The following is a 228,863-nucleotide window of genomic DNA, read 5'->3' as shown; positions in this document are numbered from 1 at the left end:
AGCGGCGCCTGCCCGCGCCGCTCGCGTGAGCCCCGCCGAGTCCCTGGGCGAAGGCGGCGAGCACCTCGACCGCCTCGGTCTGGCTCGGCTGGTTCGGGTCCGGGATGTAGGTGTCGAAGCGCACCCCGTCGAACCGCGGCGGCGGCACCATCTCGGCGACCAGGCGGTCGGCGGGGACGTGCGGCTCGCGCGCGCACAGGGACAGCGGGACCGCTTCGGTCAGGGCACTCGTCGACACGCTCCCCACTGTAAGCGCCGTGCCAGACTGCTCGGCATGCGACGCCTGTTCCCTGTGACCGACCAGACACCGCCCGTCCCCACCGGGCGCCCCGACCGCTCGACCGCGCCCGTCGGCGGGGCCGCGACCGGGACCGCCGGTGTCCCCGGGGCGCCGGCCGAGGAGCGCGAGTGGTCCCTCGACGAGCTGGCGGAGGCGTACGCCTACCCGGCCACCGCGGCGGCCGCGGGCGGCGCCGCCTGGCTGCGGGCGAACATGGTCTCCTCCCTGGACGGCGCCGCCCAGCACGACGGCCGCTCGCAGCCGATCTCCTCCGCCGCCGACATGCGGATCTTCGGCACCCTGCGCGGACTCGCCGACGTCGTCGTGGTGGGTGCCGAGACCGTCCGCCTGGAGGGGTACCGGCCCGCCCGCGCACGGGACGCCTTCGCCGCCCGGCGGGCCGCCGCCGGGCAGGGCCCCGCCCCGGCCGTCGCGGTGGTGAGCGCCTCCCTTGACCTGGACTTCTCGCTGCCGCTGTTCACCGCGCCGCTCGTGCCGACGCTGCTGCTGACGGGCGCGGCCGCCCCCGCCGACCGGGTCGGACGGGCCAGGGAGGCCGGCGTGGAGGTCGTCGTCGCGGGCGACGGGGCGGGCGCGGAGCCGGCCCGGATCGTGGCGGAGCTCGCGGCGCGCGGGCTGACGCGGCAGCTCACCGAGGGCGGCCCGCGCCTGCTGGGGCAGTTCGTCGCCGACGGGGTACTCGACGAACTGTGCCTCACCGTCTCGCCGACCCTCACCGCCGGGGACGCCCAGCGGATCGCGGGCGGGCCGTCCCTGGCCGTCCCCGCGCGGTTCGCGCTGGCGTCGCTGCTGGAGGAGGACGGCTTCCTCTTCACCCGGTACCGACGGAAGGGCTGATCCGACAATCGGTATGAATTAACCGTTCCGGTTACCTCCCGCCGGGCACACTTAACATCTCAGACCCCGTGCGGGCACGGGGAAGGACGGTTTCCGCAGAAGGGCTCCGAAGGTGTTCACAAGCGTTCTGATGATCGAGAAACCGCTGTCCTCCACGGACGTGGACTTCGTCACGACCCTGCACGGGGACGAGGACGTCTCGTTCATCGTGCTCATGCAGCCCCGCGGCGACCAGGCCGACGCCCTGCTGCGCGCCATCGACGACGTCGCCGTCGGCGCGATCGGGGACGCCGCCCGGGAGGGCGAGGAGCCGTCCGGCGCGGAGGCCCGTGGCCCCGCGGAGACGGCCATGGACCTGTCGGTGCAGGCCCTGCGCGCCGCCGGCTGCGAGGCCGTGGGCCAGGTCGTCGCCGACCACCCCCTCGACAAGATGAAGGCCGTCGTGGAGGAGGCGCACGCCGACGAGGTGATCGTGCTGACGGCGCCCCACTACGTGGAGGAGTTCTTCCACCGGGACTGGGCCTCCCGCGCGCGCCACAAGGTCGGCGTACCGGTGCTCAAGCTGTTCGCCCACAACGAATAGGCTGGTCCCCTACGTACGACACACCCCCGGGGAGAGATCCGCATGGCACCCGCCATCCCTGCCGCAATGGAACGGCCGCACTTCATCGGCATCGGCGGCGCCGGAATGTCGGGCATCGCGAAGATCCTCGCCCAGCGCGGGGCCAAGGTCGCCGGCAGCGACGCGCGCGAGTCCGAGACCGCCGCGTCGCTGCGCGCCCTCGGCGCGACCGTCCACATCGGCCACGCCGCCCACCACCTGGCCGACGACGCCAGCTGCGTCGTGGTCTCCAGCGCCATCCGCGACGACAACCCCGAGCTGGCCCGCGCGCGGCAGCTCGCCGTCCCGGTGGTCCACCGCTCCGACGCCCTCGCCGCGCTCATGCGGGACCTGCGCCCGATCGCCGTCGCCGGCACCCACGGCAAGACGACCACCACGTCGATGCTGGCCGTCGCCCTGACGGAGCTGGGCCTCGACCCGTCGTACGCCATCGGCGGCGACCTCGCGGGCCCCGGCACCAACGCCCGGCACGGCGGGGGCGAGCTCTTCGTCGCCGAGGCGGACGAGAGCGACCGCAGCTTCCAGAAGTACGACCCCGAGGTCGCGCTCGTCCTCAACGTCGAGCTCGACCACCACGCGAACTACGCCTCGCTGGAGGAGATCCACGAGTCCTTCGAGGCGTTCGTCGCCCGCGTCCGCCCCGGCGGCACCCTCGTGGTCGGCGAGCACCCGGGTGCCCGGGAGCTGGCCGAGCGCGTCTCGGGCCGCCCGGGGCTGGAGGTCCTGCGGGTCGGCGAGGACGAGGGCGCCGACGCGTGGATCCGCCGCATCACCCCCCACGGCATGACGAGCGAGGTGACCGTCGCCCTCGACGGCGTGGAGCACACCTTCACCGTCTCCGTCCCCGGCCGCCACTACGCCCACAACGCCGCCGCCGCGCTCGCCGCCGGCGCCCGCGTGGGCATCGACCCGGCCGACCTGGCCCGGGCCCTCACCGCCTACACCGGCGTCGGCCGCCGCCTCCAGCTCAAGGGCGAGGCCGCGGGCGTGCAGGTCGTCGACTCCTACGCCCACCACCCCACCGAGATGACCGCCGACCTGGAGGCGATGCGGGCCGCGGCCGGGACCGGCCGGCGCCTCCTGGTGGTCTTCCAGCCGCACCTGTTCTCCCGCACCCAGGAGCTCGGCACGGAGATGGGGCAGGCCCTCGCCCTCGCGGACGCCTCCCTCGTCCTGGACATCTACCCGGCCCGCGAGGACCCGGTCCCCGGTGTGACCAGCGCCCTGATCACCGACGCGGCCACCGCGGCGGGCGCCGCCGTCACACCGGTCCACGACAAGGCGTCCGTCCCCGACCTGGTCGCGGGAATGGCGCGCCCCGGCGACCTCGTTCTCACCATGGGCGCCGGCGACGTCACGGACCTCGGCCCGAGGATCCTCGACCGCCTGGCGGACTGACCCGAGCAGAGGGAGCTGAGCACACCATGGCGTACGAGGTCGACAAGCCGGACGAGCAGTGGCGCACCGAGCTGAGCCCGCAGGAGTACCACGTCCTGCGCGAGGCCGGTACGGAGCCCGCCTTCACCGGCGAGTACACCGACACGAAGACCAAGGGGGTCTACTCCTGCCGCGCCTGCGGGGCCGAGCTCTTCACCTCGGAGACCAAGTTCGCCTCGCACTGCGGCTGGCCGTCCTTCTACGACCCGAAGGACGGCGCCGCCGTCGAGCTCGTGGAGGACCGCTCGTACGGCATGGCCCGCACCGAGGTGCGCTGCGCCCGGTGCGGCTCGCACCTGGGACACGTCTTCGAGGGCGAGGGCTACCCGACCCCGACCGACCAGCGGTACTGCATCAACTCCGTCTCGCTGCGGCTCGCCCCCGACGAGGGGTGACCCGCGGCTCGCGCCCGGTGACGGGCGGATGACGCCTCCCCGGTGACGGGCCTGTGACGCCTCCCCGGTGACGGGCGCCCGACGGGTGCGCGTCGGCCCGCGGGGTGTGCGGTCGGGGGCGTGCGGGCCGCGGCCCGCACGCCCGGCACGCCGCCTCAGCCGTGCGCCGCCGCCCCGGGCCGGGCCGGGAGGCCGCCCGCCGAGGGGACCTCCTCCACGGGCCGGGCCTCCGCCCGCGGCGCGCCCCAGCCCTCGGCCGCGCGGACCGCCGCCGCGGCCTGCGCGCGCCCCATCGCCCCCCAGCCCAGCAGGTCCACCGCCTGCTGCGGCGTGACGAGCAGACGGGCGTACCGGATGTTCAGCGCCGGGTCGACGGCCGAGGGGCCCATCCCGGTCAGCGGGGCGGCGAAGCGGGTCCTGGCCACCGGCCGGCCGGCGTGCACGTCCGGCAGGTGGCCCAGGTACACGGGTTCGCCGGTGGTCACGGTCGCCTCCTCGCCGGCCTCCCGCACCAGCGCCGCGGCCGGTGACGGGTCCTGCGGTTCGATGGTCCCGCCCGGCAGCTCCGCGTGGCCGTCACGCGGGTCGACCAGCACCAGCACCCGCCCGTCGGGCGCGAAGAGCCACCCCCACGCCTGACGGGGCGTCAACCGCGGGGGTACGGGCGTCCCCTCGTGCCAGGGCAGCTCCTGCACCGTCCTGGGCCGCTCGAAGAGCCCGAGCCGGTCCAGGACCGGGACCGGCCCGGCGGGCCTCCCCCCGTCCAGCACCACGGGGCCCGCGCCGGCGACGCGCGCCCGCAGCGCGGCCAGCATCCGCCGCCCCTCGGCCGCCGGCAGCAGTCCGGCCGCGACGGCCGGCTCCACGCACGTGACCGGTCCCTCCACCTCGCCGAGTCGGGTCGCGTCGAGGTGACCGCCGTCGACGACGAGCCGCCCCTCGCACCCGGCCGCCACCCGGTCGAAGACCAGGACCGGCCGCGCGGGCGCCGTGCCGCACGGCAGGGACAGGGCGCAGCCACAGGACGGCAGCGCCCACGGGCCGCCCCCGCCCGCGGGCCGTACCAGCAACGGTCGCGCGCGCTCGTCGGTCACCAGCACACCGACGGTCGACCGCAGGACGGACGGGGGATGGGGGGTCTCGGGCACGGGCCGGCTCCAGGGTCTCGTCGTGGCGCCCGGCCGCCGCCGGACACGACGGCCGGCCGTGACCGCTCGCGGTGCGGGCACGGGTGTGGTGCGAGTGCGTTGTGGGGGCGGTGGGCGCGATGGGTGCGGTGCGCCCAAGATCGTAACGCCACAGGGGAGTTGACGGAACGGCCCGCGACACCTGCCGGGTCCGCCCGCACACCCCCCGACCCTGGCATCTTGATGCAGTGGCACCTTACGGCCACAAGGGCGCTCTGGAGAGTCCCCGCGTGGCCGTGCCATTTTGAACGGGCGGCTACCGGGTGAATTCCCGGGGGACGGCACAGGAAGTCCCGCCGCCGAACTCACCCACTGTCGTGCCAATGCCTTGGACGAACGAGGACCATCCATGTCGACCAGATTCATCGCTGCTCTCGCCTGCTCCACGGCCGCGTGCGTCGCCGTGTTGATCGTCGACCCCGCGAAGCGGACCGATGAGCTCCAGTCCTCTTCCGTCTCGAATGTCGTCGAGAACTCCGAGGACAGCTGGGGCTGGGACTGAAACACCGAACGGGGGGACGTCTGATGGAAGACCGGGAACGACTGGCCGCGGACCTCGCGGAGCTGCCCCGGCTGTACGCCGAGATGGAGTACCTCATGGGGCCGGTCGCCACCGGCCCCCTCCAGCGGGTCAGTGGCACCAGGAGCACCGACCGCGCCTTCGACGAGGCCGCCGCGGCGGCGCGCTCCGCCATCGTGGGCGTGCTCGCCTCGTGGGCCGGGGTGGCGGTCGAGACCTACGGGTCGCCCGTGCCCGAGCGCCGGGTGCCCGAGCTCGCCGCGTTCCTCGCCCGTCACCTCGACCTGCTCGCGGACCACCCCGCCGTCGCCGACATGGCCGGGGAGATCACGCAGGTCACGGACGGGGCGAGGCGGATCGCCCGACCGGACGGCGCCCGCCGCGTCCGGGTCGGCGCCTGCGTCAGGGACGGGTGCGGGGGCGAGGTCGTCGTCACCATGGGCGGCGGCGGCGCCGACGGGCGGGCGCGGGACGTCCGCTGCGGGGCGGGCCACGTCTGGCAGCCGCACGAGTGGCTGGACCTGCGCGGCCGGATGGCCGCGGCGGAGCCCGCGCGGGCGGTCCGCCGGACGCTGCCCACCCGGCTCGCCGCCGTCGCCGTCGGGGTCTCCGAGGCGACCGTGCGCAAGTGGGCCAGCCGCGGCAAGCTCACCCGCCACGGCACGGCGACCCGCGCCGAATACGACCTCGAAGAATTGACCCTGCTCGCCGCCGGATAGCGCGGGACAGCAATCCACGCAGCCGAATGCGCGCATGAATTGACATCCGTTCATGCGCGGATTCGGCATGCCCGCATTCATGGGAAAGCGGTTGTGGATCATGTTTGACAAGGGCGTGGGCGGGTGTCACGCTGGGGCCAGCGGAAGAAGTGTCGGAATTTACGGACCGACCCGCCTCGAACTCCCGCAATCGGCACCGCCGGTGCGGTCGACCGCCGAGGCGCATTTCTCCGGATCAGCATCGGATCGCCGATTGGGTACGGTCATGACTCTGGACTCGGACGACGCCACCCTGAAATCCCTCGAGGAGATCGAGCGGGCGCGGGCCGCCTGGGAGGACCGCCCCCGCCATTCCTCGCCCGAGGCCGCGTACCGCGCTCTCGTCGACGAACTCCGCAGGGACGTCCCCTTCTATCGGGACGCGGGCGCGGAACTCCCCCTGACGGACCGGGCGGTGCACCAGGAGAACGGCGAGCTGTTCCGCTCGCCGCGCGTCGCGGCGACGTACCGGCTCTCCTCCAGCGGGACCACCGGGAAGCCGCTCGAAGTGATGCTCGACGACGCCGCCTGGTACGCCGTCAATTACCGTTTCTTCGCGCAGATACGGGACGTCGCCGGGCTCCCCGCCGACCTCTTCCGGCGGGGGGAGCCGGCCGTCGTCTTCATCAGCAACAAGCCCGGCCGCGCCAGTTTCGTCCGCCCGCTGCCGCCCCTCGGCAACGGCCTGTACGTACGCCTCCAACTCGGCGGCGCCGACGCCCTGCGGCTGTTCTCCCGGCTCCGCGCGCCGGTGCTCTACGGGAAGCCGACGTACCTGCTCGACCTGCGTGCCGCCCTGCTCCGGCAGGGTGCGGCCGAACCGCCCTGGACGCCCCGGCTGCTGCTGGTCAGCGGCGAGCCCCTGCACGACGACGACCGACGCCGCCTCACCGACTACTTCCGGGCACCCGTCGTGGACGCCCTGGCGTCGACCGAGGGCGGCCTCGTCGCCGCCACCGGGCCCGACGGGCGCACCTACCGCGTCTTCGGCGAGAACGTCCGCCTGGAGGTCCTGGACGGGCACGGCGCGCCGCGCCCCTCCGGTGCGGGCGAGCTGGTGCTGACCAACCTCGTCAACCGCGGCACCTTCGTCGCCCGCTACCGCACCGGCGACCACGCGGAACTGGACACCGCCGCCGACGGCACCCAGCGGCTGCTGCGGCTGCGCGGGCGCGAGCCGGGGACCCTGCGGTTCCGTACGGCGGAGCTGCCCGCCGAGACGGTGACCGGCGCCGTCGGCCACCTGCCCGGGCTCGGCGACTTCCAGGTCGACCTGCGCGACCCGGACCGGACGGTGCTGCGCTGGGCCCCCGAACCCGGCCGCCCCGACGAGGAGGGGCTCCGGCGGGAGCTGCGCGCGGCCCTGGACCGCCTGCTGCCGGGCGAGGAGCCGCTGCTGGAGCGCCAGGAGCGGATCACCCCGCCCGGGGGCAAGAAGCGGCGCTACCTGACCGCGCCCGCGTGACCCCGTCCGCCCGCGGACCGGGCACCGGCGGCACCGACGGCACCGACCCCGCGACCACCCCGTCGCCCAGCGACCCCACCCACACCCGGCGGAAGCGACCGACCCCATGACGCGAGACCTGACCTGGACGGGCAACCACTTCCTGGACCCCGCCGCCCACACCGCCCGGCTGCTCCAGGCGGCCGAGGACATCGACATCACCAACAAGGACGAGGTGTGGAGCCGGCGGGTGGCCGAGGCCGCCGCCGCCCACTTCGGCGTGCCCGCCGACTTCGTCCGCGTCGGCGCCGGCGCCACCCAGCTCATCGACACCCTGCTGCGCAGCGCCTACCGCGGGCTCGTGGTGGACGTGACCCCCAACTTCCACCTCACCGCGACCGTCGCCCGCCAGCAGGGCTGGGAGTACCTCGCCGTCCCGGTGCGCGAACCCGGGGAGCTGCTCCCCGCGCTGGAGCCCCACCTCGGACGCGACGACGCGATCACCGTGCTGTGCTCGCCGCGCAACCCGCTCGGCTACCAGTTCCCGGTCCGGGACGTCGCCGCGCTCGTCGAGCGGGCGCGCGGCCTGGTCGTCCTGGACGAGGTGTACGCGGACTTCGCCCCGGCGACCGCGCTGCCCCTGGTCGAGCGCTTCCCGAACCTGGTCGTCATGCGCACCTTCTCCAAGGCGTGGGGCCTGGCGAACCTGCGGATCGGCTTCGCCGTCTCCGCCTCCTTCGCCCGCGAGGACTTCCCGTTCTGGCTCATGCCGAACAGCGTCTCGGGCGTCGCCCAGCGCACCGCGCTCAGCCTCCTCGCCGACCCGGCGCCGGTCCGCGACAGCGTCCGCCGCATGCACGCGTGCCGCGAGCGGCTCGTCGCCGGGCTGAGCGGGGTGGAGGGGCTGCGCCTGTGGCCGTCGGACGCCAACTACGTCTGCCTGGAGACCCCCCGGGCCGCCGAGGTCGTCGAGGAGCTGGGCCACGCCGGGTACCGCACGCGGCTCGTCCACGACCTGCGCGGCTACCCCGCCGACTGGCCGGCCGGGGTGCGGATCGTCGTCCCGCCCGAGTCCGACGTGGACCGCGTCGTCAAGGGCGTCCTCCACGCCCACCAGGGGCCCGGGGCCGCGCCGGCACCGGCGGACCGGTGACCGGCGGACCGGCCACCGCCGGTGGCGCGGGGCGGACCGACGGGCCGCCCTCGCTCAGCGCCGACGGGCGGTACGCCGCCTGGCTCTCCGCCGGCGACGGCGCCACCCGCCTCGTCCTGCACGACCTCGCTGCCCGCCGCGAACACGGCCGCTCGGACGTCGGCGCGGCCCGCTGCCGCGCCTTCACCTGGTCGCACCTGCCCGGAGTCGGCCTCGCCCTCTCCGACCCGGACGGCTCCGAGAGCTGGACGCTCTTCCGCGTCGACGTGGCGGACGGCACCTGGACGCCGCTCGGCGCGCCGGGACAGCGCACGCGGCTGGCCGGACTGAGCCCGCAGCGCCCCGAGGAGGTCCTGCTCGCCGCGGAGGGGGGCGAGCCCGGCCGCCTCGACCACCACCTGGTGTCCCTGCGCACCGGCGCCCGGACGGAGGTGCTCCGCGACCGCGGCTACGCGGCCGTCTACGCGGACACGTCCCTGCGCCCCCGGCTGACCGAGACCGTCGGCGACGACGGCTCGCGCGACCTGTGGCACGGCGAGCCCACCGCCGGCCGGCCGTTCCTGCACGTCCCGCACGAGGACGCGCTCACCGTGCGGTTCCTCGCCTTCACACCCGACGGGGACACCGCGTACTTCGTCCTGCCCGACGGCCCCGACGGCGTCCGCCTCACCGCCCTCGCCTGCCGGGACGGCGCCCCCGCGCGCGAGCTGCGCACCGAGCACCGGGTACGCGGCGGGGACATCCCGGACGTCCTGTTCGAGCCCGGCACCGGCCGCCCGGGGATCGTGCAGACCGAGCGCGAGCGGCGCGCCTGCGTCGCCCTGGACCCCCGCTGGGCACCGGTGCTCGACCACCTGCGCACGCACCTCGGCACCGAGCCCGTGGTCACCGAGCGCCGCGGCGGCCGGTGGCTGGTGGCCGTGCACCGCCCCGAGCACGACACGCACTGGTACGTCCACGAGCCCGCCGGCGGCGACACCTGGCGGCTCGGCGCGGCCCGGCCCGACACCCCGCCGTCGTCCGTCACCTGCCGCGCCGTCGGCGTGCCGCTGCGCGGCGGCGGCGAGGCCGTCACGTACGTCACGCGCGGCACGGCCCGCGGGGAGGACGACGGGCCCGGCCCCGCCGTGCTGCTCGTCCACGGCGGGCCCTGGCGGCGCAGCCGCTGGGAGTACGCCGAGCGCCGCACCTGGCTCGCCGAGCAGGGCTGCACCGTCATCGAGCCCAACTTCCGCGGCTCCACCGGCTTCGGCCCGGCCTGGACCAACGCCGCCGACCGCCAGTGGGGCCTGGCGATGCAGGACGACCTGGAGGACGCCCTCGACTGGGCGGTCGCCGAGGGCGTCGCCGACCCCGACCGGCTCGCCCTGGTCGGCGGCAGCTACGGCGGGTACGCGGTGCTCCAGATGGCGGCCACCACCCGCCGGGACCTGCGCTGCGTGGTGGCGACCTCGCCCCTCACCGACCTGGTGCGCTTCCTGGAGGAACCCCCCGCCTTCTGGCGGACCGCCGCGCCCATGCTGCACCGCCGCGTCGGGGACCCCGCCGACCCCGACCAGCGGGCGGCGCTCCGGGCGGTGTCGCCGGTGGACAACGCCGCCGGCGTGCGCTGCCCCGTCCTGCTCGTCCACGGCGCCAACGACAGCCGCGTCCCGGCCGAGATGGCCACCCGGATGTTCATGGCGCTGGCCCGCGCGGGCAAGGACGCGACCCTCGCGCTCTTCCCCGACGAGGGGCACGAGGTGGTCACCACCGGCAACCGGGCCGCGCTCCACGCCGTGACGGCCGCCCACCTCGCCACGCACCTGTTCGCCCGCCCGCCCGCCACCGGCGCGGACCCGCCCGGCGACACCACCCTCAAGCTCTTCGACACACCCCACGCGGCGCGCCGCAAGGCGGCGTCCGCGCCCGATCCTGGAGACGTCCATGGCACTGCACTTCACGCGCAGTAACGCGCTGCTGCTCCTGACCCCGAAGACGGGCAGCACGTGGATCCGCAGGAAGGTCAGGGAACTCGGCCTGGAGGTCGCCGAGGTCGGCGACCCGGCGATGCGCGAGCACGACCTCCTCGCCGACTTCGACCGCTCCCGGTACGGCCTCGTCGGCGCCTTCGTCCGCGACCCGCTCGAGTGGTACCGCTCCTACTGGTCCTACCGCATGGAGAAGGGCTGGCGGCCGCAGTACCCGCTCGACGAGCACTGCGAGAGCGACGACTTCGAGACCTTCGTGCGGCGGGCCGTGACCGTCCTGCCGGGCGCGCTCGGCAACATCTACGCCTCGTACGTCGGCACGCCGGACGACGAGGTGGACTTCGTCGGCCGGCAGGAGGACCTGGCAGCCGACTTCGCGCGTTTCCTGGAGCTCGCCGGCGAGGAGTTCGACGCCTCCGTCCTCGCCGAGGGCGACCGGATCAACGCCACCAGCATCCGCCCCGACTACCCGGAGGAGCTCAAGGAGCTCATCACCCTCTCCGAGTGGGAGACCATGGCGCGCTTCGGCTACCTCGACGCCCGGCCCGACCCGATCGGCCTCGCCGAGATGCGCGCCCGCTACCCGGAGGACGCCGGTGACCTGCGGCTGCTGTCCCTGTGGACCGAGAAGATCCACTGGGCGCCGGACGACGTCAAGCGGGCCGCGGGCCGGCCGGTGCGCCCCGAGACCCGGTACGCCCGCGTCCACAGCAACTTCGCGCTCTTCGCACAGCACAAGAAGCAGGACCCCGAGTACGCCGGCACCCGCTACCGCGAGGCGCTGCGGCTCGACCCGGCCCACCCGCGCACGCTGTGCAACTACGCCCTGTACGTCGCCGAGCACGAGGACGACACGGCCGGCGCCCGCGCGCTGATGCTGCGGGCGCTGTCGGGCCGCCCGAACCACCCGTACACCCTCGGCAAGCTGGCGAAGCTGACCGCCGAGCGGCTCGACGACCCCGACCTCGCGGAGGTCCTCTACCGGCAGAGCCTGGCCGCCAACGGCGACCAGCGGGAGCTGCGCGCCGAGTTCGCCCGGTTCCTCGCGGGCCGCGGCAAGACCGACGAGGCGGTGGCCCTGCTCGCGGAGGAGGCCGAGAGCCCGCGGGCCGACCGGCTCACCCTGCTCACCCACGCGTCGGTCCTGGCCCGCGCCGGCCGGATCACCGAGGCCCGCCGCTTCCAGCAGCTCGCCGCCACCGCCGCCTGAGCACGAGAAGGAGAACGACCATGACGATCACGGAGGACCGGCTCGCCCGGACCATCCAGGACGAGTCCGTGTCCGCCGCCGGCCGGACGGTCGCGCAGACCGTCGCCGCGGCCCGCGAGGTCGTCGGCCGGAACAGGATCTGCCTGGTCCGCGACTTCCCCCTGGACCCCGACCGCTACCTGGAGTTCCTCGGCGCCTTCGGCGAGCCGCTGCGCAACTACTCCTCGCTCAGCGAGCTGGCGAAGACCGACCCGCACCCTCAGATCAACCGGGTGAAGTACAAGAAGAAGACCGAGGGCGCCCAGTCCGTCCACTACGTCGCCGGCGGTCTGCGGCCGCACTCCGCCCGCTCCTGGTGCACGCCCCGCCCGGCGTTCTTCGCGATGCTCATGGTGGAGCCCGGCTGGCGGGAGGTCCCGGCCGGGCAGCGGGGCGAGTCCGTCGTGGTCTCCTGGTACGACCTGTTCACCCGGCTCGCCGAGCGGGACGGCGCCGTGTTCGAGGAGCACTTCGCACGGCTGTCGGGCACGCCGATCACCTTCCGGGCCAACAACGTGCGGGAGGAGCTGAGCGACCTGCCGCTGCTCTACCCGCTGGACGACTCCCGCGGGCGGTACGACGTGGGCGTCCGGCTCAAGCAGGACCTGCGCGACAAGATCGCGGGCATCGAGGACCAGCTGCCCGACGCCGACGCCTACCGGAAGTCCCTGGACTACCTGCTGGACGCCAGCGTCGAGGACGGGCTGTTCTCCTGCTTCCCGATGGAGCGCGGCGACCTGCTGCTGCTGGACAACCACCGGTTCGCGCACGGCCGTCAGAAGATCGTCGGCGAGTACGCGGTCGACGGCGAGGCGCGGACCAACGACCGCGAGCTGTGGAGCGTCACGGTCCGCTGACCGGGGCGAACACCGTCACACCCAGAAGGAGAAGCACATGGACAACCCCGTCCCCACCACCCCCGGCGAGGGCGCGGCCGAGCCGACCGGGCCGGCGGCCGAGCAGGCAGGGCAGGCGGCCGAGCAGGCCGACCTGGCCGCCGTCTGCGCCGAGCTCCAGGGCGAGCTCGACGCGCTGATGGCCGGCCCCGGGACGAACGCGGCGGCGCAGTCGCTCGACACGGCCGTCTCGTCGCTGAAGGAGGTCGAGCAGCGCAACGTCTCGTCGGTGCAGCTCGTGGCGCTCGTCGACCGGTAGGCGGACCCGCTCGCACCGCCCCGCGCCGGGGCGGTGACGCCTCCGCGCCGGGGTGGTGACGCCTCCCCGCCGGGCGGCCGCGGCCCGGCGGGGAGGCGATTCCCGGCGCTGTTCCCGGCCCGTAGAATGGCCGCGGCCGAGGGCTGTACCCGGTGTTCCAGAGAAAGTCAGAGTCGTCATGTCATTGACCGGAAAGCACATTCTCTCCAGCGACCTCTTCACCCGGGACGACCTGGAGCGGCTCTTCGAACTGGCGGACGTCCTGACGCCGGTGGCCCGCGGCCGGAAGGTCACGCGGGTCCTCGAGGGCGCCGTGATGGCGAGCCTCTTCTTCGAGGCCAGCACCCGCACGCGGCTCAGCTGCGAGTCGGCCTTCCTGCGTCTGGGCGGCGGGGTGACGACGACCACCGGGGTCGAGCTGCTGTCGATCGCCAAGGGCGAGTCGCTGGCCGACACCAGCCGCGTGGTCAGCGGCTACTGCGACCTCGTCGTGATGCGCCACCCCGACGAGGCGGCCGTCCACGAGTTCGCCGACGCCACCCACGTCCCCGTGGTCAACGGCGGCAACGGCGCGGGCGAGCACCCCACGCAGGCGCTCCTCGACATGTTCACCATGCACCGCGAGTTCCACCGCCTCGGCCGCGACATCGACGGCGCCCGGATCGCCATGGTCGGCGACCTCCGCCACGGCCGCACCGTCCACTCGCTGATCAAGCTGCTGTCCCGGTACGACAAGCTGACGCTGGTCTGCGTCTCGCCCGACAGCCTCGGCATGCCCGCTCCGCTGCTGGAACTCGCCGCGAGCCGCGGCCACCACGTCGAGGTGAGCGACCGGCCCGAGGCCGGCCTGCGGGACGCCGACCTGGTGTACGCGACGCGCCTGCAGACGGAGCGCTTCGCCGACCTGCCCGTCCCGTACAGCGACGAGTTCCGCATCGACCGCGCGCTGGTGGACCGGGTCTGCCGCCCCGACACGGTGATCATGCACCCGCTGCCCCGGGACAGCCGACCCGCCGCCAACGACCTGGGCACGGACCTGAACACCGACCCCCGGCTGGCGATCTTCCGGCAGACCGACGCGGGCATCCCGATCCGCATGGCGCTCTTCGCGTCGGTGCTCGGCGTCGCCGACGCCGTCCGGCCCTCGCTCCGCCCGGCCACCTGGTACCGGCCGGACTTCACGGGCCCCGACGACGCCCCCTTCTACCGCAACACCGCGGTGGAGGACATCGCGTAGCCGACACGCACGAACCACCCAGACGAACGCCGAAGCGGGCCGGAGACCTCCGGCCCGCTTCGGCGTTCCCGCGTCCGAGCCAAGAGGAATTCCATGAGTGGTGAGACGCGCCGCGAGAAACGCCGACGGGATTTCGCCGCCTACCGGCATCCGATCGTCGCGGTGACGATGGCGAGCACGTTCTTCCTGAAGCTCGTGTCGTATCTCTGCATTCCGTTCATGACGATCTTCCTGAGCCGGAACGCCGACCTGCCGGCCCACGTGATCGGGCTGCTCGTCGGGCTCAACCAGATCGGCTCGCTGACCGCCGGCTTCTTCAGCGGCGTCCTCGCGGACCGGATCGGGCGGCGGCGGATCCTGCTCGTCGGGCTCTTCGGCACCGCGCTGGTCTTCGGGCTGCTGTTCGCCGTGGCCACGTACCTGCGGCAGTCGGTGGCGTTCCCCGTGCTGTTCGGGGTGCTGAACGTCTCGTACGGGGTGATGTCGGCGTTCTTCTGGCCGGTCACCCAGGTGGTGATGGCCGACAGCCTGCCGAAGGAGCAGCGGCCGGTGCTCTTCCGCCACCGGTACGTGCTGACGAACACGGCCGTGGCCGTCGGCCCGCCGACCGGGGCCTTCCTGGGGCTCGCCTCCGACCGGCTCGCCTTCGTCATCGCGGGCGCCTGCTACCTGCTCTTCGCGCTCGCGTACGCGTGGCTCGGCCGGGGCACGGAGTACGGCGCCCCCGTCCCGCCGCCCGCGGCCTCCGCCCCCGCGGCGGGAGCCAAGGCGGCGGGGGACCGGCGCAGCTTCACCGGGGCGCTGCGGGTGCTCGCGGCGGACCGGGCGTTCCGCAGCCTCACCGTGTCGATGATCCTGTTCACCCTGGCGTACTGCCAGATCGAGTCGAACCTCTCGCGGATCGTCAGCACCCGGTTCCCCGACGGGATCCGCTTCTTCGCGGTGCTGCTCACGGTCAACGCCGTGGCCGTCATCGCGCTCCAGCCGCTGGCCTCCCGGGCCGCCGAGCGGCTGGGCCCCCGGCGCACCCTCCTCGCGGGCAACGCGCTGTTCGCGGTCGTCTGCCTGCTGTTCCCGCTCACCGGCTCCGGCCGGGCGGCCCTCGTGGCGCTGGTCGTGCTGATCAGCCTCGCCGAGGTCCTGGTCGTCCCCACGGTGAGCGTCGTGGTGGACGAACTCGCGCCACCCGACCTGCGCGGCACGTACTTCGGTGCGGCCACGCTCCGCAACCTCGGTCTCGGCCTCGGGCCCGCGGCCGGCGGGCTCGTGCTGACGCTGTTCCCCCGGGAGCTGCTCTTCGTCTTCATGGGGCTGTGCGCCGCCGCCGCGTGGGCCGTCATCCACTTCACCCTCAGGGAGAACGCCGGTGCGCATCCTGGTCCTGCACCAGAACCTGTTTGAACGGCTCGCCTACGAGCGGGCCATCGACCACTCCGTCCACGACGTCGTGTACGCCGGGACGCCGCAGTACCTCGCCAACATCCCCGCCCACGTCCGCTGCGGGACCTTTCCCCTGGACCCGGCCCGGCCCGTCACCCACCAGCTGCGGCCGTGGATGGCCGGGCAGCCGCCGTTCCAGCGGATCATCGCCCGGCACGAGAAGCTGATCACCCCGGCCGCCGAGCTGCGCGACGCCTTCGGCATCCCCGGCATGGGCGCCGCGGCGGCGCGGAACTTCCGCGACAAGGTGACCATGAAGCGGACCCTGGAGCGGGCCGGTTTCCGCGTGCCGCGCTTCGTCCCCGCGGACGGGCTGGCCGCCCCGGACCGGCCCGGCGCCGGACCCGGCTGGCGTGGCCGGACCATCGTCAAGCCGCGCGACGAGGGCGGCAGCCAGGGGGTGCGTCTCTTCGAGACCCTCGACGAGGCGCTGGAGTTCGTCCGCGCCGCCACCGCGCAGTCCTCCGCGGACCCGGCCGCGGAGCAGGGCACGGGCGGTGGGTTCGCCGCCCGGTACGAGCTGGAGGAGTACGTCGAGGGCCCGATCTGGCATGTGGACGGCTTCCTCTTCAAGGGCGAGGCGGTGGTGGCCCAGCCGTCCCGCTACGTCGGCACGCCGCTGGGCTTCGAGAACGGCGCGCCCATCGGCTCCGTGCAGTTCGACCACCCGGAGCTGACGGAGTGGGCCGTGCGCTGCGTGCGGGCGCTCGGCGGCGAGACGCTCACCTTCCACCTCGAAGCGATCATGACCCCGAGCGGGCCGGTCTTCATGGAGGTCGCGGCCCGTTGCGGCGGCGGGTACATCGTCGACGTCACCGAGCGCCGCACCGGCGCCCACCTGCACACGCTGGACATGGCGTCGGACGTGGACGACGCGCTCGCCGAGCGCTTCCTCGGCACGCCCGCACCCGGCCTCGCGCACGGCTTCTTCCTCTTCCCCGGCCACGTCCACGGCGGGGCGGCCGTCTCCGTGCGCGGCGCCCGCGTCCTGCTGGACGACCCCGTGGTGGCGCACCACCGGATCGCCGCCCCGGGCACGACCACCCCGACCAGCCACTCCTACCGGCCCGAGCACCTGCCGCTGTCCGGCGTGGTCCGCGGCCCCGACCCGGAGGCGCTGGTGCGGTACGTCGAACGGGTCCTGGCGCAGGTCACCGTCGAGGACGACCACCGGCTGGCGCACCGGCTGGCCGAGGAGGCCGGCGAGCTGCTGCTGAAGCTGCGGGCGGAGTCCGGCTTCGCCGACCCGGCGGCGCTCAAGGCGGCGGGCGACCGGCTGTCGCACGAGTTCCTCACCGCGGCGCTCGCGGCGGAGCGCCCCGGCGACGCCGTCCTCTCCGAGGAGGGGAAGGCGGACGCGGCACGGCTGACCGCCGAGCGGGTGTGGATCGTCGACCCGCTGGACGGCACCCGCGAGTTCTCCGAGCCGGGCCGGGAGGACTGGGCCGTGCACGTCGCCCTGTGGGCCGGCGGCCGGCTCGCCGCGGGGGCCGTCGCCCTGCCCGCCCAGGGCGTCACGCTGTCCACCGGCACACCGCCGCCCACGCCGGACTCCCCGGCGGACCGCCTGCCCGTCCTCGGCAGCCGCTCGCGGCCGCCCGCCTTCCTCACACAGGTCGCCGGGCGGATCGGCGCCGAGCTGGCCGGCATGGGCTCGGCGGGCGCCAAGACGGCCGCCGTGATCCGCGGCGACGCCCGCGCGTACCTGCACGCGGGCGGCCAGTACGAGTGGGACTCGGCCGCTCCGGCCGCCGTCGCGCTCGCCGCCGGACTGCACGTGTCCCGGCTGGACGGCACCCCGCCGGTCTACAACCGCGCGGACCCCTACCTGCCGGACCTCCTGGTCTGCCGTCCGCAGGACGCGGCCGCCCTGCTCGCGGCCGTCGCGGAGGCCACGACCGGCTCCTGACCGGTCCTCACCGACCGGACCACACCCTCACCGAGGTCGAAGGACGATGACGGACACAGACAACAGCACATTCGAGGCGGTGCCCGCACACCCCGCGGGACCCGCCGGACGCGGCGCGACGGTCTGGCTCACCGGCCTCCCCAGCGCCGGGAAGACCACCCTGGCCCGCGCCCTGGCCGAACGCCTCCGCGCCGCCGGCCACCGCACCGAGGTCCTGGACGGCGACGAGGTCCGCGAGTTCCTCTCGGCGGGGCTGGGTTTCGGCCGTGCGGACCGGGACACCAACGTGCGGCGCATCGGCTTCGTCGCCGAGCTGCTCGCGTCGAACGGCGTGAAGGTCCTGGTGCCCGTCATCGCCCCGTACGCCGACAGCCGCGCCGAGGTGCGCGCGCACCACCGGCGGGAGGGCACCCCGTACGTCGAGGTGCACGTGGCCACGCCGGTGGAGGTGTGCTCGGAGCGGGACGTGAAGGGGCTGTACGCCCGGCAGGCCGCCGGCGAGATCAGCGGGCTGACCGGCGTCGACGACCCGTACGAGGAGCCCGACGCCCCGGACCTGCGCCTGGACACGGCCGGCCGGCCGGTGGCCGGGTCGGCTGCGGACATCCACGCCCTGCTCGTCGGAAGGGGACTGGCATGAGTGCCGTGACCGGGGCGACCGGTGTCTACCGCCCCACCCACCTGGACGTCCTGGAGTCCGAGGCGGTCCACATCCTCCGCGAGGTGGCGGGTGAGTTCGAGCGGCCGGTGGTCCTCTTCTCCGGCGGCAAGGACTCCATCGTCATGCTGCACCTGGCGCTGAAGGCGTTCTGGCCCGCGCCGGTCCCGTTCTCGCTGCTGCACGTCGACACCGGGCACAACTTCCCCGAGGTCATCGAGTACCGCGACCGGACCGTCGAGAAGCACGGGCTGACCCTGCACGTCGCGCGCGTCCAGGAGTACGTCGACGACGGCCGGCTCACCGAGCGGCCCGACGGCACCCGCAACCCGCTCCAGACGGTGCCGCTGCTCGACGCGATCGAACGGCACCGCTTCGACGCGGTGTTCGGCGGCGGGCGGCGCGACGAGGAGAAGGCGCGCGCCAAGGAGCGGGTGTTCTCCCTGCGCGACGAGTTCGGCGCCTGGGACCCGCGCCGCCAGCGCCCCGAGCTGTGGGACCTGTACAACGGCCGCCACATGGTCGGCGAACACGTGCGCGTGTTCCCGCTCTCCAACTGGACCGAGCTGGACGTGTGGCAGTACATCGAGCGCGAGGGCATCGAACTGCCCGCCATCTACTTCGCCCACGAGCGCGAGGTGTTCTCCCGGGCCGGCATGTGGCTGACGGCCGGTGAGTGGGGCGGTCCGAAGGAGTCCGAGCCGGTGGAGAAGCGGATGATCCGCTACCGCACGGTCGGCGACATGTCCTGCACCGGCGCCGTCGACTCCGACGCCACCACCGTCGCCGACGTCATCGCCGAGATCGCCGCCAGCCGCCTCACCGAGCGCGGCGCCACCCGCGCCGACGACAAGCTCTCCGAGGCCGCCATGGAGGACCGCAAGCGTGAGGGGTACTTCTGACATGACGGCCACCACCCACACCCGGCACGACCCCGCGGCGGCCACCCTGCTGCGCTTCGCCACCGCGGGCTCCGTCGACGACGGCAAGTCCACCCTGGTGGGCCGGCTCCTGCACGACTCCAAGTCGGTCCTCGCCGACCAGCTGGAGGCCGTCGAGGCGGCCTCCCGGCGCCGCGGCCAGGACGTCCCGGACCTTGCGCTGCTCACCGACGGCCTGCGGGCCGAACGCGAGCAGGGCATCACCATCGACGTCGCCTACCGCTACTTCGCCACCCCCCGGCGCCGGTTCATCCTCGCCGACACCCCCGGCCACGTGCAGTACACCCGCAACATGGTCACCGGCGCGTCCACCGCGGACCTCACCGTCGTCCTGGTCGACGCGCGCAACGGCGTCGTCGAGCAGACCCGCCGCCACGCCGCCGTCTCCGCGCTGCTGCGCGTCCCCCGGCTCGTCCTCGCCGTCAACAAGATGGACCTCGTCGGCTACGACGAGGCGGTCTTCGCGGCCGTCGCGGACGAGTTCACCGCCTACGCGCGCCGCCTCGGCACCGCCGACGTCGTGGCGATCCCGCTCTCCGCGCTGGAGGGCGACAACGTCGTCGCCCCGTCCGCGCACACGGACTGGTACAGCGGTCCCACCCTGATGGAGCACCTGGAGGGCGTCGAGGTCGCCGCCGGCCCGCCGGACGCGCCCGCCCGCTTCCCCGTCCAGTACGTCATCCGCCCGCAGAGCGGCGCGCACCGCGACTACCGCGGCTACGCGGGACGGCTGGCGTCGGGCGTGCTGCGGCCCGGCGACACCGTGACCGTCCTGCCCTCCGGGCAGCGGGCCACCGTCGCCGGCATCGACGTCCTCGGCACCCCGGCGTCCGCCGCGCGGGCCACCCAGTCGGTCACCGTCCGGCTCGCCGAGGACGTCGACGTCTCCCGCGGCGACCTGATCGCCGCCGGCGCCCCGCCCCGGCTCACCCGGGACGTCACCGCGACCGTCTGCCACCTCCACGAACGCCCCCTGCGCACCGGCGACAAGGTCCTGCTCAAGCACACCACGCGGACCGTGCGGGCGGTCGTCCGGGAGATCGCGTACCGCACCGACGTCGACACGCTGGAACGGCGCGACGCCGCCGGCGCCCTGGACGTCAACGACCTGGGCCGCGTCGTCCTGCGCACCGCCGAACCCCTCGCCCTCGACGACTACGCGGACAACCGCCGTACCGGCGCCTTCCTCCTCATCGACCCGGCCGACGGCACCACCCGCTCGGCCGGCCTCGTCGGGGAGACGTCCGCCTGGGGGGCACCGTGACCGACGTCGACCTCTTCCGGCTGTTCGCCTCCCTGATGCTGCTGCTCCTCGCGGCGCACCTCATGGGCAGGCTCTTCGCGCGCCTGCGGCAGCCGCCGGTCATCGGGGAGATCACCGGCGGCCTGCTGCTCGGCCCGTCGCTCTTCGGCCTCCTCACCCCCGGCGCGCAGGCGTGGCTCTTCCCGCCGACCGGGCCGGCCGCGACCGGGCTCGCCCTCGTGTACCAACTCGGCGTGCTGCTGCTGATGTTCCTCGCGGGGCTGCAGATGCGTGCGGTGTTCTCCCGTCACGACGGGCGGGCCGTGGTGCTGATCGCCGTCGTCGGCATGGTCATCCCGTTCGGCTGCGGTCTGCTGCTGGTACGGGTCGTCGACCTCTCCTCGGTCGTCGGGGAGGCGGGCGACCACACCGCGCTCACGCTGGTGATCGCGTGCGCCGTCGCGATCACCAGCATCCCGGTGATCTCCCGGATCATGATGGACCTCGGCATCGCCGGCACCTCCTTCGCCCGGGTGGTGCTCTCGGTCGCCGTCCTGGAGGACATCGTCCTCAACGTGGTGATCGCGGTCGCCCTCGGCATGGTCGGCGGCGGTCCGCACGACGCCTTCGGCGCCCCGGCACTGCTCGGGGTCGGCACGGGCGACGGGGCCATCGCCTACCACGCCCTCGTCTCGGTCGTCTTCTTCGGTCTGATGGCCGGGGTGGGGACCCTCCTGCGCCGCACCGCGGCCCGCGCGGACGCGCCGGCGGCCGGACCGGGGCCGACCGCGGACCGGCCGGGAGCGGGGGAGCGGCCGGAGACGGGGGAGCGGCGGACGGCGGGCGTCCAGGTCGCCGTGCAGGTCGCCGTGGTCCTCGGCGCCGGCGGCACCTGCGTCTTCCTCGGCATCACGCCCATGTACGGCGCCTTCCTCGTGGGCCTGATGATGAGCTGGAGCCGCGGCGCGGGCGAGCCCGACCCGATGGCCGCCGTCCGCGGCTTCGCGACCGGGTTCTTCATCCCCGTCTACTTCGCGATCGTCGGCCTCAAACTCGACCTGGTCCACGCCTTCGACCCCCTGCTCACCGTGGCGTTCATCGCCTTCGCCTGCGTGGTCAAGGCGGCCAGCGTCTACCTCGGCGCCCGCTGGGCCGGCCGGCCGCGGGCGGGCGCGCTCAACCTCGCGGTCGCCATGAACGCGCGGGGCGGCCCCGGCATCGTCCTGGCGACCCTCGCCTACGACGCGCGGATCATCAACGCGACCCTCTTCACGACCCTGGTCCTCACCGCCGTCATCACCTCCCTGATGGCGGGCGGATGGCTCGAGTCCGCGATCCGCCGCGGCCTGCTGCCCCGCGACGGGGACGAGGAGCGGCCGCCCGCGGCGGACCGTACCGACGACAAGATCCCGGCAGGTGCCCGATGAACCAGCACGCGACCGTCTGCACGTGCCTCCCCGGCGCCACCCTGTGGCTGGCGCCCCCGACGGCCGGTACCGCCCCGGCGGGCGCGACCGGGCCCGCCCCGGCGGTACCGGCCGTGGCGCCCGATGCCGCCGGCGCGGGCCACGACGCCGGTGCCGCCGCGCTGGCCGAGCGGCTGCGCGGCGAGCACCGCCGCGTCGAGGTGCTGGAGGGGACGGCCGGGCTCGGTTCGCCCGGGGACACCGCGGCCGCCGGCGTCCTGCGGACCGGCCTGGTGGCCGAGATCCTCGCCCGCAACGGCATCGCCGTCCTCGTGACCGGCGTCGCGCCGGACGAGCGCGCGCTGGCGTCCGTACGCGAGCGCCACCGGGAGGGCGGGGTCCCGTTCCTCACCCTGCCGTCCGATGGGTCGACCGACGAGCTGTACGCCGCCCTGGTCGCCAACGGCCTTGCGATACAGGCGAGTTGACGGCCGACCGACGTTCCCTTCTCCCGTCCAAGGGGTTATGATCATGTTCGACAGCATCGCCATCGACTGCTCGGGGATGTCGCCGGCGGACATCAGGGCCGCGACGGTCGCCTCCGTCGCCGAGCACCGGCTCGCCTACCTCCGCGGTTTCCCGCTCGACGTCGCGCGCTACACCGACCTGCTGGAGCACCTGGGCGAGCTCTGCCCGAACTACGCGGCCGGCTCCGCCTCCGACGCGTACGCCCTTCACCCGGCCGTCAACACGGTCCGCTGCCGGGCCCCCGAACCGGGTGCCGAACAGCGCGTCCAGGAGAAGGCCGGATCACTGCCCATGCACACCGGGCGCTCCTTCGCCCGGCGCCGGCCGCTCCACCTGGCCATGCTCATGGCCGACCCCGGCTGGCGCGACTTCGCACCGGGACACAACGGCGAGTCCCTGATCGTGCGCTGGGGCGACGTCCTGCGCGCCGTGCGGGAGCGCCACCCGGAGCACTGGGCGGAGGACCTGCGCCTCCTCACCGCCAACTCGGTCAGCTTCCCCGCCTCCCACCTCGACGAGGAGCCCTCCGCGCTGCCCTTCCTGTACGTGCCCGGGACGCCCCGGCTCACCCCGGTGCCGGACGACGTCGCCGTGCGCCTCCCCCAGGACGTCACCCGGCTGGGCCGGGCGGCCGAGCGGATGCCGGACGGGGAGCGCTGGTACGAGGCCGTCGTGCGGTTCAAGACCGCGGCCGACGACCCGGAGGTGCACCACGCGTACGTCATGGAGGCCGGCGACGTCGTGGTCATCGACAACGACCGCTACGGGCACGGCCGCCGGGAGGTGGTCGCCACCCGCACCGCGCCGGACGGGGGCACGGCGGTCAATCCCCGCACCATCTGGAGCGTCAACATCCAGTGACCTCCGCCCGGCCCTCCCTCCCTCCCACCTCCTGGAACAGGTCATGACCAGAATCATCGCGAGTTGCACGCGCGGAACCCACGGGCTCCCGGACGAGCTGACGGCCGTCGAGGGCGTCGGGCAGGCGGGCGACGTGGTCGTCGCCCGGGTCGTCTCGGTGGGCGCCTACAAGGCCGTCGAGAACACCAGCGGCCGGGACGTCCGCGTCCGCGTCGGCGACGAGGTCGTCGGCGTGCTCGGCGAGCGCCACTCCACCACCTCGATCTACGGGGGGCTGCCCGAGGGCGGACTGCCCGTGAAGGCCGGCGACCCGGCCGACCTGATGGCGGTCGGCGGCATCATCGGCATCGCCGCGTCCTCCCCGTCCTCCCTCGGCACCGCCACCGCCCTGGAACTGGTCGGCCTGGCCGCCGACCGGGACGGGCGGGTGCTGCGGCTGCGGCGAAGGGCCGCCGACACGGTCCCGGCCACGCCCGTCGTGTTCGTCGGCGGCACCGCGGCCGAGGTCGGCAAGACCACCTTCGCCTCCGCCCTCGTCCACCACCTGACCGCCCGCCACGGGCTGCGGGTCGGCGTCACCAAGCTGGCCGGCACCGGCCGGCTGCGCGACCTGCTGACCCTCGCCGACGCCGGTGCCCACTGCGCGGCCGACTTCGTCGACGCCGGCCTCGGCACCACGTACGGGCACGGGCCCGACGCCGTCGTCGGCGCGGCCCGCCACCTCGTGGGCCGGCTCGCCGACGAGGGCGCCGAGATCGTCGTCGCCGAGCTCGGCGGCGACCTGTGGGGCGCCGGCATCCCCGACATCCTGCGCGACCCCGGCCTCGTCGCCGCCGCCCGCGCCCTGGTCCTGGTGCCGTCCGACACGATGGCCTCCCTCGGGGTGGAGACCTGGCTCGGGCGCAACGACATCACCATCCCCGCCGTCCACGGCGTGCCCCACCGCAACGTCATGGCCGCCCGGGAGCGCGCCGACCGCGGCATGGGCGTGCAGCTGGTCGACCCGCACGACACGGACGACCTGGAGCGCATGGTGCGCGAGGTGCTGTTCGCGGACCGGGAGCCGGGGGAGGGCACCCGGTGAGCCCGGCCGAACCGCACGTCGCGCTGCTCCTGGGCGCCGGCGGCATCTCACCGGACGCCGCCCTGGGGGCGGCCACCACGGTCACCCGCCAGGTCACCGTCGTCTGGTACGAAGGCGGCCCGACGGCCGCGGCCGCCACCGCCCTCAAGGAGCGCTGGAGCCGGGAGTGCACCGGCGAATGGCTCGCCACAGGCGACCACCGCGAGATCCCCGGCATGCTCGCCGAACTCCACCGGCGGCGCCCCCTGCACGGCGTGGCGACCTTCGGCGAACCGCTCATCGTCGCGCAGGCCGAGGCGCAGGAGCGGCTGGGCCTGCCCGGCAACCCGCCCGGCGCCGTCCGCACCGCCCAGTCGAAGCTGGACCAGCGGCGCCGGCTGCGCGAGGCCGGCGTCGAGACGATCCGCTTCCGGGTCGTCCGCGACCAGGGCGACGTGCCCGCGGCCGTCGCCGAGGTCGGCTTCCCGGCCATCCTGAAGCCCGTCCACGGCGCGGCCAGCTTCCTCGTCAGCAAGGTCCACGACGAGGCGGAGCTGCGCGCCCGGCTGGCCGAGGCGCTCACCGCGTACCGGCAGTCGCCGCTGCTGGACCCCGAGCCGCTGTTCGTCCTCGAACAGCTGCTCGTCGGCGACGAGTGGTACGAGGAGCCGGGCTTCGCGGACTACGTCAGCGTCGAGTCCCTGGTGGCGGACGGCCGCGTCACGCACGTCGGCATCACCGACAAGCTCCCGCAGCACGGCTTCGTCGAGACGGGCCACGCCGCCCCCACCTCCCTGCCGGCCCACCGGCGGCGGCAGGTGCTCGACCACACCGGCCGGATCATCGAAGCCCTCGGGATCCGCTGGGGCGCGACCCACGTCGAGCTCAAGCTCACCCCCGACGGCCCCGCCTGCATCGAGCTCAACGCCCGCCTCGGCGGCCCCATGGGCCATCTGCTGCGGGCCGCGACCGGCGCCGACATCGCCGCGGACGTCGTCAGGCTCGCCCTGGGCCGTCCGCCCGAGGGCGACTACGGCCGGGTCCGCCACGCCCTGTACCGCTGCGTGCCGCCGCCCGCCGAACCGGTGCGGATGACCGCGCAGACACCGCGCGAGGAACTGCTCGCGGCCTTCCCGGAGCTCGTGTTCTGCAAGACCCGGTTCGCGCCGGGCGCCGAGCTCCACCCGGACCGGCCCTACAACGTCCTCACCTTCCTCGTCACCGGTGACGACATGCGCTCCTGCCTCGCCACCGCACGGCGGGTGGAGGACGCCTACCGGGCCGAGTTCGTCCCGCTCGCCGACGGCACGCCCGCGGCCCGCGCCGCGACCCCCTGACGCACCGACCCCACCGACGGAAGGCCGACATGCACTCCACCGCCACGGGTGCGACCGCCCGCGCCCTGCTCGACAGCCTCGTGGACCACGGCTTCACGCTGGCCACCGGCGTCCCGTGCTCCCTGCTCACCGGGGCGTTCCGCCTCCTTGAGGACCCGGGCGACGACGCCCGGCTCGCCCGGCTGCACTACGTCCCCGCACCCCGCGAGGACAGCGCCATCGGCATCGCCTCCGGAGCCGTCGTCGCCGGAGAGCGCGCCGTGGTCCTCATGCAGAACTCGGGGCTCGGCTACTCCCTCAACGTCATCACCTCGTTCAACCTCATCTACGACGTGCCCGTGCTGCTGATCGTCAGCTGGCGGGGCCACGACGGCAACGACGCCGTCGAGCACGACGTGATCGGGGCGGAGCTGCTGCGGCTGCTGGAGCTGTTCCGGCTCCCGTACACCGTCCTGGACCACGCCGACCCGGCCGCCTCCGTCGCCACCGTGATCGACCTGATGGACAAGGAGCAGCGCTGCGGCGTGCTCGTCGTCCGGGAAGGCATCTGATGTCCGCACCCGCCCCCACCCCCGCCCCTTCCGCCGCGCTGACGCTCTCCGACGTCGCCGCCGAGCTCCTCGCCCGGTACCCCGACGCGGTGATCGTCTCCACCTGTGGATTCACCACCCGTGAGCTGTTCAACGCGGCGGACCGGCCGGAGAACTTCTACCTCGTCGGCTCCATGGGCATCGCCGCGCCCGTCGCCCTCGGCATCGCGCTCGCCCGCCCCGCGCGGACGGTGATCGCCCTCGACGGCGACGGCTCGCTGCTGATGAACCTCGGTGTGCTGCCCCTGGTCGCGGGTGCCGGCGCCCCCCTGCTCCACGTCGTCGTCGACAACGGCATGCACGAGAGCACCGGCGGCCAGGCCACCGTGGGACGCGCCGACTTCACCGCCCTCGCCCGCGCCGCCGGATACGCCCACGCCGTCCGGGTCGAGGACGCCGCCGGCCTCCGGGCGGCCGACCTCACCCCGCGGCCCGCCCTGCTGCACGCGCTGACCGGACCGCGCACCGGCGGCCCGGGGCGCCGGGTGACGCACACCCCGCAGCAGATCGTCGAGCGGGTCTCCACCGCGCTCAACCCGGTCGCCGCCTGACCTCCCGGACCCACCCACCTGTGAAGGAGTTGCCCGAATGTCGAAGACCCGTGCCCTGCGTGAAGCCCTGAACGGCCCCGCCATAGCCCGGATCATGGGGGCGCACGGCGCCCTGAGCGCCAAGCTCGGCGAGGAGGCCGGCTTCGAGGCGATCTGGGCCAGCGGACTGGAGATCTCGGCCGCCCGCGCCATCCCGGACGCGAACATCCTCTCCATGGCCGAGTGCCTGGAGGCGGCGGCCGAGATCGCCGGCGCCGTGGGGATCCCGGTCCTCGCCGACTGCGACTCCGGCTTCGGCGGCGTCGGCAACGTCGTGCACATGATCCGCTCGTACGAGGCGCGGGGCATGGCCGGCGTGTGCATCGAGGACAAGATGTTCCCGAAGATGAACAGCTTCGTGGAGGGCAACCAGGACCTCGCCCCCCTCGGCGACTTCGCCGCGAAGATCACCGCCGCCAAGGAGGCCCGCACCGACCCCGACTTCGTGGTCGTGGCGCGGATCGAGGCCCTGATCGCCGGGGCCGGCATGGACGAGGCGCTGCGCCGCGCCGCCGTCTACGAGCGGGCCGGCGCGGACGCCCTGCTCATCCACTCCAAGCAGAGCGCCCCCGACGAGGTGTTCGCCTTCCGCGAGTCCTACCGCGGCGCCCTGCCCGTCATCGTCGTGCCCACGACGTACCCGCAGGTCACCGCGGACGAGCTGACCACCCGCGGTTTCGGCGGGGTCATCTACGCCAACCAGGGGCTGCGGGCGTCGATCAGCGCCATGCGCGACGTCCTCGCCCAGATCGGCGGCGCCGGCTCGACCTACGGCGTGGAGGGCTCCATCGCCGCGCTGAAGGACGTGTTCGCGCTCCAGCGGGTCGACGAGCTGCTGACGCTCCAGCAGCGCCACGACCGGCTGACCGCCACCTACGCCGCGCCGCTCGACTGACCCGGCGCCGGCCCGGCGCGGGGCGCCCCCCGCGCGAGCCGGTCCGCCGCCCGCCGGTCCGCCCGGGTTCCCGAGCCCCGGGCGGACCGCCCCGACGCACGCCAGACGAAGGAAGAGCATGGAGCCCCGCCGTACCGCCCCCGCACCGGCCGTCGCCGAGGTGCGCAACCTCGTCGGCGACACCTGGCGCGACGCCCTGTCGGGCCGCCGCCAGGAGAACCGCAACCCCGCCCGGCTCGGCGAGGTCGTCAGCCGCAGCGCCGACTCCGACGCCGACGACGTGCGCGACGCCGTCGCGGCGGCGGCCGCCGCGCTGCCGGCCTGGCACGACCTGGGCCCCGTGCGGCGCGGGGAGATCGTGATGCGCGCGGCCTCCCTCGTCCGGGAGCGCCGCGAGGAGTTCGCCGTGGCGATCACCCGTGAGCAGGGCAAGCTGCTGCGCGAGGCGCGCGGCGAGGTCGACCGGACCGTCGCGCTGATGGAGTACACGGCCGGTGAGGGACGCCGGCTGGGCGGGGCGACCCTGCCCGCCGACGACCCGCGCACCCTGGCACTGACCCGGCGCCACCCCATCGGCGTGGTCGGCCTCGTCACCCCGTGGAACTTCCCGCTGGCGATCCCCGCCTGGAAGGCGGCCCCCGCCCTCGTCGCCGGCTGCACCGCCGTCCTCAAGCCGTCCCCGCTCACCCCGTACACCGCCGCGCTGCTGGTGGAGTGCCTGCTGGCGGCCGGGGCGACCGGCGGGGTGCTCAACCTCGTCCACGGCGGCCGCGCCGCGGGAGAGGCGCTGGTCGCCGAACCGGCCGTGTCGGGCGTCTCCTTCACCGGCTCCGTCGAGGTCGGCCGGGCCATCCACACCGCCGGCGCGCCCCGCTTCCTGCGGACGCAACTGGAGATGGGCGGCAAGAACGCCGCCTTGGTGCTCGCCGACGCGGACCTCGACCTGGCCGCCGACGCGATCGTCGCGGGCGCCTTCGGCCAGGCAGGGCAGCGCTGCTCGGCCACCAGTCGCGTCGTGGTCGACCGCGCCGTCCGCGACGGCCTCGTGGCGCGCCTCACCGCGCGGGCGGACGCCCTCACGGCCGGGGACGGCCTCGACCCGGACGCCGGGCTCGGCCCCGTCGTCTCCGAGGAGCGCCTGCGGGCCTGCGTGGACGGGGTCCGCCGGGCCGTGGCGGACGGGGCGTCCGTCGTCCGCGGCGGCGAGCGCCTCGGCGGCGCCCTCGCCGACGGCTGCTTCATGGCCCCGACGATCCTGGTGGACGTCGCGGCGGACAGTTTCGTCGCCCAGGAGGAGATCTTCGGTCCGGTCCTCTCCGTCATCGACTGCGACGGCTTCGAGGACGGGCTGCGCGTCGTGAACTCCGTGCGCTACGGCATGGCCGCGGCCGTCTTCACCGGTGACCAGAGCCTCGCCCTGCGGGCGCTCGACCGCATCGACGCGGGCATGCTGCACGTCAACCGGCCCGGCGTCGGCGCGTACCCGCACATGCCGCACGTCGGAGCGAAGGAGTCCCAGTACGGCCCGGCCGAGTGCTCCCCGCAGGTCTGGGACTTCTACACGGAGTGGCGCACGGCCTGCGTGAGCTACTGACCCCGGCCCGCCGTCACCGCCCGCGGTCACGGGCGCACGCCGCGTCCGTGCGCTCGATGTCCTCGGGCCCCCTCTCGGAACCCCGCCCCCAGCCCTTACCATGCACGCTGGCGATATGATCAAGGCACGTGGGGGGGAAGGTGCGTGAGCGGTGAGGCGGGTCACTGAGGCGGTCGACCACTCCGACGACGATCCCGATCAGCGGCCCCTGGCGTCCCTCCTGGGGCTCCACGGGCGCAGTCTTGACGTGTACCGGCTAATCGTGTCCCAGCCGGGGTGGGGCGTGGCCGAGATCGCCGGCGACCTGGGCATGACGGAGCCGGAGGTGCGCGCCTGCCTCGACGAGCTGGCCGAACTGTCCATGCTGTACTCGGGCGGGACGGCGGCCGCTCCGGTCGCGCTCCCGCCCGGCATCGCCCTCGCCGCCCTGCTGCACCGGCGCGAACTGGAGATCCAGGCGCAGCAGACCCAACTGGCCGCCGCCCGCGCGCTCGCCGCCGAGCTGGCCGTGACGTACTCCTCCAACTGCGGGCACCGGGGCAACATCGGGCTGGAGCGGCTCGACGACGTCGTCGCCGTCCGCTCGCGGCTCGCCGAACTCGCCACCCTCGCCAAGCACGAGCTGCTCTCCTTCATGCCCGGCGGCGGCCAGAGCGAGGAGGCCCTCAACGCCAGCCGTCCGCTGGACGAGCACAGCCTCGCCGCGGGCGTGCGCATCCGCACCCTGTACCTCGACAGCGTCCGCAACGACCGGGCCACCATGGAGTACGCCCGCTGGCTCTCCGGACTCGGCGGCGAGATACGGACGATCCCCTCCCTCCCCGTCCGCCTGCTCATCGTGGACGGCACGCAGGCGCTGCTGCCCGTCGACCCCGAGAACAGCCGCGCGGGCGCCGTGGTCGTCCACGCGCCGGGCGTACTGGCGGCGCTGGTCAGCCTCTTCGAGTCGCACTGGGAGCGCGCCCGGCCCCTCGGCGCGGTCGAGTCCGCCGAGGCCGGCGCGCCGACGGCCCAGGAGCGGGAGCTGCTCAGGCTGCTGGAGACCGGCAGCACGGACGAGGTGGCCGCCCGCCGCCTCGGCGTCTCGCTGCGCACGGTGCGCCGGATGATGGCCGAGATCATGAGCAAACTGGGTGCGCGCAGCCGCTTCGAGGCGGGTCTGCTCGCCGCCCGCTGCGGTTGGCTGTAGGGGCCGTCTCGGGGAAGGCCGCCTGCTGTCATGGCAGTTAGAGGCCAGTCGCCCCGCTGCCCTCTTCTCGGTCGCGATGCGATCATGTTGCGCATGTACGCGATCCACATCCGGTTGGATTCCCCGGGGCAGCACGGGGTCGCCTTGGACATCGGCGCTGTCGCCCAGGAGCTCCAGCGGATCCCAGGTTGCACTGTGGAACATTTCTACGCGCATAGACCCCCGGCGGTCGCGGAGGCGGCCCCCTCCGGGGCGGGCGGCGTCCTGTACGTCCTGGGCGGGTCGCTGGAGGCGGCGGGCAACGGCGCCCTCGCCGCCGTCCGCAGGGTGCTCGCCGGCGCGCCGGCCTCGGCGGCGCTGGAGACGCCCGCGCACCGGTGGGTGACCGGCCTGTGCGACGCCACGGTGCGGGTGGGGTTCGACCGCCACCGCGGCGCCGCGCCGGCCGGTGCCGGGGAACGTCAGGAGAGCTTGCCGTCGTAGTCCGGCAGCTTGAAGGTGCGCTCGGCGTGGCCGCCCGTCAGGTCGCCGGGGCGGTTGCCGATGTTCGCGATGACCGTGTAGCCCTTGGCCTCGATCTCGGCGCGCTTCCCGGTCTTGTACGCGGCGACCTCCTCGAACAGGTCGGGCAGGTCCCGGACGTACAGCCCGGTCACGGGGTAGCCGGCGGCCTTCAGGTTGTGCGCCGTGAGGTCGTGGATGATGCCGGGGCGGGCGGTGACGAAGAAGACGGCCACGCCGCGCGAGTGGGCGTAGCGCGCGAGGTCGAGGACGGGGCGGACGGCCGGGGTCGGGTACTCCCAGAAGTAGTGGAAGTCCGTCTCCAGGGACGTGTTGTCGATGTCCAGGACGATCGCGAGCTTCTGTCCGGACCCGCCGGCGGTGCGCTGCTCCAGGTAGGGGCGTGCGGGGGTGAGCGCCGTGGCCACGTCGCGCTGCCAGGCGGTGTAGTCGACGCCCCGCAGCTGGGCGAGTCCGCCGTGCGTCGCGACGGCCGCGGCCCGCCGCTCGGCCGGCTCCGCCGCGGCGGCCGCGGTCGCCTGGGCGGGCACGGCGAGGGTCAGGGCGGCCGAGGCGGCCAGGGCGGCGCTCCACCGACGTGCTCTTCCGGGTGCGTGCATGGGATCCACTCCTCTTCGGATCGGGTGGGCGGCTCCGCCACCCCGTGAATCGGCATGTTCGCGTCACATGGTGGACGGAATGCAGCCTTCCGGCTACCGATCGGTAGCCACCAGACGAGAGACGGGACAATCGGTCCCATGGACGCGCATCGACTCGCCGTACTCACCACCCGCGCACGACAACTGGCCTCCACCGGGCCCCGGCGCATCCTCGGTCTGGCCGGCGCGCCCGGCGCGGGGAAGTCCACCCTCGCCGCCCGCCTCGTCGACGGGCTCGGCGGGCTCGCCGTGCTCGTGCCGATGGACGGCTTCCACCTCGCGCAGGCCGAACTGGAACGGCTCGGCCGTGCCGCCCGCAAGGGCGCCCCCGACACCTTCGACGCCGCCGGGTACGCGGCCCTGCTCGCCCGGCTGCGCGCGCCCGAGCCCGGCGTCACCGTGTACGCTCCGGCCTTCGACCGCGATCTGGAGGAACCCGTCGCGGGCAGCGTCCCGGTCCCGCCCGACCTCCCGCTCGTCGTCACCGAGGGCAACTACCTGCTGCACGACGACTCCGCGTGGGCACCGGTACGGGAGCTGCTGGACGAGGTGTGGTTCGTGGAGACCGACGACCGGCTCCGCGTCCGCCGCCTCGTCGAACGGCACGTGGCCCACGGCAAGGACCGCGCCCGCGCGGAGCGCTGGGTCCGGGAGTCGGACGAGGCGAACGCGCGCCTGGTCGCCGCGGGCCGCGACCGCGCGGACCTCGTCGTCCGCCTGGCGTGACGTGGCCTCACCTGACGGGGTGTGAACCGTCGCGCCCCCACCCCGGCCGCCGGCCCGCGCCGGCCTGCCCCGACCGGTCCGTCTCCCTCCCGGGCCGTCTCCCCTCCGGTCCGCTGCCTCCCTCTCGGCCCGCCCGCCCCGGCCCGACCGCCCCGCCCAGACCCGGCCCGTCGGCCGGCTGCGGGGTGGCCGAACCCCGGTTCCGAGCTCCGGTTCCGAGCCCGGGGCCGGACCCGTCGGTCCGGTGGGCCGGGCCGCCGGGCCGCCGGGCCGCTCGGCGGGTGGGACGGTCAGGGCTCCACGGCCGGCCGGGACCGTCCAGACTGAGGGCATGGACCCCGACCTGCTGCGCACGTTCGTGACGGTGACCCGGCTCGGCTCCTTCTCGGCGGCCGCCCGCGAGCTCGGCCGCGACCGGTCAGCGGTCGCCCGGGACCTCGCCGCCCTCGAACGCGACCTGGGCCTGCCCCTGCTGACCCGCCGGCCCGTCGTCCCCACCGTGGCGGGTGCCCGGCTCCTGGAGCACGCCGTACCGCTGCTGCTCCGCCTCGACGCGGCGCGCGCGGAACTCGCCCGGCTCGCCTCAGCGCCGGATGCCGAACTGGCCGTCGCCGCCTCGCCACTGGCCGTCGGCCCCCGGCTGCTCGCCGTGCTCCCCACCGCCACCGCCCGCGTCACCTTGACGGTCCTGCCCCGCGAGGCGGTACGAGCCGCCCTCGCCGCGGGGGCCGCCGCCCTCGGTCTCGTCGACCGGCTCGATGTCCCGGGCGACCCGGCCGACGACGGGCCCGACGCCGCCGAACCCACCGCCACCCGCGTCGCCACGGCCCCCCTCGCCCTGCACCTGCCCGCCGGGGACCTGCTCGCCCACCGGTCCGGCGTGCGCCTCGGCGACCTCGCGGCCGCCCGCTGGATCGACGCCCCGGCCGCGGGGATCCCGCTCGACCGGCTCCGCGCCGCCCACGGCACGTACGGGTTCCGGCCCGCGCTGTGCTACGACGGCACCGACGTCCGCACCCTCACCGCGCTCGCCGCGGCCGGCCGCGGGCTGGCGCTCCTGCCGGAGACGGTCCCGGCCGCCCCCGGGGCCACCGCCGTACCGCTCGTCGAACCGCGGCTCGTCCACCGCGTGGAGCTCCTGCGCACCGCCGCCCCGGCGGGCCCCGCGGCGGAACTGGCCGACCGCCTCACCCGCGCCCGCTGACCGACCGGGCCCGGCGGCCACCGCTCGCCGACGGCCCACCGCCCGACCGGCCCGTCCCCGCCTCCGACCGGCCTCCCGACCGGCCCCGTCTCCGACCACCCACGGTCAGCCCTTGACCAGGACACCGCCGCACACACCGGCGACGGCCGCCACCGCACACACCGGCGACGGCCGCCACCGCACACACCGGCACCGGCCGCCACCGCACCACCGGCACCGGCCGCCACCGCGCGTCAGCCGTCCGCGAGCACCACGCACGACTCCGGGGGCACCACCAGCATCCCGCCCTCGCCCTCCGGCGCCGCCACGGGCTCCCAAGCGGCCAGCACCCGTACGCCGTCCTGGCCCAGGGCGATCCGGGCCGGCGCGGAGCCGAGGTTCACCGCCACCCGCACGTCGCCGCGGCGGTACGCGATCCAGCGGCCCTCCTCGTCGTACGCGAGCCGGATCGCCGCCAGGTCCGGGTCGGTGAGGTCCGGCAGCTCCGCCCGCAGGGCGATGAGCCGCGTGTGCCACTCCAGCAGCCGGGCGTGCGGCTCGCGCTCCGGCTCCGACCAGTCCAGGCAGGAGCGGTCCCGCGTCGCCGGCTCCTGCGGGTCGGGCACGTCCTCCTCCTTCCAGCCGTGCGCCGCGAACTCCCGCCGCCGCCCGGTGCGGACCGCCTCCGCCAGCTCCGGGTCGGTGTGGTCGGTGAAGAACTGCCACGGTGTCCCCGCGCCCCACTCCTCGCCCATGAACAGCATCGGCGTGAACGGCCCGGTGAGGACGAGCGCCGCCGCGCACGCCAGCAGGCCGGGGGAGAGGGACGCCGAGAGCCGGTCCCCCTGCGCCCGGTTGCCCACCTGGTCGTGGGTCTGGGCGTAGCCGAGGAAGCGGTGCGCGGGCACCGTCGCCACGTCGACCGGGCGGCCGTGCGTACGGCCCCGGAACGTCGAGTACGTCCCGTCGTGGAAGAAGACCCGGCCCAGCGTCTTCGCCAGCGCGTCCAGCGGCCGCCGCGCGAAGTCGGCGTAGTACCCCTGGGACTCGCCCGTCAGCGCGGTGTGCAGGGCGTGGTGGAAGTCGTCGTTCCACTGGGCGTGCAGCCCCAGGCCGCCGGCCTCGCGCGGGGTCGTCGTCCGCGGGTCGGACAGGTCCGACTCGGCGATCAGGAAGTGTTCGCGGCCCTGCTCCGCCGCGAGTTCGTCGACCGCGGCCGACAGCTCCTCCAGGAACGTCAGCGCCCGCGTGTCGGCGAGGGCGTGCACCGCGTCCAGCCGCAGCCCGTCGACGCGGTAGTCCCGCAGCCAGGACAGCGCGCTGCCCAGCAGGAACGCCCGCACCTCGTCCGAGCCCGGCGCGTCCAGGTTCACCGCCGCGCCCCACGGCGTGTGGTGGGTCTCCGTGAAGTACGGGCCGAACACGGGCAGGTAGTTGCCGGACGGGCCCAGGTGGTTGTGGACCACGTCCAGCACCACGCCGAGCCCCAGACCGTGCGCGGCGTCCACGAACCGCTTGAGCGCCGCGGGCCCGCCGTACGGCTCGTGCACCGCCCACAGCGACACGCCCTCGTACCCCCAGCCGTGCCGGCCGGGGAACGGGCACAGCGGCATCAGCTCCACGTGGGTGACGCCCACCCGCACCAGGTGCTCCAGCCGCCCGGCCGCCGCGTCCAACGTGCCCTCCGGCGTGTACGTCCCGACGTGCAGCTCGTACAGGACCGCCTCGCGCAGTCCCCGCCGGGGCGGCTCGTGGCGCCACTCGTACGTCCCGTGGTCGACCACCGCGCTGCGCCCGTCCGGCCCGTCCGGCTGGCGCCGGGACCGCGGGTCGGGCAGGACGGGGCCGCCATCCAGCGCGTACCCGTAGCGGGCCCCGTCCGGGACGCCGCCGTCACCGGCCACCAGCGCCGTCCACCAGCCCTCGCGGACCGGGTCGCGCTCCATCGGGTGCCGGGCACCCGCAAGTTCCAGCTCCACCCGTTCGCGCGCGTTCGGCGCCCACACCTCGAACAGCACTGGCGATCCCCTCGTCGTCGGACGGCCCATCGGTACCGCGTCCCCATCCTGGCGGGACCGGGATCCGGAAGCACGCCACTTGGCCGATCGGACCCCGTGGCGGGCACCCGTCTGGACACTCCGGGCCCCGCGGCCGACAATCACCTCTGTGACGTCGCCTTTCGAGTCCCAGACGCATCCCGCCCGGCTGTCGGACGCCGAGCGGGACGGCGCGCTGGAGCTGCTCCGCGAGGGCGCGGTGCAGGGCAAGCTGTCCCACGACACGTTCCTGCGCCGCATGGAGCTCGCCCTCGTCGCCCGCCACTCCGAGGAGCTGGCGGCCCTCACCGACGACCTGCGCGAGCACCCCGGGGGCTGGTCGCGGAAGCTGTTCGGAGCCGTCGAGCGGATGTCCGCCTTCTCGGTCCGGCTCGGCCGGGCGTGGCAGGCCGAGCGGCTGCCGAAGCTGCTCCTGCCGGAGCCTGGCCCGTACCCGCTGCGCATAGGCCGCGACCCGGTGAACGGACTGCGGCTCAGCCACGAGACGGTGTCCCGGCTGCACGCCGAACTCGGTCTGCAGGGCGGACTGTGGATGCTGCGCGACCTCAACTCCACCAACGGCACCACCGTCAACGGCCGCCGCGTCACCGGCACCGTCGTCGTCCAGCCCGGCGACATGGTCTCCTTCGGCCGGATGGCCTTCCGCCTCGACGCCCGCTGAGCCGTACGGAGCGGCCACCGGCGCCAGCCATCGGAGGTCCCGCCCCGCCGCGCCCGGCGGAGCGGTCACCCCTCGTCATCCGCCCGGCCGGTCACTCCGTACGGCTCAGCAGGGCCACCGGCCGCTCGGCGAACAGCTCCGCCAGCGGCACGGACCGCCCGCCGTCGAGGACCCGCCCGCCGTCCAGGACGTCCGTCCACCGGCCCTCCGGCAGGGTCAGCGCCGTGTCGCCCCAGCCGCCCCGCTCCGCCAGCCGCAGCGACAGCCGCGTCACCGCCGTCACCACCCGGTCCGACCGGACGAACGCCACGCAGTGGGCCGCGGCCTCGCCCGAGGCCGCCAGCGGCGTGTACGCCCCCTCCGGGCCGAACACCTCCGGGTGGCGCCGCCGCAGCCCGAGCGCGGCCCGCGTCAGGGCCGTCTTGCGGTCCGCGCGCGGCGGTGTGAACGGCGCGCGGTTGTCCGGGTCGACGAGCGCCTCGTAGACGGCCTCCGTCCCCTGGTACAGGTCCGGGACGCCCGGCATCGTCAGGTGCACCAGCGCCGCGCCCAGCACGTTCGCCCAGGTGTGCGGCTCCACCTCCGCCGCCAGCTCCGCCACCGCGTGCTGCGGGGGCCCCGCCGGGCCGTCCGTCACGAACGCCGCCACGGCCTCCTCGTACACCGCGTCCTGCTCCGTCCAGCCCGTGTGCAGCCCCGCCTCGCGCGCCGCCTTGAGCAGCGCGCCCTCCAGGCGCTCGCGTGCCGGCCGGCCCAGGCCCAGGGAGGTCTGCCACGCCGACCACGCGAGATGCCCGTCGGGCGCCGCCACGCGCGCCACGTCCCCGAGGAGCTTCGCCCACCGGCCCGGGCACTGCGACAGCACCGCGATCCTGGCCCGCACGTCCGCGCTGCGCTTGGTGTCGTGGGTGGACAGCACCGTCCCCGTCGCCGGCCAGTCGCGGGCGAGGCGGGCGCAGTACGCGTGGAACTCCTCCGGCGACACGGCCGGCCGGCCCGGCTCGCCGCCCACCTCGTTCGCCGACAGCAGCGGCACGTACCGGTAGAAGGCCGTGTCCTCCACCGACTTCGCCCGCAGCGCGGACGCCGTCTGCGCGAACCGCGCGCGGAAGGCCCGCTGGTCGGGCCCGTCACCGAGCCGCCCCAGCGCCAGCTCCCGCACGACGTCGACGGCGGCGGCCTCCTCCGGCACGGTGAACGTCTCCTTCGCGGCCCGCGCCGCCCCCTCGGTCAGCACCTCCTCCGCGCCGCCCTGCGGGTAGGGCCGGTAGACCGGCACCCGGATGAGCAGTTCGCGGACCGCGGCCCGCAGCGCCCACGGCGCGTGGTCGCGCAGCCCGGGGTAGGCGGCGCAGACCCGCTCCGCCGTCCGCGTCAGGTACGCCACCTCGGCGGCCAGCTCGTGCGTGACCACCCGGTAGGCGGCCCGGCGGGCCGTCGCCTCCCAGTACCCGCCGCGGTCGCCGGGCGGGGAGGCGAACCTGCGGTACACGTCGGCCAGTTCCTCGGCGCCGGCGCCGTCCACGAACAGCCCGTCGATCCGGCGCAGCGCGTCGTACCCCGTGGTGCCCGCCACCGGCCAGGAGGAGGGGAGCCGCTCGTCGCCGGTGAGGATCTTCTCGACCACCGTCCAGCAGGCCCCGCCCGTCGCCGCCTCCAGGGTGCGCAGGTACGCCTCCGGGTCGGCGAGCCCGTCCGGGTGGTCGATGCGCAGGCCGTCGACGACGCCGTCCCGCACCAGTTCGAGGATCTTGGCGTGGGTGGCCTCGAAGACCTCCGGGTCCTCCACTCGCACCCCGATGAGGTCGGAGATGGTGAAGAACCGCCGGTAGTTCAGCTCCGTGCGGGCCAGCCGCCACCACGCCGGGCGGTACCACTGGGCGTCCAGCAGCTCCGCCAGGGGCAGCCCGGCCGTGCCCGGCCGGAGCGGGAAGACCTGCGTGCCGCACCGCAGCACCTCCGCGTCGGCGTCGACCCGCAGGTCGTCGGCGAGCTCACCGATCCGCTGCGGCAGCACCGGCAGCAGCACCCGGCCGCCGCCCGCCTCCCAGTCGATGTCGAACCAGCGGGCGTAGGGCGAGGCGGGTCCGTCGCGCAGCACCTCCCACAGGGCCCGGTTGTGGGGCAGGGCGGCCGCCATGTGGTTGGGCACGAGGTCGACGACCAGGCCCAGCCCGTGCTCGCGCGCGGTGCGGGCGAGGTCGCGCAGCCCCGCCTCGCCGCCGAGCTCCTCGCGGACCCGTCCGTGGTCGGTCACGTCGTAACCGTGCGTCGAACCGGGCACCGCCTCCAGGACCGGTGACAGGTGCAGGTGCGAGACCCCGAGCGAGGCGAGGTGGGGCACCGCGCCGGCGGCCGCCCGGAACGGGAAGTCCGGCTGGAGCTGGAGCCGGTACGTGGCGAGGGGCGTGTGGGAGGTCATGCGAACGTACGTACCCGCCGACACGGCGCGTCTCCCCTCGCTCGGCCCGACTACCCCGTTCGGCGGATCCCCCGCCCGGGGGAGGGGCCCTACGCCGGGCGGCGCAGGACGGTCAGGCTCCGGCCGACGACGGTGAGCCGGTCGCCCGCCGCCACCTTGTCGCCCTGGCCCGGCGGCACGCCCTCCGGCACGGCCGTGTCCACGACGACCTGCCACTGGCGGCCGTGGTTGACGGGCACCGTGAAGTCCAGGTCCTCGGCCGCGGCGTTGAACATCAGCAGGAACGAGTCGTCGGAGATCCGCTCCCCGCGCGGTCCCGGCTCCGAGATGGCGTGGCCGTTGAGGAAGACCGTCAGGGCCTTGGCGTGGGCGGCCTGCCAGTCGCGCGCCGTCATCTCCCGCCCGTCGGGCACGAACCACGCGATGTCCGACAGGTCGTCGTGGGTGCCCTCCACCGGCCGCCCGTGGAAGAAGCGGCGGCGCCGGAAGACGGGGTGGTCGCGGCGCAGCCACACCATCGAACGGGTGAACTCCAGCAGCGACCGGGCCTCCTCCGCCTCCGTCGCCCCCGCCGTCTCCGTGTCCGTGTCCGCTTCCGGCCAGTGCACCCACGACAGCTCGCTGTCCTGGCAGTAGGCGTTGTTGTTGCCGTGCTGGGTGCGGCCGAACTCGTCACCGTGGCTGAGCATCGGCACGCCCTGGGAGAGCATCAGCGTGGCGATGAAGTTGCGCATCTGCCGCAGCCGCAGCGCCCGCACGTCCTCGTCGTCGGTCCCGCCCTCGACGCCGCAGTTCCACGAGCGGTTGTGGCTCTCGCCGTCGCGGTTGCCCTCACCGTTGGCGTCGTTGTGCTTGTCGTTGTACGAGACGAGGTCCCGCAGCGTGAAACCGTCGTGGCAGGTCACGAAGTTCACCGAGGCCAGCGGCCGCCGGCCGTCGTCCTGGTACAGGTCGGACGAGCCGGTGAGGCGGGAGGCGAACTCGGCCAGGGTGCGCGGCTCGCCCCGCCACAGGTCGCGGACCGTGTCGCGGTACATGCCGTTCCACTCGGTCCACAGCGGCGGGAAGTTGCCCACCTGGTAGCCGCCCTCACCGACGTCCCACGGCTCGGCGATCAGCTTCACCTGGCTGACCACCGGGTCCTGCTGCACCAGGTCGAAGAACGACGACAGCCGGTCCACCTCGTGGAACTGGCGGGCCAGCGTCGCCGCCAGGTCGAAGCGGAAGCCGTCGACGTGCATCTCCGTCACCCAGTACCGCAGCGAGTCCATGATCAGCTGGAGGACGTGCGGGGACCGCATGAGCAGCGAGTTCCCGGTGCCGGTGGTGTCCATGTAGTAGCGCGGGTCGTCCTCCACCAGCCGGTAGTACGAGGTGTTGTCCAGGCCGCGGAAGGAGAGCGTCGGGCCCAGGTGGTTGCCCTCGGCGGTGTGGTTGTAGACCACGTCCAGGATGACCTCGATGCCCGCCTGGTGCAGGGCGCGCACGGCCGACTTGAACTCCAGCACCTGCTGCCCGCGGTCGCCCCACGAGGCGTAGGCGTTGTGCGGGGCGAAGAAGCCGATGGTGTTGTAACCCCAGTAGTTCGCCATGCCGGCGTCCGCGAGACGGTGGTCCTGGACGAACTGGTGCACCGGCATCAGCTCGATCGCCGTGACGCCCAGCTCCGTGAGGTGCTCGATGATCGCCGGGTGGGCGAGCCCGGCGTACGTGCCCCGCAGCTCCTTGGGGAGGGCCGGGTGCATCATGGTCAGGCCCTTGACGTGCGCCTCGTAGATCACGGTGCGGTGGTAGTCCGTGCGCGGCGGCCGGTCGTCGCCCCAGTCGAAGTAGGGGTTGACCACGACGGACGACATGGTGTGCGGCGCCGAGTCCAGGTCGTTGCGGGAGTCCGGCTTGCCGAAGTGGTAGCCGTACACCGCCTCGCCCCAGTCGACGGACCCGGCGATGGCGCGCGCGTACGGGTCGAGCAGGAGCTTGGAGGAGTTGCACCGGGCGCCCTGCTCGGGCGCGTACGGCCCGTGCACGCGGAAGCCGTACCGCTGGCCCGGCATCACCCCGGGCAGGTACGCGTGCCGCACGAAGGCGTCGCTCTCGCGCAGCTCGACCGCGGTCTCCGAACCGTCCTCGTGCAGGAGGCACAGCTCGATGCGGTCGGCGACCTCCGAGAAGACCGCGAAGTTGGTTCCGGCGCCGTCGTAGGTGGCACCGAGGGGATACGCCTGTCCCGGCCAGACCTGCATAGATAAGACTCTTCCATTCCGATCCGGCTGATGGGGGTCACTTCCGGCTGATGGGGGTCACTGACCGATCCTCCACGAAAGTCGCGCGCCCGCCTAGGACGCCGGACGGTCCTACCGGGTGACCGGGAATACGGCTCGTTGCGGCGGTCTGGCCGGAAATCGTCCTTCCCGGGCCTTCGGCGGGCCTCGGCGGCCGTGCCGGACGGCGCTCGCGCCCGCCCGGCGGCCCGGGCCCGCCGGCCGGTCCGCCCGGCCCGGTCAACCGCGCGCACCCGCGCGTCCCCCCGGCCGGGGCGCCCGTGCCGCCGCCGCGCGCGCCGCCCGACCGCCGGGGGCGGCGCCCCGGGGCGCGCGGCTCACCACTATGAATCACCTCACCCCTCCTACCCCGCCACCCCGGAACCACCGCCTCCGCCACGGAGGTTGGGAAAGAACCACGGGCATCCGGCTGCACCGCCTCCCCCTCCCGGAGTACCCTTCCTTGATCGTTGGAGACGGGCGTTCGGAAGCAGAAGGCGGTGCGCGGGTGAGCTCGGGAGGGCTGGAGCTGCCCCCAGGTGACTCAGGTCATGAAGGGGACTCCACTGACTCCGCTGATGTCCCGCCCGGCGCGGTCTCACTCGCCCGGCCCATGGAGATCGGCGCGGAGCTGGAGTGGGACGCCCAGGACTGGAGCGAGGTGCGCACCCGCGCCCAGCGCGCCGGGCGTGCCTACATCTGGCTGAATCTGGTCGAACAGCGACTGCGGGCCGTGGTGGCCGCCGTGCTCCGGCCGATCTACGAACCCATGCACGGCGACGACTGGGTCGTCTCCGCCGCCGGCCCCGCCGGGCAGGAGTGGGTGCAGCGGGCCGTCGCCGTCCGCGAGGTGTCCCGCCGCAAGGGCTACCTCCTGGACCCCGCCGACGACAACGTCCTCAGCTTCCTCACCCTGCCCCAGCTGCGCGAGCTGATGGTCCAGCACTGGCCCTGCTTCGAGCCGTACTTCGACGACCGCCGCGAGCTGGAGCTGGCCCTCGACGAGCTGGAGGTCACCCGCAACGTCGTCTCCCGCAACCGGGCCCTGTCGCGGACCGTGCTCGACCAGTCGGAGCGGGCCTCCGCCCGGCTCCTGGAGATCCTCGGCAGCGGCGCGGGCGTGCCGTCCGCGCACCGGCTGCCCGTCGACGCCGTCGAGGACCTCGTGGGGGACCGGTACGCCGACGTGGTCTCCGTCCACCCCGACCGCGTGCGCCTCCAGCGGCAGATGCCCGCCGAGGACCTCTTCGGCGGGGCCCGGCGCGTCGACGCCATCGGCATAGGTCTCAACCTGCTCGTGCAGAACTTCTCCGGGCGGCGCCTCGTCCGGCTCGCCGAGACCGGGTGCCGGATACGGCTGCTGTTCCTCAATCCGGCGAGCAGCGCCGTCAAACGGCGCGAGCGGGAGCTCGGCATCAGGAAGGGTGAGCTCAGCCGGTCCGTGGAGATGAACATCCTGCACATGCGGCGGGTCCGCTCCAAGCTGCGCGACCCGGGTGCCTTCGAGATCCAGGTGTTCGACGACACGCCCCGCTTCACCGCCTACCTCGTCGACGGTGACGGCCCCGACGGCGTCGGCATCGTCCAGTCCTACCTGCGGCGCGCCCGCGGCATGGAGGCGCCCGTGCTGGTCCTGCGGGGCGCGCGCCGACCCCTCGTCACCTCGTCGGGCGAGGCCGACCACGGGCTGTTCGAGACGTACCGCGAGGAGTTCGAGTCGTTCTGGGCGGATTCGCGCCCCGTTTCCTGACCCGGCGCTGCCGGGCGCTCCACGCCGTGGCCCGGGCACCCGCCGTGGCCCCGTGCCCGCCGTGCTGCCACCCGGCGCGCTCCCCGGGCACCCGCCCCGTACCGTCCCCCCGGGGCCGCTCCCCGGGCCGCTCCCCGGCCCCTTCCCGGCCGCTCGCCCGGTCTGCTTGTCAGTGCCGCGTGCGAGGGTGAAGGCCCACTGGGGGAGGACGCCGCGCGGACCGCGGCGCCGTGAAGGAGGTGCGGCATGGGCTGGCACGGGGAAACACTGGTCGGCTTCGACCTGGAGACGACGGGCACGGAGCCGTTCGAGGCGCGGATCGTCACGGCCGCCGTCGTGGAGGTGCGCGGCGGGGTCACCCGGGCGCGCCGCGAGTGGCTCGCCGACCCCGGCGTGCTCATCCCCGCCCAGGCGTCGGCGATCCACGGCATCAGCAGCGAGCACGCCGCCGCCCGGGGCCGCCCCGCCCGCGACGTGGCCGACGAGGTCGCCGACGCCCTGGCCGGGTACTGGACCCGGGGCGTGCCGGTCGTCGCGTACAACGCCGCCTTCGACCTGACGCTCCTGACGGCCGAGCTGCGCCGTCACGGCCTGCCCTCGCTGAGCGAGCGGTTGGGCGGCGCGCCGATCGGCCCGGTCGTCGACCCGTACACCATCGACCGCGCCGTCGACCGCTACCGGCGCGGCAAGCGGAACCTGGAGGCGGTCTGCGCCGAGTACGGCGTGGTGCTCGACGACGCCCACGAGGCCGCCGCCGACGCGCTCGCCGCCGTGCTGGTGGCCTGCGCGATAGCCGAGCGGCACGCCCGGGTCGCGAGCACGCCCCCGGCGGAGCTGCACACCCGCCAGATCGAGTGGTACGCCGCGTGGGCGACGGACTTCCAGGCGTTCCTGCGCCGCCAGGGCAGCCCCGACGCCGTGGTGGACCCCGCCTGGCCGCTACGGCGGCCCGCGGCGTCGCCGGCGCCCGACGCCGCCCCGGTCGCCGGCTGACCGCGCCGCTACGGCGGCCCGGCGGACGCGCCGCGCCGGCCGGGTGGGGAGGCCGCGTCGGATGCCGGTCGCGTCGGATGCGCCGCGCCGGTCGCCCGCCGGACGCGCACGCCGGGACCCGTCGGATCGGGAGCCCGTCGGGTCAGGAGTGCTCGGCGAGGAAGTCGAGCAGCAGGGCGTTCACCCGCTCGGGCGCGTCCAGTTGCAGCCAGTGCCCGGCGCCCTCGATCCGCTCGTACCGCCACGGGCCCGCCACGTACTTGCCCGTGCCCGCCATCGACGCCTCCGTGAGGAAGCGGTCGCGGCTGCTCCACAGGCCCAGCACCGGCCCCGGCAGCGGCGGCAGGGGTCCCTCGGGGCCGAACAGCACCTCCGGCGGCAGCCCCGCCCGGTAGACGGCGAGCGCCGCGGTCAGCGCCCCCGGCTCGGCCAGCCGGTCCAGCACCTCGTCGGCGTCCGGGTGCTCCGCGAGGAACTCCCGCGCCTTCGCGGCGCCGTCCCGCAGCAGCCACTCCTCGGCCAGACCCGCGTGCTGGAACAGCAGCATGTACCAGGACAGGCTGCGCTGCTCCCACCCCGCGTCCCACAGGGCGCCCATGTGCCCCACCGACAGCAGCGACAGGCTCGCCACGCGCTCGGACGCGGTCATGGCCAGCCGCTGGACGATCCCCGACCCCCAGTCGTGCCCGACCAGGTGGACCCGCCCGACGTCCAGCCGGTCGAGCAGCTCCAGCAGGTCGCCGGCCGAGCGGGCCGGGGCGTACGCCGCGGTGTCCGCGGGCCGGTCCGAGCCGCCGAAGCCGCGCAGGTCCGGGGCGATCACGCGGTACCCGGCGGCGGCCAGCGCCGGCACCTGGTGCCGCCAGCAGGCGTGCGTGTCCGGGAAGCCGTGCACCAGCAGTACCGCCGGGGCCCGGCCGCCGCCCTCCCGGACCTCCACCTCCAGGGCCACCTCGGTGAGTTCGACGCGCATCGACAGTCCTCCGCTCTCGGCCATCACACCTCGGGCCGGCCAGTCTGTCATCCCGTCAGAACGGGTACCAGCGCACCTCGGGGTCGCCGTCCCGCAGCGACGCCACCCGGCGGCGGAACTCGGCCAGGGCAGCCGGGTTCACCGGGGCGTGCTGGGCCACCCAGGCGCAACTGGCCGTCTCCCGCGCCCCGCGCAGCACCGCGCACCCCTCCCACTCGCGCACGTCCCAGCCGTACGCGGCGGTGAACGCGTCGTACGCCGCCGGGTCCAGTCCGTACCGGTCGCGGGCCAGCGCGAGCACCACCAGGTCGTGCTCGCGCAGGTCCGCCGAGAACGTCTCCAGGTCGACGAGGACCGGACCGTCCGGGCCGACGTGCGCGTTGCGGGGGAGCGCGTCACCGTGGATCGGCCCCGGGGCGAGCCGCGGGACGAGACCGGCGGCCGCCGCGGCGAACCCGTCCCTCCGCTCCCGCAGGAAGGCGGCGTCCTGCGGGTCGACCGCGTCCCCGGCCAGCCGCAGCCAGCGCTCCACCCCACCGAGCAGTTCCCTGCGCGGCAGCGGGAAGGGCGGCGCCGGCAGCTCGTGCACCCGCCGCAGCAGCGGGGCGAGGTCGCGGGGCTCGGCCGGACGGACCGCGTCGGGCAGCCGGTGCCACACGGTCACCGGGTGGCCGTCCACCAGCCGCGCGTCGGCCTCCGCCGCCCGCACCGCCGGGACGCCCGCCTCCGCCAGCCAGGACGCGACGGCCACCTCACGCCGGGCCCGGTCCAGCAGCTCGGCGTCACGGCCGACCTTCACGACCAGGCCGCCGACCGCGAACACCGCGTTCTCGCCCAGGGACAGCAGCGTCGCGCCCCCGCCCGCCGCGTACCCGGCCGCGTCCAGGACCCCCCGCGCCCGTGCCTCGTCCATACCGCCGCCTCGCCCCTCGCGCTCCCGTCGCCGCGCGCCGCCCACCGGCGCGCACCCGCGGGCGCGCCGCCCACCGCACCGCGCCCGCCGGCCAGTCTCGCACCGCCCGGTGTCGGACCCGCCCCCTAGGGTGGCCGCCATGACGACCACCCGATACGCCGCGCTCCTGCGCGGGGTCAACGTCGGCGGGTCCAGGAAGGTCCCCATGGCCGACCTGCGCGCCCTCCTCACGGACCTCGGCCACGGTGAGGTGTGCACCCACCTCCAGTCCGGCAACGCCGTCTTCACCACCGGACCGGGCGCCGACGAGGACACGCTCGCCGCCGAACTCCGACAGGCCCTGGCGGAACGCTTCGGTTTCCCCGTCGACTGCCTCGTGCGCGGCGCCCCGTACCTGCGGGCGATCGTCGACGCCTGCCCGTTCCCCGCCGACGCGCTGGAGGGCCGGCAGCTCCACGTCACCTATCTGGACGTCCCCGCGACCGCCGACCGGTTCGCCGCCGTCGACCCGGCCGCCCACCTCCCCGAGGAGTACCGCCTCGGCGACCGCGCCCTGTACCTCTACACCCCCGAGGGCCTCGGCCGGTCCGCCCTGGCCGACGCACTCGCCCGCCCCGCCCTGCTGCGCGGGATCGTCGCCACCACCCGCAACTGGAACACCGTGCGCAAGCTCGCCGACCTGACCGCGGAGCCCACCGCCTGAGCTCCGCCCGGGCCGGGGCAGGGGTCAGCCCACGGCTGCCAGGGGGCGGGCCGGGTGGGCGGTGTCGTAGCGGCGCAGCAGCAGGCGGGCGAGTTCGGGGGCCGGGCCGAGGACGTCCGCGAGGACGTCGGCCCCGGTCGCGCCCGCGGCGATCCGGTCCGGCAGACGGCCCGGGGCGATCACGTACGGGGCGACCGCCACCCGCCGTACGCCCTGCGACCGCAGCGCCCGGACGGCGTCCTCGGTGCGGGGGAGGGATGCGGAGGCGAACGCGGGCCGCACGGCGCACCAACCGGCGCGCCGCAGCTCCCGCGCCGTTTCAGCGATCACCGCGCTCGCCTCCGGGTCGGTGGAGCCCGCCGAGGCCAGGACGACCCCGGTCGAGCCCTTGTCGGCGGGGGTGAGCCCCGCCTCGTACAGCCGGCGCTCCACCGCCGCGATCAGCAGCGGTGACGGTCCGAGGACGGCGGCCTGCCGGATCCTCAGCGCCGGCGGGGCCTGCCGCAGCACGGCCGGCACGTCGGCCTTGGCGTGGAAGGCCCGGGTCAGCAGGAGCGGCAGGACCACGACGTCGCGCTCGCCGTCCGCCGCCAGCCGCTCCAGCACGGCCGGCACCGACGGCACCGTGAAGTCGAGGAACGCCGTCTCCACCCGTACGCCGGGGCGCAGCGCGCCCGCCTCCCGCACCAGGGCGTGGACGGTCGCGGCGTGCCGCGGGTCGCGGCTGCCGTGGGCGACGACGAGGAGGACGGGAGCGGCCGGCACCGGATCAGCCCTTGGTCATCAGACCGCGGCGGCGCAGCACCGTGCGCTCCAGCGGGCTGAACACGAGCAGGTCGACGGCGATGCCGACGAGCAGGATCAGCAGGATCGCCAGGAAGATGCCGGGCATGTCGATGTTGTTGCGGCCGTTCTCCAGCAGCTGGCCCAGCCCCAGACCGAGGTCGGGGGAGGAGGCGATGATCTCGGCGGCCATCAGGGAGCGCCACGAGAACGCCCACCCCTGCTTCAGACCCGCCAGGTAGCCGGGCAGGGCGGCCGGCATGACGATGTGCCAGGCACCCCGCAGACCGGTCGCGCCGAGGGTCCGGCCGGCCCGCAGGAACAGCGGCGGCACCTGGTCGACGCCCGCGACCAGCCCGTTGGCAATCGACGGCACCGCGCCGAGCAGGATCACCGCGTACATCATCGAGTCGTTGAGTCCCAGCCACAGCACGGCCGGGGCGACCCACGCCACCGACGGCAGCGACTGCAGACCGGACAGGATCGGGCCGATCGCCGCGCGGACGAAACGCACCCGCGCCACCAGCAGCCCCAGCGGCGTGCCGATCGCCAGCGCCATCAGGAAGCCGAGCAGCGCGCGCGACACGCTGGTCCACAGCACGTCCAGCAGCGTGCCCTGCAGCCACATCGTGGCCAGGCTGTCCCAGACCGCGGCGGGCGGCGGGAGCTTGTAGGCGTCGGTGACCTGCGCCCAGACCAGGACCTGCCACACGGCCAGGACCAGGGCGACGGCCACCAGCGGCGGCAGGACCTTCCTGACCAGGACCTCGCGCACCGGGGTGCGGCGCACCTGCACCGCGTCGAGCGCGTCCAGGCCGGCTTCGAGCCCGGCGAGGTCGTCCACCTTGGCGGTGGCGCCGGTCGTCGTGTCAGTGCTGCCCATGGCGGCGGATCTCCCCACGCAGTTCTTCGGTGATCTCGACGGACAGCTCCGCCACGGCGGCGTCCTCGATGCGGCGCGGCTGGGGGATGTCGATGCGCCACTCGCGGGCGATCCGCCCCGGCCGCGAGGACAGCAGCACCACGCGCTCGGCCAGCCGCACCGCCTCGCGCACGTTGTGGGTGACGAACAGGACGGACAGCCGCGTCTCGCGCCAGATGCGCGTCAGCTCGTCGTGCAGCACGTCCCGGGTGATGGCGTCGAGCGCGGCGAACGGCTCGTCCATCAGCAGCAGGTCGCTGTCCTGGGCCAGCGCCCGCGCCAGCGCCACCCGCTGGCGCATGCCGCCGGACAGCTCGTGCACCCGCTTGCCGTACGAGCCGCCCAGCCGCACCAGCTCCAGCAGCCGCTCCGCCTCGCCGCGCCGCTCGCCCTTCGGCACGCCGCGCAGCCGCAGCGCCAGCTCGATGTTCTTGCCGGCGGTCAGCCACGGGAACAGCGCGTGCTCCTGGAACATCAGGGACGGCCGGCCGCCGGGGGTCTCGATGGACCCCGCGGTCGGCCGGTCGAGCCCCGCGACCAGGTTCAGCAGCGTGGACTTGCCACACCCCGAGGCGCCCAGGAGGGTGACGAACTCGCCGGGGGCGACGTCGAGCGAGATGTCGTCGAGCACGAGCTGTCGTCCGGTCGGTCCGGGAAAGGTCTTCGAGACGTGCGCGATGCGAGCCGCGTGGGTCACCGCGACGCGGTCCTCGGCCTTGGCGGCGAAGGTCGTGGCCATGGTCGTCACCTCCTGGATACGGGAACGGGTGGTGGGCGGGCTACTTGGCGCCGAGACCGGCGTCGGAGACCGCGGGCCGGCCCGCGGCCACGAGGACCTTGTTGAGCGGCCGGAGGTCGTAGATGCCCTTCAGGTCCGGCTGCTCGAGGAGGCCGGCGGCGACCGCGTGGTCCGCCTGGGCCCGCAGCGTCGCGGCGAGCGGGTCGTCGACGAACTGGATCGACGGCCACGCCGGGTCGATGACCTTGTCCCCGAGCGGCTTCCCGGTGAGCGCCTTCAGCTTGGCGTTGGCGGAGGACTTCGCCTTCTCCGGGTTGGCGTTGATCCACGCGTTGGTCTTCACCGAGCCGCGCAGCACCGCCTCCACGACGTCCGGGTGCTCCGTGAGGAACCTCTGCGACACGATGATGTTCGTGATGACGAACTTCTTGTCCGGCCAGAGGGTCGACTCGTCGAGAAGCACCCTGGCGCCCTCGCTGACCAGCTTCGACGCGGTCGGCTCCGGGACCCAGGCGCCGTCGATGGACCCGGACTTGTAGGCGTCCGGGGCCACCTTGTTCTCCGTGCGGACCACGAAGACGTCGCCCTTGCCGCTCTGGGCGTCGACCTTCCAGCCGCGTGCCCTGATCCAGTTGAGGAAGGCGACGTCCTGCGTGTTGCCGTGCTGCGGGGTGGCGATCCGCTTGCCCTTGAGGTCGTCCAGTGTCCTGATCTTCGCCGGGTTCACGACCAGCTTCACGCCGCCGGACGCGGAGCCCCCGACGATCCGCAGGTTCTTGCCCCCCGACTTCACGTAGCCGTTGATCGCGGGGGAGGGGCCGATGAAGCCGATGTCGATCGAGTCGGCGTTGAGCGCCTCGATCTCGGAGGGGCCGGCGTTGAAGGTCGACACCTTCAGCTCCGTGCCGCCCAGCTCCTTCTGGATGATCCCTTCCTGGTCGCCCACGAGGGCGGTGGCGTGGGTGAGGTTGGGGAAGTACCCGAGCCTCACCTCGTCCGCCGAGAGCTTCGCACCCTCGGCCACCACCTTCTTCTCGTCACTGACGGCCTGGGAGCCGTAGCCGCAGGAGGCCAGCGCGCCGATCAGCAGCGGCAGGGCCGCGGCCAGGGCGGCGAGGCGGCGGGGCGAGGTGGTGCGGGAGGCAGGCACGGGTGGGTTTCCCTCTCGGGTCAGGTACTTCGGGATCTTCGTCTGCGGTGCGCGTCGCGGCGCGGGTACGGCGGAGGGGCGCACGGCGTGCGCACGGGCGTCAGCCGGCACATCGGGCGACTCCTCCGGTCCCCGCGCCGAGGGCGCCGCTGCCGACGCGGCCGCCCTCCTTCGCGAACGTCCCGTACGCGTCGGTCATCAGAAGTCCCAGCCCTCGTCGTCGGCGGTGACGGTGGCCTTCTCGCTGGCGAACGACTCGCCCGCCATGCCCGCCGCCAGGGTGGTGCCGTCGGCGGGGTCGATCAGCAGGAAGGACCCGGTGCGGCGCGAGTCGGCGTACGCGTCCAGCGCGAGCGGTTCGGCCGTGCGGACGCGGACGGTGCCGATGTCGTTGGCGACCAGCCGGCCGGGCTCCGGGTGCTGGGAGAGGTCGTCCAGCGTGAGCCGGGACGGGATCTCCTTGACGATCGCCTTCACCGTGCGGGTGGTGTGCTTCAGCAGCACCCGCTGGCCCACCGTCAGGGGCTGGTCGGCGACGTGGCAGACGGTCGCCTCGACGTCCTGGCTGGTGGCCGGGGCGTCCCCGGACGGCACGACGAGGTCGCCGCGCGAGACGTCGATGTCGTCCTCCAGCAGGAGGGTCACCGACTGCGGCGTCCAGGCGACGTCCACCGGCTCGCCGAGCAGGTCGATGCCGGAGATCCGCGACGTGCGCCCCGACGGCAGCACGGTGACCTCCTGCCCGACCCGGAACGTGCCGGCGGCGATCTGCCCGGCGTACCCCCGGTAGTCCGGGTGCTCCGGGGTCTGCGGACGGATCACGTACTGCACGGGCAGCCGGGCGTGGCAGCCGGTCAGGTCGTGGCTGACGGGCACGGTCTCCAGGTGCTCCAGCACGGTCGGGCCGCCGTACCAGTCCATCGTCGCGGACGGCTCCACGACGTTGTCCCCGGCGAGCGCCGAGATGGGGATCGCGGTGACCTCCGGCACGCCCAGCTCGGTCGCGTACGCCGTGAAGTCCTCGGCGATCCGGGCGAAGACCGCCTCCTCGTAGCCGACGAGGTCCATCTTGTTCACGGCGAGGACGACGTGCGGCACGCGCAGCAGCGCGGCGATGGCCGCGTGGCGGCGGGTCTGCTCGACCACGCCGTTGCGCGCGTCCACCAGGATCACGGTCAGCTCGGCCGTCGACGCGCCGGTGACCATGTTGCGGGTGTACTGCACGTGGCCGGGGGTGTCGGCGAGGATGAACCGGCGCCGGGGGGTGGCGAAGTAGCGGTAGGCGACGTCGATGGTGATGCCCTGCTCGCGTTCGGCCCGCAGGCCGTCGGTGAGCAACGCAAGGTCGGGTGCCTCCTGGCCACGGGAGCGCGAGGCGTGCTCGACGGCCTCCAACTGGTCGACGAGGACCGACTTGGAGTCGTGCAGGAGCCGGCCCACCAGGGTGGACTTGCCGTCGTCGACGGAGCCCGCGGTCGCGAAGCGCAGCAGGGTGGTGGCCGAGAGCGGCTCGGCGGCGGTGGTGGACATCTCTAGAAGTACCCTTCGCGCTTGCGGTCTTCCATCGCGGCCTCGGACAGCTTGTCGTCGGCGCGGGTGGCGCCCCGCTCGGTCAGCCGGGACGCGGTGATCTCGGCGATCACGGCTTGGAGCGTGGTGGCGTCGGAGTCGACGGCGCCGGTGCAGGACATGTCGCCGACCGTGCGGTAGCGGATCATCCGCTTCTCCACCGGCTCGGACTCCTTCGGACCGCCCCACTCACCGGCCGTCAGCCACATGCCACTGCGGGAGAACACCTCGCGCTCGTGCGCGAAGTAGATCTCCGGCAGCTCGATGCCCTCGCGCTCGATGTACTGCCACACGTCCAGCTCGGTCCAGTTGGAGAGCGGGAACACGCGCACGTGCTCACCGGGCGCGTGCCGGCCGTTGTACAGCTGCCACAGCTCGGGGCGCTGGCGGCGCGGGTCCCACTGGGAGAACTCGTCGCGCAGGGAGAACACCCGCTCCTTGGCGCGCGCCTTCTCCTCGTCGCGCCGCCCGCCGCCGAACACCGCGTCGAAGCGGTGCTGCTGGATGGCCTCGGTCAGCGGCACGGTCTGGAGCGGGTTGCGGGTGCCGTCGGGCCGCTCGCGCAGGACGCCGCGGTCGATGTAGTCCTGCACCGAGGCGACGTGCAGGCGCAGCCCGTGCTTCTCCACGGTCCGGTCGCGGTACTCGATGACCTCGGGGAAGTTGTGCCCGGTGTCGACGTGCAGCAGCGAGAACGGGACCGGGGCCGGCGCGAACGCCTTCAGCGCCAGGTGCAGCATGACGATGGAGTCCTTGCCGCCGGAGAAGAGGACCACCGGCCGCTCGAACTCACCCGCCACCTCGCGGAAGATGTGCACCGCCTCGGACTCCAGCGAGTCCAGGTGCGACAGGGTGAACGGGCTGTGGGTGTCTCCGTGGACGTGGGTGACCGTGGTCGTCATGCTGCATCCCCATCATGAGCTTCTCCGCCTGCGTGGCGCGGAAGTGCGGGCGTCGTTGCTGTCTGCGGCTCGGCGGCCGGGCACGCGTCGCTCACAGCAGTCCCCTCTCGGTGAGCAGCGCGTGCACCGCCGCGGCGGACTCCTGCACGGTCTGGTCCTGGGACTCGATCCGCAGGTCGGGGCTCTCCGGTTCCTCGTACGGGTCGTCGACGCCGGTCAGCCCGCTGATCTCGCCGGCGGCCTGCCGGGCGTACAGCCCCTTCACGTCCCGCTCCGAGCACACCTCCACCGGCGTGGCCACGTGCACCTCGACGTACGGGGTGCCCTCCCGCCGGTGGTGCGCGCGCACCTCGGCGCGGCTGTCGGCGTACGGGGCGATGACGGGCACCAGGACCTTCACGCCGTTCGACGCGAGCAGCTCGGCGACGAAGCCGATGCGCCGCACGTTCGTGTCCCGGTCCTCGCGGCCGAACCCGAGGCCCGCCGAGAGGAACTCGCGGATCTCGTCGCCGTCGAGCACCTCGACCCGGCGGCCCTCGGCGCGCAGCCGCTCCGCCAGCGCGTAGGCGATCGTGGTCTTGCCGGCGCTCGGCAGCCCGGTGAGCCAGATGGTGGCCCCAGTCACGTTCTCTTCTCCCACAGTCGTCATCAGCCGTGCAGCCCGCACTCGGTCTTCGTCCGGCCCGCCCACCGGCCGGCGCGCGCGTCCTCGCCCTCCAGCACGCGGCGCGTGCAGGGCGCGCAGCCGACGGAGGCGTACCCGTCCATCAGCAGCGGGTTGGTGAGGACGCCGTGCTCGGCGACGTACGCGTCGACGTCGTCCTGCGTCCAGCGGGCGATCGGCGAGACCTTCACCTTGCGGCGCTTCTCGTCCCAGCCGACCACCGGCGTGTTCGCCCGGGTCGCGGACTCGTCGCGGCGCAGGCCCGTCGCCCAGGCGTCGTACCCGGCCAGGCCCTGCTCCAGCGGCCGCACCTTGCGCAGGGCGCAGCACAGGTCGGGGTCGCGCTCGTACAGCCGCGGCCCGTACTCGGCGTCCTGCTCGGCCACCGTCTGCCGCGGCGTCAGCGTGATGACCTCGACGTCCATCACGGCGTCGACCGCGTCACGGGTGCCGATGGTCTCCGGGAAGTGGTAGCCGGTGTCCAGGAACACCACCTTCACGCCGGGGAAGGCGCGCGAGGCGAGGTGGGCGACGACCGCGTCCTCCATGGAGGAGGTGACGCAGAAGCGCTCGCCGAAGGTCTCGGCGGCCCAGGTCAGGATGGAGAGCGCCGGGGCGTCCTCCAGTTCGCGACCGGCCCGCTCGGCCAGGTCGCGGAGCTCGTCGTCGGTCTCCGTCAGGGTCACGTGGGGTCCCCTCCGCCGTCGTGGCGCTGCAGGCCCCGGGCCAGCAGGCCCAGGAACTTCAGCTGGAAAGCCCGGTTGCAGGCCGCGCACTCCCAGGCGCCGTGGCCCTGCTCGCCGGGGCGCAGGTCCTCGTCGCCGCAGTACGGGCAGTGGAAGGGCGCCGCTCGCTCGCTCACCGCGCCTCCCCGTTGCTCGCCGGCACCGTGGCCGTGGGTGCGATGTTCACGACAGGGCCTCCTCCGGCGCCCGCGCCGCCCAGGTCGCGAAGCGCTCGCCGGGCTCCCGCTCCGCCTGGTAGCGGGTGAGGACGCGCTCGATGTAGTCGGGCAGTTCGGCGGCGGTGACCTTCAGGCCGCGGACCTTGCGGCCGAAGCCGGCCTCCAGGCCGAGGGCGCCGCCCAGGTGCACCTGGTAGCCCTCGACCTGCCGGCCCGCGTCGTCCAGGACGAGCTGGCCCTTGAGACCGATGTCCGCCACCTGGATGCGCGCGCAGGCGTTGGGGCAGCCGTTGAGGTTGATGGTGATCGGCTGGTCGAACTCGGGCAGGCGGCGCTCCAGTTCGTCGATGAGTGACGAGCCGCGCGCCTTCGTCTCGACGATGGCGAGCTTGCAGAACTCGATGCCGGTGCAGGCCATGGTGCCCCGCCGGAACGGGGAGGGCTGCACCCGCAGGTCGAGCGCCTCCAGCGCGCCGACGAGCGACTCGACCCGGTCCTCCTCGACGTCGAGGACGATCATCTTCTGCTCGACCGTGGTACGGACGCGGCCGGAGCCGTGCGCCTCCGCCACGTCGGCGATCTTCGTGAGGGTGGCGCCGTCGACGCGGCCGACGCGCGGCGCGAACCCGACGTAGAAGCGGCCGTCCTGCTGCCGGTGGACGCCGACGTGGTCGCGCCACTGCTGCACGGGCTGGGCGGGGGCCGGGCCGTCGACGAGCTTGCGTCCGAGGTACTCGTCCTCCAGGACCTGGCGGAACCGCTCGGCGCCCCAGTCCGCGACGAGGAACTTCAGCCGGGCGCGGTTGCGCAGCCGCCGGTAGCCGTAGTCGCGGAAGATGGAGATGACGCCGGTGTAGACGTCGGGGACCTCGTCGAGCGGGACCCAGGCGCCGAGCCGGACGCCGATCTTGGGGTTGGTGGAGAGCCCGCCGCCGACCCACAGGTCGAAGCCGGGACCGTGCTCGGGGTGCTCCACGCCGACGAAGGCGATGTCGTTGATCTCGTGCGCGACGTCGAGGAGCGGCGAGCCGGAGACCGCGGACTTGAACTTGCGGGGCAGGTTGGAGAAGTCCTTGTTGCCGATGATGCGGCGGTGGATCTCCTCGATGGCCGGGGTGCCGTCGATGATCTCGTCCTCGGCGATCCCGGCGACCGGCGAGCCGATGATGACGCGCGGGGTGTCGCCGCACGCCTCGGTCGTGGACAGGCCCACGGCTTCGAGGCGGTTCCAGATCTCCGGCACGTCCTCGATCCGGATCCAGTGGTACTGGACGTTCTGCCGGTCGGTGATGTCGGCGGTGCCGCGCGCGAACTCCTGCGAGATCTCACCGATGACCCGCAGCTGCCGGGTGGTCAGCCGGCCGCCGTCGATGCGCACGCGGAGCATGAAGTACTCGTCGTCCAGCTCCTCCGGTTCGAGGACGGCCGTCTTGCCGCCGTCGATCCCGGGCTTGCGCTGGGTGTAGAGGCCCCACCAGCGCATCCGGCCGCGCAGGTCGTTGGGGTCGATGGAGTCGAAGCCGGCCTTCGAGTAGATCGTCTCAATGCGTGTCCGCACATTGAGACCGTCATCGTCCTTCTTGAACTGCTCATTGCCGTTGAGGGGCGTGAAGTGGCCCCTGGCCCACTGGCCCTCGCCACGGTGGCGCCCCGGCTTGCGGCGGGGCGTGGCGGGTGCGGGCTGTTCGGGGGTGGCGGCCATGGCTATACGTCCTTCGGGACTGCAGGAGGGCGGCTCTGACCTGCGCAATGTCGCGCAGGCAGAGCGCCTGCGCGACATTGCGCGGTGGGTTCAGAAGATCGGGGGTCGCGGCGTCGCTGGGTCTCTCAGCTCACCGGACACATGGCGCTGGACATGCGGCCGAGGTCGACGTGCCGCCGACTCACCAAGGCAATTCCAGCTCGAGACATGACGGAAGCGTGGCACGGGAGTTTGGACCCAGTCCACCTTTGTCCGCGATGTGGACCAGACTGTCCCGCATGGTGGACGGATGTGGTCCGGGTCACGTCAAGCCCTTCGGTCGGGTCGCGTCGAGCCCTTCGGTCGGGTCGCGTCGAGCCCTCCGGTCGGGTCGCGTCGAGCGCCCCGTCGGGGTCGCGCCGGGCGGCCCTCCGGGCCGGGTGGCCGGTGGGGGCCGCGGTGCCCGGGCGTGCCGTCGGGGCCGGTGCCGGACGTCCGCCGTCGGGGTCGGGCGTCCCGTCGGTTCAGGCGTACGCGCCCGGCCAGGGGCCCGGCGCCACGGCCGCCTCCGCCGGCTTCTCGGTGACGCGGGTGTCGTGGACGCGGAAGCCCCGCCGCCGGTAGTTGGCCATGGCGTGCTCCCCGTCGAGCGAGCAGGTGTTCAGCCGCACCCGCGTCGTCGGCGTCCGCCCCGGCCAGCGGTCCGCCAGGTCCCAGGCGCGGGCGGTGCCGTACGACAGCAGGTGCCCGCCGATGCGGCGGCCCCGGAAGGCCGGGATCAGGCCGAAGTACATGATCTCCACGACGCCGTCGTCCTGCGGGTCCAGCTCGACGTACCCGGCGGGCGTCCCCCGGTCGTACGCCACCCACGTCTCCACGCCCGGCCGCTCCAGGAGCTCCCGCCACTGCGCGTGGGTCAGCCCGAGCCGGTCCACCCAGCAGAGGTCACCGCCGACCGCGCTGTAGAGGAAGCGGCTGAACTCGGGCGAGGGCACCGCGGCCCGGACGACCGTGACGTCCCCGTCCGGCGCGGCGGCGGGCCGCAGGTCGTCGGGGGAGGTCTGCTCCAGGTACCAGGTGGTGACGGTGATGCTCATGGCCGCCAGGGAACCACGGAGCGCGCGGCCCTGGCCAGCGCGTTCCTCTCACCCGGCCGGGCGCGTCCGCGGCCCCCCGGTGTCCGGATGGTGGGACTCCGTCTCGCCCGTGGTGGCGCGGCCGGTCGGGCCGGCGCGGCCGGGGGCCGCCCGCGGTCCGACTGATCGGGGGTCCGCCGGTCCGGGGGTCGCCGGCCCCGGGGGTCTCCGGTACGCGCCGAACCGGCAGCCGCACGAAGCCCAGCGGTCGGTACGGAGCGCCGGTCCGCACGAAGCCCGGCGGTCCGTACGGAGCGCCGGTCCGTGCGAAGCCCGGCGGTCCGTACGGAGCGGCGGTCCGTACGGGGGTGCGTGCGTGGCGCAGGCCGGCGTCGGCGAGCGCGGCGGTGCCGTCACCCCGCGTGGTCGTCGCCGGGGCCGCCGTGCCGCGCGGCCTCCACGGCGGGCGCAGTGGAGTGGGGCAGCAGGTCGCGCGGGTCGGCCGGGGCGACCACCTCCACCTCCACCTCGTCGCGGAAGCGGTACGGGCGGTGGGCCAGCACACCCCCCAGCGTCCGCCGCACCCGCGACATCTCCGCCCGTACGGTCACCGTCCGCCCCCGGTCGCCGAACACGTCCGCGGCCAGCTGCGCCGCCGTGCGCCCGTCCCGGTGCGAGGCGAGGACGTACAGCAGCTCCGCGTGCCGGGGCGTCAGCTCCCGCTGCCAGGAGCCCACCGCGCCCGACACCCGCACCGTCCACTCGCGGGGCCGGCTCACGTCCAGCACCAGTCGCGTCACCGAGTCCGCCGCCGCCTCCGCGGCCCCGTCCAGCGGCCGGACCAGCCAGCCCCCCGGCAGTGGCTCGACGTCGCATTCGCCGAGCGCCGGCAGCCACACCCGGCCCCCGCCGAACGACCCCGGCAGCGCCAGCCGGTCCACGGGCGCCATGCCCGTCACCGCCGCCGTCCAGCCGTGCGGGTCCACCGCCAGCGCCCTGCCGTCCACCCGGCACAGCAGGGGCGCCGCCACCGCCCGCAGCCGCGCCAGCCCCGCGAGGTGGCGGTTGCGCAGCTCCGCCTCGGCGAGCGCCGCCACCGAACGCACCAGGAGCAGCATCGCCGGGTGCATCGTGGGCACCGGGCCGCTCACGTCGACCACGCCCATCAGCCGGCCGTCCCGGGGGTCCGTGATCGGGGCGCCGGCGCACGTCCAGGGGTGGTGCGTCGCGACGAAGTGCTCGGCGGAGTGCACCTGCACCGGGCGGCGCACCACGAGGGCCGTCCCCACGCCGTTGGTGCCGACCGTCGACTCGCGCCAGTCGGCGCCCGGTTCGAAACCGTGCCCGTCCGCCATCCGCAGCACCGAGCCGTGGCCCTCCCGCCACAGCACCCGCCCGTCGGCGTCGGCGACGACCATGATGTGCCGGGCCGGGTCGGCGGACGCCCCCGGCGAGGCCATGAGCCCCTCGCGGAGCACGGGCAGCAGCTCCCCGAGCGTCGTGCCCTGCCGCCGCGCCTCCAGCTCCCCGGCCGGCAGCAGCCCCGAGCGGCGGTCCCGGTCGGGGTCGACGCCCGTGCGCAGCATCCGCTCCCACGAGGCCCGTATGTCGGCGCGCGGCGCCAGCGGGGCGTGGCCGCCGTGCAGCGCGGCGTCCCTGATGTGGTGGAGCAGCAGCGTCGCCGCGCGCGCGTCCATCGCGGCGAGCCGCGTCATGTCGACTGTGGCGTTGCGCACCGGCCCTCCCCGTCGCCCTTCGACCCCCATCATCCCCCGGCGGGGCGCCGGGTCCGACCGGATCCGCACAGAACGCGCCACCCGCTGCAACCTCCTGCAACCCTCGCGCCGGACCGCTCGCGCGTACGACAGTGGGCGCGTACCGGTCTCCGGTACGCGACGGGATGGTGCCGTGTCGGCGCAGCACCATCCCAGCCGCGCTCCCGGGCGCGGGACGCCGCACCGCGTCCCGCGCCCGTCGGCTTTCCGGGGCCGCCCGCTCCGTGCGGGGGCGTGCCCCCGGCTCCCCTACACCTCGGCCCGGGCCCGGTCCACGACCGCGCCCAGGTCCAGACTGTGCGGCAGGGTCCCGAACGCCGTCCCCCAGTCCCGGCCGAGCCGTGACCCGCAGAAGGCGTCCGCGACCTCGGGCGGCGCCCACCGCACCAGCAGCGACCCCTGGAGGACCAGCGCCATCCGCTCCACCAGCCGGCGGGCCCGGGCCTCGACGCCCTCCAGATCGGCCAGTTCGGTCAGCAGGCCCTTGATCGCCCCGTCCAGCCGGTGGTCCGCGCCGCGCGCCTCGCCGACCTCCCGCAGGTAGGCGTCGAGCGCGCCGGGCTCGCGCTGCAGCGCCCGCAGCACGTCCAGCGCCTGGACGTTCCCCGACCCCTCCCAGATCGAGTTGAGCGGTGCCTCGCGCAGCAGCCGCGGCATGCCCGACTCCTCCACGTAGCCGTTGCCGCCCAGGCACTCCAGGGCCTCCGCCACGGTCGGCGTGCACCGCTTGGTGACCCAGTACTTCGCGGCCGGCACCACGAGCCGCAGCAGCGCCCGCTCCGACTCCGCGCCACCCGGCCCCGTACCGCCGGCCGCCGTACCGCCGGACTCCACCGCGTCGTACGCCGCCGCGAGCCGCATGCCGAGGACCGTCGCCGCCTCCGACTCCAGCGCCAGGTCGGCCAGGACGTTGCGCATCAGCGGCTTGTCGGCCAGCGGGCCGCCGAAGGCGCGGCGGTACGTCGTGTGGTGCACGGCCTGCGCCACGGCCTGCCGCATCAGCGCGGCCGAGCCGAGCACGCAGTCCAGGCGCGTGGCGGCCACCATCTCGATGATGGTCCGCACCCCGCGCCCCTCCTCGCCGACGCGGCGCGCCCACGTCCCGTCGAACTCGACCTCGGCGGAGGCGTTCGACCGGTTGCCCAGCTTGTCCTTGAGGCGCTGGATGCGGAACACGTTCCGCGTGCCGTCCGCCAGCACCCGCGGCACGAGGAAGCAGGTCAGACCGCCGGGCGCCTGCGCGAGGACGAGGAAGGCGTCCGACATGGGCGCGGAGCAGAACCACTTGTGGCCCGTCAGGACGTACTCGCCCGCCGCGTCCAGGGGGGCCGCAGCGGTGGTGTTGGCCCGGACGTCGCTGCCGCCCTGCTTCTCCGTCATGCCCATCCCGAAGAGCACGCCGCCCTTCTCGGCGGGCGGCCGCAACTCCTCGCCGTCGTACACGCGCGACGTCAGCCTCGGCTCCCACTCGGCCGCCAGCTCCGGGTCGGTGCGCAGGGCGGGGACGGCCGCGTGCGTCATCGACAGCGGGCAGCCGTGCCCCGCCTCGGTCTGCGACCACACCAGGAACCCGGCCGCGCGCCGCACGTGCCCGCCCGGCCGGCTCCACGCGCCGGTCAGCCCGGACGTCACGGCGTGGCCGAGGAGCCGGTGCCAGGCCGGGTGGAAGTCGACCTCGTCGACGCGGTGGCCGTACCGGTCGTGGGTGCGCAGCCGTGGCGGGTACTCGTTGGCGAGCGCACCCCAGGACTGGGCCTGCGCCGAGCCGGCGGTGGTACCGAGCGACGAGAGCTCGTCCCGCGCCTCCTCCCGCAGTCCGGGCGGAAGGTGTCGCTCCACGGCTTCGGTCAGCGCCCGGTCGGCGGTGAAGACGTCATACCTGACCAGGGGCGGGGGCTGGTTGGTCACGGTGTGGGTGGTGGCTGCCATGCGGATACGGTAAGGACGTGCAGGCAGCGAAGGAAACACCCGAGTCGGCCGGGGGGTCCGCCGGAAGTCCGGGCCCCGCGGGACCGAGCGCGTCCACGGGCCGGCTCCACCGGGCCAGGGTCCTCTACCGCAACGTCTCGAAGCGCAAGATGGCCTGGCTCCTGCTGAAGGACACCGTCAACTCGTGCATCGAGTACCGCATCCTGGGCCTCGCCGCCGAGGCCGCGTTCTTCACGCTGCTGTCCCTGCCGCCGCTGATGCTCGGCCTGCTCGGCCTGCTCGGCTACATCGACGAATGGACCAACACCACCACCGTCGCCTCCATCGAGGGGAACATCCTCGGCGCGGTCGGCACCGTCCTGTCGGACCGGGGCGTCAACGACATCGCCAAGCCGCTCCTGGAGGACGTCACCCAGGGCGGCCGGCCCGACGTCATCTCGATCGGTTTCGCCATAGCGCTGTGGTCCGGGTCCCGGGCGGTGAACGTCTTCATCGACACGATCACCGTCATGTACGGACTCGACGGCCACCGGGGGATCGTCGCCACGCGGCTGCTCGCCTTCCTCCTCTACATCGTCGCGCTGCTGATCGGGGCGGTGGTCCTGCCGCTCGCGGTCGTCGGCCCCGACCGGGTGGTCGAACTGGTGCCCTGGGGGACGGAGGTGGTCTCCGTCCTGTACTGGCCGGTCATGATCCTGCTGTCCGTGGCGTTCCTGACCACCCTGTACCACGTGTCCGTGCCGGTCAGGTCGCCGTGGATCGAGGACGTGCCGGGGGCGCTCGTGGCGTTCGTCATGTGGGTGCTGGGCAGCTTCCTGCTCCGCATCTACCTGACGAGCCAGGTGGAGGGCCCCACGATCTACGGCTCCCTCGCTACGCCCATCGCGGTGCTGCTGTGGATCGGCATCTCGGCGTTCGCGGTCCTCGTCGGGGCGGCCGTCAACGCCGCCATCGACCGGGTGTGGCCGTCCGTCGCCACCGCGGCCGCCCGCGCGGAGAACGAACGCGTCCGGGCCAAGGAGGCGGCCGCGCTGCTCGCCCGGGCCCGGGCCGCCGAGGGGGACCCGGACCCCGACGACCCGGACATGCCGTCGGAGTTCCCGGAGCGCTGGTCGCGCTTCCTCCCTCCGGACGACGTGAAGGCGCGCCTGCAGTGGGAGAAGGCGGAGAAGGAACGGCAGCCCAAGGACAGGCAGGCCAAGGACAAGGTGCGGGAGGAGCCGTCGAAGGGCAGGCCGCCGGAGGACAAGCTGCCCAAGGGGGAGCTGCCGCCCGACGCGCCGGTCCGGCGCGCGCCCGCCGGACGGCCGCCGGCCCCGGCACCCGGCGGGGCCCGGCCCGGCACCGGCGGCCCGACCCGCGGCCCGGCGCACGACGCGCACGACGCGCACGGCGGCCCGGCGCACGACCCGCACGGCGGCGGCCCGACCGGTCCGTGGGGGCCGCGCTGAGCGGCGGGTACCGGGAGCGCCCCGCCCGGCTGGACGGCGCCGTCGTGTGGACCGTGCCCGGAGGACGGCCGCCCGGGGCGGCCTCACCCGTCCTGCCCGACGGCTGCATGGACCTGCTGTGGAACGAGGGGCGGCTCCTCGTCGCCGGCCCGGACACGCGCGCCCACGCCCCCGGCGGCGGGGCCGGCCCCTGGGCGGGGGTGCGGTTCGCGCCCGGTGACGCGCCCACCCTGCTCGGCGTCCCGGCCCGCGTACTGCGCGACCGGTGCGTGGACCTGGCCGACCTGTGGCCCGCCGATCGCGTCCGGCGGCTGACCGCGCGGGTGGCGCGCGCCGCCGGGGCGGACCCGGCCGGCGCGCTGGAGGAGGCGGCCGTGGCCCTCGCCGCCGACGCGCCCCGCCCCGACCCGCTCCTGCGGGCCGTCACCGCCGGGCTGGGCGCCGGGTGGAGCGTGGCGGCGACGGCCGACGCGACGGGGCTGGGGCCCCGCACGCTGCACCGCCGCTCGCTCGACGCCTTCGGGTACGGCCCGAAGACGCTGGCGCGGATCCTGCGGCTGCGCCGGGCGCTGCGGCTGGTGGACGCGGGGGCGCCGTACGCGGCGGTGGCGGTGCGCGCCGGGTACGCCGACCAGCCGCACCTGGCCCGCGAGGTGCGCGCCCTGACCGGGAGGCCCCTGTCGGCCTACGCGGCGTCGGCGAACAGCTCCACGCCGCGCCCGTCCGGGTCGAGCACCACCGCGTAGCGTTGCCCCCACACGGCGTCCCACGGCTCCAGGTGGCCCCGGTACCCGGCGGCCACCAGTTCCCCGTACACCGCGTCCACCTCCTGGGGGCCGGAGCAGCGGAACGCCAGCGCGATCCGGTCGCCCGCGGTCACCCGGGGCCGGTCGGGGTCGTAGGAGCGGACCGTCTCCTCGGTGTCCCACAGGACGCGCAGGCCGCCCGGAAGGACCACCTCCGCGTGCGGGGCGGAGTCGGCGTCCTCGGGGACGGCCAGGCCGAGGCGTCGGTAGAAGGCGAGGGTCGCGGCCATGTCGGAGACGACGAGGCCGACCGCGTCGAGACGGGGTGTGGGAGTCATGCGGGCAGCCTAGGCAGGCTCCGGCACGGCCGTCTTGAACGGATCGGACGCGGACGTGGCCGCGGGAGCCGGGCGTCACCGGCACGGCCACCGGCCCGGGCGTCACCGGCACGGACGTCTGCCCGGGTGCCGCGGGCCGGGGCGCGCATCGACCGCCGCCCGGCCGTGGAAGCCGCATAAGCCGTCATAGTGGACAGGTGTTGCTAGGGTGAGGAGCCTCTCCCCGCCCGTCATGCGCCGTCCCCGGAGGTGCGGTCATGGGTCCCCGTCGCACCCCGCTGCCAGGCGCCGGTACGCCGTACGACCTCGGCGCCGAGGGGACCCGGCACCCCGCCGTCGTGCGCCGGGACGGCCGCCGCCACCGCGGCCTCCACCGTGCCGACCACCCGGACGCCCACGGGGGCGGCGCGGCCCGCACCCCCGCCGCCGCCCCGGCCCCGCTCACCGCCCTCGTCGGCGGGGAGTGAGCGTGCACGACACCACCGCGCTCCTCATCGAACTCGGAGCGATCATCCTCGGACTCGGACTGATCGGACGGGGCGCGGAGCGCGTGGGGCTCTCCCCGGTCCCGCTCTACCTCCTCGCCGGGCTCGCCTTCGGCAAGGGCGGCGTCCTCCCGCTCGAAGCCAGCGAGGACTTCATCGCCGTCGGCGCCGAGATCGGCGTCATCCTGCTGCTGCTCCTCCTCGGCCTGGAGTACAGCGCCGGGGAGCTCGTCAGCAGCCTGCGCACCCAGTACCCGGCCGGCGCGGTCGACTTCGTCCTCAACGCCCTGCCCGGCGCGGCCGCCGCGCTCCTCCTCGGCTGGGGACCCGTCGCCGCCGTGGCGCTCGCCGGGGTCACCTGGATCTCCTCCTCCGGCGTCATCGCCAAGGTCCTCGCCGACCTCGGCCGGCTCGGCAACCGCGAGACGCCCGCCGTCCTCGGCATCCTCGTCATCGAGGACCTGTCCATGGCCGTCTACCTGCCCCTGCTCACCACCCTGGTCGCCGGCGTCGGCCTGCTCGCGGGCGGCGCCACCCTGATGATCGCGCTCGGCACGGTCACCGTCGTGCTGTACCTGGCGCTGCGCCACGGCCGGCACATCAGCCGCGCCGTCTCCTCCGACAACCCCGAGATGCTGCTGCTGGTCGTCCTCGGCCTGGCGCTGCTCGTCGCCGGGGTCGCGCAGCGCCTCCAGGTCTCCGCCGCGGTGGGCGCCTTCCTCGTCGGCATCGCCCTGTCGGGCGAGGTCGCCGAGGACGCCCGCAAGCTCCTCTCCCCCCTGCGCGACCTGTTCGCCGCCGTCTTCTTCCTCTTCTTCGGGCTGTCGACGGTGCCCTCCGCCATCCCGCCCGTCCTGCTGCCCGCGCTGCTCCTCGCCGCCGTCACCGCCCTCACCAAGATCTACACCGGCTGGTACGCGGCCGGACGCGCCCACGTCGGCCCGCGCGGCCGGCTGCGGGCCGGCGGGGCGCTGGTCGCGCGCGGCGAGTTCTCCGTGGTGATCGCCGGGCTCACGGTGGCCACCGAGCCGAGGATCGGCCCGTTCGCCGCCGCGTACGTGCTGATCCTCGTCATCGTCGGCCCGTTCGCCGCCCGCTGGACGCAGCCGGCGTTCCACTCCCTGCGCTGACCCCGCTCCGGGGCGCCGGACCGGCCGGAAGCGGACCGGGCCCCGGAGCGGCGTCGGCGGTCACGCGTGCGCCGCCACCAGCACGCAGCTCGGGCCGTACTGCCAGACCGGGCCCGCCGCGCCGAAGCCCGCTTCGTGCAGCAGCTCCACGTGCCGCTGCAGCGTCAGCCCGTTGTCGCCGCCCGCGCCGGGACCGCGCCGGGCGCGTTCGGCCAGCGGAGCGGCCAGTTCCGGCGCGGACCGCGCGGCGGCCCACCAGCCCCGCCAGTCCTCGTGGGCGTCCGCCCCGTGCCGCTCGGCGTGGCGGCGCCCCACCACATCGGCCAGCGCCGCCACCGCCGGGTCCTCCTGGAACAGGTGGTCGCCGTTGACCAGGACCCCGCCGGGCCGCAGCGACCGGCGCACCTGCCCGTACACCGACAGCAGCGCCGGTTCCGGCAGGTAGTGCAGCGCCGTCGCCGACACCACGGCGTCCAACGGCCGGCCCAGCCGCAGCGAGGCCAGCCAGCCGGGCGCCCCGATCGTCACGTCGGCGAACCGCACGGAAGCGCCGTGGTGCGCCCGGCCCAGCGCCAGCAGCAGCGGGTCGGCGTCCACGCCGACCACCTCCGCGTGCGGCAGCCGCCCCGCCAGGCGGGCGGCGAGGGAGCCGGGACCGCAGCCGAGGTCGGCGACCAGCGGGCGGGGCACCCCCGCGGTCGCCGCCTCCACCACGTCGGCGATCACCGTGAAGCGGGCCTCACGGTCACACGCGTACCGCTGCTGCTGCAGCTCCCACCGGCGGATCCACTCGCCCGCCCGCTCGGCCGTCAGCCGTCGCGACATCAACCCTTGGGTCATCCTGCCCTCGTGCTCCCTTGCTCTCCGTGCCTTACCGCCGCCCGCCGCCCGGCCGGTCCCCGGCCAGCGTGGACAGCACCCCGAGGAGGCGGTCGACCTCCTCGGGCGTGTTGTAGACGTGCAGGCTCACCCGCACCGAGCTCTCGCTCTCGCCGGCCCGTGCCTGGCACAGCCCGTCGGCCCGCACCAGCAGCCCGTGCGCGGCCAGCACGAACCCCACGTCGTTGGCGCCGACGGTCCGGTGCCGGAAGGTCACCAGGCCCTGGCGCCGCTGCACCGCCGAGTCCGCCGCCAGACTGAGCGGGCAGCCCAGCACCTCGTACGCGTCGAGGCGGGCCAGCCCGTCCGTGAGCCGCACGCCCAGGCCGACCGTCCACTCCTCGATCCGTGCCGGGCCCGCCGCGTCCAGCCAGTCCAGCGCGGCCCGCAGGCTGACGATCCCGGCGGTGTTCGGCGTGCCGTGCCAGCCGCCCGGCCGGAACGCGCCGCCCCGCCGTCCGCGCGCCCACACCACGCCCGTCCCCGGCAGCGCCATCGCCTTGTGGCCGGAGAACACGACGAAGTCGACGTCCAGGGCGGCCAGGTCCAGCGGCAGGTGGCCGACGCTCTGCGCCGCGTCCAGGCAGACGGGCACGTCCGGGCCGACCACCTCCCGCACCCGGTGGACGTTCATGTCGGCGCCGTACACGTGGTGGACGTGGGTCACGGCCACGAACCGCAGCCGCCCCCGGGCCAGCCGGGCGAGCGCATCCAGGTCGTAGTCGCGCGAGTCCCGCTGGTACGGCATGGGGTGGACGGTGATCCGCACGCCGCGCTCGGCGAGCAGGTCCCGCGCCTCCAGCCACGGCAGGAGGTTCGCCTCGTGGTCGGCGAACGGCACGACGATCTCGTCGCCGTCCGCCAGCTCCCGCACCAGCCAGTCCCGGGCGACCGTCCGCAGCCCCTCCGTCGTACCGCCGGTGAACCAGACCGACGACCGCTCGGGGTCCGGGTCGCCCAGGAACGCCTTGACGCGCTCGCGGGTCTCCTCGATGAGCGCCGTGGTGCGGTTGGCCCAGGTGTAGGTGCCCCGCCCGGCGTTGGCGTTGCACCCGGTCAGGTACGCCTGCACCGCGTCGAGGACCGCCCGGGGCTTCTGCGCCGTCGCCGCGCTGTCCAGGTAGGCGAGACCGGGGTGTCCGGTGATGATCGGGAACTGCTCGCGCAGCGGCCGCTGCCACTCGCGCAGCCCGGCGGACGGCCCCGCCGGCGGCGGGTCGTGCGGCAGCGGTGACGTCGTGGTGTACACGCCGGCCCCCCTCAGTCCCGCACCATCGGCGCGTCCGCGTCCCGCCAGGCGATGACGCCGCCCGCCAGGCTGCGCACGTCCCGGTGGCCCATGCGGGCGAGCAGCGCCGCGTACGTCACGGACTGCTCCCCGACCGGGCAGACCAGCAGCACCGGCTGTGACCGCCCGAACGGCAGCCCGCCGTGGAGCAGTTCCTCGAACAGCTCGTCGACGATGTTGATCGACCCCTCGATGTGGAGCGCGGCGAACGCGAACGCCCCGCGCAGGTCGACGACGACGGGCCGCTCGGTCGCGATCCACGCCCGCGCCTCCTCGACGCCGATGACGTGCACCTCCGCCAGCTCCCGCGGGGTCACCGATGCGGGGGAGTTGGGGCGCGGCGGACGCCGCAGCAGCTCGGGGCGGCGCGTGCGCACGTAGCTCATGTAGCTCTCGACGCGGTCGCAGACGATGAAGACGGCCGTCCGTCGCCGGCCGTCGCCGCCCCCGGCCTGCTCGGCGTCCCGCTCCCGCAGGTACCGCAGGGCGCCGTGGTAGGCGGCCCCGCCGGTCGGGCCGCCGAGGATGCCGCAGCGGCGCACCAGGGTGAGCATGCCGTCGATGGCCTCGTCGGCGCTGACCGCCTCCAGCGCGTCGTACGTCCGGGGGTCGAACAGGCCGACCTCGTGCACCTCGTCGATGTTGCGGATGCCGGGCACGAAGTCGCCCTTCTGCGCGACGAGGCCGATGACGGAGACGGCCGGGTCGTGGGCGCGCAGGGCGCGGGCGGTGCCGGTGGACGACCCGGCGGTGCCCACGCAGGCGACGAAGAAGTCGGGGGCGACGCCCCCCAGGTCCTTGATGATCTCGGGGCCGGTGCCGCCGGAGTGCGCCTCGGCGTTGGCCGGGTTGTAGTACTGGTCGGTGTGCAGGTACGCGTCGTCGTCCTCGGTGAGCATGCGGTGGATGCGGGTCAGCGGGTCCTCGGTCGCCGTCGGGTCGAGGCACTCGGCCTGCCCGGGCAGTTCCTCGATCTCGGCGCCGAGGAGGAGGAGCAGGTCCTTGATCTCGGGGACCTTCATCCGGTTGGTGACGCTGCGGAACGGCAGCCCGTGCATGCCGGCGATCACGGCGAGCGCCTTGGCGGTGTTGCCGCTGGACAGCTCCACCACGGTCCGCCCCCGGTGCCGGGCCTCCTCCAGGTGGGGCTGCGCCATCCGCCACGCGGCCCGGTCCTTGACCGAGCCGAACGGGTTGAGCATCTCCAGCTTGGCGTACAGGTCGATGTGGCGCAGTCCGTGGACCTCGGGGTCGATGCGGACGAGCGGTGTGTCCCCGATGGCGTCGGTGATGCGGTCGTACCTCATTCGTCGTCCCCCGCGGTGAGGTGGGGCCAGTACTCTTCGTCGAGGCACCAGTGCCACGGGCCGGCGTCGCCGTCGCGGTACACGGCGACCTTGCGGGCGACGGGCTGGTGCAGGGCGTGGTCGGCGGTGAAGTCCATGAAGTAGCCGGCGGTGTTGGCGAACGCGAGCAGGTCGCCGGCGCGCGGCTCCCGCGGCAGGAACACCAGGCGGCGGCTGATCAGGTCCGACTCCAGGCACAGGTTGCCCAGCAGGTACACGCCCACGGGGGAGTCCCCGCCGGGGTCCCGGGCCGCCGCGCCGGCCGGTACGAGGACGGGGTCGACGAGCAGCCCGTGGTCCTCAAGGCCGATGTCGCGGGCGTTCGCGGCGAGCCGTACGAGCCGTTCGCCGGCCGCCGTGACCCGCACCTCCAGGACCCGGGCGAGGGTGATCCCGCACTGGTCGGTGAGGGCGCGGCCGGGTTCGGTGTGCAGGTCGTAGAGGTTCTCCAGGAGCAGGGTGGCCAGCGGCCGGCCCAGGGACGGGGCGGTCTGCGCGAGCAGTTCGTCGAGGTAACGGGGGCCCGCGACCGGCCGGTGGCCGGGGTAGACGCCGAGGGCGCCGCGCAGGGTGCCGTTCTCGCCGCGCAGCCCGTAGCCGTGGCCCTCCCAGGTGAGGGGGGCGCGCCGGCCGAGGAGGGCGCGGGTCAGTTCGGTGGTGTACCGCTCCCACTGGGCGCCGTCCGCCAGGTAGTCGGTGCCGAACCCGCCGCCGATGTCGACGGCGCGGGGGCGCAGCCCGCGCCGGCGGCTCTCGTCCAGCACCCGCAGGCAACCGTCGAGGGCGGCGGCCTTCTCGGTCGGGGCCATGGTGTCGAGGTGGTAGGAGACGCCCGTGAACTCCACGGCGTCGCGGTGCTTCTCGACCAGGTCGAGCAGGGCGTCGGCCTCGGTGGCCGGGGTGCCGAAGCGGCTGCGCCGGGTGAGGACGCGGGTCCCCGTGGAGGCGAACTCGGAGAGCCTCGGCAGGACCGGTACGCGGGGCAGCCGGAAGCGCTCCACCAGCGCGGCGAGCGCGGTCAGCTCGCCGGGCGAGTCGACCGCGACGGTGACGCCGGTGCGGGCCGCGAGCCACAGGAAGTCGGGGTCCTTGGGGCCGGTCGCGACGATCCGGTCGGGGGTGAGGCCGCCGGCGAGGGCGTGCTGGAGCTCGCCGAGCGAGGCGACGTCGATCCCGGTGCCGGGGCCGGTCGCGGCCAGTCGCCGTACCAGGGCGCTCGACCGGTTGGCCTTGTGCGCGTAGCAGATCCGCCCGGTGAGCCGGTGGCGGGCGTACACCTCGCGGAAGGCGCGGACGTTGTCGGCGATCTGGTCCGGCAGGAGCAGGTTGAGGGGCGAGCCCAGGGCGGCCACCAGGGGATGGAGGAAGGTGGGGGAGTCCAGCAGCGCCGCCGGCCGCGACTCCAGGCGTGGTGCGAGATACAGCGGTTCGCTCATGCGGGTCTGGTCCTGGTCCTCTCGAAGGGTCTGGAGGTCTGCTCGAAGGGACTGCTCGAGTGGACTGTTCGAAGGGACTGAGCAGGTGACTGCTGTGCTGGGCCGAGTGTGGCCGGACGGCGGGCGCAGGACGAGCATGCCATCACATGACAATGGTTGTCATGAGCAATGCCCGGCCCCGGCACGGATCCCCCTCAAACGAAGGGTGTGACTCCGCAGGTCGGCTGCGGTGCGCCGATCACGCACCCCCCGCGCGTCCGCCCGTTCCGCGCGCCCGCGTCCGCCGATCGCGTCATGCGTCGGGCGTATGAACGAATGGACGGGGCGCCGCCGAACGCCGCATCCGGATACGGCGGAAGGAGTGTCTCGGGGTACGTCGGCCTCCGTACGCGGCGTGCGACGCGCCGGCACCGGGCGCCGGACCGTGGGTGGGCGGCCGTTGGGCCGGGGGCCGGTGCCGGGGGCCGGGGAAGTGCCCGGAAAAAGCGTTGGCGGCGCCCGGCCCCCTGCGGCTAGCGTGTCCGACGACGTACGGACGAGAGGGAGGTGAGGACATTGATGACTGTCCCCGCACCGGGCCTGACCCGGATCCAGAGCATCGACACTCCCGCTCCCGTGGTCTCCGGCTGACCGACCTTCTTTCCGCACGCGCCGAACGGGCGCGTGGCCGCCGGGGCCACCCTCGCGAAGGGCACCCCTTGTCTTCCTCGTCCACCACCACCCCGTCCACCTCGCTCTCCTCCTACGGCTGGGACACCGGCTGGGAGGCGGAGTTCGCGCCGCACGCCGACCGCGGCCTGCTGCCCGGCCGGGTCGTCCGCGTCGACCGCGGCCAGTGCGACGTCGTCACCGCGGAGGGCGTCGTGCGGGCCGACACGGCCTTCGTGACGCCGCACGACCCCCTCCGCGTCATCTGCACCGGCGACTGGGCCGCCGTCGACCCGGCGGGCGGCAACCCCCGCTACGTACGGGCCTACCTGCCGCGCCGGACCGCCTTCGTGCGGTCCACCTCCTCCAAGCGGTCCGACGGGCAGATCCTGGCCGCCAACGTCGACCACGCGGTCGTCGCGGTCTCCCTCGCCGCCGAGCTCGACCTCGGCCGGATCGAGCGGTTCCTCGCGCTCGCCTGGGAGTCCGGGGCCCAGCCGCTCGTCGTCCTCACCAAGGCCGACCTCGTCCCCGACGCCGCCGGGCTCGCCCACCTCGTCCAGGACGTGGAGACCAGCGCCCCCGGCGTCCCGGTCCTGCCCGTCAGCGCCGCCACGGGCGAGGGCGTCGACGCGCTCCGCGCGTACGTGGCGGGCGGGACGAGCGTGCTGCTGGGCGTCTCCGGCACCGGCAAGTCGACCCTCGCCAACACCCTGCTCGGCACGGACGCCATGGCCGTGCAGGCGATCCGGGACGTCGACGGCAAGGGCCGCCACACCACCACCACGCGCAACCTGCTGGCCCTCCCGGGCGGCGGGGTGCTCATCGACACCCCGGGCCTGCGGGGCGTCGGGCTGTGGGACGCCGGTACGGGTGTCGGGCAGGTCTTCTCGGAGATCGAGGAACTGGCGGCGTCCTGCCGGTTCCTCGACTGCGCCCACGGCGCGGAGCCCGGCTGCGCGGTCCTCGCCGCCGTCGAGGACGGCACGCTGCCCGAACGGCGCCTGGAGAGCTACCGCAAGCTCCTCCGGGAGAACCAGTACATCGTCGCCAAGACCGACGCCCGGGTCCGGGCGGAGCTGCGGCGCGACTGGAAGCGCAAGGGCGCCGAGGGGCGCGCCGCCCTCCAGACCAAGCGCGTCGGCCACCCCTTCTGACGGGACGCCCGCCGGGCACGGTCGGCACCCCGTCCGGTGGACGGGGGCGCCGACCCCGTCCGGCGGCTTCCGGCCCGGGGCCCTGGCAGGGCCCCGTCCGACCGCACCGCACCCGGGTGGCGCCCGGCCCCACACGGGTCGGGCCCTGCCCGGGTCAGGCCACGGTCGGGCGCGGGCCATGGTCGGGCGCGGGCCATGGTCGGGCGGGGCCACGGTCGGGCGGGGCCACGGTCGGGCGCGGGCCGGGTCCACCGGGGCGGCCGGTCAGCACCGTGGCCGGGTCCGCCGGCTGCCGATCGGCACCGTGGGCCGCCGGTCCGGTGCGTGGCGCTCGGCAGCCGTGGGCCCGGGGCCGTCAGGTGCCGACCAGTACGCCCAGCCAGGCCGCGACGACCAGCAGGGACGCGTACAGCTCCACCAGCACGCTCGTGCCGATCGCCCGCATGGCCAGTCGCGTCGCCGCGACCGCCCTCCGGTGCCCGCCGTGCCGCCGCCGCGCGGCCAGGTAGACCCCGCCGACGTACCCCGGCACCCCGCCCACCACCGGGACCAGCACGAACCCCAGCAGCGCCCCCACGCCCGCGTAGACGACCATGCGCCGGGTGACCCCGACGCCCCGCAGCCGCCGGGGCGGCAACCACCCCACCACGACGTGCGTGACCAGCATCAACACCGTCGAACCGGCGAACAGCAACCACGCGGCGGCCGTCGCCACCTGCAGCGACCACCACGCCACCCCGGCCCACACCAGCCACGACCCGGCGACGCCCGGCGCCATCACCCCCACCAGGCCGAGCAGCAGCACCAGAGCGACCAGCAGCTGTTGCCACACACCCATCTGTCCAGCCTGCCGGACGGATCCGGCCCGTGCAGGTCAGCGCGTGACCCACCCGCGTTCGTAGGCGTGCCAGCCCAGCTGGAGCCGGGTCGTCACGCCCGCCAGCTCCATCAGCCCCTTGACCCGCCGCTGCACCGTCCGCAGCCCCAGGTCCAGTTGCTTCGCCACGCTCGCGTCCGTCATGCCCGCCAGCAGCAGCGACAGCACCTCCAGGTCCGTCGCGTCGGGGCCCGGCGTCGACGCCGGCACCGGCGCGTCCCGCCCCGCGCCGAGCCGCAGCGGCACCGCGTCCCGCCACACCGCCTCGAACAGCCCCATCAGCGACTCCAACAGCCCGCTGGCGTGCACCACCAGCGCCGCCGGCTCCGCGCCCCGGCCCGTCAGCGGCACCATCGCCAGCGACCGGTCGGCGACCACCAGCTTCGTCGGCACCCGGTCCACCACCCGCACGCGCTCGCCGCGGCCCAGCGCCGACGTCAGCTCCGCCACTCCGTCGGGCCGCTCGAGGACCTCCCGCTCCACCACCACCCGGTAGGCGACGCCCCGGTCCGCCGCGCGCTCCTCGGCGTCGTTCTCCGCGCCCGTCACCACCACCGGGCGGCCCGTGACCAGCGCGCACACCTCCTGCGCCGCACCCAGCTGGAGCTGGAGGAAGCGGTGCGCGACCGCGCTCGCGCCCGTCACCACCTCGACCAGGTCGTGCACGGCCGGTTCCGCGGCCTCCGCGCGGTACTCCTCCGCCAGCAGCGCGGCCGCCAGCTCCGCCCGCTCCAGCTCGTGCCGCTGCTGCGTCAGCAGGGCGCCCAGCGCCACCGCGGGCGGCGCCGCGACCCACCGGCCGGTGCGGTACGAGGACTGCGCGGCCAGCCCCTGCGCCTCCAGCCGCCGCAGCGTCCGCTCGGTCTCCGGCTCGGGCAGCGCCAGCCGGTGCGCCAGGTCCCGTACCTCGGCCGCGCCCAGCGCGACCAACTCCCGGTACGCGGACTCCTGACGCTCGTCGAGACCTATCGCCCCCAGCACCCGAACCCACCCCTCCGCTCATCCGTGGCGGAAAACGGCCACGGCGCAAACCCGCCGCACCCATCATCCCCGCACCACCCGTCACTCTGACAGGGTGGCGCCACCGCGGGCGTCCGCAGGACCGTGGTCCGCGCGTACGGCGTCGTGCCGCACGACTCTGCGCGCGACGAGCGCCGGCCACGCGGGCCCGCCGGGGGCCCTCCCGCATTGGGGAGGGAGGGCGCCCCGGCGGGCCCCTTCGCGCCTGCCCCTTTTTTGGCGAAGCACCGTTTTCGGGCGGGCCCCGCTGTGGACAATGAGGGACATGAACCCACAGGGGGAGAGGCCCGCCGCGGACGACGACTGGTGGGACCGGCTGTACGACGACCCGGCCCAGGATCCGGCTGCGGCCCCGGACGCGGGCCCCGCGGTGTCGGGCGACAGCCTCGACGACCGGTACCACTCCGCCTCCGACGCGCTCGCCCCACGGCCCGGGTCGGGTCCCGCGCCGGGGGCGGGCCCGGCGCCCGGGTCCGGCACCCCGCAGGCGTCGGGCCCGGCGGAGCCGCCGCTCCCCGCGTCTGCGCCGGCCGCCCCCGGCCCGCGGGTTCCCGAGCCCTCCCCGGGCCCGCGCGCCTCCGCCGGCCGCCCGCCGCTCCGGCCCCCGGCCGCCCCGGCGGTGGAACAGGCACCCCCACCGGAACCCGGGCCCGCCCCCCGTACCCCACCGAACCCCGGTTCGGCCCCCCGCACGACGCCGGACCGCCCCGCGCCCGCCCCTGCCGCCGAGCCTCCGGAGGGCACCCGGCGCCCCGCCCCTACCCCGCCGGACCGCCCACCCGCCGACCCACCCGCCGAGCTTCCGGCGGACGCCCCGCACGACGCGGGCCCCGCCCACGAGGATCCACACCGCGCGTCCGCCGGGCCGCCCGGCCAGGGCCCCGCCGCCCCCACCCCACCCGCACCCGCCGCCCCGCCCGTGCCTGCCGCGCCGCCTCAGCAGGGCCCCGCAGCCCCTGTGCCGCCCGCGCCCGCCGCCCCGCCCAGCCAGGACGCCGCGCCGCGCGGTCAGGGTTCGGCCGCTGCGCCCCTCACTCCCGCCGCGCCGCCCCGGCAGGACGCCACCGCCACCGCCCCTCCTGCTCCCACCGCCCCTACCGTCCCCGCCGTCCCGCGCATTCAGGGCCCCGCGACACCTGCTCCCACCGCCCCATCCGCGCCCACCGCCCCATCTGCGCCCGCCGCCCCATCCGCGCCTGCCGCGCCGCGCGGTCGGGGTTCGGCCGCCCCTGCGCCCCCCGCACCCCCTGCGCCCCCCGCACCCGCCGCCCCGCCCGCACCCGCCGCCCCGCCCGTGCCGGCCGTTCCGCCCGGCCAAGGCCCCGCCGCTTCGCACGTGTCGCAGCCGCGCGACGGCGTTCCCGTCGCGCCCCGTGCCTCCCTCGTCCCCGCCCACCTCGGTGGCGGACCGCCCGGCCACGACCCCGAGCCCACCTCGCTGCCCCAGGCCCGCGGGCACGGGCTGGACGAGCTGGTCCACGACACCGTGCTGGACGGGGCCCGGTACGGCACGAGCATCCTCCGCGCGGTCTCCAGCCGCGGGGACGCGGCGCGCCACCGCGGCGAACCGCGGCGCGACGCGCTGCTGACCGCCCGCTTCGGCACCGGCGACGACACGCTCCTGCTGCTCGCCGTCGCCACCGGCACCCGGGCCGGCGAAGGCTCCCATCCGGCCGCCGGGGACGCCTGCCGCTGGATCGGCGAGGCCGTCGGCCGCAGCCACGCCCGGCTCGCCCGGGACATCGGCGCCGGGCGCCGCGACGACCTCAAGTCGGGGTTGCACCGCCTCACCGACCGCGCCTGCGGCAGACTCCGCGCCCGCGCCGCCGACCTCGGCGTCGAGCCGGAGGCGTACACCGCCGACCTGCGCTGCCTGCTGCTGACCGCCGACCCCGCCTGCCGTACGCGGGTCTTCTTCGGCGTCGGCGCCGGCGGTCTGTTCCGGCTGCGCGACGGCGCCTGGCAGGACCTGGAGCCGCCGCTGCGCGAGCCGGCGGCCGTCGGCGGCGAGCCCGTGGCCGGCTTCGGCTCCCCGCCCCCCGCCGCAGGCGGCGGGTCCGGTGCGCCGGGCGACCGGCTGACCCTGCGGCTCGGCGTGACGCCGCACCCCGGCGCCCCGGACGTCGTCGAGGGCCCTCTCCCCGCCCCCGGCCGGGAGGATCCCCGTCCCGGCGCGCCCGCGCCGCCCGCCGTGCCGTTCCGCTTCCGCGCCTCCGTCGCGCGCCCGGGCGACACCCTGCTGCTCGCGACCACCGGGCTCGCCGAGCCGCTGCGCCGCGAAACGGCGTTCGCCGCCGAGCTGGCCGCCCGCTGGGGCCCCCGCGAGCGGCCGCCGGGCCTCGCGGCCTTCCTCGCCGACACCCGGCTGGGGGTGGAGGGGTACGCCGATGACCGTACGGCGGTGGCCGTCTGGGAGGCGTGAGCGCGCCGACCGTGCGTGGATGGTGCCATGGGCAGACAGAACGTGGCGGAGCACTACGTCGACACCCTGGTGCGCGCCGGGGTCCAGCGGATCTACGGAGTCGTCGGCGACAGCCTCAACCCCGTCGTGGACGCCGTGCGGCGCACCCGCGGCATCGAGTGGATCCAGGTGCGGCACGAGGAGAGCGCCGCCTTCGCGGCCGGCGCCGAGGCGCAGGTGACCGGCTCCCTCGCCGCCTGCGCCGGCTCCTGCGGCCCCGGCAACCTCCACCTCATCAACGGCCTGTACGACGCGCACCGCTCCATGGCCCCCGTCCTCGCCCTCGCCTCGCACATCCCGTCGAGCGAGATCGGCCTGGAGTACTTCCAGGAGACCCACCCCGACCAGCTGTTCCAGCGGTGCAGCCACTACTGCGAGATGATCTCCAACCCGCAGCAGACGCCCCGGCTGCTGCGGACCGCGATCCAGCACGCCGTCGGCCGCGGCGGCGTCAGCGTGGTGACCCTCCCCGGCGACGTCGCCGCCCGTCCCGCCCCGGAGGAGGCGGCGGTGCACGACCTCGTCACCGCGCGCCCCAGTGTGCGCCCCGGCGACGCCGAGATCGACGCGCTGGTCCGCATGGTCGACGCCGCCGACCGGATCACCCTCTTCTGCGGCAGCGGCACGGCGGGTGCCCACGCGGAGGTCATGCGGTTCGCCGAGCGCGTCAAGGCCCCCGTGGGCCACGCCCTGCGCGGCAAGGAGTGGATCCAGTACGACAACCCGTTCGACGTCGGCATGAGCGGACTGCTCGGCTACGGCGCCGCCTACGAGGCCACCCACGAGTGCGACCTGCTCATCCTGCTGGGCACCGACTTCCCGTACAACGCCTTCCTCCCCGACGACGTACGGATCGTCCAGGTCGACGTGCGGCCCGAGCGGCTCGGCCGCCGCTCCCGCCTCGACCTCGGCGTGTGGGGCGACGTCCGTGAGACCCTGCGCTGCCTCGTGCCCCGGGTGCGCCCCCGCACGGACCGGCGTTTCCTCGACAAGATGCTGAAGAAGCACGCCGACGCGCTGGAGGGCGTCGTCCGCGCGTACACCCGCAAGGTGGAGAAGCACACCCCCATCCACCCCGAGTACGTGGCGTCCGTCCTGGACGACCTCGCCGACGACGACGCGGTCTTCACCGTCGACACCGGCATGTGCAACGTCTGGGCGGCCCGCTACCTCACGCCCAACGGGCGCCGCCGGATCATCGGCTCCTTCAGTCACGGTTCCATGGCCAACGCCCTGCCGCAGGCCATCGGCGCGCAGTTCACCGACCGCGCCCGCCAGGTCGTGGCCATGTCCGGCGACGGCGGCTTCTCCATGCTGATGGGCGACTTCCTCACCCTGGTCCAGTACGACCTGCCGGTGAAGGTGGTCCTCTTCGACAACTCCTCGCTCGGCATGGTGGAGCTGGAGATGCTGGTGGCCGGGATGCCGTCGCACGGCACGACCAACCACAACCCGGACTTCGCCGCGGTCGCCCGGGCCGCCGGCGCGTACGGGGTGCGCGTGGAGAAGCCGAAACAGCTCGCGGGCGCCCTCAAGGACGCGTTCCGGCACAAGGGTCCCGCGCTGGTCGACGTGGTGACGGACCCCAACGCCCTGTCGATCCCGCCGAAGATCCGCGCCGACATGGTGACCGGCTTCGCCCTGTCCGCCAGCAAGATCGTGCTCGACGGAGGTGTGGGCCGGATGCTCCAGATGGCCCGATCCAACGTGCGGAACCTCCCGCGACCTTGACGCCCCGCCGTGCCTCACTGCTCCCCTCCGTGCGCCTGTCCGTCCGGGCTTCGCACGCGTGACTGTCGGAGCAGGGGGGCATGGATCCCGTGAGCCTGTTCGAGGAGAAGGGCCGACAACGTGTGCGGGTGGGGGATATGAGTGGGCTTCAGGCAGGGGTCGGACCCATGGTGGACGGGCGTGACCGCGTACCCGGGGGGACACAGCTGAGGCGGCACGTCGGCGTCGGCGACCTCACGGCGGTGGCCGGCGTACGGCGTGGGCTGCGGGAGCTGCTGCGCCACCGGATCGCCCCGGAGCCGGCGCACACGGCGGAGCTCCTCACGAGCGAGCTGGTGACGAACGCGCTGATCCACACCGGGCACGGGGCGGTCGTCACGGCGACGCTCGGCCGGACGGCGCTGCGCGTGGAGGTGCGGGACTTCGTCCCCGACCTGCCCGACCCGTACGTCCCGGCCTCCGACGACGGCACGAACGGCAGGGGGCTGCTGCTGGTGCAGGCGCTCGCCGACGCGTGGGGCGTACGGGCGCAGGGCGTCGGCAAGGTGGTGTGGTTCGAGCTGACGGACGTGAAACCGCCCGCGTGAGCCGCGGCGCGCCGGGGGGCCGTCCGTGGACGCGGACGGGCCCCCGGCGGCGGATGGAGTCCGTCGCGGACCGAGCGAGGCGGACGCCTCAGCCGAACTGCTGCTCCAGGCTCTTCAGTTTCTGTTCCAGCGAGTCGAGCCGGGGGATCGCCTGGGTGTCGTCCTCCGCCGTCAGGTCGACGGTGCGCGGCTCAGCTCCTTTCACCGCCTGGAGGGAGGGCCGGGAGCGCGGTGGCAGCTGTCCCGGCTCGGCTATGGCGGGCTCCGCGACGGACGCCCCGACGGCGGCCGGCGCGGAACCCTGCGCGGGGTTCAGGGCCGGTACGTCGACCTGGCGGCCGCCGCGGCCCAGCCCCCAGGCGCGGTGCTGACGGTTGAAGGCGCGCAGCCGCGCCCGGTCCAGCCTCTGCTGCTCGCGCCGGCGCCGGCGGTTCTCGTGCTTCTCCCGCCGGTCCTCGCGGACCTCCTCGACCGCTTCGTCCAGGGTGCGGACGCCCTCCAGGAGCATCAGCGACCAGGCGGCGAACGTCTCCCGGGGCGCCCGCAGCCAGCGGACGATCCGGATCTGCGGCAGCGGACGGGGCACCAGGCCCTGCTCGCGCAGGGCCGCCCGGCGGGTCTGCTTGAGCGCCCGGTCGAACAGCACCGCCGCCGACAGCGACATCCCCGCGAAGAACTGCGGGGCGCCGTCGTGGCCGAGCCCGCGCGGGGCGTGCACCCAGTTGAACCACGCGGCCGCCCCGGCGAAGAGCCACACCAGCAGCCGTGAGCCGAGCGCGGCGTCACCGTGGCTGGCCTCCCGCACGGCCAGGACCGAGCAGAACATGGCCGCGCCGTCGAGGCCGAACGGGACCAGGTACTCCCAGCCGCCCGAGAGGTTGAGGTTTTGCCGGCCGAAGCCGACGAGGCCGTGGAAGGAGAGCGCGGCGGCGACGGCCGCGCAGCAGAAGAGCAGGAGGTAGGAGGCGATGCCGTAGACGGCCTCCTTGCGCCGGCGGCGCTCCTCGCTGCGCTCCCAGGAGTCGTCGGCCGCGGCCTTGCCGCCGGCGGTGCGCCTGCCGCGCGCGAGCACCGCCACCGCCGCCACGGTGCCCGCGAGCATCACACCGCCCGGGAGCAGCCAGTCCAGCGATATGTCGGTCAGTCTCATGCGGTGTCCCTCGCATCGCAGTGGTGCGTGTCGGTGCGCCATCTTGGCCGACCCGCGGGGCGCGTCACGAGGTTTCGGGACAAGAGAACGCCATCGGGGCCCCTGGGGGGTCGAATGAGGGCAATCCGGTCGAACTCTCGTTCTGGCTCACCGGGTTGTGTTCGGGCTACTCCACCCGGGCGAGTGGCGTGGAACGCGTCACCCCCGCGGAACGCATCCGGGCGACCGGTGTGATGCTGGTACCCGCAGTGGCCGGTCCGGCCGTCGAGGGTGGAGATCATGACCAGTCAGCCCATCACCGTGCTCGGCGAGTGCGTCGCCGACGCCTTCACCGACCCCGGCCCTGCCGCCGGCCCCGGAGGGCTCTCCCTGCGGGTGCTGCCGGGCGGCGGGCCCGCCAACACGGCGGTCGCCCTCGCCCGCCTCGGCACGCCGGCCCGCTTCGTGGGCAGGCTCTCGGGCGACGTCTTCGGCACCCTCTTCCGCGAGCGCCTCGCGGCCTCGGGCGTCGACCTGACGCAGTGCGTGACCGCCCCCGAACCGAGCACCCTGGCCGTCGCGGACCTGGACGTCCACGGCCGGGCGACGTACTCCTTCTTCGCCGAGGGTGCCGCCGACTGGCAGTGGACCGCCGCCGAGCTCGCCGCCGTGGAGCCGGCCGGGACGGTCTGCGTGCACACCGGCTCCCTCGCCCTGGTCCGGGCACCGGGCGGACGCCGCGTCGAGGAGTTCCTGGCGGTGGCCCGGCGGTACGCCACGGTCTGCGTCGACCCCAACGTCCGTCCGCTGCTGGTGGAACCGGCCGTCTACCGCGAGCGGATGGACCACTGGTGCGCGCTCGCCGACATCCTGCGCCTCAGCGAGGACGACCTCGGCGCCCTCCTGCCGGGCGTGGCGCCCGAGGACGCCTGCGACACCTGGCACGCCGCCGGGGCCCGGCTGGTGGTGGTCACGCGCGGGCCGCGCGGCGCCCTGGTCTCGCTCGACGGAGAGCGCCTCACCGTCCCGGCACCGCCCGCCGACGTCGTGGACACCGTCGGCGCCGGCGACGCGTTCACGGCCGGACTGCTGCACGCGCTGGCGGGGCTCGGCCGGCTCGGCGGCCGACTGGACGGACTGACGCTCGACGAGACCGCCGCCTGCTGCGCGTACGCGGCGCTCGTCGCCGCCCGCACCTGCGCGGTGCCCGGTGCGGACCCGCCGTGGGGGGACGAACTGCCGCGCCCGCCGGAGTGACCCGGGACCCGGGCACGGGGGCCGGCCCCCGGCCGGTACGGGGCGGGGGCGGGGGCGTGGTGGTGCGGCGCGGGGCGTGGGCGCGGGCGTGTCGGTGGGGCGCGGGCCCGGGCGGGGCGTGGGGCGCGGGGCGTCCGGCGGAGGGTGCCGGAGCGCCTGGGGAGGGGGCGGCAGGAGGTACGGGTCAGGCGGTGGCGGCGGGCGGAGCGTGCCAGGGGGGCCGTCGGACGGAGGCCGGCTGGGCGCGCGTCAGGCGGTGGCGGCGGTCAGGCGGCGCACCCGGTCGGCGTCGCAGGTGCGCGGGCACGTGACGCAGGTGTCCTCGGGGCGCAGCGTGTAGAAGAGGCAGCAGCTCGCCCGGTCGCGGGTGGGCAGCGCCCGGCCGTCGGGAGCGGACAGCTCGCGGAAGCCGGCCGGACCCACGTACGGCTTGGCCGTGCCCGGCAGCAGCAGCTCCAGCTCGGCCATGGCGCGCGGTTCCTCCCCGAGCAGCCCGGCGACGTACCACAGGCCCTCGACGACCTCGTCCGTCGCCATGCCCCACAGGGCCCGTCCGCGGCGCCGCATCCGCGGTCCGAAGCCGTCGAGCACCGGGCCGATGTGCTCGGCCACCGCCGCCCGCACCTCGGCGCGCAGCGCCTCCTCGTCGGCCACGACGCGGGCACCCGGGAGGCCCGCCGCCGGGTCGTCCGGCAGGCACGCGAACTCCCGCACCCGCACGGCCATCCGGCCCATGGCCCGCTGGAACGCCACGTCGCCGACGGGCACGCGCGGCACCCGGCGGTGCAGGAACCACGGGACCGTCACCAGCAGACAGGCGGGCCAGGCGTACCGGTGCAGACCGAAGCTCGCGACGACGTCCGGGCGCGCCTGCGTGCCGTAGTCGCGCAGCACCTGCGCGGCGTCCCAGGAGAGGAAGGCGTCGAGGGCGGGGCCGCCGGAGGCCAACTCGTCCGCGCCGACCCATCCCTCGCCGCGCGGCGTCGCCTCGTCCTCGCCCAGTTCGCGCACGCGCAGCCCGGGGAAGACCTCGGCGAGGCGGGTGTACGACTCCGCGACCGGTGACGCGGGGACGGAAGGCAGCAGTGTGGGGAGGGACATGCAGGACCACCGAATCGCGATCGTTTGCAGGTTAGCCTTACCTTACCCGATCTGATCGATGTGTGCCCCGCCGCCCCGTGCGCCTATCGTGCACAGCGGGCCCCCGCACCGCGAGCGGGGCCACACACGCGCGGCGGACAGGAGGACCCGAGTGGAGCAGGGCAGGGCCCGGGGGGCCGCGGAGCACCCCGAGCGGTGGCCGCGCACCACCGGCCGCGTTCCGGAGCAGGCCCGCGGGGAGCACACCCACGGAACGCACCCGCAAGACGCGCACCCGCAGGACGCCGATCCGCACGACGCGCACCCGCAGGACGCCGATCCGCGGGACGCGCAGCCGCAGGACGCGCATCCGGGCGACGCGCGCCCGCAGGACGCCCATCCCCACGACCGGCCCGCGCCGGCCGGGACCACGGCCGGAGGCCCCGCCCCCGGTGCGTCCCGCCTCGTCCAGCGCCACTCCGTGCGCGGCCAGGTCCTCGACGCGCTGCGCGCCGCGCTCGTCGGGGGCGAACTCGCCCCCGGCGTGGTCTACTCGGCGCCCGCGCTCGGCCTGCGCCTCGGCGTCTCCGCCACGCCCGTCCGCGAGGCGATGCAGCAACTCGCCGTCGAAGGCGCCGTGGAGGTCGTCCCCAACCGGGGCTTCCGCGTCGTCGAGCGAACCCCGCGCGAACTGCGCGAGCTCGCCGAGGTCCGCGCCCTGATCGAGGTACCGGTCATGCTGCGGCTCGCCCGCACGCTGCCCGCCGAGGGCTGGGCGCAGCTGCGCCCCCTCGCCGAGGCGACGGCGGCCGCCGCGGCCCACGGCGACCTCGCCACGTACGCGGAGGCCGACCGCGCCTTCCACCGCGCGCTGCTCGGTCTCGCCGGCAACGAACAGCTCGTCGCGGTCGCCGACGACCTGCACCGGCGCTCGCAGTGGCCGCTCGTCAGCCCGCCCGCCACCCGCCGCGCCGATCTCGTCGCGGACGCGGCCGAGCACGGTGCCCTGCTGGACGCGCTCGCCGCCGGGGACCTGACGGTGGTCGAGTCCCTGGTCAGGGAGCACTTCACGGGCTCCGGGAACTGAGGGCGGCGAAACGGTGCGCGCCACGGTATGGACCGTCGCCAACGCCCTCGGCGTGGTCGCGGGGACGCCCGGGGAACTCCTCACCGCGCTCCTCGCCGGACCGCGCCGCCGCCCCGACCGCGTCGCGCTGCCCGCGGACGTGCCCGGCCTGCCGGAACTGGCGGCCGACCTGCGCGCCGTCGGCCGCGTCGAGGTGACCGTGGCGGGCCCGGTATCGGGGGGTGCGCCCGACGAGCAGCCGCGCCTCGCCGATCCGGCCGCGGTCTGCGCCGCCGACCCCGTACGGGTCACCCGGGCGTACGAGACCGAGTCCGCGGCCCACGGCGGGCTGCGCGCGGCCTGGCTCCGTGCCGGCCAGGCCCTCGTCCGGGACGGCCAGACGCCCGCCACCCGGGCGCTCACCCTCCTGGCCGCGCTGCCCGACGACGCCGACCCGCGGCTCCGCCCCGCCCTGGCCGCCCTGGCCGCGGACGCGCCCTGGTCGGTGACGGAGTCCCGGGACACCGGGACCGGGGCGCTGACGGTGTGGGCGGGCCGCCTGGTCGAAGCCGACGACCCCCGGTGCAGGGCTGTGGCGTGCCTCGACGACGGCACCGTGCTGACGCTCGACGAGCGGGGCCGCCTCCGTACCACCGGTTCGGCCGTGCCGCGCCTGGTCGAGGCGGTGGCCGCCACCCTCGCGACGCACCCGGCGACGGCGCTCGCCGCCGCGGGCGACGCGGTCCTCACGGGGGACCGCATGGGCTCCGTCCACGCCTTCACCCTGGGCGGCCTCCACCAGGCGTCCCTGCACGCGGGGCGGGTCACCGCCCTGGCGGCGGCCGGGCCCCGCGTCTACAGCGGGGGCGACGACGGCACGGTCCTCGCCTGGCGGCCCGGCGCCGGGGACGGCGTCCCGGTGGCCCGGCGTCCCCACCCGGTGGTGGCCCTGCACGCCGGGCCGCGCACCCTCGCGGTCGCCTGGGCGGACGGCCTGGTGGAGCTGCGCGACCCGCGCACGCGCCGCGTCCGCCCCTTCCGCCCGGGGCCGGCCGTGCACGCGGTGGCCGTCTGCCCGGACGGCTCCCTGACGATCGCCACCGACACCACCACGGTCCGCCTGCACCCCACCTGACCCACCACCCCGCGCGGCCCCGCCCCGACCGGCACGCCCCACCCACGACTCCAGCCGCCCCGGCCCGCACCCGACGCTCCCGGCCCGCGCTGGACCGCTCTCGTCCCGAGCGCGGCCGTTCGGGCCCCGGCAGCGCCCGCCCGACCGCTCCCCGCCCGCGCACTGGACCATTCCCGGCCTGGACCTGCGCCTGCGCCTGCGTACCGGACAGCTCCCGACCCGACCCGACCCCGTTCCCGGCCTCCGCGCAGCCCGCCCGACCGCTCCCGGCCCGCGCACCCCACGCTCCCCGGCCCGCGCGCGGCCGACGCCGGCCCGTCGGCGGGCCCGGCCCGGCCCGGTCAGTGCTCGCGCGCCTGCCGCGTGCGGGTCCGGTTCTCCTTGCGCAGCGCCTGGGCCAGCTCCGCCTTCGACATCCGCGACCGGCCCTCGACGTCCATGCGCCGGGCCAGTTCGTACAGGTGCCGCTTCGAGGCGTTCTCGTCCACGCCCTCGCCGCTGCGGGCCGGCCGGTCGCGCGGGGCCTCGGCGCGCGGATCGGAGGGGCCCTTGCGGCCCTTCTCCTTCTCCTCCCAGTGGTCGCCCACCTTCTCGTACGCGTGCTTCAGCGCGCTGAACGCGACGCGGTGGGCCCGCTCGCCCTCGCCGTACTGATCCACGGCCGAGTCGTGCGCCGCGATCCAGGTCCGCTGCGCGCCCTCCGGGGACCGCTCCAGCGTCGACGGCAGTTCCTCACGCCCTGGCATGGCGCCCTCACCTCCGGAACTCCTGCGGCCGGGACGCCCCCCGTGTGCCCCTCTCGGACCCCCCGAAACGCCGCCCCGCCCCGAGCGGGAACGGGGCGCGCGGGGCCGCCGGAATCGCCGGCCGGGGCCGTCAGTCGGCCGGGATCGCCGCCGCCACGCGGCCCGCGCCGGGGAAGAGCAGCCGGGCGAGGGGGCGGTCGTCCCACTCCTCCGCCCGGTGGAAGCAGACGTCGCCGGGGAAGGGCGCGTCCCGCAGGTCCGCCGCGTGCGTGCCCGCCGGCAGCTCCGCCAGCGCGGCCAGCAGCGGGTCGTCCGACCCGGCGAACTCGTCCACCGGCGCCGGGCGCGCCCACGGTTCGCCGGTGTTCGGGGAGAAGCAGCGGGTGGCCTGCCGGACCGCCCGCCCGAAGTCGCCGCCGGCGGCCGCCTCGCGCGCGTACCGGGCCACCGTCAGCAGCAGGTGCGGCAGGGACTCGGCGAGCACCGTCGCCTCCGGCTCCTCGCGCAGCTCCCGCGGCCCGGCCGGTATCGACACCACGTACCCCCACGCACCCGTCGCGGCGTCCAACCGCACCTGGACGAGCGCCTCGTGGCGTCCCTGCCGGGCGAGCGCCACCGGCCAGTAGGTGCCGTCGCCGCCCATCATGCGGTGCGCCTCGGGGGCGACCTGGTGCTCCGCTACGCCCGGCAGCAGCCGCAGCGGCGGCGCGCCCTCCACGAGGACACCGCCGATCTCCCGCAGCACGGTCCGGACGTCCTCGGGGACGGGTACGGGCCAGGCGTCCATGGCGCGGTCGGAACAGCCGGGCTCCAGCCGTACGCGGTCGGGCAGTTCCGCGGCGAGCGCCCGCAGTTCGGCGACGGCCCGTCGCGGCGCGTCGTCCGGGACCCGGTGGCGGGTGACGGGACGGTCCAGGAAGTCACCGCTGACGTCGCTGCGGACCAGCAGCGCGCGGCCGCCTCCGACGAGCCGCAGCACGGTCTCGCTCGCGCCCGTGTCGGCCGTGGCGCCGCCGAGCGAGTAGTACGGCTCCCAGCGCACCGCGCAGGGGTACCGGGGCAGGGCGCGCAGGTCCACGAGGTCGGTGAGCGCGTGCCCGCGCCCGGCGAGGGCGGCCAGTTCCGCGTCGTCGCCCTCGGCGACCGCCACGCTCGGGACGGCGGGGACGGAGGCGGCCGGCCCCGGACGGGCGTCGAGCGTGGCCGGGCCGTCCGCGAGGAGGGCGGCCACGTCCAGCAGCCAGTGGGTGAACGTCGGTGCCTCGACGACCAGTTCGTACGCGTCGGACCGGCGGAGGAGGGAGACGACCGGGCCCCAGTCGGTGGGGTCCGCGCCGTCCGCGCCGACGCCCACGTGGAGGGTGCCCTCGCCGGCGGAGAAGCGGCCCAGTTCCCACAGGCCGCGCGACCGCGCCGGGCCCGGGCCGGGGCCGAAGCGGTACGGCTCCCCGCCGACCGTCATCCCGGCGGTCTCCCGCAGGACGGTCCGCACCGCCTCGGGAACGGGGACCGGCCGGTCGTCCGGCCCGGTGTCCGGGAGGCCGTCGTGGAGGGTGACCTCCCCTGGCCGGGCCGCCGCCAGGGACCGCAGGGCCGCCACGGCCCGCTCCGCCCGCTCCCGTGCCCGTTCGTCCTCCGCCATGTCCCGCCCCCGTGGTGCCGCCGCCGATACGCGCGTGATGATCGCCGCGGCGGCGGTCGTGTGTCCAGTCCGGGCGAGGGGCCGCGGCCGTGGAGGTGGTCGGAGCCGGGGGCTGGGCGGAGAGGGGCAGCAGGGGGGCGACGGTGGACGGGCGAAGGGCGGGGGCCGGGGCGGGCGGGCCGGGGGAGGGCGGCGGTGGGGTGGTCAGGCCGCCGGGTGCGGGGCGAACTGGGTCGCCAGCCAGGTCGGTACGCCGCCCAGGAGCCGGAACAGCCGCTGCGCCTCCGCCCGTAGACGACTCGCCTCCGGTTCCGGTTCGGCGTCGGCCAGGGCGGCCAGGGCCGGGGCCGTACCCACCAGGTAGCCCAGCTCCTCGCGCAGCCGCAGCGACTCGGCGAAGCCGTGCCGGGCCTCCGCCAACTCGCCCTCCCGCAGCGCGAGTCCGGCCAGGTGCCGCCAGGTGAACGCCAGCAGCAGCGTGTCGCCCTGCGCGGTCGCCGCGGCGTGCGCGCGCCGGTAGGCGGCGCGGGCGGCCTGCGGCGCGTCCGCCAGGTACTGGGCGAGCAGCCCGCGCCGGAAGTCCAGCAGCGCGCGCCGCGGTGAGGACGGCCCGAGCAGCGCCGCCGAGCGGCCGAGCGCCGCCCGCGCCTCGTCGGCCCGGTCCCGTACGCCGTGCAGGGTGGCGGCGTACGCGAGGTAGCCGCGCTCGCAGGCGGCGGCGCCGCGCTCCTCGTCGTCCTGGGCGACGGCCTCGGCGGCGCGCAGCGCGTCCTCCGCCTCCGCCCAGCCGGCCTCGGTGTAGAGGCACCGCTCGATCAGCAGGGAGGCCCGCTGGACCGCCACGGTCGGGTCGTCGGCCGCGGGGGTGAGCAGGGCCGCCGCGTCCCCCCAGCAGCCGCGGGAGCGCAGCCGCCATACCGCGGTCTGGAGCGGATCGTCGGCATCGGTCGTTCCGGAACCAGACATGGCGGTATGCGCCACGTTGCCCTCCCCGAGCGCACCATCGAGCTGTTGGGACGGACGCATCACAGCACGGAACCGCACACCCGGCCAAGGGGTCAGGTGAATTGATTCACAATCACCCGCCGGGCGCGACGTGGCGCGGACCGCCCGCCGGGGTGAGCGGCGCCGGGGCGCGGCGGGGCCGAGGGGCGGGGAGGGGTGGTGCGGCGGTGCGCCCCCACCCGGACAGCGATTCCCTCGAAAGAGTGGACCGCTCTCCAGGTGGGGCGCCCCGCCGTCCGCGCTCAGGACATCCGCAGCGCCAGGAAGAAGTCCAGCTTGTCCTCCAGGCGCGACAGGTCGCGTCCCGTCAGCTGCTCGATCCGGCCCACGCGGTACCGCAGCGTGTTCACGTGCAGGTGCAGCCGCGCCGCACAGCGCGTCCAGGAGCCGTCGCAGTCGAGGAACGCCTCCAGCGTCGGGATCAGCTCGGCCCGGTGGCGCCGGTCGTAGTCGCGCAGCGGGTCCAGGAGACGCGCCGTGAACGCCCGGCGCACGTCGTCCGGGACGAACGGCAGCAGCAGGACGTGCGAGGCCAGCTCGTGGTGGCCGGCCGCGCAGACCCGTCCGGGACGCGCCGCCGCGACCCGGCGGGCGTGCCGGGCCTCCTCCAGCGCGCCGCGCAGTCCCTCCGCGGAGTGCACCGCGGCGCTGACGCCCAGCGTGAGCCGCCCGTCGTCGGCGAGGCCCGCCGACAGCGGCGTCCGTACGGCGGCCAGCAGCGTCTCGGCGTGCAGCCCGCGCCCGGCCCCGCCCGCGGCCGGGCGGCCCGCGCCGGAGCCGCCCGCGCGGGAGCCGCCGCCCGCCCCGGAGCCGGCCGTACCGCCCGCGGCCGGGCCGGCCGCCGGGCCGCCCGTGGCCGCGGTGTCCGAACCGCCCGAGGCCGCCCCGCCGTCGCCTCCCGCACCGGCACCCGCATCCGCCCGCACGCCGTCCTCGGCCTCCGCGTCGGGGTCCGCCGCGCCCGGCGCCACCGGGGCGACGGCGGGCAGCGGCACCAGCGCGACGGCCTCGTCACCCGAGTGGGCCACCGCGATGCGGTCGGCCGAGTCCGGTCCGCTCGTCGCCGGGTCGACGAGGATCTCCTCCAGCAGCGACTGGGCGACCGGGCCGGTCTCGACCGCGCCGTCCTCGCCCCACTCGACGCGGGCGACGACGACCTGCCAGTGCGGCGCGGCGCCGAGCCCCGGCAGCAGCACGGGCGCGGCGACCCGCAGCCGGGCGGCGATCTCCGCCGGGGCGGCGCCGGTCTGCACCAGCTCCAGGACCTCCTGGGCCAGCCGACGGCGGACCGTGCGCGCGGCGTCCCTGCGGTCGCGCTCCACGGCGATGAGCTGCGTGACGCCCTGGAGCAGGTCCAGCCGGGCGGCCGGCCAGTCGCCGGCGTCGGCCTCCACGGCCAGCAACCAGTCCGAGAGGACCGTCTCGCGGACGTCCCTGGCCGCCGGTGCGGCGCCCCGCCCGGTGTTGCGGATCGGGAAGAGCGAGTACGTCGACCCGCCCACCTGCGCCCGGTGCGGGCCGCGCCGGCCGGTGCGGGTCGCGGCCAGGTGCTCCCCGGCCAGTACCGCGCCGACCTCGGCGGGCAGCGGGGTGCCGGCGCCGGCGATCCGCCGCCCGGTGGGGGAGAGGACCCAGGCGCGCAGGTCCAGATCGGTGCCGAGCAGGTCGAGCACCACCTCGGGCCCGCCCCCGGCCGGGCCGGAGGTCATCAGCCGCCTGTGCCGATCGACGACCGCCGCCAGGTCCCCCGCGCGCTCGCCGGACACCTGTCGAACGACGTGCTCGGTGATGGTTGCGAAAGCAACCGATTCGTTCACTGCGAACAGGGGGAGGCGGTGGCGCAAACACGCCTGGACGAGGTCGTCCGGGATGGCGCCGAGCTCCGCCTCGCCGGCCGCGAGACCGGCGACCCCCGCCCCGGCGAGGAGCCGGACGAACGGCTCCGAGTCCGCCTCGTCGCGACGCCAGGCCAGGCCGGTGAGGACCAGCTCGCCGCCGGAGAGGTACCGGCTGGGGTCCCTCAGGTCCGTGGTCATCACGCCGCGCACGGTGCGGTCGAGCTCGTCCTCGCCGCTGAGCAGCCGCAAGCCCAGCGCCTCGGTCTCCAGCAGTGCGCGCAGCCGCATGTCGTCGCCGCCGATCCTTCTCGTGGTGTCTCGTTGTGGAGGGTGGGTCCTCGCCACCGTTTCCGGGGGGAAACGAAGAGGTTACTGATCCCCGCCTTTCGTTCGAATCTACAAGACCGGGGGTGCCGCCAGCCAACTCCTTCATGGTTTCGGTGACTGCACCGGGTGGAGCACCGCTGGGTGTACTGGGGCCACCACGCGTCAACAGCAGATGAACACCTCATCGAGGGCCGGCCGTCCCCGCGCCCCGGCGAACAGCCCCGATCACACCGATCCCGCCGATCCCGGCGCCCACGCACCACCGGCCCTCGGGCCCGGGCGGCGGGGTACCCGGAAAGAGCGCGGACCACGTCGTCACGAATGAAGAGAGCCACTCATGGACTTCCTTCGCCCCGCCAGCTGGGAGGAGGCGCTCGCCGCCAAGGCGGAGCACCCCACGGCTGTGCCCATCGCGGGTGGCACCGATGTCATGGTCGAGATCAACTTCGACCACCGACGGCCCGAGTACCTGCTGGACCTGAACCGCATCGAGCCGCTCCGTGAGTGGGAGGTCGGCGAGGAGAACGTCCGGCTGGGGGCCTCCGTCCCGTACACCCGGATCATGGAGCACCTGCGGGCCGAGCTGCCCGGCCTCGCCCTCGCCTCCCACACCGTCGCCTCGCCGCAGATCCGCAACCGCGGCGGCGTCGGCGGCAACCTCGGCACCGCGTCCCCCGCCGGGGACGCCCACCCGGCGCTGCTCGCCGCGGGCGCCGAGGTGGAGGTCGAGTCGGTGCGCGGCAGCCGGTTCATCCCCATCGACGAGTTCTACACGGGCGTCAAGCGCAACGCCCTGGAGCCCGACGAGCTCATCAAGACCGTCCACATCAAGAAGGCCGACGGCCCGCAGCAGTACTCCAAGGTGGGTACCCGCAACGCCATGGTGATCGCGGTCTGCGCCTTCGGCATCGCCCTCCACCCGGAGACCCGCACGGTGCGCACGGGCATCGGCTCCGCCGCGCCCACGCCGATCCGGGCGAGGGAGGCCGAGGAGTTCCTGAACGCCGCGCTCGAAGAGGGCGGCTTCTGGGACAACGGCAAGATCATCACCCCGTCGATCGCCCAGCAGTTCGCGCAGCTGGCCTCCGCCGCCTGCAACCCGATCGACGACGTCCGCGGCACCGCCAGGTACCGCCGCCACGCCGTCGGCATCATGGCCCGCCGCACCCTCGGCTGGACCTGGGAGCAGTACCGCGGCAGCGCCCGCACGCTGGAAGGAGCTGCATAACCCATGCGCGTCAACTTCACCGTCAACGGACGCCCGCAGCAGGCCGACGACGTCTGGGAGGGTGAGTCCCTCCTCTACGTCCTGCGCGAGCGCCTCGGCCTGCCGGGCTCCAAGAACGCCTGTGAGCAGGGCGAGTGCGGCTCCTGCACCGTCCGCCTCGACGGCGTCCCCGTCTGCTCCTGCCTCGTCGCCGCCGGCCAGGTCGAGGGCCGCGAGGTCGTCACCGTCGAGGGCCTCGCCGAGTACGCCAGGCAGCGTGCCGAGGGCGGCTGCGCCACCGGCGCCTGCGGCACGGGCCTGGACGACGCCAAGCAGTGGTCCGCCCGCGGCACCGACTCGCAGACCGGCGAGGGCGCCCCGCTCTCCCCGATCCAGCAGGCGTTCATCGACGCGGGCGCCGTGCAGTGCGGCTTCTGCACCCCGGGCCTGCTCGTCGCGGCCGACGAGATGCTGGAGAGCAACCCGTCGCCGACCGACGAGGACATCCGCGAGGCGCTCTCCGGCAACCTCTGCCGCTGCACCGGTTACGAGAAGATCCTGGACGCCGTCCGCCTCGCGGCCGCCCGCCAGGAACGTCAGGGAGAGGCGGTCTGACACCCATGACCACCGCGCAGAACACCCGGGCCGCGGCCACCCCCGCCGGCACGCCCACCAAGGTCACCCAGGGCGCCCAGGGCACCAAGGGCGGCATCGGCGAGTCCACCCTCCGTCCCGACGGCACCCTCAAGGTCACCGGCGAGTTCGCCTACTCCTCGGACATGTGGCACGAGGACATGCTGTGGGGCCAGCTCCTCCGCTCTCCCGTCGCCCACGCCGAGATCGTCTCCATCGACACCTCCGAGGCCCTCGCCCAGGCGGGCGTGTACGCCGTCCTCACCTACGACGACCTGCCGACCGAGGTGAAGAACTACGGCCTGGAGATCCAGGACACCCCCGTACTCGCCAACGGTGTCGTGCGCCACCACGGCGAGCCGGTCGCCGTCGTCGCCGCCGACCACCCGGAGACCGCGCGGCGCGCCGCCGCGAAGATCAAGGTCGAGTACCGGGAGCTGCCGGTCGTCACGGACGAGGCGTCCGCCCTCGCCCCCGGCGCGCCGATCCTGCACCCCGGCCGCGACGACCACCACTCCGGGCACGTCCCGCACCCCAACATCGTCCACCGCCAGCCGATCGTCCGCGGCGACGTCGAGGCGGCCCGCGCCCGGGCCGACGTGATCGTCGAGGGCGAGTACACCTTCGGCATGCAGGACCAGGCGTTCCTCGGCCCCGAGTCCGGCCTCGCCGTACCCGCCGAGGACGGCGGCGTCGACCTGTACATCGCCACCCAGTGGCTGCACTCCGACCTCCGCCAGATCGCCCCCGTCCTCGGCCTGCCCGAGGACAAGGTGCGCATGACACTCTCCGGCGTCGGCGGTGCCTTCGGCGGCCGCGAGGACCTGTCGATGCAGATCCACGCCTGCCTGCTGGCGCTGCGCACCGGCAAGCCGGTGAAGATCGTCTACAACCGGTTCGAGTCGTTCTTCGGCCACGTGCACCGCCACCCGGCGAAGCTGCACTACGAGCACGGGGCGACCAGGGACGGCAAGCTCACCCACATGAAGTGCCAGATCGTGCTGGACGGCGGCGCCTACGCCTCCGCCTCCCCGGCCGTCGTCGGCAACGCCGCGTCCCTCTCGGCCGGCCCCTACGTCATCGACGACGTCGACATCGAGTCGATCGCCCTCTACACCAACAACCCGCCCTGCGGCGCCATGCGCGGCTTCGGCGCGGTCCAGGCGTGCTTCGCCTACGAGGCGCAGATGGACAAGCTGGCCGCGAAGCTCGACATGGACCCCGTCGAGTTCCGCCGGCTCAACGCCATGGAGCAGGGCACGATCATGCCGACCGGCCAGCCGGTCGACTCCCCGGCGCCCGTCGCCGAGCTGCTGCGCCGCATCAAGGCCCGCCCGCTGCCGCCGGAGCGCCAGTGGGAGTCCACCGAGGGCGCCGACGTCCGCGCGCTGCCCGGCGGCCTGTCGAACACCACGCACGGCGAGGGCGTCGTCCGCGGCGTCGGCTACGCGGTCGGCATCAAGAACGTCGGCTTCTCCGAGGGCTTCGACGACTACTCCACCGCCCGGGTGCGCATGGAGGTCATCAACGGCGAGGCCGTCGCCACCGTGCACACCGCCATGGCGGAGGTCGGCCAGGGCGGCGTCACCGTCCACGCCCAGATCGCCCGCACGGAGCTCGGCGTCACCCAGGTGACCATCAACCCGGCCGACACCCGGGTCGGCTCCGCCGGTTCCACCTCCGCCTCCCGCCAGACGTACGTCACCGGCGGCGCGGTGAAGAACTCCTGCGAGCTGGTCCGCGAGAAGGTCCTGGAGATCGGCCGCCGCAAGCTCGGCACGTACCACCCCGCCTGGGCCACCGCCGAGCTGCTGCTCGAAGGCGGCAAGGTCGTCACCGACGGCGGTGAGGTCCTCGCCGACCTGGTCGACGTCCTGGAGGACGAGGTCGTCGAGATCGAGGCCGAGTGGCGTCACCGCCCGACCCAGCCGTTCGACCTGCGCACCGGCCAGGGCAACGGCCACGTCCAGTACTCGTTCGCCGCCCACCGCGCCGTCGTGGAGGTCGACACCGAGCTGGGCCTGGTCAAGGTCATCGAGCTGGCCTGCGCCCAGGACGTCGGCAAGGCCCTCAACCCGCTCTCCGTCGTCGGCCAGATCCAGGGCGGCACCACCCAGGGCCTGGGCATGGCGGTCATGGAGGAGATCGTCGTCGACCCGAAGACGGCGAAGGTGCGGAACCCCTCCTTCACGGACTACCTGATCCCCACCATCCTCGACACGCCGACCATCCCGGTCGACGTGCTCGAACTGGCCGACGAGCACGCCCCCTACGGGCTGCGCGGCATCGGCGAAGCCCCGACCCTGTCGTCCACGCCGGCCGTCCTCGCGGCGATCCGGAACGCGACGGGCCTGGAGCTGAACAGGACGCCGGTACGCCCCGAGCACCTCACCGGCACCGCGTAGCCCCTCCGGGCGGCGCCCCCGAACCTCCGGGCGGTGCGCGGCTCCCGGGAACGTCACAGTCCCGCGGCCCGCACCGTCCGGAGCACCACCACCGAACCACCGCACAGCCGCAGGGAGACCCCCACAGGCACGTCGGACCGATCGGACCGCACCGCTCGCGGTCCCCGCACCCACCACCCCCCATCCCCCCACCCCCAGCGCAGAACCCCGTCCGTCTCGGGCCGTTCCCCCGGGTCGTGCAGCCAAGCACCATCCCAAATCCCGCACGAGGGCCCGGAGTCGGAGCCCGCGGGTGCCCCTGTGAACCTTGGGAGTAGGCACCATGACCCAATCGTCAGTGGAGCCGAAGACCGTTCCGGAAGACGCGGGCGAAGGCACGCGCATCCCCGCCGGACGGTCTTGGCTCGATCGGTACTTTCACATCACCCACAGAGGAACCACCGTCGCGCGCGAGGTGCGCGGCGGCGTCACGACCTTCATGGCCATGGCGTACATCCTCCTGCTCAACCCGCTGCTGCTCGGCGGCGAGGACGTGCTCGGCAACAAGCTGGGCCAGCCCGCCCTGATCACGGCAACCGCCCTCGCGGCAGCGGTCACCACCCTGGCGATGGGTCTCATCGGCAAGGTCCCGCTCGCCCTGGCGGCGGGCCTCAGCGTCGCGGGCGTCGTCTCCACCCAGGTGGCGCCCCACATGACCTGGCCGCAGGCCATGGGCATGTGCGTGATCTACGGCGGGGTGATCTGCCTCCTGGTGGTCACCGGCGTCCGCGAGGTCATCATGAACGCCATACCGCTGGCCCTGAAGCACGGCATCACCATCGGCATCGGCCTGTTCATCGCGATGATCGGCTTCGTCAACGCCGGCTTCGTCGGCAAGGGCCTGGGCGGCGGTCCCGTCACCCTCGGCGTCGGCGGCTCGCTCACCGGCTGGCCGGTCGCCCTCTTCACCGTCACCCTGCTGCTGATCTTCATGCTCCAGGCACGGCGGGTCCCCGGCGCGATCCTGCTGGGCATCGTCGCCGGCACCGTCATCTCCGTCGTCGCCACCGCCACCGGCCTCATCGAGGAGGAGGCGTGGGGCGGCAAGGCGCCGGTCCTGCACGGCGGGGTCGTCTCCATGCCGGACTTCTCGCTCTTCGGCCAGGTCGAGTTCGGCGGCTGGGAGCAGCTCGGCTACGCGGCGGTCGGCATGATCGTCTTCACGCTCGTGCTGGCCGGCTTCTTCGACGCCATGGCGACGATCATCGCCGTCGGGCAGGAGGCCAAGCTCGCCGACGCCTCCGGCCGCATGCCGGGCCTCAACAAGGCGCTGTTCATCGACGGCGCGGGCGGCGCGATCGGCGGCGTCACGAGCGCCTCCGGACAGACCGTCTTCATCGAGTCCGCCACCGGCGTCGGCGAGGGCGCCCGGACCGGGCTGTCCGCCTCGGTCACCGGGTTGTTCTTCGCCGCCTGCCTCTTCTTCACCCCGCTGACGCAGCTCGTACCGGGCCAGGTGGCCTCCGCCGCCCTGGTCGTGATCGGCGCGATGATGCTGCAGAACGCCCGCCACGTCGACTGGGCCGACTGGTCCGTCGCCGTGCCGGTCTTCCTCACGGTCGTGCTGATGCCGTTCACGTACACCATCACCACCGGTGTCGGCGCCGGCGTCATCGCCTTCTGCGCGATCAAGGCCGCCCAGGGCAAGTGGCGCGAGCCCAGTGTCCTGATGTGGGTCCTCTCCGCGGTGTTCGTCTTCTACTTCGTGACCGGCACCGGCCACTGACGGACGCCCACGCCCCTCCACACCACCGCTCCGAAGCCCCAAGGAGGCCGACATGCTGGACATCGCCGAGGAGCTCGGCCAGTGGGTCGAGCAGGGACGCGACTTCGCCGTCGCCACCGTCGTGGCGGTCAGCGGCAGCGCGCCCCGGCAACCCGGTGCCGCGCTCGCCGTCGACCGCGACGGCACGGCGATCGGATCGGTCTCCGGCGGCTGTGTGGAGGGGGCCGTGTACGAGCTGTGCCGGCAGGCGATCGAGGACGGCGACACCGTCCTCGAACGCTTCGGCTACAGCGACGAGGACGCCTTCGCCGTGGGGCTCACCTGCGGCGGGGTCATCGACGTCCTCGTCACCCCGGTCCGCGGCGGGGTCTTCCCCGCCGCGCTGGCCGCCGCCGCCCGCGGCGAGTCGGCGGCCCTGGCCCGCGTCGTCGACGGGCCGGCCGACCTGATGGGCAGCGCCCTGCTCGTACGCCCCGACGGCTCGCACGAGGGCGGGCTCGGCGGCCACCCGGGCCTCGACCGCACCGCCGCGGCCGAGGCGCGCGCCCTGCTCGACGCGGGCCGCACCGGCACCGTCACCATCGGCGAGGAGGGCGCGCGGTGCGGCCGGCCACTGACGCTGCTCGTCGAGTCCAGCGTCCCCGCGCCCCGCATGATCGTCTTCGGGGCCATCGACTTCGCGTCGGCGCTCGTACGGGTCGGGAAGTTCCTCGGCTACCACGTCACCGTGTGCGACGCCCGGCCGGTCTTCGCGACCGCCGCCCGGTTCCCCGACGCCGACGAAATCGTCGTCGGCTGGCCGCACGAGTACCTGGAGGCGACCCGGGTCGACGCGCGGACCGTGCTGTGCGTCCTCACCCACGACGCCAAGTTCGACATCCCGCTCCTGCGGCACGCGCTGCGCCTCCCCGTCGCGTACGTCGGCGCCATGGGCTCCCGCCGCACCCACGAGGACCGCAACCGGCGGCTGCGCGAGGTCGGCGTCACCGAACTCGAACTGGCCCGCCTGCGCTCCCCGATCGGCCTCGACCTCGGCGCCCGCACGCCGGAGGAGACCGCCCTGTCGATCGCCGCCGAGATCGTCGCCGCCCGCCGCGGCGGCAGCGGCGCGTCCCTGACCGGCGCGCACACCCCGATCCACCACGACGGCCCGTCCACCCCCGCCGGCCGCATCGACTCCGTGGCGTGACCGCTCCCGGAGGGGAGCGGTCACGGCCGTACCGGGCGTACTCGGACGAGCCCTGAGTACGCGCACTCAGGCCGGCGCCGGGGAGATCCACGAGGCTGTGGCCATGCGACGACCTTCCAAGTCAGCCGTCCCCCAGCTGGGGACCGGCCTCCTGCTGGCCCTGCTCGCGACCGCGGTGTGGGCCGCGTGGCTCGGCTGGGACCAGCACCCCGACGTGCAGCCCGACGGTTCGACGACCGGCCCGTACGAGGCGTGGCAGGTGATCGGGCTGGTGCTGGCCCTGCTGGTGCCGGTCTCCTGGGCCGCGTACCGGCGCCACCTCGTCGCCGCGGTGCTCGGCCCCACGGCGGGCCTGACCGCCGCCGCCTTCCACGACTGGTCGGACGACTCCAGCGGCCTCTTCGTGATCGGCGTGGGGCTGGTCATGGTGGGGAGCCTCGCCGCGACCTCCGCCGTCACCGCCGTGGTCGCCGCCTCGACGCGGGACGGGCGGCGCGGCGGCACTCCCTAGTCGGGGGCGTCCCTCTCCTCGGCGGGCCCGCACCGGCCCGCGCCGCAGGGACCCGCCCGAGCGGTCCAGGCCCTGGCCGACGGTCCACGGGCGAGATCGGCCGGCGGCGTGCCCGGTCACCGCGGGCTCCCGCCCGAGGCGGGCCGGCAGGGGCGATGGCGGCCGCGGCGTGGCGGTCCCTCGGTCTCGACGAACCGGAAGCCGCCCATCCGCCCCGGAGGGCGGGCACGGCCTCCGGAGGTGACGGCCGACCCGGCTCCCCCGCGCGCGCTCGCGGGGTGGGGGAGGAGGGGCTGCGCCGCACGTCGGGGACGTCAGGGGGGTGAGCGTCGCGCCTGTTCCGGCCGGGTGCGGTGGGAACTCGCCAGATCCCGCCGACGGGCCCCCGGGGCGGTGCGCGGCGGACCCGGGCCGGGGATGATGGTGCGTCCGGACCGTCCGCGACGCGGCGCGCCCGCGGGGGCGGCGTCCGCAAGGTGATGTGCCCTCAGGGGCGGTACGGCCGTGGTCCAGCACGCCGCAGTCCAGCACGTCCAGCACGTCCAGCACGACCGGCAAGTCCGGCAGTTCCGTCAGTTGTCCCCCACAGGATGCGACCGGAAAGGCGGGTTCTTTTGCGCAGTGTCGGAGTGGAGGAGGAACTCCTCCTGGTGGACCCGCGATCGGGGCAGCCGCGCGCTGTCTCCGAAGAGGTACTGGCCGTGGCCGCCCGGCGGTACGAGGGGCGGGAGCACGCCTTCACCAAGGAGCTGCAGGGCCAGCAGCTGGAGTTCGGGACGCTGCCCCGGACGTCCATGGCCGAGCTGGCCGCCGAGATCGAGCGGTGCCGGGCGGACGCCGCGTCCCTCGCCGCCGAGGCGGGTGTCGCCGTCGCGGCGCTGGCGACGTCGCCGCTGCCGGTGGCCCCCGCGGTCAGCGAGGGCCGGCGGTACGACTGGATCCGGGAGAACTACGCGGTGACCGCCCTCGAACAGCTCACCAGCGGCTGCCACGTCCACGTCTCGGTCACCTCGGACGAGGAGGGCGTGGCCGTCCTCGACCGGATCAGGTCCTGGCTCTCGGTGCTGCTCGCGCTGAGCGCCAACTCGCCCTTCTGGCAGGGCGGCGACAGCGGCCACCACAGCTACCGCAGCCGGGTGTGGGGCCGTTGGCCCTCGACGGGGCCCGTGGAGGCGTTCGGGTCCGCCGAGCGGTACCACCGGCGGGTGCGCGAGCTGGTCGCCACGGGCGTCCTCCAGGACGAGGGGATGATCTACTACGACGCCCGGCTCTCCCGCCACTACCCGACCGTCGAGATCCGCACCGCCGACGTCTGCCTGGACGCCTCCACGACGGTCCTGGTCGCCGCGCTCGCCCGGGCGCTCGTCGACACCGCGGCACGGCAGTGGCGGGAGGGCACCCCACCCGACGAGCACGGCATCGGACTGCTGCGCGCCGCCGCCTGGCGCGCGGCCCGCTCCGGGCTCGACGGCGAACTCCTCCACCCGCACACCATGCGCCCCGCACCGGCCGAGCGCGTCGTGCGGGCGCTCTTCCTCCACGTCGAGGCGGCGCTCGACGAGAACGGCGACCTGGCCCTCGCCCGCAAGGCCCTCGACGACCTGCTGAGCGACGGCAACGGCGCCCAGGTCCAGCGGCGGCTGCTGGGGCGGTACGGCAGCCTGCCGGCGGTGGTCGCCGAGTGCGTGCGCCGGACGCAGGAAGGGGTGCGCTGACCCCGGCCGCGCGGGGAAGGGAACGGGGGTACGAAGTGCCGCGCATGATCCGCGCGGCACCGGGCAGACGGCGAGCGCCGGGTCCCCCCGGCCCCAGCCGTCCCGCGCGCACCGAGGAGCACACCCGTGACGACCCACCCCCACATCGCCGACTCCCCGATCTACGACCGGCTCGTCGAGGAGCACGGAGACGTCCTGGACGAGGTGAGAAGGCTCGCCGAGACGGCCCACGAGCAGGCCGAGCGCATGCTCGACTGGGACGCGCTCGACCTTCCGCGCGAGTCGGAGCAGTCCTGACCGTCCCGGTTTGCCCGGCTGTGCCCGGGGCAGGCGGGCCGTGCCGGGACCGAGCGACGACCAGGGAGGACGAGCATGTCCGCGAAGCGCAAGGCGTCCCCGAAGGCACAGCAGCTCAAGGGCGCCGTGAAGGAGAACGTGGGCCGCGCCGTCGGCAACGAGGAGATGGCCGCCGAAGGCAGCTCGGAGCGCGCGCGGGGCGAGCTGCGCGAGGCGGGGAAGAAGGCGAAGAACGCGCTGAAGCGCTGACCCCGTGCGGGGGCGGCCGGCCTCTGACGGAGCCGGCCGCCCCGGCGTGGGGCGCGCCGCCGGCCCGAGACGCGTCTGCGGGCCGCCTGCGCTCCCGCGCAGTCCGCCCGACCCTCGCGTCGGACTCGCACGGCCGCCGTGTCGAGCCCGAGGCCGTCCCGGCGGCGTGTGTCCGGGCCCGTCCGCGCCCACATGCCCGGCCGCCTCGCCCCGGGTCGGCACGCTGAGGCCCGCCGCCGCGTGGGGTTCCCGCCGTCCCCGTCGGACCCCGTGTCGGGCACGCCCGGGCCGAGGGTCTGGGGCCCGCCGTCCTCGCGGCGTGTGTCCGGGCTCGTCCGCGCCCACGTGCCCGGCCGTCCGCCGAGCCCTGGTGCCCATCCGTCAGGCCCCGACGGGCCCCGCATCGGGCCCGCGGCCGTCCCTGCGGCGTGCCTGCCCTCTCGTGCCGGCCGCCGCACCCCCCGTCGGCACGCTGCTGGCCCGCGGCCGTGCGGGGGCCGCCGCCGTCCCCCTCGGGCCCCGTGTCGGGCAGGCTCCGGCCCCTCGTCAGGCCAGCCGTCCCCCCCGGCGTGCCTCCGGGCCGCCCGCACCCTCGTGCCCGGTCGCCCGCCGAGCCCTGGTGCCCATCCGGCGGGCCCGCAGGGGTCCCGACGCTGTCCCCGCGGCGTGTTTCCGGCCCGCCGTGTGCGTGGCACCGTCGCCGGGACCGTCGCCTCGCGGGGCGGCCGGTCGCCGCTGCCCCTCCGGGGCCCGGACGCCCACGGAAGGGTCGGGGCCCGGACGGCCCTCCGAAGGAGCCGGGCCCCCTCCGCCGCGCTCCGGGCGCCCTCGGTACTCCGGTGCGCCGTACCCGGGCGGGTCGCCCGGTCGCGCGTCCGCGGGGCGTTCGGCGTGCCGGGAGGTGTGACCTGGCCCAGGCTGGATACGTGAAGCGGGCGGCCGCCGCCCGACCCGCACCCGCACCCCGCGCCCGCCCGCCGACCACCGCTCGTCCCCGCCCTCCGGAAGGCCCCGCACCGTGCAGCCGACGACGCCCCCGCCCGATCCGTACCACTCCGAGATCACCCTCCGGGTGAACGGGACGCCCCACACCCTCACCGTCGACCACCGGGGCACCCTGCTCGACGTGCTGCGCGAGGGCCTCGACCTCACCGGCGCGAAGAAGGGCTGCGACCACGGGCAGTGCGGTTCGTGCACCGTCCTCGTCGACGGGCGGCGCGCCAACGCCTGCCTGCTGCTGGCGGTCGCCCAGGACGGGTGCGACGTCACCACCGTCGAGGGGCTCGCCGACGCGGACGGCACGCTGCACCCCCTCCAGCGGGCCTTCCTCGACCGCGACGCCTTCCAGTGCGGCTACTGCACCCCGGGCCAGCTCTGCTCGGCCGTGGGCATGCTCGCGGAGGTCGCCGCCGGCCACCCCTCCGCCGTGACCGCCGACGGCGCGCCCCCCGCCCCGGGAGCCGCCGCCCTCGACCGCGAGGAGATCCGCGAGCGACTGAGCGGCAACCTCTGCCGCTGCGGCGCCTACCCCCACATCGTCCAGGCCGTGGAGGACGTGTCCCGGTGAAACCCTTCGCGTACGTCCGCGCCCGCACCGTCGGGGAGGCCACCGCCGCCCACGCGGCGCACCCCGGCGCCCGCTACCTCGGCGGCGGCACCAACCTCGTCGACCTGATGAAGCTCGGCGTCGAGACGCCCGACGCGCTCGTCGACGTCACCGGACTGCCGCTGGACGAGGTGCGGGAAGGGCCCGACGGCGGCCTGAGCGTCGGCGCCACCGTCCGCAACAGCGACCTCGCCGCGCACCCCCTGGTCCGCGACCGCTACCCCGCCGTCTCCCGCGCCCTGCTCTCCGGTGCCTCGGGGCAGCTCCGCAACGCCGCCACCACCGGCGGCAACCTCCTCCAGCGCACCCGCTGCCCCTACTTCCAGGACCTCACCAAGCCCTGCAACAAGCGCGTCCCCGGCAGCGGCTGCGGCGCCCGGGACGGCGTCCACCGGGACCACGCCGTCCTGGGCCACTCGGACCTGTGCATCGCCACCCACCCCTCCGACCTCGCCGTCGCGCTCGCCGCCCTCGACGCCGACGTCGAGCTGCACGGCCCGGACGGCGCCCGCACCGTGCCCGTCGCCGCGTTCCACCGCCTGCCCGGCGACCACCCCGAGCTGGACACGGTCATCCGGCCCGGGGAGCTCGTCACCGGCGTGACCTTGCCCGCCGCGACGGCAGGGCTCGCCTCCACCTACCGCAAGGTCCGCGACCGCGCCTCGTACGCCTTCGCGCTCGTCTCCGTCGCCGCCGTCCTCGACCTCGACGCCCGGGGCGCCGTACGGCACGTGGGGCTGGCGTTCGGCGGGCTCGCGCACCGCCCCTGGCGGGCCCGCCGGGCCGAGGAGGCCCTGCTCGGCACCGCCCCCACCGCGGCGGATGTCACCCGCGCCGTCGCCGCCGAACTCGCCGCCGCCGAACCGCTGCGCGACAACGCCTACAAGGTCACCCTCGCCCAGCGGCTCGCCGAGGACGTCGTCGGCGGCCTCGCCGGCGCCCCCCGCCCCTGACCGGAACCGGCCCCCCCGCCCCTGACCGGAGAAGGACCCCCATGGCCGCCACCCCGCACACCCTCGGCGCCCCCGCCGAGCGCATCGAAGGCCGCGACAAGGTCACCGGCGCCGCGCGGTACGCAGCCGAGCACACCCCGCCCGGCTGCCTCCACGCCTGGCCCGTCGCCGCCGGGGTCGCCTGCGGCCGGGTCACCGCCGTCGACACCGCGGCCGCCCTGGCCCTGCCGGGCGCGGTCGCCGTCCTCACCCCCTTCGACGCGCCCCGCTTCGCCGCGCCGCCCGACGACGCCGAACTCGACGTCCTGCAGTACGACGCCGTCCCGCACCGCGGCTGGTACGTCGCCCTCGCCCTGGCCGAGACGCCGGAGGCGGCCCGCGCCGTCGCCGCCGCCGTCCGCGTCGCGTACGCCGACCCCGGTGACGAGCCGGAGCCGCACGACGTCGTCCTCGCCGAGGACCACCCGGAGGCGTACACCCCCGAGAAGGCCAACGGCGGCCAGCCCGGCCACCGCGAGCGCGGCGACGCGGCCGCCGCCTTCGCCGCCGCCCCCGTACGCGTCGACACCGACTACCGCGTGCCGCCCCTGCACAACCACCCCATGGAGCCGCACGCCGCCACCGCCCACTACTCCGGTGGCCGGCTCACCGTGTACGACTCCTGCCAGGGCGGCAACGCCGTCCGCTCCGTCCTCGCCACCCTCTTCGACCTGCCCGAGGAGCGGGTCACCGTCGTCGCCGAGCACGTCGGAGGCGGCTTCGGCAGCAAGGGCACACCGCGCCCGCACGTCGTGCTCGCCGCGATGGCGGCGATCCGCACCGGCCGGCCCGTCAAGCTCGCGCTGCCCCGCCGCCACCTGCCCGCCGTCACCGGGCACCGCGCCCCCACCCTGCACCGGCTGCGGCTCGGCGCGGAACGGGACGGCACCCTCACCTCCCTCAGTCACGAGGTCACCACCCACACCTCGCGCATCGCCGAGTTCGTCGAGCAGGCCGCGGTGCCCGCCCGCGTCATGTACGGCTCCCCGCACAGCCTGACGACCCACCGCGTCGTCCCCCTCGACGTGCCCACCCCGTCGTGGATGCGCGCGCCCGGCGAGACCCCCGGCATGTACGCCCTGGAGTCGGCCATGGACGAGCTCGCCGACGCCCTCGGCATGGACCCGGTCGAGCTGCGCGTCCGCAACGACCCGGCCACCGAGCCCGACAGCGGCCGCCCCTTCAGCAGCCGCAACCTCGTCGGCTGCCTGCACGAGGGGGCGCGCCGCTTCGGCTGGGCCGACCGCGACCCGCGTCCCGGCGCCCGTCGCGAGGGCCCCCTCCTCATCGGCTCGGGCGTGGCCGCCGCCACCTACCCGGCGTACGCCGCGCCGTCCACCGCGTCGGCCACCGCCCACCCCGGCGGCACGTACACCGTCCGCGTCAACGCCACCGACATCGGCACCGGCGCGCGGACCGTCCTCGCGCAGGTCGCCGCCGCCGCGCTGGCCGTGCCGCTGGACGCCGTGCGCATCGAGATCGGCAGCACCCGCCTCCCGCGCGCCCCCCTCGCGGGCGGCTCCTCCGGCACCGCGTCCTGGGGCTGGGCCGTCCACCGGGCCTGCACCGACCTCACGGCGGCCCTCGCCGCCCGGCCCCACCCCCTGCCCGCGGACGGGCTGACGGTCACCGCCGACACCTCCGACGAGGCCCGGCGCACCCCGCCGTACGCGCGGCACGCCTTCGGCGCGCACTTCGCCGAGGTCCAGGTCGACACCGTCACCGGAGAGGTGCGGCTGCGCCGCATGCTGGGCGTGTTCGCCGCGGGGCGCGTCCTCAACGCGCGCACCGCCCGCTCCCAGCTGGTCGGCGGCATGATCATGGGGATCGGCATGGCCCTGACCGAGGGCAGCACGATGGACGCCGCCCACGGCGACTTCACCGAGAGCGACCTCGCCTCCTACCACGTGCCCGCCCACGCCGACGTGACCGCCGTGGAGGCCCACTGGATCGACGAGGAGGACCGCCTCCTCAACCCCATGGGCAGCAAGGGCATCGGCGAGATCGGCACGGTCGGCGCGGCGGCCGCCGTCGGCAACGCCGTCCACCACGCCACCGGCGTCCGCTTCCGCGAACTCCCCCTCACCCCGGACCGGATCCTGCCGGCCCTCGTCGGGGCGGCTCCTCCCCACTGAGGCGCCCCCGCCGGGCCGCGTGCCGGGGACGTGCACAATGGGCCCCGAACACGCCATCGCACACGCCGGAGTGAGCACGACCGTGGCCCCCGCCTTCCAGCCCGTCCTCGACCAGATCGCCGCCGACATCGCCGCCCGGCCGGGCCGCGGCCGGCCGGCGGACTACATCCCGGCGCTCGCCGAGGCCGACACGCGCCGCTTCGGCATGGCCGTCGCCGAACTCGACGGCACGGTCTACGGGGTGGGGGACTGGCGCCGGCCGTTCTCCGCCCAGTCCATCACCAAGGCGTTCACCCTCGCCCTGACGCTCTCCCTGGAGGGCGAGGCCCTGTGGGAGCACGTGGGCCGCGAGCCCTCCGGCAACCCCTTCAACTCGCTGGTGCAGCTGGAGTACGAGCACGGCATCCCGCGCAACCCGTTCATCAACGCGGGCGCTCTCGTCGTCACCGACCGGCTGCACACACTGACCGGCGACGCCTCCGGCACGCTCCGCGCGTTCCTGCGCGCCGAGAGCGGCAACGCCGCCCTGGACTTCGACGAGGACGTCGCCGCGTCGGAGGCCGCGCACGGTGACCGCAACGCGGCCCTGGCCCACTTCATGGCCTCGTACCGCAACGTCGGCAACCCGGTGGGGGACCTGCTGGAGCAGTACTTCCGCCAGTGCTCCCTGGAGGCGTCCTGCGCCGACCTCGCCCTGGCCGCCGGCTTCCTCGCCCGGCACGGCGTGCGCGCCGACGGCTCCGCGCTGCTCAGCCGCAGCGAGGCGAAGCAGGTCAACGCCGTCATGCTGACCTGCGGGACGTACGACGCCGCCGGCGACTTCGCGTACCGGGTCGGGCTGCCCGGCAAGAGCGGCGTCGGCGGCGGCATCATCGCCGTCGTCCCCGGCCGGTGCACCCTGTGCGTGTGGAGCCCCGGCCTCGACGAGCGCGGCAACTCCGTCGCCGGGGTCGCCGCGCTCGACCGGTTCACGACCCTGACGGGCCTGTCCGTGTTCTGAGGGAGCTGGGCCACCAGGACACCGGCCCGATGTCCCGGACCAGCGCGGGCACGAGCAGCGACCGCACGACGAGCGTGTCGAGGAGCACGCCGAAGGCGACGATGAACGCGATCTGCAGCAGGAAGGCCAGCGGGATCACCGCGAGCGCGGCGAAGGTCGCGGCGAGCACCACGCCCGCCGAGGTGATCACCCCGCCGGTCGCGGTCAGGCCGCGCCGCACCCCCTCCCGGGTGCCGTGCAGGAAGGTCTCCTCGCGGACCCGGGACATCAGGAAGATGTTGTAGTCCACACCGAGGGCGACGAGGAAGACGAACCCGTACAGCGGGACCGAGGCGTCCGTGCCGCTGAAGCCCAGCACCCGCTCGAAGACGAGGGCCGAGACGCCCAGCGTCGCCAGGAAGTTCAGCGCGACCGTCGCCACCAGCAGCACCGGCAGGAGCAGGGAGCGCAGCAGCCCCACGAGGATCAGCAGGATGATCAGCAGCACCACCGGCACGATCACCTCGCGGTCCCGCTCGGCGGTCCGCTGGGTGTCGTACTGCTGCGCCGTGTAGCCGCCGACCAGGGCGTCGGCGCCCGGCACGGCGTGGACGGCGGTCCGCAGACGGGCCAGGGCCTCCTTGGCGGCGTCGCTGTCGGGGGCGTCCTGCAGCGTGGCGTTGACCTGGACGCGGCCGTCCACCGTCAGCGGCGGCCCGCCCGGGCGGCCGGACGCGGTGACGGGCACGGCCGAGTCGACCCCCCGGGTGCCCTCGGCCGCGGCGGTGACCGCGGGCAGCGCCGCCGCGTCCGCCACGATGACGGCCGGGTTGCCCGAACCGCCGGGGAAGTGCTCGGCGAGCACCCGGCCCGCCGAGACGGACGGCGCGTCGTCGACGAAGATCTCGTCCAGCGGCACCCCCCGCGCGGTGAGGGTGGGGGCGAACGCCGCGCACGCCAGCAGGGCCGCGAGCGTCACCGCCCAGACGCGGCGCGGGGCGCGGTCCACGAGGGCCGCCACCTTCGTCCACACGCCGTGCCCGGCGCCGGCCCTCCCGGACTTCGGCGCCGCCGGCCAGTACGCCTTGCGGCCCAGCAGGACCAGGACGGCCGGGAGGAACGTCAGCGCCCCGAGGACCGCGCAGACGATGCCGATGGCGCCGGCCGGACCCAGCGCGCGGTTGTTGGTCAGGTCGCTCAGCAGCAGGGCCAGCAGCCCCAGCGCGACCGTGGCGGCGCTCGCCCCGACGGGTCCGTACGACTGGCGCAGCGCGGCACGCATCGCGGCGTACCGGTCCTCGTGCCGGGCGAGCTCCTCCCGGAACCGCGCGGCCAGCAGCAGGGCGTAGTCGGTCGCGGCGCCGATGACGAGGATGAACAGGATGCCCTGCACCTGGCCGTCGACGCGCAGGACGTCGGCGTCGGCGAGGACGTACACCACCGCGCACGCCAGGGCCAGCGCGAACACCGCGCACAGGATGACCACCAGCGGCAGCAGCACGCTGCGGTACACCAGCAGCAGGATGAGCAGCACGGCGGCGAGGGCGACGCCCAGCAGCAGGCCGTCGATGCCGGCGAACGCGTCCCCCAGGTCGGCCTGGGTCGCCGCCGGGCCGGCCAACTGCGCACGCGTACCGGGGACGGCGCCGGTGGTGTCGCGCACCCGGTCCAGCACCGTGGACAGCTCGTCACCGAGGTCGGGCGCCAGCCGCAGGACGCCCTGGAGCGCCTCGCCGTCCTCGGAGGGCAGGGCGGGGGAGGGGCGGCCGACGACACCGGGCGTGCCGGCCAGCGAGGCGAGCGCCCGGGTGGCGTCCGCGCGCGCGGCGGGCGCGAGGCGCCCGCCGTCGGCCGCCGTCCACACGACGACGAGGGGCAGCGACTCCTCTTGGCGGAAGGCGCGCTGCGCCTCCAGGACGCGGGTCGACTCGGCGTCCTCGGGGAGGAAGGCCGCCTGGTCGTTGGTGGCCACCTCGCCGAGCTTGCCGGCGTACGGGCCGAGCCCGCCGCCGACGGCGAGCCACACGGCGATCAGGAGGGCGGGGAGCAGCCGGCGGGCGAGGGCCGGGAACGCGGACATGGGTCTCCTGCGGAAGAGGGAGGCGTCCCGGGGGCCGGCCCGGGGGAGCCGGCCCGCCGATCGTCTCGAGAAGTATCTCAACGACAAACTATCTCAATGATCGAGTTATATGCGTGGGCGGGGTCCCGCCACGCCGGGATCGGCTACACGCCCGGAGGCACCCGTACCCGATACACAGGCCGGGAACCGCCGCGCACCCGGGGCGCCGCGCACCGGGGGGCGCACCGGCCGCGGCCGTCCACCCCGTCAGCGCCGGGGCACGCCCTCCGCGCCCAGCTCCTCGTTCAGGACGGTGAGGAAGCGCAGCGCCACCGCCAGCTCCTCCGGCGCGAACCGCTCCCGCGCGGCCTCCGTCGCCCGGGCCAACGGCTGGAAGAAGGCGCGCGCGGCGCCGCGCGCCCCCTCGGCGTAGTGGAGGTGGACCACACGCCGGTCGGCGCTCTCCCGCGACCTGCGGATGTGTCCCGCCCGTTCCAGCCGGTCCACGCACGCGGTCACCGCGCCCGAGGTCAGCCCCAGGTGCTCGCGCAGCCGCCCCGGCGTCATCGGCTCCGTGGCGTCCAGGATGGCGGCGAGCGCCTGCACGTCCGTCGGGTGCAGGCCCTGGCTCGTCGCGAAGCCGTGCACCAGCCGGTTCACCTCGCCGTTCATCCGGCGCAGCTGCACGGCGAAGGCCTGCAGGTCCGCCGGGTGCCGCTCACCCCGCGCCCCGCCGTCGGCCCGCTCGTCGTCCCTCGTCACCACCTGGTCAGCCTATAGAAACCCGCAGGTGCGCATCCGCGCGCACCGGCCGGGCGGAACTCCGGAGCGGAACACCCACGACGGTCCACGCCGGGTGGGCGGAACACCGGGAGGCGGTCCACCGTGGAGAGAGCACCACACGAGACGGAGGCGTCATGACCGACACCACCCCGGGGCCCGACCGGGCTCCCCTCTGCCTGGTCACCGGCGCGACCGGGTACATCGGCGGCCGGCTCGTGCCCGAACTGCTCGCCGCCGGTCACCGTGTCCGCTGCCTGGCCCGCTCGCCCGGCAAGCTCCGCGACCACCCCTGGGCCGGCCGGGTCGAGATCGTCCGGGGCGACGTCACCGACGAGGAGTCGGTCGCCGCCGCCATGAACGGCGTCGACGTCGCCTACTACCTCGTCCACTCCCTCGGCACGGGCAGCGGCTTCGAGGACACCGACCGCCGCGCCGCGACCCTCTTCGGCGCGCGGGCCCGCGCCGCCGGCGTCGGCCGCCTCGTCTACCTCGGCGGCCTCACCCCCGCCGGGGTCCCCGCCGCCCGGCTCTCCGCGCACCTGCGGTCCCGCGACGAGGTGGGGCGGATCCTCCTCGACTCCGGCGTGCCCACCGCGGTCCTGCGCGCCGCGGTCATCCTCGGCTCCGGCTCCGCCTCCTTCGAGATGCTGCGCTACCTCACCGAGCGGCTCCCCGTCATGATCTCGCCCAGCTGGGTCGGCACCCGCATCCAGCCCGTCGCCGTCCGGGACGTCCTGCGCTACCTCGTCGGCAGCGCCCGGCTGCCCGCCGACGTCCACCGCACCTTCGACATCGGCGGGCCCGACGTCCTCACCTACCGCGACCTCATGCGGCGCTACGCCGCCGTCGCCGGGCTCCGGCGGCGGTTCATCGTGTCCGTCCCCGTGCTGAGCCTGCGCCTGTCCAGCCTGTGGATCGGACTCGTCACGCCCGTGCCCGCCTCCATCGCCCGGCCCCTCGCCGCCTCCCTGCGCCACGAGGTGGTCTGCCGGGAGCACGACATCGGCCGGTACGTCCCCGACCCGCCCGGCGCGCCCATCGGCGTCGACGAGGCCCTGGCGCTCGCCCTGCGCCGCGTCCGCGAGGCCCGCGTCACCACCCGCTGGTCGTCCGCGTCCGTGCCCGGCGCCCCCAGCGACCCGCTGCCCACCGACCCCGACTGGGCGGGCGGCAGCCTCTACACCGACGAGCGGGAGCGGCTGGTCGACGCCGACCCCGAGCGGTTGTGGCGGGTCATCGAAGGCGTCGGCGGCGACAACGGCTGGTACTCCTTCCCCCTCGCCTGGGCCGTGCGCGGCTGGCTCGACCGGCTCGTCGGCGGGGTGGGGCTCCGCCGCGGCCGCCGCGATGCCGCCCGGCTGCGCGCCGGCGACTCGCTCGACTTCTGGCGCGTCGAGGAGATCGAACGCGGCCGGCTGCTGCGCCTGCGCGCCGAGATGCGCCTGCCCGGCCTCGCCTGGCTGGAGATGTACGCCGACCGGGACGAGCAGGGCCGCACCCGCTACCGGCAGCGGGCCCTGTTCGCCCCGCGCGGCCTGGTCGGCCACGCCTACTGGTGGAGCGTCTCGCCGTTCCACGCCGTCGTCTTCGGCGGGATGGCCCGCAACATCACCAAGGCCGCGGCCAGACCCGCGACCTCCCCCGGGAGCGCGCCGTGACCACCGCCGTCGTCCTGTTCACCTCGGACCTGCGCCTGCACGACCACCCGCCGCTGCGGGCCGCCCTGCGCGCCCACGGCGCCGTGGTCCCGCTCTTCGTCCGCGACGAGGCCGTCACCGCCGCCGGGTTCGCCCCGCCCAACCGGGAGGCGTTCCTCGCCGATTGCCTCGCCGACCTCGACGCGGGGCTGCGGCGGCGCGGCGGGCGGCTCGTCGTACGGTCCGGGCGCGTCGCCGACGCGGTCGCCGCGGTGGCGGCGGAGACCGGCGCCACCGAGGTGCACCTGGCGGCCGACCACAGCGGTTACGCCCAGCACCGCGAGGAGCTCCTCCGCACGGTCCTGGCGGCCGCGGGGAGGCGGCTGCTCGTCCACGACGGGGTGGGCACCGTCGTCCCGCCCGGCGACGTCACCCCGCACGGCTCCGACCACTACGCCGTCTTCGGCCCGTACTTCCGCCGCTGGTCGGGGCAGCGGCCCCGCGAACCGCTCGCCGCGCCCCGCGCCGTCCCCGTGCCCGACGACGTCCGCTCCGAGGAGCTCCCGTCCCGCTCCGGCGTGCCCGGCACCTCGCCCGGCCTCGCCGCCGGGGGCGAGGGCGAGGGCCGGCGCCGGCTCGACGCCTGGCTGCGCGACGGTGTCGACGCGTACGGCGAACGCCACGACGACCTGGCGGGCGACGCCACGTCCCGGCTCTCGCCGCACCTGCACTTCGGTTCCGTCTCCGCCGTGGAGGCCGTCCACCGGGCGCGGGCCCGGGGCACGCCCGGCGCCGAGGCGTTCGCCCGGCAGCTGTGCTGGCGCGACTTCCACCGCCAGCTGCTCGCCGCCCGGCCCCGCGCGGCCCGCGACGACTACCGCACCCGGCACGACCGGTGGCGCGACGAGCGGACGGCGGCCGGTGACATCGAGGCGTGGCGCTGCGGCCGCACCGGCTACCCGGTCGTCGACGCCGCCATGCGCCAACTCGCCCACGAGGGCTGGATGCACAACCGGGGGCGGCTCCTCGCCGCGAGCTTCCTCACCAAGACGCTCTACGTCGACTGGCGCGTCGGCGCCCGGCACTTCCTGGAGCTGCTGGTCGACGGGGACGTCGCGAACAACCAGCTCAACTGGCAGTGGGTGGCGGGCACCGGCACCGACAGCCGCCCCCACCGCGTCCTCAACCCGGTCCTCCAGGGGCGCCGTTACGACCCCGAAGGCGCCTATGTGCGCCGCTGGGTACCGGAGCTGGCGGGCATCGCGGGCCCGGCCGTGCACGAGCCGTGGAAGCCGGCCGTCCGGGAGCGGATCGGCGACGGCTATCCGCCGCCGATCGTGGAACTCCCCGCCGCCCTGGCCCGCTTCCGCGAGGCCCGCGGCCGCTGAGACCGCCCACCGGGACGCTCGGTGCGGCCCGGCCCCGGGTCTCCGGGGCCCGGATCCCCGGGCCCGGACCCTCGGGTCTCCGGGTGCCCCGGGCCTCCGGGCCCGGAGGCTGCCGAAGGCCGTCGAGACCCTGGGACCGCTGGGACCCCCGGGGCGCTTGAGACCGCCGGGTCCGGCGGGGCTGCCGGGCCCGCGGGATGCTTGAGACGGCCGAAACCTCCGGGGCTCCCGGGGCGCTTGAGACCGTCGGGGCCCCGGAACCGCCGCGACGACTGCGAGCGCCGAAACCGCACCCGGTCCCGCCCGAACCGTCCGAACCCCCGGACGCACCAGCGACATCCGGGCCCCCGAGCCGCCCGCCCCGGGAACCGGCCCCCGGCCCGAGCCGCCCGCCGCCCGGGACCGGCCCGGTCGGCCGGTCCCGGGCGGCGGGCGTCACCCCGCGCGCCGGCCGCGCCGCAGCTGCCACACGAAGTACGGCGTGCCGATGAGCGCCGCCAGCAGCCCCGAGGGGATCTCCGCCGGGGCGATCGCCGTCCGGCCCACCGTGTCGGCGGCGATCATCAACGCCGCGCCCAGCAGCGCCGCCGTGGGCAGCAGCCGGTGCGCCCGCGAACCGACCAGCATCCGCGCCGCGTGCGGCGCGACCAGGCCGACGAACGCCACCGTCCCCACCACCGCCACCGCGCACGCCGCCAGCGCCACCGCGAGGGCCAGCACGGACAGCCGGGTGCGCTCCAGCGGCAGGCCCAGCGTGCGGGGCGTGTCCTCGCCCAGCGCCAGCAGGTCCAGCCGGCGGAAGGCCAGCACCACCAGCGGCACGCCCACCACCACTGCCACCACCAGCACCGACAGGTCCGTCGTGTCCCGCGCGTACGTCGACCCCGACAGCCACGTCAGTGCCTGCGCCACCTGGAAACGCGCCCCCACCACCAGGTAGTTGGTGGCCGCCGTCGTCAGTGCGAACGTGCCGATGCCCACCAGCACCAACCGCTCCGGCGCCACCGAACCCTTCCGCAGCGACAGCCCGTACGTCAGCGCGAAGGCCGCCGTACCGCCCAGGAGCGCCGCGACGGGCAGCGCCGCGTACGGCACCGACGGCAGCGCCACCAGCACCAGCGCCGCACCGAATCCGGCGCCACCGCTGACGCCCATCACGGTCAGGTCTGCCAGCGGATTGCGCGACACCGTCTGCACGATGCCGCCCGCCACCGCCAGCAGCGCCCCGGCGAGCGCCGCCACCAGCAGGCGCGGCAGCCGGTACTCCAGCACCACCCCGCCCAGCAGTTCGTCCCCGCCGCCCGCCAGCAGCCGGGGCAGCTCGGCGAGCGGGACGGAGATGTCACCGAGGACCAGCCCGCCGGCCAGCAGCGCGCACACCGCCGCCATCCCGCCGACCAGCAGCGCCGGGTACGGCAGCCGCCGCCCGCGCCGCCCCGGCATCACGGTGCCGGGCGCCGCCGGCTCCGCCGGCAGGCGGCGGGCCAGCCACAGGAACAGCGGCGCGCCGAACAGCGCCGTCACCACGCCGGCCGGGACCTCGTTGCCGGTGGGCGACGTCACCCGCGCCAGCAGGTCCGCCCCGAGCAGCAGCGTCGCGCCCCACACGGCGGACGCCGGCAGCAGCGCCGCGTGCCGCCGCACCCCGGCGAACCGCACGAGGTGCGGCGCGGCCAGGCCGACGAAGCCGATCGGGCCCGTCACCGCGACCGCGCACGCCGTGAGCAGCACCGACAGCAGCACCGCCGTCAGCCGTACCCGTCCCACGTGCACGCCGAGGCCCCGCGCCGTCTCGTCGCCCGTCCCGAGGATGTCCAGCGTCCTCGCCAGCAGCAACCCGCCCGCCAGCCCCGCCGCGAGCAGCGGCAGCACCGTCACCGACCGGCCGCTGTCGGCGACCGCGAGGGAGCCGTGGCCCCAGAAGAACACCGCCCCGGTCTCCTCCTGGAACAACACCACCAGCACCGCCGTGACGCTCGACAGGGCGAGCGTCACGGACACCCCGGCCAGCACCAGGTGCGCCGGACGGCCCCGCGACCCGCCGGCCACGGTGTGCACGAGCGCGGCGGCCAGCAGACCGCCCACGAACGCCACCCCGCCGCGCGGCAGGTCGCCCAGCGAGAAGCCGGTGATCGCGCTGACCGCCACCGCCAGGTACGCGCCGGCCGTCACGCCCAGCGTGTCCGGTGACGCCAGCGGATTGCGCACCGACGACTGCAGCAGGCACCCCGCCACCGCCAGCGACGCCCCGGCCACCAGCCCGGCCAGCGTGCGCGGCAGCCGCCCGCCGAGCAGCACCGACCGCGCGTCGGCGTCGCCGCCGCCCAGCAGCACCCGCAGCAGGTCCCCCAGCCCCACGCCGCTGCGGCCGTACCCGAGGTGGGCCACCGTCACCAGCAGCAGCGCGAGCACCCCGCCCAGCACGATCGCGGCCGGGCCGGCCGGGAGGCGGTGCGCCCTCCCGGCCGGCCCCGGCACGGTCGTCGCCGGACGCGTCGCGAGTCCGGTCATGAAGTGAGCGCGCCCGCGATCTCGTCGGCCACCTGCCCGGTGGAGAACGGCCCGCCGAAGAACCACGTGCCCGGGTCGAGGGCGTGGACCCGCTTGCCCTCGGCGAAGTCCAGGCTCTGCCACAGCGCGTTCTTCGGCAGGGAGCCGGTGAAGACGTCGTCGTCCTTCGCGGCGACGTACACCAGGCTGGACTTCTCGACCGGCTTCAGGCCCTCGATGTCGACCTTGCTCATGCCGTACGCGTCGGCCTTGCCCGACCAGGCGTTCTTCAGACCGAGCCGCGGCAGCAGGCCGCCCGGGATGGTGGAGTCGGTGAGGACCTCCACCACGGCGGCGCCGTCCGTGGTGTAGCCGCGCGCGACGGTCACCGCGGAGCCGCCCTTGCCGGCGTCGGCGAGCTTGCGCTTGGCGGCGTCGACCTTGGCGTCGAGGTCCTTGAGGGCCTGGTCCGCAGCGTCCGCCTTGCCGACCGCCGTGCCGATCTTCTTCAGCGTGGCCCGCATCTCCTCGTACTCGCTGTCCGTCGCGTACGGGTCGAACATGAGCGTCGGCGCGATCTTGTTGAGCTGCTCGTAGTTGGCCTCGGAGCGCACCTTGGACGTGATGATCAGGTCCGGCTTCAGCACCTTGATCGTCTCCAGGCTGGGCGCCTGCCGGGTACCGACGTCCTTGACGTCCTTGCCGAAGCGCGGGCCGCCGGTGACCCACTGGTCGTAGCCCTTCACGTCGGCCACCCCGGCCGGGGACACCCCGAGGGCCAGCAGGTCCTCGGCGTACGTCCACTCCAGTGCGACGACCTTCGCCGCCGGCTTGTCGAGTGTGGTGGAGCCCTTGAGGTGGGTGACGGTGACGGCGCCGCCGTCCTTCCCGCCGCTGCCCTTCGTCGGGGACCCGCCGCCCGCCTCCTCGGCGGCGGAGCCGCAGCCGACGGCGGTGACGGCGAGCGCCGCGGCGGCGAGGAGGGCGGTCAGGGTGGTCCGTGCGGCCCGTGGTGGTGTGCGCATGAGCGAGGTTCCTTTGCTCGTTCGGGTGGTGCGGTTCCGTGGTGCGGTGTGCTTCAGGTGGCGGCCGCCGCCGACGGCTCGCGCCAGGTCGGCAGGCAGGTCGGCACACCCGTGTGGGGGTCGTGGGTGACGGTCGTGTCGATGCCGAAGGCCGTGCGGACGGTCTCCTCCGTCAGCGCCTCGGCGGGCGTGCCGGAGGCCACGATCCGGCCCCCGGCGAGCACGACCATCGCGTCGGAGAACGCGGCGGCCTGGTTCAGGTCGTGCAGCACCACCGCCACGGTGATGCCGTGCTCGTCCGCCAGCCGCCGCACGAGCCGCAGCACCTCGATCTGGTACCGGATGTCGAGGTACGTCGTCGGCTCGTCGAGCAGCAGCAGACCGGTCCGCTGGGCCAGCGCCATGGCGATCCACGCCCGCTGCCGCTCGCCGCCGGACAGCCGGTCCAGGGTCCGCTCGGCGAACGGGCGCAGGTTCGTCGCGTCCAGAGCCCAGGCGACGGCCTCGCGGTCCTCCCGGCCGGCGCCGCGCGCCAGCAGCCCCTGGTGGGGGTGGCGCCCGTAGGAGACCAGCTCCTCGACCGTCACCCCGGCCGGGACGATCGGCGACTGCGTCAGGAAGCTCAGCTTGCGCGCCAGCTCCCGCGGCCGGTACGCGGCGAGGTCCCGCCCGTCCAGGACGATCCGCCCCCCGTCCGGGGTGTGCAGCCGGGCCAGCGCCCGCAGCAGGGTGGACTTGCCGGAGCCGTTGGGTCCGACGAGCGCGGTGACCTCGCCGGGGGCGAGGGCGACGGCGATGCTCCGCGCGACGGGCTCGCCCCCGTGGCCGAGGGTGAGCTCCGACGCGCTGATCTCGATGCTCATGACAGCGGGTTGGGGACGGTGCCGTTCGGGCGCAGCGCGTGGCGCAGCGCCCGGTCGACGTAGCGGGTGACGACGAGCCGGTCGGTGTTGAACGGGTAGCGGGGGAACTCCTCCGCGAGCATGTCGTACGCGGCGAACCGCTCCGCCTTCTCCGGGAACCGCTTCTGGTACGACACGACCGCCTGCCGCACCAGCCGCCAGAACCGCTCCTCCGCCACGCCCAGCTGCTCGGCGACGAGCGGCGCCAGGTACCGGAAGTGGCCCAGCAGCAGCTGGTCCACCACGTGCTGGCGGATGACGACCGGGTCCTTGCGCGGCAGGACGTGGTCGTAGCCGTCCGGCTCGGGTCCGCGCTCGGGCACCGGGGCGTGCGAGACGGACACGTCGTCGACGAAGTCCTTCAGGAACAACCGGCGCGGCACGTCGTTCCCGTCGTACCCGATCAGGGTGTTCTGACCGTGCGGGTTGAAGGTGATGCCGTACGTGTACATCACGTGCAGCACCGGGTGCATCACCGTCTCGAACAGCCGCGACAGCCACTCCTCGGCCGGCAGCCCGGAGGCGCGGGCCAGCTCCGCCGCGAACGACGTGCCGTGCTCGTCGACGTACAGCAGCGACGCGAACGTCCGCACCCGCTCGCCCTCGTCCTGCCGCGACGACACCGACTCGCGCCAGATGCAGCCGAGCGTCTCCAGGTGCTGGTACGGCACGTCCGCCACCCGGTCCAGGTAGGGGTGACGGACGGTCACCGACGCCACCTCGCCGAGGAAGACCGTCCGCAGCTCGTCGCGCAGCAGCGGGTCCTTGCCGAGCAGGCCCGTGAGCCACTGCGTGGTGAGCGGCGCGCCCTGGGTGCAGTGCGGCGGGATGCCGCGCCAGATCAGCGTGTTGACGATCTTCAGGGGGAGCTTGACGTCCCAGCGGCCGCGCTCCGACACGTTCGTCATCGTCCGCACCGACTGCTGCGGCAGGTACACGTCGGCGCTCTCGCCGAGCGGGACGATCCGCCGCTGCGCGATCTCGCCCGCGAACAGCACCTGCACGGCGTGGTCCCACTGCCAGGGGTGGACGGGCATCCACACGTACGCGTCCGGGTCGCCGCCCGCGGCCTCGATCCGCGCGCGGAACGCGGCGGCGGTCTCCTCGTCCAGCTCGTGCCCGACGACCGCCCGCTCGCTCAGTTCCGGCGTGCCGCGGAACTCCGCCAGGCCCCGGTGCACGGCGATCCACCGCAGCGCCACCGTCCGCCCCGACTCCGGCGCGTACGCCCGCACGTCCGTCGCGGAGAAGCCGATGCGGCCCTTGTTGGCCACGAGCGTCGGGTGGCCCGTCATGGCGGACTCCAGCTCGGCGTGGTCCAGCGCGCGCAGCTCGGCCGCCGTCCGCCCGCCGTGCTCGATGCGCGCGGCGTCCACGGCGAGGGTCGCCGACACCTCGGTGAGGTACATGGCCAGGGTCGGCGGGTCGGTCCCGATCGTCCCCGCGCAGTCGACCAGGAACTGCTGCGCGTCCCAGGCGGGCGTGGCGATCTCGTTGCCGAGCAGCCCGGCGGCGCCGCGCGTGACGGAGGAACCGTCCACGCGCCAGGAGCCCAGGGCGCCCCGGGCGGCGGAGAAGACGTACGAGACCCCGCTGTCCAGGTCGACGCGGAAGCGGCCCTCCGTCTCCAGCTCCAGGGGCTTGACCAGCTCCTCGAACGCGAACTCGGAGAGCGTCTTGGCGAGGAGTCTGCGGTTCGCCTCCCGCCACGCGTCCGGCGACACGTCGGCGAGGTCGGGGACGGGGTGGCCGTCAGTCATACGGGCTGTGCCTTTCTCGTGAGGACGCCGGTTCTTCTTCCGGCCCTTGTGCTGCTCCGTTCCGCGGCGCTTCATGCGGCGGTCCCTTCCTCCTCGACGGCCCGCCCGGCCCGGACGACCGCGTCGAGCAGGTCGTCCACGTCGGTCGTGCGGGCCTGCGGGTTGAGCAGCGTCAGCTTCAGGTGGACGGTGCGGCGGCCGTCGTCCTGCGCCACGTCCGTCCGGCCGACCAGCGCGTGCCCCGTGCGCAGCAGACGGCGGCGCAGGGCGCCGTTGACGGCGTCCGACGCGGCCGGGTCGCGGGTGGCGTACCGGAAGACGACCGTGGAGAGCGTCGCCCCGGCGGTCAGCACGAGCGCGGGGTGCGCCGCCACCGCCCGCTCGGCGTGCCGGGCCAGGTCGTGGCAGGCGTCGAGCATCCCGCCGACGCCGTCGGTGCCCAGCGCCAGGAACGTCGCCGCGACCTTCAGCGCGTCCGCGCGGCGGGTCGTCTGGAGCGACAGGCCGAGCAGCCCGTCGTACCCGGCCTCGCCGTCGTCGTCCGGATTGAGGTAGGCCACCCGCAGCCCCGTCGACGGCGCGAAGTCGGCCGCGTCGCGGGCGAGCAGGACACTGGCCGCGGCCGGCTGCCAGGCCGTCTTGTGCAGGTCGAGGGTGACCGTGTCGGCCTCCTCGATCCCGGCGAGCAGCGGCCGCAGCCGGTCGGAGAAGAGGGCGCCGCAGCCGTACGCCGCGTCGACGTGCAGCCGTACGCCGTGCTCCCGGGCCACCGCGGCGACCTCGTGGAGCGGGTCCACGGAACCGTAGTCGGTGGTCCCCGCCGTGGCGACGACCGCGACCGGCAGTCGCGTCCCGGGGTCCACACCGCGCAGCGCCGCGTCCAGCGCCTCGGGGCGCATCCGGTGCCGCCGGTCGACGGGCACGGTCCGCACGGCCTCCTCGCCCAGCCCGAGCACCGCGCAGGCCCGGGCGACGGAGAAGTGGGCCAGCTCGGAGCAGAGGACGAGCGGCGCGAGGCCGAACCCGGTCAGTCCGCCGCTGCGCACGTCGCGGACCTTCGCTGCGGCGGCGTCGCGGGCGATGAGCAGGGCCTGGAGGTTCGAGGCGCTGCCGCCGGGCGTGAGCACGCCGCCCGACTCGGGCCCGTACCCGGCGAGTCGGCACAGCCCCTTCACCAGCCGCCGTTCGATCTCGACGGCGTACGGGCCCGAGTCCCAGGTGTCGACGGACGCGTTGAAGATCCCGGCGAGGACGTCGGCGGCGGCGGCGACGGCCAGCGACGGCGGCTGGAGGTGGGCGGCGGCGCGCGGGTCGGCGAGGTCCACGGTGGTCTCCGCGCAGGCCCGGGCGAGGGCCAGCACGGCGTCGCGGCCCGCGCCGGCGCGCGGCACGACACCGTCGGGGAACTGCTCGTCGACCAGCCGGGTCAGCTCCTCCGGGCTCAGCGCGGGCAGCGGTCCGCCGCGGCGGCGCAGCCCGGCGGCGGCCTCCCGGGCGATGTCGCGCACGAGGCGGCCCAGCTCGGCGAGTCCGGCGGGGGAGGCCGCGAGCAGGTCGGGTTCGAGCAGCGGCGAGGGCCCGGACGCGGGCCCGGGTATCGGGTCGGACAGGGCACTACCGGGCATCGTCATGGCAGGTCATTCCTGTAGTCCCGGACGGGGGGCGGGCAGGGGCGTGAAGGGTCAGGGGCGTACGGCGGGCACCGACCCGGGCGGGGCGGCCGAGCCGGTCCCCGGGACGGCGCCCGGCGGGACGCCCGGCGCGGCGGCCGGAGCCTGGACCGTGGGGGGTGGCTGGGACATGGGGGTCGTGGGGGCCGGCGGCAGGGGCGCGGCGGCCAGGGGGAGGACGGGCCGCCCCGCGGGCGGGGGCGTGGCGGCCGGCGGGCCGCCCTCCGGCCGGGCCCACGCGGCGGCACCGGTCGCCGCACCGGCTGCCGCACCGGTGGCGGGGCCGGGGGCGGGGGCCGTAGGGCCGGGGGCCCGCCGCTGCTGCGGCAGCACGGCGGGCGCCGTCTCGGCGGCCGGGACGGGCGGCGCCGGCGGGGCCGTGCCCACCCGTTCCGCCCCGGGCGGCGCCTGCCCACCGGCGGCGGACGGCACCGCCGCCGGCGGCGTCACCCTGGCCGGCGGCGTCACTGCGGACGCGACGGCGGCGGGCGACACCGCCGCGGCCGCGGCGGCGGACCGGCCACGGCCCGGGGCCGCGACGGCGAGGACGCACAGCAGCGCGCCGCAGACCGGCAGCGGGGCCCACAGCGCCGCGGTCGCCGCCGCGGTGGCGACCATGGGCGCGAGCAGCAGACCGGCCGTCTGACCCATGGCGACGACGCTGTACGCCGCCCCCGACCCGCTCGCCCGTATCACCCGCTCGTCCAGGGCGACCTGCCCCAGCGCCAGCCCGGCGCCGAACACCAGCCGCGCCGCCGCCAGCCACCCGGGGTCGGTGACCGCCGCCTGCGCGGCCAGGCCCGCCGCGGCGACGAGCATCCCGTACCGCAGCAGCGGCCGCCCGCCCAGCCGGGCCCGCAGCCGGCCGGCCACGGGCAGCAGCGCCAGCACCGCCAGGTGCGGCAGCACGAACAGCAGCGTCGCCGTGCCCGCTGACGCGCCGGCGTCCGTCACGTACTCGGTGAAGTACGGCCGCGCCGCGTACACCGCGACCGCCGTCAGCAGCACGTACCCGGCCAGCCGCCACACGTCGCCCCCGGCGGGCGCCGCGGGCCCGGCGGCGCCCGCCGGGCCGGCCACCGGCCGCAGCAGCCGCACGCACGCCACCAGCAGCACCGCCTCCACCACCGCCAGCAGCGGCAGCGCGGTGCGCGGGTCGGGCACGGACACGACCAGGCCGCCCAGCAGCGTCGCGGCGACCGAGGCCGCGTGCAGCACGGCCACGTACTGGACCACCCCGGGCAGCACCCCGCGCGGGTGGCTCCGCGCGAGCCCCGGGTAGGCCAGCAGGACGACCGCCTTCGCGGCCACGAGCAGCACGGACACCCCGGTGAACACCGCGTACGACGGAGCCAGCACCAGTGCCGCCGTCAGCAGCACCGCGGCGGTCTGGCCCGCCGTCACCAGCCGGGCCAGCGGCACCCGCCGGCACGCCCGCCCCCACAGGGGCAGCGCCACGACCGCCGACACCTGGCACGCCACGAGGAACAGCCCCGTCGCCGCCAGCGCCTCCACCCCGTACGCGGCGCGGAACAGCGCCGGGTAGAACGGGGCCAGCGCCGACTGGGTCACCATGTGCAGCCCGGCCGCCGCCAGCAGCACCGGGCGTCCGTGCCCCCCCGTCATGCCGTGCGCTCGCGGACCATGAACGCCGCCCGCTTGCCCGGCAGGTCGATCTGCCGCGCCATGCGGAACCCGGCCCGCTCGAAGGCGCGCAGCGAGCGCGCGTTGCGGATGTCCGGCTCGGCGACGACCCGCTCCGCGTACGGGTCGGTGCGCAGCTGCCAGTCCGACACGGCCCGCAGCAGCACCGCTCCGAGCCCCCGGCCCCGGTAGGCGGACGGGCCGAGCAGCAGGTGCACGCCCGCGTCGCGCGGCCGGGAGGCGTAGTGGTGGCGCAGCGGGTCCAGGTCGGCCCGGTACAGCTCCCAGTAGCTCATCGGCGTGCCGTCCACGCACCCGACGTACGGCGTGGAGTGGGAACTGGCCACCTGCTCGCGCAGGTAGGCGGCGACGCGCTCCACCGGCTGCGCCATCTCCCAGAACTCGGCGACCTCCGGGTCGTTCATCCACCCGTGCACCAGCTCGGCGTCGGCGGCCGGGTCGACCGCCCGCAGCGCGAACACGCCCTGCTCCAGCACCGTCTCGGCGATGACGAGCCGCTCGCGCGTCACTTGCGCACCTCCACCACGGGGTTGGGGATGTCCACGTACACCGACTGCGCCTCCAGCGGGCCCGTCAGCTCGTCCATGCCGCGCACCCGCGTCAGCAGGTTCGCCTTGCAGCGCAGCGTCGGCTCCTCCCGCAGCAGCGAGGCGAGGCGCAGCCGGTCGCCGTGCGCGGCGGCGGCGTCCGCGAGGAACCGGTCGGCGTGCCGCAGCAGCCGTGCCTCGTCCGCGAGCCACTGGGAGCCGAGCGCGCCGGCCAGGCCGAGCAGGTTGTTGATGCCGACGTAGTAGGCGAGCCGCTCGTCGATGACGTCGTCCGCGACGTACGTGCCGAGGTCACGGCCGACACCGGGCACCCAGCCGTACAGGGCGTCGCTGCGGCCGGGGGAGAAGTAGTAGCCCTGGTTGTCGCGGTAGCGGCCGCCGGCCGGCCAGCCGTCGCCGTCCACCGTGACGAGGGTGTTCTGCTGGTGCGCCTCAAGACCGAGACCGTACGTCGCGTACAGCCACAGCACGGGCCCGACGACGCGCTCGGCGTACCGGGCGAACCACTCCTCGCCGACGTCGCCGACCGGCCGGCCGGTGCGCGTGGCGATGGCGTGCACGAGCGACGCCAGCCGGGAGCGGCCGTCGGGCAGGTCGGGGCGGGGCGCGACGAGGCCGGCGACGCACTCGGCCTGGGTCGCCGCGTCCGCCGGGAACGGGTTGGCGCGCACGACCACGTCGAGGCCGGTGTCGCCGCCGTCGGCGGTGGCGTCGACCGCGAGCCACGCCGGGTCGCGGACGATCGCGAACCCGGGGTGCGCGGCGTGCAGCGCCCGGCCGAGGCCGGCGGTGAGGAGCCGGTCGACGGCGAGGCCCCGGTGCAGCTCGGAGCGCATGTTCTCGCGCCGCGAGTTGGTGATCCGCAGGCCCAGCGAGAACTTCAGCATCACGGGCGCGTCGGCCCGGTACAGCGTCCGCACCGACGAGGTCGCCGACCAGGCGGGACCGGACGGGCCGAGGTCGTGCAGCAGCCCGGCGTCCAGCAGGGCCCGGACGGCGGGCCGGTGGACGACGTCCTGCGCCTGCCACGGGTGGGCGGGGACCAGGACCGTGCCCGACGGGCGGGTGGGCGTGTCGCCCGCGAAGCCGGCGAGGAGTTCCTCGGCGCTCCGGTCGAGCGACGAGTCGGCGCGCACGACCGACGGGTCGGCGGCGAACCAGTGGAGCGGGAAGGCACCGCGGACCTCGGGCGAGTAGCGGGCGGCCTCGGTGTCGGTGAGCCCCTCGCGGCTCTTCGGCGTCGGGTGCAGCGGGTGCCCGGTGAGGAGGGCCTGTTCGGCGGCGAGGAACGCGGTGGTGCCGGCCGGGTCGTCGGGCGCTTCCCGGCGGGCCCGGACGAACGCGGCGACGCGGCGCACCGAGTCGCTGACCCGACCGGTCAGGTCCGCCACGGAGGCCGGGTCGCCGTCGGCCGCCTCGACGCCGAGGAGCGCGGCGAGCGCGGTGGCCGGGGCGGGTGCCCCGGACGGGAGGCGGGGGGACCCGAAGCGGTGCCAGCCGACCGGCGACCAGTACAGGACGGGCACCTCGACGGCCGTGCCCGACGCGGGCAGCTCCAGGCGGAGCACGTCGCCGTCGGGCCGCTCCACTCCGGTCTCCCGCACCCAGCAGCGCAGCAGGTTGTCGACGGCGGCCCGGTCGGCCTCCGTGACGGGGTCCAGGGGCTGGATCTCGCTCATGCGCACTCTTTCTGGTCGTCGGCGGATCGGGGCCGGGTGAGGCCGAAGGTGGTGAACGCGGTCCGCTCCGGCAGCGGGTAGGCGGGCCGCCCGGTCAGGGCGTTGAGGATCACCGCGGAGCGCCAGGCGGCCAGCCCCAGGTCGGGAGTGCCGACGCCGTGCGTGTGCCGCTCGGCGTTCTGCACGAAGACCGCCCCGCCGACCTTGTCGTCGAGGGCCAGCCGCTGGTCGCGGCCGACGAGGGGCCGGCCGGCGCCGTCGCGGGAGATGTGCGGGCCGAGCGCTTCCAGCAGCCCGTCGACGGGCCGCTCGGCATAGCCGGTGGCGAGGACGACGGCGTCGGTGGCCAGCTCGCCCCGGGACCCCTCCTCGGTGTGCTCCAGGGACAGCTCCACCCGGCCGCAGCGCTGTTCGGCGGCCGTGACGGCGACGCCCGGCGTGAGGGTGACGTCGGGCCAACCGCCGGTGAGCGCGCGCCGGTACAGCTCGTCGTGGATGTCGCCGAGGGTGTCCGTGCTGACGCCCTTGTACAGCTGCCACTGCGCCGGCAGCAGCCGGTCCCGGGCGGTCTCGGGCAGGTCGTGGAAGTAGCGCGTGTAGTCGGGCGTGAAGTGCTCAAGGCCCAGTTTGCTGTACTCCATCGGCGCGAAGGCCGGGGTGCGGGCGAGCCACGTCAGTCCCTCCCGCCCGTGGGGGCGGGCCCGCAGCAGGTCGAGCAGCACCTCGGCCCCGGACTGGCCGGCGCCGACGACGGTGACGTGCCCGGCGGTCAGCAGCCGGTCCCGGTGGGCGAGGTAGTCGGCGGAGTGCAGCACGGGCGCGTCCGGGTCGCCGGCCAGGGCGCGCAGCGGAGCGGGCACGTGCGGGGCGGTGCCGACGCCGAGCGCGAGGTGCCGGGCGAGGACCGTGCCGGTGCCGAGGACGGCGCCGTGCCCGTCGATCCGGGTGTACTGCGCCGCGTACGCCCGGCGGTCCTCGTCCCAGGTGACGGAGTCGACGCGGTGGCCGAAGCGGCAGGAGGGCAGTTCCTCGCTGACCCAGCGGCAGTAGGCGTCGTACTCGGCGCGCGGTATGTGGAAGCGCTCGGCGAAGTAGAACGGGAACAGCCGCTCCTGGGTGCGGATGTAGTTGAGGAACGACCACCGGCTCGTCGGGTCGACGAGGCTCACCAGGTCGGCGAGGAACGGCACCTGCAGCGTCGCCCCCTCGATCAGCAGGCCCGGGTGCCACCGGAACGCGGGCCGCTGGTCGAGGAAGACGGCGTCGAGCCCGGGCACCCCGTCGGCCAGCGCGGCCAGCGACAGGTTGAACGGGCCGACGCCCACGCCGAGCAGGTCGACGGTCCTCGGCTCCTCGGCGGCTTGCTCGGTCGTCATCGCGGTCCTTCCGGTTCCTGTGGGTGCGTGGTGCTGGTGCGGGCGGCGGTGTCGGCGACCAGGTCGAGCAACCCCGCCAGGTCCTCGCCCGCGGCCCGCGGGTGGAGCAGGGTGGCCTTCAGCCACAGCCGCCGCGTGCCGTCCGCGTCCTCGGCGACGGCGCGCCCCACGACGGCGCGGCCCTCGGTGAGGAGCCGGCGGCGCACCTCGGCGACCAGCGCGTCGCCGTCCGCCGGCGCGGCGGCGTCCGCGGCGGTGGGGCGGAACAGCACGGTGCTGATGCCGATGTCGCCGGGTCGGCGGCGCAGCCGCGGGTGGGCGTCGACGAGCGCCGCGAGGGCGTGGGCGGCGTGGACACAGTGCTCGACGAGCGCGCCGAGCCCGTCCCTGCCCAGGGCGCGCAGGGTGACGGCGACCTTCAGCACGTCGGGGCGGCGGGTGGTGCGGATGGAGCGGCCCAGCAGGTCGGGCAGTCCGGCCTCGCCGTCGTCATCGGCGTTGAGGTAGTCGGCGCGCAGCGCCAGGGGGGCGAGCGCGGCGCCGTCCGCGACGGCGAGGACCCCTGCCGCGACCGGCTGCCAGCCCAGTTTGTGCAGGTCGAAGGTGACGGAGGTGGCGGCGGTCAGCCCGTCGAGGCGGGGCGCGAGCCGCTCGCTGAACAGCAGCGGCCCGCCGTACGCGGCGTCGACGTGGAGCTCGGCGCCGTGCCGCGCCGCGACGGCCGCGAGGTCGGGGAGGGGGTCCACGAGCCCCTCGTCGGTGGTGCCCGCGGTGGCGACGGCCAGGGCGGGCCCGGTGGTCCGGGCGAGGGCCCGGTCGACGGCGGCCGGGTCGAGCCGCCCGCCGGGGGCGGCCACGGTGACCGGCTCGGGCAGGTCCAGCAGCCAGGCGGCGCGCCGCACGCTGTGGTGGGCGTTGGCGCCGCACACCACCCGCACCGTGGCGGCGCCGGCGGCGCGGGCCCGCTCGCGGGCGAGGAGCAGCGCCACGAGGTTCGACTCGGTGCCGCCGCTGGTGACCAGCGCGTCGGCCGCGGCCCGGCCCGGGTAGACCAGGGCGGCGAGGGCGGCGGTGACGTCCTGCTCCAGCACCGCCGCGGCGGGCGCCTGGTCCCAGGAGTCCATCGAGGGGTTGAGCGCGGCGGCGGCCAGGTCGGCGGCGGCGGCCACCGCCAGGGGCGGGCAGTGCAGGTGGGCCGCGCACCACGGGTGGGCCGGGTCGGCCGCGCCCTCGGCCACCGCCCGCACGACGGTCCGCAGGGCCTCCTCGGCGCCGGTGCCCCGCTCGGGCAGGACGGGCGCGCAGGCGGCGCGTAACCGCTCCGCGACCGCGGCCGGGCCGCCGCCGGGCATCGGCCCGCCCCGCGCGGTGGCGCCGTCGGCGAGCGCGTCGAGCACCACCGAGGTGAGCTTGCCGAGCGCGTACGCCCCGTCGGCGCCGCCCGCGACGGCGAGGTCCACCTCACCGGCCCCGGGTATGCCGGCGGCCCCGTCCGCCGGGGAGACGTCCCTGCCGTCCCCGGTCACCGGACGCTCGCCAGGGCCGCGGCGAGGCGCTCCACGACGGAGTCGGCCTGCTCGTCGGTGAGGACCAGCGGCGGCAGCAGGCGGACGACGGTGTCGTCCCGGCCGCCGAGCTCCAGCAGCAGACCGCGCTCCACGCAGGCCGCGCGGACGGCGTGGGCCAGGGCCGGGTCGCCCGGGGCGACGCCGTGGCGGTCGGGGGCGGCGTCCCGGTCGACGAGCTCCACGCCGATCATGAGCCCCCGCCCGCGCACCTCGCCCAGGACGGGGTGCAGGGCGGCGACGTCACGCAGACCGCGGCGGATCCGCTCGCCCAGTTTCAGGGCGCGTTCCGCCAACTGCTGCTCGGCGACGGTCCGCAGGGCGATCTCGCCGGCGACCATGGCGAGGGTGTTGCCGCGGAAGGTCCCGGTGTGGTGCCCCGGGCGCCAGGTGTCGAGCTCGGGGCGGTACGCGATGAGCGCCAGCGGCAGGCCGCCGCCGACGGCCTTGGAGGTGACGAGCACGTCGGGGGTGACGCCCGCGCGTTCGCACGCCCAGTAGTGCCCGGTGCGGCCGACGCCGGTCTGGATCTCGTCGACGACGAGGACGATGCCGTGCTCGGCGGTGATGCGACGGACCTCCCGCAGCCAGCCGTCCGGGCCCTCGACCACCCCGCCCTCGCCCTGGACGACCTCCAGGATGACGGCGGCCGGTGACCCCACCCCGCTGCTGGGGTCGGTGATCAGGCTCTCCAGCAACCGCGCGGACAGCTCCCCGGACCGTTCGCCGTCGCCGGTGCCGAAGGGGCAGCGCAGCCCGTAGGGGTAGGGCAGACGGGTCACCGGCACGCCGTCCGCGCCGACCATGCCGCTCATGCGGGGCGGTCCCGAGACGGCGGACGCGCCGAGCGTCATGCCGTGGTACGCGCCGGTGAAGGCCACGGTCCCGCGCCGACCCGTGGCGTGCTGGGCCAGTTTCAGCGCCGCCTCGACGGCGTCGGTACCGGCCGGGCTGCAGAAGTGCAGCCGCGCGGTGTCCCGCAGCCCACCGGGCAGCCGGCGGAGCAACTCGCCGCTGAAGGCGTCCTTCTGCGGGGTGATCATGTCCAGTGTGTGCAGCGGAGCGCCGGAGGCCAGGACCGACTGGAGGGCCGCGACGGTCTCGGGGTGGTTGTGCCCGAGCGCGAGGGTGCCCGCGCCGGAGAGGCAGTCCAGGTAGGTGCGTCCGTCGGCCCCGGTGATCACCGCTCCGGCGGCGTGCACGGGGGCGACGGGCAGCGTGCTTGCGTAGGTACGGGCGGAGGACTCGCGTCGCTCCTGGCGCTCGAGGAGCTCGGCGCGCAGCGCACCGTTCGGCATGGCGGATGCCCTTCGGTCGTGTTGCGGGGGTCGCGCACAAGGCGCACACGCGGCAGGCGCGGTGGGGGTGCCCACTGCCGCCTACGGAAAGTTAGGTTAGCCTAACCTGCGAAAAGATCAAGGCCCCGCGACGACGCGCTGCGCCGAACCGGTCCTCAACTACCCACCGCAAGCCCCCTTTTACGCCTCACGCGCCCCCTTCACTCCCCGCGCGCCCCCTGACGGTCCGTCGGAAACCCCCGACCACCCACCGCCCCCGGGCGCCCCCGGACCGGGACCCACGTCGACCACCGACAACGACGAACCACCCCACCGAACCCCACCCCGCCCCACCCCCTACTCCGGCAGCGGCAACCGCACGGAACGCCCCGGCTCGATGGACACCGCACACCCCGGCAGCTCGATGTCGATCGGCGCGATCCCCGACTCCGGCACCGTCACGTGCAGGCTCTCCGGCGTCATCCGCAGCCGCACGCCCCAGTGGCCGTGGAAGCGCAGGGTGAAGTCGTACTCCGACAGCTCCGGCAACGGCACCGGGTCCAGCCGCAGCCGGCCGCCCCGCGTGTCCAGCCCCGTCAGCCCGCGCTGCACCAGGTCGAGCGTGCCCGCCATCGCGCCCAGGTGGATGCCCTCGCCGGTCGTCCCCCCGTGCAGGTCCGCGATGTCCGCCACCAGCGCCTCCTGGACGAACTCCCACGCCTCCGCCCGCCGCACCCGCGCCAGCACCCAGCCGTTCACCAGCACGCTCAGCGTCGAGCCGTGGCTCGTGCGCCGCAGGTAGTACTCGACGGTCCGCCACCACGTCTCGTCGTCGAGCGCGTGCCCCAACCGCCGCAGCAGCACGCGCAGCTCGGCCGGCGGGAACAGGTAGCCCAGCATCAGCACGTCCGCCTGCTTCGACGCCTGGTAGCGGTTGACGGAGTCGCCCTCCGCCTCCAGGATCCGGTCCAGCCGCCGGATGTCGCCGTACCGGTGCCGCAGCCCCTCCCAGTCGAGCTCGGCCAGCTCCCCGTACCCGTGGAACTGGCTGATCACCCCGGAGTGGAACGGCACGTGCAGCCGGCGCGACACGTCGTCCCACAGGGCCAGCTCGCCGTGGTGGAGGCCGGTGCGCTCCTCCAGCTCCCGCCGGCGCGGCTCCGGCAGCTCCGCCATCAGTTCCAGCGCCCGCGCCAGCACCCACGCCGCCGTCACGTTCGTGTAGGCGTTGTCGTCCAGACCCGGCCGGTCCGCGCCCGGATAGCCGTCGTGGTACTCGTCGGGTCCCATCACCCCGCGGATGCGGTACCGGTCGAGGTCCGCGTCGTACGTCGCCGAGTCCGCCCAGAACCGGGCGATCTCCAGCAGCATCTCCGCACCCCTGGTGTGCAGGAACTCCGTGTCCCCGGTCGCCTCCCAGTAGCGCCACACGTTGTACGCGACCGCCGAGCCCACGTGGTGCTGGAGGTGCGAGTGGTCCGGCAGCCAGCGGCCCGAGCGGGGGTTGAGGTGCAGCTGCTGGGTCTCCTCCCGCCCGTCGCTCCCGCTCTGCCACGGGTACAGCGCCCCGGCCCGCCCGGCGTCCCGGGCGGAGAACCGGGCCCGCTCCAGCCGGCGGTGCCGGTAGGTCAGCAGTGCCCGCGACACCTCGGGGAAGTGCAGGTTCAGGTAGGGCAGCACGAACAGCTCGTCCCAGAAGACGTGCCCCCGGTACGCCTCGCCGTGCAGCCCGCGCGCCGGGACCCCCACGTCCAGGTCGGCGGTGTGCGGCGACAGCGTCTGCAGCACGTGGAACAGGTGCAGCCGCAGGATGCGGCCCGCCGCGTTCGGCACCCGCAGCTCCGCGCGGCGCCACAACTGCTGCCAGGCCGCCCGGTGCGAGGCCAGCAGCTCCCCGAAGCCGGGCGCGCGGCCCACCCGGTCCACCGCCGCGTGCAGAGGGTCGGAGATCGCCGGGTCGCGCGAGGTGTGCAGCGCCACGACCTTGTCGACGACGACGGTCGTGCCCGGCGTCAGCACCAGCCGCGCCCGCTGCGTCACCCGCCGGTCGCCGTGGACGACCTCCAGGTCGGCCGGGGCCGCGGTCCGCGCGGCGAGGCCGACGCGGATGCCGGACGAGACCGTGCGGCACCGCAGCCACACCCGGCCGTCCGCGGCCTCGCCGGTGCCGACGTCCTCCAGGTGCCGGGAGGACAGCTGCCGGTAGCGGGCCACGCCGGTGTTGGCGACCGACCCGTCCAGCTCCACCTCGACCTCCAGCTCCCCCGCCCAGTTCTCGGCGGTGAACTCGGTGCGCAGCGCCGCCAGGTGCGGGTCCCCCATGTGGACCAGCCGCAGCTGGCGCACCGCGAGGCGCCGCCCGTCGTCGTCCTCGTACCGGCTGCGCCGCTCCAGGGTGCCGCCGTGCAGGTCGAGGGTGAGCGCGTGGTCGGTGAGGTACTCGTGCGCGGGCGTCAGCCACGGGCCCGGCTCCGGCCCGTCGGCCACCCGGTAGCGCACGGGCAGCCAGTTGGGCAGGTTCACCATGTCCTCGTTCTCGACCCGCCGGCCCGCCACCTCCGACGCCAGCCGGTCGTAGCACCCGGCCGCGTACGTGCCCGGGTAGTGGGTCCCGTCCGCCGCGCACTCCGGGATCGCGCCGCGCGTCGCGAAGTAGCCGTTGCCCAGGGTGCACAGCGACTCCCGCAGCGCCTCCCGTTCGGCGGCGTACCCCTCGAACTCCCACGTCCAGTCGGTCACGACGGCTGTCCCTCCCGTACGGCGAGCAGCTCCGACAGGTCCCGTACGACGAGGTCGGCGCCGTGCCGGCGCAGCGCCCCGGCGCCGCCCGGGCGGCCCGTCCGGTCGACGCCCACGACGAGGGCGAACCCGCCGCGCCGCCCCGCCTCGACCCCCGCGAGGGCGTCCTCCACCACCGCGCACCGCCCGGCCGGCGTGCCGAGCCGGCGCGCGGCCTCCTGGAACAGCGCGGGGTCGGGCTTGCCGGGCAGGCCCAGCCGGGCCGCCTCCACCCCGTCCACCAGCGCGTCGAACAGGTCGAGGAGCCGCGCCCCCCGCAGCACCTCGCGGGCGTGCCGGGACGCCGAGGCGGCCGCCATCGGCACGCCCGCGTCCCGCAGGGCGCGCAGCAGCCGCACCGTCCCGGGGTAGGCGTCGACGGGGTGCCCGCGCAGGCGGGCGGTGAACCGGCGCTCCTTGTCGGCGGTGACGCGCTCCACGACCGCCGGTCCCGCGGGCAGGCCGCGCGAGGCGAGGAACGCCGCAGCGCCGTCCCGCCGGGAGCGGCCGTCCACGTACCGCGGGTAGTCGTCGGCCGGGTCGAAGGGCCGCCGCGCCGCCGGGTCGGCGGCGTCCGGCGGCAGGCCGGCCAGGAAGGCGTCGAAGGTCTCCTTCCACGCCGCGGCGTGGATCCGCGCCGAGTCGGTGAGGACCCCGTCCGTGTCGAAGACGACGGCCCGCACGGCCCGCAGCGCGGGGACCACCGTGCCGCAGGCCGTGGGCGGGCTCATGGGCGGGTCTCCTTGCGTCGTCGGCCGCCCGGGTTCCCGTGGGGCGAGCCCCGGGGGACCCGGCGCGGCGCGAGGAACGGGCTCCACGACCATCATGACCCGCACGGGGTCACGGGGCCGGGCCGGTGGAGCCGGGCGGGGTACCTCGCCGGGAGCCGCGCGGCGCGGGCCCCCGGCCGGGACGGCGACGACCGGGCGGGCGGCGCGGGCGCGGCCGGGCGCACCGGGTTTGCGCCGGACGGGTGACGCACCGCCCGAGCGCCACCCCGGCCGCGCCCACCCCACCGGTGGCCACTCCTCCCGCGACCCGCGCACGGCCACTCCTGCCGTGGCCACTCCTCCCGCGACCCGTCCGCGGCCACCGGCCCCCGGCCGCACGACCGGACGCGGCCCCGCAGGCTCCGGCGAGGCGTTCAGCTCAGGGAGTGCGCCAGCAGCCGCGCCGCCTCCGCGACGAGGGCGTCGTCCGCCGTCGCGTCGGGCGCGAACCGGGTCGTGAGCACGGCGAGGACGACCGGCGGACGTCCGGGCGGCCACGCCACGCCCACGTTGTTGTTCCCGCCGTACTCCCCGCCGCCCGTCTTGTCCGCCAGGACCCAGTCGGCCGGGAGGCCCTTGCGGAAGCGCTCCTTGCTGGTCGTGTTGGCGAGCATCCACGCCGTCAGCCGCTCCCGGTCGTCGGGCGCGAGGGCCGAGCCGAGGACCAGCCGTCCGTACGTCCGGCCGATGGCACGGGGACTGGTGGTGTCCGTCACACGCCACGGCTCGGCCGAGTTCAGCTCGGGCTCCCAGCGGTCGAGCCGGGTGATGTCGTCGCCGAGGGACCGGCAGAACCGGGTGATCGCGGTCGGGCCGCCCAGCTCGCGCAGCAGCAGGTTGCCGGCGGTGTTGTCGCTCTGGCAGATCGCCGCGGCCGACAGTTCGGCGACGGTCATCCCGGTCGCCACGTTCTCCCGGGTGACGGGGGAGTAGCCGGACTGCTCCACGTACGCGGCGGTGAAGTGGACCCGTCGGGCGAGGACCTCGCCGTCCCGGTCGAGGTCGCGCAGGACGGCCGCGGCGGCCAGGGTCTTGAAGAGCGACGCCATGGGGAAGCGCTCGTCCGCCCGGTACAGCACGGTCCTGCCCGTCCCCGTGTCGTGGGCGAACGCACCGAGCCGCGCGCCGTGTCGGCGCTCCAGGGCGCGCAGCTGCCCGCGGACACCGCCGTCCGGTCCGCCCGCGGCGTGGGCGGGCGCCGTGCCGGCCGCGGCGGCCAGGAGGGCCCCCGCTCCGGTGGCGAGTACCGCGCGGCGGCTGGGACGGGTTTCGATGGGCTGCACCGGGGTGCCCCCTTCTCTCGTCGGTCACAGAACGAACATCCGCCACGACGTGCCCATGAGCCCCACTGGTTTCGCATGCCGCCCGTCCTGGCCGAAAACCGTCGGGGCCCCGGCCGGTGCCGGCCGGGGGCGTGGGTCCGGCTCGGATCCGCCGGCCGGACGGGCCCGAGCCGGACGGGTCCGAGCCGGACGGGCCCGAGCCGGACGGGTCCGAGCCGGACGGGTCCGGGACGCGGAAGTGCCCGCGTACCGGACGGGTACACGGGCACTTCCGGGAGACGGTGCGCGGGGTCAGCCGAGCGGGCCGCTCCAGCGGGCGGCCGGGGCGCCGAAGCCGGTGCCCGTGCTCAGCCACGAGTACAGACCGTCGACCTTGCGGCCGTCGGGGGTCGTGCCGAGGTCGTAGAGGACCGCGACGTCGCCCTTGCGGTCGCCGTTGTAGTCGCCCGCCGTGAACTGGCTGCTGCTCCAGCGGAAGGCGCCGGTGCTCGCCCACTTCAGCGTCGGCGCCTCGAAGGCCGTGCCGGTGCTGATGAAGGTGTACAGGTTCGAGCCCCACTTGCCGTCCGACAGACCGCGGTCGTAGAAGACCGACACGTCAGTCTTGCCGTCGCCGTTGAAGTCGCCCGACGCGACCTTGGAGGCGCTCCAGGTGAAGCCGCCGCCCGCGAGCCAGGTGCGCTGCACGGCCGCGAAGTCCGCGCCCGTGCTGTACCAGGTGTAGAGCGCCGAGAGGTTCTTGCCCTCGGCGGAGGTGCCGGCGTCGTAGAAGACCGAGACGTCGGCCTTGCCGTCCCCGTTGTAGTCGCCGGCCGTCAGCTGGGAGGCGGACCAGCGGAAGTTGCCGGTGCTCTCCCACTCCTTGGTCGGGTTGGCGAAGGCGGTCCCGGTGCTGGCGAAGGTGAACAGGGCGGAGCGGGTGACGCCGTCCGTGCCCCTGCCGCGGTCGTAGAAGACGCCGATGTCGTCCTTGCGGTCGCCGTTGAAGTCGCCCGAGACGACCTTGGAGGCGCCCCAGCTGAAGCCGCCCGGCGTCGTCCAGGTGCGCTTCGGCGCCTGGAAGCCCGTGCCGGTGCTGTACCAGGTGTAGACCGAGGAGATGTTGCCGTCGGCGGAGCTGCCGGCGTCGTAGAAGACCGAGACGTCGTCCTTGCCGTCGCCGTTGTAGTCGCCGGTGGTCAGCTTCGACGCCTGCCAGGTGAAGCCGCCCGGCGTGGTCCACATCTGCTGCGGGGCGGCGAAGCCGGTGCCGTTGCTCAGCCAGGTGTGCAGCGAGGAGCGGTTCCGGTTGGCGGGCGAGGTGCCGTTGTCGTAGAAGCCCGCGACATCGGCCTTGCCGTCGCCGTTGAAGTCGCCGGAGGCGATCATCGACTCCTGCGGCAGCGCGCGGACCTGTCGGATCCAGTCGCGCAGGTCGTCGACCCGCGTCTCGACCGCGTCCGTACGGGTCTCGGCCGGGTCGGTGCCGTGGCAGCCGCCCTGCCAGGAGGCGCTGTTGAGGGCGACCAGCTCGACCTTGCCGTCCGTCGTGCGCAGGGCGGGGCCGCCCGCGTCACCGCGGCAGATGGTGCCGCCCGCGCTGGAGACCTTCACCGAGGGACCGGTGACGGTCTCCTGGACGGTGAAGGCGCCGCTGTGCAGCCGGTCGGGCACCCACGCCGTCCTGGTGCGGCCGTAGCCGAGCACCCGCAGCGTCTCGCCCTGGACGGGCGCGGTGGCGGCCGGTACCACGGGGTCGACGCCGGTCACGGGCTTGGCCAGCCGCGCCATGACGACGTCGCGGTCGGCGCGCGGGACGATCTCGGTGACCTCGGTCTGGGTGCCGGCGGTACCGGTGAGATCGGCACGCCCCACGACCACGGTGGTCTTGAGCGCGGGGGCGCCGGCCGGGACGGGGAAGGGCTGTGCCGGGTTGTCGGAGAAGCAGCTGCTCGCCGTCAGGATCCACTGGGGGTCGACCAGGACGCCGGTGCAGGCGCGCTCGCCCCCGACGTTCACGTAGGCGGCGAAGGCGTCGGCGCCGTCGGCGACCGTGTCGCCGACGAGGGCCTGGGCCGGGCTCGTCGCGGTGAGCGCGCCGGCTGCCGCCACCGCGGCCAGGAGCGCGATGCCCCGCACGGTGCGAGGCTTTCGATCGGTCACGAAGAATCTCCCCTGATTCCACCGCTGACCCGCGTCGGTGTCGCGTCAGGGGTCGCGACCGGCCGCGCGGGACGCCGCGCGGCACGGTGGTACACCGGTTCCCCCCGGAGACGCGCAGGTCAGCACATCTTGATGTGGATCAAAACTAGCCGATCATCAGATGGTGTCAATGTGAAGGAACGTGGTCGGCTTCGCGCGGTCCACGGGTCGTGACCGATCACCGGCAGGGTGTCCTCCGGGGGCCCGGCCGTCAGACCTGGCCGGGCCGCCGCATGAGTTCCTGGAACATCGTCATGCACGACAGGCAGTGCCGGTCCGTCTCGGCGCCCTGGTCACCGAGGGGCTGTCCGCAGAGCGCGGCGGACTGGTGCTGGGCGACGACGTGCCACACCAGGTCGGAGTCGGTGGCGGCCGTGCCGATGTGCATTTCGTACATGGCGGCTCTCCGTGCGGTGGACGACAGGAGCCTCCAGCCCATCACGGCCGGGTGGCGGGCGCCGTCGGCGCCGGTCCGTCCGGGTGAACCGCCGCCCCGCACGGCGGGGGAGGGGAGGGGCGGTCACCAGGGCAGGAAGACGTGGACGTCCTTGCCCTCGGGCCGGGTCAGGACGCTGACCTGCGTGGCGAGCGCGTGGACGAGGTGCCAGCCCACGCCCCCGCTGTTCTCCCGGGGCGACCACGGGCGGGGCACCGGCGGCTCCGGGTTGGTGTCGTGCACCTCTATGTGGACGCCGTCGAAGGTGCGCCGCAGCCGCACGGTGAAGGGGCCGGGCGCGTACTGGACGGCGTTGCTCGCCAGCTCGGTGACGACCAGGAGTACGTCGTCCCGCCGGTCGGGCTCGTCGGGCACGTCGGCGCGCTCCAGGGCGTCCAGGTAGCGGGCGGCCGCGAGCCGGGCCGTCGTCACGTCCCCGAGCACCCCCTCGAAGTGGGCCTCCAGATCGCGGACGGCCCGCTGGTCGGCGCCGTCGTTCGTGGGCGGGCCGGTGGCCACGGTGTCCTCCCGATGCTCGGCTCCGGTTGCGGATCCCTGACGGGTGCCCCGGCCTCCGTGGGCGATGCCTCGCCGGCCGTCCCGTCGATCAGGGCGACCCCGCGGCGCCCGGTGCGCCGCCCCCGTCGGTACCGCGAGCGGGCGACCCGATGTGCGGCGCCGGCGGGCCGACCCTACGGTGACGGGGACGGCGCCGGGACGGCGCGCGCGGACGGAACGGTGGGGCGATGCGCCACCCGCCGGGGCCGCGCGCCGAGCGGGCACCGCCCCGCGGGTGGCCGGCGGACCGTACGGCAGGAGGAGACAGCGATGCGGCAGGACGAGTTCCTCGCCCGGGTGTGCGAGCGGGGCGAGTACCGGGGCCGGGACGAGGCCGCGCGGATCACCGCGGCGGTCCTGGAGGTGCTCGGCCACCGCGTCGCCCCCGAGGACGCGGCCGCCCTCGCCGCGCTGCTGCCCGGTGACCTCGGCGCACCGCTCGCCGCCGACGGCGCCCGTACCGACACGGCCCCTGACGACGCAGCCCGTACCTACGCAGCCCCTGTCGACGCAGCCCGTACCGACGTACCCGGCACCGACGGGGACGGCGGCGCGGGTGGTCCCGCCGAGCGCTTCGACGTCGAGGAGTTCCACCGGCGCGTCGACGAGCGGACCGGCGTCCGCCCGCGCACCGCCCAGTGGGACGTCGCCGCCGTCCTGGGGACCCTCGCCGAGGTCCTGCCCGGCGAGGAGCTGGACCGGATCACCGGCCGGCTCCCCCGTGAGTTCGCGGCCCTCTTCCGCGGCGCGACGCCGCCCGACTGACACACCGCGCGCCACCCCGCGCCCGGTCCGACCGGCGCGCCGCGCACCACGCCGCCCGGCGGACGCGCCGCGCCACCCCGGTCCGACCGGCGCGCCGCGCGTCCACCCCGCGCCCGGTCCGACCGGCGCACCGCGCACCACGCCGCCCGGCGGACACGCCGCGCCCCCTCCGGATGACGCGTCACGCACCACCCCGCCCGGCCGCCGCGCCCCGGCCCGGTCCGCCGCGCCCCCGGCCTGCCGCCGGGGGCGCCCGGGGGTCCGTAACGGCGCCGCGTGGCTCTTGACTGCTGTGCGACCGGGGCCGATCCTCGTCACACCAATGCACGGGACATGACAATCCGGCCGACCCGAAGGCATGAGTGACGCCCATGACCCGACACCCCCACGGCAGGCGCGGCATCCTCGCGGTCCTGGCACTCCTCCTCACCGCGACGGCCCTGGCGCTCGGCCCCACCGCCACCGGAGCCGTACCGGAACCCGCCTGGTGGGAACCGGCCGCCCGGCCCTCGCCCGACAGCGCGATCGGCGTCACCGGCGAGCCCTTCCGCGGCACGGACGCCCAGGGCCGGGTGCGGGGCTTCGTCGACGCCCACAACCACATCATGTCCAACGAGGCGTTCGGCGGCCGGCTGATCTGCGGCAGGCCCTTCTCCGAGCAGGGCGTCGCCGACGCGCTCAAGGACTGCCCGGAGCACTACCCCGACGGCTCCCTCGCCGTCTTCGACTTCATCACCAAGGGCGGCGACGGCCGGCACGACCCGGACGGCTGGCCGACGTTCGCCGACTGGCCCGCCCACGACTCCCTCACCCACCAGCAGAACTACTACGCCTGGATCGAGCGCGCCTGGCGCGGCGGCCAGCGGATCCTGGTCAACGACCTCGTCACCAACGGCGTCATCTGCTCGGTCTACTTCTTCAAGGACCGCGGCTGCGACGAGATGACCTCCATCCGCCTCCAGGCGCGCAAGACGTACGAGATGCAGGCGTACGTCGACCGCATGCACGGCGGCCCGGGCCGCGGCTGGTTCCGCGTCGTCACCGACAGCGCCCAGGCCCGCGAGGTGATCCGCCAGGGCAAGCTCGCCGTCGTCCTCGGGGTGGAGACCTCCGAACCGTTCGGCTGCAAGCAGGTCCTGGACGTCGCCCAGTGCGACCGCGGGGACATCGACCGCGGCCTGGACGAACTCCACGCGCTCGGCGTCCGCAGCATGTTCCTCTGCCACAAGTTCGACAACGCCCTGTGCGGGGTCCGCTTCGATTCGGGCGCCCTCGGCACGGCCATCAACGTCGGCCAGTTCCTGTCGACGGGCACCTTCTGGCAGACCGGCAAGTGCACCGGCCCGCAACAGGACAACCCCATCGGGCAGGCCGCCGCCCCCGGCGCCGAGGCGAAGCTGCCGCCCGGCGTGAGCGTCCCCCGGTACGCGGCGGACGCCCGGTGCAACACCCGCGGCCTCACCGAGCTCGGCGAGTACGCCCTGCGCGGCATGATGCGGCGCGGCATGATGCTGGAGATCGACCACATGAGCGTCAAGGCCGCGGGCCGCGCCCTCGACGTCCTCGACGCGGCGTCGTACCCGGGCGTCCTCTCGTCGCACAGCTGGATGGACCTCGACTGGACCGAGCGCGTCTACCGCCTCGGCGGCTTCATCGCCCAGTACATGCACGGCGCGGAGGCGTTCGGCGCGGAGGCGCGGCGGACGGACGCGCTGCGCGAGCGGTACGGCGTCGGCTACGGCTACGGCACCGACATGAACGGCGTCGGCGGCTGGCCCGCCCCCCGGGGCGCCGACACCCCGAACCCGGTGCGGTACCCGTTCCGCAGCGCCGACGGCGGCTCCGTCCTGGACCGCCAGACGACGGGGCAGCGCACCTGGGACGTCAACACCGACGGCGCCGCCCACTACGGCCTGGTGCCCGACTGGCTGGAGGACGTGCGGACCGTGGCCGGGCAGGACGTCGTGGACGACCTGTTCCGGGGCGCCGAGTCGTACCTGCGCACCTGGGGCGCGTCCGAGCGCCACACGGCGGCGGACGACCTCGCCGCCGGTGCCGGCGCCACCGCCAGTTCCTCCGAGTGGTGGAACCCCTTCACCCGCCACGCCCCCGGCAACGCCGTCGACGGCGACCCCCGAACGCGCTGGGCGAGCGAGTGGAGCGACGACCAGTGGCTGCGGATCGACCTCGGCCGGGTCCGGTCCGTCGCCCGGGTCACGCTCGACTGGGAGGCCGCGCACGCGGCGGCGTACCGGGTCGAGCTCTCCACCGACGGCGCCGCGTGGCGGACCGCCTGGTCCACCACGGCCGGGGACGGCGGCCTCGACACGGCGCGCTTCGCCGCCACGGAGGCCCGGTACGTCCGCGTCGTCGGCGTCCGGCGCGCCACCTCGTGGGGGTACTCGCTCCGGGAGGTCGGCGTCCACGACCGGTGACGTTCACGGCGGGCGCGGGGTGGGCAGGGAGGGGTGGGAGGACAGCGGGAGCGGGCGGCGGAGGAGGGCACGTGAGAGCGGGCGACGTGGGCGGCGCGGGGCGCGTGGGCCGGGCCGGTGACGGAGACGGCACGGGCGGTGCGGGCGGCGGGCCCGCCGGCGCGACGCCCGCCGGCGGGGACCGGGCGGGCGCCCGCCGGAGCGGGCGGCGACTGCCGGGCGTCCTGCCGGTCGCGGCGACCGCGATGACGGCCACCGTCGCCGTCCACATGGCCCTGGTGGCGTTCGGCAACATCACCGACTTCGGCACCAACCAGCAGTTCGTCCAGCACGTCCTGGCCATGGACACCACCTTCCGCGACCCGGACCTGATGTGGCGGGCGATCGAGTCGCCCGCCCTGCAGAACACCGCCTACGTCGCCGTCATCGCCTGGGAGACGGTGACGGCGGCCGTCCTGCTGTACGCCACGGGCCTGTGGTTCCGGGCGCTGCGCCGCGGCCCCGCCGACCGCGCCGACCGCGCCCGCGCGGCGAGCACCGCCGGGCTGGTGATGGTGCTGCTGCTCTTCGGACTCGGCTTCCTCGCCATCGGCGGCGAGTGGTTCGCGATGTGGCAGTCGTCGAAGTGGAACGGCCTGGACGCGGCGGCCCGCAACGTGCTGCTCGCCCTCGCCGCGCTCGTGGTGGTCCACCTGCCACCCGGCCCCCGTGCCCACGACACCCTCCGCCCCGGTGGGCCGTGACGCCGCCGGGCCGCGCCGGGCGCGTACCGGACTGACGCCACGGCCGCCGCCCCCTCCCGCCCGGCCGGCCCCGCCACGCCCACAGCGCCCGGCAGTCCGACCGGGTCGACGGCGCCCGTCAGCCCGGCCGGGGCAGCGGTGCCGAGCGGCCGGGCCGGGGCGGCCGGCCGCGTCAGCGGGAGGGCTCCGGGCGGGCCGTCAGCAGGCCGTTGTCGGTGACCGCGGTGAGGGACAGCGTCCGGTAGCCCATGGTGTCGAAGAGGACCGTGATCCGGTCGCCCTCCTCGCTCATCACCGTGCCGTCGCCCCACTCGCTGTGCCGCACCGCCGTCCCCGCCGGGTGGGCCGGAGGGCCGTCCTGCCCGTCCCCGGGGCCGGCGCCGGTCGCCCCGGCGGTGACGTCCGCCGCCGGCGCGTCCGACGGGGCCGGCTCGCAGACGTCGCAGGCGCCGCACGGCGGGTCGTAGGGCTCACCGAAGTAGCCGAGGAGGAAGCGGCGGCGGCAGCCCGTCGTCTCCGCGTAGGCGAGCATCATCTCCAGCCGCGACCGCTCCAGCCTGCGGCGCGCCTCGGCCGCCTCCGCCGCCCTCGCGGCGGCGTCCACGGGTGTCACACCGGGCACGGCCCGCACCTCGCCCGCGGTGTCGGTGCGGACGGCGCCCGCCTCCTCCAGCAGGTTCGCGGCGGCCGTCACCCGGCGGCGGGAGAGCTCCGCGCGCTCGCCGACGTCATCCAGCGCGACCGGGCCGCCCGCGTCGCGGATGTGTTCCGCGACCTGCCCGATGGTCTCCTCGTCGGGCGTGCGGGCGGCGAAGAGGTGCTGGAGGCCGCCGTCCTGCGGCCGGTAGTGGAGGACCGCGACCGCGGGCCGCCCGTCGCGGCCCGCCCGGCCGATCTCCTGGTAGTACGCGTCGGGGGAGCCCGGCACGGAGGCGTGGAGCACGAACCGCACGTCCTCCTTGTCGATGCCCATGCCGAACGCGGACGTCGCGACGACCACGTCCGCCTCACCGGCGAGGAACGCGTCGTGCACCCGGGACCGCTCGCCGACGCGCAGCCCCGCGTGGTAGGCGGCGGCCGACAGGCCCAGCGCGGCGAGCTCCGCCGCGTACTCCTCGGCGTCCCGGCGCGTCGCCGTGTACACGATGCCGGGCTTCGGTTCGGCGGCGGCGCGCTCCACCACGGCCCGGCGCCTGGCCGCGTCGTCGGGGAAGCGCTCCACCTCAAGGGTGATGTTCGGCCGGTCGAAGCCGGCGACGACGAGCGCGGGGTCGTCCATGCCGAGCCGCCGGACGATCTCCTCACGGACCGGGGGAGCGGCCGTGGCCGTCAGGGCGAGGACCGGGGGTCTGCCGACCCGCTCGATCGCCCCGCCCAGGCGCAGGTAGTCGGGGCGGAAGTCATGGCCCCAGGCGGCGACGCACTGGGCCTCGTCGACGACGAACAGCGAGGGCGCCGCCTGGGCGACGCGCTCCACGACCTCGTCCTTCGTCAGTTGCTCGGGGGAGAGGAACAGGTACTCGGCGTCCCCGTGCCGCACCGCGTCCCAGGCGGCCGCGGTCTCCCCGGCGGGCTGCGCGGAGTTGACGGCGACGCCGTCCGGCCCGCCACGGTCGAGGAGCCCGGCGATCTGGTCGCGTTGGAGGGCGATCAGCGGGGAGACGACGACCGTGGGGCCGGGCAGGCAGAGCGCGGCCACCTGGTACACGGCGGACTTGCCCGCGCCGGTCGGCATGACCGCCAGGGTGTCGCGGCCCGCGACGACCGCCTCCATCGCGGCCAGCTGCCCCGGCCGCAGCTCCTGCCAGCCGAACACCTCGGCGGCGGTCCGCTCCAGGCGGGCCGCCGCCGGGGCGTCGGTCCTGCGGTCCTCCTGCCGGGGCTCCTCCGGCTCCTTGTGCTGCTCCGGCATGGCGCCTCCCGCCTCTCCTCGGCCGGGCGGCCGGGGACAGCCGGGCCGCACGCGTGCGACCCGACTACCCGCTTTCGGGCCGTTCTCCCTGCGTACGGCCCGGACGGGCGGGGGCTCCGGGTCCGGATCCCGGAGCCCCCGCCGGACGCACCAGCCGACACCTGCCGGGCACACCGCGCGTACCGCCACGTATTGCGTACACCTGCACCCACCTCCCGCACCGTTACGTACCAACGCGTGTCGGTGCGTACCGGTCGGGCGGCGTCACAGGAAGCGGCGGATGGGGGTGACGGCGACCTCCCGCAGCCGCTGGGCCGCGGCGCGGCGCCGCCAGCGGGTGAGGTCGACGGCCTCGCTGCGCGCCACGTCCTCGTCGTAGTGCCGGTCGAGGGTGGCGGTGAACTCCTCGTCGAGGACGGCGAGCATGACCTCCTCGTCGTGGTCCATGGACCGCCGGTTGAAGTTGGTCGAGCCGATGAGCGACGCCACCCGGTCCACCGTGATGACCTTCGCGTGCATCATGGTCGGCTGGAACTGGCGGATCACCACGCCCGCCGCCAGCAGCTCCGTGTAGTGGGACTGCCCCGCGATCCGGCAGGCCCGCTGGTCGGTGTGGGGGCCGGGCAGCAGGATCTCCACCGCCACGCCCCGCCGGGCGGTCCGGCACAGCAGGTCGACGAAGTAGGGGTCCGGAGCGAAGTAGGCCGTGGCGAGGCGGAAGCGCTCCTCCGCCGAGGTCAGCATGACCCGCACCAGCGTCTGCATGTCCTGCCAGCCGATGCTCGCCGAGCCCCGCACGACCTGCACGACCGACGTGCCGGGCTGCGGCTGCTCGGTGAAGCGGTCGCGGTGGTCGTACAGCTCGTCGTGGCACTCCGCCCAGTTCTGGGCGAACGCCGCGGCGATGCCGTCCACGGCGGGTCCCTCGATCCGCACGTGGGTGTCGCGCCACTCCTCGGGACCGCGCGCGTCGCCGCACCACTCCTCGGCTATCCCGACGCCCCCGGTGAACGCGGTGCGCTCGTCGACCACCAGCGCCTTGCGGTGGCAACGGTGGTTCTGCTTGAACGGCGACAGCCAGACCGGCTTGCGGAACCAGGCGATCTGCACGCCGGCGTCCTCCATGTCGTCGAGGAGGCTCCGCTCGATGAGCCGGGCGCCGAACCCGTCCAGGAGCAGCCGCACGCGCACCCCGGCGCGGGCCCGGTCGGCCAGCGCGGCCGCGAAGTCCCGGGCTATCGTCCCCCGCCAGTACACGAAGGTCATCATGTCGATGGTGTGCTCGGCCGACCGGATCGCGCCGAGCATCGCGGGGAAGATCTCGTCCCCGTTGCGCAGGGGAACGAGGTCGTTGCCCTCGGTGGCGGCGATCCCGATCAGGCGTTCCAGTCGTCTTCGCAGTCGCTGCTTGCGCCTCTCCGCGTCACTGTCCGTGTCATGGCTGCCACGGGTCTCGGAGCGGATCACGTCGGCCTCCTGGGGCGGTGCGGGGTAGGTACGGCGGTACGGACTGCGGACCGTTTTCCCGGTGCCGTCGCCCCGAACCACCGCCGTCGCGTCACGTCCGGGAAGATGCGCGGGGCGGATCGGAGGCCCGGCCGAGGGTCCCGCCGACCGCTCGACGCGGGGTCCTCCGGGCCCCGGGCGCGGGATTCGGCGACGGGCGGAAAAAAAGATGAGCATGCTTCGTGTGGAACCGGGTATGCGCGGCCCACAGGCCCTCACAGACGGACGAGGGCGACCACCCAGGGAGGGATGCAGGCATGACCGCGGTTCTGGCCGGTACGAAGACGGAGCACATTGCCGAGCTGCGGAAGCCGGCTGACCCCAAGAACGTCGCCCCGAAGGACGCACGGGCGATGACCCGGCTCTTCCTCGACCGCCTGGCCTCCCTGGAGGAGGGCACCCACGAGTACCAGGACGTCCGCAACACCCTGATCGAGATGAACATGTCGCTCGTCCGGTACGCGGCCGGCCGCTTCCGCAGCCGGGGCGCGGACGAGATGGAGGACATCGTCCAGGTCGGCATGATCGGCCTGATCAAGGCCATCGACCGGTTCGAGATCTCCCGTGAGGTGGAGTTCACCACCTTCGCCGTCCCCTACATCATGGGCGAGATCAAGCGGTTCTTCCGCGACACGTCGTGGGCCGTCCACGTGCCGCGCCGCCTCCAGGAGGCGCGTGTCGAGCTGGCCCGCGCCACCGAGGAGCTGCGCAGCCGGCTCGGCCGCACCCCGACGGTCAAGGAGCTCGCGGAGCTGATGAGCCTCACGGAGGACGAGGTCATCGAGGCGCGGCTCGCCTCCAACGCCTACAACTCCAGCTCCCTGGACGCGGCCGTCACCGGCGACGGCGAGGACGGCGAGGCGGCCCTCGCCGACTTCATCGGCGTCGAGGACCACGCCATGGAGCTGGTCGAGGACTTCCACAGCCTCGCCCCCCTGGTCGCCGACCTCGACGAGCGCGAGCGGCGCATCCTGCACCTGCGCTTCGTCGAGGAGCTCACCCAGTCGCAGATCGGCGAGCAGCTCGGCTGCTCCCAGATGCACGTCTCGCGTCTGCTGTCGCGGACCCTCGCGAAGCTGCGCAAGGGCATGCTGGCGACGAACTGAGCCACCGCCCCGGCCCGGGGAGTCCACGACCGGACTCCCCGCCGGAGCCGGCGGCTGCCGGAGTCCACGACGCCGACCGCACCGTGACCGCCCCCATCGGGACGCCTGCCGGGCGCCCGCCGGGGCGGTCTGCGGTCGCCTCCCTCCGGGTGCCGGCCCGGCTGATCACCAGGGGAGGAAGACGTGCACCGTCTTCCCCTCCGGGCCGGGCACGGTGACGGTCTGCTCGGCGAGCGCGCCGATCAGGTGCCAGCCGATGCCGCCGCGCCCCTCCAGGTCGAACGGCCGGGGCCGCGGCACGGCCGGATTGGTGTCGGTGACCGCCACGTGCACACTGTCGGCGACGGCGCGCAGCTGGAGCGTGAACGGTCCGGGGGCGAAGGTGAAGGCGTTCAGGGCGAGTTCGGTGACCACCAGCAGTACGTCGTCCAGAGCGTCCGGGGCCCGCGGAGCCTGGATGCGTTCCAGGCCGTGGAGGAAGGCGGCGGCGCCCTGACGGGCCTCCGCCACGTCGCCGAGCGCCCCGTCGAACTGCCAGGTCTGCTCGATGCTCAGGGTGTTCAGCATGCCGGCTTCCTCGTCCGCGCCGTCGCGTTCGGCGGGCATGTCCCCTCTCCCCTCTCCTGCGTGCGGAACTGAAGGTCCGTACCGACTTCCCCTTCCGCGCGCACGCATGTCGGCTGTACGGCGCGAATGGCCGAGGAACGGCTTCGAAGGCGCCGTGCAGGGCGGTGCGCCCCCGCCGTACCACCCGCCGTGCCGCCCCCTCGGCACGGCGGGCGCCCGGACGGATCGGCGTCCGGGCATCCCGTACACGTCGCCGTCTGAGCATCCCCCTCCGGCACGCGCCCGACTCCACGTCGGGGCGTGCCCGACCCCGGTGGCCGCGCGCACGCCGGTGTGTCACCGGCGCGAGCCGGGGCATGCGGAGCAGGTCGTCGCCGACTCGCCGCCAGAAAGGACGTCGCGTGCGGGGCTGTGCCGTGCGTCGGATCACGCCGCGTCAGGACGACTACGAACGCGTCTTCCTCGCCGCCCGGTCACCCATGGTGCTCCTGAGCCCGGTGTCGACCGTCCTGGACGTGAACCCGGCGTACCTGCGGGCGGTGGGCCGCGAACGCGACGAACTGGTCGGCCGGAGCCTCCTGGACGTGCTGCCCGACGCTGTGCCCGGCACCTGTACCGACGCCCCGCCCGGCACCTCGGCCGACGCCCCGGCCGATGGCGACGGCGTCCGCCACGGTCCCGGCACCGACCGTCCCGACCGTGACCGTGACCGTGACCGGCCCGGGCGCGGCGGGAGCGTACCGGCCGTGCTCGGTGCCTCCCTGCGCCGCGTCCTGCGCCTGCACCGCCCGGACGTGACGCCCCCTCAGCGGGTGCGCGTACCGTCCACCGACGGTCCCACCGGCCGCGCCGATCGGTACTGGACCTTCCGCAGCAGTGCCCTGTTCGACGGCGACGGGACCGTGACCGGGCTGCTCGTGCAGGTCGAGGACGTCACCGCAGGCCAGGCCCGCGGCGCCCGACTTCCGGACGGCCCGGCCGCGGACCGCGGGAGGCTCGCGGCGCTGGAGACGGAGAACGCGCAGCTGAGGACGGCGCTGCGATCCCGCGCCACGATCGACCAGGCGGTCGGCATCGTGATGGCCGAGCGGCGTGTGGGCCCCGACGAAGCCTTCCGGATCCTGGTGTCCCTGTCGCAGCACACGAACGTCAAGCTCCGCGACGTGGCCGCCGCCATGGTCCACCGCACGGCGGACGGCGGGACCGGGGGGACCGGCAGGACCGGCGGTACGAGCGGGAGGGGCGGCACCGGCAGGACGGGCGGCACGGGCGCGACCGGCAGGGCCGGCGGGACGGACGCGGTGGCGAGGATGACGCCGGGGCGGCCACCCGTCGAGTGACACCCCCGCCCGGACGCCCCTCACCGAGCCGACAGTCACCCCCGACCTCCGCCTTCGTCCTTGTCCGGCCGCCCGCCCCCGCCGGGCCCTTCGCCCCCGCCCAGCCGCTCGCCGTCGCGCAGGAGGTGCCGGCCGGCGAGCTCGTGCTCGCCTCGCCACGCCTGCACGGCGTGCGGCAGCACCCGGAGGTAGGCGTAGGCGCGCGGCTCACGCCGCGGGTCCCACCCGTGCCGCGCCGCGTACGCGTCCGCCGCCGCGGGCGGTACGTCCCCGGCGCCGAAGACCTCCACCGTGCCGTCGACGAGGACGACGTCATACGTGTCCCCGAGCGCCAGCCGCACCCGGCCGTGGTCGCGCAGGTTGCCGGCCGTCGGGTTGGTGGCCCGCGTCGCCAGCCACACCGCCTCCCCGTCCCACAGGAACCACAGCGGCACCAGGTACGGAAGGCCGGAACCGCCGGCGGAGGCGACCCACACGTCCCGCTCCGTCCGCAGCCTCGCCAGTACGTCGCGCCGGCGGTCCTCGGGAGCGCGGGGCGGTTCGGTCGTCTGCATGGCCGGGACGTTACCGATCATGCCGAGGGCCCGCATCGGGCGTGCGACGTAGGGCCGGGGACGGGTCCCCGCGACGGGTCGGCGCCTCCCGGGGGAGGCCCGCCTCCCCGGCGGCCAGGGCGGCCGGGGAGGCCGGCGGAGGGGAGGTGAGGCTCCCTCGACAGCCACGGCACGGCTCCGCACCTGCGGCCGCGCCGCACCCGAACGGCCCCATCGGGGACGTCGTGGCACGCGATCGGCCGTCGCGTTTGCCATGGTGCGACGGAGCACCGGGAGGGCCCTCCCGCGCCCGCGCCCGCCGCCGACCACCCCGGACGAGGTCCCGCATGACGATGACCACCACCATGACCACGAAGCCCTCCGCCCGCGTGCCCGGTGACGCCCGCCCGTCTCCGCCGACCGGCGGACGTCACCGGTCGGTGGAGACGGGCGGACGCCGGGACATCGTCGGGCCCGGGCGCGAGACGTCCACCGCGCGGGGCCGGGGTGAGCGCCGGTGACGCGAGCCACCCCGGTGACCGGCCACGAGGTGGCGGCGGGCATCAACCGCGTCGAGGGCCACCTCCTCGCCCAGGCGGAACTGCGCGAGGCCCGCGAGGGGGGCGAGGCGTTCGCCCGTCGCATGCCGTGGCTCACCACCGCCCAGCACGAGGAGGTCGCCCGCCTCCACGCCGAGGAGCGCGTCGGGCTGTCCCGGGAGGCCCTGCGGACGGTCACCGACCACTGCGTCGCCCTGCGGGCCGAGTACACCGCCCGCTACACCCGACTGCGGCATCGCCTCCTGTGCCTCGGCGTCGCCTCCCTCGTCACCTCGGCGACACTGTGCACGACCACCTGGGTCCTCACCCGGTGAGCTGAGCCCCCCCCCACCGGACACGCCTCGCCCTCCGTGCCCTGCTCCGGCGGCTGCCTCGCCCCCGGTGAGCGGCGCGTGGCCCGGGGGGATCAGGAAGGCCGACGGTCTGTCAGCGCCGCCCGCTGCGCGGAGCCGTCCGCCGCGGCGGCGGGGACGGTCACGGGACGCCGAGCAGTGACCCCCAGAGGCGGTGCGGACCGGGAGGTACGGGAGGTACGGCGTGCCGAGCGCCGGCGTCACCAGGTCGGCGCCGAGCGGGTCGGCGCGAGGGCCGGGCGGCCGACCGGGTCGGCGGTGCGGAGCAGGGTCCCCCGGAGGATCGCGACCGACAGGACCCGGGCGTGGCGGCCGGCCGACGAGGGGCGCGGGCCGCGTGGGGGCCGCGAGGCCGACGAAGCCGACGAAGCCGATCGCGCCCGTGGCCGCCGCGGTCGCGGGGCGTCCCTCGGGGGGCAGCCCGCGACCGGGTCGCCGTCACCGCCGCGACGGCGCCCCGCCGGGAGCGTGGCTTTCACCTATCCTCGAAACGTCACCGACGCTTGGGGGAGCCGATGTCGGACGGGCACGACGGGTACACGGTGCGGCTCGGGGCGGTGGACCGCGTGAACGTCCGCGTGAGCCGACACCCGGGAGCGACCCTCTTCTCCCTGCTCAAGGACGCCTTCGGAGGCCGCACCCACGGAGTGCCCGCCGCGTGGCGCGACACCGTCCGCCGCGCGCTCCCGCCGCGCGACGCGGCCCTCGTCGCCCCCGCCCTGGCCTCCCGCTCGTGCTGGATCCCCGACCGCCTCGCCCTCGTCGAGGACCTCGGCGCGTCGGACATGCCCACGCTCGAAGCGCAGCTCGCGGACCTCGATCCCGACCTCCTGGCATCGGAAGTGGCGGACTTCCGGCCCGCTCCGCCCTCCCTCGCCGCGTGGCGGCCCCTGTTGGACGATCCCGCCGCGTTCCTCGCCTCCTACCGGCGGGTCGTCGGTGCGGCCTGGGAGTCCTTCGCCCCGCTGTGGCGCCGGGCGGACGTGCTGATCGGCCGCGAGGTGGAACGGATCGGCCTGGCCGCCGTGACCGGCGGCCTGGACGGACTCCTCACCAGCCTCGACTGCGGGGTGCGCTACGAGGACGGCGCCCTCCGGCTGCCCCACGCGTGCCCCCGGGGGCTCGCCGACCTCGGCCGCCGGCCGCTCGTCCTGGTGCCCCTGGCCTCCGGGTACACGGCGAGCATGTACGGAGCAGACCGCGACGACGTCCTCTGGATCGGCTACGCCGTGCCCGGCCTGGGCCGCATCGCCGGGGGCCGACGCGGGAAGCGCGAAGGGGCGGACGCCGACGGGCTGTCACTGGTCCTCGGCCCCGTCCGCGCGGAGATCCTGAGGAACCTGCCCGGCAGGCCGACGGTCACCGAGCTCGCCCACCACCTCCACGTCGGGATCAGCACCGCGACGTACCACTGCCGGCACCTGGAGGCGGCCGGCCTCCTCCTGCGGGAACGCCGGGGCAAGCAGGTGCGCCTGCACCCCACGGAGCGCGGCACGGCCCTGGGCCAACTCCTGACCGCCCCGCCCCCACCCCCGTGGGACGCGCGCTAGGAACGCACGTCCACCGGGGGGACGGACGCCTGCCGGCGGGGCGCGGCGCACCCGGCACGGCGGCCGGTGACGTCACGTCAGCAGGGCGACCGCGCACTCCTCGGTGAGGTCCTCGGCGTGCGGGGGGAGGGGTTCGCCGGCGCGCAGGTACCGGCGGACCAGGGACAGCGGCAGGTCGACCAGGGCCAGGGCGACGCGGTCGCGGCCCCGCGCGTCCGTGGCGCCGAGGGTCTCGGCGAGGGCCGTCAGGGAGGCGTACACCCGCTGGTTGCCCAGGTCGGCGCGTCGGGTGTGCTCCTCGGACCAGTCGGCGCGGCCGAAGTCGGCGGCGCCGTAGAGGAGGAGGGCGGCCTCGTCCGGGTTCCCGCGGCTCCAGGCCACCACGTGCCGGGCGGCCGCGCGCGCCGCTCGGTGGGGGTCGCTCTCGCCGGTGAGGACGGCGTGGTAGCCGGCCTGGAAGCGTTCGACGGTCCGCAGCCACACCTCGGCCAGGAGGGCCGGGCGTCCGGTGAAGCGGTGGTACACCGAGCCGCTGGGGGCGCCGACGGCGTGGGCGACCGCCGACATGGTCACGGCGGGCGGTCCACCGGTGGCGGCGAGCCGGACGGCGGCGTCGAGCAGCTGGTCGATGTCGAAGCGGGGTGGTCTCGCCATGAATCAGAGAGTAGCCTCTGATTTATTGGAGGGATGTCTCCAATACGGATGAGGGGAGGGCGCCATGGGCGTCCACAACGTGCACGAACGCCTGCTGGCCGCCACGGAGGACGAGGTCGGCGCAGTGATCGACACCCTCGCGAGCGGGGACGGCGACCTCCTGTGGCCCGGCCGCGACTGGTCGCCGATGGAGTTCGACCGCCCGCTGGGGCCCGGCGCGGTGGGCGGCCACTGGCCGGTGGGGTACACGGTGACCGGGTACGTCCCCGGACGCTGGATCCGCTTCGAGTTCACCCGGCCGCGCGGCTTCCGCGGCTTCCACGAGCTCGCCGTCCTGCCCGCCGGCCCGGGCCGTACCCGGCTGCACCACACCCTGACCATGACCACCGGCGGCTGGGCGCGGATCACCTGGCCCCTGGCCTTCCGCCCGTTGCACGACGCCTGCCTGGAGGACGCCTTCGACCGTGCCGAACTCGCCTGCACGGGCGGCGTGACCCGCCCGGCCCGCTGGTCACCGTACGTCCGCCTCCTCCAGGCCCTGGGCGCCCGCGCCGCCGGGAGCCGCCACCCGAGGCCCCCCGCCCCCGCCGGCGTGTGAGGCCGCGGCGCGGCTCCGCCCGTGGCCGGGGCCGCGCCGACGCACCGGCTACAGCCAGCCGTTGCGGCGGAAGGCGCGGTAGAGGGCCCCGGACGCCAGGGCCATCAGGGCGAGGGCGAGGGGGTAGCCGTAGCTCCAGCCGAGTTCGGGCATGTGCTCGAAGTTCATGCCGTAGACGCCGGCGACCATGGTGGGGATCGCGAAGATCGCCGCCCAGGCCGAGATGCGGCGCATGTCGTCGTTCTGCCACGTTCCCACGCGCGCCTGCTGGGCGTCGAGGACCGAGTTGAGCAGTTCGTCGAGCGAGCGGACCTCGGTGTCGGTGCGGTTCAGGTGGTCCGCGACGTCACGGAAGTACGGCAGCGCCTTCGGCAGGTGGTGGACCCGCGGACCCCGTCCGTCCGGCCCGTCCCACCGCGCCGGTCCGTCCTGCCCGTCCGACCCCTCCTGTCCGGTGTGCCCCTCGTGCCCGTCCCGGCTCCACTGCCCGGACCGGCTCTCCCGGCCGTCCTGGCGCGGGTCGCTGAGGAGACCCTGGAGGACCGGGACAAGCGGCTGGACCGCGTCGCGGAACTCGCGCACCTCCCGCTTGAGGGAGTAGATCGCCTGGGTGTGGTCCACGCGGGTCGTGGAGAAGACGCAGTCCTCCAGCGTGGTCAACGCGGTGCGCACCTTCTCGGCGGAGTCGCTGTAGGCGTCGACGACCACGTCGAGGACGGCGTGCAGGACGGACAGGGGACCGAAGCGGAGCATGTCCGGGTTCGCCGCGAGCCGCCGGGCGGCCTCGACGGCCGGGTCGACGGGGCCGTGCCGCACGGTGAGGACGTAGCGGGGGCCGACGAAGAGCATCATCTCCCCGGTCTCGACCGCCGTCTCGTCCTCCAGGTACCACAGCGTCTTGAGCGCGACGGCCAGCACGTCACCGAACCGCTCCCGCTTGGGGCGCTGTTGCGCCTGGACGGCGTCCTCGACCGCGAGGGGGTGCAGACCCAGCCCCTCCGCCAGCCGGACCACCTCGGCCTCCGCCGGGTCGACGAGGCGCACCCAGCCGAACTCGCCCTCGCCCAGTTCGCGCAGCCGCTTCAGGACCCGGTCACAGGCCTCCTCCTCCAGCCCGCACTCCACCGTCTCCGAACGGCCGGACCGTTCCTCGTACATCACGCATTCCATCCCCTCCGCATGCTTCGGCGCGCCGGATTCATGCACGGGCGGGCCGGAGCGGCAGGGTGGACGTCACTATCCGGTCAGCTTTGGTGGACGTTCGGTGAACGGGGAGGGACCGACCCCAGGTCAGCGCCCCGCCCCGCCCCCGTCACCCAGGGGTGGGGCTCCGTCCCGCTCCGTGAGCGGGCGGCCGCACACCCGCCTGAGCTGCCAGAACGACCGTTCGGTCACCGATAATCGAACGAGATGTCTGTAAATCGGTGATGGATGTGCGCTCGACCTTCACATCAGACAGAGTCGGCGGCACGTGGTCGACACAACGTAGACAACTTCCGCAGCTGGCCTTCACATCGAAAGAGAGTTCTGTCGTGCGTCTTCGCATCGCCGCCGTCTCCGCCGCCACCCTCCTGGCCCTGACCGGTGCCACCGGTGTCGCTGCGGCCCGGCCCGCGGCCCCGACCGGTCCCTCCGCGGTCGTCCTCACCGTCACCCAGGGCGAGTACGGTGCCACCGTCACGAAGGCCGCGACCCTCAGCTGCGCGCCGATCGTCAAGGGGACGCACCCCGACCCCCAGGCGGCCTGTGCCGCCCTCGCCGCCACCACCGGGAACCTCGACGCGCTCCTCGCCGCCCCGGACCCGAACCGGTTCTGCCCCATGCACTACGACCCCGTCACCGCCGCCGTCGACGGTGTCTGGCAGGGCCAGCGCGTCACCTGGAAGCACACGTTCTCCAACGCGTGCGTCATGGCGGCGACTCTCAACGGCAACCCGGTGTTCGCGTTCTGATCGCTGTCCCGGGACGCCCCACTCCGCGGCGGGGGGGGCGCCCCCCCCCCCCCCCCCCCCGCCCGCCGCCCCCCCCCCCCCCCCGCCGCGGTGCTGCGGGGGCGGGGTGTGCGCCGCGCCCCGTGCCGGGGAGCGCCGCTGCCGGTCAGCCGTGCAGGGCCTGCCGGAGGGTGGGGTGGCAGGGGATGACGGTGTCGAGGCCGACCAGCCGCACGAGGCGCAGTACCGACTCCTGGGGGTCGGCGAGGCGCAGCCAGCCGTCGGCGCCGGTGGCGCTCTGGTGGGCGGCGATGAGGACGTTGACGCCGCTGGAGTCCATGAAGGACACGCCGCCGAGGTCGATCACCGTGCGTGGCTGACCGCCGTCCGGGGCGGGGGCCAACGCCCGGTGGAGGGTGTCGCGGGAGGTGTGGTCGATCTCGCCGTGCACGGTGACGACCCGGATGCCGTCGACGCAGTCCGTGCGGATCGACAGCGGGCCGGGCCGCACTGCCTCATCGGTGTCCTTCACGGGTTCCTCTGCTGCTCTCGCTGGGCCGGATCGGATGATCATGTGCACCGGTAGCCTCTCACAGGGGACGAGCGTGCACCATGCGGTCGACGACTCGGCAACGCGCGGGTGCATAGGAGCCGTCATCCCGGGTATGCGCGCAGGCGTGAACGGGGGAACAGCAGTGGATCCAGTCGAATCGGCACCAGACGGCGGGGGCGTGAAGCCCGCTCCGCTCCAAGACGTCGTCGCGCTCGACGGCGACGGCTCGTGCATCGCCGAGGCGCGCCACCGGGCGGCGGGGTTCCTCGCCCGGGTCCAGGGGGAGTACGGGCTGCCCGTGTCGGCCCGCGCGATGGACCTGACCCAGCTGGTCGTCAGCGAGCTCGTCACCAACGCCCGCAAGTACGCGCCCGGTCCGGTCCTGATGGAGCTGCGCCTCGTCGGCGACTCGGTGGAGGTCGTCGTGTGGGACAGCGATCCGGTCCTGCCGGTGGCGCGGGCGGCCGACCCCGGCCGGGTCGGCCAGCACGGTCTGGAGATCGTGATGGCCGTCGCTCACGGTTTCGAAGTCCAGCGCGAACCGGTCGGCAAGCGCGTCACCGCCCGGATCGCGCTGCCCGACGACCCGGGCGACGCCCACGCCGGCCGCCGGCCGCGGTAGCCGCCCCTCCCGCCGGGCACCGCCGTCGTACGGTGCTGCCCGTGGAAAGCCCGGGTCCGGCCGCACGAGCGCGGGAGGGGGCCGTGAGGCCGGGCCCTCGCCCGTGCCCGAGGCGGGGCCTTGTCAGTGGCCGGCCGCGAGCTCGCCGGTGAGCTTGCCGTGCAGGTGGGCGCTGGGGTCGTTCAGACCGATGATCTCGACGCTCTTGCCGCGCTGCGCGTACTTCGCCTCCACGGCGTCCAGGGCGGCGACGGAGGAGGCGTCCCAGATGTGGGCCGCGCTCAGGTCGACGACGACCTTCTCCGGGTCGCCCGCGTAGTCGAACTGCCCGACGAGGTCGTTGGAGGAGGCGAAGAACAGTTCGCCCGTGACCCGGTACACGACCGTGGTCCCGTCGGGGTCGACGACGCCCGTCACCTCGGCGAAGTGGGCGACGCGCCTGGCGAAGACGACCATGGCGGTGACCGAGCCGACGATGACGCCGACGGCGAGGTTGTGGGTCGCCACGACACAGGCGACGGTGATCACCATGACGGCGATCTCGCCGGCGGGCATCCGCTTCAGCGTCCTCGGGGCGACGGAGTGCCAGTCGAAGGTGGCGAACGACACCATGATCATGACGGCGACCAGGGCGGCCATGGGGATGTCCGAGACCAGCGGGCCGAAGACGATGCACAGCACCATCAGGAAGGCCCCCGCCAGGAAGGTCGAGACGCGGGTGCGGGCGCCGGACACCTTCACGTTGATCATCGTCTGGCCGATCATGGCGCAGCCGCCCATGCCGCCGAAGAAGCCGGTGACGATGTTGGCGATGCCCTGACCGACGGACTCACGGGTCTTGTCGGAGTGCGTGTCGGTGATGTCGTCCACGAGCTTGGCGGTCATCAATGACTCCATGAGGCCGACCAGCGCCATGGCGAACGCGTAGGGGGCGATCGTCGTCAGGGTGTCGAGGGTGAACGGCACGTCGGGCAGGCCCGGTACCGGCAGGGACGACGGCAGCGCGCCCTTGTCGCCCACGGTGGGGACCGCGATGGCCGCCCCGACGGTGATCGCGGTCAGGATCACGATGGACACCAGCGGGGCCGGGACCACGGTGGTGACCTTCGGGAAGAACACCATCAGCGCCAGCCCGCCGATGACCAGCGGGTACACGGCCCAGGGGACGTTCCGCATCTCGGGGATCTGCGCCATGAAGATGAGGATGGCCAGGGCGTTGACGAAGCCGACCATCACGGAGCGGGGGATGAAGCGCATGAGCTTCGCCACTCCGAGGGCGCCCAGGACGACCTGAAGGAGGCCGGCCAGGATGACGGCGGCGACCAGGTACCCCAGGCCGTGCTCGCGGTTGAGCGGCGCGATGACGAGGGCGACGGCGCCGGTGGCGGCGGAGATCATCGCGCGGCGCCCGCCGACGATCGAGATGACCACGGCCATGGTGAACGAGGCGAACAGCCCGATCGTCGGGTCGACGCCGGCGATGATCGAGAACGAGATCGCCTCGGGGATCAGCGCGAGCGCCACGACGAGCCCCGCCAGGATCTCGGTGCGCCAGACCTTGGGATCGGACAGCCAGTCGGGCTTCAGGCCGCGCAGGCGCGCGGCCGGGGACACGGTGGTGGTGAAGGACAAGGGATCGGGAACCTGTCGTGCTCGGGCACACTCCCCGTGGCGGACCCGGGGGTGTGGGGAGGACGCGGAGGTGCCGGGCGGCACCCCGCGAACGGCCCCGCCGGTGCGGCGCCGGAAGATCAGGGGGACGGAGCGGCGGGCGCGACGGCGCCGGGACTCACGTCCGGGGGCGAGGTGTCACGGCGGGCAGGCGGCGGCGCCGGGCGTCCTGGGCTCGCGCACGCGTCTCTCCTGCGGGAATCGGGACTTCGCCGGGGGCGGCGGCGGCCCCGACACGGCAACGGCGAAGCACCGGTACACCGCTTCACCACCAGCAACTCTACCCTGACGTTAGAGTAGACACCGGCGGGCGCGTACGGGCCGTACCGCCGTGACGGAGAGGCCAGGACGGGCGCGTGGACGGCAAGCACATGCAGATCGGCGAGGTCGCCGCGCGCACCGGGCTGTCGCTGCGGACCATCCGCCACTACGAGGAGACCGGCCTCGTCGTCCCCTCAGCCCGCTCCCGGGGCGGCTTCCGCCTCAACACCGAGGGTGACGTCGCCCGCCTCATGGTCATCCGCCGGATGAAGCCGCTCGGCTTCACCCTGGACCAGATGCGCGACCTGCTCGACGCCACCGACCGCCTCGACGCGGGTGACGGGCCGGGCCCGGACGAGCGCGAGACGCTCCTGGAGCGCGTACGCGCGTACGAGCAGACCGCGGCGGGGCAGGTGGAGAAGCTGCGCGTCCAGCTCGCCCGCGCGGAGGAGTTCGCCGCCACGCTCCGCGCCCGTCTGCCCGAGACCCTGCCCGCTCCGCCGGCCGCAACGGTGCCCGCCCCGCCGCCATGACACCGGGGCCGTCCGTCCGGGAGCGCCCGGCCTGAGAGCGCTCGGCCGTCCGCCACCGTGCCCGTCCGGCTGCCGGAACCCATACCGCCCGTCCCTGCCCCCCGTCCCTGACCGCTGTCCCTGGCCGGGGCGAGTGCGGGCGTGCGGCGTGCGGCGTCCCGGCGGGTGGTGGCGACCGGCGGGTTCAGGTGCGCAGGAGGAGCGGGGCGGAGTGGACGAGCACGGCCAGGGGGACCGCCCACCGGACGAAACCCGCACGTGCCGAGCGGCGTGACACCTGACCCGCGGGGCGCAGGTGCGGGTGCAGGGACATGGCGGTCAGAAGGTCGGCGGCCTGCCGGCCCGCGCAGTCCCGCCGGGTGAGGCGCGAGAGCCAGGGCGGCGCGAACGTCCCGGCCAGGGTGGAACCCCGCGGGCCGAAGAACTCCAGCAGCCCGTCGTGGCGCAGCTCGACCCGGCCGACCACCGGCCAGGCCAGGAAACGGGTGGACCACATGCGCCGCACGTGGATCCCGTCCCGGTCGGCGGTGACCCGCCACAGGGCGAGGCGGCAGACGACCCACGCCAACACCAGTGAGGTCCACACCGCGAACAAGAACGCCCCCGCTTCGGGGCGGGCCAGGCCCGCCCCCACCGGCCGGTGCACCGATGCCACGTACGCCACGAGCACGGCCGCACCGCAGACCCTGCCGCCCCAACCCGCGCCCCACCGCACCGGCGCGGACGGTGCGACCGCCGACGCGGCGAGCAGCGCGACCCGCTCCCGCTTGGCACGTCGCGCCTCGACCCGGCGCGCCTGACGGCTCGGCCTGTTCCCCGCTCCTGTGCCGGCCCCCGTGCCGGCCTGCGGGGCCGCGTCCCCGTCGGCTGCCGGGCCCCGGCCTGGGCCCCGGTCCGGGTCCGTGCCCGGGTCGGCTGCCGGGCCCGGGTCCGTGCCCGAGTCGACAGCCGTGCCCGGGTGAGTGCCGGCGTCCGCGGCCGGGTCGGCGGTGGCGGGCGCCGGCGCCGGGGCGGCCGGACCTTCCCCGATCGAGGGACGGGAAGCCGGTGCCGCCGGCTCCGCGGGAGGCAGGTCGGGCGTCGGGGACGTGTGCACGTGGCGGCTCCAGGGGTCGGCGGGACGAACGCCGACCAGACTTCCCGGCTCACCGGTACGGATCATAGACGCGACGCCCGCCCACCGCACCGGCCGTGCGCGCGCCCCCTGCGGCGAGGGGCGACAGGCCGGCGGTGGCCCGGGGGTATTTGTCGCCCCCCTTGCCGGTGTTGCCCGTCCCCGTGCCGTCCGCGGCTTCCCGAGCGGTGGAGAGAGCCGCCACCGCGGAGGCCGGCGAAGGAAGAGGACACGAGGATGACATCGGTCGAGGACATGCCGGACGCGTACCCGGCGGACCTGGGCGGGGTGGACCGGAAGGCCACGGACAGGTGCATCGACGCGTGCGTCGACTGTGGGCAAGCCTGTACGGCCTGCGCCGACGCCTGCCTGTCGGAGGGGACGGTGGGCGAGCTGACCACGTGCATCCGCCTCGGCCGGCCCTCGGCTGGGCGCGGCGCCCACCCGGCGCGTCGAAGGGGCCCGTTCCCCGGTCCGTGCGAGTAGCCGGGACGGGGCCGGCATCTTCGTGGCTTCTGCCGGTACGGCGGTCCGTGGGCCTGCCGGGAGACTCCTCGCGAGAGGCACGAGGCCGCGGCGGGCCCCGCAGACGTGGGGCCGGAGCCGTGGCGTGACCCGACAGGGGAGGACGGCACGGTGACGGTGCAGCAGTACGACGAGATCGGTGAGGCGTTCGAGGGCTTCAAGTCCCTGCCACTGGCGCACTACGTGGAGGTGCCCGGCTTCCTGGCCATGGTCGGGGACGTGCGCGGCAGGTCGGTGCTGGACCTGGCCTCCGGCACCGGCTTCTACAGCAGGGAGTTCAAGCGGCGCGGCGCCTCGGAGGTGCTCGGGATCGACATCTCCCCGGAGATGGTCGCCGCGGCGCGGGCGCTGGAGGAGCGCGACCCGCTGGGTGTGCGCTACGAGGTGGGCGACGTGTCCGAACTGCCGCCCCTCGCCCGGCGCTTCGACGTCGCCACGGCGGTCCAGCTGTTCGGCTACGCGCAGGACGTCGCCGCCATGGAGCGCATGTGCCGCACCGTGCACCGGAGCCTGGTGCCCGGCGCCGAGTTCTTCGTGTTCGCCATGGCGCCCGACTACCGCTTCGACGGCCCCCCGCTGGACAAGTACGGCTTCCGCTGCGAGCCGACGGGGGAGGAGACCGGGACCGGGCCGCAGGTCCGGGTCACGGCGCTGCTCGACCCGCCGATCCGGTTCGTCGCCGCCTGCCCGCGCCGCGAGGTCTTCGAGGACTGCCTGCGGGCCGCCGGTTTCGGCGAGGTGACCTGGGTGCCGCTGGAGGTGTCCGACGCGGGCGTTCGGCAGTACGGGGCGGACTTCTGGGCGGACTTCGCCGCCAACCCGCCACTGACCATGCTCCGCTGCCGCGCCTGACGGCCGACGGCGAGCGTCTCGACCGTCTCCCCCGGCAGCGGTGACGGGCCCCGGCGGGAGTGCCCATAGGGTGCTCGTATGCCTGCATCGCTGAGTTCCACGAAAACCGCCGCCGCGCTGCGCACCTCGGCACGCGCCTCCGCCGAACTGCTGCTGGTTCTCGTGGCGGTCTCGGTGGCCCTGTGGCTGCTGGGGCGTATGTGGTCGGTGGTCTGGCCCCTCATCGTGGGCCTGATCCTCACCACCCTGACCTGGCCCCTGGCCCGTTTCCTCCGCCGGCACGGCTGGCCCCCGGCGTTGGCCGCGTCGGTGGTCACCGTGGTGTTCCTGCTCGTGGCCGCGGGCATCGTGGCGCTGATCGCGGTGCCGGTGGCCTCGCAGTCCGGGGAACTGGCCGACGGCGTGGTCGCGGGCATCCAGAGGGTGCGGGAGTGGGCGGCGGGGCCGCCGCTGAACATCGGCGACGCCCAGATCACCGGTGCCTTCGACACGGCGGTCGCCCGCATCCAGAGCAGCCTCGGCAGCATGGTCACCGCCGTGGTCACGGGGGTGAGCACCGTGATCAACGGTGTGGTGACCGCCGTCCTGGCGGTCTTCCTCATGTTCTTCTTCCTCAAGGACGGCCCGAGGTTCCTGCCCTGGCTGACCCGCCAGCTCCCCGGCCGGCTGGCCACGGACGTCCCGGTCGTGGCCGCGCGCAGCTGGGAGACCCTCGGCGCGTTCGTACGGTCCCAGGCGTTCGTCGGTCTGATCGACGCCGTCCTCATCGGCGTCGGCCTGTGGATCCTCGACGTTCCGCTGGTGCTCCCGCTGGCCGTGCTGACCTTCGTGTCCGCGTTCGTGCCGATCGTGGGCGCCCTCTTCGCCGGCCTGGTCGCGGTGCTCATCGCGCTGGTCTCGAACGGTCTGACCGACGCGCTGCTCGTGCTGGCGATCATCGTCGTCGTGCAGCAGCTGGAGGGCAACGTGTTCCAGCCCATGATCCAGAGCCGAGGGCTCGGCCTCCACGCGGCGGTGGTCCTCCTCGCCGTCACGCTGGGCGGCAACCTGGCCGGCATCGTGGGCAGCCTCCTCGCGGTACCGGCGGCCGCCCTGATCGCGGTGGTCTGGAACTACCTGCGCGAGCAGCTGAGCACCCCGCCCCAGGAACCGGACACCGACGACCGGGACCCCACGACGGCCGTACCGTCGTAGCGCCGGGCCGGACACGCCAAAGGCCCCGCCCCGCCGCCGGGGGCGGGGCGCGGGTACCGGAGTGCGGTCCGTGTCCGGCTCTTCCCGGAGCCGGTCGCCCTTGCCCGACGGGTGAGGGGGAGATCAGCCCTCGCACATCGGTGTGCAGCCTTCATGCGCGTCTACACGCGCCGCCATCTGGCTGGGCGCGATCATGCCCGCCGTCCTCGGCCTGGCGGGCGTGACGGGAGACGAGCTCCTCGTCCTGCGCGTCGTGACGGGGCCCTGTTGACCTGCGGCGCCTTCGTCCTGCTCGTCTCGGTGAGCTCGGCCAGACCGCCGGCGTCACGGACCTTGAGCCGCGCCGAGACGTGTTCGGTGCGGTGGCAAGGCCACCGGGGGTGGGCCGACCGCTGACAGACGGTTCGAGGAGGTCGGTGCCGTCCTTCTCGCGTGTGCGGGCGGTCGAGCGCGCCGACGACGCCTCGAAGCGCCTCCTTCACGAGGGTCGCCGTCGCGCGGTCGGTCCGCGCGTGCGCGTTGCCGCCTACAGCCAGTCCCGGCGCTTGAAGACGTAGTAGAGGCTCGTGCAGACCAGGGCCATCAGGAGGATCGCGAACGGGTACCCGGCCACCCAGTGCAGCTCCGGCATGTGGTCGAAGTTCATGCCGTAGATGGTGCCGACGAGGGTCGGGGCGAAGAGGATGGCCGCCCAGGACGAGATCTTCTTGATCTCCTCGTTCTGCTCGAAGCCGGCCTCCGCCAGGGCGCGCATCTCGGCGTTCTGCTGCTGGGTGACCAGGGTGGCGTTGACCGTGAGGATCTCCGTCAGGGCCTGCCGGAAGCCGTCCACGCGTTCGCTGGTGTGGGTGACGTGGTCGGCGACGTCGCGCAGGTAGCGCTGGAGCTCCTCCTCCGTGCCGTACTTGGCGAAGCCCGCCATGAGGCCGTGCAGCATGCCGACCAGGGGGCGGGTGGCGCGCTGGAACTCGACCATCTCGCGGGAGAGTTCGTAGATGCGGCGGGACACCGCGGGGTCGCCGCGGAAGACCTCCGTCTCGATCTCGTCGATGTCGTTCTGGACGCCCGCCACGACCGGCGCGTATCCGTCGACGACCGCGTCCAGGATGGCGTAGAGCACCGCCTCCGGGCCGAGGGCGAGGAGTTCCGGGGTGTCCTCCATGCGGCGGCGCACCGCCGACAGGTCAGGGGCGGCGCCGTGCCGGACGGTGATCAGGAAGTCGGGGCCGACGAACACGTGCAGCTCGGCGAACTCGACCTCCTCCTGGGCGTCCAGGTAGCGGGCGGCGCGCAGGACGACGAAGAGCGTGCCGCCGTACCGCTCCAACTTCGGCCGCTGGTGGGCCTCCATCGCGTCCTCGACGGCCAGCTCGTGCAGGTCGAACTCGGCCGCAAGCGACAGCAGCTCGCCCTCGGACGGGCGTTGCAGACCGATCCACGCCATGCCGTCCGGCTCCTCGCGCAGCTGCCGGAACGTCTCGGAGAGGGAGGTCGGGGACGACACCTTGCGGCCGTCCCGGTACAGCGACGCCTCGACGACGCTGCCGCCCCGCGCCCCGCCCGCGGGGGCGACGGCCGGGTCGCCGGCCGGGTCCACCACGGCGGGCGGCGCCGCCGGCTCCGGCTCGTCGGGGCGCCGGCGGCGGTGCCTCCTTGAGGGCAGGGTCATCGCGGGTCCTCACCTCCTGCGGTCATCCGGGGCCGGAAGGCAGGATATACGCCCCGGTTTGTCCCGGCCCGGTCGCCGGCATGGCCGTCGGATTGCCGCCTTGCGGACAGAAGGTGTCCGCGTCGCTCGGTAGCGTGCCGCCATGGCATCGACGACCCCGCCCGTCCTCTCCCTCCGGGCGCTCAACCGCGCCACGCTGGCACGTCAGCTCCTCCTACGGCGTACCCGCATGCCGGCGAAGGACGCCGTGCGCCACCTCGTCGGGCTCCAGGCGCAGAACACCAAGCCCCCGTACCACGCCCTCGCCGCCCGGCTCGACGGCTTCCGCCCCGAGGAGCTGTCCGGGCTGATGGAGCGGCGCGAGGTCGCCCGGGTCGTCACCATGCGGTCCACCCTCCACACCCACACCGCCGACGACGTCCTCGCCCTCGGCCCGTTCACGCGGCCCGTCGGCGACCGCGGGGTGCGGCAGTTCCGCAAGAGGCTCACCGGCGTGGACGTCGACGTCCTGACGGCCCTCGTCCGCGAGCTCGTCGAGGAGCGGCCCCGCACCCCGAAGGAGATCCGCGAGGTCCTGCTGGAACGCTGGCCCGACGCCGACCCCCTCGCCCTGACCGTCACCGCCCGCTGCTCGCTGCCGCTCGTCCAGGTCACCCCGCGCGGCCTGTGGGACCGCAGCGGCCAGGTCGAGCTGACCACGACGGACGTCTGGTTCGGGCCGCAGCGGGTTCGGGAGGCGCCGCCGGTGCGCCCGGAGGACGTCGTCCTGCGGTACCTCGCGGCCTTCGGGCCCGCCTCCGTAAAGGACATGCAGACGTGGTGCGGCCTCACCCGGCTGCAGGACGCGTTCGAGCGGCTGCGGCCCCGGCTGGTGACCTTCCGCGACCCGCGGGGCACCGAGCTGTTCGACCTCCCCGACGCGCCCCGCCCGGACCCGGACACGCCGGCCCCGCCCCGCTTCCTGCCCGAGTTCGACAACCTCCTGCTCTCCCACGCCGACCGTTCGCGCGTCGTACCGACCGAGTACCGGGACCGGACGTGGAAGGGCAACCAGGCGTACCGGACGTTCCTCGTCGATGGACTCGTCGCCGGGATCTGGGCGCTGGACGAGGGGCGCGACGGTGCCGTCACGGTGACCGTCCAGCCCTTCGCCCCGCTCACCGGCGCCCAGCGGGACGCGCTGACCGACGAGGCCGGGTACGTCCTCACCACGCTGGGCCGCGGCCCCTTCGACGTGCGGATCGGGACCTTCGCCGCCGACGCGTAGCCGGGGACCGGGGACCGGGGATGAGGGATCGGCGGTCCGGGGTGGGGGCGGGGAGTCGTCGGGTGGGTGTGGGGAGCGGTGCGGGCGGGGCGGTCGGTGCGCTTCCGGGGTGTCCGGGGGGTAGTGACACCGGGGGTGGCGCGTACACCATGGCGCCCACACCCCCCCGCGACGAGGAGGACGACGATGCCGGAGAGCGGCGCGACCGAGCAGTTCCGGGCGGCCCGGGACTTCCTGCTACGGCACCGGGAGGACTACGAGGCGGCCCGCGCCGGGTTCTCCTGGCCCCGGCCCGCCCGGTTCAACTGGGCCCTGGACTGGTTCGACGTCATCGCGGCCGACAACGACGCGACCGCCCTGCACATCGTCGAGGAGGACGGTACCGAGACGCGGCGCAGCTTCGCGGAGATGTCGGCCCGCTCCGCCCGCGTCGCCGACTGGCTGCGCGACGCGCACGGCGTGGCGGCCGGCGACCGGATCGTCGTCATGCTCGCCAACCAGGTCGAGCTGTGGGAGACGGCGCTCGCCGCGATGAAGCTGCGCGCGGTGGTCATCCCCGCCACCCCGCTGCTCGGCCCCGCCGACCTCCGGGACCGCGTCGAGCGGGGCAGGGCCCGGCACGTGGTCGTCCGCGCGGCGGACACCGGCAAGTTCGACGACGTGCCCGGGGAGTACACGCGCATCGCCGTCGGGGGCGCCGGTGGGGGGTGGGCGGCGTTCGAGGACGCCTACGCCGCGGACGACGCCTTCGTCCCCGACGGGCCCACCGACGCCTCCGACACCCTGATGCTCTACTTCACTTCCGGCACCACCGCCCGCCCGAAGCTCGTCGAGCACACCCACACCTCCTACCCCGTCGGTCACCTGGCGACGATGTACTGGATCGGACTGCGGCCCGGCGACGTCCACCTCAACATCTCCTCGCCCGGCTGGGCCAAGCACGCCTGGTCCAACCTCTTCGCCCCCTGGAACGCCGAGGCCACGGTCTTCGTCCACAACTACACGCGGTTCGACCCGGCCCGCCTCATGGCGGAGATGGACCGCCACGGCGTCACCAGCTTCTGCGCCCCGCCCACGGTGTGGCGGATGCTCATCCAGGCCGACCTGACCGCCCTGCGCACCCCGCCCCGCGAGGTCGTCGCGGCCGGCGAGCCGCTCAACCCCGAGGTGATCGCCGCCGTACGGCGTGCCTGGGGCGTCAGCGTCCGTGACGGATTCGGGCAGACCGAGACGGCCGTCCAGATCTCCAACAGCCCCGGCCAGCCCCTGAAGCCCGGTTCCATGGGCCGCCCGAGCCCCGGTTTCCGCGTCGAACTCCTCGACCCGGTGACGGGCGAGCCGGGCGCCGACGAGGGCGAGATCGCCCTGGACCTGTCCGCCCGCCCCGCCGGGCTCATGACGGGGTACCACGGCGACCCCGAACGCACCGCGCAGGCCATGCGCGGCGGCTTCTACCGGACGGGCGACATCGCCGCCCGCGACGCCGACGGATACCTCACGTACGTGGGGCGGGCCGACGACGTCTTCAAGGCCAGTGACTACAAGATCAGCCCGTTCGAGCTGGAGAGCGCCCTGCTGGAGCACGAGGCGGTCGCGGAGGCCGCCGTGGTGCCCGCGCCGGACCCGGTCCGGCTCGCCGTCCCCAAGGCGTACGTCGTACTCGCCGACGGCTGGGAGCCCGGCCCGGAGACGGCCAAGGCGCTGTTCGCGCACGCGCGCGCCGTCCTCGCCCCGTACCAGCGCATCCGCCGGATCGAGTTCGCCGAACTGCCGAAGACCGTGTCCGGCAAGATCCGCCGCATCGAGCTGCGGGAGCGCACCGCGGCCGGTTCCACCGCCGAGTACCGCGAGGAGGACCACCGGTAGGGGGCGTCAGGGGGACGGGGGTCGGGGGTTGGGATGGGGTGCGGTGGCGGCCCACCCCGGGTGGTGGGTGCGGCGGGGCCGGGCGGGCTCACCTCCTCGGGGTCGGCGGGCCCGGGTCCCGGCCGGGGCGCCCGCCCTTCTCCGCCGACCCCTGCGGGGGCGAACCCGCCCGGCCGCGCCTACCGTCCCGGGGCGCGTGGCAGGTCGCGCCGCATGCAGACGCGGGGCCACCGGTCCAGGCCGTGTGCGGCCTCGGCGTGGCGGATGTCGCGCAGGCCGTGCGTCAGCTCCGCCGCCGCCAGGACGCGGAAGCCGATGCGGGCGTAGTACGGGGCGTTCCACGGCACGTCCCGGAACGTCGTGAGCGTCAGCGCCGGGGCCCCGTGGGCGGCCGCGCCCACTGCCAACTCCTCGATGAGGGCGCGCCCCAGGCCCCTGCGGGCGGCGTCCGGGTGGACGCTCACCTGCTCCACGTGGGCGGCGCCGTCCACGTCGTCCCACAGCAGGTACGCCAGGGCGGGGCCGCCCTCCTCGGCGACCAGGGCCCGGCCGGCCGCCCGGTACTCCTCCAGGGTGGCGAGCGGCGGCGGGTCGTCGTCGGCGACGGCGTCCATGCCGAGCGCGCGGAACGGTTCGCCGGCGGCGCGTTCGACGTCCCGGAGGCGCGGCAGGTCGGTGCGTCGGGCGGGACGGATCCGCACGTCACGCCCCCCGCGCGAGCAGGTCGTCGGCCGGGGAGTTGACCGGCTGCGGCGTGCCCGTGAGGTCCATGACGAACAGGGGCAGCCCCACGCCGTCGGCGCGGGCGCGGGCCTTGTCCTCGTACCCGGCGAGGGAGAAGCACACGGCCACCGCCGCCGCCGCGAGCCCCTCCAGCCACAGGCACTCCACGGCGCGCAGGGCGACGGGCCGGGTCGTCGGGTCGACCTGCGCGACCAGACCGGGGCCCCGCAGTTCGATGCCGGACGACACGGCCGCGCGACGCTCCTCGGGCTGGACGACCTCCCGGAAGCCGAGCCACCGCAGGTACAGCGCGGCCGTGGTGACCGCGTCCCGGGCGGTGCGGATGGTGACCGGGTGGAAGGCGGGGCGGGCGACGGGCGGGGGAGGGGGCGGTACGGGGGCGGTGTGGACCGTGGAGACGCCCGTGGTGGACGCGGTCGCCTCGGGGGGTCCGGACGGATCCTGGCCGGGGGGCTGCCCCGAGGCGCCGCCAGTGGTGTCCGGGGCGGTCGCAGGGCCCGGCGCGGCCGCCCCGGCTCCGGTCGTGTGATCACCGGCCGTGTCCCGTCTCGCCGTACCCGAGCCCGGGGGGTCGAAGCGCACGGGGCCGCCGATTCTGCTCGGACCCGTCGTGGTGACCGGCCGTACCGGAACCCGCAGGACCGCTCCGCAGGGGCAGCCGAGCTCCGGCTGCGGCCACTGGCCAAGCCGGTGGCAGGCGCCGCAGCGGACGGTGACCCACTCGTCCGTCCAGGTGCGGTGCGTGATGGGCTCGGCGGGGGCGCCGCGCATCACGGGAGGGGCCACCGGCGCGCCGCACGCGCACGGGTAGACGGGCGCTGTGTACGCGTGTGCGCGGCGGCAGGCCGGGCAGCGCACCGGCACGTTCTCTCCCACGGCGATCGGCCCCCTTCTTCGCGTCCCCCATGGTCCACCACGCGCGCGTGCTTGGGGAGGCATTCGGCCATCCCTTGACGGGTTCCGGGGCCCCGGCCTACATTGCTTCCGTATAACAGAAACAGTATTCCGCATTACGGAAGTCGAGAACGGATCGACGCTCTCAGGTGGCGCGACAGAGCCGGATCCGCCAGGCCGAAGCAGGAGCACCCATGCCTCGAATGACCGCCGCCCGAGCGGCAGTTGAGATCCTCAAGCGCGAAGGCGTCACCAACGCGTTCGGTGTGCCGGGCGCGGCGATCAACCCCTTCTACAAGGCCCTCCAGCAGGCCGGCGGGATCGACCACACCCTCGCCCGCCACGTCGAGGGCGCCTCGCACATGGCCGAGGGGTACACCCGCACCCACCCGGGGAACATCGGCGTCTGCATCGGGACGTCCGGCCCCGCCGGCACCGACATGATCACCGGCCTGTACTCGGCCATCGGTGATTCGATCCCGATCCTCTGCATCACCGGTCAGGCCCCCACCACCGTGATCCACAAGGAGGACTTCCAGGCCGTCGACATCGCGTCGATCGCCAAGCCGGTCACCAAGGCGGCCACCACCGTCCTGGAGGCCGCGCAGGTCCCCGGCGTCTTCCAGCAGGCGTTCCACCTGATGCGCTCCGGGCGCCCCGGGCCGGTCCTCATCGACCTGCCGATCGACGTCCAGCTCACCGAGATCGAGTTCGACCCCGACACGTACGAGCCGCTGCCGGTCTACAAGCCGGCGGCGACCCGCGCGCAGATCGAGAAGGCGCTCTCCCTCTTCCTGGAGTCGGAGCGCCCGGTCATCGTCGCGGGCGGCGGCATCATCAGCGCCGACGCGTCCGACCTGCTGGTCGAGTTCGCCGAGCTGACGAACACCCCGGTCATCCCGACCCTCATGGGCTGGGGCACCCTCCCCGACGACCACGGCCTGAACGCCGGCATGGTCGGCGTCCAGACCTCGCACCGCTACGGCAACGCGAACTTCCTGGAGTCGGACTTCGTCCTCGGCATCGGCAACCGCTGGGCCAACCGCCACACCGGCTACAAGCTCGACGTCTACACCCGGGGACGCACGTTCGTCCACGTCGACATCGAGCCCACCCAGATCGGCAAGATCTTCGCCCCGGACTACGGCATCGCCTCCGACGCCAAGGCGGCCCTGGAGCTCTTCGTCGAGGTCGCCAAGGAACTGAAGGCGGCCGGCAGGCTCCCCGACCGCTCCGCCTGGGTCGCCTCCACGCAGGAGCGCAAGGCGACCCTGCTGCGCCGCACGCACTTCGACGACGTGCCGCTGAAGCCGCAGCGCGTCTACGAGGAGATGAACCGGGCGTTCGGCCCCGAGACCCGGTACGTCACCACCATCGGCCTCTCCCAGATCGCCGGCGCGCAGATGCTGCACGTCTACAAGCCGCGCCACTGGATCAACTGCGGCCAGGCCGGACCGCTCGGCTGGACCATCCCCGCCGCGCTCGGCGTCGCCAAGGCCGACCCGGAGGCCCAGGTCGTCGCGCTCTCGGGCGACTACGACTTCCAGTTCATGATCGAGGAACTGGCCGTCGGCGCGCAGCACCGCATCCCGTACGTCCACGTCCTGGTCAACAACTCCTACCTGGGTCTGATCCGCCAGGCGCAGGCCGGCCTGGACATCAACTTCCAGGTGAACCTGGAGTTCGAGAACCTCAACTCCCCGGAGCTGGGCGTCTACGGCGTCGACCACGTCAAGGTCGTCGAGGGCCTCGGCTGCAAGGCGATCCGCGTCACCGAGCCGGACCAGCTGCTGCCGGCCTTCGAGGAGGCCAAGAAGCTGGCCGCCGAGTACCGGGTCCCGGTCGTCGTGGAGGCGATCCTGGAGCGGGTCACGAACATCTCCATGAGCCGCACCATGGACATCAGCGACATCACGGAGTGGGAGGAGCTCGCCACCGAGCCCGGCCACGCCCCGACGGCGGTCCGCCGGCTCGCCTGACGCCCGCCGCAGAGGCGCACGCGGCCCCCCTCCCGGGACACCGGGGCGGGGGCCGTTCGCCGTGCCATGGCCCGCGCGGACGGGGGTAGCCGTAGGGCATGGCCGAGATTGTGGACGCGGACGAACTGCTCCGGCGAGTGAGGGTCGCCCGGGACTGGGCCCGGGAGGAGGAGGAACAGGCGGCCGACGCGACGGCCGCGACGGCGTACCGCGCGGTGCGCGAGGTCCTGGACAGGCTGATCGACCCGAGCCGCCGGTCCGACCACTGACGTACCGCCCCGCCACCGGGGCACCGAGGGCACCCTCCAGGGCCCTCGGTCCCCCGGTGCGGCGCCTCCCGGCGGGTCTCCAGGCCCGTGCGGGCGGTGGGCCGTGGAGCGCGTGGCCCGACCGGTGCCGTGGGGGTGCCGGTGCGGCCCCGGGCCCGCGGGCGGCGGCGCGGCGGTCCTCGGGGGCGGGCCCGCGGCGCGACCGTCCCGGGCCCGGCACACGAAAGGGCGCCCCGCCGAGGGGGCGCCGGACACGACCGCGCGCCCCCCGCCGGAGCGGGGGGCGCGCAGGGTGGAGACCGTCCGACGGTGCGAGGCTGGCGCGACAGGACGTTCGCGCCGCCGGACGGCATCGGTGGGGGAGGTTCGTGGGACCGCGGCGGCGACCCCGGGTTCCGGGCGGCCTCCCTTCAGGTCAAGGAGGCGACCGGATCCGCTCACCACCGCACTGGTGTGTACACCGCCGCGGTCCTCACCTGTCCGAACCCGCGGCCACCCCTCATCCGGGCCACGGTCCGGACCGCGTACGGCGGCCGACCTCCCGTCAGCCTCCGTACGCCGTCATCGCGTCGACGAAGTCGGCGCTCAGTCCTCGCGCAGGGCGCGGACGGCCTCCTCCACGCGCCGGCCGTACTCCGGGTCGGCGGCGTGGAAGTGGGCGAGGTTCTTCTCGACGACGTCCTCGCGGGAGACCTGGGACAGGCCGCCGGCGATGTTCGCGACGAGGCGGGCCCGCTCGTCCTCCGACATCAGGCGGTACAGCTCGCCCGCCTGGAAGAAGTCGTCGTCCTTCACGTGCGCCGGGGCCGCGTGGGTGCCGGTGTACCCGGCGACCGCCAGCGGGGCGGAGAGCGCCGCGTCGGTCTGCGCGGGGCCGGCGTACGAGTTGGGCTCGTAGTTGCGGTCCTGGCGGGCGCCGTTGCGGGTCGACATCAGGCCGTCGCGGCCGTAGTTGTCGGCGCCGCCCGGCAGGGCCTTCGGCGAGTTGACCGGCAGCTGGGTGTGGTTCACGCCGAGGCGGTAGCGCTGGGCGTCCGCGTAGGCGAAGAGTCGGCCCTGGAGCATCTTGTCCGGGGACGGGCCGATGCCGGGCACGAAGTTGTTCGGCGAGAAGGCGGCCTGCTCGACCTCCGCGAAGACGTTGTCCGGGTTGCGGTCGAGGACGAGGCGGCCCACCCGCCGCAGCGGGTAGTCGGCGTGCGGCCACACCTTGGTCAGGTCGAACGGGTTGAAGCGGTACTCCGCGGCCTCGTGCGCCGGCATGATCTGCACGTACAGCGTCCAGGAGGGGTTCACGCCCCGCTCGATGGCCTGGAGCAGGTCGGTCTGGTGCGAGTTGGCGTCCTGGCCGACGACCTCGGCGGCCTGCTCGGACGACAGGCAGCGGATGCCCTGGTTCGTCTTGAAGTGGTACTTGACGAAGAAGGCCTCGCCCTGCGCGTTCGTCCACTGGTAGGTGTGCGAGCCGTAGCCGTTCATGTGGCGGTAGGAGGCGGGGATGCCGCGGTCGCCCATCAGCCACGTCACCTGGTGCGTCGCCTCGGGGGCGTGCGCCCAGAAGTCCCAGACGTTGTCCGGCTCCTGCTTGCCCGTGAACGGGTCGCGCTTCTGCGAGTGGATGAAGTCGGGGAACTTGATCGGGTCCTTGACGAAGAACACGGGGGTGTTGTTGCCGACGAGGTCGTAGTTGCCCTCCTCGGTGTAGAACTTCACCGCGAAGCCGCGCGGGTCGCGCACCGCGTCCGCGCCGCCGAGCGAGTCGGCGACGGTGGAGAAGCGGAGGAACAGCTCGGTGCGCCGGCCGACCTCGCCCAGGAAGTGCGCCCGGGTGAAGGCGGTGACGTCGTCGGTGACCTCGAAGTGGCCGTACGCGCCGGAACCGCGGGCGTGCACGACGCGCTCCGGGATGCGCTCCCGGTTGAAGCGGGCGAGCTTCTCGATCAGGTGCTGGTCCTGGATGAGGAGCGGGCCACCGACACCGGCGGTGGCGGAGTTCTGGTTGTCGGCGACCGGGGCGCCGGACTCGGTCGTAAGCACGCGCTTCGCCATTTTCGTCGGTTGACCTTCCGTGCGGTGCTGCTGGCGGGTGCTCAGGAGCGTAGGGACGCCCCGAGGAGAACGTCAACAGTTTGTTGAAAGCGGAGAAAGGGATTCCGGCCGGCGCCGGCGCCTGGGCGCGACAGGACAGGTGTCAGCGCCGGCGCCGACCGGAAGTCTGGCCCGACCCGGGCCGGTCAGGAGCGGGGATCCGGGTCGGGGGAAGGGGGGCTGCGGGTCAGACCCGGGCGCCGGAGAGGCGCTCGACGGCGCGCAGCAGGGCCGAGTGGTCCAGGCCGCCGTCGCCCTGGGCGCGCAGGGAGGCGACCAGCTGGGCGACCACGGCGCCGACCGGCAGGGCGGCGCCGACGTTGCGGGCCGCGTCGGTGACGATGCCCATGTCCTTGTGGTGCAGGTCGATGCGGAAGCCGGGGGCGAAGTCGCGGTCGAGGAAGTTGTCCTTCTTGCGGGTCAGCACCGTCGAGCCGGCGAGGCCGCCGTTGAGGACGTCCAGGGCGGCCCTCAGGTCGACGCCGGACTTCTCCAGGAAGACCACGGCCTCGGCGCACGCCTGGATGTTGACCGCGACGATCAGCTGGTTGGCGGCCTTCACCGTCTGCCCCGACCCGTGCGGGCCGCACAGGACGATGGTCTTGCCGAGCGCCTCCAGGACCGGCAGCGCCGCGTCGAAGTCGGCCTGCTCACCGCCCACCATGATGGAGAGCACGGCCTCGATGGCGCCGGCCTCGCCGCCGGACACGGGGGCGTCCAGGACGCGCACGCCCTTGTCGGCGGCGGCCTTGGCGAGGTCCACCGAGGTCTGCGGCGTGATCGACGACATGTCGATGAGCAGCGTGCCCTCGCGGACGTTCTCCAGGATGCCGTCGGGGCCGTAGGCGATGGCCTCGACCTGCGGTGACGCCGGGACCATCGTGATGACGACGTCGGCGTCGCGGACGGCCTCGGCGATCGACGCCGCGGCGGTGCCGCCGGCCTTGGCCAGCCGGTCCAGCTTCTCCCGCTCCAGCGTGTAGCCGGTGACCTGGTAGCCCGCCTTCAGCAGGTTCTCGGACATGGGGGAGCCCATGATGCCGAGTCCGATCCACGCGACCTTGGGGAGGGTGGTCATGAGGGTTCCTCTTTCCGTGCTCGTAACGGGGGTCAGTCGGCGGCGCGCAGCGGGCGGGGCAGCCAGTCGAAGGCGTCCGCGCCGGGGCGGTCGCCGGACTTGTACTCCAGGCCCACCCAGCCGTCGTAGCCGGCGCCGCGCAGCCGCGTCAGCAGGCCGGAGAGGTCGAGGTCGCCGGTGCCCGGAGCGCCGCGGCCCGGGTTGTCGGCGATCTGGACGTGACCGGTCTTCGCCGCGTACGCGTCGATCACCGCGTCGAGGTCCTCGCCGTTCATCGACAGGTGGTACAGGTCCAGCAGGAACTTCGCGTTGCCCAGGCCCGTCGCCTCGTTGATGCGGTCGACGACCTCGACCGCGGCCGGGGCGCTCACCAGCGGGTAGCGGGGTGACTCCGGCTTGTTGAGGGCCTCGACCAGCAGGGTCGCGCCGATCCGGTCGGCCGCGCGGGCCGCCAGGACCAGGTTCTCCAGGGCGAGCGCGTCCTGGGCGGCCGGGTCGACGCCGTCGACGCGGTTGCCGTACAGGGCGTTGAGCGCGGTGCAGCCGACCGAGGCGGCGAAGTCCGCGGCCACGTCGACGTTGGCGCGGAAGCGGTCCGACTCCTCACCCGGTACGGACAGGGCGCCGCGGTCCGGGCCGGGCAGCCGCCCGGCGTAGAAGTTCAGGCCGATCAGCCGGGTGCCGGCGTCGTCCAGCGCCTTCTTCAGCGCGTCGAGCTCGCCGCGCGGGGGCGTCGGGGTCTCGATCCAGGGCCACCAGAGCTCCACCGCGGTGAAGCCGGCCGCGGCGGCGGCCGCGGGGCGCTCCAGCAGCGGGAGCTCGGTGAAGAGGATGGACAGGTTCACATCGAAGCGCTGGGCCTTGCCTGCGTCTTCCGAGAAGCGGGCCATGAGGGCGGCGCTCCTTCCGTATTGCGGAAGTTGGTTTCTGCGTGATGGAAGAGTGCAAGTGGAACGCGGTCCTTGTCAAGGGGCACCCGCCAGGTGGACGCCGCCTTCCGCGGCGTTACCGTGAGCCCATGGAGCGATTGAGGGTCGAGTTCACGACCGAACCGTTCGACCTCGACGAGGCGCCCGCGCACGCGGTCGTGGCGCGCGAGGTCATCCAGGGCGCCCAGCTGGACGCCGTCGACGTGGGGCCGTTCGGCAACACCGCGGAGGGCCGCCCCGAGGCGGTGCTCGCCGCCGTGGACGCCCTGCTGCGCCGCTCCCTGGAGGCCGGGGCGACCCGGGTCTCGCTCCAGGTGAACGTCATCGGGAAGGGCGAGCGGTGACCGCGCCGGGCGACCACCCGCTGGTCACCGCCGTGAAGCCGCTCGTCGACGCCATGGGGGGCCGGGTGCTGGCGCCCGCGGAGGCGGGACCCGACGACGTCGTGCTCGCCTGGGAGGGCGAGGAGGTGATCGCCGTACGGCTGCCCCAGCTCGCCGACTCGCTGGAACACATCCTGGCCGCCCTGGAGCGGCGCCACGGGATGCCGCTGTCCGCGCTCGACCGCAAGGCCAAGCAGGAGGTGGTGCGCGGCCTGGAGGCGCGCGGCGCCTTCTCCGTGCGCCACGGCGTCGAGACGGTGGCCGGCGCGCTCGGCGTCAGCCGGTTCACCGTCTACAACTACCTGAACAGGGAGAACGGCACCAAGGGCAAGTAGAACACCAGCCGTCGTCCGGATGTCCGGGCGACGGCTTTCGTGTCACAGGATTTTCAACAAAGTGTTGACGCGGCGTCGCCGCAGGGCGTTAGCTATCCGCAGCCCGTCCGACGACAGCGAAAAACAGCCACGGAGGCTCCCGTGACTTCGAGTACCTCGACACCGGGCCTCTCCCGGTTCAACACCTCCCCGGACGGCGACGCCCTCGCCGCCCTGCACGAGGTGTGCGCCAGCTCGACGTGGGGGTCCAAGCTCCTCGCCCAGCGCCCCTACGCCACCGCCGAGGACCTCTTCCGAGCCAGCGACGCCGCCACGGCGGAGCTGACCGCCGAGGACCTGGCCGAGGCCATGGCGGGGCACCCCCCGATCGGCCGGCCCAAGCCCGGCGACCCCACCTCCGCCCGCGAGCAGCGCGGCATGGCCGGGGCCTCCGAGGAGCTCAGGGCCGAGATGCTCGAACTGAACCTGGCCTACCAGGAGAGGTTCGGCCACGTCTTCCTCATCTGCGCCACCGGCCGGACCGGCGAGCAGATGCGCGACGCCGTCCGCGAACGGATCGCGCACACGCCCGAGCGCGAACGGGAGATCGTCCGCGCCGAACTGGGCAAGATCAACAGGATCCGGCTCAACCGTCTGGTGGAGGAAGGCCCCGCATGAGTACCGACACGACCGCATCGGTGTCCACCCACATCCTGGACACCAGCGCCGGCCGCCCCGCCGAGGGCGTCGCCGTCTCCCTCGCGGCCCGCGCCGGCCGCGCCGCGGAGTGGGTGACGCTCGGCGGCTCCGCGACCGACGCGGACGGGCGGTGCAAGGACCTCCCGGCCCTGCCGGAAGGCACGACCCACGTACGCCTGGACTTCGAGACCGAGGCGTACTTCGCCCAGAAGCAAGCCGAGGCACAGCAGGACGCCCCCGCGACACGGGACAGCGGCGTGTTCTTCCCCGAGGTGGCGATCACCTTCGCCGTCGTACCGGGCGAGCACTACCACGTACCGCTGCTGCTCAACCCGTTCGGCTACTCCGTTTACCGAGGGAGCTAGCAGCCACCATGCCCACGATTCTCGGCCAGAACCAGTACGGCAAAGCAGAGAACCGCGTCGTGAAGATCACGCGGGACGGCGCGACCCACCACATCAAGGACCTGAACGTCTCCGTCGCCCTCTCCGGCGACATGGACGACGTCCACTACTCCGGCTCCAACGCCCACGTCCTGCCGACCGACACCACCAAGAACACGGTGTACGCGTTCGCCAAGGAGCACGGCATCGAGTCCGCCGAGCAGTTCGGCATCCACCTGGCCCGCCACTTCGTGACCAGCCAGGAACCCATCCACCAGGCCCGGATCCGGATCGAGGAGTACGCCTGGGAGCGGATCGCCACGTCCGACGCCAACTCGAAGTTCATCGGCGCCGACGAGGTCAAGCACTCCTTCGTCCGCAAGGGCCAGGAGACCCGCCTCACCGAGATCACCTACGACGGCGAGAAGTGGCAGGTCATCTCCGGCCTGAAGGACCTCGTCGTCATGAACTCCACCAACTCGGAGTTCTGGGGCTACGTGAAGGACCGGTACACCACCCTCCAGGAGGCGTACGACCGCATCCTGGCGACGCAGGTGGCCGCCCGCTGGCGGTTCAACTGGACCGACGACGAGCAGCGTTCGCCGAACTGGGAGAAGTCCTACGAGCAGGTCCGCAAGCACATGCTCCAGGCCTTCGCCGAGACGTACTCCCTGTCGCTCCAGCAGACGCTGTACCAGATGGGCGCGCGCATCATCAACAACCGCTCGGAGATCGACGAGGTCCGCTTCAGCCTCCCGAACAAGCACCACTTCCTCGTGGACCTGGAGCCCTTCGGCCTCAAGAACGACAACGAGGTCTACTTCGCGGCGGACCGCCCGTACGGACTGATCGAGGCGACCGTCCTGCGCGACGGCGTGGACGCCCTCATACCCGTGGACATGACCAACCTCTGACGCCCGCGCACGGCCGTCCGCCCCACCCCGGCGGGCCGGGACGGACGGCCGGCCACCCCGACTTCACCCCCTCGGCACCCGCAGCCGCCAGGCCGCGGCACTCAAACTCTCCCAGGGCCCTGCCGTGCCCACCCTCGTCACCCGAGACCCAGAAGGACGCACCATGGCACCTTCGGCAGCCCAGCGCATCGTGATCGAGAACTGCGCGATCGCGACCGTCGACGCCCAGGACACCGAGTACGCCTCGGGCCACGTCGTCATCGCGGACAACAGGATCGAGTCGATCGGCGCGGGACGGGCCCCCGAGGGCCTCGCGGACGTGGTCCGCCGGATCGACGGGACCGGTCACCTCGTCACACCGGGCCTGGTCAACACCCACCACCACTTCTACCAGTGGATCACCCGCGGCCTCGCCACCGACCACAACCTCTTCGACTGGCTCGTCGCGCTCTACCCCACCTGGGCACGGATCGACGAGCAGATGGTCCGCGCGGCCGCCCAGGGCTCCCTGGCGATGATGGCCCGCGGCGGCGTCACCACCGCCATGGACCACCACTACGTCTTCCCCCGCGGCTCCGGCGACCTGTCCGGCGCGATCATCGGGGCCGCCGCCGACATGGGCGTGCGCTTCACGCTCGCCCGCGGTTCCATGGACCGCAGCGTCAAGGACGGCGGCCTGCCGCCGGACTTCGCGGTCGAGACCCTCGACGGCGCCCTCGCCGCGACCGAGGAGACCGTCCGCGCACACCACGACGCCTCCTTCGACGCGATGACCCAGGTCGCCGTCGCCCCCTGCTCCCCCTTCTCCGTCTCCACCGAACTGCTCCGGCAGGGCGCTGAACTCGCCCGCCGGCTCGGCGTGCGCCTCCACACCCACGGTTCGGAGACCGTCGAGGAGGAGAAGTTCTGCCACGAGCTGTTCGGCATGGGACCCACCGACTACTTCGAGTCGACCGGCTGGCTCGGCGAGGACGTGTGGATGGCCCACTGCGTCCACATGAACGACTCCGACATCGAGGCGTTCGCCCGGACGCGGACCGGCGTCGCGCACTGCCCCTCGTCCAACGCCCGCCTCGCCGCCGGCATCGCCCGCGTCCCCGACATGCTGAAGGCCGGCGTACCCGTCGGCCTCGGCGTCGACGGCACCGCCTCCAACGAGTCCGGCGAACTCCACACCGAACTGCGCAACGCCCTCCTCGTCAACCGGCTCGGCGCCCACCGCGAAGCCGCCCTCACCGCGCGCCAGGCCCTGCGCCTCGGCACGTACGGGGGCGCCCAGGTCCTCGGGCGGGCCGACCAGATCGGCTCCCTGGAGGTCGGCAAGCTCGCCGACCTCGTGCTGTGGAAGCTGGACACGCTCGCCCACGCCTCCATCGCCGACCCGGTCACCGCGCTGGTCCTCGGCGCGGCCGCGCCGGTCACCGCGTCGTTCGTCGACGGCCGGCAGATCGTCGAGGACAACCGCCTGCTGACCGCCGACGAGGACGCCATCGCGCGTTCCACCAGGGACGAGGCCCGGCGCCTCGCCCGTATCGCCGCCCAGGGCTGAGCCCCGGCGTCGATCCACGAAGTCCGGCCGGGGGGGACGGCCCCCGGCCGGTCACCGCGGACCCGAGCGGGGTCCGCGGGAGCCCGACCGGGGGGTGCCGTACCCCATCGGGTACGTCACCCCCCGGGACGGTCACGGGCGCCCGCACGCGCACGCACCTCCGCGGCCACCCCGGCCGACGACCCCGAGGCCGTACCTCCGCACCCCGCACCGGCCCGGCCTCCGCACCGGCGCGCACCACTCAGCTCCGCGCACCACTCAGCTCCGCGCGCCCCTTGCCTCCGCACCGCGCACCGCGGGCTCCTCGCCCTCTCAGCGGTGACCCCTCGCCCCCGCACACCCGCTCAGCCGCACCACCGCACCCCCTCACCGACCTCCCGCATCACCTCAGCACCTCCCTGAAACCCGTGTCACACCGCCGACGCGTTAACCGACCGGAGGAACCGCCGTGGCCGCCATGCCCAGGTCCCACAACGATGCAGGCAACCAGACCCCCGCCCCCAGCCCCGACCCCCACGCGTCCGACTCCGGTCCCGACGCACCGGTCACCCCCGACCCCCGCGACCCCGGCTCCGCCCCCGAGGGCGGCAGGCACCCGGTCGACGAGACGCTCCCGCCCCTGCGGATGGTCACCAGCGGCCTCCAGCACGTGGCCGCCATGTACGCGGGCGTCGTCGCCCCGCCCCTGATCGTCGGCGCGGCCGTCGGCCTCTCCGCCACCGAACTGACCTTCCTCACCGGCGCCAGCCTCTTCACCGCCGGCCTCGCCACCTTCCTCCAGACCCTCGGCGTCTGGCGGATCGGCGCGCGGCTGCCCTTCGTCAACGGCGTCACCTTCGCGGGCGTCGCCCCCATGCTCGCCATCGTCGACACGACGGACGACAAGGCCGACGCGCTGCCCGTCATCTTCGGCGCGATCATCGTCGCCGGCCTGCTCGGCTTCGTCGCCGCCCCGTGGTTCAGCAAGCTCGTCCGCTTCTTCCCACCGGTCGTCACCGGCTCGGTCATCACCCTGATCGGTGTCTCGCTGCTCCCCGTCGCCTTCAGCTGGGCGCAGGGTCCGAACCCCGCCGCCGACGACTACGGCTCCACCACCTACCTCGGCCTCGCGGCGGCGACCCTCCTGCTGGTCCTCCTCGTACGCCGGTTCACCCGCGGCTTCGTCAAGCAGGTGGCCGTCCTCATCGGTCTCGTCCTCGGCACCCTGCTCGCCATCCCGTTCGGCGTCACCGACTTCACCCCCGTGCTCGACGCCGACCTCGTCGGTTTCCCCACCCCCTTCCACTTCGGTGCCCCGCAGTTCGCCATCGCCGCGATCGTCTCCATGTGCGTGGTGATGCTCGTGTCCATGACGGAGTCCACCGCCGACATGCTGGCACTCGGCGAGATCGTCGAGCGGCCGGCCGACGAGCGGACCATCGCCGCCGGACTGCGCGCCGACACGCTCGGCTCGGCGATCAGCCCCCTCTTCAACGGCTTCATGTGCAGCGCCTTCGCCCAGAACATCGGACTCGTCGCGATGACGCGGATCCGCAGCCGCTTCGTCGTCGCGGCGGGCGGCGGCTTCCTCGTCCTCATGGGGCTGTGCCCCGTGGCGGCGTCCCTGATAGCCGTCGTACCGCGCCCCGTGCTCGGCGGCGCGGGCGTGGTCCTCTTCGGGTCGGTCGCCGCGAGCGGCATACAGACCCTGGTCAGGGCGGGCTTGGAGAAGGACAACAACGTCCTCGTCGTGGCCGTGTCGCTGGCCGTCGGCATCATCCCGATCACGGCCCCGGAGTTCTACCACGCGTTCCCGGAGACCGCGAAGATCATCCTGGACTCGGGGATCTCGACCGGCTGTGTCGCCGCCGTCCTGCTGAACCTCGTCTTCAACCACCTCGGAGCCCCCGCCCGCCGCGACAGCGACGAGGTGACGGCCCCGATGGAACCGGCCGACGACATCACCGAAGCCCGCGTCACGAAGCCGGCCCCGGCGCACTGATCCCCCGGGGGCGGGTACCGGACCCCGGTACCCGCCTCCGGGGCGGGTCCGGCCCCGTACGCCCTCGTCGCGCGGGTCCGGCCCCGTACGCCCTCGTCGCGCGGGTCCGGCCCCGCGCGCCCTACGCAGTGGAACCCGGCCCCGCCGGCCCGTCCGACCGCACGTGGCCAGGGCACCGGGCCGGGTCCAACCGCTCCGCCAGTGCCACGACCCGCTGCCGCAGCGCCGCGCCGCCCTCCGGCCGCTCCTCCGCGCCGGGCCCCTCAGGCCCCAGGTCCTTCATGAGGGCGGACAACTCGGCGTCGGCCTCCGCGGACCGCCCGGCGTGGAGGAGGTTCAGCACCAAGCCGTACCGGACGTTCAATGCCGCGGGCGCGTCGGAGGGCATGACCGGGGCGAACTCCGCGAGGAGCCGCCGGAGTTGCTCCACGACCTCGTCGTACCGGCCCAGCCGGTGAAGAAGGCGGGCCCGGCGGTCGAGGAGCCGGAGCCGCTCGTTGTAGGGGCGCTCGTGGGCCGGGCTGACCGCACCGTACCGGTGCAGCAGCCCGTCCAGCACCCCCAGCGCCTCCTCGTGGCGCTGCTGCGCGGCGAGGTTCTCGGCGAGCATGCGGGTGGTGTGCAGGTGCAGGTGCGACCCGCGCGCCCCCGCCCCCTCCAGCTCGGCCAGCACCCGACGGTGGAGCCGCTCGCCGTCGGCGTACAGGCCCGTCACGTCCAGCGCGTGGCCGAGGTGGTGCCGGGCGCTCAGGTCATCGGCGTCGAGCCGCCCCTCCTCGACCAGGGACAGCAACGCGCGGGCCTGCGCCGTGGCCTCGTCCCCCTTGCCGAGCTCCGCCAGGACCGTGATCAGCCCGGTGCGGTGGTGCAGGGCCTCCGGTACCGGCCCGTCGTCTTCCAGGGACACCAGGGCCCGGTACTCGCGCTCCGCCGCGGGCAGGTCGCCCGTCGCGTACAGGGCGCGCGCCAGCGAGTGGCGGGCCTGCACCGTGTGGGCGTGGTGCTCCCCGTGCTCCTCCCGGGCGGCCTCGTACAGCGCGTGGGCCGTGTCGATCCCCTCCCCTGAGCCGTCCACGTCCCGCAGGGCCAGCTGCCGTGCGTGGAGGGCCGCCGGGTGGTCCGGCGGCAGCGCCGCGGCCTTCTCGCCGAACAGGGCGGCCAGCTCCTCCTGGAGGTCGTAGCCGTTGGACACCACGGCGTAGCCGTGCGCCAGGTTCACCGCGGACAGGAACCTCACCAGCGTCGGCTCGTCGTGGTCGGGCACGCCCCGCAGACCGGCCCGCAGGTGGGGGACGAGGAGGTCCCACACCTTCCACATGCCCGGCTCGCCGGCGTCGACGGAGGCCAGCCGCAGCGCCACCAGGGACGCGGCACGCCACAACCGGTCCCGCTCGCCGGCACCCGCCCGCCGGGCGTTCAGCCGGCTGACCTCCAGCACGAGCGGATGGGCGACCAGGCACGGCAGGACCATCGGCCCCTCGCAGGCCCCCTCACCCGCGCACTCGCCCCCCGTGTCGTGCTCGTCCTCGGTCTCGCCGAGACGCAGGTCCTCGACCCGTACCAGACTCATGTCGACCAGCGACTCCAGCGCGGCGTCGCACCCGCCCGCCCGCGCCGCGCCCGTGAACAGCCCCGACTGCTCCAACGTGTCGAGGTCCAGCAGCTGCGCCGGGAAGGGCGCCGGGGCGAAGCACGACAGCAGTCGCAGCAGGAGGCGCGCCTCGGGCAGCCCCTGCGCCTCCAGCAGGTCCAGGCTCATCTCCCACGTGCGGCCGACCAGCCTGCGCAGCCGCCGCTCGTCGTCCCCGGCCGGGCCGCCGAGCCGCTCGCCCCGGTCGAGCAGGTCGGGGCCGAGCCGGTCGAGCGCGGCGGCGTACCCGGCGAAGTCCCTCACGTACGCGTCGTCCCCGTCGCGGCGGCGCAGCAGACCCGCGCCGCGCGCACTGCGGGCGAGGTACGCGCCGGCCAGCCGCAGCGCGAGCGGCAGCCCGCCGAGCCGTTCGGCGAGCGCCCGGGCGTCCTCCGTCGGGCCGGCCTGGCCCGCCAGGTCGACCAGCACGTGCGCGCCGTCCTCCGGTGAGAGCACGTCCACCGGGTGGCACACCGCCTCCGCGCCCCAGACCATCGGGTTGCCGACGCGGCTCGTCACCACCGTGAGCCCCGCCGCGCCGGGCCGGACCCAGTCGGTCAGCCCCTCCGGCTCGTCCATGTTGTCCAGGACCAGCAGCCAGGGCCGCTCGGCCGCGTCCAGGGCGCGCCACACCAGGTCGGGCGCGCTGGTCAGGCCCGCCCAGGCCTCCTCCACCTCCGCGGCGGACACGCCGAGTTCCCGGGCGACGCGGCGCATGCCGGTGTGCAGGGCGCCGCGGGTCGTGGCGGACACCCACAGCACTCGGTGGCCGGTGCGCCGGGCGACGCGGGCGAGTTCGAGCGCGACGGTCGTCTTCCCGCTGCCGCCCAGCCCGCACAGCACGTGGACCCGTTCGCGGTCCGCCGCCTCCAGCGTGCGCAGGAGCTCCGCACGGCCCCGCACGTGGTGGGGCAGTTCGCCGTAGGGGGCGCGCAGTGAGGGGACGCCCGGCGCCACGGCGCCCGCCACGGCGCCCACCGCGCCCGCGTCGGCGCCCGGGTGGGCTGTGGCGGGGGACGGAGGCCGAGGTCCGGGCACGGTGCGGGCCGGGGAACCGGCGGGGGCCACCGGCACGGGCGCGGACACGGGCTCAGGCACCGGCTCGGGCTCGGGGGAGTGGCGGTCGGCGCGCTCCTGGTCCGGCTCGTGCCGGCTGCGGCGGGCCGCTTCGTGCAGGCGCTTCCAGGACGCGTCGGGCGCCACGCCGCAGTGCCGCAGCAGCACCGTGACGGTCGCCCAGGTCGCACGGTTGCCCCGCAGCGCGTCCGACACGGTGCTGCGGCTCAGCCCTGACGCCTCCGCCACCTCACGGATGCCGCCGTACCCGGCCCGGCTCAGCACCGTCCGCAGACGGGTCGCCAACTCCCGCATTCCCGCAGGCGCGTTCCCGTCGATCGATCCCGACACCGTGTCCGTGCCGTCCTCCACGCGCCCTCCGCTCACCGACTCCGCGACACAGCCTACGAGGTGTCCGCCCGCCCGAACGCCCGGTGCCGGACAGGCACGGCGAACCGTCCGGACCCTTCGGCGACCCGCCTCGAACAGCCGCGGACAGGGCTCGGACGGGACCCGGTCACGTGCGGACACGCGGACACCACGGGCGGATCCGCAGGTCGCAGCGGTGTCGTCCGCGCCCGTCCGAGCCCTGTCCGAACGGGCTGCCGGACACCCGGTGCCGCGCACTATCCAGGAGTCGTCACGGGCGCCCGGTCCGTGACGGCGAGGAGGAACCGGCAGTGGAGACAGCCCAGTCGCTCATGGAGCACGGACCCGAGGTCGTGGCGGTCGCCCGCCTGCTGTGGGGCCTGTGGCGGGCGAAGCGGTCGCGGCGCGCGAGGTCGGCCGCGCGCCGGGCGGTCGTGGCGGTCGCCGCACTGCGCCGGCACCTCAAGCGCGGGCGTCGGCGGCGCCGCGCCTGACCCTACCCACCGGCACCGGCCCGGCCCCACCGGCCCGGGCCGGGCTCAGTCGGCGGGGGGTCCGTCCCACGCCATGAGGTTGCTGAACAGCTCCGCCTGCTCGATCGCGTCGTCCAGGGCGTGGTGGGTGTGCCGCCGGCTCGACAGCAGCTCACGCGGCATCGCCCGCTTGGCGACGGCGCGCAGCGGCACGCGCGCCTTCGTCGCGTACAGCGTCTTCATGTCCAGGCACCCGGAGTGCCCGAACGGGCTGCCGCCGGTGAACCGGATCAGGTACCAGTACAGGAACGTCCAGTCATACGACGCCGGATACCCGCACATCACCGGCTGCGCGTCGTCGCTCACCCGCCGCACCCAGGTGGTGAACTCCCACATCGCGCTCCGGGGTTCGGCGCCCTCGATCCGCAGGCGGTCGCGGTCGAGGCCGCTGACGGCGAGCGCCTCCGGTACGAAGTCGTCCGCGACGGGCCGCAGTTCGCGGTAGAAGGTCGCCGCCTCGGGGTCCGCGGGCGTGTACCCGTCGGCGTCCTGCCGCCCGGCGACGGCGGCGCCCAAGCTGAGCATCGAGTACGGCCCGGGGATGGGGCCGTCCGCCTCGATGTCGACGGAGATGTACAGACTGGGGCGCGTGCGGTGGGCCATGGACCGGAGCATGCCAGGCCGGCCGGCGCCGATCCCACCGAATATCCGCCTGTGCCCCGGCGCGGTTCACGGTCGCCCGCCCCGGCCCGACCGGCGCGCGCACTCCTCGGCGAGCCACGGGTAGGCCGCCGCGATGGCCCCGTACACCCGCTGCCGCAGCAGTCGCTCCGCCTCGGCCCGCCCCGTCGCGGCGAACAGCCCGTCGAGGAGCCGGTCGTACGACCGCAGCGCGTGGCGCAGATACGCCACCTGCCAGCGCAGCAGGGCGCCGGCGCCCTCGTCCGCCCCCGCGCCCCCGACGTGCCGCCGGTACCCGGCCGCCCGCCGCTCCAACTCGGCGCGCGGCAGCACCGGTACGTGGATCGGCTCCGCGCGCAACACCGCCAGGACCGCGCCGCGCCGCCGCAGCGCGGCGATCCGCGACGCCTCCAGCCCCGGCGCGCCCCCGGCCCGCGCGCACACCGTGAACTCCCGCGTCCGCTCCACCGTCTCCACCCGGGCCAGCAGGTACAGCCGTACCAGCGGCCCGGGCCCGCGCCGTGCCCGCCCCTGCACGTCCGGCTCCCCGAGCAGGTCCCGCACCATCCCGTCGGTCCACCCCCGCCCCCGCAGCCCCTCCAGCGACACATACGTACAACGGTCCGTCACCACGGCCCCCCGTCTCCGTTACTCAGCGTGACGAATTCAGTGAACACCGCACCACTGACAACCGCCCCCGCCGGCCGAGGTGGGGCCGGGCCGCCCGGCCGTCGGTGGGCCGGAGCCGCGCGGGGCCGGGGGTGCGCCGGGCCGGAGCCGCGTCGGCCGGGGGTGGAATCGGGAACGGCCCCGCCCCCGGCGCCGGGTGGCGTCGGGGGCGGGGTGGGGCTGGGGGAGGGCCGGGAACGGGCCCGTCGGCTGCTGTGCGGGTCAGTCGACGAGCTGTTCGTAGGCGGGGAGGGTGAGGAAGTCGGCGTAGTCGTCGTCCAGGGCGACCTTCAGCAGCAGGTCGTGGGCCTGCTGCCAGCGGCCGGAGGCGAACGCCTCCTCGCCCAGTTCGGCGCGGATCGACGCCAGTTCGGCGGCGGCGACCTCGCGGGCCAGCTCGGGTGTGGCGCGGCGGCCGTCCTCGAAGACGACGCCGGCGTTGATCCACTGCCAGATCTGGGAGCGCGAGATCTCCGCCGTGGCCGCGTCCTCCATGAGGTTGAAGATGGCGACGGCGCCGAGGCCGCGCAGCCACGCCTCGATGTAGCGGATGCCGACCTGGACGGCGTTGACGAGGCCGGCGTAGGTCGGCTTGGCGTCCAGGGCGTCGATGGCGAGGAGGTCGGCGGCCTTCACGTCGACGTCCTCGCGCAGGCGGTCCTTCTGGTGGGGCCGGTCGCCGAGGACCGCGTCGAAGGAGGCCATCGCGATCGGGACGAGGTCGGGGTGGGCGACCCACGAGCCGTCGAAGCCGTCCCCGGCCTCGCGGTCCTTGTCGGCCTTGACCTTCTCGAAGGCGACCTTGTTGACCTCGGCGTCCTTGCGGGACGGGATGAACGCCGCCATGCCGCCGATCGCGTGCGCGCCGCGCTTGTGGCAGGTGCGGACGAGGAGTTCGGTGTACGCGCGCATGAACGGGGCCGTCATCGTCACCGCGTTGCGGTCGGGGAGGACGAACCGGGCGCCGCCGTCGCGGAAGTTCTTGACGATCGAGAAGAGGTAGTCCCAGCGGCCGGCGTTCAGCCCGGAGGCGTGGTCGCGCAGCTCGTAGAGGATCTCCTCCATCTCGTACGCGGCCGTGATCGTCTCGATGAGGACGGTCGCGCGGATCGTGCCCCGGTCGACGCCGAGGTAGTCCTGCGCGAAGACGAACACGTCGTTCCAGAGGCGGGCCTCCAGGTGCGACTCCGTCTTCGGGAGGTAGAAGTACGGGCCCTTGCCGAGGTCCAGGAGCCGCAGGGCGTTGTGGAAGAAGTAGAGGCCGAAGTCGACGAGGGCGCCGGGCACGGGGCGGCCGTCGACGTGCAGGTGGCGCTCCTCCAGGTGCCAGCCGCGGGGCCGCATGACGACGGTGGCCAGCTCCTCGGCGGGGCGCAGCGCGTACGACTTGCCGGAGCGCGGATCGGTGAAGTCGATCTTCCGCTCGTACGCGTCGATGAGGTTCAGCTGGCCGAGGACGACGTTCTCCCAGGTGGGGGCGGAGGCGTCCTCGAAGTCGGCGAGCCAGACCCGCGCACCCGAGTTGAGCGCGTTGATGGTCATCTTGCGGTCGGTCGGACCGGTGATCTCCACGCGGCGGTCGTCGAGCGCGGCCGGTGCCGGGGCGACCCGCCAGCTGTCGTCCTCCCGGATGTGGGCCGTCTCCGGGAGGAAGTCGAGCGTGCTGGTGCGGGCGATCTCGGCGCGGCGCTCGGAGCGGCGGGCGAGGAGCTCGTCACGCCGGGGTGTGAACCGCCGGTGCAGCTCCGCCACGAAGGCCAGGGCGGCGTCGGTGAGGACCTCCTCCTGCCGGGGCAGGGGCTCGGCTTCGACGATGGCCAGCGGAGACGGCGCTGGTGCGGACATGAGCTGTCACTTCCTTCAGCGGGCTTGCGAGGGCGGCGGTGCGGGCGGCCGCCGGGCCCATACGCGGGTGGCACGGAGTGCCCCATGAGCCGCGGTGCGGTCGCGGGCGCCTGCGGACGGACAGGTGCTTCTGATCAGTGGATAGTAGTTTCCTCATGGTGGAAGTTCAATGGTTTGTTGATGTCGAGATTCTTCGGTTCGACACAACGTGGCGCTCGGTGCCTCGGTGCGCACGGCGCGTTCACGCCGGCCCCTTGGGGTGCGTCCAGTCCCTACCCCTCCAGCCGCGCCAGATCCGCCTCCGTGTCGATGTCGTACGGGTCGGCCACGTCCTCACACGGGACGAGGACGACCTCCGCCTCGTGCGCCCGCAGGTAGGCGCGGGCTCCCCGGTCGCCCTCCGCGCTCCGCGCCACCCCCTCCCACCGGTCGGCGCCCAGCAGCACCGGGTGCCCGCGCCTCCCGCCGTACGACGCCGAGGCCAGCGACCCGTGCCCGCGGTACGCGCCCACCACCCGCGCCATCGCCTCCGCGCCGATCCCCGGCTGGTCGACCAGCGCGACCAGCGCCGCGTCCGCCCCGCCGCCCGCCAGGGAGGCGAGCCCGACCCGCAGTGACGAGCCCATGCCCTCCTCCCAGTCGGGGTTGCCGACCAGTACGCACCCCTCCAGCGCCGCCCGCTCCCGCACGTCCCGCTCCGCGGCGCCCAGCACCACGTGCACCACCCCGCAGCCGGCCGCCCGCAGCGCGGCCACCGCGTGCTCCACCAGCGGCCGCCCCCGATGCTCCAGCAGCGCCTTCGGGCGCCCCCCGAGCCGCCGCCCGCCGCCCGCCGCGAGCAGCAGACCGGCGGTCAGGGGAGGTGGGGCCGGGTCCGGCCCGGGACCGTTCGTCGTCATGCCGTCCATGAGGAAGGAATACCGCACCCGCCGACGCGTGGAGCCCGGGCGCCACGCTTGGATAGGGTGCGGTTCCGGCACGCGAGTGCCGCCGACGTACGCACACGGCGCGCGTGAAGTCCTTTTCAGGAGACATGGATTGATGAGTGGTGGTCCGCACCATGGGGGAACCGTCTTCCAGCCGCTGGAGGAGGATGACCCGCGCTCCGTCGCGGGATACCGGCTCGCCGCCCGGCTGGGCGCCGGCGGCATGGGCAAGGTCTATCTGTCGTACACGCCGGGTGGGCGCCCCGTCGCCATCAAGGTGATCCGCCCTGACTTCGCGCAGGACGCCGAGTTCCGGCGCCGGTTCGCCCAGGAGGTGCAGTCAGCGCAGCGCGTGCAGGGCCTCTACACGGCGCCCGTCATCGACGCCGACACCGACGCGCGCGAACCGTGGCTCGCCACCGCGTACGTCCCCGGCCCCTCGCTGGCCGACGCGGTGCAGAAGCACGGCCCGATGCCCGTCGACACCGTGCTGCTGCTCGTCGCCGGCATCGCCGAGGCGCTCCAGGTCATCCACGGCGCCGGGATCGTCCACCGCGACCTCAAGCCGGGCAACGTCCTGCTCGCCTCCGACGGCCCGCGCGTCATCGACTTCGGCATCGCCCGCGCCGCCGACGCGACCTCCCTCACCAGCAGCGGCGTCACCATCGGCACGCCGGCCTTCATGGCCCCCGAGCAGGCGGCCGGCAGCACGGTCACCCCCGCCACGGACGTCTTCGCGCTCGGGCAGGTCGCCGCGTACGCCGCGCTCGGCAGCCCCGCGTTCGGCGAGGGCACCTCGCACGGCGTGCTGTACCGCATCGTGCACGAGGAGCCCTCCCTCGACGGACTCCCCGAGCAGCTGCGCGAGTTGGCCACGCGCTGCCTGGCGAAGGACCCGGCCGAGCGGCCCTCCGTCGCCGAGGTCCTGTCGCTGTGCCACCGGGCCAGCGACCAGACGGCGTTGCGCCGCCCGGAGGAGTGGCTGCCGGGGGCCGTCGCCGCCGACATCACCACCCGCGCGGCGGCCCCCGCCCCCGCCGCGGCCACCACCCCGCCCCCGCCGGCCGCGCCGCCCGGAGCGGTGGCGACGGGCCAGCCGGGTCAGCCGGGTCAGCCGGGGCAGGGCATGGGGGGCGGTGCCGCGCCCACGCACCCGGCCACCGCCCACGCCGCGCCCTCCGCGCCGCCCCAGGGCTTCGGCCCGCCGCAGACCCTGGGCCCCGGCCACCAGCCGACGCCCCCGCCGCAGCACCACACGCCCCCGCCGCAGCCGCACCACCAGACACCCCCGCCGCACCCGTACACGCACCCGGTCGTGACCGGAGCCCCGTACGGGCCCGACGGGACCGGGCCGACGCCGCCGGTCCGGCCCCAGCGCAAGTCCCGCGCCGGCCTCATCGCCGTCGCGGCGATCGTCGCCTTCGCCGTCGCGGGCGGCGCCACGGCGTACGCCCTGCTGAAGGACCGCGGGGACGGCGGTGACCGCGCGCAGGGCGGCGACCGGGTCTCGACCGCGCCCGAAACCCCCTCCGCGAGCGGCGGCACCGGCACCGTCGGCGAGGGCGACCAGACCGGTGACGGCACCGGGACGGGCGCCGACGCCGGCGCGGACGGCTCGGCGGCGCCGGACGGAGGCACCACGGGAGGCGCCCCCGCAGCACCGCCGGCACCCGTCGAGTACCAGGGCATCGACCTCACCTCGGGGTACGAACTCGCCCTCGTCGACCACCCGGTCAAGCCGAAGAAGGACGGCGGCGACCTCCACTACGGCGTCTCCGGCATCTCCACGTCGAGCGGTGGCGGCGGCCGTCTCGTCCTGCTCCGCACCGGCCAGGAGGGCAGCCTGGACACCTGCCTCAAGGAGACCCGCTACGCCAGCTTCATCGACGACGACCAGCTGACGCGCGGCTCGCGGGTCTGCCTGCAGAACGGCGCGGGCGACGTCGCCCTCCTGACCGTCAAGGGCTTCTCCCCGGAGTCGGACCCGAGCGACTACATCAGTCTCGACCTCACGGTGTGGCGCGGCGCGATGGACGGGGAGCAGTCGAGCTGACCGCGACCGGGGACGCCGATCCGAGGGTCGTGCGGCTCGGTGCCGCCGTCTCCCGGCTCCGGCGCGAACTCGCCGCCGTGCGCGGCGAGCTGGCCGACCGCGGCATCGCGGAGGACGAGCTCGCCGCGCTCGCCGCGATGGCCGTCGGCGGGCTGCCGCCGGAGCCGCGCCGGCTCCGGCGGTCGCTGCTGCTGGTCGCGGGCGCGATCGGCTCGGTCAGCGCCCTGGCGCCGGCCCTGGGCGGGGTGCGCGAGGCGATCGACGACTTCGGCGACGGTCCCGGACCGGGCACGGGTCCCGAGCCCTGAGCCGTGTCCTGGGCCGGGGCGGGTGTCGCGCATCGTCCGGCCCCAGCGGGTCCCGGGGCTCTCACCCCCACCACTGAGCCCGGGGCGGTCCATGGGGCGTCTGAGGTCGGTGGGTGGGGTCGGGGCCGTGGCGGGTCACCTCCTCGGGGTCGGCGGCCTCGGGTACCGCGGAAGTGAACCCGCTGTCGCCGCCGACCCCTGCGGGGGCAACCCACCCACGGCCCCTCCCGACGTCGCGGTTCGGCGGTTCGGTGGTGTGGTGGTGGTTCGGCGGCTCAGCGGCGTAGGAGGCCCCGGGCGCGGGCCTCCGCCACGGCCGCCGTACGGGACTCGACGCCCAACTTGGCGAACACGTGCACCAGGTGCGACTTCACGGTCGCCTGGCTCAGGAACAGCCGCCGGCTGATCTGCTGGTTGGACAGCCCCTCACCGACGAGCCCCAGCACCTCCAGCTCCCGCCGCGTCAGCGTCCGCGCGGGCGCCCGCATCCGGTGCATCAGCCGGTGGGCGACCGCCGGGGCGAGCGCCGACCGGCCCGCCGCGGCCGTGCGCACCGCCGCCGCCAGCTCCTCCGGCGGCGCGTCCTTCAGCAGGTAGCCGCTGGCGCCCGCCTCCACCGCCGCCAGGATGTCCGCGTCGGTGTCGTACGTGGTGAGCACCAGCACCCGCGGCGCGCCGGCGCGCGCCGTGATCGCGGCCGTCGCCGCCGAGCCGTGCATGCCGCCCGGCCCGAACTGCAGGTCCATGAGGACGACGTCCACCCCGCCCGCCGCCGCCCGTTCCACGGCCGCCTCCGCCGTCGCGGCCTCGCCCACGACCGTGAAGTCGGCCTCCGTGTCGAGCACGGCGCGCAGCCCCGCGCGGACGACGGGGTGGTCGTCGGCGAGCAGCAAGCGGACGGTCACGACGCCCCGCCCACCGGTGCCGGTACGGGCGTCGGCGGCAGGGGCAGGGCGACCGCCACGGCCGTGCCCTGACCGGGCGCCGACTCCACCGCGAACGTACCGCCCAGCGACTCGGCGCGGGCCCGCATCGCGGGCAGACCGAAGCCGCCCTCCGCCGTGGAGGCCCCGGGGGAGCCGGGGTCGAAGCCCGCACCGTCGTCGACGACGTCCAGGGTGACGGAGGCGTCCATGAAGGTGAGGGTGACCCCGGCGCGTCCCGCCCGCGCGTGCCGCACGGTGTTGGCCAGCGCCGACTGGGCGATCCGCAGCAGCGCCACCTCGTACGGCGTGGGCAGCGGGACGGGGGCGCCGCTCAGGGCGAACCGCACCCGCGGACCGTCGTCCCCGACCGCAGCGCCGGGCTCGCAGAGCCGCCGCAGCGCCGCCACCAGCGAGTCACGCTCCAGGCTCGGCGGGGCGAGCGCCCGGACGAAGCGGCGGGCCTCCGCCAGGTTGTCCTGCGCGGCCCGCCGGGCCTGCTCGATGTGGGGCGCGGCGGGCGCCCCGGGCGGCAGGGCGCGTTCGGCGGCCCGCAGCAGCAGGTGGATCGAGGACAGGCCCTGGGCCAGCGTGTCGTGGATCTCGCGGGCGAGGCGTTCCCGCTCGGCGAGGGTCCCGGCGTGGCGCTCGGCCGCGGCGAGCCCGGCGCGTGTCGACACCAGCTCCTCGATCAGCTGCCGCCGCCGCTCGTTCTCCCGGTACAGCGCCTGGTAGCCCAGCACCGTCGCCACCGCCACGGCGGCGCCGAGCGGCGGCCCCACGAACACGCCCGGGCTCACCGGCGCCCCGTGGGCCACGTACGCGAGGACCGCCGCGCCCGCCGTCACCGCAACGGCGGGCAGCGCGCGGCGGACCGGCAGCAGGTGCAGGTGGAGGAAGTACAACGGGAACGCCGCCCACAGTCCGTCCGGCGTCAGGGCCAGCAGCACCAGCCACGTCGCCCCCAGCGCGCCGAGCCACACCGTCGCGGCCGACCGCGAGGAGCGCACGGAGCGCAGCGAGGGGCCAGCCCCGTACACCGCGCCCATCAGGGCCGCCGCCCCCGTGACCGCCACGGCCCGCGCCGTGTCCCCGCCCGCCACGGCCCGCACGGCCGCCAGGACGAGCAGGCCCGTCATGAGCAGGTGCAGGCCCGCGCGCAGGACCCGCGGGGCGGGTACGCGCGCGTCCGGGGCAGGCGTGCGGGGGCGCGGCTCGGCCGTGCCCGCCACCGGTGCGGCGGCGTCCCGGTCCGGCGCGGGGGCGTGGGCCTCCGCGGCCGGGGCGCCGGCGTGCGCGGCATCGGTACGGGGGCGGGGGCGTGGGTCCATGGCCCGTCCAGCGTAGGCCGCCCGAGTGGGCGCGCCCTCAACCGAAAGTTCGATTCGGCACCCATCCGCGGCGCGATGCCCGGGGCGCGGGCCGCCGACAGTCTGGTCGTCATGTTCGTGGCATGGAGGGACCTGAGATTCGCCAAGGGGCGGTTCGCGCTGATGGGTACGGTGATCGTGCTGCTCACCCTGCTCGTCGGGCTGCTGTCGGGGCTGACGGCCGGGCTCGCCCGGGAGAACGTCTCGGCGATCACCGGACTGCCCGCCGACCGGCTCGCCTTCGGGGCGCCGCCGGCCGGCGGGGAGCTGTCGTTCACCGCGTCGGTGGTGCCCGAGGGCGCCTGGCGGACCTGGGCGGGACGGCCGGGGGTGACCGCCGCCGAACCCGTGGGCATCAGCACCGTGAACGCCTCAGCGGGCGAGCGGGCGGCGGCGGTCTCCGTCTTCGGCACGCGGCCGTCCGCCGGGATCGCCCCGCGCGGCGACCGGCTCGGCGACGGGCGGGCGGTGCTCTCCCGGGCGGCGGCCGAGGAGCTGGGCGTCCGCCCGGGGGACGCCGTGCGCGTGGGGCGGGACCGCCGGTTGACCGTCACCGCGGTCGAGGGCGACGCCTCGTACAGCCACACGCCGGTCGTGTGGACCTCGCTCGACGACTGGCGGGGCCTCGGCGGCCCGGCCGCGGAGGGCGCCACCGTCGTCGTGCTGCGCGGTTCCGGCGTCGACTACGCGGCCGGCGACCGGGCCGCGGGCACGCGGAGCCGCACCGTCGACGAGTCGCTGACCGCGCTCGGCTCGTACCAGGCGGAGAACGGCTCCCTCCAGCTCATGCGTGTCTTCCTCTTCGTGATTTCGGCGCTCGTGACCGGGGCGTTCTTCACCGTGTGGACCATCCAGCGCGCCGGGGACGTCGCCGTGCTGAAGGCCCTCGGTGCCTCCACCGGCTACCTGCTGCGCGACGCGCTGGGCCAGGCCGTGGTGGTGCTCGTCGCCGGCACGCTGCTCGGTACGGCGCTCGCCGCCGCGGCGGGCGCGCTCATCGGCGGCGGCGTGCCGTTCGTCCTGGAGCCGCTGACCGTCCTGGGTCCCGCCGCCGTGATGGTCGTGCTCGGCCTGCTCGGCGCGGCCCTGTCCATCCGGCGGATCACCGCCGTCGACCCCCTCACCGCGCTGGGGAGCGCCCGATGACCCTCTTCCTGGACGACGTGACGCTCACCTACCCGGACGGCGAGGCCCGGCTGACGGCGCTGGACGCCGTGGGCCTGCGGGTCGGCGGGGGAGAGCTGGTGGCCGTGGTGGGCCCGTCGGGGTCCGGCAAGTCCAGCCTCCTGGCGGTGGCGGCGACGCTGGTGACACCGGACGCGGGCCGGGTGGTCGTCGACGGGGTCGACACCGGCTCGCTGGACCGCGCCGGCCGGGCGACGCTGCGCCGCGAGCGCGTCGGGATCGTCTTCCAGCAGCCGAACCTGCTGCCGTCGCTCACCGCGGTCGAGCAGTTGGAGGTGATGGCGCACCTGGCGGGACGGCGTGGCCGGGACGTACGGCGCCGGGCGCTGGAGCTGTTGGACGCGGTCGGGCTCGCGGACCGGGCCGGTCGGCGGCCGCACCAGCTGTCGGGCGGGCAGCGGCAGCGCGTCACCATCGCGCGGGCCCTCGTGAACGACCCGGCGGTGCTGCTGGTCGACGAGCCGACCAGCGCGCTCGACCACGAGCGGGGGGCCGCCGTACTGGACCTGCTGGCGGGACTGACCCGCAGCCGGGGCACGGCCACGCTGCTGGTGACGCACGATCCCGCGCACCTGGCCCTCGCGGACCGCACCGTCACGGTCCGCGACGGCCGGCTGACGGCCCCGGTGCCGGGGCACTGAGCGCCGGCCCGCCCGCCGCGCACGGCAACCGCCCCGCCCGCCGGGGCAGGGGTGGGTGCCGTGTTTCCGGCGGTCGCCGCCCGGGCGGGGGGTCTCAGGGGGTGCGGCCGCGGCCGCGTCTCGTGGTCGCCCACGGCCGTGGTGCAGTCGCCGAGCATCGGGCGCGGGTGGTCCTGGTCGAGCGCGACGAGGCCGTCGGCGTGCGCCCCGCCGGGGACCGCCAGGTAGCGGTGCAGGTCGTCGCGGCCCGCGTCGTCGACCGTGCGGTGATGGACGTCACCGTAGGCGCCCGGCGGAGTGAGGGCGTCGAGGTCGCCCTGGATCCGACGAGCGGGCGCCGGATGCTTCCGGTGAGGGCGATCCGCCGCACGGCCCCGAGCACCCGCGCGCGGCCGGGACGCGACGTCGTGGTCGGTGTCGCAGCCGGCCCCCGTGCCTTCGGGGCAGAGCGGGGCGCCCGCTCGGGCGGGACCGTCGCAGTCGGGGTCGGCTCCTCGCGGATCACCCGCCGGAGGAGGTCCCCCTGGTTCTCGTGGTGCCGGTCCCGCGGGCGCCCGGAGTCCGTGGGGTGGTCGGCGGGATCGGACCCGGGCGCGCTGTACGCACGGGAGGACGGACCCGTCCGAGCCGCGCCGCGGGGCCGGTGCCGGCGCCCGGCCCCCACCGTCACCGCGGCGGGGACGCCGCTGCCGTCGCCGCCCGCTGCCTCCGGTCACGACTCCGGCCGGAGGGGCGGAAGGCCGGGGCGGGGGCGTCAGCCCTGCGGGGCCGTGGTGGTCGTGAGGGCGGTGGCGAGGTCGCGGGCGACCTCCTGCAGCACGGGCACGATCTTGTCGGTGGCCGCCTCGGTGACCCGCCCCGCCGGGCCCGAGATCGAGATGGCCGCCGGGGTGGGGGAGTCGGGCACGGACACCGCCAGGCAGCGCACCCCTATCTCCTGCTCGTTGTCGTCGACGGCGTACCCGGCCACCCGCACCTGCTCCAGCGCGGCGAGGAACCCGTCGGGCGTGGTGATGGTCTTCTCCGTCGCGGCCGGCATCCCGGTCCGGGCGAGCAGCGCGCGGACCTCCTCCGGCGGGGTGTGCGCGAGCAGGGCCTTGCCGACGCCCGTCGAGTGCGGCAGCACCCGGCGCCCCACCTCGGTGAACATGCGCATCGAGTGGCGCGACGGCACCTGTGCCACGTAGACGATCTCGTCCCCGTCGAGCAGCGCCATGTTGGCGGTCTCGCCGGTCTCCTCGACGAGCCGTGCCAGGTAGGGGCGCGCCCAGGTGCCGAGGAGGCGGGAGGCGGACTCGCCGAGGCGGATGAGCCGGGGCCCCAGGGCGTACCGACGGTTGGCCTGCTGCCGGACGTACCCGCAGGCCACGAGGGTGCGCATCAGCCGGTGGATGGTGGGCAGGGGCAGCCCGCTGCTGGCGGAGAGCTCGCTCAGCCCGACCTCGCCCCCGGCGTCGGCCATCCGCTCCAGGAGGTCGAAGGCACGCTCAAGGGACTGCACGCCACCGGTCCCGCCCGCGGGCTTGGCGGCGGCGTCGGGGGTGCTGGCGCTGGACGTCGGCACGTCAACGGTCCTTTCGAGGCGGATGGACAAGGCAGCAGCCTACCGGGCCCGCCCGGGCGGCACATCGTGCGCGACGGGGCATCCCGGCCGGTCAGGGACTGTTTGTCCGTGGTTCCGCGGCCTTGCGCGGGTGGTCCGGCACCCCCCTCCTGCGGGGAGATACGTTCTTCTCTGCGGAAGTCTATTTCCACTTTGTGGAATCTGCCAAGGGGAACTCCTCGCTCCGGGCGGCTCTTGACGGGGGCCGAGGGGCGGGTGAAGACTCCTTCAACAGTTCGTTGAAGCTCGCCGAAATGGACGGGAATGACGGAGACATCGGGATTGGGGAGAGTGTGGACGTGAAACCGGACGTGGACCTGGTGCTGCGCTCGACGCGGGTCGTCACCCCCGACGGCACGCGCGCCGCGGCCATCGCCGTGGCCGGCGGCACCATCACGGCGGTCCTGCCGTACGACACCGAGCCGCCCGCCGGGGCGCGCCTGGAGGACGTCGGCGACGACGTGGTCCTCCCCGGCCTGGTCGACACCCACGTCCACGTGAACGACCCCGGCCGCACCGAGTGGGAGGGGTTCTGGACCGCCACCCGGGCCGCGGCGGCCGGCGGCATCACCACCCTGCTCGACATGCCGCTGAACTCGCTGCCGCCCACGACGACCGTGGAGAACCTGTGCGTCAAGCAGGACGTGGCCCGACCCAAGGCCCACGTCGACGTCGGCTTCTGGGGCGGTGCCCTCCCGGACAACGTCAAGGACCTGCGGCCGCTGCACGACGCGGGCGTCTTCGGCTTCAAGTGCTTCCTGTCGCCGTCGGGCGTGGACGAGTTCCCGCAGCTCGACCAGGACCAGCTCGCCACCTCCCTCGCCGAGGTCGCCGGCTTCGGCGGCCTGATGATCGTCCACGCCGAGGACCCGCACCACCTCGACGCCGCCCCGCAGCGCGGCTCCGCCCGGTACGCCGACTTCCTCGCCTCGCGGCCCCGCGACGCCGAGAACACGGCCGTCGAGAACCTCGTCGCGCAGGCCCGCCGGCTCGACGCCCGCGTCCACGTCCTGCACCTGTCCTCCGCCGACGCGCTGCCGCTCCTGGCCGCCGCCCGCGACGAGGGCGTGCGCGTCACCGTCGAGACGTGCCCGCACTTCCTCACCCTCACGGCCGAGGAGGTGCCCGACGGCGCCACCGAGTTCAAGTGCTGCCCGCCCATCCGCGAGGCCGCCAACCAGGACGCCCTGTGGCAGGGTCTGGCCGACGGCGTCATCGACTGCGTCGTCTCCGACCACTCGCCGTCCACCGCCGACCTGAAGACCCCCGACTTCTCCACCGCCTGGGGCGGCATCTCCTCCCTCCAGCTGGGGTTGCCCGCCGTCTGGACCGAGGCCCGCCGCCGCGGGCACACCCTCGACGACGTCGCGCGGTGGATGTCCACCGCCCCCGCCGCGCTGGCCGGACTGGACCGCAAGGGCGCCATCGCACCCGGCCGCGACGCCGACTTCGCGGTCCTCGCCCCGGACGAGACCTTCACCGTCGACCCGGCGCGGCTGCACCACCGCAACCGCGTCACCGCCTACGCGGGCCGCACCCTGCACGGCGTCGTCACCTCCACCTGGCTGCGCGGCGTACGCATCGCCGAGCGCGGCAACCCCGCCGAGCCGAGCGGGCGACTGCTCGAAAGGAACAAGTGAATCCCGTGACCGACACCGGCATACCCCGCCACACCGGCGACGCCAGCCCCTACGGCGGCGGTGACCCGTACGCCGACTACCGCACCGCCGACCTGCCCTTCGCCGACCTCGTCGACCTCGCCGACCGCCGGCTCGGCGCCGGTGTCGTCGCCGCCAACGACGAGTTCTTCGCCGAGCGCGAGAACCTCCTCAAGCCCGGCCCCGCCGAGTTCGACCCCGAGCACTTCGGCCACAAGGGCAAGGTCATGGACGGCTGGGAGACCCGCCGCCGGCGCGGCGTCTCCGCCGACCTGCCCCACCCCACCGCCGACGACCACGACTGGGCGCTGGTACGGCTCGGCGCGGCCGGAGTGGTCCGCGGCATCGTCGTCGACACCGCCCACTTCCGCGGCAACTACCCCCAGGCCGTCTCCGTCGAGGGCGCCTCCGTACCGGGCTCGCCGTCCCCCGGGGAGCTCCTCGGCCCCGACGTCGAGTGGACCACCCTCGTCCCGCGCACGGCCGTCGGCGGGCACGCGGCGAACGGCTTCGCCGTCGACGTCCAGCGCCGCTTCACGCACCTGCGCGTCAACCAGCACCCCGACGGGGGCATCGCCCGGCTCCGCGTGTACGGCGAGGTGGCGCCCGACCCGGCGTGGCTGGCCGCGCTCGGCACCTTCGACGTCGCCGCCCTGGAGAACGGCGGCACCGTCGAGGACGCCTCCGACCGCTTCTACTCGCCGGCCACCAACACCATCCAGCCCGGCCGCTCGCAGAAGATGGACGACGGCTGGGAGACCCGCCGCCGCCGCGACCGGGGCAACGACTGGATCCGCTACCGGCTCGCCGAACGGGCCGAAATCCGCGCCGTCGAGATCGACACCGCGTACCTCAAGGGCAACAGCGCGGGCTGGGCCGCGCTCTCGGTGCGCGACGGCGGGGACGGGGGTGGCGACGGTGACGGTGGGGAGTGGACCGAGGTCCTGCCCCGGACCCGGCTCCAGCCCGACACGAACCACCGCTTCGTGCTCCCCGCGCCGGCCGTCGGCACGCACGTCCGCATCGACATCTACCCCGACGGCGGCATCTCCCGCCTGCGCCTCTTCGGGTCCCTGACGGAGGAGGGCGCCAAGCGCCTCACCGCCCGTCACCAGGAGCTCGGGGGCTGACCGCCCCCGGCCCGGGCAGCGACGACACCTGCCCGTGCGGGCGGGGCGGCCGACCCGACAGCACCGGCCGCCCCGCCCGACCCGACAGCCCCGCCCGACCCGACAACACCGGCCGCCCAGGCCCCCCGGCGCATCCCACGGCCCCGCGGGCCCGCTGGCGGCCCTCTGGTCTCGCTGCCCCACCGGTCCCGTCGGTCCCCGCAGGCCCCGTGGGTCTCGCCGCCCCTGCCGTCCCCGCAGCCCCGTGGGTCTCGCTCGGCCCGTAGTCCCCGCTGCCTCCGCAACCGCTGTTTGTCGTGCCGCCCCATGGGGCTCGTGGCCCCTGCCGTCCCCGCAGGCCCCGTGGGTCTCACCGCCCCCGCCGCCCCCGCCGCCTCCGCAGGCCCCGTGGGTCTCGCCGCCCTGTCGCCCCGCCTGCCCCGCCGCTTCTGCACGTCTCGCCTGTCCCGTCGGACGCGCCGCTCCCGTGGTCCCCGCTGCCGCGCTGCTCCCGCTGCCCCGCCGCTCCCGCTGTCTCCGCAGCTGCTGTGGGCGCGCCGCCCCGTAGGTCCTGCCTGTCCCACTGGTACCGCCGGTTCCGCTGCCCCCGCCGCTTTCGCTGTCCCGCCGGTCCCGCCGATCCGCCGGTCCGCCGGTCCCGTAGCCCCGTGGGTCTCGCCGCCCGCCCGCGCCCGCCCTGGCGGGCCGCGCTGCGGGCGGCGACGCTACGAGCGGGGCGCTCGAGGCGGGCACTGCTCCGTCGGTGGGACACGCGGGCCCGGTCGCCGCGCGCCGATGACTTCCGGGCGCCGCGCCGGTCTGAGCTGGTGACGGACCCCACGAAAGGCGCGCGCCATGGCTCAGCTCACCCTCACCGCCTTCCTCTCCCTCGACGGCGTCATGCAGGCGCCGGGAGGTCGCGAGGAGGACCCCTCCGACGGCTTCGACCACGGCGGCTGGCTCGTCCCCTTCGCGGACGAGGACATGGGCCGGTTCATGGTCGAGGTCTTCGACCGCGCCGACGCCTTCCTCCTCGGCCGGCGCACCTACGAGATCTTCGCCGGGTACTGGCCGCAGGTCACCGACCCGGACGACCCGATCGCGAGCCGCCTCAACACCCTGCCCAAGCACGTCGTCTCCCGGACCCTCGACCGGGTCGACTGGCACGGCTCCCGGCTCGTCGAGGGCGACCTCGTCGAGGCGGTCACCCGGCTCAAGGAGGGCCCCGGGCGCGAGGTCCAGGTCCACGGCAGCGCCCGCCTCGCCCAGGGCCTCATCGCCCACGGCCTCCTCGACCGGCTCAACCTGCTCGTCTTCCCCGTCTTCCTCGGCAGCGGCCGCCGACTCTTCCCCGCGGGCGGTACGCCCACCGCCTTCGAGCTGACCGGCCACCGCACGACGGGGACCGGCGCCACCATCCAGACGTACCGCCCCACCGGCCCCGCCACCTTCGGCACCTTCGGCGTGGGGGAGTGACCCGCGGCGGCGCCCCTGCCGCCGCGCCGTGCCGTACCCGTCCATGACGGCCGGCACCGCGAAGCCGACGACCGTCAGCCGCCGCCCCGGCCCGCCTCCGCGTAGCCCGGCGCCCGCTCCGCGTATCCCGTCCGCCTCACCGGCCCGCCGCGTGCCGCGACCCCGCGCCCCGGCCGGGCGCGCCGCGCTCAGGCCGCCGGTTCGAGGTCGGGGACCTCCGCCAGCCGTACGGCCCGGCGCTCCCGGCGCGACAGCTCGCACGCCTCGGCGACGCGCAGCGCCTCCAGCGCCTGCCGGCCGTCGCAGGGGTTGTCCCGCTCGCCCAGCACGAAGCGGACGAAGGCGTCCAGCTCCGCCTCGTACGCCGGGGCGAACCGCTCCAGGAAACCCGTCCACGGGCGGGTGGCGGCGGGTGGCCCCGACGGCTCGGCCGAGGTGATCGGCGTACGGTCGTCCAGGCCCACGGCGAGCTGGTCGAGCTCCCCGGCGAGCTCCATGCGCACGTCGTACCCGGCGCCGTTGCACCGGGTGGCGGTCGCCGTCGCCAGGGTGCCGTCGTCGAGGGTGAGCAGCGCGGCCGCCGTGTCGACGTCGCCCGCCTCCCGGAAGAGCGCCGGGCCGGCGTCGGACGCGGCGGCGTACACCTCGACCACCTCCCGGCCGGTCACCCAGCGGACCATGTCGAAGTCGTGGACGAGGCAGTCGCGGAACAGGCCGCCCGAGAGCGGCAGGTACGCGGCGGGCGGCGGGGCCGGGTCGGAGGTGACGGCGCGCACCGTGTGGAGCCGACCCAGGCGCCCGGCGCGCACCGCCTCCCGGGCCGTCGTGTACCCGGCGTCGAAACGGCGCATGAAGCCCAGCTGGAGCGGGGTGCCCGCGGCCGTCACCGCGCGCAGGGCGCGGAGCGTGGACGGCAGGTCCGCGGCGATCGGCTTCTCGCAGAAGGCGGGCAGTCCCGCGCGGGCGGCGCGGGTGAGGAGGTCGGCGTGGGCGGAGGTCGCGGAGGTGATCACCACGGCGTCCACCCCCCAGCTGAAGATCTCGTCGACCGAGGGCGCGACCGTGGCGCCGACCGCGCGGGCGAGTCGCCCGGCCCGCTCGGCGTCCACGTCGGTGAGGACCAGACCGCCCACTCGCGCATGCCGACTCAGCACGTTCGCGTGGAACGTGCCGATACGACCGGTTCCGATCAATCCGATACGCATGTCCCAAAGTGGGTCACGCCGGAACCGGCATGTCAAGCACGTGTCCGACCCCGGAGCGCACGACCGCAGGCCACTTCCCGCCACCAGGGGACGCGGTTACGCTCCCCCCGTGCCCAAGCAGCCCAGCGACCGGACAGGCCCCGCCGCCGCACTGCCGCTCAGCGTGGACCACACCAGCCCCGTCCCGCTCTACTTCCAGCTCTCGCGGCAGCTGGAGGCCGCCATCGCGACCGGCGCGCTCACCCCGGGCAGCCTCCTCGGCAACGAGATCGACCTGGCCGACCGGCTCGGTCTCTCCCGCCCCACCGTCCGCCAGGCGATCCAGGCGCTCGTCGAGAAGGGGCTGCTCGTCCGCCGCCGGGGCGTCGGCACCCAGGTCGTGCACAACAGGGTCAGGCGCCCCCTGGAGCTCAGCAGCCTCTACGACGACCTGCAGGCGGCCGGGCAACACCCCACCACCCGCGTCCTGGACCACCGCCTCGAACCGGCCGACGCCCGGACCGCCGCGGCCCTCGACGTACCCGAGGGCAGCGACGTCCTCCGCGTCGAGCGGCTGCGCAGCGCCCGCGGCGAGCCCGTGGCCCGGCTCCGCAACCACCTCCCCGCCGGGACGGTCGACCTCGACGCCGCGCGGCTGGAGTCCACCGGCCTGTACCGGCTGATGCGCGCCGCGGGCGTCACGCTGCACAGCGCCCACCAGTCCATCGGCGCCCGCACCGCGACCCGGCACGAGGCCGCGCTTCTCGACGAGGCCGAAGGCGCCCCGCTGCTCACCATGGAGCGCACCACGTACGACGACACCGGCCGCCCGGTGGAGCTCGGCTCCCACCTCTACTGCGCCTCCCGCCACTCCTTCGAGCTCCACCTCCTCGCCCGCCCCTGAGGCCTGTCTTTCGGATCCTGCCGGGCTCGCGGCCGGCCTGGTCCGAAAGACGGGCCCCAGGGGGCGTCCGCGGGGCCCCGCACGGCCGGCCCCGCCCGGTCGGTGGCGCCCCGGTGGGTACCCCCGGCGGCGACATGCCGGATACTTGGCCAGTCGGTAAGGGGCGAATCGCCCGGTCCGGCAGCGACAGGGACCGCACGGGGCAGCGAGAAGGGCGACGAGGTCGTGGCAAGGGTTCGGACAGGAGTACGCGCGGTGGCCGCCGTGTTGGTGGCGGCACTCGGCATGACCCTCACGGCCTGCAGCGCCACGGGCGGCAAGCGCGCCGAGGACGCGCGCAGGGCGGCCGCGGAGGCCGCCGAGGGCCGGGCGAACGTCACCACGCCCCGCTGGACCGTGGCCATGGTCACGCACTCCGGCGACGGCGACAGCTTCTGGGACATCGTGCAGAAGGGCGCCCGCCAGGCCGCGGCGAAGGACAACATCGACTTCCTCTACGCGCACAGCGACGAGGGCCAGCAGCAGGCGCAGCTCGTCGACTCCTACGTCGACAAGAAGGTCGACGGGCTCATCGTCACCCTCGCCAAGCCCGACGCGCTCAAGGCGTCCGTCGCCCGCGCCGTCGCCGCCGGCATCCCCGTCATCACGGTGAACTCCGGCTCCGCCCAGTCCGAGGCGTTCGGCGCCCTCACCCACATCGGGCAGGACGAGACCGTCGCCGGCCAGGCCGTCGGCGACGAACTGGACCGGCGCGGCCGCAAGAAGGCCCTGTGCGTCCTGCACGAGCAGGGCAACGTCGGCCACGAGCAGCGCTGCGCCGGCGTCCGCGAGACCTTCGGCGGCCGGCTGCAGAACCTCCACGTCGACGGCACCAACATGCCCGACGTCCAGGCGTCCATCGAGGCCAAGCTGCAGAGCGACCCCACGATCGACGCCGTCGTCACCCTCGGCGCGCCGTTCGCCGACGCCGCCGTCCAGGCCAAGCGCACCGCGGGTTCCCGCGCCGAGGTCGACACCTTCGACCTGAACGCCAAGGTCGCCGCCGGCCTCGGCAACGGCAACCTCGGCTTCGCCGTCGACCAGCAGCCCTACCTCCAGGGCTACGAGGCCGTCGACCTGCTGTGGCTCTACCGCTACAACGCCGACGTCCTCGGCGGCGGCCGCCCCGTCCTCACCGGGCCGCAGATCATCACGCGCGAGGACGCCGCCGCCCTCGCGCAGTACACCGAGCGGGGCACCCGGTGACCGCCGCCGCACCGCCCGCCGTCCCCGACCGGGACGAGCGGCTGACGCCCGCCTCCCCGCTCCGCAGGCTGCTGGCCCGCCCCGAGCTCGGCTCGGTCGTCGGCGCCGCCGCCGTCTTCCTCTTCTTCGCGGTGGTCGCCGACGGCTTCCTGCGCGCCGCCAGCTTCGGCACCGTCCTGTACGCCGCGTCGACGATCGGCATCATGGCCGTCCCCGTCGCCCTGCTCATGATCGGCGGCGAGTTCGACCTGTCCGCGGGCGTCCTCGTGACGACGGCCGCGCTGGTCTCGTCGATGGTCAGCTACCAGCTGACCGCCAACGCCTGGGTCGGCGTCGCCGTCTCCCTGCTGGTCAGCCTCGGCGTCGGCTGCTTCAACGGGTTCGTCCTCACCCGCACCCGGCTGCCCAGCTTCATCGTCACGCTCGGCACCTTCCTGATGCTGACCGGGCTGAACCTCGGGCTCACCAAGCTCGTCAGCGGCACCGTCTCCACCAAGACCATCGCCGACATGGAGGGCTTCGACTCGGCGCGGGCCCTCTTCGCCTCCGAGACGACCGTCGGCGGCGCCACCCTCAAGGTGACGATCCTGTGGTGGCTCGGTCTCGTCGCCGTCGCCACCTGGATCCTGCTCCGCACCCGCTTCGGCAACTGGATCTTCGCGGTCGGCGGCAACGCCGACGCGGCCCGCGCCGTCGGCGTCCCCGTGCACCGCACCAAGACGCTCCTCTACATGGGCGTCGGCTTCTGCGCCTGGGTCTCCGGCCAGCACCTGCTCTTCTCCTACGACGTCGTCCAGTCGGGCGAGGGCGTCGGCAACGAGCTGATCTACATCATCGCCGCGGTCATCGGCGGCTGCCTCATCACCGGCGGCTACGGCTCCGCCGTCGGCGCCGCCGTGGGCGCGTTCATCTTCGGCATGACCAGCAAGGGCATCGTCTACGCCGAGTGGAACCCCGACTGGTTCAAGTTCTTCCTCGGAGCGATGCTGCTCCTCGCGACCCTCCTCAACGCCTGGGTCCGCAAGCGCGCGGAGGCCACCTCATGACGACGGCACTCGTGGAACTCGACGGCGTCAGCAAGCACTACGGCGGCGTCCGCGCCCTGCAGGACGTCTCCCTCCAGGTCCACGCCGGGGAGATCACCTGCGTCCTCGGCGACAACGGCGCCGGCAAGTCCACCCTCATCAAGATCATCTCCGGGCTGCACCGCCACGACGCCGGCACCCTGCGCGTCGACGGCCGGGAGACCGCCCTCTCCTCCCCGCGCGAAGCCCTCGACCTGGGCATCGCCACCGTCTACCAGGACCTCGCCGTGGTCCCCCTCATGCCGGTCTGGCGCAACTTCTTCCTCGGCTCCGAGCCCACCACCGGCAAGGGCCCCTTCAAGCGCCTCGACGTGGCCCGGATGCGCGCGACCACCCGCGCCGAGCTGCTGCGCATGGGCATCGACCTGCGCGACGTCGACCAGCCCATCGGCACCCTCTCCGGTGGCGAGCGCCAGTGCGTGGCCATCGCCCGCGCCGTCCACTTCGGCGCCAAGGTCCTCGTCCTGGACGAGCCCACCGCCGCGCTCGGCGTGAAGCAGTCCGGCGTCGTCCTCACGTACGTGGCCGCCGCCCGCGACGCCGGCCTCGGCGTGGTCCTCATCACCCACAACCCGCACCACGCCCACCTCGTCGGCGACCGCTTCGTCCTGCTCAAGCGCGGCGTCATGGCCGGCAGCCACACCAGGGACTCGGTCACCCTCGACGAGCTCACCCGCCAGATGGCCGGCGGCAGCGAGCTGGAGGCCCTGCGCCACGAGCTGGAACGCGCCCCCGCGGCTGGCAGAATCGAGGACGGCGGGCACCGTCCGCCGCCGGACCCGCGGCGCGGCCGGCCCACCGACCCGCAGGGACGACAGGACCCGTGAGCACGCACCGCGACATCCCCCGCGTCCCGGAACGCGGCACCGTCCTGCGCACCGTCGGCAGCCGGGAGCGCCGCTCCCACCTGAGCGCGCCCCGCGTCCCCACCGTCGGCATCGACATCGGCGGCACGAAGGTGATGGCGGGCGTCGTGGACGCCGACGGCAGCATCCTGGAGAAGGTCCGCGCCGAGACCCCCGACAAGTCCAAGAGCCCCAAGGTCGTCGAGGACACCATCGTCGAGCTCGTCCTCGACCTGTCCGACCGGCACGACGTCCACGCCGTCGGCATCGGCGCCGCCGGCTGGGTCGACGCCGACCGCAGCCGTGTCCTGTTCGCCCCCCACCTCGCGTGGCGCAACGAGCCGCTGCGCGACTCCCTCCAGGCCCGGCTCGCCGTCCCGGTCATGGTCGACAACGACGCCAACACCGCGGCGTGGGCCGAATGGCGGTTCGGCGCCGGCCGGGGCGAGGAGCACCTCGTCATGATCACCCTCGGGACCGGCATCGGCGGCGCCATCCTGGAGGACGGCCGCGTCAAGCGGGGCAAGTACGGCGTCGCCGGCGAGTTCGGCCACATGCAGGTCGTCCCCGGCGGCCACCGCTGCCCGTGCGGCAACCGCGGCTGCTGGGAGCAGTACAGCTCCGGCAACGCCCTCGTCCGCGAGGCGCGGGAACTGGCCGCCGCCGACTCGCCCGTCGCGTACAACATCGTCGAACGCGTCAAGGGGAACATCCCCGACATCACCGGCCCGCTCATCACGGAGCTCGCCCGCGAGGGCGACGCCATGTGCGTCGAGCTCCTCCAGGACATCGGCCAGTGGCTGGGCGTCGGCATCGCCAACCTCGCCGCAGCCCTCGACCCGTCCTGCTTCGTCATCGGAGGCGGCGTCAGCGCCGCCGACGACCTGCTGATCGTCCCGGCCCGGGACGCCTTCCGCCGCCACCTCACGGGCCGCGGCTACCGCCCCGAGGCCCGTGTCGCCAAGGCGGAGCTCGGCCCCGAGGCGGGTATGGTCGGGGCCGCCGACCTGGCCCGGCTGGTCGCCCGCCGCTTCCGCCGCGCCAACCGGCGCCGCGTCGAGCGCTACGAACGGTACGAACGGTACGCGCAGGTCCTCCGCCCCGGCGGCGGCCGCACCCTCCGCTCCCGCAGCACCACCGAGGAACCAGGAGCATGAGCCCCACCGCCGACTCCCGCACCGACCACCCGACCCCCGACCGGGACCGGGTCCAGGACCGGGTCCAGGACCGGGACGGGACCCAGGACCGGGCCGGAGCCCGGGACCGGGCTCCGGCCCGGCGCTCCGCCCCGCCCGCGGGCGAGACCCACCGCCAGACGGTCCGCCGCCGTTGGTACACCGCCCTCGTCATCGTCCTGCTCATCGGCATCCCCGCCGGCTACCTGGCGATCTCCGCCGAGCAGAGCCGGTCCAGCGGCCGCGACAAGGAGGCCGAGTCGTCCGTCACCGGCCTCCGGGACAGCTGGCCGTCGAAGATGAAGCGCCGCGTCTTCGAGGTGCCGATCCCGGCGCGGTCCCGGGAGGTCGCCTACTTCGAGACGAGCAACTGGAAGTCGAGCCGGCTCTACGTCCGGTTCACCACCACCGGGGCGGGCCTCGACGCCTTCCTCGACGACGTCGGCACCAGCCGCTCCGAGCTGGCCCCCGGCGACATCACCGTCGCCGACCGCGACGCCGCGACCGTCGACTGGACGTTCCCCGCCCACCGCGACTGGGCCGGCACCACCCACCGGCAGGACCGCCCCCGCCCCACCCGCGACATCACCGTCGACCTCACCGACCCGGCGGCCCCGCGCGTGTACGTCGTCTCCACCGCCACCCCCTGACCGGCCCTGACCACCGCGGCCGCCGCCCCCCGGGCCGGACCTGCGGCGCAGGGCGCCGGCCCGGCGGGCCCGCGCCGCGTCCCACCGCCGGGCGCGCGCCCCGACAGGCATGGTCGGCCCCGGCCGGGTGATGATCCCGGCACGGGCCGCCCGGCGGCCCGGTCGTCCAGGACGGCCCGAGCGGCCGAGTGACCAGGGAGGCGGAACCCGCATGATCGACGAGAAGCACGTCCGTGAGCTGCTGGAAAGGCCCGACGACGAGGCGGCGCTCGTCCTGCTGGAGGGACGCGCGCAGGTGGTCGGGCCCGCCGACCTCACCTCCGCGCCGTACCGCGGCGCCGCGGTCCTCCTCACCCGTGCGGACCTCGTGGACCGGCTCGGCGGCGACTCCCCGTCGGAGGACGAGGCACGGGCCGTCGCGTCGGCCCTGCGGACGGCGACCCGCGACCTCGGCGCCTGACGAGGCGTCCGACGGACACCCCGTACCGGCTCTTCCCCCGGCGACCCGCGGTGGCTGCGGCCGGGGGGGCGATCGGTGGCGCCCGGGGTGAGCAGTGGCGGCCGGTGGCGACGGACGGCACCACGGGCGCGCGGCGGATCACGGCGGGTGCGCGCGGCCACTCCTTGCGTGGCGAGCCGGCCGTCGTCCTTGCCGCGGCTGGTCCGAGCCCCGGGCGCGACCGGCGGGCGACTGTGGGCGATCGGCGGTGGCTGCGGCCGGGGGTGATCGGCGGCGCCCCGGGGTGAGCAGTGGCGGCCGGTGGCGCGGCCGCGATCGGCGGCCGCCGGGGCAGCTGATGGCGGTTGTGACGGGCGGTGACGGCGGCGGCCCGGGGGCGGGGCGGGCGGTGACCGGGGCGCTCGCGGCTCGCCGCGCGGGCCGTGGCCGCCGGTACGGCCGCGACCGTACCGGCGACCGGGGGCGCGGCCGGCGCGCCTGAGGGTGGCAGTCGGCGGCGGCCTGCGCGGGGGCGGCCGGGGCCGGGGCCGGTGGTGTTCGCGCTGGCCGTCGCGGGCCCGGGTGACCGGTACGGGTGCGCCGCCGGCAGCCCGGGATGCGCGGGCGGGCGTGAGGCCGCAGGATCGGCCCGGAGGGGCCGAACCGGTCGGCCCGGCGTTCACGTCCCTGCGAGGCCGCCATGGGGTCCCATCACCACGCCGGCGCGGAGCACCCCGGCGAGTCCGCCGCCGCCGACACCGCGCGCCTGCTGCGCGAGGCGGCCTTCGAGGTGTCGCGCAGCGCCCGGGAGGTCCGGGGCGTCGCCGCGCGGACCGGCGCGCTGCTCGGCTCGTCCGGGTTCACCCGGTCGACCCTGCGCCACCCCCGGACGGGTGTGGCCGCGCAGTGGGCGCTCGTACGGGCGTTGACGAACGGGGCGGGCCTCGGCTTCGCCCTGGGAGCCGGTGACGGGGCCCTGCGGCGGATGGGCCAGGCCGGCGAGGTCTGCGGCCGGGAGAGCCTGGCGAACCGGGTCGCCGTGACGTCGCTGCGGCTGCGCGCCGGCGCCGTCCTGGCCCACCACCCCGAACTGGAACGGGACCCGGGCATGCGGCGCCTGATGGAGGCGGTCACCGGCGACCGGGACGTGGAGGCGCTGCGCGCCCTGCGGGCCCTGCTGAAGGACAAGGGCGCGGAGCGGGCCATGTCCACGATCGCCCCCCTCTTCGCCGAGCTCTCCGCCATCCGCGCGCTCCTCGACGAGAACCCCCTCAACGACGAGGTGGGCTGGCAGATCGCGACCGGCGAGGCGCTGCACGCCGACCCGTGGTTCGGGATCTCCGCCCGCCACCTGGCGGCGTTCGACGCCGGGGAGGGGGCAGCCGTACCGGTGGAGCCCGACGGCGACGAGCCGTGGCCGCTCGCCGCGGAGGGTTCGCTCATGGGCTTCCTCCGCAACATCGACGCCCTCGGCACGGACGGCCGCATCCTGATCCAGGACGTGCGCGGGCCCGACGGCGTCGTGCGGCACGTCCTCCAGGCCCCCGGCATGGCCCCGGGCAAGCCCCGCAACGACTCGCCGCAGGACTTCGTCGGGGCGTGGAGCAACCTGTTCGATCCCGAGTCCTCGTACACGCGCGGGATCCTGCTGGCCATCGACGAGTACGGGCTGCCCGCCGGCGCCGACCTCGCGCTCGTCGGCCACAGCGAGGGCGGCATCGCCCTGATGAACCTGGCGCAGAACGACGAATTCTGCCGGCGCTTCCGGGTGACGCACGTGGTGGCCGTCGGTTCCCCCATCGACAACAAGCGGCCCGCCGACCCCCGCACGTGGGTGGCGAGCGTCACCAACCAGCACGACCTCGTCCCCACCCTGGACGGCCGCGGCGCCGGCTCCGGCTCGGTCTTCACCCCGCACCCCGACTGGTACGAGGTGGACTACATCGACTCCAGCCACGACTTCCCGCTCTGCCACTCCCTCGGCACGTACCTGGGGAACCTGGAGGCGGACCTGCCCGACGCCCGGCACGACATCGACGAGGCACTGACGCCCTACCGGGGGCCCGTACTGCGCTCCCAGGTGTACCAGCTGAAGGACCGGGCGAACCCGCCGCAGGGGTACCCGCTGCTGACGGTGCCCGTCGCCCCGGTGGCCACCTCGGCGGGACCGGCGGAGCTGCCGGTGCGGTACTACGACTCGACGGCCGTCGTCGCGGTCTTCGCCGTGGAGCCCGGGCGCGCGGCCTCCCTGCTGTCCGACACGTCCTGGATGAGCCCCACCCGGATCGGCCGCCGGGTGCTGGTGGCGCTCTCCGCGTACGAGCACCGCTGCGCGAGCGTCGGACCCTACAACGAGCTGAGCCTCGCCGTCCTCGTCAACGACCTGTGGCGGCCCCGCGCCCACGACGTGCTGCGCGAGCTGCTGCGCCGCGCCGACACCCGCCGCACCGGTCGCCAGGTGACGGCCCTGGCCGTCACCACCCCGGAGGCCGAGGCGGTCAGCCGGGAGGTGTGGGGCCAGCCCGCCACCAGGGCCTTGCTCGACGTACGGCTGACGGCCAACCGCCTGCACGCCGTCCTCGCCGCGCCCGCGCCCACCCCGGGAGGAGCGACGACGGCGGGGGCGGAGGCGGGGCGGCCGCTCGTCACGCTCACCGGCGACCTCGGCCCGTACGTGCCCGCCCCGCACGTCGACTGCGTCCTGTACGGCCGCACGGCCGACGCGACCCTGCGGTCGATGGTCCACTGCGCGGGCCGCCAGCGGTTCCACGCCGCGCCCCGGGTACGCCTGCGCTGCGCGCCGGGGCACGCGGCGGAGGACGAACCGCTCGCGCGGCAGGTCCGGGCGCTCGGGCTGGACGGCGCACGGCCGCTGTGCGTGCTCAGCGCCCCGGCCTACCAGGCCCGCCGCGGCGCGGGAGCGCCCCTGCCCCGCTGAGGGCGGGGGCCGGTGAGGGGGCAGCGGCCGGGGCCCGGGGAGCCGGGGAGCCGGGAACGACGTCAGGAGAGTGAGGGAACCGCATGACCGAGGACGCCGTACGGCACGACGACGGACCGCCCGCCCCCGAGGAGCGTCTGCGTGCCGACGCGGACGTGCTGGCCGGCGCCGCACGGCGACTGCTGGCGCAGGCCGCCGCGCTGGAGGGGCGGCCCGGGGTGCCCGACTGGTGCGTGCCCACGCTCCGCCGGCAGGCCGAGTGCTGCCGGGTGGCCGCGCGGGACGTACGGGAAGCGGCGGTCCTGCTCGACCGGCACGCCACCCGCGCCGGGAACGATCGCGCCGCCGCCGCCGCCGCCGCCACCACCACCCGCCCCGCGCCGCGCCCGTCGACGGCCTGACGGCGGTGGGCCACCGCCCTGACGTGCCGTCGACCGCGCCCACCGGCCCCGGACGCCCCGCCGCCCGGCCGGGCCGGTGAGCCCCGACGATCCGTCAGCCGTCAGCCGTCAGCCGTCAGCCGTCAGCCCCGAGGCACCGGCATCCCGTCAGCCGACCGGCCGGCTCCGCACCCGCCGCCTCAGGGCGCGCGCAGTACGAGCGCCGTGTTCTGACCGCCGAAGCCGAACGACGTGCTGACCGCCGTCCGCATCCGGGGGACGCGGCGGGGCGCTGCGGTGACGACGTCCAGTTCCGCCCCCGGCTCCTGGCGGGTCAGGTTGGCCGTCGGCGGGATCGTGCCGTGCTGCAGGGACAGCACCGTGAGCACGGCCTCGATGGCGCCGGCCGCGCCCAGGGCGTGGCCGATGACGCTCTTGTTCGCCGTCACCGGCGGGTCGTGCCGGAAGAGGCGGCGCAGCATGCGCGCCTCGGTGACGTCGTTGAGCGGGGTGGACGTGGCGTGCGCGTTGACGTGGTCGACGTCGTGCGGGGCGCAGCCGGCGTCCTCCAGCGCCGCGACCACCGCGGCCTCGGCGCCGCGGGCCTCCGGGTGCGGGGCGGCGGGATGGTGGGCGTCCGCGCTGGCCCCGTAACCGGCGAGGTAGCCGCGGACCGCGGCGCCGCGCCGGTGGGCGTCCTCGGCGCGCTCCAGCACCATCACGGCGGCCCCCTCGCCCGGCACGAAGCCGTCGCGTTCCACGTCGAAGGGGCGGGACGCCGTTGCGGGGTCGGAGCGGCGCGAGGACATGGCCCGCATCTGGCCGAAGCAGGTGGTCGTCATCCGGCTGCGCGCCGACTCGCTGCCCCCGGCCAGCACGATGTCGCAGCGACCCGCGCGGAGCAGGTCCAGGGCCGTCCCGAGCGCGGTCGCCCCGGAGGCGCAGGCGCTGCTGGTGGTGAAGTTGACGCCGTGCGCCCCGAGGTCGAGAGCCACCTCCGCCGCGGCCATGTTCGGCACGCTGCGGGTGACCTGGTAGGGCGAGACGCGGTGGCCGCGGTCCTCCCGGAGCAGCCGGAAGGCCTCCTCGTAGGAGTGCAGGCTGTTGCTGCCCACGCCGAGGACGACGGCGACGCGGTCGCCGCGCCACCGCGCCGGGTCCAGGCCGGCGTCACCGACGGCCTGGCGGGCGGCGACCACCGCCATCTGGGCGTACGGGTCGAGGCGCCGCGCGGTGGCGTGCCCGAGTGCCGTGCGGACCACGAAGTCGGGCACCGCGCAGGAGAAGTCGGTCCGCAGCCCGGCGAGCACCGGGTCGGGGCGTGCCACCGACACGCCGCGCAGCAGGGTGGCCCAGGTCGTGTCGGGGCAGGTCCCCGCCGGAGTCAGGAGCCCGACGCCGGTGACGGCGACGTCGCGCGTGCGAGGGCCCAACGGGGAACCTCCGGTGTCGGGCGGGCACGGCCCGCCTCCCCGTCCACCCGCCGGGCCGCGCCTCCACCGGCGCGGGTGGGGCGGGGCCCGTTCGGGCGGGACGGTACGCGGTGCGGTGCGGGACGGTGTGCGGACGGTCCCTGCCTACCACCACCGGGGCCCGCCGCGGGGACTGCCGCCGACCGCGACACGCGCGGCGAGCTCACCGTTCACTCCATCGTGGGGCGGTGCCGGGCAGCGCCCGGCCGGCGAGCCGCTCCCGGTCCGGCCAGCGGACGTCGTGGGCCCACCCCCTGCGTTCGAAGAACCGGATGAGGGCGGCGGTCGCGTCGGGCTGTCCGCGCAGCGCGCCGTGCCGGGCGCTGGTCGGGTCGGCGTGGTGCAGGTTGTGCCAACCCTCGCCGAACGTGAGGAGCGCGACCCACCCCACGTCGCGGGACTGGTCCCGGCTGCGGTAGTGCTGTGGGCCGAAGGCGTGGGCGATGGAGTTGACCGACCAGGTGACGTGGTGGACGACGGCGTAGCGCACCAGGCTCCCCCAGAAGAAGGCGGTCGCGGCACCGGCCCAGGACTGGGTCCACAGGCCGCCGACCAGTGGGGGCAGCGCGAACGACACGGAGACCGTCAGCCAGTACCAGCGGTCCAGCCGTGCGATGTCCGGGTCGGCCAGGACGTCGGGCGCGTAGTGCGCGAGGTCCGCGCGCCGCCGCCGCGCGAACCAGCCGATCTGCGCGTGCCACAGACCGCGCAGCAGGGCGCGGCGCCCGGTGCCGAACGCCCAGGGCGAGTGCGGGTCGCCGGGCCGGTCGGAGTACTGGTGGTGGCGGCGGTGCTCGGCGACCCACAGGGCGACGGGCCCCTGCAGGGCCATGCCGCCGGCGAGCGCGAGGGCGATGCGCAGGGGGCGCTTCGCCTTGAACGCCTGGTGGGTGAAGTGCCGGTGGTAGCCGGTGGAGATGCCGGCGATCGAGACCGCGTACATGACCACGCCCAGCGCCACGTCGAGGCCGCTCGCGCCCCACCCCCAGGCGAAGGGCAGTGCGGCGGCGAGCACGACGAAGGGCAGCACGATGATGCCGACCAGGTAGCCCGTGTACTCGGCCCCCGACACGGGCACCGTGCCGGCCCGGGACCCGGCGGACGGTCCGCCCGGCGCCGCGGTCGGGCCGCCCGGCCCCGTGGTCGGGTCGCCCCGCCCCGGGGAGGGTTCGTCCGGCCCCGGGGACGGTTCGTCCGGCCCGGCGGCGTCGCCGGTGGCCGGCGCCGGGGGTTCGCCTCGTCGAAGCATGCTGTGCGGCCTCCTGTCTGCGCCGGGTGGGTCCCGCCCCATGCTGCGCCGCCGCCGGTCCCGCCGGGCGGCGGCGCGCGGCCGCGCCCGTGTGCCGCGGGCAGGTTCACACCGACAGCGCGGCCCGGGTGCGGGCACCGGGAGCCCGTGCCGTAATGGGGAGGAGTCCGCCGGCGGCCCCTCGTGTCGCCCTGCCACGTCTGGGTGGTCCCATGGAGTTCCTCGCGGAGTACGACGCGATCCCGACGGCCGACGCCCCGGGGCGCGTGGGTCTGCTCAGGCGGCGCATGAAGGCCGACGGCCCCGCCCTCCTGCGCGAACTGCGCGAGCGGCGGCCGGTGTTCGCCACCCCGGTCGGCGTCTTCGTCACCCGCATGGCCGACGTCATGGAGGTGCTGTCCACCCCCGACGTGTTCACCGTCGGCGTGTACGGGCCGGTCCTGGAGGAGGCCCTGCACGGGCCGTTCATGCTCGCCCGGGACGGCGCCGACCTCCACTGGCACGACCGCGCCCACGCCCAGCTGATGCTGCCCGCGGAGGACGTCGCACCGGTGCGCCGCCTGACCGCCCGGATCGCGGACGACGCCCTGGACCGGGCGGTCGCGGTGGCGCGCATCGAGGGCCGGACGACGTTCGACTACGTCCAGGAGTACGCCGCCCCGGTCGCCGCCCGCGTCGCCCGGGAGTACCTGGGGTTCACCGACGTCCCCGAGGAGACCCTGCACACCCTCTCCCAGCGGGTGCAGCGGGCCGTCTTCGTCAACCAGGAGAAGGACCCGGAGGTGCACGCCTCCGGGGTGGCGGCCGGCAAGGAACTGCACGACGTCGTGGCCGGCGTCATCGCCCGCCGCCGCGCCGCGGCAACCCGGCCGGGCACGGGCACGGGCACCGCGGGCACGGCCGCGCGGGGGCCGGCGGACGGCTCGACGCCGCACGAGACGCCCCCGGACGACGTCCTCGGACGGATGCTGCGCACGTCCCTCCCACCCGGCACGGGCCGCGAGCTGGACGACGAGCGGATCAACCACCAGCTCGTCGGTTACCTGATCGGCTACCAGCAGAACGCCGCCCAGTGCGCGGCCACCGCCCTGAAGGAGCTCGCCTCGCGCCCCGACGAGCTCGCCCGCGCCGAACGGGCGGCCGCCGACGAGGACCCCGCGGTCTTCGACGGCTACGTGTGGGAGGCGCTGCGGTTCCACCCCTTCGTCCCGTCGACGCCGAGGCTCTGCGTCCGCGACCACGTCCTCGCCGCCGGCACGCCCCGCGCGACCCCCCTCGCCCCGGGCACCGTCGTCCACGCGCACCTGGCGTCGGCGATGTTCGACGGGACGGTCGTCGAGGAGCCGTACGCCTTCCGGCCGGACCGCACGCCCGTGCACAACCTGGTGCTGGGCCACGGCGCGCACGACTGCGTGGGCAAGTACCCGGCCCGGGCGATCGTCCCGGAGACGGTCCGCCGCGTGCTGCTGCGCCCGGGCGTCCGTCCCCTGCCCGGCGCCGTGCGCGACCTCGACTACGCGGGCACCCCGTACCCCCAGCACTACACCGTGACGGCGGGCGCGACGGCGTCGTCCTGACGCACCCGCCCACCGACACGACCAGGAGAGGGCCAGCACGGATGACCACCAGCTCGCGCCGCGCGCGCACCGGGACCGGCGACGGCCGCGACCCGTCCAGGGACGGCTGGCGCAACCGCGTCGAGGCGCACGTCCTCACCCACTACGAGCCGCTGTGGCGGGCCGTGCAGGGCAACCGGTGGCTGTACCGCAGGACCAACGCCGCACTGACGGACCTCGCCATCCTCAAGGCGCCGCCGCGGCCCAACCCGCTGAGCACACTGGCGCCCTACACCTCGTGGGCCTCCCTGACGGACCGCTCGTACGTCGGCCGGCACCTCCCTCCCGACACCGCGCCGCACCCGGGCCGCCCCGCCCCCGCCCGGGCGGCGGAGCTCTTCCGCCGCGACGGCGAGGGCGCCGCCTGCGCCCGCTCGACGGCGCTGCTGCCCGCCTTCGCCCAGTGGTTCACCGACGGCTTCCTGCGCGGGCACGGCCGGGGCGGCGACCCCCGGCGCACCGACTCCCCTCACACCATCGACCTGGTGCAGCTGTACGGCGCGAACGCGGAGGCGACGGCGTGCCTGCGGGAGTTCGAGGGCGGCCGGCTCAAGAGCCGCACGGTGGGCGGCGGCGAGTTCCCGCCGCTGCTGTGCGACCAGGGGCGGATCAAGGCGGAGTTCGAGGCGCTGAAGCCCGTCCGCTGGGAGGACGTCCCGGAGCAGCTGCGCGACACCGTGTTCGCGGCCGGCGGCGACCGGGCGCACGCCCACCTCGGCCCCATGCTCGTCAACGTGCTGTTCCTCCGCGAGCACAACAGGATCGCCGGGCTGCTGACGCGCGCCCACCCCACGTGGGACGACGAACGGGTCTTCCAGACCACCCGCAACATCCTCGTGGTGATGACGATCCGGCTGGTGCTGGAGGAGTACATCAACCACCTGACGCCCTTCCACTTCCGCTTCCGCCTCGACCCGCGGCGCACGGTCAGGTCCAGCTGGTACCGGGAGAACTGGTCGACGATCGAGTTCAGCCTGGTGTACCGCTGGCACAGCCTCGTCCCGTCCACGTACCGGATCGGCGGTCGGGACGTGCCGCTGCTGCACACCCTCGCCAACGGCCGGCTCATCGAGGAGCGCGGCATGGGGCCCCTCTTCGACGACCTGTCCCGCCAACCAGCCGGGCGCATGAGCCTGTTCAACACCGACCCCCTGCTCCTGCCCATCGAGGAGCGCAGCGTCGAGGTGAGCCGCGCGCTGGAGGTCGCCCCGTACAACGACTACCGCGAGCACTTCGGCTTCCCCCGGGCGACCGACCTGCGCCAGGTGACGGGGGACCCGGCGGTGCTGGAAGCGCTGCACGACCTGTACGGCGGCGTCGACGAACTGGACCTGTACGTCGGCATCTTCGCCGAGGACGCCCGCCACGGCAGCCTCTTCGGCAACCTGCTCGGGCGGATCATCGGCATCGACTCGTTCTCGGAGGCCCTGACCAACCCGCTCCTGTCGCCGCGGCTGTTCACCGCGGCCACCTTCTCCCCCGAGGGGATCGACATCCTGCGCCGCACGCGCACCCTCTCCGACGTCGTCCACCGCAACCTCCCGGAGGACGACGGACGGTACCTCGTCTCGCTCGGCGCGAAGCGGAAGCGGTAGCGGACGGCCGGGCCGGTGCGTCGGGGCCCGCGGGAACCGGACCCACCCCGTCAGGGCCCCGGGGCCGACGCCCGCCCCGCGGGCCGTCGGCGGCCCGGGCCGGCCCGCCGACGGCCGGGGGTCAGACCACGGCTCCGTGGCGGTCGCGGGACCGCGCCGCACGGTCCCCGTCCGACGGTTCCCCGTCCCGCGAGCGCTTCGGGAACCGCTCCTGGAGCAGCACGGTCACCGGCATCGCGGTGAACACCGTCGACGCCATGCCCGCCACGACTCCCGCCAGCAGCGCCACGGCGAAGTCGGTGAGCGAGTCCCCACCCAGGAACGCCAGGGCGACCAGGACGAACAGCGCGCCCATGCCGGTGTTCACCGTCCGCGGCATCGTCTGCGCCACCGCCCGGTCCGCCAGCTCCGCCCACCCCGCCGACGTGCCGGTACGGCGCAGTTCCCGCAGCCGGTCCAGGACGACCACCGTGTCGTTGACCGAGTACCCGACGACCGTCAGCAGTGCGGCGAGGAAGACGCTGTCCACGGGCTTGCCCCACCAGGCGAAGAGGCCCACCACCAGCAGCACGTCGTGCGCCATCGCCACCACCGCAGCCGCCGCGAACGTCCAGCGGAAGCGGACCGACAGGTAGAGGAGCTGCGCCCCGATCGCCAGCCCGAGGGCGAGGAGCGCGTACGTGCGCAGTTCGCTGCCGAGGCTGGGGCCGATCCGGTCGTCGCGCTCGACGGTCACCGCTCCGGCGACCCGCGTGAGCGCCTCCCGGATGCGCCGCTGCTCGTCCTCGCCGGTCTCCTGGGTGCGTACGGACACGTCGTTGTCCCCGGTGGTCTGCACCACCGCGTGCGGGAACCCGGCGTCGACGACCGCGGCGCGGGCGGCGTCCGCGTCGACGGGGCGCTCGGCCGTGTACTGCGTGACCCGCCCGCCGGTGAACTCGACGCCGAACTCCAGGCCGCGCACGCCGATCCCGCCCACGGCGAGCACCACCAGACCGGCGCAGACGCCCAGCCAGCGCCGCCGGTGGCGCATCAAGCGAGGCGGCCGCCGCACGAGCCGCGCGCGCAGCCGACCGGTGGTGGCCATGCCGGTGAGGGCGGGCCGCCGGGCGACACACCGCCGGGACACCGCCCATTCGGCGAGCAGCCGCGTGATCAGCATGGCCGAGACCATGGAGGCGAGCACGCCGATCGCGAGGGTCACCCCGAAACCCTTCACCGGCCCGGTCGCGAACACGAAGAGCAGGCCGGCGGCGAGCAGCGTCGTCACGTTCGAGTCGGCGACCGCGCTCCACGCCTTCGTGAACCCGGTGCGCAGCGGGTGCCGCAGGTCGCGGGCCGCGCCGCGCGACCCGGCGCCCGGCCTCGTGTACTCCTCCCGGGCTCGCTCGAAGACGAGGACGTTGGCGTCGACGGCGATGCCGATGGCGAGGACGAAGCCGGCCAGGCCCGGAAGCGTCAGCGTCGCGCCGAGCGCGACGACGGCGGCGTACGACAGCAGCCCGTACAGCCCGAGGGCGAGGGCGGCCAGCAGACCGAGCAGCCGGTACACGACGACGATGAAGACCCCCGTGCAGACGAGCCCGATGACCGCGGCGAGCGCGCTGGCCCTGATCGCCTCGGCGCCGAGCGTGGGACCGACGGTGCTCTGCTCGACGGTCGCCACGGGCACCGGCAGGGCGCCCCCCTTCACCAGGGCCGCGAGGTCACGCGCCTCACCGGCCGAGAAGCCGCCCGTGACCTGGGCCGCGCCACCGGTGATCCCCGCCCGGCAGGCCACGCTGCTCTGCATCCCGGGCGCGGAGACGATCCGGTCGTCGAGGACCATCGCCACCCTCCGGGCGGGATCCGACGGCGCGGCGCACGCCGCCTCCCCCGTGAGCCGCGCCCAGGCGTCGGCGGCTCCGCCGCGGAAGGTCAGGTCGACCGTCCAGCCGAGGCCCGACCGGGTGTCGAACACCGCCTCGGCGTCCTCGACCCCGTCGCCCGTCAGGGCCGGCGGGCCCAGTCGCAGGTGGGCGCCGGGCGTGTCGGGGTCGGCGAGGACGCGCGAACCGTCCGTCGCCGGGCCGCCGGCGGGGCCCGCGGTGGCCCCGGTGACGGAGTGGAAGGTGAGTTGCGCGGTGCGGCCGATGACCTCGGCGGCCCGGCGCGGGTCCTGCACTCCGGGGAGTTCGACGACGATGCGGCGTTCCCCGGAGCGGACGAGCGACGGTTCGGCCACGCCCAGGCCGTCGACCCGGCGGCGCAGCACCTCCAGCGCGCGGTCGGTGGCGGCGGCGTCGGCGCGCACGGTGGGCGAGTCCCGGGTCTCCAGGACGATGCGGGTCCCGCCGCGCAGATCGAGTCCGAGGCGGGCGGGTGTGGTGAGGGCGACGTAGAGGGAGACGCCGACGACGGCGAGCGCGACGAGCGCGCGCCAGAACGTGGCACGGCGAGATGACATGAGTACTCCACGGGCGGTCCGCGGGAGCCGGCCGCCCGCCGCTGCGGGGCGGGCGGCCGGGCCCCGGGACGGGCGGACGCAGGGGAAGCGCGCCTCGGGGGGCATCGGCCGTCACGGCCGGATGCCCCTACCGTCCCCGGTCGCGGGCATGCCGCGGACTCCCGGGACGGCGGGCGCGTGGAAACGTCAGCTGTCCGGGGAGGACGGAGGGCCGCGGATGTACCGCGGGTCGTGGGTGCCACGGGGCGGGCCCCGCTCCTGGCGCGGCCCGCAGGCCGCCACGCCGCGCAGCGGCGCCGGGGTGAACGCGCCCACGGGCAGGGCCGCGGCCGGCGGCTCACCGGGCGGCCGTACGGTGTGCTCCCGGGCCGTCGTCCTCGCCGAGGCCGCGTCCGAGGTGGCGGACTCCGGTGCGGGCCGGGCACCGGGGCGCACGACGTCGGCGCGTGCGGAAGCGGTGGGGAGCGCGGCCGGACCGGCGGCGGCGTGGGCGGCCGGGGCCGTGCCGAACAGGACCAGGACCAGGGACCAGGCCGCCAGGAGCACGGACGGCAGGGCACCCGCGACGGTCCGGCGCGCACGTCCGCCCATCTCCGCCCCCCGCCCCTGCCCTCGTCCCGTCGCGCCGCCGAACGCCGGTGCGACGGCCCACTGTAGCGAGCCCCCGCGACACGCACACGCCCCCGCGCGGGTGCGCCCCCGGCCGGCGGACGGGACCCGCCCGACCCGCACCCGGACACGCGAGGGAACCCGTCGCGCGGGCGCCGGGGCTCCCGCGCACCTCCCCTCGACCGGACCGGCGCGCGAGCGCCGCCGGCGTCGGCGGCCCGGGGGGGGGTGGGGGGACCGCGCAGTACGGCCGGGAGGGCGATGCGGCGGGGTCCGCTTGTACGATGCCCGCGACGTGCTGGACGTGCCCCGTGGGCAGCCCGGTTCCGGTTCGCGTCCCGCCGGCGGGCGGGGCGCACCGACGTCAGGACGACCGGGAAGTGGTACGCCGGGACGGGCTCGCGGACCGGCGCCCGGCAGCCGGGATGCGGGGCGGGCCGGCGGGAGCCGGGGCCCGTCGGTGGGGGAGAGCGTGGGATGTGGGAGCGTGAGCCGGTGAGTGAGACGACTGCGCGACGCCTGCAATACCGCTCGGACGGGCCGGAAGACGCCCCTGTCCTGGTCCTCGGGCCCTCCCTCGGGACCACCTGGCACATGTGGGACCGGCAGACGCCCGAGCTCACCGCGCGCTGGTGCGTCGTCCGGTTCGACCTGCCGGGGCACGGGGGCGCCCCCGCCGAACCCGTCTCCTCCGTGGGTGAGCTCGCCGACCGGCTGCTCGCCACCCTCGACGACCTCGGCGTCGCGCGCTTCGGGTACGCCGGGTCCGACCTCGGCGCCGCCGTGGGCGCGGACCTCGCCCTGCGCGCCCCGCAGCGCCTCGCCTCCCTCGCCCTCGTCGCCGCCTCGCCCCGCTTCGCGACCGCCGACGAGTACCGGCAGCGCGGGGTCGTCGTCCGAGCCAACGGGCTGGAGCCGATGGCGCGCCTCGCCCCCGGCCAGTGGTTCACCCAGACCTTCGCCGCCGCCCAGCCCGCCATCGTCGACTGGGCCGTGCAGATGGTCCGCACCACCCACGCCGGCTGCTACATCGCCGCGTGCGAGGCGCTCGCCGCCTTCGACGTGCGGGCCGACCTCGGCAGGATCGGCGTCCCGACGCTCGTCCTCGTCGGCGCCGACGACCGGGTGACCGGACCGGCCGAGGCGCGCACCCTCGTCGCGGGCATCCCCGACGCCCGGCTCGCGGTCGTCCCCGGCGCCGCCCACCTCGCCCCCGTCGAACAGCCGGCCGCCGTCACCGACCTGCTCGTACGGCACTTCTCCAGCGCCTGGCACGACACCCTCGCCGCCGTCCCCGTACCGCCCCAGGCCACCGCCGCCTCCACGCCCGCCCCCGCCGCAGCCCCCGGAGCCGTCCCCGCAGCGCAGCCCGTCGCCGCGCCGGCCGCCGCCCCGGAGCAGCCGCCCGCCCACCGCCCCGACCCGTACGACGAGGGCCTGCGGGTCCGCCGCGAGGTGCTCGGCGACGCCCACGTGGACCGCGCCCTCGCCGCCGCCGACGACTTCACCGGCGACTTCCAGGAGCTGGTGACCCGCTACGCCTGGGGCGAGGTGTGGACCCGCGACGGCCTCGACCGCCGCACCCGCAGCTGCGTCACCCTCACCGCCCTCGCCGCCCGCGGCCACCTCGACGAACTGGCCTTCCACACCCGAGCCGCCCTGCGCAACGGGCTGACCCCCGCCGAGATCCGCGAGGTGCTCCTGCAGACCGCCGTGTACTGCGGCGTCCCCGCGGCCAACTCAGCCTTCCGGGTGGCCGCCCGGGTCATCGCGGAGGAGACCACCCTCGAACCCTGACCTCCCGCCCACGGGAGCCCGGGACCGGGGCAGGATGGGCCCATGAAGCTGACGAAGAAAGCCCACGCCTGCGTACGGCTGGAGAAGGACGGACGGACCCTCGTCATCGACCCGGGCGGGTTCAGCGAGGAGGACGCGGCGCTCGGCGCCGACGCGATCCTCGTCACCCACGAACACGCCGACCACTTCGACGAGGGACGGCTGCGCGCCGGCCTGGAGGCCAACCCGGCCGCCGAGATCTGGACGCTCCGCAGCGTCGCCGAACAGCTGGCCGCCGCCTTCCCCGGCCGGGTCCACACCGTCGGCCACGGGGACACCTTCACCGCCGCCGGCTTCGAGGTGGAGGTGCACGGCGAACTCCACGCCGTCATCCACCCGGACATCCCGCGCGTCACCAACGTCGGTTACCTCGTCGACGGGTCCGTCTTCCACCCCGGCGACGCGCTGACCGTTCCCGAGCGGCCCGTGGACACGCTGTTCCTGCCGGTCATGGCACCGTGGAACAAGATCAGCGAGGTGATCGACTACGTCCGGGAGGTGAAGCCGCGGCGGGCGATCGACGTCCACGACGCGCTGCTCACGCCGCTCGCCCGGCCGATCTACGACCGGCAGATCGGCGCCCTCGGCGGGACCGACCACCGGCGGCTGACGGCCGGGGCGTACACCGAGCTGTGAGGGCCGGCTGTCGGACCCCGCCGTTAGGCTGTCCGACATGCGTATCGCCACGTGGAACGTCAACTCGATCACCGCTCGGCTGCCGCGTCTGCTGGCCTGGCTGGAGAGCAGCGGCACGGACGTGCTGTGCGTCCAGGAGACCAAGTGCACCGCCGAGCAGTTCCCCGCCGCGGAGCTGCGGGAGCTGGGCTACGAGTCGGCGGTGAACGCCACCGGCCGGTGGAACGGCGTGGCCGTGGTCTCCCGGGTCGGCCTCGACGACGTCGTGCGCGGCCTGCCCGGGGGGCCCGAGTACGAGGGCGTGCAGGAGCCGCGGGCGATCTCCGCGACCTGCGGCCCCGTGCGGGTCTGGTCGGTGTACGTGCCGAACGGCCGCGAGGTCGCCCACGACCACTACGCGTACAAGCTGCGCTGGCTGGAGGCGCTGAAGGGCGCCGTCGCCGAGGACGCGGCGGGCCCCCGGCCCTTCGCCGTCCTCGGTGACTTCAACATCGCCCCGACCGACGACGACGTCTTCGACCGCTCCCTCTTCGAGGGGTCGACCCACGTCACCGAGCCCGAGCGCGCCGCCCTGGAGGGGCTGCGCGGGGCGGGCCTGGCCGACGTCGTCCCGCGCCCCCTGAAGTACGACCACCCGTACACGTACTGGGACTACCGCCAGCTCTGCTTCCCGAAGAACCGCGGCATGCGGATCGACCTGGTCTACGGGAACGAGCCGTTCGCCTCGGCGGTCGGCGACAGCTACGTGGACCGCGAGGAGCGCAAGGGCAAGGGCGCGTCCGACCACGCCCCGGTGGTCGTGGACCTGAAGCTCTGAAGGAGAGCGCCTGCGCGGGGCCCCGCCGCCCGGAGGCGCGCGTGGGCACGGGGGCCGACATGGCCCGGGAGGGGTGTTTCCCCGGGGCCGTCCGGCGCGTGCCCAGTGGTGCGCCGGGCGCGCGGAGTGCGACGCTGGCGGTATGAACATCCCCTTCCTGGACTCCTGGCGCAGACGGCGCGGCGGCGAGCGGACCACGGTGCTCGTCTCCGCCTTCGACCGCGACCCGGAGGGCGCCGCCGGTCTGCTCGCCGAGTGCGCGCTGCTGCGCGCCCGGGCCCAGGAGGCGGGTGTCCTCCTCGACGACACGCCCCGCTCGCTGGAGGCGCTCGACCAACTGCCGCCGCGCTGGCGGGAGGACCCCGAGGAGCTGCCGTGGGTGGGCAACGACGCCGGGCTCTACCTGGGCACGGTCATCGTGCGCACGGTGCCGGGCGCCGTGTGGGACGTGCTCCCCGGCGGGCGGGCCGTCGTCCGGCTCGCCTCCGGGCGGGAGATCGACGTCGTCGGGGCGGGACTCGACTGGGCGATCACCGGCTCCCCGCAGCTCTCCCAGACGTACGGCGAGGCCGCCGAGGGGAGGTAGGGCGACGGGTGTTCCGCCCGTATCGTCCCGCTTCATCATCCAATACCGCTAATGCACGATATCCGTGTCGGGCGGTGAAGTGCCTTGTTCCGCTGGATAGTTTGCGCTGACCTCGACACCTGGGAATGGGGCAGGCAGCGCATGGCCGACGGGCGCACCGTGGAGTACCGCACCCCCGTGGAAGTCCGTCCCCCCGGGGCGGGCCGCCGGGCGCGGGGCGTCCCCTGCCCGACTCCCGCCCGCTGAGCGGGCCCGGGGCCCCGGCCGCGCGCGCCCGGGCGCCGACCGGACGGACGCCGCCGCCCCTCCCGCGGAGGGGAGGGGCGGCGCGGGCCGAGCCCGCCCGGCAGCGGCCGGTGATCACTCCTCGCGCAGCGGGACCGACACGTACGAGGGGTCGGACGGCGGCGAGGAGAAGGTCAGCCGCGCGCCGGACGGGTTGTGCTCGATGTAGAGGGGGTCGACGGTGTCGACGACCAGGGCGAGCCGGTGTCCGGCGGGGACGTCGTACGAGGTCGAGAAGAGCTCCAGGTCCACCGCGAACGGCCGGCCCGGCGTTTTGTCGTGGAAGGTGAAGGGGGCGTTGCTGACCAGCTTCCCGAGGCCGAGCGGGCCCACGTCGTACAGGTAGGCGACGAGGGTGCCGCTGGAGGCGGTGCTGGTGACCGTCGTGTGCAGCTTCGCCGTCCCCCGGACCCGCTGCGCGGAGCCGTACCGCTCGGACTGCCAGACGGCGGCGTAGGAGCGGGGCAGCAGGGGGATCGAGGCGGTGGGCGGGAGCTTGAGGAACTGGTCGAGCAGGTTGGACAGCATCAGGACGCCGCCGTTGGCGCCGGAGTCGACGTTCGCGCGCACCCCCTGGGTGTCGCCGAGCGGGATCCTGCGCTCGTCCGCGCCGACCGACGTCCAGTTCGCGTAGCCCTCGTAGCCGCCGCCCGTCCGCGACTTGAGCTGGACGGGCTGCTCGCGGTCGATGCCGTTGTCGACGCCCTTGAGGTGGTGGTCGAACCAGCGGTGGGCGTTGGTCCAGGTGTCGTTGGGCAGGCCGAGCAGGCCCGTCGCCTCGGCGGTGGCGTGGTCGCCGGGGCGCAGCTCCAGACGCTTGGGACCGGTGAGCTTCTCGTAGAAGGACGCGTACTGGTTGGGCGGGAAGATCGTGTCGCCCCAGGCGTTGCCGAGCATGACGGCGGTGCCGTTGGCGTTGATCCGGTCCACCTGGAACGCGGGCGAGCGCTTGGCGCCCCACGCGATCATCTCGTCCTCCTGGTCGAGGTTCGAGGCGAGGAAGTCCTTGAGGACCTGCTGGAGTTCGGGGCTCGGGCGGCCCGTGAGCAGGCCGGTGCCGCCGAGCATCGCGGCGGCCTGGAGGTGCTGGGTGCGGCCGCTGTAGATGGAGTCGATGAGATCGGCCCAGCCGCTCATCGCGACGACGGCCTTGACGCGCTCGTCGTTCGCGGCGGCGAGGAGGCTGATGCCGGCGCCGTAGCTCACGCCGGCCATGCCGACGCGCTCGGGGTCGGCGGGGGTGTGGGCCAGCGCCCAGTCGATGACCTTGGAGGCGTCGGCGACGTCCGGCGGGCCGGCGACCTCGATGTTCCCGCCGGACTGCCAGAAGCCGCGGGAGTTGTAACTGACCACGACGTAACCGGCGTCGGCGAGCTTCCGCGCCTGCGCGAGGTACTCGATCTGCGGCATGGACCAACTGGTGGGCAGGACGACCAGCGGGTGGCGGCGGGTCGCGTCGGCACCCGCCGGGGTGACGACGTTGGCCTTGAGGACGGTGCCCCCGTCGCCGACGATGTCGACGAAACGGACCCCGGCCGCGGCGGTGGAGGTGGCGGCGGGGGCGGCGGCGTCGGCGGTCCCGGCCGACGCCGCCGGGGCCAGCCCGAAGGCCGCCCCGGTCGCCAGGACGGCCGCGGCCGTACCGGCGGCCGCGGCCCGCTTGACTGAGCGCACGTGTCCCACGGGTCACTCCTCACTCGCGTGTCACGCGTGGTTGAAAGTGAACCGAAGGTATCCGTCTGGGCTTACCCGGGGTAACTCCCCGGTAAGTTACGTGACGGTAACAATTGGCGGCGGGGTGGCGGCCGGCTGCCCGCCCGATCAGCGCAGCGCGCTCTTCGCCTGCCACTCGCTCCAGGAGAGGTTCCACTCGCCGTAGCCGTTGTTGAGGGCCTGCGTCCCCTTGGCGTCGTCGCCCTCGATCTCGAACGGGTCGCCGACCTGCACCTGCTCGTACACCCACCGGGCGTTGCCGTCGGTCATGCCGATGCAGCCGGAGCTGCGGTTGGCGCTGCCCATGTACCTGGCGTTCCACGGCGCGGCGTGCGCGTACATGCCCGACCAGGTGAGCCGCATCGAGTAGTCGACCATCTTGTCGTAGGCGTCGCCGAGGCCCACGGTCTCGGAGCGCATGTTGATGGTGCCCTCCTTCGACATCAGGACGGTCCTGCCCCGCCACGACGCCTTCTCGCCGCCCGGCGTGCCGGCCGACATCGGGACGTCCCTTTCGACCCGGCCGTCGCGCACCAGCTTCAGGCGGTGTCCGTCCAGGTCGACCTTGACGACCTGGTTGCGGCCGATGGTGAAGTTCGTGCTGTAGTCCCGGACGAACCAGCCGCCGTCGGCCCCGGAGTCCACGCCGTTGAGGCGGGCGTCGAGGGTGACCTTGGTGCCGGACTTCCAGTACTCCTTCGGCCGCCAGTCGACCCGGTCCTTGCCGGACCAGTCCTGCATCCAGCCCCACGAGCCCTCGGTGCCGTTCGAGGTGGTGACCTTGAGGGCCTTCTCCACCGCCGCCTTGTCCTTGACCGGGTGGTCGAAGACGATCGACAGCGGCTGGGCTATGCCGACCGTGGTGTTCTTCCCCGGGGCGAGGGTGAGCTTGTTGACCTTCTCCGGGGCGGCGGTGGCGAAGTCGGCCTTGGCGCTGCCGCCGTTCGCGTCGCGCGCCTCGACGGTGTAGCCGGTGCCGGGGGCCGCGTTGCGGACCGACGTCCAGGACCTGCCGTCGGTGGACACCTTGCCCTCCAGCGTGGCGCCCTTCGAGTCGGTCACGGTGACCTGGGCGAGCTTGCCGTCGGCGAGGGTGACCCGGACCGGGCTGCCGGGCTTCGCCTGCTTGCCCGTCAGGTTCACCGAGATGCGCGTCTCCGGCTTGGCCTTGCCGTCCCCGCCGGCGCCGCCGGTCGAGGAGCCGCTGCCGCCGCCCGAGCACGCGGTCAGGGCCGCGGTCAGAACCGCGGTACCGGCGAGGGCGGTGGTGCGGAGCGTGGTGCGGGCTCGTGTGCGGCTCAACGGGAAAACCTCCGATGCGTTCGTCGTCCCTGGGTGAGAGGGCGAACGACCGGTTCGGGTTGCGGGGCGACCGCGTATTTCCGGAGCGCCGGGTGTGACGAGCCCGACACCGCGCGCCGCCGGGGCGCGCCGGAGCGCGTGCGCGTACCGGACGTGCCACGACGCGGTCATCACTTGGTGACGATGTGCCCGGCCCCCCGGGGCCGCCCGCCGCTCAGGGGCCGCCCGCCTCTCAGGGGGTGTCGGCCGTCCGGTCGGTGGCACGGTCCGGGCCCGGCTCCTCGCCCCCGGCCGCCGCCGCACCCGCCGTCGTCCCCGCCGCCGGGGCGTCAGCCGGGGTGTCCGCCGCATCGGCGGGCGCGGCCGGGTCGGGATCGGGGGCGGGTGCCGGGTCCAGGGCCGCCGTCGTCACGTCGGCCACCAGTTCGACCACGTCGGGGCCGTACGCCTGCGAGTTGACCACCTTCAGCAGCAGGACGAACGGGCGGCGCCCGTGCTCGCGCGCCAGCTGCTCGTGGTGGCGGACCAGGTAGCGGGTGGCCGCCTGGTTCGTTATGGCCCGCTGCCCGCAGAAGAGGAACACCGGGTGCCGGCCCTCCCCGGCGGTGAGCCGCGCGAGGACGACGTACTCGCTGAGGCCCAGCTCCGCCCGGTACTCCCGCGTGCCGAACCGGTAGACGTCCGGCTTCTTCCCCGGACCCTCCACGAGCCGCATGCCCGGCAGGAGCGTGCGCAGGTGCGCGGCCATGCGCCGGTTGGAGGTCGGGCCGCCGAGGCAGAACTCCGTGCGGTCCCCGAACCCCTGCACCGCCTGGTCGTGGCGGACGATGCGGGCGTGCGCGTCGCAGTCCCGGATCAGCGCGGACAGCTCCAGCAGCGCGAACACGTCGTTGCGGTGGACGCCGTCCCCGCCGGCCTCGCGGTTCACCACGAGCAGGCACTCCGCGTTGCCCGGCAGCCCGAAGAAGCCCTGCTTGCGGCGGAGCCGGCGCCGGGTGAGCGCCGTGCGGGCCAGCCATCCGAGTGACGCGCTGAGCCCACTGGCGGCCACGCCGAGCACGATGTTCCACAGGTCGTCGTCCATGGGCGCGCATGCTAGCGGTCCTGGTACCGCGGGCGGTGTGAAGTTACGCTGCGCGGACGGCCGTTGACTGGAGGAGCCCGCATGCGTCGGTCCACCGTACGGAACGTCTCCCTCGCCGCCGTCGCCGCGACGGTGCTCGCCGTCGGCGGGGCGGCACCGCCGACGGGGGCGGCCGTCGCGGCGCCGCCACCGGCGCCGGTGAAGGAGGCGGTCGCCGCCGGCTACGGGGGCGCCGTGTCCAGCGTGGACGCCGACGCGTCCGCCGCCGGGATCGAGGTCCTGCGCCGCGGCGGCAACGCCGTGGACGCCGCCGTCGCGACCGCCGCCGCCCTCGGCGTCACCGAGCCCTACTCTGCGGGCATCGGCGGCGGCGGGTACTTCGTGTACTACGACGCCCGCACCCGTGCCGTCCACACCGTCGACGGGCGCGAGACCGCCCCCCGCTCGGCCGACGCCTCCCTCTTCCTGGAGGACGGCGAGCCGATCCCCTTCGCGGAGGGCATGACCAGCGGCCTGGGCGTCGGTACCCCCGGCACCCCCGCGACCTGGGACACCGTCCTGGACACCTGGGGCAGCAAGCCGCTGGGGGAGCTGCTGCGCCCCGCCGTACGGCTGGCCCGGGACGGCTTCGTCGTGGACGGCACGTTCCGCGCCCAGACGCGGGACAACGAGGAGCGCTTCCGGGACTTCCCGGCGAGCGCGGAGCTGTTCCTGCCGGGCGGGGCCCTTCCCGCCGTCGGCTCCACCCTGCGCAACCCCGACCTCGCCCGCACGTACGAGGAGCTGGGCCGCCACGGCGGCGCGGCGCTCTACCGGGGCGGTCTGGCCCGCGACATCGTCCGCACCGTCCGCACCCCGCCCGTGCGCGCCGGCGCGACGCGGACCGTCCGGCCCGGCGACCTGACGGTCCGTGACCTCGCGGCGTACGAGACGCTGCGGCGCCGCCCCACGAAGACCGAGTACCGCGGCCTCGACGTGTACGGGATGGCGCCCTCGTCGTCGGGCGGCACCACGGTCGCGGAGGCGCTCAACATCCTGGAGCGCGGGAACCTCGCGGGCGCGTCCCCGCAGACGTACCTGCACCGCCTGATCGAGGCGAGCCGGATCGCGTTCGCGGACCGCGGCCGGTGGGTGGGTGACCCGGCGTTCGAGGACGTGCCGGTCGAGGGGCTCCTGTCGCAGCGGTTCGCCGACGCGCGTGCCTGCCTGGTCCGTGACGACCGGGCCCTGACCAGCCCGCTCGCCCCGGGCGACCCGCGCGACCCCCGGCCGTGCGCGGCGGGCGGGACGGCGGCGCCCACGACGTACGAGGGGGAGAACACCACGCACCTGACGGCCGCCGACCGGTGGGGCAACGTCGTCGCGTACACGCTCACCATCGAGTCGACCGGCGGCAGCGGCATCACCGTGCCGGGCCGCGGCTTCCTCCTCAACAACGAGCTGACGGACTTCTCCTTCGCCCCGGCGAACCCGGCGGTCCACGACCCCAACCTCCCGGGGCCCGGCAAGCGGCCGCGCTCCTCCATGTCCCCGACGATCGTCCTGGACCGCCACGACCGGCCGGTCCTGGCCCTCGGCTCCCCCGGCGGCGCCACCATCATCACCACCGTCCTGCAGACCCTGACGGGCGTCGTCGACCGCCGGCTGCCGCTCGTCGACGCGATCGCCGCCCCGCGCGCCAGCCAGCGCAACCAGCCCGTCACCGACCTCGAACCCGCCCTGTACCGCAGTGCGCTGCGGGCCCGCCTCGCCGCCCTGGGCCACGCCTTCCGCGAGAACCCCGAGATCGGCGCGGCCACCGGCGTCCAGCGCCTTCCCGACGGCCGCTGGCTGGCGGCCGCCGAGCGCACCCGGCGCGGCGGCGGGGCGGCGATGGTGGTGCGCCCGGCGGGGCGCCCGTAAGACCCCGCCCGCGCCCCGGCCGCGTACGGCTGCCGAACCGCGTACGGCGCCGCGCGGCGCCCCGGGCCCGCGTGGCGCACCCGGGCCCGCGTGGTGGGCCGCGCCTCCGGGCCCGCGCGGCGGTCCCCCCTCCGGATCGGGATCCGGCGTGCGGACCGCCGCGCGGAACACCGTCCGGCCTCGTCCGGAAACGCGTCCGTTGTGGACCACTTGGGTGTGAAACGTGATCGACTCCGGCTGTTGACGGCGGTGGTCTTGCTCCGCGATGTGACGAGGCTTACGTTCTCCTCCTACGTCTCCTCCTACGTACCGCTCTACGTGCGTAGAGGCTCATCGACGCCGTGCCGAAGGAGCAGCCCATGTCCCACACCGTGCGCGCCGCGCTCGTCCAGGCCTCCTGGACCGGCGACACCGAATCGATGATCGCCAAACACGAGGAGCACGCCCGCGAGGCCGCCCGCCAGGGGGCGCGGGTGATCGGCTTCCAGGAGGTGTTCAACGCCCCGTACTTCTGCCAGGTGCAGGACGTCGACCACTACGGCTGGGCCGAGCCCGTACCCGACGGCCCCACCGTCAGCCGCATGCGCGAGCTCGCCCGCGAGACCGGCATGGTCGTGGTCGCCCCGGTCTTCGAGGTCGAGGGCCCCGGCCTCTACTACAACACCGCCGCCGTCATCGACGCCGACGGCACGTACCTCGGCAAGTACCGCAAGCACCACATCCCGCAGCTCAAGGGGTTCTACGAGAAGTTCTACTTCCGCCCCGGCAACCTCGGCTGGCCCGTCTTCGACACGGCGGTCGGCCGCGTCGGCGTCTACATCTGCTACGACCGCCACTTCCCCGAAGGGTGGCGGCAACTCGGCTTGAACGGAGCGCAGTTGGTGTACAACCCGTCGGCCACGCACCGCAGCCTCTCCTCCCACCTGTGGCAGCTGGAGCAGCCCGCGGCAGCCGTCGCCAACGAGTACTTCGTCGCCGCGATCAACCGCGTCGGCCGGGAGCACTACGGGGACAACGACTTCTACGGCACCAGCTACTTCGTCGACCCGCGCGGCCGCCTCGTCGGCGAGGCCGGCTCCGACAAGGAGGACGAACTCCTCGTGCGGGACCTCGACTTCGACCTCATCGAGGCCGTGCGCCAGCAGTGGGCGTTCTACCGCGACCGCCGGCCCGACGCGTACGAGGGGCTGGTGCGGCCGTGAACCACTCCCACGCGCACCGACAGCTCCACGACCGCCACCGGGCCGTCCTGCCCGACTGGCTGTCCCTCTACTACGACGACCCCATC

Annotated in this window: 196 protein-coding genes and 2 pseudogenes (2 of these 198 only partly in view); 113 read left to right on the top strand and 85 right to left on the bottom strand. The window is 75.1% G+C overall.

Features of this window, described 5'->3' with window-relative positions; genetic code table 11:
- On the bottom strand, window positions 1-238 hold the start of the coding sequence (gene zapE / locus ACF053_RS05320) for a cell division protein ZapE (protein WP_391952580.1). It extends 833 nt beyond the left edge of the window; only the first 238 of its 1,071 coding nucleotides appear in the window; the start codon lies at window positions 236-238; its stop codon lies beyond the left edge, outside the window.
- Window positions 239-274: 36 nt separating this feature from the next.
- Between zapE and ACF053_RS05315 the strand changes: the two genes are divergently transcribed.
- The 4 genes from ACF053_RS05315 to msrB all read left to right on the top strand — a co-directional run bounded on the left by ACF053_RS05315 (window position 275) and on the right by msrB (window position 3,592).
- A complete protein-coding gene (locus tag ACF053_RS05315; RefSeq protein ID WP_391952579.1) occupies window positions 275-1,138 on the top strand; it encodes a pyrimidine reductase family protein in 864 nt (287 codons plus the stop codon).
- Between the two features lie 112 nt (window positions 1,139-1,250).
- Window positions 1,251-1,721 (top strand): hypothetical protein, encoded by a 471-nt coding sequence (locus ACF053_RS05310; protein WP_058942555.1) that lies wholly within the window; start codon window positions 1,251-1,253, stop codon window positions 1,719-1,721.
- 42 nt (window positions 1,722-1,763) lie between these two features.
- The gene (murC, locus tag ACF053_RS05305) at window positions 1,764-3,158 is read left to right on the top strand and encodes a UDP-N-acetylmuramate--L-alanine ligase (protein WP_391952578.1); all 1,395 of its coding nucleotides are present in this window, start codon (window positions 1,764-1,766) and stop codon (window positions 3,156-3,158) included.
- A 26-nt stretch (window positions 3,159-3,184) separates the two neighbouring features.
- The gene (gene msrB, locus ACF053_RS05300) at window positions 3,185-3,592 is read left to right on the top strand and encodes a peptide-methionine (R)-S-oxide reductase MsrB (RefSeq protein WP_058942553.1); all 408 of its coding nucleotides are present in this window, start codon (window positions 3,185-3,187) and stop codon (window positions 3,590-3,592) included.
- A 155-nt stretch (window positions 3,593-3,747) separates the two neighbouring features.
- Here msrB and ACF053_RS05295 read toward each other — a convergent pair whose 3' ends face one another.
- Window positions 3,748-4,740: an NUDIX hydrolase gene (locus tag ACF053_RS05295; RefSeq protein ID WP_391952577.1), complete on the bottom strand. Its 993-nt coding sequence runs from the start codon at window positions 4,738-4,740 to the stop codon at window positions 3,748-3,750.
- A gap of 388 nt (window positions 4,741-5,128) precedes the next feature.
- Between ACF053_RS05295 and ACF053_RS05290 the strand changes: the two genes are divergently transcribed.
- The 25 genes from ACF053_RS05290 (at window position 5,129) to ACF053_RS05170 (ending at window position 30,992) form a co-directional block, all read left to right on the top strand.
- A complete protein-coding gene (locus tag ACF053_RS05290; protein WP_391952576.1) occupies window positions 5,129-5,281 on the top strand; it encodes a hypothetical protein in 153 nt (50 codons plus the stop codon).
- A gap of 23 nt (window positions 5,282-5,304) precedes the next feature.
- Window positions 5,305-6,018 (top strand): hypothetical protein, encoded by a 714-nt coding sequence (locus ACF053_RS05285; RefSeq protein ID WP_391952575.1) that lies wholly within the window; start codon window positions 5,305-5,307, stop codon window positions 6,016-6,018.
- A gap of 265 nt (window positions 6,019-6,283) precedes the next feature.
- Window positions 6,284-7,522: an AMP-binding protein gene (locus ACF053_RS05280; protein WP_391952574.1), complete on the top strand. Its 1,239-nt coding sequence runs from the start codon at window positions 6,284-6,286 to the stop codon at window positions 7,520-7,522.
- 106 nt (window positions 7,523-7,628) lie between these two features.
- A complete protein-coding gene (locus ACF053_RS05275; RefSeq protein ID WP_391952573.1) occupies window positions 7,629-8,654 on the top strand; it encodes a pyridoxal phosphate-dependent aminotransferase in 1,026 nt (341 codons plus the stop codon).
- Window positions 8,651-10,606, top strand: a complete 1,956-nt coding sequence (locus ACF053_RS05270) for a S9 family peptidase (RefSeq protein ID WP_391952572.1) — start codon at window positions 8,651-8,653, stop codon at window positions 10,604-10,606. Before ACF053_RS05275 ends, ACF053_RS05270 begins: the two co-directional genes overlap by 4 nt.
- Window positions 10,581-11,834 (top strand): hypothetical protein, encoded by a 1,254-nt coding sequence (locus tag ACF053_RS05265; protein WP_391952571.1) that lies wholly within the window; start codon window positions 10,581-10,583, stop codon window positions 11,832-11,834. Before ACF053_RS05270 ends, ACF053_RS05265 begins: the two co-directional genes overlap by 26 nt.
- Window positions 11,835-11,854: 20 nt before the next feature.
- Window positions 11,855-12,730, top strand: a complete 876-nt coding sequence (locus ACF053_RS05260; protein ID WP_058942547.1) for a TauD/TfdA family dioxygenase — start codon at window positions 11,855-11,857, stop codon at window positions 12,728-12,730.
- Between the two features lie 37 nt (window positions 12,731-12,767).
- Window positions 12,768-13,028, top strand: a complete 261-nt coding sequence (locus tag ACF053_RS05255) for a hypothetical protein (protein WP_391952570.1) — start codon at window positions 12,768-12,770, stop codon at window positions 13,026-13,028.
- Between the two features lie 178 nt (window positions 13,029-13,206).
- Complete coding sequence (gene pyrB / locus ACF053_RS05250) at window positions 13,207-14,265, top strand: aspartate carbamoyltransferase (protein WP_391952569.1); 1,059 nt, start codon at window positions 13,207-13,209, stop codon at window positions 14,263-14,265.
- A gap of 93 nt (window positions 14,266-14,358) precedes the next feature.
- A complete protein-coding gene (locus ACF053_RS05245; protein WP_391952568.1) occupies window positions 14,359-15,666 on the top strand; it encodes an MFS transporter in 1,308 nt (435 codons plus the stop codon).
- Window positions 15,632-17,614 carry an inositol monophosphatase family protein gene (locus ACF053_RS05240; protein ID WP_391952567.1) on the top strand — a complete coding sequence of 661 codons (1,983 nt, stop codon included), beginning with the start codon at window positions 15,632-15,634 and terminating at the stop codon, window positions 17,612-17,614. Before ACF053_RS05245 ends, ACF053_RS05240 begins: the two co-directional genes overlap by 35 nt.
- 46 nt (window positions 17,615-17,660) lie before the next feature.
- The gene (cysC, locus tag ACF053_RS05235; RefSeq protein WP_079047103.1) at window positions 17,661-18,254 is read left to right on the top strand and encodes an adenylyl-sulfate kinase; all 594 of its coding nucleotides are present in this window, start codon (window positions 17,661-17,663) and stop codon (window positions 18,252-18,254) included.
- Window positions 18,251-19,174, top strand: coding sequence for a sulfate adenylyltransferase subunit CysD (gene cysD / locus ACF053_RS05230; protein WP_391952566.1), 924 nt, complete (start codon window positions 18,251-18,253; stop codon window positions 19,172-19,174). Before cysC (ACF053_RS05235) ends, cysD (ACF053_RS05230) begins: the two co-directional genes overlap by 4 nt.
- Before the next feature lies 1 nt (window position 19,175).
- Window positions 19,176-20,477, top strand: a complete 1,302-nt coding sequence (locus ACF053_RS05225) for a sulfate adenylyltransferase subunit 1 (protein WP_391952565.1) — start codon at window positions 19,176-19,178, stop codon at window positions 20,475-20,477.
- A complete protein-coding gene (locus tag ACF053_RS05220; RefSeq protein WP_391952564.1) occupies window positions 20,474-21,883 on the top strand; it encodes a cation:proton antiporter in 1,410 nt (469 codons plus the stop codon). Before ACF053_RS05225 ends, ACF053_RS05220 begins: the two co-directional genes overlap by 4 nt.
- A complete protein-coding gene (locus ACF053_RS05215; protein ID WP_391952563.1) occupies window positions 21,880-22,350 on the top strand; it encodes an adenylyl-sulfate kinase in 471 nt (156 codons plus the stop codon). The genes ACF053_RS05220 and ACF053_RS05215 overlap by 4 nt, the downstream gene beginning before the upstream one ends.
- A gap of 43 nt (window positions 22,351-22,393) precedes the next feature.
- Window positions 22,394-23,251 (top strand): TauD/TfdA family dioxygenase, encoded by an 858-nt coding sequence (locus ACF053_RS05210; protein WP_391952562.1) that lies wholly within the window; start codon window positions 22,394-22,396, stop codon window positions 23,249-23,251.
- A gap of 43 nt (window positions 23,252-23,294) precedes the next feature.
- Window positions 23,295-24,335, top strand: coding sequence for a hypothetical protein (locus tag ACF053_RS05205; protein WP_391952561.1), 1,041 nt, complete (start codon window positions 23,295-23,297; stop codon window positions 24,333-24,335).
- A complete protein-coding gene (locus tag ACF053_RS05200) occupies window positions 24,332-25,651 on the top strand; it encodes an ATP-grasp domain-containing protein (RefSeq protein ID WP_391952560.1) in 1,320 nt (439 codons plus the stop codon). The genes ACF053_RS05205 and ACF053_RS05200 overlap by 4 nt, the downstream gene beginning before the upstream one ends.
- A gap of 29 nt (window positions 25,652-25,680) precedes the next feature.
- Complete coding sequence (locus ACF053_RS05195; protein WP_391952559.1) at window positions 25,681-26,202, top strand: thiamine pyrophosphate-binding protein; 522 nt, start codon at window positions 25,681-25,683, stop codon at window positions 26,200-26,202.
- A complete protein-coding gene (locus tag ACF053_RS05190; protein ID WP_391952558.1) occupies window positions 26,202-26,792 on the top strand; it encodes a thiamine pyrophosphate-dependent enzyme in 591 nt (196 codons plus the stop codon). Before ACF053_RS05195 ends, ACF053_RS05190 begins: the two co-directional genes overlap by 1 nt.
- Before the next feature lie 37 nt (window positions 26,793-26,829).
- On the top strand, window positions 26,830-27,726 hold the full coding sequence (locus ACF053_RS05185) for an isocitrate lyase/phosphoenolpyruvate mutase family protein (protein ID WP_391952557.1): 897 nt from the start codon (window positions 26,830-26,832) through the stop codon (window positions 27,724-27,726).
- Between the two features lie 118 nt (window positions 27,727-27,844).
- On the top strand, window positions 27,845-29,320 hold the full coding sequence (locus ACF053_RS05180; protein ID WP_391952556.1) for an aldehyde dehydrogenase family protein: 1,476 nt from the start codon (window positions 27,845-27,847) through the stop codon (window positions 29,318-29,320).
- 151 nt (window positions 29,321-29,471) lie between these two features.
- A complete protein-coding gene (locus tag ACF053_RS05175; protein WP_391952555.1) occupies window positions 29,472-30,509 on the top strand; it encodes a helix-turn-helix transcriptional regulator in 1,038 nt (345 codons plus the stop codon).
- Between the two features lie 93 nt (window positions 30,510-30,602).
- Window positions 30,603-30,992, top strand: coding sequence for a hypothetical protein (locus ACF053_RS05170; protein WP_391952554.1), 390 nt, complete (start codon window positions 30,603-30,605; stop codon window positions 30,990-30,992).
- On the opposite strand, the gene ACF053_RS05165 is transcribed toward ACF053_RS05170, so the two are convergent.
- Window positions 30,971-31,630 (bottom strand): HAD family acid phosphatase, encoded by a 660-nt coding sequence (locus tag ACF053_RS05165; RefSeq protein ID WP_391952553.1) that lies wholly within the window; start codon window positions 31,628-31,630, stop codon window positions 30,971-30,973. The genes ACF053_RS05170 and ACF053_RS05165 overlap by 22 nt on opposite strands.
- Before the next feature lie 138 nt (window positions 31,631-31,768).
- Here ACF053_RS05165 and ACF053_RS05160 point away from each other — a divergent pair, with 138 nt between their 5' ends.
- Window positions 31,769-32,395: a nucleoside/nucleotide kinase family protein gene (locus ACF053_RS05160; RefSeq protein WP_391952552.1), complete on the top strand. Its 627-nt coding sequence runs from the start codon at window positions 31,769-31,771 to the stop codon at window positions 32,393-32,395.
- A gap of 331 nt (window positions 32,396-32,726) precedes the next feature.
- Window positions 32,727-33,599 (top strand): LysR family transcriptional regulator, encoded by an 873-nt coding sequence (locus tag ACF053_RS05155; protein ID WP_391952551.1) that lies wholly within the window; start codon window positions 32,727-32,729, stop codon window positions 33,597-33,599.
- 233 nt (window positions 33,600-33,832) lie between these two features.
- Here the strand turns inward: ACF053_RS05155 and treZ are convergent, their stop codons facing one another.
- Window positions 33,833-35,626 carry a malto-oligosyltrehalose trehalohydrolase gene (treZ, locus tag ACF053_RS05150; RefSeq protein WP_391952550.1) on the bottom strand — a complete coding sequence of 598 codons (1,794 nt, stop codon included), beginning with the start codon at window positions 35,624-35,626 and terminating at the stop codon, window positions 33,833-33,835.
- A 118-nt stretch (window positions 35,627-35,744) separates the two neighbouring features.
- On the opposite strand from treZ, the gene ACF053_RS05145 reads away from it, so the two are divergent.
- Complete coding sequence (locus tag ACF053_RS05145) at window positions 35,745-36,296, top strand: DUF1707 and FHA domain-containing protein (protein ID WP_391952549.1); 552 nt, start codon at window positions 35,745-35,747, stop codon at window positions 36,294-36,296.
- Between the two features lie 91 nt (window positions 36,297-36,387).
- Here ACF053_RS05145 and treY read toward each other — a convergent pair whose 3' ends face one another.
- Both treY and glgX read right to left on the bottom strand, forming a co-directional pair.
- On the bottom strand, window positions 36,388-38,718 hold the full coding sequence (gene treY, locus ACF053_RS05140; RefSeq protein ID WP_391952548.1) for a malto-oligosyltrehalose synthase: 2,331 nt from the start codon (window positions 38,716-38,718) through the stop codon (window positions 36,388-36,390).
- 89 nt (window positions 38,719-38,807) lie between these two features.
- On the bottom strand, window positions 38,808-40,961 hold the full coding sequence (gene glgX, locus ACF053_RS05135) for a glycogen debranching protein GlgX (RefSeq protein ID WP_391952547.1): 2,154 nt from the start codon (window positions 40,959-40,961) through the stop codon (window positions 38,808-38,810).
- 526 nt (window positions 40,962-41,487) lie between these two features.
- Here glgX and ACF053_RS05130 point away from each other — a divergent pair.
- Both ACF053_RS05130 and ACF053_RS05125 read left to right on the top strand, forming a co-directional pair.
- The gene (locus ACF053_RS05130) at window positions 41,488-42,729 is read left to right on the top strand and encodes an SAV2148 family HEPN domain-containing protein (protein ID WP_391952546.1); all 1,242 of its coding nucleotides are present in this window, start codon (window positions 41,488-41,490) and stop codon (window positions 42,727-42,729) included.
- Window positions 42,730-42,975: 246 nt separating this feature from the next.
- Window positions 42,976-43,722 (top strand): exonuclease domain-containing protein, encoded by a 747-nt coding sequence (locus ACF053_RS05125; RefSeq protein ID WP_391952545.1) that lies wholly within the window; start codon window positions 42,976-42,978, stop codon window positions 43,720-43,722.
- Window positions 43,723-43,864: 142 nt separating this feature from the next.
- Here the strand turns inward: ACF053_RS05125 and ACF053_RS05120 are convergent, their stop codons facing one another.
- On the bottom strand, window positions 43,865-44,719 hold the full coding sequence (locus ACF053_RS05120) for an alpha/beta fold hydrolase (RefSeq protein ID WP_391952544.1): 855 nt from the start codon (window positions 44,717-44,719) through the stop codon (window positions 43,865-43,867).
- A gap of 31 nt (window positions 44,720-44,750) precedes the next feature.
- Window positions 44,751-45,608: a phosphotransferase enzyme family protein gene (locus ACF053_RS05115; RefSeq protein WP_391952543.1), complete on the bottom strand. Its 858-nt coding sequence runs from the start codon at window positions 45,606-45,608 to the stop codon at window positions 44,751-44,753.
- A gap of 139 nt (window positions 45,609-45,747) precedes the next feature.
- Between ACF053_RS05115 and ACF053_RS05110 the strand changes: the two genes are divergently transcribed.
- Window positions 45,748-46,311, top strand: a complete 564-nt coding sequence (locus ACF053_RS05110) for a DUF1697 domain-containing protein (protein ID WP_391952542.1) — start codon at window positions 45,748-45,750, stop codon at window positions 46,309-46,311.
- A gap of 24 nt (window positions 46,312-46,335) precedes the next feature.
- Here the strand turns inward: ACF053_RS05110 and ACF053_RS05105 are convergent, their stop codons facing one another.
- The 14 genes from ACF053_RS05105 to ACF053_RS05040 all read right to left on the bottom strand — a co-directional run bounded on the left by ACF053_RS05105 (window position 46,336) and on the right by ACF053_RS05040 (window position 60,405).
- Entirely contained in the window at window positions 46,336-47,076 is a 741-nt protein-coding gene (locus ACF053_RS05105; RefSeq protein WP_391952541.1) for a sirohydrochlorin chelatase, read from the bottom strand.
- A 4-nt stretch (window positions 47,077-47,080) separates the two neighbouring features.
- Window positions 47,081-47,977 (bottom strand): ABC transporter permease, encoded by an 897-nt coding sequence (locus ACF053_RS05100; protein ID WP_391952540.1) that lies wholly within the window; start codon window positions 47,975-47,977, stop codon window positions 47,081-47,083.
- Window positions 47,964-48,755 carry an ABC transporter ATP-binding protein gene (locus ACF053_RS05095; RefSeq protein WP_058944098.1) on the bottom strand — a complete coding sequence of 264 codons (792 nt, stop codon included), beginning with the start codon at window positions 48,753-48,755 and terminating at the stop codon, window positions 47,964-47,966. Before ACF053_RS05095 ends, ACF053_RS05100 begins: the two co-directional genes overlap by 14 nt.
- 40 nt (window positions 48,756-48,795) lie before the next feature.
- Window positions 48,796-49,905, bottom strand: coding sequence for an aliphatic sulfonate ABC transporter substrate-binding protein (locus ACF053_RS05090; RefSeq protein WP_391952539.1), 1,110 nt, complete (start codon window positions 49,903-49,905; stop codon window positions 48,796-48,798).
- Window positions 49,906-50,103: 198 nt separating this feature from the next.
- Window positions 50,104-51,435, bottom strand: a complete 1,332-nt coding sequence (locus ACF053_RS05085; RefSeq protein ID WP_391952538.1) for a sulfate adenylyltransferase subunit 1 — start codon at window positions 51,433-51,435, stop codon at window positions 50,104-50,106.
- 2 nt (window positions 51,436-51,437) lie between these two features.
- Entirely contained in the window at window positions 51,438-52,376 is a 939-nt protein-coding gene (cysD, locus tag ACF053_RS05080) for a sulfate adenylyltransferase subunit CysD (protein ID WP_391952537.1), read from the bottom strand.
- Window positions 52,377-52,467: 91 nt separating this feature from the next.
- Window positions 52,468-53,001: an adenylyl-sulfate kinase gene (gene cysC / locus ACF053_RS05075; protein ID WP_391952536.1), complete on the bottom strand. Its 534-nt coding sequence runs from the start codon at window positions 52,999-53,001 to the stop codon at window positions 52,468-52,470.
- Between the two features lie 23 nt (window positions 53,002-53,024).
- Window positions 53,025-53,726, bottom strand: a complete 702-nt coding sequence (locus ACF053_RS05070; protein ID WP_391952535.1) for a phosphoadenylyl-sulfate reductase — start codon at window positions 53,724-53,726, stop codon at window positions 53,025-53,027.
- Complete coding sequence (locus ACF053_RS05065; protein ID WP_058944104.1) at window positions 53,723-53,902, bottom strand: hypothetical protein; 180 nt, start codon at window positions 53,900-53,902, stop codon at window positions 53,723-53,725. The genes ACF053_RS05070 and ACF053_RS05065 overlap by 4 nt, the downstream gene beginning before the upstream one ends.
- 46 nt (window positions 53,903-53,948) lie before the next feature.
- On the bottom strand, window positions 53,949-55,646 hold the full coding sequence (locus ACF053_RS05060) for a nitrite/sulfite reductase (RefSeq protein ID WP_391952534.1): 1,698 nt from the start codon (window positions 55,644-55,646) through the stop codon (window positions 53,949-53,951).
- Window positions 55,647-55,771: 125 nt separating this feature from the next.
- Entirely contained in the window at window positions 55,772-55,855 is an 84-nt protein-coding gene (locus ACF053_RS05055) for a putative leader peptide (protein WP_391952646.1), read from the bottom strand.
- Between the two features lie 294 nt (window positions 55,856-56,149).
- The gene (locus ACF053_RS05050) at window positions 56,150-56,722 is read right to left on the bottom strand and encodes a GNAT family N-acetyltransferase (RefSeq protein WP_391952533.1); all 573 of its coding nucleotides are present in this window, start codon (window positions 56,720-56,722) and stop codon (window positions 56,150-56,152) included.
- A 392-nt stretch (window positions 56,723-57,114) separates the two neighbouring features.
- Window positions 57,115-58,437 carry a helix-turn-helix domain-containing protein gene (locus tag ACF053_RS05045; protein WP_391952532.1) on the bottom strand — a complete coding sequence of 441 codons (1,323 nt, stop codon included), beginning with the start codon at window positions 58,435-58,437 and terminating at the stop codon, window positions 57,115-57,117.
- 288 nt (window positions 58,438-58,725) lie between these two features.
- A complete protein-coding gene (locus ACF053_RS05040; protein ID WP_391952531.1) occupies window positions 58,726-60,405 on the bottom strand; it encodes an acyl-CoA dehydrogenase family protein in 1,680 nt (559 codons plus the stop codon).
- 17 nt (window positions 60,406-60,422) lie between these two features.
- Here ACF053_RS05040 and ACF053_RS05035 point away from each other — a divergent pair, with 17 nt between their 5' ends.
- Complete coding sequence (locus tag ACF053_RS05035; RefSeq protein ID WP_391952530.1) at window positions 60,423-61,856, top strand: YihY/virulence factor BrkB family protein; 1,434 nt, start codon at window positions 60,423-60,425, stop codon at window positions 61,854-61,856.
- A complete protein-coding gene (locus ACF053_RS05030; RefSeq protein WP_391952529.1) occupies window positions 61,841-62,602 on the top strand; it encodes a helix-turn-helix domain-containing protein in 762 nt (253 codons plus the stop codon). Before ACF053_RS05035 ends, ACF053_RS05030 begins: the two co-directional genes overlap by 16 nt.
- Here ACF053_RS05030 and ACF053_RS05025 read toward each other — a convergent pair.
- Window positions 62,542-62,940 carry a VOC family protein gene (locus ACF053_RS05025; protein ID WP_391952528.1) on the bottom strand — a complete coding sequence of 133 codons (399 nt, stop codon included), beginning with the start codon at window positions 62,938-62,940 and terminating at the stop codon, window positions 62,542-62,544. The genes ACF053_RS05030 and ACF053_RS05025 overlap by 61 nt on opposite strands.
- 257 nt (window positions 62,941-63,197) lie before the next feature.
- On the opposite strand from ACF053_RS05025, the gene ACF053_RS05020 reads away from it, so the two are divergent.
- Both ACF053_RS05020 and ACF053_RS05015 read left to right on the top strand, forming a co-directional pair.
- Complete coding sequence (locus ACF053_RS05020) at window positions 63,198-63,407, top strand: hypothetical protein (RefSeq protein ID WP_391952527.1); 210 nt, start codon at window positions 63,198-63,200, stop codon at window positions 63,405-63,407.
- A gap of 2 nt (window positions 63,408-63,409) precedes the next feature.
- The gene (locus ACF053_RS05015) at window positions 63,410-64,555 is read left to right on the top strand and encodes a cation:proton antiporter (RefSeq protein WP_391952526.1); all 1,146 of its coding nucleotides are present in this window, start codon (window positions 63,410-63,412) and stop codon (window positions 64,553-64,555) included.
- Between the two features lie 60 nt (window positions 64,556-64,615).
- Here ACF053_RS05015 and ACF053_RS05010 read toward each other — a convergent pair whose 3' ends face one another.
- Genes ACF053_RS05010 through ACF053_RS04995 form a run of 4 tightly spaced genes read right to left on the bottom strand, consistent with a single transcriptional unit; the run spans window position 64,616 to window position 69,504 of the window.
- Window positions 64,616-65,395: a class I SAM-dependent methyltransferase gene (locus ACF053_RS05010; RefSeq protein ID WP_391952525.1), complete on the bottom strand. Its 780-nt coding sequence runs from the start codon at window positions 65,393-65,395 to the stop codon at window positions 64,616-64,618.
- Window positions 65,396-65,426: 31 nt separating this feature from the next.
- Window positions 65,427-66,683 (bottom strand): aminotransferase class V-fold PLP-dependent enzyme, encoded by a 1,257-nt coding sequence (locus ACF053_RS05005; protein ID WP_391952524.1) that lies wholly within the window; start codon window positions 66,681-66,683, stop codon window positions 65,427-65,429.
- A gap of 11 nt (window positions 66,684-66,694) precedes the next feature.
- The gene (locus ACF053_RS05000) at window positions 66,695-68,029 is read right to left on the bottom strand and encodes a pyridoxal-phosphate dependent enzyme (RefSeq protein ID WP_391952523.1); all 1,335 of its coding nucleotides are present in this window, start codon (window positions 68,027-68,029) and stop codon (window positions 66,695-66,697) included.
- Entirely contained in the window at window positions 68,026-69,504 is a 1,479-nt protein-coding gene (locus tag ACF053_RS04995) for a Y4yA family PLP-dependent enzyme (protein WP_391952522.1), read from the bottom strand. The genes ACF053_RS05000 and ACF053_RS04995 overlap by 4 nt, the downstream gene beginning before the upstream one ends.
- 698 nt (window positions 69,505-70,202) lie before the next feature.
- Here ACF053_RS04995 and rsgA point away from each other — a divergent pair.
- The gene (gene rsgA, locus ACF053_RS04990) at window positions 70,203-71,309 is read left to right on the top strand and encodes a ribosome small subunit-dependent GTPase A (protein WP_391952521.1); all 1,107 of its coding nucleotides are present in this window, start codon (window positions 70,203-70,205) and stop codon (window positions 71,307-71,309) included.
- Window positions 71,310-71,664: 355 nt separating this feature from the next.
- On the opposite strand, the gene ACF053_RS04985 is transcribed toward rsgA, so the two are convergent.
- On the bottom strand, window positions 71,665-72,147 hold the full coding sequence (locus ACF053_RS04985) for a DUF456 domain-containing protein (protein WP_391952520.1): 483 nt from the start codon (window positions 72,145-72,147) through the stop codon (window positions 71,665-71,667).
- Between the two features lie 36 nt (window positions 72,148-72,183).
- Entirely contained in the window at window positions 72,184-73,167 is a 984-nt protein-coding gene (locus ACF053_RS04980) for a helix-turn-helix domain-containing protein (RefSeq protein ID WP_391952519.1), read from the bottom strand.
- 304 nt (window positions 73,168-73,471) lie between these two features.
- On the opposite strand from ACF053_RS04980, the gene ACF053_RS30220 reads away from it, so the two are divergent.
- From ACF053_RS30220 to ACF053_RS04965, 3 genes are all read left to right on the top strand, one after another.
- Window positions 73,472-75,628: a protein phosphatase 2C domain-containing protein gene (locus ACF053_RS30220; protein ID WP_449336525.1), complete on the top strand. Its 2,157-nt coding sequence runs from the start codon at window positions 73,472-73,474 to the stop codon at window positions 75,626-75,628.
- 27 nt (window positions 75,629-75,655) lie between these two features.
- Complete coding sequence (locus ACF053_RS04970) at window positions 75,656-77,398, top strand: pyruvate dehydrogenase (protein WP_391952517.1); 1,743 nt, start codon at window positions 75,656-75,658, stop codon at window positions 77,396-77,398.
- A 167-nt stretch (window positions 77,399-77,565) separates the two neighbouring features.
- On the top strand, window positions 77,566-77,985 hold the full coding sequence (locus ACF053_RS04965) for an ATP-binding protein (RefSeq protein WP_391952516.1): 420 nt from the start codon (window positions 77,566-77,568) through the stop codon (window positions 77,983-77,985).
- Window positions 77,986-78,073: 88 nt separating this feature from the next.
- On the opposite strand, the gene ACF053_RS04960 is transcribed toward ACF053_RS04965, so the two are convergent.
- Window positions 78,074-79,135 (bottom strand): DUF2637 domain-containing protein, encoded by a 1,062-nt coding sequence (locus ACF053_RS04960; RefSeq protein WP_391952515.1) that lies wholly within the window; start codon window positions 79,133-79,135, stop codon window positions 78,074-78,076.
- Window positions 79,136-79,414: 279 nt separating this feature from the next.
- On the opposite strand from ACF053_RS04960, the gene ACF053_RS04955 reads away from it, so the two are divergent.
- Window positions 79,415-80,371: a carbohydrate kinase family protein gene (locus ACF053_RS04955; RefSeq protein WP_391952514.1), complete on the top strand. Its 957-nt coding sequence runs from the start codon at window positions 79,415-79,417 to the stop codon at window positions 80,369-80,371.
- Window positions 80,372-80,620: 249 nt separating this feature from the next.
- On the opposite strand, the gene ACF053_RS04950 is transcribed toward ACF053_RS04955, so the two are convergent.
- A complete protein-coding gene (locus tag ACF053_RS04950) occupies window positions 80,621-81,472 on the bottom strand; it encodes a (2Fe-2S)-binding protein (protein ID WP_391952513.1) in 852 nt (283 codons plus the stop codon).
- A gap of 151 nt (window positions 81,473-81,623) precedes the next feature.
- On the opposite strand from ACF053_RS04950, the gene ACF053_RS04945 reads away from it, so the two are divergent.
- Window positions 81,624-82,538 carry a GntR family transcriptional regulator gene (locus tag ACF053_RS04945; protein ID WP_391952512.1) on the top strand — a complete coding sequence of 305 codons (915 nt, stop codon included), beginning with the start codon at window positions 81,624-81,626 and terminating at the stop codon, window positions 82,536-82,538.
- A gap of 13 nt (window positions 82,539-82,551) precedes the next feature.
- Entirely contained in the window at window positions 82,552-83,652 is a 1,101-nt protein-coding gene (locus tag ACF053_RS04940) for a hypothetical protein (protein ID WP_391952511.1), read from the top strand.
- Between the two features lie 341 nt (window positions 83,653-83,993).
- Here ACF053_RS04940 and ACF053_RS04935 read toward each other — a convergent pair whose 3' ends face one another.
- The 4 genes from ACF053_RS04935 to ACF053_RS04920 form a co-directional block, all read right to left on the bottom strand.
- Complete coding sequence (locus ACF053_RS04935; protein WP_391952510.1) at window positions 83,994-84,398, bottom strand: ChaB family protein; 405 nt, start codon at window positions 84,396-84,398, stop codon at window positions 83,994-83,996.
- 130 nt (window positions 84,399-84,528) lie between these two features.
- On the bottom strand, window positions 84,529-86,040 hold the full coding sequence (locus ACF053_RS04930) for a hypothetical protein (protein ID WP_391952509.1): 1,512 nt from the start codon (window positions 86,038-86,040) through the stop codon (window positions 84,529-84,531).
- A gap of 204 nt (window positions 86,041-86,244) precedes the next feature.
- Window positions 86,245-87,006: a hypothetical protein gene (locus ACF053_RS04925; RefSeq protein ID WP_391952508.1), complete on the bottom strand. Its 762-nt coding sequence runs from the start codon at window positions 87,004-87,006 to the stop codon at window positions 86,245-86,247.
- A gap of 281 nt (window positions 87,007-87,287) precedes the next feature.
- Entirely contained in the window at window positions 87,288-89,171 is a 1,884-nt protein-coding gene (locus ACF053_RS04920) for a PucR family transcriptional regulator (RefSeq protein ID WP_391952507.1), read from the bottom strand.
- A 376-nt stretch (window positions 89,172-89,547) separates the two neighbouring features.
- On the opposite strand from ACF053_RS04920, the gene ACF053_RS04915 reads away from it, so the two are divergent.
- The 13 genes from ACF053_RS04915 to ACF053_RS04855 all read left to right on the top strand — a co-directional run bounded on the left by ACF053_RS04915 (window position 89,548) and on the right by ACF053_RS04855 (window position 104,914).
- Entirely contained in the window at window positions 89,548-90,438 is an 891-nt protein-coding gene (locus ACF053_RS04915) for an FAD binding domain-containing protein (RefSeq protein WP_391952506.1), read from the top strand.
- Window positions 90,439-90,441: 3 nt separating this feature from the next.
- Window positions 90,442-91,032, top strand: a complete 591-nt coding sequence (locus tag ACF053_RS04910; RefSeq protein ID WP_391952505.1) for a (2Fe-2S)-binding protein — start codon at window positions 90,442-90,444, stop codon at window positions 91,030-91,032.
- Window positions 91,033-91,037: 5 nt separating this feature from the next.
- On the top strand, window positions 91,038-93,455 hold the full coding sequence (gene pucD, locus ACF053_RS04905; RefSeq protein WP_391952504.1) for a xanthine dehydrogenase subunit D: 2,418 nt from the start codon (window positions 91,038-91,040) through the stop codon (window positions 93,453-93,455).
- Window positions 93,456-93,777: 322 nt separating this feature from the next.
- Window positions 93,778-95,220 (top strand): NCS2 family permease, encoded by a 1,443-nt coding sequence (locus ACF053_RS04900; protein WP_391952503.1) that lies wholly within the window; start codon window positions 93,778-93,780, stop codon window positions 95,218-95,220.
- 52 nt (window positions 95,221-95,272) lie between these two features.
- Window positions 95,273-96,409, top strand: a complete 1,137-nt coding sequence (locus ACF053_RS04895) for an XdhC family protein (protein WP_391952502.1) — start codon at window positions 95,273-95,275, stop codon at window positions 96,407-96,409.
- Window positions 96,410-96,512: 103 nt separating this feature from the next.
- Complete coding sequence (locus tag ACF053_RS04890) at window positions 96,513-96,920, top strand: hypothetical protein (RefSeq protein ID WP_391952501.1); 408 nt, start codon at window positions 96,513-96,515, stop codon at window positions 96,918-96,920.
- Window positions 96,921-97,534: 614 nt separating this feature from the next.
- Window positions 97,535-98,635 (top strand): glutamate--cysteine ligase, encoded by a 1,101-nt coding sequence (locus ACF053_RS04885; protein WP_391952500.1) that lies wholly within the window; start codon window positions 97,535-97,537, stop codon window positions 98,633-98,635.
- A 126-nt stretch (window positions 98,636-98,761) separates the two neighbouring features.
- Entirely contained in the window at window positions 98,762-98,932 is a 171-nt protein-coding gene (locus ACF053_RS04880) for a hypothetical protein (RefSeq protein WP_391952499.1), read from the top strand.
- 75 nt (window positions 98,933-99,007) lie between these two features.
- Window positions 99,008-99,181 carry a CsbD family protein gene (locus tag ACF053_RS04875; protein WP_391952498.1) on the top strand — a complete coding sequence of 58 codons (174 nt, stop codon included), beginning with the start codon at window positions 99,008-99,010 and terminating at the stop codon, window positions 99,179-99,181.
- Between the two features lie 1,018 nt (window positions 99,182-100,199).
- Window positions 100,200-100,748, top strand: coding sequence for a (2Fe-2S)-binding protein (locus ACF053_RS04870; RefSeq protein WP_391952497.1), 549 nt, complete (start codon window positions 100,200-100,202; stop codon window positions 100,746-100,748).
- Window positions 100,745-101,740: an FAD binding domain-containing protein gene (locus tag ACF053_RS04865; RefSeq protein ID WP_391952496.1), complete on the top strand. Its 996-nt coding sequence runs from the start codon at window positions 100,745-100,747 to the stop codon at window positions 101,738-101,740. The genes ACF053_RS04870 and ACF053_RS04865 overlap by 4 nt, the downstream gene beginning before the upstream one ends.
- Before the next feature lie 41 nt (window positions 101,741-101,781).
- Window positions 101,782-103,914, top strand: a complete 2,133-nt coding sequence (locus tag ACF053_RS04860) for a xanthine dehydrogenase family protein molybdopterin-binding subunit (RefSeq protein WP_391952495.1) — start codon at window positions 101,782-101,784, stop codon at window positions 103,912-103,914.
- Between the two features lie 37 nt (window positions 103,915-103,951).
- A complete protein-coding gene (locus ACF053_RS04855) occupies window positions 103,952-104,914 on the top strand; it encodes a glutaminase (protein WP_449336524.1) in 963 nt (320 codons plus the stop codon).
- On the opposite strand, the gene ACF053_RS04850 is transcribed toward ACF053_RS04855, so the two are convergent.
- On the bottom strand, window positions 104,883-106,973 hold the full coding sequence (locus tag ACF053_RS04850; RefSeq protein WP_391952493.1) for an MMPL family transporter: 2,091 nt from the start codon (window positions 106,971-106,973) through the stop codon (window positions 104,883-104,885). The two genes, ACF053_RS04855 and ACF053_RS04850, sit on opposite strands and share 32 nt — an antisense overlap.
- A gap of 246 nt (window positions 106,974-107,219) precedes the next feature.
- Complete coding sequence (locus tag ACF053_RS04845; protein WP_391952492.1) at window positions 107,220-107,717, bottom strand: MarR family winged helix-turn-helix transcriptional regulator; 498 nt, start codon at window positions 107,715-107,717, stop codon at window positions 107,220-107,222.
- 152 nt (window positions 107,718-107,869) lie between these two features.
- Here ACF053_RS04845 and ACF053_RS04840 point away from each other — a divergent pair, with 152 nt between their 5' ends.
- On the top strand, window positions 107,870-109,393 hold the full coding sequence (locus tag ACF053_RS04840) for an SDR family oxidoreductase (RefSeq protein WP_391952491.1): 1,524 nt from the start codon (window positions 107,870-107,872) through the stop codon (window positions 109,391-109,393).
- Complete coding sequence (locus ACF053_RS04835) at window positions 109,390-110,760, top strand: cryptochrome/photolyase family protein (protein WP_391952490.1); 1,371 nt, start codon at window positions 109,390-109,392, stop codon at window positions 110,758-110,760. Before ACF053_RS04840 ends, ACF053_RS04835 begins: the two co-directional genes overlap by 4 nt.
- A 435-nt stretch (window positions 110,761-111,195) precedes the next feature.
- On the opposite strand, the gene ACF053_RS04830 is transcribed toward ACF053_RS04835, so the two are convergent.
- The 17 genes from ACF053_RS04830 to ACF053_RS04750 form a co-directional block, all read right to left on the bottom strand.
- Entirely contained in the window at window positions 111,196-113,271 is a 2,076-nt protein-coding gene (locus tag ACF053_RS04830) for an iron ABC transporter permease (RefSeq protein ID WP_391952489.1), read from the bottom strand.
- Window positions 113,268-114,275, bottom strand: a complete 1,008-nt coding sequence (locus ACF053_RS04825) for an ABC transporter substrate-binding protein (protein ID WP_391952488.1) — start codon at window positions 114,273-114,275, stop codon at window positions 113,268-113,270. Before ACF053_RS04825 ends, ACF053_RS04830 begins: the two co-directional genes overlap by 4 nt.
- A 53-nt stretch (window positions 114,276-114,328) precedes the next feature.
- A complete protein-coding gene (locus ACF053_RS04820; RefSeq protein WP_391952487.1) occupies window positions 114,329-115,138 on the bottom strand; it encodes an ABC transporter ATP-binding protein in 810 nt (269 codons plus the stop codon).
- Window positions 115,135-116,937, bottom strand: a complete 1,803-nt coding sequence (locus tag ACF053_RS04815; protein ID WP_391952486.1) for an IucA/IucC family protein — start codon at window positions 116,935-116,937, stop codon at window positions 115,135-115,137. Before ACF053_RS04815 ends, ACF053_RS04820 begins: the two co-directional genes overlap by 4 nt.
- A gap of 71 nt (window positions 116,938-117,008) precedes the next feature.
- The gene (locus ACF053_RS04810; RefSeq protein ID WP_391952485.1) at window positions 117,009-118,568 is read right to left on the bottom strand and encodes a pyridoxal phosphate-dependent decarboxylase family protein; all 1,560 of its coding nucleotides are present in this window, start codon (window positions 118,566-118,568) and stop codon (window positions 117,009-117,011) included.
- Between the two features lie 51 nt (window positions 118,569-118,619).
- A complete protein-coding gene (locus ACF053_RS04805) occupies window positions 118,620-120,233 on the bottom strand; it encodes an MFS transporter (protein WP_391952484.1) in 1,614 nt (537 codons plus the stop codon).
- A complete protein-coding gene (locus tag ACF053_RS04800) occupies window positions 120,230-120,781 on the bottom strand; it encodes a GNAT family N-acetyltransferase (protein ID WP_058940260.1) in 552 nt (183 codons plus the stop codon). The genes ACF053_RS04805 and ACF053_RS04800 overlap by 4 nt, the downstream gene beginning before the upstream one ends.
- Entirely contained in the window at window positions 120,778-122,499 is a 1,722-nt protein-coding gene (locus ACF053_RS04795; RefSeq protein WP_391952483.1) for an IucA/IucC family protein, read from the bottom strand. The genes ACF053_RS04800 and ACF053_RS04795 overlap by 4 nt, the downstream gene beginning before the upstream one ends.
- A complete protein-coding gene (locus ACF053_RS04790; protein ID WP_391952482.1) occupies window positions 122,496-123,875 on the bottom strand; it encodes a lysine N(6)-hydroxylase/L-ornithine N(5)-oxygenase family protein in 1,380 nt (459 codons plus the stop codon). The genes ACF053_RS04795 and ACF053_RS04790 overlap by 4 nt, the downstream gene beginning before the upstream one ends.
- On the bottom strand, window positions 123,872-125,335 hold the full coding sequence (locus ACF053_RS04785) for a pyridoxal phosphate-dependent decarboxylase family protein (RefSeq protein ID WP_391952645.1): 1,464 nt from the start codon (window positions 125,333-125,335) through the stop codon (window positions 123,872-123,874). The genes ACF053_RS04790 and ACF053_RS04785 overlap by 4 nt, the downstream gene beginning before the upstream one ends.
- Before the next feature lie 62 nt (window positions 125,336-125,397).
- Window positions 125,398-126,738 (bottom strand): diaminobutyrate--2-oxoglutarate transaminase family protein, encoded by a 1,341-nt coding sequence (locus ACF053_RS04780; protein WP_391952481.1) that lies wholly within the window; start codon window positions 126,736-126,738, stop codon window positions 125,398-125,400.
- A 336-nt stretch (window positions 126,739-127,074) separates the two neighbouring features.
- Window positions 127,075-129,456 carry a glycoside hydrolase family 65 protein gene (locus tag ACF053_RS04775; protein ID WP_391952480.1) on the bottom strand — a complete coding sequence of 794 codons (2,382 nt, stop codon included), beginning with the start codon at window positions 129,454-129,456 and terminating at the stop codon, window positions 127,075-127,077.
- Window positions 129,453-130,226, bottom strand: a complete 774-nt coding sequence (locus tag ACF053_RS04770) for an HAD family hydrolase (protein ID WP_391952479.1) — start codon at window positions 130,224-130,226, stop codon at window positions 129,453-129,455. Before ACF053_RS04770 ends, ACF053_RS04775 begins: the two co-directional genes overlap by 4 nt.
- A gap of 413 nt (window positions 130,227-130,639) precedes the next feature.
- On the bottom strand, window positions 130,640-131,548 hold the full coding sequence (gene bla / locus ACF053_RS04765) for a class A beta-lactamase (protein ID WP_391952478.1): 909 nt from the start codon (window positions 131,546-131,548) through the stop codon (window positions 130,640-130,642).
- Between the two features lie 291 nt (window positions 131,549-131,839).
- Window positions 131,840-133,690 (bottom strand): FG-GAP-like repeat-containing protein, encoded by a 1,851-nt coding sequence (locus ACF053_RS04760; RefSeq protein WP_391952477.1) that lies wholly within the window; start codon window positions 133,688-133,690, stop codon window positions 131,840-131,842.
- A gap of 250 nt (window positions 133,691-133,940) precedes the next feature.
- Window positions 133,941-134,126, bottom strand: coding sequence for a hypothetical protein (locus ACF053_RS04755; protein ID WP_391952476.1), 186 nt, complete (start codon window positions 134,124-134,126; stop codon window positions 133,941-133,943).
- A 123-nt stretch (window positions 134,127-134,249) separates the two neighbouring features.
- The gene (locus ACF053_RS04750; protein WP_058940252.1) at window positions 134,250-134,684 is read right to left on the bottom strand and encodes an ATP-binding protein; all 435 of its coding nucleotides are present in this window, start codon (window positions 134,682-134,684) and stop codon (window positions 134,250-134,252) included.
- Between the two features lie 309 nt (window positions 134,685-134,993).
- On the opposite strand from ACF053_RS04750, the gene ACF053_RS04745 reads away from it, so the two are divergent.
- The 3 genes from ACF053_RS04745 (at window position 134,994) to ACF053_RS04735 (ending at window position 138,666) form a co-directional block, all read left to right on the top strand.
- Complete coding sequence (locus tag ACF053_RS04745) at window positions 134,994-135,488, top strand: DUF2267 domain-containing protein (protein ID WP_391952475.1); 495 nt, start codon at window positions 134,994-134,996, stop codon at window positions 135,486-135,488.
- Between the two features lie 371 nt (window positions 135,489-135,859).
- Window positions 135,860-137,923, top strand: coding sequence for a galactose-binding domain-containing protein (locus tag ACF053_RS04740; protein WP_391952474.1), 2,064 nt, complete (start codon window positions 135,860-135,862; stop codon window positions 137,921-137,923).
- Between the two features lie 212 nt (window positions 137,924-138,135).
- Window positions 138,136-138,666, top strand: coding sequence for a DUF2165 domain-containing protein (locus ACF053_RS04735; RefSeq protein WP_391952644.1), 531 nt, complete (start codon window positions 138,136-138,138; stop codon window positions 138,664-138,666).
- 172 nt (window positions 138,667-138,838) lie between these two features.
- Here the strand turns inward: ACF053_RS04735 and ACF053_RS04730 are convergent, their stop codons facing one another.
- Both ACF053_RS04730 and ACF053_RS04725 read right to left on the bottom strand, forming a co-directional pair.
- Complete coding sequence (locus ACF053_RS04730) at window positions 138,839-140,578, bottom strand: RecQ family ATP-dependent DNA helicase (protein WP_391952473.1); 1,740 nt, start codon at window positions 140,576-140,578, stop codon at window positions 138,839-138,841.
- 264 nt (window positions 140,579-140,842) lie between these two features.
- Window positions 140,843-142,045, bottom strand: coding sequence for a phospholipase D-like domain-containing protein (locus ACF053_RS04725; protein WP_391952472.1), 1,203 nt, complete (start codon window positions 142,043-142,045; stop codon window positions 140,843-140,845).
- A 296-nt stretch (window positions 142,046-142,341) separates the two neighbouring features.
- Between ACF053_RS04725 and ACF053_RS04720 the strand changes: the two genes are divergently transcribed.
- The gene (locus ACF053_RS04720; RefSeq protein WP_391952471.1) at window positions 142,342-143,190 is read left to right on the top strand and encodes an RNA polymerase sigma factor SigF; all 849 of its coding nucleotides are present in this window, start codon (window positions 142,342-142,344) and stop codon (window positions 143,188-143,190) included.
- 165 nt (window positions 143,191-143,355) lie between these two features.
- On the opposite strand, the gene ACF053_RS04715 is transcribed toward ACF053_RS04720, so the two are convergent.
- On the bottom strand, window positions 143,356-143,796 hold the full coding sequence (locus ACF053_RS04715; RefSeq protein WP_391952470.1) for an ATP-binding protein: 441 nt from the start codon (window positions 143,794-143,796) through the stop codon (window positions 143,356-143,358).
- Window positions 143,797-144,158: 362 nt separating this feature from the next.
- Here ACF053_RS04715 and ACF053_RS04710 point away from each other — a divergent pair, with 362 nt between their 5' ends.
- Entirely contained in the window at window positions 144,159-145,097 is a 939-nt protein-coding gene (locus ACF053_RS04710; RefSeq protein ID WP_391952469.1) for an ANTAR domain-containing protein, read from the top strand.
- Between the two features lie 35 nt (window positions 145,098-145,132).
- Here ACF053_RS04710 and ACF053_RS04705 read toward each other — a convergent pair whose 3' ends face one another.
- Window positions 145,133-145,651, bottom strand: coding sequence for a pyridoxamine 5'-phosphate oxidase family protein (locus ACF053_RS04705; RefSeq protein ID WP_391952468.1), 519 nt, complete (start codon window positions 145,649-145,651; stop codon window positions 145,133-145,135).
- Between the two features lie 496 nt (window positions 145,652-146,147).
- On the opposite strand from ACF053_RS04705, the gene ACF053_RS04700 reads away from it, so the two are divergent.
- Window positions 146,148-146,504: a hypothetical protein gene (locus ACF053_RS04700; protein ID WP_391952467.1), complete on the top strand. Its 357-nt coding sequence runs from the start codon at window positions 146,148-146,150 to the stop codon at window positions 146,502-146,504.
- Between the two features lie 554 nt (window positions 146,505-147,058).
- Window positions 147,059-148,093 carry a helix-turn-helix domain-containing protein gene (locus ACF053_RS04695; protein WP_391952466.1) on the top strand — a complete coding sequence of 345 codons (1,035 nt, stop codon included), beginning with the start codon at window positions 147,059-147,061 and terminating at the stop codon, window positions 148,091-148,093.
- A 72-nt stretch (window positions 148,094-148,165) separates the two neighbouring features.
- On the opposite strand, the gene ACF053_RS04690 is transcribed toward ACF053_RS04695, so the two are convergent.
- Window positions 148,166-148,747: a TetR/AcrR family transcriptional regulator gene (locus tag ACF053_RS04690; protein ID WP_391952465.1), complete on the bottom strand. Its 582-nt coding sequence runs from the start codon at window positions 148,745-148,747 to the stop codon at window positions 148,166-148,168.
- A gap of 64 nt (window positions 148,748-148,811) precedes the next feature.
- Between ACF053_RS04690 and ACF053_RS04685 the strand changes: the two genes are divergently transcribed.
- Window positions 148,812-149,345, top strand: a complete 534-nt coding sequence (locus ACF053_RS04685) for an SRPBCC family protein (protein WP_391952464.1) — start codon at window positions 148,812-148,814, stop codon at window positions 149,343-149,345.
- Between the two features lie 48 nt (window positions 149,346-149,393).
- Here ACF053_RS04685 and ACF053_RS04680 read toward each other — a convergent pair whose 3' ends face one another.
- Window positions 149,394-150,503 (bottom strand): magnesium and cobalt transport protein CorA, encoded by a 1,110-nt coding sequence (locus ACF053_RS04680; protein WP_391952463.1) that lies wholly within the window; start codon window positions 150,501-150,503, stop codon window positions 149,394-149,396.
- Window positions 150,504-150,877: 374 nt separating this feature from the next.
- On the opposite strand from ACF053_RS04680, the gene ACF053_RS04675 reads away from it, so the two are divergent.
- Window positions 150,878-151,297 (top strand): SSI family serine proteinase inhibitor, encoded by a 420-nt coding sequence (locus ACF053_RS04675; protein ID WP_391952462.1) that lies wholly within the window; start codon window positions 150,878-150,880, stop codon window positions 151,295-151,297.
- 145 nt (window positions 151,298-151,442) lie between these two features.
- Here the strand turns inward: ACF053_RS04675 and ACF053_RS04670 are convergent, their stop codons facing one another.
- Window positions 151,443-151,808: an STAS domain-containing protein gene (locus ACF053_RS04670; RefSeq protein WP_391952461.1), complete on the bottom strand. Its 366-nt coding sequence runs from the start codon at window positions 151,806-151,808 to the stop codon at window positions 151,443-151,445.
- A 163-nt stretch (window positions 151,809-151,971) separates the two neighbouring features.
- Between ACF053_RS04670 and ACF053_RS04665 the strand changes: the two genes are divergently transcribed.
- Window positions 151,972-152,451: an ATP-binding protein gene (locus tag ACF053_RS04665; protein ID WP_391952460.1), complete on the top strand. Its 480-nt coding sequence runs from the start codon at window positions 151,972-151,974 to the stop codon at window positions 152,449-152,451.
- A 123-nt stretch (window positions 152,452-152,574) separates the two neighbouring features.
- Here the strand turns inward: ACF053_RS04665 and ACF053_RS04660 are convergent, their stop codons facing one another.
- Complete coding sequence (locus tag ACF053_RS04660) at window positions 152,575-154,065, bottom strand: SulP family inorganic anion transporter (protein ID WP_391952643.1); 1,491 nt, start codon at window positions 154,063-154,065, stop codon at window positions 152,575-152,577.
- Window positions 154,066-154,478: 413 nt separating this feature from the next.
- Here ACF053_RS04660 and ACF053_RS04655 point away from each other — a divergent pair, with 413 nt between their 5' ends.
- Window positions 154,479-154,916, top strand: a complete 438-nt coding sequence (locus ACF053_RS04655; protein ID WP_391952459.1) for a MerR family transcriptional regulator — start codon at window positions 154,479-154,481, stop codon at window positions 154,914-154,916.
- A gap of 184 nt (window positions 154,917-155,100) precedes the next feature.
- Here ACF053_RS04655 and ACF053_RS04650 read toward each other — a convergent pair whose 3' ends face one another.
- Window positions 155,101-155,571 carry a hypothetical protein gene (locus ACF053_RS04650; RefSeq protein ID WP_391952458.1) on the bottom strand — a complete coding sequence of 157 codons (471 nt, stop codon included), beginning with the start codon at window positions 155,569-155,571 and terminating at the stop codon, window positions 155,101-155,103.
- Window positions 155,572-156,267: 696 nt separating this feature from the next.
- Between ACF053_RS04650 and ACF053_RS04645 the strand changes: the two are divergent.
- From ACF053_RS04645 to ACF053_RS04630, 4 genes and pseudogenes are all read left to right on the top strand, one after another.
- Window positions 156,268-156,441 (top strand): annotated as a pseudogene (locus ACF053_RS04645) (four-helix bundle copper-binding protein); the annotation flags it as partial.
- Between the two features lie 225 nt (window positions 156,442-156,666).
- Window positions 156,667-157,407 carry a class I SAM-dependent methyltransferase gene (locus ACF053_RS04640; RefSeq protein WP_391952457.1) on the top strand — a complete coding sequence of 247 codons (741 nt, stop codon included), beginning with the start codon at window positions 156,667-156,669 and terminating at the stop codon, window positions 157,405-157,407.
- A gap of 78 nt (window positions 157,408-157,485) precedes the next feature.
- Window positions 157,486-158,601 carry an AI-2E family transporter gene (locus tag ACF053_RS04635; RefSeq protein WP_391952456.1) on the top strand — a complete coding sequence of 372 codons (1,116 nt, stop codon included), beginning with the start codon at window positions 157,486-157,488 and terminating at the stop codon, window positions 158,599-158,601.
- 142 nt (window positions 158,602-158,743) lie between these two features.
- Entirely contained in the window at window positions 158,744-158,872 is a 129-nt protein-coding gene (locus tag ACF053_RS04630; protein ID WP_391952455.1) for a hypothetical protein, read from the top strand.
- Between the two features lie 255 nt (window positions 158,873-159,127).
- On the opposite strand, the gene ACF053_RS04625 is transcribed toward ACF053_RS04630, so the two are convergent.
- On the bottom strand, window positions 159,128-160,270 hold the full coding sequence (locus ACF053_RS04625; protein WP_391952454.1) for a magnesium and cobalt transport protein CorA: 1,143 nt from the start codon (window positions 160,268-160,270) through the stop codon (window positions 159,128-159,130).
- Between the two features lie 142 nt (window positions 160,271-160,412).
- On the opposite strand from ACF053_RS04625, the gene ACF053_RS04620 reads away from it, so the two are divergent.
- Window positions 160,413-161,537: a winged helix DNA-binding domain-containing protein gene (locus tag ACF053_RS04620; RefSeq protein ID WP_391952453.1), complete on the top strand. Its 1,125-nt coding sequence runs from the start codon at window positions 160,413-160,415 to the stop codon at window positions 161,535-161,537.
- Window positions 161,538-161,723: 186 nt separating this feature from the next.
- A complete protein-coding gene (locus ACF053_RS04615) occupies window positions 161,724-163,403 on the top strand; it encodes an AMP-binding protein (protein ID WP_391952452.1) in 1,680 nt (559 codons plus the stop codon).
- A 179-nt stretch (window positions 163,404-163,582) separates the two neighbouring features.
- Here ACF053_RS04615 and ACF053_RS04610 read toward each other — a convergent pair whose 3' ends face one another.
- Together ACF053_RS04610 and ACF053_RS04605 are read right to left on the bottom strand one after the other, a co-directional pair.
- Window positions 163,583-164,104, bottom strand: a complete 522-nt coding sequence (locus ACF053_RS04610; RefSeq protein ID WP_391952451.1) for a GNAT family N-acetyltransferase — start codon at window positions 164,102-164,104, stop codon at window positions 163,583-163,585.
- A 1-nt stretch (window position 164,105) separates the two neighbouring features.
- A complete protein-coding gene (locus tag ACF053_RS04605; protein ID WP_391952450.1) occupies window positions 164,106-164,918 on the bottom strand; it encodes a hypothetical protein in 813 nt (270 codons plus the stop codon).
- Window positions 164,919-165,235: 317 nt separating this feature from the next.
- Between ACF053_RS04605 and gcl the strand changes: the two genes are divergently transcribed.
- Together gcl and ACF053_RS04595 are read left to right on the top strand one after the other, a co-directional pair.
- On the top strand, window positions 165,236-167,020 hold the full coding sequence (gene gcl / locus ACF053_RS04600) for a glyoxylate carboligase (RefSeq protein WP_391952449.1): 1,785 nt from the start codon (window positions 165,236-165,238) through the stop codon (window positions 167,018-167,020).
- 98 nt (window positions 167,021-167,118) lie between these two features.
- On the top strand, window positions 167,119-167,289 hold the full coding sequence (locus tag ACF053_RS04595) for a hypothetical protein (protein WP_391952448.1): 171 nt from the start codon (window positions 167,119-167,121) through the stop codon (window positions 167,287-167,289).
- 585 nt (window positions 167,290-167,874) lie between these two features.
- On the opposite strand, the gene ACF053_RS04590 is transcribed toward ACF053_RS04595, so the two are convergent.
- The 3 genes from ACF053_RS04590 to ACF053_RS04580 form a co-directional block, all read right to left on the bottom strand.
- The gene (locus tag ACF053_RS04590) at window positions 167,875-169,338 is read right to left on the bottom strand and encodes a catalase (RefSeq protein WP_391952447.1); all 1,464 of its coding nucleotides are present in this window, start codon (window positions 169,336-169,338) and stop codon (window positions 167,875-167,877) included.
- Between the two features lie 226 nt (window positions 169,339-169,564).
- Window positions 169,565-170,455 carry a 2-hydroxy-3-oxopropionate reductase gene (locus ACF053_RS04585; protein ID WP_391952446.1) on the bottom strand — a complete coding sequence of 297 codons (891 nt, stop codon included), beginning with the start codon at window positions 170,453-170,455 and terminating at the stop codon, window positions 169,565-169,567.
- A gap of 32 nt (window positions 170,456-170,487) precedes the next feature.
- Complete coding sequence (locus ACF053_RS04580; RefSeq protein ID WP_391952445.1) at window positions 170,488-171,345, bottom strand: TIM barrel protein; 858 nt, start codon at window positions 171,343-171,345, stop codon at window positions 170,488-170,490.
- 128 nt (window positions 171,346-171,473) lie between these two features.
- Between ACF053_RS04580 and ACF053_RS04575 the strand changes: the two genes are divergently transcribed.
- From ACF053_RS04575 to ACF053_RS04545, 7 genes are all read left to right on the top strand, one after another.
- Complete coding sequence (locus ACF053_RS04575) at window positions 171,474-171,728, top strand: hypothetical protein (RefSeq protein WP_058940227.1); 255 nt, start codon at window positions 171,474-171,476, stop codon at window positions 171,726-171,728.
- The gene (locus tag ACF053_RS04570; protein WP_058940226.1) at window positions 171,725-172,102 is read left to right on the top strand and encodes a helix-turn-helix domain-containing protein; all 378 of its coding nucleotides are present in this window, start codon (window positions 171,725-171,727) and stop codon (window positions 172,100-172,102) included. Before ACF053_RS04575 ends, ACF053_RS04570 begins: the two co-directional genes overlap by 4 nt.
- Window positions 172,103-172,243: 141 nt before the next feature.
- Window positions 172,244-172,759 (top strand): 2-oxo-4-hydroxy-4-carboxy-5-ureidoimidazoline decarboxylase, encoded by a 516-nt coding sequence (gene uraD, locus ACF053_RS04565; protein WP_391952444.1) that lies wholly within the window; start codon window positions 172,244-172,246, stop codon window positions 172,757-172,759.
- Complete coding sequence (gene uraH, locus ACF053_RS04560; RefSeq protein WP_391952443.1) at window positions 172,756-173,145, top strand: hydroxyisourate hydrolase; 390 nt, start codon at window positions 172,756-172,758, stop codon at window positions 173,143-173,145. Before uraD ends, uraH begins: the two co-directional genes overlap by 4 nt.
- A gap of 8 nt (window positions 173,146-173,153) precedes the next feature.
- Window positions 173,154-174,077 carry a factor-independent urate hydroxylase gene (pucL, locus tag ACF053_RS04555; protein WP_391952442.1) on the top strand — a complete coding sequence of 308 codons (924 nt, stop codon included), beginning with the start codon at window positions 173,154-173,156 and terminating at the stop codon, window positions 174,075-174,077.
- 163 nt (window positions 174,078-174,240) lie between these two features.
- Complete coding sequence (locus ACF053_RS04550; RefSeq protein ID WP_391952441.1) at window positions 174,241-175,626, top strand: 8-oxoguanine deaminase; 1,386 nt, start codon at window positions 174,241-174,243, stop codon at window positions 175,624-175,626.
- A gap of 625 nt (window positions 175,627-176,251) precedes the next feature.
- On the top strand, window positions 176,252-177,607 hold the full coding sequence (locus tag ACF053_RS04545; protein WP_391952642.1) for a nucleobase:cation symporter-2 family protein: 1,356 nt from the start codon (window positions 176,252-176,254) through the stop codon (window positions 177,605-177,607).
- Between the two features lie 121 nt (window positions 177,608-177,728).
- On the opposite strand, the gene ACF053_RS04540 is transcribed toward ACF053_RS04545, so the two are convergent.
- Window positions 177,729-180,665 (bottom strand): NB-ARC domain-containing protein, encoded by a 2,937-nt coding sequence (locus ACF053_RS04540; protein ID WP_391952440.1) that lies wholly within the window; start codon window positions 180,663-180,665, stop codon window positions 177,729-177,731.
- Window positions 180,666-180,973: 308 nt separating this feature from the next.
- Between ACF053_RS04540 and ACF053_RS04535 the strand changes: the two genes are divergently transcribed.
- Entirely contained in the window at window positions 180,974-181,156 is a 183-nt protein-coding gene (locus tag ACF053_RS04535) for a hypothetical protein (RefSeq protein WP_391952439.1), read from the top strand.
- A gap of 45 nt (window positions 181,157-181,201) precedes the next feature.
- On the opposite strand, the gene ACF053_RS04530 is transcribed toward ACF053_RS04535, so the two are convergent.
- From ACF053_RS04530 to ACF053_RS04515, 4 genes are all read right to left on the bottom strand, one after another.
- Window positions 181,202-181,798: a 3'-5' exoribonuclease domain-containing protein gene (locus tag ACF053_RS04530; protein ID WP_391952438.1), complete on the bottom strand. Its 597-nt coding sequence runs from the start codon at window positions 181,796-181,798 to the stop codon at window positions 181,202-181,204.
- Between the two features lie 66 nt (window positions 181,799-181,864).
- Window positions 181,865-182,425 carry a hypothetical protein gene (locus tag ACF053_RS04525; RefSeq protein ID WP_391952437.1) on the bottom strand — a complete coding sequence of 187 codons (561 nt, stop codon included), beginning with the start codon at window positions 182,423-182,425 and terminating at the stop codon, window positions 181,865-181,867.
- Window positions 182,426-182,707: 282 nt separating this feature from the next.
- A complete protein-coding gene (gene aceB, locus ACF053_RS04520) occupies window positions 182,708-184,330 on the bottom strand; it encodes a malate synthase A (protein WP_391952436.1) in 1,623 nt (540 codons plus the stop codon).
- A gap of 272 nt (window positions 184,331-184,602) precedes the next feature.
- Window positions 184,603-185,229, bottom strand: a complete 627-nt coding sequence (locus ACF053_RS04515; protein WP_391952435.1) for a nucleotidyltransferase family protein — start codon at window positions 185,227-185,229, stop codon at window positions 184,603-184,605.
- A 142-nt stretch (window positions 185,230-185,371) separates the two neighbouring features.
- Between ACF053_RS04515 and ACF053_RS04510 the strand changes: the two genes are divergently transcribed.
- Together ACF053_RS04510 and ACF053_RS04505 are read left to right on the top strand one after the other, a co-directional pair.
- On the top strand, window positions 185,372-187,309 hold the full coding sequence (locus tag ACF053_RS04510; RefSeq protein WP_391952434.1) for a serine/threonine-protein kinase: 1,938 nt from the start codon (window positions 185,372-185,374) through the stop codon (window positions 187,307-187,309).
- The gene (locus tag ACF053_RS04505; RefSeq protein ID WP_391952641.1) at window positions 187,306-187,617 is read left to right on the top strand and encodes a DUF5955 family protein; all 312 of its coding nucleotides are present in this window, start codon (window positions 187,306-187,308) and stop codon (window positions 187,615-187,617) included. The genes ACF053_RS04510 and ACF053_RS04505 overlap by 4 nt, the downstream gene beginning before the upstream one ends.
- A gap of 275 nt (window positions 187,618-187,892) precedes the next feature.
- Here the strand turns inward: ACF053_RS04505 and ACF053_RS04500 are convergent, their stop codons facing one another.
- Together ACF053_RS04500 and ACF053_RS04495 are read right to left on the bottom strand one after the other, a co-directional pair.
- Window positions 187,893-188,522, bottom strand: coding sequence for a response regulator (locus ACF053_RS04500; protein ID WP_058940218.1), 630 nt, complete (start codon window positions 188,520-188,522; stop codon window positions 187,893-187,895).
- On the bottom strand, window positions 188,519-189,679 hold the full coding sequence (locus ACF053_RS04495) for a sensor histidine kinase (protein ID WP_391952640.1): 1,161 nt from the start codon (window positions 189,677-189,679) through the stop codon (window positions 188,519-188,521). The genes ACF053_RS04500 and ACF053_RS04495 overlap by 4 nt, the downstream gene beginning before the upstream one ends.
- A 303-nt stretch (window positions 189,680-189,982) precedes the next feature.
- Here ACF053_RS04495 and ACF053_RS04490 point away from each other — a divergent pair, with 303 nt between their 5' ends.
- Both ACF053_RS04490 and ACF053_RS04485 read left to right on the top strand, forming a co-directional pair.
- On the top strand, window positions 189,983-191,056 hold the full coding sequence (locus ACF053_RS04490) for an ABC transporter permease (protein ID WP_391952433.1): 1,074 nt from the start codon (window positions 189,983-189,985) through the stop codon (window positions 191,054-191,056).
- Window positions 191,053-191,736: an ABC transporter ATP-binding protein gene (locus tag ACF053_RS04485; RefSeq protein WP_391952432.1), complete on the top strand. Its 684-nt coding sequence runs from the start codon at window positions 191,053-191,055 to the stop codon at window positions 191,734-191,736. The genes ACF053_RS04490 and ACF053_RS04485 overlap by 4 nt, the downstream gene beginning before the upstream one ends.
- 754 nt (window positions 191,737-192,490) lie before the next feature.
- Here the strand turns inward: ACF053_RS04485 and ACF053_RS04480 are convergent.
- The gene (locus ACF053_RS04480; protein WP_391952431.1) at window positions 192,491-193,300 is read right to left on the bottom strand and encodes an IclR family transcriptional regulator; all 810 of its coding nucleotides are present in this window, start codon (window positions 193,298-193,300) and stop codon (window positions 192,491-192,493) included.
- A 338-nt stretch (window positions 193,301-193,638) separates the two neighbouring features.
- On the opposite strand from ACF053_RS04480, the gene allB reads away from it, so the two are divergent.
- From allB to ACF053_RS04465, 3 genes are all read left to right on the top strand, one after another.
- Complete coding sequence (allB, locus tag ACF053_RS04475; protein ID WP_391952430.1) at window positions 193,639-194,979, top strand: allantoinase AllB; 1,341 nt, start codon at window positions 193,639-193,641, stop codon at window positions 194,977-194,979.
- Between the two features lie 5 nt (window positions 194,980-194,984).
- Window positions 194,985-196,127, top strand: a complete 1,143-nt coding sequence (gene alc / locus ACF053_RS04470) for an allantoicase (protein WP_391952639.1) — start codon at window positions 194,985-194,987, stop codon at window positions 196,125-196,127.
- 834 nt (window positions 196,128-196,961) lie between these two features.
- Entirely contained in the window at window positions 196,962-197,582 is a 621-nt protein-coding gene (locus ACF053_RS04465; protein ID WP_391952429.1) for a dihydrofolate reductase family protein, read from the top strand.
- A gap of 188 nt (window positions 197,583-197,770) precedes the next feature.
- On the opposite strand, the gene ACF053_RS04460 is transcribed toward ACF053_RS04465, so the two are convergent.
- Window positions 197,771-198,787 (bottom strand): Gfo/Idh/MocA family protein, encoded by a 1,017-nt coding sequence (locus ACF053_RS04460; RefSeq protein ID WP_391952428.1) that lies wholly within the window; start codon window positions 198,785-198,787, stop codon window positions 197,771-197,773.
- A gap of 163 nt (window positions 198,788-198,950) precedes the next feature.
- Here ACF053_RS04460 and ACF053_RS04455 point away from each other — a divergent pair, with 163 nt between their 5' ends.
- The 9 genes from ACF053_RS04455 (at window position 198,951) to ACF053_RS04415 (ending at window position 208,448) form a co-directional block, all read left to right on the top strand.
- Entirely contained in the window at window positions 198,951-199,670 is a 720-nt protein-coding gene (locus tag ACF053_RS04455; RefSeq protein ID WP_391952638.1) for a GntR family transcriptional regulator, read from the top strand.
- Between the two features lie 225 nt (window positions 199,671-199,895).
- Window positions 199,896-200,915: a sugar ABC transporter substrate-binding protein gene (locus ACF053_RS04450; RefSeq protein ID WP_391952427.1), complete on the top strand. Its 1,020-nt coding sequence runs from the start codon at window positions 199,896-199,898 to the stop codon at window positions 200,913-200,915.
- The gene (locus tag ACF053_RS04445) at window positions 200,912-201,961 is read left to right on the top strand and encodes an ABC transporter permease (protein WP_391952426.1); all 1,050 of its coding nucleotides are present in this window, start codon (window positions 200,912-200,914) and stop codon (window positions 201,959-201,961) included. The genes ACF053_RS04450 and ACF053_RS04445 overlap by 4 nt, the downstream gene beginning before the upstream one ends.
- Window positions 201,958-202,827 (top strand): ATP-binding cassette domain-containing protein, encoded by an 870-nt coding sequence (locus ACF053_RS04440; RefSeq protein ID WP_058940210.1) that lies wholly within the window; start codon window positions 201,958-201,960, stop codon window positions 202,825-202,827. The genes ACF053_RS04445 and ACF053_RS04440 overlap by 4 nt, the downstream gene beginning before the upstream one ends.
- The gene (locus tag ACF053_RS04435) at window positions 202,824-204,002 is read left to right on the top strand and encodes an ROK family glucokinase (RefSeq protein WP_391952425.1); all 1,179 of its coding nucleotides are present in this window, start codon (window positions 202,824-202,826) and stop codon (window positions 204,000-204,002) included. Before ACF053_RS04440 ends, ACF053_RS04435 begins: the two co-directional genes overlap by 4 nt.
- Before the next feature lie 191 nt (window positions 204,003-204,193).
- Window positions 204,194-204,670 (top strand): hypothetical protein, encoded by a 477-nt coding sequence (locus tag ACF053_RS04430; protein WP_391952637.1) that lies wholly within the window; start codon window positions 204,194-204,196, stop codon window positions 204,668-204,670.
- A gap of 211 nt (window positions 204,671-204,881) precedes the next feature.
- Complete coding sequence (locus ACF053_RS04425) at window positions 204,882-205,130, top strand: hypothetical protein (RefSeq protein WP_391952424.1); 249 nt, start codon at window positions 204,882-204,884, stop codon at window positions 205,128-205,130.
- A gap of 679 nt (window positions 205,131-205,809) precedes the next feature.
- The gene (locus tag ACF053_RS04420) at window positions 205,810-208,047 is read left to right on the top strand and encodes a hypothetical protein (protein ID WP_391952423.1); all 2,238 of its coding nucleotides are present in this window, start codon (window positions 205,810-205,812) and stop codon (window positions 208,045-208,047) included.
- Window positions 208,048-208,130: 83 nt separating this feature from the next.
- A complete protein-coding gene (locus ACF053_RS04415; RefSeq protein WP_391952422.1) occupies window positions 208,131-208,448 on the top strand; it encodes a hypothetical protein in 318 nt (105 codons plus the stop codon).
- A gap of 179 nt (window positions 208,449-208,627) precedes the next feature.
- Here ACF053_RS04415 and ACF053_RS04410 read toward each other — a convergent pair whose 3' ends face one another.
- Both ACF053_RS04410 and ACF053_RS04405 read right to left on the bottom strand, forming a co-directional pair.
- Window positions 208,628-209,860, bottom strand: a complete 1,233-nt coding sequence (locus tag ACF053_RS04410) for a beta-ketoacyl-[acyl-carrier-protein] synthase family protein (RefSeq protein WP_391952421.1) — start codon at window positions 209,858-209,860, stop codon at window positions 208,628-208,630.
- A gap of 202 nt (window positions 209,861-210,062) precedes the next feature.
- Complete coding sequence (locus tag ACF053_RS04405; protein WP_391952420.1) at window positions 210,063-211,148, bottom strand: acyl-CoA desaturase; 1,086 nt, start codon at window positions 211,146-211,148, stop codon at window positions 210,063-210,065.
- 212 nt (window positions 211,149-211,360) lie between these two features.
- On the opposite strand from ACF053_RS04405, the gene ACF053_RS04400 reads away from it, so the two are divergent.
- Window positions 211,361-212,725, top strand: a complete 1,365-nt coding sequence (locus ACF053_RS04400; protein ID WP_391952419.1) for a hypothetical protein — start codon at window positions 211,361-211,363, stop codon at window positions 212,723-212,725.
- A 41-nt stretch (window positions 212,726-212,766) separates the two neighbouring features.
- Window positions 212,767-214,359, top strand: coding sequence for a peroxidase family protein (locus tag ACF053_RS04395; protein ID WP_391952418.1), 1,593 nt, complete (start codon window positions 212,767-212,769; stop codon window positions 214,357-214,359).
- A 121-nt stretch (window positions 214,360-214,480) separates the two neighbouring features.
- Here ACF053_RS04395 and secD read toward each other — a convergent pair whose 3' ends face one another.
- Both secD and ACF053_RS04385 read right to left on the bottom strand, forming a co-directional pair.
- A complete protein-coding gene (gene secD, locus ACF053_RS04390; RefSeq protein WP_391952417.1) occupies window positions 214,481-216,805 on the bottom strand; it encodes a protein translocase subunit SecD in 2,325 nt (774 codons plus the stop codon).
- A 186-nt stretch (window positions 216,806-216,991) separates the two neighbouring features.
- Entirely contained in the window at window positions 216,992-217,396 is a 405-nt protein-coding gene (locus tag ACF053_RS04385) for a hypothetical protein (RefSeq protein WP_391952416.1), read from the bottom strand.
- Window positions 217,397-217,909: 513 nt separating this feature from the next.
- Between ACF053_RS04385 and pcaDC the strand changes: the two genes are divergently transcribed.
- The 4 genes from pcaDC (at window position 217,910) to ACF053_RS04365 (ending at window position 221,289) form a co-directional block, all read left to right on the top strand.
- Window positions 217,910-219,211, top strand: coding sequence for a bifunctional 3-oxoadipate enol-lactonase/4-carboxymuconolactone decarboxylase PcaDC (pcaDC, locus tag ACF053_RS04380; RefSeq protein ID WP_391952415.1), 1,302 nt, complete (start codon window positions 217,910-217,912; stop codon window positions 219,209-219,211).
- A gap of 42 nt (window positions 219,212-219,253) precedes the next feature.
- Window positions 219,254-219,886, top strand: coding sequence for an MBL fold metallo-hydrolase (locus ACF053_RS04375; RefSeq protein ID WP_391952414.1), 633 nt, complete (start codon window positions 219,254-219,256; stop codon window positions 219,884-219,886).
- Window positions 219,887-219,923: 37 nt separating this feature from the next.
- On the top strand, window positions 219,924-220,703 hold the full coding sequence (locus tag ACF053_RS04370) for an exodeoxyribonuclease III (protein WP_058940197.1): 780 nt from the start codon (window positions 219,924-219,926) through the stop codon (window positions 220,701-220,703).
- 142 nt (window positions 220,704-220,845) lie between these two features.
- Window positions 220,846-221,289, top strand: coding sequence for a DUF6278 family protein (locus ACF053_RS04365; RefSeq protein ID WP_391952413.1), 444 nt, complete (start codon window positions 220,846-220,848; stop codon window positions 221,287-221,289).
- A 360-nt stretch (window positions 221,290-221,649) separates the two neighbouring features.
- Here the strand turns inward: ACF053_RS04365 and ACF053_RS04360 are convergent, their stop codons facing one another.
- The 3 genes and pseudogenes from ACF053_RS04360 to ACF053_RS04350 form a co-directional block, all read right to left on the bottom strand.
- Window positions 221,650-223,257 carry an alpha/beta fold hydrolase gene (locus ACF053_RS04360; RefSeq protein WP_391952412.1) on the bottom strand — a complete coding sequence of 536 codons (1,608 nt, stop codon included), beginning with the start codon at window positions 223,255-223,257 and terminating at the stop codon, window positions 221,650-221,652.
- Window positions 223,258-223,395: 138 nt separating this feature from the next.
- A complete protein-coding gene (locus ACF053_RS04355) occupies window positions 223,396-224,589 on the bottom strand; it encodes a L,D-transpeptidase (protein ID WP_391952411.1) in 1,194 nt (397 codons plus the stop codon).
- A gap of 370 nt (window positions 224,590-224,959) precedes the next feature.
- Window positions 224,960-225,673 (bottom strand): annotated as a pseudogene (locus ACF053_RS04350) (hypothetical protein); the annotation flags it as partial.
- 81 nt (window positions 225,674-225,754) lie between these two features.
- Here ACF053_RS04350 and ggt point away from each other — a divergent pair.
- The 3 genes from ggt to ACF053_RS04335 form a co-directional block, all read left to right on the top strand.
- Window positions 225,755-227,575 (top strand): gamma-glutamyltransferase, encoded by a 1,821-nt coding sequence (gene ggt / locus ACF053_RS04345; protein ID WP_391952410.1) that lies wholly within the window; start codon window positions 225,755-225,757, stop codon window positions 227,573-227,575.
- Window positions 227,576-227,934: 359 nt separating this feature from the next.
- Window positions 227,935-228,777 carry a nitrilase-related carbon-nitrogen hydrolase gene (locus ACF053_RS04340; protein WP_391952409.1) on the top strand — a complete coding sequence of 281 codons (843 nt, stop codon included), beginning with the start codon at window positions 227,935-227,937 and terminating at the stop codon, window positions 228,775-228,777.
- Window positions 228,774-228,863, top strand: partial view of an aspartate aminotransferase family protein gene (locus ACF053_RS04335; RefSeq protein ID WP_391952408.1) — the beginning only. The gene runs 1,212 nt beyond the window's last position; only the first 90 of its 1,302 coding nucleotides appear in the window; the start codon lies at window positions 228,774-228,776; its stop codon lies beyond the right edge, outside the window. The genes ACF053_RS04340 and ACF053_RS04335 overlap by 4 nt, the downstream gene beginning before the upstream one ends.

It is taken from the genome of Streptomyces kanasensis (assembly GCF_043077165.1).
Lineage (GTDB): Bacteria > Actinomycetota > Actinomycetes > Streptomycetales > Streptomycetaceae > Streptomyces > Streptomyces changanensis.
The sequence above is the reverse complement of the archived record's forward strand: the minus strand, read 5'-3'. Positions and strand labels throughout refer to the sequence as shown.

What these genes read in the sequence shown, in the direction of transcription:
- ACF053_RS05315 (WP_391952579.1), top strand. Translation starts at nt 275, where the DNA reads ATGCGACGCCTGTTCCCTGTGACCGACCAGACACCGCCCGTCCCCACC.
- murC (WP_391952578.1), top strand. Translation starts at nt 1,764, where the DNA reads ATGGCACCCGCCATCCCTGCCGCAATGGAACGGCCGCACTTCATCGGC.
- msrB (WP_058942553.1), top strand. Translation starts at nt 3,185, where the DNA reads ATGGCGTACGAGGTCGACAAGCCGGACGAGCAGTGGCGCACCGAGCTG.
- ACF053_RS05290 (WP_391952576.1), top strand. Translation starts at nt 5,129, where the DNA reads ATGTCGACCAGATTCATCGCTGCTCTCGCCTGCTCCACGGCCGCGTGC.
- ACF053_RS05285 (WP_391952575.1), top strand. Translation starts at nt 5,305, where the DNA reads ATGGAAGACCGGGAACGACTGGCCGCGGACCTCGCGGAGCTGCCCCGG.
- ACF053_RS05280 (WP_391952574.1), top strand. Translation starts at nt 6,284, where the DNA reads ATGACTCTGGACTCGGACGACGCCACCCTGAAATCCCTCGAGGAGATC.
- ACF053_RS05275 (WP_391952573.1), top strand. Translation starts at nt 7,629, where the DNA reads ATGACGCGAGACCTGACCTGGACGGGCAACCACTTCCTGGACCCCGCC.
- ACF053_RS05265 (WP_391952571.1), top strand. Translation starts at nt 10,581, where the DNA reads ATGGCACTGCACTTCACGCGCAGTAACGCGCTGCTGCTCCTGACCCCG.
- ACF053_RS05260 (WP_058942547.1), top strand. Translation starts at nt 11,855, where the DNA reads ATGACGATCACGGAGGACCGGCTCGCCCGGACCATCCAGGACGAGTCC.
- ACF053_RS05255 (WP_391952570.1), top strand. Translation starts at nt 12,768, where the DNA reads ATGGACAACCCCGTCCCCACCACCCCCGGCGAGGGCGCGGCCGAGCCG.
- pyrB (WP_391952569.1), top strand. Translation starts at nt 13,207, where the DNA reads ATGTCATTGACCGGAAAGCACATTCTCTCCAGCGACCTCTTCACCCGG.
- ACF053_RS05245 (WP_391952568.1), top strand. Translation starts at nt 14,359, where the DNA reads ATGAGTGGTGAGACGCGCCGCGAGAAACGCCGACGGGATTTCGCCGCC.
- cysC (WP_079047103.1), top strand. Translation starts at nt 17,661, where the DNA reads ATGACGGACACAGACAACAGCACATTCGAGGCGGTGCCCGCACACCCC.
- cysD (WP_391952566.1), top strand. Translation starts at nt 18,251, where the DNA reads ATGAGTGCCGTGACCGGGGCGACCGGTGTCTACCGCCCCACCCACCTG.
- ACF053_RS05225 (WP_391952565.1), top strand. Translation starts at nt 19,176, where the DNA reads ATGACGGCCACCACCCACACCCGGCACGACCCCGCGGCGGCCACCCTG.
- ACF053_RS05215 (WP_391952563.1), top strand. Translation starts at nt 21,880, where the DNA reads ATGAACCAGCACGCGACCGTCTGCACGTGCCTCCCCGGCGCCACCCTG.
- ACF053_RS05210 (WP_391952562.1), top strand. Translation starts at nt 22,394, where the DNA reads ATGTTCGACAGCATCGCCATCGACTGCTCGGGGATGTCGCCGGCGGAC.
- ACF053_RS05205 (WP_391952561.1), top strand. Translation starts at nt 23,295, where the DNA reads ATGACCAGAATCATCGCGAGTTGCACGCGCGGAACCCACGGGCTCCCG.
- ACF053_RS05195 (WP_391952559.1), top strand. Translation starts at nt 25,681, where the DNA reads ATGCACTCCACCGCCACGGGTGCGACCGCCCGCGCCCTGCTCGACAGC.
- ACF053_RS05190 (WP_391952558.1), top strand. Translation starts at nt 26,202, where the DNA reads ATGTCCGCACCCGCCCCCACCCCCGCCCCTTCCGCCGCGCTGACGCTC.
- ACF053_RS05185 (WP_391952557.1), top strand. Translation starts at nt 26,830, where the DNA reads ATGTCGAAGACCCGTGCCCTGCGTGAAGCCCTGAACGGCCCCGCCATA.
- ACF053_RS05180 (WP_391952556.1), top strand. Translation starts at nt 27,845, where the DNA reads ATGGAGCCCCGCCGTACCGCCCCCGCACCGGCCGTCGCCGAGGTGCGC.
- ACF053_RS05170 (WP_391952554.1), top strand. Translation starts at nt 30,603, where the DNA reads ATGTACGCGATCCACATCCGGTTGGATTCCCCGGGGCAGCACGGGGTC.
- ACF053_RS05165 (WP_391952553.1), bottom strand. Translation starts at nt 31,630, where the DNA reads ATGCACGCACCCGGAAGAGCACGTCGGTGGAGCGCCGCCCTGGCCGCC.
- ACF053_RS05160 (WP_391952552.1), top strand. Translation starts at nt 31,769, where the DNA reads ATGGACGCGCATCGACTCGCCGTACTCACCACCCGCGCACGACAACTG.
- ACF053_RS05155 (WP_391952551.1), top strand. Translation starts at nt 32,727, where the DNA reads ATGGACCCCGACCTGCTGCGCACGTTCGTGACGGTGACCCGGCTCGGC.
- treZ (WP_391952550.1), bottom strand. Translation starts at nt 35,626, where the DNA reads ATGGGCCGTCCGACGACGAGGGGATCGCCAGTGCTGTTCGAGGTGTGG.
- treY (WP_391952548.1), bottom strand. Translation starts at nt 38,718, where the DNA reads ATGACCTCCCACACGCCCCTCGCCACGTACCGGCTCCAGCTCCAGCCG.
- glgX (WP_391952547.1), bottom strand. Translation starts at nt 40,961, where the DNA reads ATGCAGGTCTGGCCGGGACAGGCGTATCCCCTCGGTGCCACCTACGAC.
- ACF053_RS05125 (WP_391952545.1), top strand. Translation starts at nt 42,976, where the DNA reads ATGGGCTGGCACGGGGAAACACTGGTCGGCTTCGACCTGGAGACGACG.
- ACF053_RS05120 (WP_391952544.1), bottom strand. Translation starts at nt 44,719, where the DNA reads ATGGCCGAGAGCGGAGGACTGTCGATGCGCGTCGAACTCACCGAGGTG.
- ACF053_RS05115 (WP_391952543.1), bottom strand. Translation starts at nt 45,608, where the DNA reads ATGGACGAGGCACGGGCGCGGGGGGTCCTGGACGCGGCCGGGTACGCG.
- ACF053_RS05110 (WP_391952542.1), top strand. Translation starts at nt 45,748, where the DNA reads ATGACGACCACCCGATACGCCGCGCTCCTGCGCGGGGTCAACGTCGGC.
- ACF053_RS05100 (WP_391952540.1), bottom strand. Translation starts at nt 47,977, where the DNA reads ATGGGCAGCACTGACACGACGACCGGCGCCACCGCCAAGGTGGACGAC.
- ACF053_RS05095 (WP_058944098.1), bottom strand. Translation starts at nt 48,755, where the DNA reads ATGGCCACGACCTTCGCCGCCAAGGCCGAGGACCGCGTCGCGGTGACC.
- ACF053_RS05085 (WP_391952538.1), bottom strand. Translation starts at nt 51,435, where the DNA reads ATGTCCACCACCGCCGCCGAGCCGCTCTCGGCCACCACCCTGCTGCGC.
- cysD (WP_391952537.1), bottom strand. Translation starts at nt 52,376, where the DNA reads ATGACGACCACGGTCACCCACGTCCACGGAGACACCCACAGCCCGTTC.
- ACF053_RS05060 (WP_391952534.1), bottom strand. Translation starts at nt 55,646, where the DNA reads ATGGCCGCCACCCCCGAACAGCCCGCACCCGCCACGCCCCGCCGCAAG.
- ACF053_RS05055 (WP_391952646.1), bottom strand. Translation starts at nt 55,855, where the DNA reads ATGTCTCGAGCTGGAATTGCCTTGGTGAGTCGGCGGCACGTCGACCTC.
- ACF053_RS05050 (WP_391952533.1), bottom strand. Translation starts at nt 56,722, where the DNA reads ATGAGCATCACCGTCACCACCTGGTACCTGGAGCAGACCTCCCCCGAC.
- ACF053_RS05040 (WP_391952531.1), bottom strand. Translation starts at nt 60,405, where the DNA reads ATGGCAGCCACCACCCACACCGTGACCAACCAGCCCCCGCCCCTGGTC.
- ACF053_RS05025 (WP_391952528.1), bottom strand. Translation starts at nt 62,940, where the DNA reads ATGACTCCCACACCCCGTCTCGACGCGGTCGGCCTCGTCGTCTCCGAC.
- ACF053_RS05020 (WP_391952527.1), top strand. Translation starts at nt 63,198, where the DNA reads ATGGGTCCCCGTCGCACCCCGCTGCCAGGCGCCGGTACGCCGTACGAC.
- ACF053_RS05010 (WP_391952525.1), bottom strand. Translation starts at nt 65,395, where the DNA reads ATGACCCAAGGGTTGATGTCGCGACGGCTGACGGCCGAGCGGGCGGGC.
- ACF053_RS05000 (WP_391952523.1), bottom strand. Translation starts at nt 68,029, where the DNA reads ATGAGGTACGACCGCATCACCGACGCCATCGGGGACACACCGCTCGTC.
- ACF053_RS04995 (WP_391952522.1), bottom strand. Translation starts at nt 69,504, where the DNA reads ATGAGCGAACCGCTGTATCTCGCACCACGCCTGGAGTCGCGGCCGGCG.
- ACF053_RS04985 (WP_391952520.1), bottom strand. Translation starts at nt 72,147, where the DNA reads ATGGGTGTGTGGCAACAGCTGCTGGTCGCTCTGGTGCTGCTGCTCGGC.
- ACF053_RS30220 (WP_449336525.1), top strand. Translation starts at nt 73,472, where the DNA reads ATGAACCCACAGGGGGAGAGGCCCGCCGCGGACGACGACTGGTGGGAC.
- ACF053_RS04970 (WP_391952517.1), top strand. Translation starts at nt 75,656, where the DNA reads ATGGGCAGACAGAACGTGGCGGAGCACTACGTCGACACCCTGGTGCGC.
- ACF053_RS04965 (WP_391952516.1), top strand. Translation starts at nt 77,566, where the DNA reads ATGGTGGACGGGCGTGACCGCGTACCCGGGGGGACACAGCTGAGGCGG.
- ACF053_RS04960 (WP_391952515.1), bottom strand. Translation starts at nt 79,135, where the DNA reads ATGAGACTGACCGACATATCGCTGGACTGGCTGCTCCCGGGCGGTGTG.
- ACF053_RS04955 (WP_391952514.1), top strand. Translation starts at nt 79,415, where the DNA reads ATGACCAGTCAGCCCATCACCGTGCTCGGCGAGTGCGTCGCCGACGCC.
- ACF053_RS04950 (WP_391952513.1), bottom strand. Translation starts at nt 81,472, where the DNA reads ATGTCCCTCCCCACACTGCTGCCTTCCGTCCCCGCGTCACCGGTCGCG.
- ACF053_RS04935 (WP_391952510.1), bottom strand. Translation starts at nt 84,398, where the DNA reads ATGCCAGGGCGTGAGGAACTGCCGTCGACGCTGGAGCGGTCCCCGGAG.
- ACF053_RS04930 (WP_391952509.1), bottom strand. Translation starts at nt 86,040, where the DNA reads ATGGCGGAGGACGAACGGGCACGGGAGCGGGCGGAGCGGGCCGTGGCG.
- ACF053_RS04925 (WP_391952508.1), bottom strand. Translation starts at nt 87,006, where the DNA reads ATGTCTGGTTCCGGAACGACCGATGCCGACGATCCGCTCCAGACCGCG.
- ACF053_RS04920 (WP_391952507.1), bottom strand. Translation starts at nt 89,171, where the DNA reads ATGCGGCTGCGCGCACTGCTGGAGACCGAGGCGCTGGGCTTGCGGCTG.
- ACF053_RS04915 (WP_391952506.1), top strand. Translation starts at nt 89,548, where the DNA reads ATGGACTTCCTTCGCCCCGCCAGCTGGGAGGAGGCGCTCGCCGCCAAG.
- ACF053_RS04910 (WP_391952505.1), top strand. Translation starts at nt 90,442, where the DNA reads ATGCGCGTCAACTTCACCGTCAACGGACGCCCGCAGCAGGCCGACGAC.
- pucD (WP_391952504.1), top strand. Translation starts at nt 91,038, where the DNA reads ATGACCACCGCGCAGAACACCCGGGCCGCGGCCACCCCCGCCGGCACG.
- ACF053_RS04900 (WP_391952503.1), top strand. Translation starts at nt 93,778, where the DNA reads ATGACCCAATCGTCAGTGGAGCCGAAGACCGTTCCGGAAGACGCGGGC.
- ACF053_RS04895 (WP_391952502.1), top strand. Translation starts at nt 95,273, where the DNA reads ATGCTGGACATCGCCGAGGAGCTCGGCCAGTGGGTCGAGCAGGGACGC.
- ACF053_RS04890 (WP_391952501.1), top strand. Translation starts at nt 96,513, where the DNA reads ATGCGACGACCTTCCAAGTCAGCCGTCCCCCAGCTGGGGACCGGCCTC.
- ACF053_RS04875 (WP_391952498.1), top strand. Translation starts at nt 99,008, where the DNA reads ATGTCCGCGAAGCGCAAGGCGTCCCCGAAGGCACAGCAGCTCAAGGGC.
- ACF053_RS04860 (WP_391952495.1), top strand. Translation starts at nt 101,782, where the DNA reads ATGGCCGCCACCCCGCACACCCTCGGCGCCCCCGCCGAGCGCATCGAA.
- ACF053_RS04855 (WP_449336524.1), top strand. Translation starts at nt 103,952, where the DNA reads ATGGGCCCCGAACACGCCATCGCACACGCCGGAGTGAGCACGACCGTG.
- ACF053_RS04850 (WP_391952493.1), bottom strand. Translation starts at nt 106,973, where the DNA reads ATGTCCGCGTTCCCGGCCCTCGCCCGCCGGCTGCTCCCCGCCCTCCTG.
- ACF053_RS04840 (WP_391952491.1), top strand. Translation starts at nt 107,870, where the DNA reads ATGACCGACACCACCCCGGGGCCCGACCGGGCTCCCCTCTGCCTGGTC.
- ACF053_RS04830 (WP_391952489.1), bottom strand. Translation starts at nt 113,271, where the DNA reads ATGACCGGACTCGCGACGCGTCCGGCGACGACCGTGCCGGGGCCGGCC.
- ACF053_RS04825 (WP_391952488.1), bottom strand. Translation starts at nt 114,275, where the DNA reads ATGCGCACACCACCACGGGCCGCACGGACCACCCTGACCGCCCTCCTC.
- ACF053_RS04820 (WP_391952487.1), bottom strand. Translation starts at nt 115,138, where the DNA reads ATGAGCATCGAGATCAGCGCGTCGGAGCTCACCCTCGGCCACGGGGGC.
- ACF053_RS04815 (WP_391952486.1), bottom strand. Translation starts at nt 116,937, where the DNA reads ATGACTGACGGCCACCCCGTCCCCGACCTCGCCGACGTGTCGCCGGAC.
- ACF053_RS04810 (WP_391952485.1), bottom strand. Translation starts at nt 118,568, where the DNA reads ATGACGATGCCCGGTAGTGCCCTGTCCGACCCGATACCCGGGCCCGCG.
- ACF053_RS04805 (WP_391952484.1), bottom strand. Translation starts at nt 120,233, where the DNA reads ATGACGGGGGGGCACGGACGCCCGGTGCTGCTGGCGGCGGCCGGGCTG.
- ACF053_RS04795 (WP_391952483.1), bottom strand. Translation starts at nt 122,499, where the DNA reads ATGAGCGAGATCCAGCCCCTGGACCCCGTCACGGAGGCCGACCGGGCC.
- ACF053_RS04790 (WP_391952482.1), bottom strand. Translation starts at nt 123,875, where the DNA reads ATGACGACCGAGCAAGCCGCCGAGGAGCCGAGGACCGTCGACCTGCTC.
- ACF053_RS04780 (WP_391952481.1), bottom strand. Translation starts at nt 126,738, where the DNA reads ATGCCGAACGGTGCGCTGCGCGCCGAGCTCCTCGAGCGCCAGGAGCGA.
- ACF053_RS04770 (WP_391952479.1), bottom strand. Translation starts at nt 130,226, where the DNA reads ATGAGCCCGCCCACGGCCTGCGGCACGGTGGTCCCCGCGCTGCGGGCC.
- ACF053_RS04755 (WP_391952476.1), bottom strand. Translation starts at nt 134,126, where the DNA reads ATGTACGAAATGCACATCGGCACGGCCGCCACCGACTCCGACCTGGTG.
- ACF053_RS04745 (WP_391952475.1), top strand. Translation starts at nt 134,994, where the DNA reads ATGCGGCAGGACGAGTTCCTCGCCCGGGTGTGCGAGCGGGGCGAGTAC.
- ACF053_RS04740 (WP_391952474.1), top strand. Translation starts at nt 135,860, where the DNA reads ATGACCCGACACCCCCACGGCAGGCGCGGCATCCTCGCGGTCCTGGCA.
- ACF053_RS04730 (WP_391952473.1), bottom strand. Translation starts at nt 140,578, where the DNA reads ATGCCGGAGCAGCACAAGGAGCCGGAGGAGCCCCGGCAGGAGGACCGC.
- ACF053_RS04720 (WP_391952471.1), top strand. Translation starts at nt 142,342, where the DNA reads ATGACCGCGGTTCTGGCCGGTACGAAGACGGAGCACATTGCCGAGCTG.
- ACF053_RS04715 (WP_391952470.1), bottom strand. Translation starts at nt 143,796, where the DNA reads ATGCCCGCCGAACGCGACGGCGCGGACGAGGAAGCCGGCATGCTGAAC.
- ACF053_RS04705 (WP_391952468.1), bottom strand. Translation starts at nt 145,651, where the DNA reads ATGCAGACGACCGAACCGCCCCGCGCTCCCGAGGACCGCCGGCGCGAC.
- ACF053_RS04695 (WP_391952466.1), top strand. Translation starts at nt 147,059, where the DNA reads ATGTCGGACGGGCACGACGGGTACACGGTGCGGCTCGGGGCGGTGGAC.
- ACF053_RS04690 (WP_391952465.1), bottom strand. Translation starts at nt 148,747, where the DNA reads ATGGCGAGACCACCCCGCTTCGACATCGACCAGCTGCTCGACGCCGCC.
- ACF053_RS04685 (WP_391952464.1), top strand. Translation starts at nt 148,812, where the DNA reads ATGGGCGTCCACAACGTGCACGAACGCCTGCTGGCCGCCACGGAGGAC.
- ACF053_RS04680 (WP_391952463.1), bottom strand. Translation starts at nt 150,503, where the DNA reads ATGTACGAGGAACGGTCCGGCCGTTCGGAGACGGTGGAGTGCGGGCTG.
- ACF053_RS04635 (WP_391952456.1), top strand. Translation starts at nt 157,486, where the DNA reads ATGCCTGCATCGCTGAGTTCCACGAAAACCGCCGCCGCGCTGCGCACC.
- ACF053_RS04625 (WP_391952454.1), bottom strand. Translation starts at nt 160,270, where the DNA reads ATGACCCTGCCCTCAAGGAGGCACCGCCGCCGGCGCCCCGACGAGCCG.
- ACF053_RS04620 (WP_391952453.1), top strand. Translation starts at nt 160,413, where the DNA reads ATGGCATCGACGACCCCGCCCGTCCTCTCCCTCCGGGCGCTCAACCGC.
- ACF053_RS04615 (WP_391952452.1), top strand. Translation starts at nt 161,724, where the DNA reads ATGCCGGAGAGCGGCGCGACCGAGCAGTTCCGGGCGGCCCGGGACTTC.
- ACF053_RS04605 (WP_391952450.1), bottom strand. Translation starts at nt 164,918, where the DNA reads ATGCGCGGCGCCCCCGCCGAGCCCATCACGCACCGCACCTGGACGGAC.
- gcl (WP_391952449.1), top strand. Translation starts at nt 165,236, where the DNA reads ATGCCTCGAATGACCGCCGCCCGAGCGGCAGTTGAGATCCTCAAGCGC.
- ACF053_RS04595 (WP_391952448.1), top strand. Translation starts at nt 167,119, where the DNA reads ATGGCCGAGATTGTGGACGCGGACGAACTGCTCCGGCGAGTGAGGGTC.
- ACF053_RS04590 (WP_391952447.1), bottom strand. Translation starts at nt 169,338, where the DNA reads ATGGCGAAGCGCGTGCTTACGACCGAGTCCGGCGCCCCGGTCGCCGAC.
- ACF053_RS04585 (WP_391952446.1), bottom strand. Translation starts at nt 170,455, where the DNA reads ATGACCACCCTCCCCAAGGTCGCGTGGATCGGACTCGGCATCATGGGC.
- ACF053_RS04580 (WP_391952445.1), bottom strand. Translation starts at nt 171,345, where the DNA reads ATGGCCCGCTTCTCGGAAGACGCAGGCAAGGCCCAGCGCTTCGATGTG.
- ACF053_RS04575 (WP_058940227.1), top strand. Translation starts at nt 171,474, where the DNA reads ATGGAGCGATTGAGGGTCGAGTTCACGACCGAACCGTTCGACCTCGAC.
- uraH (WP_391952443.1), top strand. Translation starts at nt 172,756, where the DNA reads ATGAGTACCGACACGACCGCATCGGTGTCCACCCACATCCTGGACACC.
- pucL (WP_391952442.1), top strand. Translation starts at nt 173,154, where the DNA reads ATGCCCACGATTCTCGGCCAGAACCAGTACGGCAAAGCAGAGAACCGC.
- ACF053_RS04550 (WP_391952441.1), top strand. Translation starts at nt 174,241, where the DNA reads ATGGCACCTTCGGCAGCCCAGCGCATCGTGATCGAGAACTGCGCGATC.
- ACF053_RS04545 (WP_391952642.1), top strand. Translation starts at nt 176,252, where the DNA reads ATGGTCACCAGCGGCCTCCAGCACGTGGCCGCCATGTACGCGGGCGTC.
- ACF053_RS04530 (WP_391952438.1), bottom strand. Translation starts at nt 181,798, where the DNA reads ATGGCCCACCGCACGCGCCCCAGTCTGTACATCTCCGTCGACATCGAG.
- aceB (WP_391952436.1), bottom strand. Translation starts at nt 184,330, where the DNA reads ATGTCCGCACCAGCGCCGTCTCCGCTGGCCATCGTCGAAGCCGAGCCC.
- ACF053_RS04515 (WP_391952435.1), bottom strand. Translation starts at nt 185,229, where the DNA reads ATGACGACGAACGGTCCCGGGCCGGACCCGGCCCCACCTCCCCTGACC.
- ACF053_RS04510 (WP_391952434.1), top strand. Translation starts at nt 185,372, where the DNA reads ATGAGTGGTGGTCCGCACCATGGGGGAACCGTCTTCCAGCCGCTGGAG.
- ACF053_RS04495 (WP_391952640.1), bottom strand. Translation starts at nt 189,679, where the DNA reads ATGACGGGCCTGCTCGTCCTGGCGGCCGTGCGGGCCGTGGCGGGCGGG.
- ACF053_RS04490 (WP_391952433.1), top strand. Translation starts at nt 189,983, where the DNA reads ATGTTCGTGGCATGGAGGGACCTGAGATTCGCCAAGGGGCGGTTCGCG.
- ACF053_RS04485 (WP_391952432.1), top strand. Translation starts at nt 191,053, where the DNA reads ATGACCCTCTTCCTGGACGACGTGACGCTCACCTACCCGGACGGCGAG.
- ACF053_RS04465 (WP_391952429.1), top strand. Translation starts at nt 196,962, where the DNA reads ATGGCTCAGCTCACCCTCACCGCCTTCCTCTCCCTCGACGGCGTCATG.
- ACF053_RS04460 (WP_391952428.1), bottom strand. Translation starts at nt 198,787, where the DNA reads ATGCGTATCGGATTGATCGGAACCGGTCGTATCGGCACGTTCCACGCG.
- ACF053_RS04440 (WP_058940210.1), top strand. Translation starts at nt 201,958, where the DNA reads ATGACGACGGCACTCGTGGAACTCGACGGCGTCAGCAAGCACTACGGC.
- ACF053_RS04425 (WP_391952424.1), top strand. Translation starts at nt 204,882, where the DNA reads ATGATCGACGAGAAGCACGTCCGTGAGCTGCTGGAAAGGCCCGACGAC.
- ACF053_RS04420 (WP_391952423.1), top strand. Translation starts at nt 205,810, where the DNA reads ATGGGGTCCCATCACCACGCCGGCGCGGAGCACCCCGGCGAGTCCGCC.
- ACF053_RS04415 (WP_391952422.1), top strand. Translation starts at nt 208,131, where the DNA reads ATGACCGAGGACGCCGTACGGCACGACGACGGACCGCCCGCCCCCGAG.
- ACF053_RS04405 (WP_391952420.1), bottom strand. Translation starts at nt 211,148, where the DNA reads ATGCTTCGACGAGGCGAACCCCCGGCGCCGGCCACCGGCGACGCCGCC.
- ACF053_RS04400 (WP_391952419.1), top strand. Translation starts at nt 211,361, where the DNA reads ATGGAGTTCCTCGCGGAGTACGACGCGATCCCGACGGCCGACGCCCCG.
- ACF053_RS04395 (WP_391952418.1), top strand. Translation starts at nt 212,767, where the DNA reads ATGACCACCAGCTCGCGCCGCGCGCGCACCGGGACCGGCGACGGCCGC.
- secD (WP_391952417.1), bottom strand. Translation starts at nt 216,805, where the DNA reads ATGTCATCTCGCCGTGCCACGTTCTGGCGCGCGCTCGTCGCGCTCGCC.
- ACF053_RS04385 (WP_391952416.1), bottom strand. Translation starts at nt 217,396, where the DNA reads ATGGGCGGACGTGCGCGCCGGACCGTCGCGGGTGCCCTGCCGTCCGTG.
- ACF053_RS04375 (WP_391952414.1), top strand. Translation starts at nt 219,254, where the DNA reads ATGAAGCTGACGAAGAAAGCCCACGCCTGCGTACGGCTGGAGAAGGAC.
- ACF053_RS04370 (WP_058940197.1), top strand. Translation starts at nt 219,924, where the DNA reads ATGCGTATCGCCACGTGGAACGTCAACTCGATCACCGCTCGGCTGCCG.
- ACF053_RS04365 (WP_391952413.1), top strand. Translation starts at nt 220,846, where the DNA reads ATGAACATCCCCTTCCTGGACTCCTGGCGCAGACGGCGCGGCGGCGAG.
- ggt (WP_391952410.1), top strand. Translation starts at nt 225,755, where the DNA reads ATGCGTCGGTCCACCGTACGGAACGTCTCCCTCGCCGCCGTCGCCGCG.
- ACF053_RS04340 (WP_391952409.1), top strand. Translation starts at nt 227,935, where the DNA reads ATGTCCCACACCGTGCGCGCCGCGCTCGTCCAGGCCTCCTGGACCGGC.